Annotated in this window: 157 protein-coding genes, 2 tRNA genes and 4 pseudogenes (1 of these 163 cut by a window edge); 71 read left to right on the forward strand and 92 right to left on the reverse strand. The window is 67.4% G+C overall.

Annotated features, from left to right (window positions below):
- On the reverse strand, positions 1–774 hold the 5' portion of the coding sequence (locus AB0J69_RS12085) for a phosphotransferase (RefSeq protein ID WP_364115844.1). Its footprint begins 297 nt before the window's first position; 774 of the gene's 1071 nt are visible here — the first part of the coding sequence; its start codon is at positions 772–774; its stop codon lies beyond the left edge, outside the window.
- On the reverse strand, positions 771–1259 hold the full coding sequence (locus AB0J69_RS12090) for a GNAT family N-acetyltransferase (RefSeq protein WP_364115847.1): 489 nt from the start codon (positions 1257–1259) through the stop codon (positions 771–773). The genes AB0J69_RS12085 and AB0J69_RS12090 overlap by 4 nt, the downstream gene beginning before the upstream one ends.
- Before the next feature lie 97 nt (positions 1260–1356).
- Between AB0J69_RS12090 and AB0J69_RS12095 the strand changes: the two genes are divergently transcribed.
- Positions 1357–2511, forward strand: a complete 1155-nt coding sequence (locus AB0J69_RS12095) for an LLM class flavin-dependent oxidoreductase (RefSeq protein WP_364115850.1) — start codon at positions 1357–1359, stop codon at positions 2509–2511.
- A gap of 103 nt (positions 2512–2614) precedes the next feature.
- On the opposite strand, the gene AB0J69_RS12100 is transcribed toward AB0J69_RS12095, so the two are convergent.
- On the reverse strand, positions 2615–4204 hold the full coding sequence (locus AB0J69_RS12100) for a sulfatase (RefSeq protein WP_364115853.1): 1590 nt from the start codon (positions 4202–4204) through the stop codon (positions 2615–2617).
- Positions 4205–4374: 170 nt separating this feature from the next.
- Between AB0J69_RS12100 and AB0J69_RS12105 the strand changes: the two genes are divergently transcribed.
- Positions 4375–4854: a YcxB family protein gene (locus AB0J69_RS12105; RefSeq protein ID WP_364115856.1), complete on the forward strand. Its 480-nt coding sequence runs from the start codon at positions 4375–4377 to the stop codon at positions 4852–4854.
- Between the two features lie 8 nt (positions 4855–4862).
- Here the strand turns inward: AB0J69_RS12105 and AB0J69_RS12110 are convergent, their stop codons facing one another.
- A complete protein-coding gene (locus tag AB0J69_RS12110) occupies positions 4863–6275 on the reverse strand; it encodes a prenyltransferase/squalene oxidase repeat-containing protein (RefSeq protein ID WP_364115859.1) in 1413 nt (470 codons plus the stop codon).
- A gap of 183 nt (positions 6276–6458) precedes the next feature.
- Here AB0J69_RS12110 and AB0J69_RS12115 point away from each other — a divergent pair, with 183 nt between their 5' ends.
- Together AB0J69_RS12115 and AB0J69_RS12120 are read left to right on the forward strand one after the other, a co-directional pair.
- Positions 6459–7472, forward strand: coding sequence for an HIT domain-containing protein (locus AB0J69_RS12115; RefSeq protein WP_364115862.1), 1014 nt, complete (start codon positions 6459–6461; stop codon positions 7470–7472).
- On the forward strand, positions 7462–8577 hold the full coding sequence (locus tag AB0J69_RS12120) for an AIR synthase related protein (protein ID WP_364115864.1): 1116 nt from the start codon (positions 7462–7464) through the stop codon (positions 8575–8577). The genes AB0J69_RS12115 and AB0J69_RS12120 overlap by 11 nt, the downstream gene beginning before the upstream one ends.
- Positions 8578–8637: 60 nt before the next feature.
- Here the strand turns inward: AB0J69_RS12120 and AB0J69_RS12125 are convergent, their stop codons facing one another.
- Complete coding sequence (locus tag AB0J69_RS12125; protein ID WP_364115867.1) at positions 8638–8871, reverse strand: hypothetical protein; 234 nt, start codon at positions 8869–8871, stop codon at positions 8638–8640.
- A 60-nt stretch (positions 8872–8931) separates the two neighbouring features.
- Positions 8932–9174, reverse strand: a complete 243-nt coding sequence (locus AB0J69_RS12130) for a hypothetical protein (RefSeq protein ID WP_364115870.1) — start codon at positions 9172–9174, stop codon at positions 8932–8934.
- 212 nt (positions 9175–9386) lie between these two features.
- On the opposite strand from AB0J69_RS12130, the gene AB0J69_RS12135 reads away from it, so the two are divergent.
- Positions 9387–9920, forward strand: coding sequence for a MarR family transcriptional regulator (locus tag AB0J69_RS12135; protein WP_364115873.1), 534 nt, complete (start codon positions 9387–9389; stop codon positions 9918–9920).
- A gap of 36 nt (positions 9921–9956) precedes the next feature.
- Here the strand turns inward: AB0J69_RS12135 and AB0J69_RS12140 are convergent, their stop codons facing one another.
- Positions 9957–10919, reverse strand: coding sequence for an AraC family transcriptional regulator (locus AB0J69_RS12140; protein WP_364115876.1), 963 nt, complete (start codon positions 10917–10919; stop codon positions 9957–9959).
- 73 nt (positions 10920–10992) lie between these two features.
- Here AB0J69_RS12140 and AB0J69_RS12145 point away from each other — a divergent pair, with 73 nt between their 5' ends.
- Entirely contained in the window at positions 10993–11976 is a 984-nt protein-coding gene (locus AB0J69_RS12145; protein WP_364115878.1) for an SDR family NAD(P)-dependent oxidoreductase, read from the forward strand.
- 62 nt (positions 11977–12038) lie between these two features.
- Here the strand turns inward: AB0J69_RS12145 and AB0J69_RS12150 are convergent.
- The 11 genes from AB0J69_RS12150 to topA all read right to left on the reverse strand — a co-directional run bounded on the left by AB0J69_RS12150 (position 12039) and on the right by topA (position 25735).
- Positions 12039–12112: transfer RNA gene (locus AB0J69_RS12150), tRNA-Thr, on the reverse strand.
- 24 nt (positions 12113–12136) lie between these two features.
- The gene (locus tag AB0J69_RS12155; RefSeq protein ID WP_364115881.1) at positions 12137–12292 is read right to left on the reverse strand and encodes a hypothetical protein; all 156 of its coding nucleotides are present in this window, start codon (positions 12290–12292) and stop codon (positions 12137–12139) included.
- Between the two features lie 434 nt (positions 12293–12726).
- Positions 12727–13716, reverse strand: a complete 990-nt coding sequence (locus AB0J69_RS12160) for a helix-turn-helix domain-containing protein (RefSeq protein WP_364115884.1) — start codon at positions 13714–13716, stop codon at positions 12727–12729.
- 999 nt (positions 13717–14715) lie between these two features.
- Positions 14716–15573: a regulatory iron-sulfur-containing complex subunit RicT gene (ricT, locus tag AB0J69_RS12165; protein WP_364116285.1), complete on the reverse strand. Its 858-nt coding sequence runs from the start codon at positions 15571–15573 to the stop codon at positions 14716–14718.
- A 115-nt stretch (positions 15574–15688) separates the two neighbouring features.
- A complete protein-coding gene (locus tag AB0J69_RS12170; RefSeq protein ID WP_364115886.1) occupies positions 15689–16750 on the reverse strand; it encodes a permease-like cell division protein FtsX in 1062 nt (353 codons plus the stop codon).
- On the reverse strand, positions 16747–17268 hold the full coding sequence (locus AB0J69_RS12175) for a SigE family RNA polymerase sigma factor (protein WP_364115889.1): 522 nt from the start codon (positions 17266–17268) through the stop codon (positions 16747–16749). The genes AB0J69_RS12170 and AB0J69_RS12175 overlap by 4 nt, the downstream gene beginning before the upstream one ends.
- A 344-nt stretch (positions 17269–17612) precedes the next feature.
- Positions 17613–18788, reverse strand: coding sequence for a DNA polymerase III subunit delta' (locus tag AB0J69_RS12180; protein ID WP_364115892.1), 1176 nt, complete (start codon positions 18786–18788; stop codon positions 17613–17615).
- Positions 18789–18834: 46 nt separating this feature from the next.
- On the reverse strand, positions 18835–20877 hold the full coding sequence (gene tmk / locus AB0J69_RS12185; RefSeq protein ID WP_364115894.1) for a dTMP kinase: 2043 nt from the start codon (positions 20875–20877) through the stop codon (positions 18835–18837).
- 141 nt (positions 20878–21018) lie between these two features.
- Complete coding sequence (locus AB0J69_RS12190; protein WP_364115897.1) at positions 21019–21576, reverse strand: helix-turn-helix domain-containing protein; 558 nt, start codon at positions 21574–21576, stop codon at positions 21019–21021.
- Between the two features lie 75 nt (positions 21577–21651).
- Positions 21652–22992 carry a metallophosphoesterase gene (locus AB0J69_RS12195; protein ID WP_364115900.1) on the reverse strand — a complete coding sequence of 447 codons (1341 nt, stop codon included), beginning with the start codon at positions 22990–22992 and terminating at the stop codon, positions 21652–21654.
- A gap of 52 nt (positions 22993–23044) precedes the next feature.
- Entirely contained in the window at positions 23045–25735 is a 2691-nt protein-coding gene (gene topA, locus AB0J69_RS12200) for a type I DNA topoisomerase (RefSeq protein WP_364115903.1), read from the reverse strand.
- A gap of 189 nt (positions 25736–25924) precedes the next feature.
- Between topA and AB0J69_RS12205 the strand changes: the two genes are divergently transcribed.
- Positions 25925–26110: a DUF5703 family protein gene (locus AB0J69_RS12205; RefSeq protein WP_364115906.1), complete on the forward strand. Its 186-nt coding sequence runs from the start codon at positions 25925–25927 to the stop codon at positions 26108–26110.
- A 117-nt stretch (positions 26111–26227) separates the two neighbouring features.
- Here AB0J69_RS12205 and AB0J69_RS12210 read toward each other — a convergent pair whose 3' ends face one another.
- Together AB0J69_RS12210 and AB0J69_RS12215 are read right to left on the reverse strand one after the other, a co-directional pair.
- Entirely contained in the window at positions 26228–28294 is a 2067-nt protein-coding gene (locus tag AB0J69_RS12210) for a chaplin family protein (RefSeq protein WP_364115909.1), read from the reverse strand.
- A 264-nt stretch (positions 28295–28558) separates the two neighbouring features.
- A complete protein-coding gene (locus AB0J69_RS12215) occupies positions 28559–29125 on the reverse strand; it encodes a hypothetical protein (protein ID WP_364115912.1) in 567 nt (188 codons plus the stop codon).
- Between the two features lie 397 nt (positions 29126–29522).
- Between AB0J69_RS12215 and AB0J69_RS12220 the strand changes: the two genes are divergently transcribed.
- A tRNA-Leu gene (locus tag AB0J69_RS12220) sits at positions 29523–29608 on the forward strand.
- A 526-nt stretch (positions 29609–30134) separates the two neighbouring features.
- Here AB0J69_RS12220 and AB0J69_RS12225 read toward each other — a convergent pair.
- Both AB0J69_RS12225 and AB0J69_RS12230 read right to left on the reverse strand, forming a co-directional pair.
- Positions 30135–31241: pseudogene (locus AB0J69_RS12225) on the reverse strand (recombinase family protein); the annotation flags it as partial.
- A gap of 215 nt (positions 31242–31456) precedes the next feature.
- Positions 31457–32479 carry a site-specific DNA-methyltransferase gene (locus tag AB0J69_RS12230; RefSeq protein ID WP_364115914.1) on the reverse strand — a complete coding sequence of 341 codons (1023 nt, stop codon included), beginning with the start codon at positions 32477–32479 and terminating at the stop codon, positions 31457–31459.
- Between the two features lie 413 nt (positions 32480–32892).
- Here AB0J69_RS12230 and AB0J69_RS12235 point away from each other — a divergent pair, with 413 nt between their 5' ends.
- Genes AB0J69_RS12235 through AB0J69_RS12265 form a run of 7 tightly spaced genes read left to right on the forward strand, consistent with a single transcriptional unit; the run spans position 32893 to position 43046 of the window.
- Positions 32893–34158 carry a hypothetical protein gene (locus AB0J69_RS12235; protein ID WP_364115917.1) on the forward strand — a complete coding sequence of 422 codons (1266 nt, stop codon included), beginning with the start codon at positions 32893–32895 and terminating at the stop codon, positions 34156–34158.
- A gap of 5 nt (positions 34159–34163) precedes the next feature.
- Positions 34164–35789 carry a conjugal transfer protein TrbL family protein gene (locus AB0J69_RS12240; protein ID WP_364116288.1) on the forward strand — a complete coding sequence of 542 codons (1626 nt, stop codon included), beginning with the start codon at positions 34164–34166 and terminating at the stop codon, positions 35787–35789.
- A complete protein-coding gene (locus AB0J69_RS12245) occupies positions 35786–36724 on the forward strand; it encodes a PrgI family protein (protein WP_364115919.1) in 939 nt (312 codons plus the stop codon). Before AB0J69_RS12240 ends, AB0J69_RS12245 begins: the two co-directional genes overlap by 4 nt.
- A complete protein-coding gene (locus AB0J69_RS12250) occupies positions 36721–38472 on the forward strand; it encodes a DUF87 domain-containing protein (RefSeq protein WP_364115922.1) in 1752 nt (583 codons plus the stop codon). Before AB0J69_RS12245 ends, AB0J69_RS12250 begins: the two co-directional genes overlap by 4 nt.
- Positions 38469–40844 (forward strand): ATP-binding protein, encoded by a 2376-nt coding sequence (locus tag AB0J69_RS12255; RefSeq protein ID WP_364115925.1) that lies wholly within the window; start codon positions 38469–38471, stop codon positions 40842–40844. Before AB0J69_RS12250 ends, AB0J69_RS12255 begins: the two co-directional genes overlap by 4 nt.
- A gap of 16 nt (positions 40845–40860) precedes the next feature.
- Positions 40861–41754: a replication-relaxation family protein gene (locus AB0J69_RS12260; RefSeq protein WP_364115928.1), complete on the forward strand. Its 894-nt coding sequence runs from the start codon at positions 40861–40863 to the stop codon at positions 41752–41754.
- On the forward strand, positions 41751–43046 hold the full coding sequence (locus AB0J69_RS12265) for a C40 family peptidase (RefSeq protein ID WP_364115931.1): 1296 nt from the start codon (positions 41751–41753) through the stop codon (positions 43044–43046). The genes AB0J69_RS12260 and AB0J69_RS12265 overlap by 4 nt, the downstream gene beginning before the upstream one ends.
- Before the next feature lie 165 nt (positions 43047–43211).
- Here the strand turns inward: AB0J69_RS12265 and AB0J69_RS12270 are convergent, their stop codons facing one another.
- The 8 genes from AB0J69_RS12270 to AB0J69_RS12305 form a co-directional block, all read right to left on the reverse strand.
- Positions 43212–43694, reverse strand: coding sequence for a hypothetical protein (locus tag AB0J69_RS12270; protein ID WP_364115934.1), 483 nt, complete (start codon positions 43692–43694; stop codon positions 43212–43214).
- 92 nt (positions 43695–43786) lie between these two features.
- Entirely contained in the window at positions 43787–44824 is a 1038-nt protein-coding gene (locus AB0J69_RS12275; RefSeq protein ID WP_364115937.1) for a DUF932 domain-containing protein, read from the reverse strand.
- 86 nt (positions 44825–44910) lie between these two features.
- Positions 44911–46383 (reverse strand): ATP-binding protein, encoded by a 1473-nt coding sequence (locus AB0J69_RS12280; RefSeq protein WP_364115940.1) that lies wholly within the window; start codon positions 46381–46383, stop codon positions 44911–44913.
- 7 nt (positions 46384–46390) lie between these two features.
- Positions 46391–47434, reverse strand: a complete 1044-nt coding sequence (locus AB0J69_RS12285) for a DUF4192 domain-containing protein (RefSeq protein ID WP_364115943.1) — start codon at positions 47432–47434, stop codon at positions 46391–46393.
- A gap of 263 nt (positions 47435–47697) precedes the next feature.
- Entirely contained in the window at positions 47698–47937 is a 240-nt protein-coding gene (locus tag AB0J69_RS12290) for a hypothetical protein (RefSeq protein ID WP_364115946.1), read from the reverse strand.
- Between the two features lie 60 nt (positions 47938–47997).
- On the reverse strand, positions 47998–48423 hold the full coding sequence (locus AB0J69_RS12295) for a hypothetical protein (RefSeq protein WP_364115949.1): 426 nt from the start codon (positions 48421–48423) through the stop codon (positions 47998–48000).
- Positions 48410–48745: a hypothetical protein gene (locus AB0J69_RS12300; protein WP_364115952.1), complete on the reverse strand. Its 336-nt coding sequence runs from the start codon at positions 48743–48745 to the stop codon at positions 48410–48412. Before AB0J69_RS12300 ends, AB0J69_RS12295 begins: the two co-directional genes overlap by 14 nt.
- A 420-nt stretch (positions 48746–49165) precedes the next feature.
- On the reverse strand, positions 49166–49987 hold the full coding sequence (locus AB0J69_RS12305) for a hypothetical protein (protein ID WP_364115954.1): 822 nt from the start codon (positions 49985–49987) through the stop codon (positions 49166–49168).
- A gap of 660 nt (positions 49988–50647) precedes the next feature.
- Here AB0J69_RS12305 and AB0J69_RS12310 point away from each other — a divergent pair.
- Positions 50648–50992, forward strand: coding sequence for a hypothetical protein (locus tag AB0J69_RS12310; RefSeq protein WP_364115957.1), 345 nt, complete (start codon positions 50648–50650; stop codon positions 50990–50992).
- 98 nt (positions 50993–51090) lie between these two features.
- Here AB0J69_RS12310 and AB0J69_RS12315 read toward each other — a convergent pair whose 3' ends face one another.
- From AB0J69_RS12315 to AB0J69_RS12340, 6 genes are all read right to left on the reverse strand, one after another.
- Positions 51091–51291 carry a hypothetical protein gene (locus tag AB0J69_RS12315; RefSeq protein ID WP_364115960.1) on the reverse strand — a complete coding sequence of 67 codons (201 nt, stop codon included), beginning with the start codon at positions 51289–51291 and terminating at the stop codon, positions 51091–51093.
- A 91-nt stretch (positions 51292–51382) separates the two neighbouring features.
- Positions 51383–51949 carry a transposase gene (locus tag AB0J69_RS12320; protein WP_364116291.1) on the reverse strand — a complete coding sequence of 189 codons (567 nt, stop codon included), beginning with the start codon at positions 51947–51949 and terminating at the stop codon, positions 51383–51385.
- Positions 51865–52458 (reverse strand): winged helix-turn-helix domain-containing protein, encoded by a 594-nt coding sequence (locus AB0J69_RS12325; RefSeq protein WP_364115963.1) that lies wholly within the window; start codon positions 52456–52458, stop codon positions 51865–51867. The genes AB0J69_RS12320 and AB0J69_RS12325 overlap by 85 nt, the downstream gene beginning before the upstream one ends.
- Before the next feature lie 141 nt (positions 52459–52599).
- On the reverse strand, positions 52600–53217 hold the full coding sequence (locus AB0J69_RS12330; RefSeq protein WP_364115965.1) for a 2'-5' RNA ligase family protein: 618 nt from the start codon (positions 53215–53217) through the stop codon (positions 52600–52602).
- Positions 53218–53346: 129 nt separating this feature from the next.
- Complete coding sequence (locus AB0J69_RS12335; protein WP_364115968.1) at positions 53347–53757, reverse strand: hypothetical protein; 411 nt, start codon at positions 53755–53757, stop codon at positions 53347–53349.
- A gap of 171 nt (positions 53758–53928) precedes the next feature.
- Positions 53929–54126: a hypothetical protein gene (locus tag AB0J69_RS12340; protein ID WP_364115970.1), complete on the reverse strand. Its 198-nt coding sequence runs from the start codon at positions 54124–54126 to the stop codon at positions 53929–53931.
- Between the two features lie 525 nt (positions 54127–54651).
- Between AB0J69_RS12340 and AB0J69_RS12345 the strand changes: the two genes are divergently transcribed.
- From AB0J69_RS12345 to AB0J69_RS12370, 6 genes are all read left to right on the forward strand, one after another.
- Complete coding sequence (locus AB0J69_RS12345; RefSeq protein ID WP_364115972.1) at positions 54652–55968, forward strand: hypothetical protein; 1317 nt, start codon at positions 54652–54654, stop codon at positions 55966–55968.
- Positions 55965–57167 (forward strand): metallophosphoesterase, encoded by a 1203-nt coding sequence (locus AB0J69_RS12350; RefSeq protein WP_364115975.1) that lies wholly within the window; start codon positions 55965–55967, stop codon positions 57165–57167. The genes AB0J69_RS12345 and AB0J69_RS12350 overlap by 4 nt, the downstream gene beginning before the upstream one ends.
- Positions 57164–57697 carry a dCTP deaminase gene (dcd, locus tag AB0J69_RS12355; RefSeq protein WP_364115978.1) on the forward strand — a complete coding sequence of 178 codons (534 nt, stop codon included), beginning with the start codon at positions 57164–57166 and terminating at the stop codon, positions 57695–57697. The genes AB0J69_RS12350 and dcd overlap by 4 nt, the downstream gene beginning before the upstream one ends.
- A complete protein-coding gene (locus AB0J69_RS12360) occupies positions 57694–58236 on the forward strand; it encodes a hypothetical protein (protein ID WP_364115981.1) in 543 nt (180 codons plus the stop codon). Before dcd ends, AB0J69_RS12360 begins: the two co-directional genes overlap by 4 nt.
- Positions 58233–59315: a glycosyltransferase family 4 protein gene (locus tag AB0J69_RS12365; protein ID WP_364115984.1), complete on the forward strand. Its 1083-nt coding sequence runs from the start codon at positions 58233–58235 to the stop codon at positions 59313–59315. The genes AB0J69_RS12360 and AB0J69_RS12365 overlap by 4 nt, the downstream gene beginning before the upstream one ends.
- 79 nt (positions 59316–59394) lie before the next feature.
- A complete protein-coding gene (locus AB0J69_RS12370) occupies positions 59395–60429 on the forward strand; it encodes a serine hydrolase domain-containing protein (RefSeq protein ID WP_364115987.1) in 1035 nt (344 codons plus the stop codon).
- Between the two features lie 442 nt (positions 60430–60871).
- Here AB0J69_RS12370 and AB0J69_RS12375 read toward each other — a convergent pair whose 3' ends face one another.
- On the reverse strand, positions 60872–62062 hold the full coding sequence (locus AB0J69_RS12375; protein ID WP_364115989.1) for a serine hydrolase domain-containing protein: 1191 nt from the start codon (positions 62060–62062) through the stop codon (positions 60872–60874).
- 241 nt (positions 62063–62303) lie between these two features.
- Here AB0J69_RS12375 and AB0J69_RS12380 point away from each other — a divergent pair, with 241 nt between their 5' ends.
- A complete protein-coding gene (locus tag AB0J69_RS12380; protein ID WP_364115992.1) occupies positions 62304–63029 on the forward strand; it encodes a helix-turn-helix domain-containing protein in 726 nt (241 codons plus the stop codon).
- Between the two features lie 872 nt (positions 63030–63901).
- Here the strand turns inward: AB0J69_RS12380 and AB0J69_RS12385 are convergent.
- A complete protein-coding gene (locus AB0J69_RS12385) occupies positions 63902–64366 on the reverse strand; it encodes a MarR family transcriptional regulator (protein ID WP_364115995.1) in 465 nt (154 codons plus the stop codon).
- Positions 64367–64520: 154 nt separating this feature from the next.
- Between AB0J69_RS12385 and AB0J69_RS12390 the strand changes: the two genes are divergently transcribed.
- From AB0J69_RS12390 to AB0J69_RS12400, 3 genes are read left to right on the forward strand one after another with little or no spacing between them, the layout of a single operon-like run.
- The gene (locus AB0J69_RS12390) at positions 64521–66134 is read left to right on the forward strand and encodes a CocE/NonD family hydrolase (protein ID WP_364115998.1); all 1614 of its coding nucleotides are present in this window, start codon (positions 64521–64523) and stop codon (positions 66132–66134) included.
- On the forward strand, positions 66131–67129 hold the full coding sequence (locus tag AB0J69_RS12395) for an NAD-dependent epimerase/dehydratase family protein (protein ID WP_364116001.1): 999 nt from the start codon (positions 66131–66133) through the stop codon (positions 67127–67129). Before AB0J69_RS12390 ends, AB0J69_RS12395 begins: the two co-directional genes overlap by 4 nt.
- Positions 67130–67159: 30 nt before the next feature.
- Positions 67160–68311 carry an FAD-dependent oxidoreductase gene (locus AB0J69_RS12400; RefSeq protein WP_364116004.1) on the forward strand — a complete coding sequence of 384 codons (1152 nt, stop codon included), beginning with the start codon at positions 67160–67162 and terminating at the stop codon, positions 68309–68311.
- A gap of 187 nt (positions 68312–68498) precedes the next feature.
- Here AB0J69_RS12400 and AB0J69_RS12405 read toward each other — a convergent pair whose 3' ends face one another.
- Positions 68499–69068: a helix-turn-helix domain-containing protein gene (locus tag AB0J69_RS12405; RefSeq protein WP_364116007.1), complete on the reverse strand. Its 570-nt coding sequence runs from the start codon at positions 69066–69068 to the stop codon at positions 68499–68501.
- Positions 69069–69200: 132 nt separating this feature from the next.
- On the opposite strand from AB0J69_RS12405, the gene AB0J69_RS12410 reads away from it, so the two are divergent.
- The gene (locus tag AB0J69_RS12410) at positions 69201–70112 is read left to right on the forward strand and encodes an alpha/beta hydrolase (protein WP_364116010.1); all 912 of its coding nucleotides are present in this window, start codon (positions 69201–69203) and stop codon (positions 70110–70112) included.
- On the opposite strand, the gene AB0J69_RS12415 is transcribed toward AB0J69_RS12410, so the two are convergent.
- A complete protein-coding gene (locus AB0J69_RS12415) occupies positions 70113–70436 on the reverse strand; it encodes a hypothetical protein (RefSeq protein ID WP_364116013.1) in 324 nt (107 codons plus the stop codon). It abuts the gene before it with no gap.
- Between the two features lie 24 nt (positions 70437–70460).
- Between AB0J69_RS12415 and AB0J69_RS12420 the strand changes: the two genes are divergently transcribed.
- Positions 70461–70622 (forward strand): hypothetical protein, encoded by a 162-nt coding sequence (locus AB0J69_RS12420; protein WP_364116016.1) that lies wholly within the window; start codon positions 70461–70463, stop codon positions 70620–70622.
- A 119-nt stretch (positions 70623–70741) separates the two neighbouring features.
- Here AB0J69_RS12420 and AB0J69_RS12425 read toward each other — a convergent pair whose 3' ends face one another.
- The 3 genes from AB0J69_RS12425 to AB0J69_RS12435 all read right to left on the reverse strand — a co-directional run bounded on the left by AB0J69_RS12425 (position 70742) and on the right by AB0J69_RS12435 (position 72637).
- On the reverse strand, positions 70742–71092 hold the full coding sequence (locus AB0J69_RS12425) for a hypothetical protein (protein WP_364116019.1): 351 nt from the start codon (positions 71090–71092) through the stop codon (positions 70742–70744).
- On the reverse strand, positions 71089–71265 hold the full coding sequence (locus AB0J69_RS12430) for a hypothetical protein (protein WP_364116022.1): 177 nt from the start codon (positions 71263–71265) through the stop codon (positions 71089–71091). Before AB0J69_RS12430 ends, AB0J69_RS12425 begins: the two co-directional genes overlap by 4 nt.
- Positions 71266–71995: 730 nt before the next feature.
- Positions 71996–72637, reverse strand: coding sequence for a hypothetical protein (locus tag AB0J69_RS12435; protein ID WP_364116025.1), 642 nt, complete (start codon positions 72635–72637; stop codon positions 71996–71998).
- 502 nt (positions 72638–73139) lie between these two features.
- Here AB0J69_RS12435 and AB0J69_RS12440 point away from each other — a divergent pair.
- On the forward strand, positions 73140–75575 hold the full coding sequence (locus AB0J69_RS12440; protein ID WP_364116028.1) for a PEP/pyruvate-binding domain-containing protein: 2436 nt from the start codon (positions 73140–73142) through the stop codon (positions 75573–75575).
- Between the two features lie 234 nt (positions 75576–75809).
- Here AB0J69_RS12440 and AB0J69_RS12445 read toward each other — a convergent pair whose 3' ends face one another.
- The 23 genes from AB0J69_RS12445 to AB0J69_RS12555 form a co-directional block, all read right to left on the reverse strand.
- The gene (locus tag AB0J69_RS12445; protein WP_364116031.1) at positions 75810–77708 is read right to left on the reverse strand and encodes a CocE/NonD family hydrolase; all 1899 of its coding nucleotides are present in this window, start codon (positions 77706–77708) and stop codon (positions 75810–75812) included.
- Positions 77709–78143: 435 nt separating this feature from the next.
- Positions 78144–78773, reverse strand: a complete 630-nt coding sequence (locus tag AB0J69_RS12450) for a DUF1707 domain-containing protein (RefSeq protein WP_364116034.1) — start codon at positions 78771–78773, stop codon at positions 78144–78146.
- Between the two features lie 217 nt (positions 78774–78990).
- On the reverse strand, positions 78991–80343 hold the full coding sequence (locus AB0J69_RS12455; protein WP_364116037.1) for a serine hydrolase domain-containing protein: 1353 nt from the start codon (positions 80341–80343) through the stop codon (positions 78991–78993).
- Positions 80344–80752: 409 nt separating this feature from the next.
- Positions 80753–81961, reverse strand: coding sequence for a cytochrome P450 (locus tag AB0J69_RS12460; protein ID WP_364116040.1), 1209 nt, complete (start codon positions 81959–81961; stop codon positions 80753–80755).
- 169 nt (positions 81962–82130) lie between these two features.
- Complete coding sequence (locus AB0J69_RS12465; RefSeq protein ID WP_364116043.1) at positions 82131–82892, reverse strand: ABC transporter permease; 762 nt, start codon at positions 82890–82892, stop codon at positions 82131–82133.
- Positions 82893–82901: 9 nt separating this feature from the next.
- On the reverse strand, positions 82902–83666 hold the full coding sequence (locus AB0J69_RS12470; protein WP_364116046.1) for an ATP-binding cassette domain-containing protein: 765 nt from the start codon (positions 83664–83666) through the stop codon (positions 82902–82904).
- Positions 83666–84079, reverse strand: a complete 414-nt coding sequence (locus AB0J69_RS12475) for a DUF1048 domain-containing protein (RefSeq protein WP_364116049.1) — start codon at positions 84077–84079, stop codon at positions 83666–83668. Before AB0J69_RS12475 ends, AB0J69_RS12470 begins: the two co-directional genes overlap by 1 nt.
- A 2-nt stretch (positions 84080–84081) precedes the next feature.
- Positions 84082–84411, reverse strand: a complete 330-nt coding sequence (locus tag AB0J69_RS12480) for a PadR family transcriptional regulator (protein ID WP_364116052.1) — start codon at positions 84409–84411, stop codon at positions 84082–84084.
- A 595-nt stretch (positions 84412–85006) separates the two neighbouring features.
- Positions 85007–85333, reverse strand: coding sequence for a DUF1048 domain-containing protein (locus AB0J69_RS12485; RefSeq protein ID WP_364116055.1), 327 nt, complete (start codon positions 85331–85333; stop codon positions 85007–85009).
- A gap of 1 nt (position 85334) precedes the next feature.
- On the reverse strand, positions 85335–85691 hold the full coding sequence (locus tag AB0J69_RS12490; protein WP_364116058.1) for a DUF1048 domain-containing protein: 357 nt from the start codon (positions 85689–85691) through the stop codon (positions 85335–85337).
- Positions 85688–86014 (reverse strand): PadR family transcriptional regulator, encoded by a 327-nt coding sequence (locus AB0J69_RS12495; RefSeq protein WP_364116061.1) that lies wholly within the window; start codon positions 86012–86014, stop codon positions 85688–85690. The genes AB0J69_RS12490 and AB0J69_RS12495 overlap by 4 nt, the downstream gene beginning before the upstream one ends.
- Positions 86015–86633: 619 nt before the next feature.
- A complete protein-coding gene (locus AB0J69_RS12500; protein WP_364116064.1) occupies positions 86634–89114 on the reverse strand; it encodes a tetratricopeptide repeat protein in 2481 nt (826 codons plus the stop codon).
- Entirely contained in the window at positions 89111–89542 is a 432-nt protein-coding gene (locus AB0J69_RS12505) for a pilus assembly protein TadG-related protein (protein WP_364116067.1), read from the reverse strand. The genes AB0J69_RS12500 and AB0J69_RS12505 overlap by 4 nt, the downstream gene beginning before the upstream one ends.
- Positions 89543–89545: 3 nt before the next feature.
- Entirely contained in the window at positions 89546–89965 is a 420-nt protein-coding gene (locus AB0J69_RS12510) for a TadE/TadG family type IV pilus assembly protein (protein ID WP_364116070.1), read from the reverse strand.
- Positions 89962–90357 carry a TadE family protein gene (locus tag AB0J69_RS12515; protein WP_364116073.1) on the reverse strand — a complete coding sequence of 132 codons (396 nt, stop codon included), beginning with the start codon at positions 90355–90357 and terminating at the stop codon, positions 89962–89964. Before AB0J69_RS12515 ends, AB0J69_RS12510 begins: the two co-directional genes overlap by 4 nt.
- Before the next feature lie 10 nt (positions 90358–90367).
- Positions 90368–90580 (reverse strand): hypothetical protein, encoded by a 213-nt coding sequence (locus AB0J69_RS12520; protein ID WP_364116076.1) that lies wholly within the window; start codon positions 90578–90580, stop codon positions 90368–90370.
- Positions 90581–90592: 12 nt separating this feature from the next.
- Positions 90593–91432, reverse strand: coding sequence for a hypothetical protein (locus AB0J69_RS12525; RefSeq protein ID WP_364116079.1), 840 nt, complete (start codon positions 91430–91432; stop codon positions 90593–90595).
- Positions 91429–92295, reverse strand: a complete 867-nt coding sequence (locus tag AB0J69_RS12530; protein ID WP_364116082.1) for a type II secretion system F family protein — start codon at positions 92293–92295, stop codon at positions 91429–91431. The genes AB0J69_RS12525 and AB0J69_RS12530 overlap by 4 nt, the downstream gene beginning before the upstream one ends.
- Positions 92292–93665, reverse strand: coding sequence for an ATPase, T2SS/T4P/T4SS family (locus tag AB0J69_RS12535; protein ID WP_364116085.1), 1374 nt, complete (start codon positions 93663–93665; stop codon positions 92292–92294). The genes AB0J69_RS12530 and AB0J69_RS12535 overlap by 4 nt, the downstream gene beginning before the upstream one ends.
- On the reverse strand, positions 93662–94423 hold the full coding sequence (locus tag AB0J69_RS12540) for a hypothetical protein (RefSeq protein WP_364116087.1): 762 nt from the start codon (positions 94421–94423) through the stop codon (positions 93662–93664). The genes AB0J69_RS12535 and AB0J69_RS12540 overlap by 4 nt, the downstream gene beginning before the upstream one ends.
- A complete protein-coding gene (locus AB0J69_RS12545; protein WP_364116090.1) occupies positions 94424–95107 on the reverse strand; it encodes an SAF domain-containing protein in 684 nt (227 codons plus the stop codon).
- Complete coding sequence (locus AB0J69_RS12550; RefSeq protein WP_364116092.1) at positions 95104–95895, reverse strand: hypothetical protein; 792 nt, start codon at positions 95893–95895, stop codon at positions 95104–95106. Before AB0J69_RS12550 ends, AB0J69_RS12545 begins: the two co-directional genes overlap by 4 nt.
- The gene (locus AB0J69_RS12555) at positions 95874–96449 is read right to left on the reverse strand and encodes a hypothetical protein (protein ID WP_364116095.1); all 576 of its coding nucleotides are present in this window, start codon (positions 96447–96449) and stop codon (positions 95874–95876) included. Before AB0J69_RS12555 ends, AB0J69_RS12550 begins: the two co-directional genes overlap by 22 nt.
- A 748-nt stretch (positions 96450–97197) precedes the next feature.
- On the opposite strand from AB0J69_RS12555, the gene AB0J69_RS12560 reads away from it, so the two are divergent.
- The 4 genes from AB0J69_RS12560 to AB0J69_RS12575 all read left to right on the forward strand — a co-directional run bounded on the left by AB0J69_RS12560 (position 97198) and on the right by AB0J69_RS12575 (position 100281).
- The gene (locus AB0J69_RS12560; RefSeq protein WP_364116098.1) at positions 97198–97560 is read left to right on the forward strand and encodes an ASCH domain-containing protein; all 363 of its coding nucleotides are present in this window, start codon (positions 97198–97200) and stop codon (positions 97558–97560) included.
- Between the two features lie 396 nt (positions 97561–97956).
- On the forward strand, positions 97957–98463 hold the full coding sequence (locus AB0J69_RS12565; protein WP_364116101.1) for a hypothetical protein: 507 nt from the start codon (positions 97957–97959) through the stop codon (positions 98461–98463).
- Between the two features lie 212 nt (positions 98464–98675).
- Positions 98676–99743 carry a hypothetical protein gene (locus AB0J69_RS12570; RefSeq protein WP_364116103.1) on the forward strand — a complete coding sequence of 356 codons (1068 nt, stop codon included), beginning with the start codon at positions 98676–98678 and terminating at the stop codon, positions 99741–99743.
- A gap of 13 nt (positions 99744–99756) precedes the next feature.
- Positions 99757–100281 (forward strand): NUDIX hydrolase, encoded by a 525-nt coding sequence (locus AB0J69_RS12575; protein WP_364116106.1) that lies wholly within the window; start codon positions 99757–99759, stop codon positions 100279–100281.
- A 149-nt stretch (positions 100282–100430) separates the two neighbouring features.
- Here the strand turns inward: AB0J69_RS12575 and AB0J69_RS12580 are convergent, their stop codons facing one another.
- Positions 100431–101429: an abortive infection family protein gene (locus tag AB0J69_RS12580; protein WP_364116109.1), complete on the reverse strand. Its 999-nt coding sequence runs from the start codon at positions 101427–101429 to the stop codon at positions 100431–100433.
- Between the two features lie 481 nt (positions 101430–101910).
- Here AB0J69_RS12580 and AB0J69_RS12585 point away from each other — a divergent pair, with 481 nt between their 5' ends.
- Both AB0J69_RS12585 and AB0J69_RS12590 read left to right on the forward strand, forming a co-directional pair.
- Positions 101911–103893 carry an amino acid transporter gene (locus AB0J69_RS12585; protein ID WP_364116111.1) on the forward strand — a complete coding sequence of 661 codons (1983 nt, stop codon included), beginning with the start codon at positions 101911–101913 and terminating at the stop codon, positions 103891–103893.
- 262 nt (positions 103894–104155) lie between these two features.
- Positions 104156–104569 carry a hypothetical protein gene (locus AB0J69_RS12590; protein WP_364116113.1) on the forward strand — a complete coding sequence of 138 codons (414 nt, stop codon included), beginning with the start codon at positions 104156–104158 and terminating at the stop codon, positions 104567–104569.
- Positions 104570–104705: 136 nt separating this feature from the next.
- Here the strand turns inward: AB0J69_RS12590 and AB0J69_RS12595 are convergent, their stop codons facing one another.
- The 3 genes from AB0J69_RS12595 to AB0J69_RS12605 form a co-directional block, all read right to left on the reverse strand.
- Positions 104706–106616 (reverse strand): amino acid transporter, encoded by a 1911-nt coding sequence (locus AB0J69_RS12595; protein ID WP_364116116.1) that lies wholly within the window; start codon positions 106614–106616, stop codon positions 104706–104708.
- Between the two features lie 145 nt (positions 106617–106761).
- Positions 106762–107562 carry a sporulation protein gene (locus tag AB0J69_RS12600; protein WP_364116119.1) on the reverse strand — a complete coding sequence of 267 codons (801 nt, stop codon included), beginning with the start codon at positions 107560–107562 and terminating at the stop codon, positions 106762–106764.
- Between the two features lie 134 nt (positions 107563–107696).
- Complete coding sequence (locus AB0J69_RS12605; protein ID WP_364116122.1) at positions 107697–107945, reverse strand: hypothetical protein; 249 nt, start codon at positions 107943–107945, stop codon at positions 107697–107699.
- 509 nt (positions 107946–108454) lie between these two features.
- On the opposite strand from AB0J69_RS12605, the gene kdpF reads away from it, so the two are divergent.
- From kdpF to AB0J69_RS12635, 6 genes are read left to right on the forward strand one after another with little or no spacing between them, the layout of a single operon-like run.
- On the forward strand, positions 108455–108544 hold the full coding sequence (kdpF, locus tag AB0J69_RS12610) for a K(+)-transporting ATPase subunit F (RefSeq protein ID WP_364116125.1): 90 nt from the start codon (positions 108455–108457) through the stop codon (positions 108542–108544).
- Positions 108544–110205 carry a potassium-transporting ATPase subunit KdpA gene (gene kdpA, locus AB0J69_RS12615; protein WP_364116128.1) on the forward strand — a complete coding sequence of 554 codons (1662 nt, stop codon included), beginning with the start codon at positions 108544–108546 and terminating at the stop codon, positions 110203–110205. The genes kdpF and kdpA overlap by 1 nt, the downstream gene beginning before the upstream one ends.
- Before the next feature lie 2 nt (positions 110206–110207).
- Positions 110208–112337 carry a potassium-transporting ATPase subunit KdpB gene (gene kdpB / locus AB0J69_RS12620; protein WP_364116131.1) on the forward strand — a complete coding sequence of 710 codons (2130 nt, stop codon included), beginning with the start codon at positions 110208–110210 and terminating at the stop codon, positions 112335–112337.
- On the forward strand, positions 112338–113198 hold the full coding sequence (locus tag AB0J69_RS12625; protein WP_364116134.1) for a potassium-transporting ATPase subunit C: 861 nt from the start codon (positions 112338–112340) through the stop codon (positions 113196–113198).
- Positions 113195–115735, forward strand: coding sequence for a DUF4118 domain-containing protein (locus tag AB0J69_RS12630; RefSeq protein ID WP_364116137.1), 2541 nt, complete (start codon positions 113195–113197; stop codon positions 115733–115735). Before AB0J69_RS12625 ends, AB0J69_RS12630 begins: the two co-directional genes overlap by 4 nt.
- Entirely contained in the window at positions 115732–116400 is a 669-nt protein-coding gene (locus tag AB0J69_RS12635) for a response regulator (RefSeq protein WP_364116139.1), read from the forward strand. Before AB0J69_RS12630 ends, AB0J69_RS12635 begins: the two co-directional genes overlap by 4 nt.
- A gap of 7 nt (positions 116401–116407) precedes the next feature.
- On the opposite strand, the gene AB0J69_RS12640 is transcribed toward AB0J69_RS12635, so the two are convergent.
- Together AB0J69_RS12640 and AB0J69_RS12645 are read right to left on the reverse strand one after the other, a co-directional pair.
- A complete protein-coding gene (locus tag AB0J69_RS12640) occupies positions 116408–116536 on the reverse strand; it encodes a hypothetical protein (protein WP_364116142.1) in 129 nt (42 codons plus the stop codon).
- Between the two features lie 629 nt (positions 116537–117165).
- Positions 117166–117921, reverse strand: a complete 756-nt coding sequence (locus AB0J69_RS12645; RefSeq protein WP_364116144.1) for a helix-turn-helix domain-containing protein — start codon at positions 117919–117921, stop codon at positions 117166–117168.
- A 225-nt stretch (positions 117922–118146) separates the two neighbouring features.
- Between AB0J69_RS12645 and AB0J69_RS12650 the strand changes: the two genes are divergently transcribed.
- Together AB0J69_RS12650 and AB0J69_RS12655 are read left to right on the forward strand one after the other, a co-directional pair.
- Entirely contained in the window at positions 118147–118815 is a 669-nt protein-coding gene (locus tag AB0J69_RS12650; RefSeq protein WP_364116147.1) for a DUF4097 family beta strand repeat-containing protein, read from the forward strand.
- Positions 118816–118943: 128 nt separating this feature from the next.
- Positions 118944–120173: a serine hydrolase domain-containing protein gene (locus AB0J69_RS12655; RefSeq protein WP_364116150.1), complete on the forward strand. Its 1230-nt coding sequence runs from the start codon at positions 118944–118946 to the stop codon at positions 120171–120173.
- A gap of 427 nt (positions 120174–120600) precedes the next feature.
- On the opposite strand, the gene AB0J69_RS12660 is transcribed toward AB0J69_RS12655, so the two are convergent.
- Both AB0J69_RS12660 and AB0J69_RS12665 read right to left on the reverse strand, forming a co-directional pair.
- Complete coding sequence (locus tag AB0J69_RS12660) at positions 120601–121656, reverse strand: aminoglycoside phosphotransferase family protein (RefSeq protein ID WP_364116153.1); 1056 nt, start codon at positions 121654–121656, stop codon at positions 120601–120603.
- Positions 121657–122000: 344 nt separating this feature from the next.
- Positions 122001–122729, reverse strand: a complete 729-nt coding sequence (locus AB0J69_RS12665) for a hypothetical protein (RefSeq protein ID WP_364116156.1) — start codon at positions 122727–122729, stop codon at positions 122001–122003.
- A gap of 190 nt (positions 122730–122919) precedes the next feature.
- On the opposite strand from AB0J69_RS12665, the gene AB0J69_RS12670 reads away from it, so the two are divergent.
- On the forward strand, positions 122920–123264 hold the full coding sequence (locus AB0J69_RS12670) for a hypothetical protein (RefSeq protein ID WP_364116159.1): 345 nt from the start codon (positions 122920–122922) through the stop codon (positions 123262–123264).
- A 144-nt stretch (positions 123265–123408) separates the two neighbouring features.
- Positions 123409–123943: pseudogene (locus AB0J69_RS12675) on the forward strand (IS3 family transposase); the annotation flags it as partial.
- Position 123944: 1 nt separating this feature from the next.
- Here AB0J69_RS12675 and AB0J69_RS12680 read toward each other — a convergent pair.
- Together AB0J69_RS12680 and AB0J69_RS12685 are read right to left on the reverse strand one after the other, a co-directional pair.
- Positions 123945–124316, reverse strand: coding sequence for a hypothetical protein (locus tag AB0J69_RS12680; RefSeq protein WP_364116162.1), 372 nt, complete (start codon positions 124314–124316; stop codon positions 123945–123947).
- Positions 124317–124523: 207 nt separating this feature from the next.
- The gene (locus AB0J69_RS12685) at positions 124524–125261 is read right to left on the reverse strand and encodes a helix-turn-helix domain-containing protein (RefSeq protein ID WP_364116165.1); all 738 of its coding nucleotides are present in this window, start codon (positions 125259–125261) and stop codon (positions 124524–124526) included.
- A gap of 264 nt (positions 125262–125525) precedes the next feature.
- On the opposite strand from AB0J69_RS12685, the gene AB0J69_RS12690 reads away from it, so the two are divergent.
- From AB0J69_RS12690 to AB0J69_RS12700, 3 genes are all read left to right on the forward strand, one after another.
- Positions 125526–126635 carry a serine hydrolase domain-containing protein gene (locus tag AB0J69_RS12690; protein WP_364116168.1) on the forward strand — a complete coding sequence of 370 codons (1110 nt, stop codon included), beginning with the start codon at positions 125526–125528 and terminating at the stop codon, positions 126633–126635.
- Between the two features lie 44 nt (positions 126636–126679).
- On the forward strand, positions 126680–127846 hold the full coding sequence (locus AB0J69_RS12695) for a serine hydrolase domain-containing protein (protein ID WP_364116171.1): 1167 nt from the start codon (positions 126680–126682) through the stop codon (positions 127844–127846).
- 270 nt (positions 127847–128116) lie between these two features.
- Positions 128117–128635 carry a DUF4158 domain-containing protein gene (locus tag AB0J69_RS12700; protein ID WP_364116174.1) on the forward strand — a complete coding sequence of 173 codons (519 nt, stop codon included), beginning with the start codon at positions 128117–128119 and terminating at the stop codon, positions 128633–128635.
- 49 nt (positions 128636–128684) lie between these two features.
- Here the strand turns inward: AB0J69_RS12700 and AB0J69_RS12705 are convergent, their stop codons facing one another.
- The gene (locus AB0J69_RS12705; protein WP_364116177.1) at positions 128685–129269 is read right to left on the reverse strand and encodes a recombinase family protein; all 585 of its coding nucleotides are present in this window, start codon (positions 129267–129269) and stop codon (positions 128685–128687) included.
- Positions 129270–129583: 314 nt separating this feature from the next.
- On the opposite strand from AB0J69_RS12705, the gene AB0J69_RS12710 reads away from it, so the two are divergent.
- The 3 genes and pseudogenes from AB0J69_RS12710 (at position 129584) to AB0J69_RS12720 (ending at position 132306) form a co-directional block, all read left to right on the forward strand.
- Complete coding sequence (locus AB0J69_RS12710; RefSeq protein ID WP_364116180.1) at positions 129584–130750, forward strand: serine hydrolase domain-containing protein; 1167 nt, start codon at positions 129584–129586, stop codon at positions 130748–130750.
- A 132-nt stretch (positions 130751–130882) separates the two neighbouring features.
- Positions 130883–131665, forward strand: a complete 783-nt coding sequence (locus AB0J69_RS12715; RefSeq protein WP_364116183.1) for a MerR family transcriptional regulator — start codon at positions 130883–130885, stop codon at positions 131663–131665.
- Positions 131662–132306: pseudogene (locus AB0J69_RS12720) on the forward strand (Tn3 family transposase). The gene AB0J69_RS12715 and the pseudogene AB0J69_RS12720 overlap by 4 nt, the downstream one beginning before the upstream one ends.
- A gap of 200 nt (positions 132307–132506) precedes the next feature.
- On the opposite strand, the gene AB0J69_RS12725 reads toward AB0J69_RS12720, so the two are convergent.
- The 3 genes from AB0J69_RS12725 to AB0J69_RS12735 all read right to left on the reverse strand — a co-directional run bounded on the left by AB0J69_RS12725 (position 132507) and on the right by AB0J69_RS12735 (position 135302).
- Positions 132507–133625, reverse strand: a complete 1119-nt coding sequence (locus AB0J69_RS12725) for a serine hydrolase domain-containing protein (protein ID WP_364116186.1) — start codon at positions 133623–133625, stop codon at positions 132507–132509.
- A 35-nt stretch (positions 133626–133660) separates the two neighbouring features.
- Positions 133661–134665 (reverse strand): MerR family transcriptional regulator, encoded by a 1005-nt coding sequence (locus tag AB0J69_RS12730; protein WP_364116189.1) that lies wholly within the window; start codon positions 134663–134665, stop codon positions 133661–133663.
- 265 nt (positions 134666–134930) lie between these two features.
- Positions 134931–135302, reverse strand: coding sequence for a hypothetical protein (locus AB0J69_RS12735; RefSeq protein ID WP_364116192.1), 372 nt, complete (start codon positions 135300–135302; stop codon positions 134931–134933).
- Here AB0J69_RS12735 and AB0J69_RS12740 point away from each other — a divergent pair.
- Together AB0J69_RS12740 and AB0J69_RS12745 are read left to right on the forward strand one after the other, a co-directional pair.
- Positions 135289–135471, forward strand: coding sequence for a hypothetical protein (locus AB0J69_RS12740; RefSeq protein ID WP_364116195.1), 183 nt, complete (start codon positions 135289–135291; stop codon positions 135469–135471). The genes AB0J69_RS12735 and AB0J69_RS12740 overlap by 14 nt on opposite strands.
- A gap of 40 nt (positions 135472–135511) precedes the next feature.
- Positions 135512–135781 carry a hypothetical protein gene (locus tag AB0J69_RS12745; protein ID WP_364116198.1) on the forward strand — a complete coding sequence of 90 codons (270 nt, stop codon included), beginning with the start codon at positions 135512–135514 and terminating at the stop codon, positions 135779–135781.
- 190 nt (positions 135782–135971) lie between these two features.
- Here the strand turns inward: AB0J69_RS12745 and AB0J69_RS12750 are convergent, their stop codons facing one another.
- Positions 135972–136139, reverse strand: a complete 168-nt coding sequence (locus tag AB0J69_RS12750; RefSeq protein ID WP_364116200.1) for a hypothetical protein — start codon at positions 136137–136139, stop codon at positions 135972–135974.
- Positions 136140–136223: 84 nt separating this feature from the next.
- Positions 136224–136709, reverse strand: a complete 486-nt coding sequence (locus AB0J69_RS12755) for a TrkA family potassium uptake protein (RefSeq protein WP_364116203.1) — start codon at positions 136707–136709, stop codon at positions 136224–136226.
- A 287-nt stretch (positions 136710–136996) separates the two neighbouring features.
- Here AB0J69_RS12755 and AB0J69_RS12760 point away from each other — a divergent pair, with 287 nt between their 5' ends.
- Positions 136997–137176, forward strand: coding sequence for a hypothetical protein (locus AB0J69_RS12760; protein ID WP_364116205.1), 180 nt, complete (start codon positions 136997–136999; stop codon positions 137174–137176).
- Positions 137177–137217: 41 nt separating this feature from the next.
- On the opposite strand, the gene AB0J69_RS12765 is transcribed toward AB0J69_RS12760, so the two are convergent.
- Positions 137218–137715, reverse strand: coding sequence for a hypothetical protein (locus AB0J69_RS12765; RefSeq protein WP_364116208.1), 498 nt, complete (start codon positions 137713–137715; stop codon positions 137218–137220).
- A gap of 90 nt (positions 137716–137805) precedes the next feature.
- On the opposite strand from AB0J69_RS12765, the gene AB0J69_RS12770 reads away from it, so the two are divergent.
- From AB0J69_RS12770 to AB0J69_RS12815, 10 genes and pseudogenes are all read left to right on the forward strand, one after another.
- Positions 137806–138483, forward strand: a complete 678-nt coding sequence (locus AB0J69_RS12770; protein ID WP_364116211.1) for a TetR/AcrR family transcriptional regulator — start codon at positions 137806–137808, stop codon at positions 138481–138483.
- Between the two features lie 126 nt (positions 138484–138609).
- Positions 138610–138804, forward strand: a complete 195-nt coding sequence (locus AB0J69_RS12775; protein ID WP_364116214.1) for an SLC13 family permease — start codon at positions 138610–138612, stop codon at positions 138802–138804.
- Between the two features lie 5 nt (positions 138805–138809).
- Positions 138810–138899, forward strand: a pseudogene (locus AB0J69_RS12780) (hypothetical protein); the annotation flags it as partial.
- 115 nt (positions 138900–139014) lie between these two features.
- Positions 139015–139137 (forward strand): hypothetical protein, encoded by a 123-nt coding sequence (locus tag AB0J69_RS12785; RefSeq protein ID WP_364116294.1) that lies wholly within the window; start codon positions 139015–139017, stop codon positions 139135–139137.
- A 142-nt stretch (positions 139138–139279) separates the two neighbouring features.
- Complete coding sequence (locus AB0J69_RS12790; RefSeq protein WP_364116217.1) at positions 139280–140509, forward strand: cation:proton antiporter; 1230 nt, start codon at positions 139280–139282, stop codon at positions 140507–140509.
- Positions 140452–141858 (forward strand): potassium transporter TrkG, encoded by a 1407-nt coding sequence (locus AB0J69_RS12795; RefSeq protein ID WP_364116220.1) that lies wholly within the window; start codon positions 140452–140454, stop codon positions 141856–141858. Before AB0J69_RS12790 ends, AB0J69_RS12795 begins: the two co-directional genes overlap by 58 nt.
- The gene (locus AB0J69_RS12800; RefSeq protein WP_364116223.1) at positions 141851–142513 is read left to right on the forward strand and encodes a TrkA family potassium uptake protein; all 663 of its coding nucleotides are present in this window, start codon (positions 141851–141853) and stop codon (positions 142511–142513) included. Before AB0J69_RS12795 ends, AB0J69_RS12800 begins: the two co-directional genes overlap by 8 nt.
- Before the next feature lie 554 nt (positions 142514–143067).
- The gene (locus tag AB0J69_RS12805; RefSeq protein WP_364116225.1) at positions 143068–143895 is read left to right on the forward strand and encodes an abortive infection family protein; all 828 of its coding nucleotides are present in this window, start codon (positions 143068–143070) and stop codon (positions 143893–143895) included.
- 1206 nt (positions 143896–145101) lie between these two features.
- On the forward strand, positions 145102–146286 hold the full coding sequence (locus tag AB0J69_RS12810; RefSeq protein ID WP_364116228.1) for a hypothetical protein: 1185 nt from the start codon (positions 145102–145104) through the stop codon (positions 146284–146286).
- 1108 nt (positions 146287–147394) lie between these two features.
- Positions 147395–150544 carry a hypothetical protein gene (locus AB0J69_RS12815; RefSeq protein WP_364116231.1) on the forward strand — a complete coding sequence of 1050 codons (3150 nt, stop codon included), beginning with the start codon at positions 147395–147397 and terminating at the stop codon, positions 150542–150544.
- Here the strand turns inward: AB0J69_RS12815 and AB0J69_RS12820 are convergent.
- Positions 150541–151920, reverse strand: coding sequence for a Wadjet anti-phage system protein JetD domain-containing protein (locus AB0J69_RS12820; protein ID WP_364116233.1), 1380 nt, complete (start codon positions 151918–151920; stop codon positions 150541–150543). The genes AB0J69_RS12815 and AB0J69_RS12820 overlap by 4 nt on opposite strands.
- 482 nt (positions 151921–152402) lie before the next feature.
- Here AB0J69_RS12820 and AB0J69_RS12825 point away from each other — a divergent pair, with 482 nt between their 5' ends.
- Positions 152403–153974 (forward strand): restriction endonuclease, encoded by a 1572-nt coding sequence (locus AB0J69_RS12825; protein WP_364116236.1) that lies wholly within the window; start codon positions 152403–152405, stop codon positions 153972–153974.
- Positions 153975–154075: 101 nt separating this feature from the next.
- Here the strand turns inward: AB0J69_RS12825 and AB0J69_RS12830 are convergent, their stop codons facing one another.
- From AB0J69_RS12830 to AB0J69_RS12845, 4 genes are all read right to left on the reverse strand, one after another.
- On the reverse strand, positions 154076–154858 hold the full coding sequence (locus tag AB0J69_RS12830; RefSeq protein ID WP_364116239.1) for a DUF2637 domain-containing protein: 783 nt from the start codon (positions 154856–154858) through the stop codon (positions 154076–154078).
- A gap of 307 nt (positions 154859–155165) precedes the next feature.
- Positions 155166–155510 carry a tail fiber domain-containing protein gene (locus AB0J69_RS12835; RefSeq protein ID WP_364116242.1) on the reverse strand — a complete coding sequence of 115 codons (345 nt, stop codon included), beginning with the start codon at positions 155508–155510 and terminating at the stop codon, positions 155166–155168.
- On the reverse strand, positions 155501–156052 hold the full coding sequence (locus AB0J69_RS12840) for a hypothetical protein (RefSeq protein WP_364116245.1): 552 nt from the start codon (positions 156050–156052) through the stop codon (positions 155501–155503). The genes AB0J69_RS12835 and AB0J69_RS12840 overlap by 10 nt, the downstream gene beginning before the upstream one ends.
- Before the next feature lie 134 nt (positions 156053–156186).
- On the reverse strand, positions 156187–156876 hold the full coding sequence (locus AB0J69_RS12845) for a TetR/AcrR family transcriptional regulator (protein WP_364116247.1): 690 nt from the start codon (positions 156874–156876) through the stop codon (positions 156187–156189).
- A gap of 119 nt (positions 156877–156995) precedes the next feature.
- Here AB0J69_RS12845 and AB0J69_RS12850 point away from each other — a divergent pair, with 119 nt between their 5' ends.
- The 3 genes from AB0J69_RS12850 to AB0J69_RS12860 all read left to right on the forward strand — a co-directional run bounded on the left by AB0J69_RS12850 (position 156996) and on the right by AB0J69_RS12860 (position 159368).
- Entirely contained in the window at positions 156996–157499 is a 504-nt protein-coding gene (locus AB0J69_RS12850) for an SDR family NAD(P)-dependent oxidoreductase (RefSeq protein WP_364116250.1), read from the forward strand.
- Positions 157500–157522: 23 nt separating this feature from the next.
- On the forward strand, positions 157523–158653 hold the full coding sequence (locus tag AB0J69_RS12855; RefSeq protein WP_364116253.1) for a PQQ-dependent sugar dehydrogenase: 1131 nt from the start codon (positions 157523–157525) through the stop codon (positions 158651–158653).
- A 280-nt stretch (positions 158654–158933) separates the two neighbouring features.
- The gene (locus AB0J69_RS12860) at positions 158934–159368 is read left to right on the forward strand and encodes a calmodulin-binding protein (protein WP_364116256.1); all 435 of its coding nucleotides are present in this window, start codon (positions 158934–158936) and stop codon (positions 159366–159368) included.
- A gap of 56 nt (positions 159369–159424) precedes the next feature.
- Here the strand turns inward: AB0J69_RS12860 and AB0J69_RS12865 are convergent, their stop codons facing one another.
- The 4 genes from AB0J69_RS12865 to AB0J69_RS12880 all read right to left on the reverse strand — a co-directional run bounded on the left by AB0J69_RS12865 (position 159425) and on the right by AB0J69_RS12880 (position 163087).
- Positions 159425–160636: an epoxide hydrolase family protein gene (locus AB0J69_RS12865; protein ID WP_364116259.1), complete on the reverse strand. Its 1212-nt coding sequence runs from the start codon at positions 160634–160636 to the stop codon at positions 159425–159427.
- Between the two features lie 78 nt (positions 160637–160714).
- On the reverse strand, positions 160715–161815 hold the full coding sequence (locus tag AB0J69_RS12870; protein WP_364116262.1) for a hypothetical protein: 1101 nt from the start codon (positions 161813–161815) through the stop codon (positions 160715–160717).
- A 286-nt stretch (positions 161816–162101) separates the two neighbouring features.
- Complete coding sequence (locus AB0J69_RS12875; protein ID WP_364116265.1) at positions 162102–162533, reverse strand: YbjN domain-containing protein; 432 nt, start codon at positions 162531–162533, stop codon at positions 162102–162104.
- A gap of 20 nt (positions 162534–162553) precedes the next feature.
- Complete coding sequence (locus AB0J69_RS12880; RefSeq protein WP_364116268.1) at positions 162554–163087, reverse strand: hypothetical protein; 534 nt, start codon at positions 163085–163087, stop codon at positions 162554–162556.
- A 104-nt stretch (positions 163088–163191) separates the two neighbouring features.
- Here AB0J69_RS12880 and AB0J69_RS12885 point away from each other — a divergent pair, with 104 nt between their 5' ends.
- The 3 genes from AB0J69_RS12885 to AB0J69_RS12895 all read left to right on the forward strand — a co-directional run bounded on the left by AB0J69_RS12885 (position 163192) and on the right by AB0J69_RS12895 (position 166543).
- On the forward strand, positions 163192–164391 hold the full coding sequence (locus AB0J69_RS12885; protein ID WP_364116271.1) for a cytochrome P450: 1200 nt from the start codon (positions 163192–163194) through the stop codon (positions 164389–164391).
- 97 nt (positions 164392–164488) lie between these two features.
- Positions 164489–165658 (forward strand): acyl-CoA dehydrogenase family protein, encoded by a 1170-nt coding sequence (locus AB0J69_RS12890; RefSeq protein ID WP_364116274.1) that lies wholly within the window; start codon positions 164489–164491, stop codon positions 165656–165658.
- 69 nt (positions 165659–165727) lie between these two features.
- A complete protein-coding gene (locus AB0J69_RS12895; protein ID WP_364116277.1) occupies positions 165728–166543 on the forward strand; it encodes an alpha/beta hydrolase in 816 nt (271 codons plus the stop codon).
- Positions 166544–166678: the final 135 nt, after the last annotated feature.

Genomic DNA, 166678 nt, shown 5'->3' on the forward strand with positions numbered 1-166678 from the left:
GGGCCCCAGCTCGCCGTGGATGAGGCCGTGGTCGGGGCGCGGCTCCACCCTCGCGGCCAGCTCCCGCGCCTTCTCCTCCAGCACCTCTCGGGCCTGCCCGATCGTCGCGACCCGCGACGCGGCCTCGGCCAGGTCGCGCAACGCCCACTCCAGCACCAGCTCGGGGCAGGACCGCCGCAGACCCTCGCCGCTCTCGACCAGCGCCACCCGCCCGAGCTCCGGCGACCGGCACCCGGCCATCGCCCGCAGGCTGCCCGCCAGCCGGTCCAGCGCCTTCGGGTCCCTGCCGAGCCGCTCCTCCAGCGTGCCGCCGCGGACGTCCTCGATCAGGGCGACGTCGGCCGGGTAGTGCTCGTGGCCGGCGTCGGCGAAATGGAGGCGCGGAACGCGTACGCCGAGGGAGCTCAGGCGCGCGTGCGCGGCCTCGAAGAGCCGCAACCCGGACGGCTGCGTGCCGCTTGCCGCGTTGTCCCAGAAGTCCTCGTCCTCGGACCAGACGTAGAGGATGACGCTCGGCCCGCTGTCGAAGGAGAGACGATAGACCCCCTTGCTGCTGCCCCCTCGGAGCCGGTCCACCCCGGTGAGCCGGCAGCGGGGCCCGAAGGCCTCGCGCACCAGACCGCCGAGCCGCTCCCGATCCGCGAACCTACGCGGCCCCCTGCCGGGCCGCTCCCCCACGACCGGGGCCGCGCCGCTCATGTCCCCTGCGCCATCAGGGCCCGCGCCGGTCATGTCCCGCGCTCCGGCCGGGGCCGCGTCTGCCTGCTCGCTCACAGCCCCTGCTCCAGCCAGTGCCGCATCGGCGCGAAGCCCAGACCGTCCTCGAAGAAGGCCGGCGCCGCCTTGTTGAAGGCCCACACGTCCGTGACCAGGCTCGTGCAGCCCGCCTCCCTGGCCGCGACGCGAACCGCCTCGACGAGCGCCGAGCCGGCCCCGACCCTGGCCGCCGCCGGATCCACCGCTATGTGCTCGATGGCCGCGAAGTTCCTGGGCCGCGTCAGCACGTCACCGGCGCGTCGGTGGACGGTGGCCGTGACGTAGCCGATCGCGCGCCCGCCCGACTCGGCCAGGTAGGCCAGGGAGCTCTCGCGGGCCAGGAAGGATCGGAAGAGGGTGCGGAGTTCGTCCGCGCCGGTGGCTGTCCTGAAGACGTCGGGCCGCTCTTCAACGTGGAGATCGTGGACGAAGGCGTTCAACTCGGCCAGAACGGCCGCGTCCTCCTGTGCAGCGGGTCGCACCCGTATTCGGTCGTCTGTCATGGAGGGATCGTGGACCTCGATCATCCGGCGGCGCCACGGGTTTTCCCGGCCCGTCCCCGATTGACATCAACTTCGCTTGAGGTTGCACCGTATCGGCATGGGACTCTTCGAGATCGGCGTCATCCTGCCCGGGGTAGCCGTCCAGCGCAGGGACGGCCTCACGCTGCAGGAGGCCGCCCGGCACGCCGAGGACGCGGGGCTGGACGGCATCTGGCACGGCGACCACCTGGCCGTCGGCGGGCCGACGCTGGACGCGCCGATCGCCCTGGCCACCGCCGCCGCCGTCACGAGCCGGATCCGGATCGGCACCAGCGTGTTCATCCCGGCCATCCGCCCCCTGGCCTGGGCCGCCAAGCAGATCGCGACCCTCGTGTACGTGTCCGGCGACCGCCTCGTGCTCGGGGTGGGGTCCGGAGGCGGCGCTGGGCAGTGGGCGGCGGCCGGGGTTCCGTACGGGGAACGCGGGCGGCGTACGGACCTCGCGCTGGAACTGCTCCCCCGGCTGCTGGCAGGCGACCCGGTCACCCTGCCGACCGACCACACCCCACCCCCTCCCGACCAGCCACCCGCACCTGACCACGCCACCCCCGCGCCCGGCCGGCCGCGCCTCCCGTCCGAACCCGGGCACCAGCAGCAGCCGGGGCTGCCGTCAGCGGCCGGGCAGCCCCAGGAACCGGGGCTGCCATCAGCGGGCAGGCGGTCCCAGGAACCAAGGCTGCCGTCGGCGGCCGGCCGGTCCCAAGGGCCGGGGCCGGCTTCAGCGGCCGGGCAGCCGCAGGAGCCGGGCGGTGCTGGGGCGAGCGTCCAGCTGGCGCCCGCCGTGGCGATGCCGCAGGTGTGGGTCGGGAACGCATCGGCGGCGGCGATCCGGCGGGCGGCCCGCCTCGGCGACGGCTGGTTCCCTTCCCTGATCTCACCCCGCGAGGTCGCCTCGGGCCGGGCCCGCCTGGCGGAGCTGGCCGCCGGGCACGACCGCCCGGCGCCGCTCATCGCGATCGGCGGCACCGCGGCCCTGGGCACCGGCCCCGGTCTCCCCTCCCGCGAGGAGACCGCCTCGGGCATCGCCACCGGCTACGGGCGCCCCCTCCAGGACGTCATCGACCTCCCGCTCACCGGCCACCCGAAGGCGGCCGCCGAACGGCTGGCCGAGTACCGCGAGGCCGGCGCGACCCACGCGGTCATCGGCGTCTCGGGCGGCGACTGGCGCGCCCAGGTGGACCTGCTGGCCGAGGTCAGAAGCCTGCTGAGCTAGCCGCTCCCAGGCGTCAGCGACCCGCGGAGGTCAGCCGCTCCCAGGCGTCAGCGATCCTCAGGGATCAGCCGCTCCCCAGGGCGTCAGCCCTTCGGCGCGCGCGTCAGCCGAGCCGCGAGGCGGTCCAGCAGTCCTCGGCGCCCGGCTGCCCGCACCCCTTCAACCGATCGAGCACCCTGCTCAGATCGGCGGTCCTGGCATGGTCCGGGTCGTTGGACTCCTGCCCCGGATCGCGCACGGTGTCGTAGTACTCGGGCCTCGGATCCCCTTCGTACTCCACGTACAGCTCCCCGGTTGTCCGCACGGCCGCGTAGCTGGGCGGTCCCGGGTTGCCCGGCTGCGGTTCCTCGGCATCCGGGTCCGGCTCGCCGGGCGCGGCCGGATCCGGCTTGACGTGCTCGATCAGCGCAGCCTGACGCCAGTCCTGCACCTTGCGCCCCTGGATGAGCGGCAACAGGCTGCGCCCGTCGCGGTTCTCCGCCGTCACCCCCGCCATGTCGAGGAAGGTCGCGAAGAGGTCCACGTTCTGGGCCAGGTCCCCGCTCACCAGGTCACCCCGCCGCCCGGCGGCCGGCCGCTTGACCAGCAGCGGCACTCGTACGTCGTGGTCATAGGCGGTGGACTTGCCGCGTACGAGCCGATGCTGCCCCAGGTGGAACCCGTTGTCGCTGGTGAAGACCACATAGGTGGCCCGGCGCTCGGCCTCGGTCAGCGTGGCCAGCACCCGCTCCACCATGTCGTCCACCGACTGCACCATCCGAATCCGGTCCCGGAAGTCCTTGCGCAGCTCCTTGACCAGGTTGGGCCCGAGGGGCGCCCGCCGGACCCAGGACGGCTTGTCGGCCGTGTCCTCGTCGAACGCCGGCAACGCGGCCACATCGATGGTGGCGCAGTCGGGCCCGCCGCAGTCCCCGTGCGGGAACTCCCCGGCGGGAAACTGGTTCTTCGGCCGGTCCCGCCGCGCGGGCGGGAAGCGCGGCTCCTTGTCACCCGGCTTGGCCCCGATCCTGGCGTGCGGCGCGAACGGCGAGACCTGGAGGAAGAACGGCTCTCCCGGCGCGTGCCGCCGAGACCGCTCGATGAAGTCCACGGCGCGCTGCCCGAGCTCGTCCACCAGATAGGTGCCGCCGGAGGGATCGATCGGCTTGTCCCCGGCCGTCTCCTCCTTGATGTAGCGGGTGAGCTGGTACTTGAACTCGCTGTATCCACCGCCCGCCGCCACGTGCCACTCGTCCCACCCGACCGGCACGTGATAGTCGTCGTCCACCGGATATTCGTTGATGTACTTGCCGAGGTAACCCGTCCGATAGCCGGCCCGGTCCAGCGCGACGGCATACGTACGCCCCTCGTGCGGTGCGAACGCCCGGTAACCGCCACCGTCCGCCCCCGTGTTCGTGGCGACCCCCGTGTTGTGCGGAAACTGGCCGGTGAACATGGAGGCCCGCGACGGGCAGCAGAGCGAGTTGGACACGTAGTAGTCGGTGAACGTCGTGCCGTCGTGGGCCAGGCCGCGCACGGCGTCCATGTACTGGAGCAACTCGGCCGACATGTCATCGACCAGGAAGAAGATGATGTTCGGCCGCCTGGGCGCGGCCGACGACGTCCCGGCCCCCGCCTGCGAGGCCACGGTCATGGCCAGCACGACGGCCAGCGCCACCGCCAGGCCTCTCCTGATGTTCCCCGCCACGGACATGACTGCCCCTCTGACAGACGATGGAGATCGGCGTCGACGCTAATCCCGGACGAAACCTCCGGGCAACCGATCCGCCCTCCAGATTTCCTGGGAAACCGAACCCCGCGAAGTTGCCGCCGGCGAGCGGAGTCCAGCAGGATTGTCGGCATATTTCCCACGAAGGCGGCCTGGTGGATTTCACCGTTCAGTACGACCCCACTCCCGACGAAGTCGTGCGGGCTTTCGAGCAGGGAGCGAAACGCCAGCTCAGGTTCTTCTACCGGCTGCTCCCGTCAATCCTGGTGATCGCGGGCGTCGTCTGCGTCCTGACGGGCGGGCGCGCCCTGGGCGTCGGCATGTTCGCCGGAGCCGTCGCGTTCCCCTTCATACTGACCTGGTCGATCCGCCGGATGTCCAGGCGCCGGCTCGCCTACCTCTGCGTGCCCACCACGCTCCACCTGACCGGCGACGGGTACGAATGCCGCACGGAACAGATCACCACCACCATGCGCTGGTCCTTCTTCACCGAAGTGGTGACGGGCCCGGAATTCTGGCTGCTCTTCGTGGACAGGCAACCCGCGGCCTTCCTCCCCAGGCGCGCCTTCACCCCGGAGCAGCAGGCCGAACTGGAGGCGGTCCTGTCGGCGACGGGAAAGCCGGAGGTCAGCTGAGCCACGGCTCACACGGCCTCGCGCTGACGTCTCCCCGGCCGGCCCTTGGCCTCGCGGTTCTTGCGCCCGTTCCTCCTGCGCTGCTCCACCACGAAGAGCAGGAACGGAAAGATCAGCGAAAGGGCGAACTCCTTCATGCCCAGACCTCCCAGCCCGACGGCCAGGCCGCCGGCGCCCACGGAGACCACGACCAGCCCCGATGGCCAGTGACGGGTCAGCCTGGAGCGCAGCACGACCTTGCGGTGATGGGCGCGCAGGATGGCGGCCGGCGAGCGGTCCCGCGCGCTGCCGCGCTGCACGACGACGGCCTCCCGCGACCAGGTCGTGATGTCCCCGGCCCGCAGCAACGGCACGCGCTTCAGGTCGAGGAGGGCCTGCATGCAGGGCCAGGTGCTCCAGAGCGTCGGCTGCTTGCTGGTGTACTGGCCCGGCCAGTAGCCGGAGAAGCGCCTGTCGTCGTCCTCGGTGATCTGCGAGCGGATGATGGTGTTGGCGGCCCTGGTGACGAGACCGGCGGGCGGGCCGTCGGGGTGGCGCAGGAGCGCCGACAGCGCGATGGGCAGGGCGTGATGGTAAATGACCTGATCCCATCCCTGGTCGCGGTCCCGGTCGTCATTTCTGGAATTCGGGTACGGGCTCACGTGATATGACTCGATGGACCCGTCGATAATGGTCGGATCGACATTTTCGCAGAGCCAGGAATAGGCCCGCAGCAAACGCTGGTCCCGCCACGTCGCGTTGATCTCCGACAGGGTGAGGAGCACGAAAGACGTGTGCGGCACCGTGGTCTGCTCTCCGGCATTGGCGCTCCATCCGAAATTGCCCTCGTCCTGTTGCCGCAGGAGCCAGTTGACCCCGTCCGCGACGGCCTTGTGCCGGGGGTGGAGGCAGTTCAGCGCGCGCAGGCCCAGGCAGGTCAGCCACACGCGCGATCGGCATCCGCGATGCGACCCCCAGCCGCCGTCGTCGTTCTGGTTGTTGATCAGCCACGAGAGCGCGCGCCCCACGTCCGGGCCGCCTTCCGCATGGTGGAGCCGGGCGTGTCCCAGGAACCTCGCCACCCAGCCCGTCGCCTCCATCAGCGGGACCCGGGCCTGCGTCTCGGTCCACCAGCCGCCGTCCTGGAGGGGGTCGTCGGAGGTCACCTGACTGGCCCGCAGGAAGGACAGGCCGGCATCGAAATTCGCGAACCCCACCTGTTGCTCGTGGAACGCGGTCAGGGCGATGGCGGTCGCGGTCGCCGCCGGCTTGGGATCGGCCAGCCTGTGGTGCCACCCGCCCCCGTGGGGTGTGGCGGTGTAGGTGGCCTTGAGGAGGCCGAGCGCAGCTTTCAGACACTCATCGACGTGCATTACGTCAATCGCTTGCGCCATACGGAATGCCGATCTACCTGAGGGGTTGTCTAGAGAGATACCCGGCATTCATACACATATCACCTTGCGTACTTTATGAGCACTATGCGGCTGGAGTAACACAAGGGATTGCATGCAATACTGACTAGGGTGTCATCTCGCAAACTCTCACTCGGGCATTTTGTATCATTCCTCCCAAAATGGGGAGATGTGGTCATGATAGGCGGCCACCACGATGATGCGGCACAATTGATGGCAGATGGGCGATATGTAGCCCATCATGCGCAGTGGTCGGGATCGAATTCGCCGGGGCACACGCGCTCGCTGAGACGCGCCCCTCTCGGCGACTCCAAGCTCCCCTACCCGGCCGCCGCCTTCGCCGGCGCCTGGCTCCACGTCGAAGCGGACACCCCCAACCCGGAGAAGCTGCTCGGTGAGATGGCCCGTACGGTGCGTGCCGAAGGCGTGATCGGCGTGCACACGGCGGACGCGGCCGACCTGCACGACTCGATGCTCGCCGAGGCCCACCGCCTCGGGCTGCGCCCGCAACCCGACGGAGCGGGCCAGGCCATCGTGGCCACCGCCCCGGATCTCCTGGACAGCGCCCACGGCGACGAGCACTGCGTCTTCTGCCACCCGCTCCGGTTCCGGATGAACAGCGTCGCGGACCTGCCCGGCGCGGCCGGGGTGCTGTGGGGCGACGACAACGTCTTCGTCATGCCCGACCTGGCGCCCGTCGCGCCCGGGCATCTCCTCATCGTCACCACCGAACACCTCACCGCGCTGGCGAGCGCCGACCCGGGGCTCATCGACGTCGTCGAATCGGCGAAGAACCGCGTACGAGAGCTGTTCCGGGCGGCCTACGACGGCTCCGGCACGGTCTTCGTCGAGCACGGCCCGGCCCAGCCGTCCGGCGGCGGCAACTGCGTCGACCACGCGCACCTGCACTGCCTGCCGGCCGCGCTGGTCGGCTCCATCGGCGACGAGCTGGACGCCTTTCTGGCAGAAGGCCGACTCCCGGTGAGCCGGACGCGGGTCACCTCCCCGCACGACGTGCGAGCGCCGTACATTTATCTGGAGGAGGCCGGAACAGCCCAGGTGGCACACCTGGGACCGGTGGTCACGAGCCAGCTGCTGCGCCAGATCGCGTTGCGGACGACCGGCGACACCGGGCCCTTCCGGTGGCAAGAACGCTTCGTGCGACACGACAGTGTGCGACTCCACCACGACACACTCGGCTCCCTACTACCCTTCCTTGGCCCGTGAAATGAACCTGCGTCCCGGCGCGACCCTCGCACAGTACGGCGAGCGCGCCATCCTCGAAGACGTCGTCCTGCCCCGATTCGGCATCCAGTCCGACGACTGCGCCACGCTCGCGCCCGTCCCCGCCGGTCACGACATCGTCATGACCATGGACCCGTGCCCGACCCCCGTCGTCTGCCTCCTCGAACAGCACCTCGACGGGAAACCCGTCGACTACTGGCACTACGGCCGGCTCACCGTGCTCATCAACGTGAGCGACCTGGCGGCGATGGGCGCCAGACCCGCCGGTCTGCTGGTCTCGACGGTGATGCCGGCCGACATGCCGATGACCGACTACGACCGGTTCCTCGACGGGCTCGAGGAGGCCGGCGAGGAGTGGGGCTGCCCCGTCCTCGGCGGCAACATCAAGGACGGCGACGTCTTCACGGCGACGGGCACCGCCGTGGGCACCGTCCCTCGCGGGACCGCGCTCGCCAGGACGGGCGCGAGCACCGGCGACCTGGTGTGCGTCATCGGGGACATGGGCCTCTTCTGGTCGGCCGTGCTCGCCCGGCTGCGCGACGTACGGCTCGACGGGCTCGACCCCCAGGATTCCCGTGCCCTCGACCAGGCCCTCTACCGGCCCTCCGCCAAGGTGGAGATCGGCATGGCGCTGGCGGCCGAGGGGCTGGTCACGGCCTGCATGGACGCCTCCGACGGTGTGAGCGGCTGCCTGGTGGAGCTGGCCCGACGCAACCGCGGGTCCATCCACCTCGACGAGTCGCTGCTGGCCCCGTCGGCCCCCGTCGCGTACGTGGCCGAGGCGCTCCGCGTCGACCCCCGCAGCCTCATGCTGGCGTGGGGCAACTGGGAGCTCGTCGTCACGACGCCACCCGGCCGGCTCGACGCGCTGATGGCCCTGGCCGCCCGGCACGGCACCACCTGCCGCCAGATCGGCGAGCTGCGGGACCCCAAGGATCATCTGGTCCTGCTCGACGGGGAAGAGGTGACGGACTTCTCCTCCGAGCGCTTCACGAACCGCTCCTACTTCACGCACGGCCTGAACTCGTACGCGGACTGGCTGCTCAAGCAGACCTTCACCGTCCCGCCCGCGGCAGAGGGCCTCTGAAGTCTCCTCACCCCGCCATGCCCCGGCCACCTTCCGCCGGGGCATGGCACCGCCGGCCGGTCAGAGCGTGAGGCAGCCCACGAGCGGGACTTCGGGCGGGACGGTCACGGCGGCGACGGGATCCGCGGCGCCGCCGGTCGTGCAGTTGGTCATCAGTATGGGATCCACCTTGCTGGCCGACTCCAGGACCTGGACCTTCGCGGGATCGACGACGGCGTGGGCGGCTGTGGCGGGCAGGGTCATGCCACCGGCGACGGCGATCAGCGCGGCTACCTTACGGGGCGATACACGCATCCGAAACCTCCTCGATGTGTAGGCGAACAACCATCGTTCGTTACGGATAGTAGTTAAGCTCTAACGCCATGTACATGACAGGTGCATGAGAAACGCGCCGCCGTTGCGCTCCCGTATCGGCCAGGAGGTCGGGACGGTCTTGCCGGCCAGCCGTCCGGCGGCGGCCTCGTCGTGTACGGCGGGCAGGTCGGCCGGCGTCCGCCGCCCGGCGACGTCGATCCTCAGATCCCCGGCGTCGACCCGGGCGACGAGCTCGGGGAGCTGGGCGGCATCGCTGCGCACGAAGACCCGCACCGTACGCACCCCCGCCCGGCACCCTCGGGCCCGGGGGCGGCGGTGCTGACGGAGGCCCCGCCGTCAGCGACCAGCTCCACCAGCGCCGCCGTCTCCTCCGGGCCGGTGGACACCCGCACTGCCTTCATGATCCCCCCCGCTGCTACGACTTCAAAGCAATACCTTTGGGAGAGGTGACGCTCGTCACAGTGCTACGAATTCAAAATAGATACGGTGGAAAAGTGATCCCACAGGCCGATGACGCCGGCGCCGATGACGTCCAACCGCTCGACCCCCAGCAGTTGGGAGCCTACTTCGTGCTGAGAGAGGCCGTCAGCCTGCTCGAGCACCAGGTCGAACAGCAGCTACGCGCCGACGGCGACATCAGCTACGTGCAGTTCACGCTCCTGGCCCGCCTCCACCACGCCGACGGCCCCCTGACCATGACGCAACTGGCCGACGGCGTCGTCTACAGCCGCAGCGGCCTGACCTACCAGGCCGGCCTGCTGGAGAAGGCCGGCCTCATCACGCGCGGCGCCACCCCCGAGGACGAACGCGCCACCCTGGTCACCATCACCGACCAGGGCCGCGCCCTGCTCGAACGCGTCCTGCCGGGTCACGTCCAACTCTCCCGCCGCCTGCTGTTCGACCCCCTGACCGACGACGACGTACGCCTGCTCGGCGACATCATGACCCGCGTACGCGACCACATGCGCTCCCAGCCACCCCGCTCCGCCGCCCCCCGCAAACGCCGCTCCAGCCCCGAACATGGCTGAACTTCCGAGTCGGGCTCAGCGCGCAGACCTTGAAGATCACAAAGATGGCTGTACCGACACCGAACCGACGCGACCCGACAGTTCACCCCGCACCCGGTACCGGTAGCGCAGCGGCGACACCCCCACCTCCCGCTTGAACGCGGTGCTGAAGGCACTCTCCGACGCGTACCCCAGCTCGGCCGCCAGCGACCCGACGCGGACGTCGCCGTCACGAAGGGCCCGCTGCGCCAGCAGCATCCGCCAGCGGTTGAGATAGGTCAGCGGCGGTACGCCCGCCACGGTCCGGAAGCGTTCGGCGAACGACGTCCGCGACATCGCCGCGGCCCGTGCCAGTTCCTCCAGGCCCCAATGCCTCCCGGGTTCGGCATGCATGAGGTCGAGCGCCGGGCGCAACCGTTCGTCGGTCAGCACCCGTAGCCATCCCGGGGGCAGCTCGGCCTGGTCGACGTACGCGCGCAGCACCTCGAGCAGCAGGAGCTGGCCGTACTGCCGGATCGCGAACGCCGACCCCATCCGGTTCGCGATCACCTCCCCGAACAGCCGGTCGAGCGTGCCGCGCAGGTTGGACGCCGCGGCAGCCGATGCCCGGACCACCCCCACCGGCGGAAGCGCCTGCAGGAGCAGGGTCCGACCGGCCGGGTTGAGGTCGACGCGCCCGCCGATGACGACGTCGTCGCTACCGCAGTCGGCGCCGACGAAGCGGGTGAAGGAAAAGCCCTCTTCAGGCACGATCTCGCGGGGCGGCCCGTCGCCCGTGCCGCCCTCGAGCCGCAGCCACGACCGGTTGTTCAGGATGGCGACGTCGCCCGGTCCGAGCTCGACCGGCCCCTCGATGCCGTCAGCGGTCAGCCGCCCCCGCCCGCACACCACCGCGAGGAGCTTCAGCGGATCCTCGACGGCGGTACGCGACACCCAGGGCCCCCGCGCCGCGAAACCACCCGACAGCAGACCACGGACCTCGACGAGGTCGAACACCTCGGACAGCTGATCGACGACCATTTCCGTACTATCGCGCAAGAAAACCGGACCGTCAAAGATTCAAAGTACGAGCGGCCACGCGCAGAGTGGTGACATGACCAAGAACCAGCACCCCATTGGATCCGGCTTCACCGCGGCATCGACGGCTGACGAGGTGCTCAAGGGCATCGACCTTTCCGGCAGGAACGTCGTCATCACCGGCGGCCACGTCGGGCTCGGCCTGGAGACCACGCGTGCGCTCAGCAAGGCCGGCGCGTCCGTCACCGTGGGGTCGCGCAACCCGGACCGTGCCGTCCCCGCGCTGGCCGGGATCGAGCGCGTCGAGGTCAGCCAACTGGACCTCCTCGACCCGACGTCGATCGACGCCTTCGCCACCCGCTACCTCGATTCCGATCGTCCGCTCCACATCCTGCTCAACAACGCCGGCGTCATGGCCGGCCCGCTGGTCCGAGACACGCGCGGCTACGAATCACAGTTCGCGACCAACCATCTCGGCCACTTCCAGCTGACCCTGGGCCTGCTCCCCGCCCTGCGCGCCGCGCACGGCGCCCGAGTCGTCAACGTGACGTCCGGCGGCCACCGGCTCTCCGACATCCGCTGGGACGACCCGCACTTCACCACCGGCTACGACGGCATGCTCGCCTACGGCCAGTCCAAGACCGCCAACGTCCTGTTCGCCGTCGAACTGGACCGCCGATGGGCCGCAGACGGAATCCGCGGCTACGCCGTCCACCCGGGCATCGTCGTCGGCACGAACCTGGGCCCGTCGATAACCGAGGACGCGCTGCGGGCCATGGGCCTGATCGACGCCTCCGGCCGGCCGATCATCGACCCCGACCGCGAGAAGAAGACACCCCAGCAGGGCGCCAGTACCAGCGTCTTCGCCGCGACCAGCCCACTGCTCGCCGACATCGGCGGTGTCTACCTGAAGGACAACGACATCTCCCCACTGGACACCCCGAGACCCATCAACTTCGGCACCGAGGACGACATCCCGTCCGACGTCGTACCGCACGCCGTCGACCCGGACTCGGCACGACGGCTGTGGGAGCTGAGCGAACAACTCCTCAAGGCGTAACACCCACGATCCGCCTAAGCAGAAGGCCCTCCCGGATCATCCGGAAGGGCCTTCGAACTGTGAGCCGCCTTGGGGATTCGAACCCCAGACCCCTTCATTACGAGTGAAGTGCTCTGGCCGACTGAGCTAAGGCGGCATCTGCCGTGCAGCGTGAAAGAGTCTACAGGAGCCCGAGGGGTTCTCGCTCCCACCGATCATCCGATGCCAGGACAGATCGCCTCGCCCTCCGGCGCCACCCCCGCCACCAGGTGTCGGCCACACACCGCGACCCGTTGAGGTAAACGGTGTGCCCGTCGCCTCCGTACTTCAGCAGCACACCCGACTCCAGTTCGCCGGCCAACCCCCGGGCCCACTGCAAGGCGTGGCCGGATCGCGCTCGGTGCCGATGACCAGCAATAGCACCGGGCCCCCTCGCGCTCAGCGGCCGGGTCTTGAGTGTCGGAGGGTATGGCGCACGGCAGCGACGACCACCTAAGGTACGCCCCGATCCTCGGCGCCAAGTCGGCGTTGTCCGGCCCGTCCCCCCTGAACGCCTGGCACAGGATCCCGGTCAGCCCCGGCCATGAGTTGCGGTCATAGAGCGGACCGGTCACCCCAGCGTGGCCGGCGCCTGCGTCACCACCCGCCCGCCGTAACCACGCAACGGCCGCCGGTCCGCACGCCGAAGCAGAGCATTCACCTCTCCCGACCCCGGCTGACGGTACGGCTCCGTCGCCACGTTCGACGTCATCGTTCATGAGCCTGCTGGCGCTAACTGTTGGTGTCCAACAGCGCGCGACCGAGTTCGGTCAGGCGATGCAGTGTCCGGTTGAAGTCGCGATGGCTGGAGATCAATCCGGACTGCCGCAGAACGGTGGTGTGCTCGCTGGCGGAGGCCGGGGAGATGCTCAAGTGGCGGGCCAGCGCAGTTGTGCTCATCCCCTCGCGCATGCCGATGGCATCCAGCACCGCAGCCCGTGTCGATCCGATCAGCGCTCCGAGCGCGGCTGACACCATCGAGGTGCGCGACGGCAAGGCATCCGGCCCGCGCACGACAGGGTAGATCAACACCGGCGGCAGATCGGGATCGAACATCGTCAGTGGTCCGCTGACGCAGAAGTACGACGGGATGAGCAGCAATCCTCGGCCGCGAAGGTGAAGCTCCTGGTGGCGGTGTCCGGGGATGCGAAGTTCGCCGGCTGACCAGGTCATCATCGGGCGCAGGCTGGCCAGCATTCCCTCCACACCGCCGGTGGCCAGGGCGGAGGTACGGATCCGGCGGTCTTTCTCCAGAGCGGCGTCGATACTGCGTCGGTAGGGCATGACAATCAGGTCGTAGCAGGTACGCATGGCCTCGGTCAGGTCGGCAATCACGGCGGGTTCGCCGGCGGCCAAGCGCCAGGCACTGTCGGGTAGCCGCCGCGTGGCGGCAAGGCGGCCGACGTCCCGCTTGAGCATCGGGATGGGAGTGGTGCGAAGCGCCTCAATACCGTGATCCAGACCATGTATCGCCTCGATGGGGTTCAAGAAGTCCGGGAAATAGCCCACGTTCGGGGTCAAGGTCAGCAGCAGGCCCCGTGCCTTTCCGAGCTTTGCGTGCCGTACCGCCTTGCATGCCTCCTGGCGCCATGCGGTGAACAGCAGGTCGCCTCGCTGCGGTCTGAGCATCTGCAGGCTCAGGACCAGTTCCCACAGCGGGTCCGCCCCGGCGGCGATCCTGGTCCGCGCGATGTCGTCGCTCGTGAAATAGATCCTGAGCATGAGCGGCCATCCATGGGTGGGCGACGAACCCTCTAACTGTTTCGTTGGAGAATTGCTATTCAATAGCATTTCCAATGAAGTTCGCCATTCAGGCCGTCGGCATACCTGGTGCGGCGCCCCATGCCGGCCTTAACGGCGTCGTTGACGCGAAAGTACGCCGCGTTGGCGCGTTCCTGGCCCTGACCTGCCCGGAGCTGGGTCTTTCGGCCACAACCGAAAGACATGGACAGGGGCGCGGCCCCCGTGGACGATCCCAGGAAGAACGGGGTTCACGATCTACGAGGGGATGAGAATGCGTTCGATCATTCGGCTCGTGTTAGCGGCATGTGTCGCGTTGCCTGTCTTCGGAAGCAGCCCGGCCGTCGCATTCACCGCCGCCGACTCCTGGCACCGGGATGCAATCCCGTACACGCTTCACGCTGGCTACGTAAATGGCGTGTGGCGGAACGTCGCCCGCCTCGGCGAAGGCGAACTGTACTGGACGGACTACGGGGCGCGAGTCACCGTCTCGTTCTGGCTCAAGGACTTCGCCACGGACGGATACTGTGCAGCAGGCTGGGTCGACGAGTTCGGCTACGAACCTGTGCAGACGCACACGCGTTTGGAGTGCAACGGCGTGGACAAGTGGGTTTCGGTAAGCCTCCCGTCTACTGGGCAGCGTATCTGTCAGATCACCGTTCGAGTGGGGCGTCAAAAGAGCAGCGGAGCTCTTCCACCCGAAAGCGCTGGACCCTGGTGGACGACAGTGGGTAGCTGGAGCAACCGCGACGGGTGCTGAAACAGCCCGAGCACGGCATCAGTCCGGCCCTCGATGGCCCGCAAACCGTCGAGGGCCCCGACGTCCCCGCTCAAGGCCCGCAGCCCCGGACTCCCCATCGCCGTAGCGCGTCCCGCATCCCTGCCCGCGGGAAAACGAGCCTCCCTCCGCCTCGCTTCACAAGACAACGGGTCGGCGGCGCTCGTAGATCAACGAATAGCCTCGCGGCGGCAACGCTGCCCTCAGCCGTCACCGGAGGGGGGCTGGCCGGGCGAATCCTGCTCCTTGCCATACATTGTCTCGTGCTGGATGCGAGGCGAGCACACCGACGCTGAGGGGCACGCACAGCGCCGTCCACCGTCGTCGAGGCGCACCGTCACCGTGTCCGACGGCACGTTGTGCCCCACCACGGTCCCGTCCCCTACAGGGGTGCTCACGCGGCTTCCGGCCCTAGGCATTCTGTTGCGAGTCTCGACATACAACGGGTGCTCGTACTTCAGGCAGCACATGAGCCGCCCGCACGCCCCCGCGATCCGCAGCGGGTTGACCGGGAGGTCCTGGTCCTTGGCCATGCGTACCGAAACCGGCTCGAAGTCCTTCAGGAACGTGGCGCAGCACAGGTCACGGCCGCAGGGGCCGATGCCGCCCTGGAGCCGCGCCTCGTCCCTGGGCCCGATCTGCCGCAACTCGACCCTGGCCCGGAGGTTGCGGGCCAGGTCGCGCACCAGGGCACGGAAATCCACCCGATGCGGCGCCGAGAAGTAGACCGTATAGACGTTGTCCTCGTCGAGATAGTCGATGCCGACGACCTTCATCGGCAGCGTGTGCCGCTTGATCAGCCGTTTGGACACGCTGCGTGCCTCGGCCCTGCGGCGCTTGTTGGTCTCGTCGCGGCCCAGGTGCTCCTCTCCCGCCAAACCTGCGCACACCGGCAAACCGTCGATGTCCTCGCTCGTGTATTGCGGCGCCCACACACACTCCGCCACCTCGGGACCTGAGTCCGTCGGCACGAGCACCTTGTCGCCCACCTTGGGGCTGTGCTCGCCGGGATCGAGGTAGTAGAGCCTCCCGTAGCGGGTGAAGCTCACGGCCATGATCATTCCCATGGGCTCGAGCTCGCCTCCTGACGGCCTAGGGGTAACTGGCTGCCTTCCTTGCCACATTACGTGTGTCCGTGGGCCGGCGGTCAGGGGTGCCGGCCCGGATGTTCGGTGATCACTTCCCGGCGGGGCACACCTTGCTGTCAGGAAGGAGCAGGCCGAAGTTGTCGGCCAGCGCCGACCGGTCGTCCATGCACGGCTGGTAGAGCACCTGGGCCACCCCCGGTTGCCGCTTCAGCTCACTGACCAAGCCCTGCCCGTCGAATGCCGCTGTGAGCCTGATCCTGAACCTTTCCGGCATGTCCTCCACCTTGGTCGCCTTGACGAGCGCCTCGTTGTCCTTGAACGCCTTCTGGAAGTTCTTGAACGCCGACGCCTGATCCTCGAAGAGGACCTCCTCCACCCCGGGCATGCTCTCGATCAACTTCTGGATCGCCATCTTCTGGGCCACCGTCGCGCCCTTCCCCTCCTTGGTGACCACCGGCTCGCCGTTCTTTCCGGTCACGCTCTCCCCGCCGCACGACGGCAGGCTCGCCCCCTTCGAGCACAGGAAGACGCTGATCTGCCAACTCCGGCCGGCCTCGGTCTGCGGGCGGACGTCGGACTCGGCCTGGTCGGCGACGTGCTGGATCCCGCCGAGCCCCCGGAGCGACTCCTTCACCTGCCGCCGGTCGCCATCGTGCCTGGTCTTCAATCTGAACGAGGCCGGCAGGTCGGTGACCTTGATCTCCTCCATCAGTGACGTGTTGTGCGCGAAGATCTTCTTGAAGTTCTCGTAGGCCGTCGCCTGGTCCACGAAGAGCACGCTGGCGACCTGCTGCGACTGGTGCAACGCGCGCTCGATCGTCCTGACCTGCTCACGGCTGGCGGCGCGGCCCTGGCAGGGCGACTCCTTCGGCGCCGACTTCGTACACAGGAAGACGGTCATCTCCGTCCCGCCGCTCTGGGCCGGCGGGTCCGCCGCCACCGCACGGTCCTCGGCCCCGGGGCCGGCGCGCAGCACCACGGCGGTGGCCGCCCCCGCGAGCACCACGGCCACCGCCACGGTCACCAGCCGGAAGTCCACCCGGGACCTGCGCCGCTCCGGCACCCGCAGCGGCCGCAGCGTGCCGATGTCCACCGTCGCCCCGGCCTCGACGAGGGCCTCCCGCAGTCGGTCTTCCACAGGGCTGTTCATGAATCCTCCCCAAGCGCTCGGCCGAGGGCCGCCAGCCCCCGCGCGATCGTGGACCTGGCCGTGCTCGCGCTGATCCCCATCGTCTCCGCGATCTCCTGGTCCGGGAGATCGAAGTAGTAGCGCAACGTCAGCGCCTCCCGCTGCCTCCGCGGCAGCCGGCGCAGCGCCAGCATGACCTCCCGCCGCTCCTCGCCCATCAGCGCGGCGCTCTCCGCCGACCAGACAGGCGGTTCGTACGGCCGGCGGAACACCGTCGCCCGCCTGCGCAGCACCGACCGGCACCCGTTGAGTACCGCGGAACGCACGTAGGCGAGGGCCTTGTCGCCATCGCGCAACCTCGCCCGGCCGGCGTGCGTGCGCGCGAACGCCTCCTGCACGACGTCTTCCGCGGTCGCCTGATCGCCGACCATGATGAGGGCCAGCCGCACGAGGCCGACGTGGTGCTCGGCGAAGATCGACGCCACATCGACCCGCCGCCGCGCCAGGTCTTCTTGTTGGGTGAGCAGTTCGACTTCCACATAACAGAGACGCCTGTCGGCCTCATCTGCTGCTCGGGTCACACGGTTATCTTCCGCCTCTCACCGCACCCGACCGTCCCCCTGAGCGCGCCCTGTGGACGGGGAGCCGCGCCGACCCATGTACGCGCCGCCCTGGCCGGAACGCCGGGTCGCCGCTTACCGCTGCCTCTGCGCCCACACGCCCGGAAGTGGCGGCCGCAAGCCGATCCCGTACGCCACGCCAGCTTCGTCCGGCCGGCCCGGCCACCGCCGCTGACGTACAACGCGGTGAGAAGGGTGCTGGGATCTGTCTTCACGAACCACACCCTCGTACCGCGGCCGCTCAGGACTCACTCTTCTCTCGTTCAGGGCCGCAGCGCCAGCATCATCGCCTCGACGGCCATCTGCGGATTGACGTTCGCCGCCAACCGTTCCCTGCACTGCATGATCGCGTCGATCCGCCGCAACGTCTCCTCGGGCGTGGACGACTTGGCCAGCTGATCCAGGTCGAAGCGGATGTCGTCGTTGGCCAGCTCCACCCCGGCCGCCCCGAACTGCATCGTCAGCACGTCCCGATAGAACGACACCAGCTCCAGCAACGCCGCGTCCAGCGAGTCACGCTTGATCCGCGTGGCCCGCGACTTCTGCCGGTCCTCCAGCTCCTTCAACGCCCCGGCCCCACCGCGCACCAGCCCCCGGTTGAGCCCCTTGCCCGTGGACCCCTCCCCGTACAGCTTGCGCAGCTCCGACGTCTCGCTGTCGTTGAGCAGGGCCGTGGCGGCGGCGGCCTCCTCCTCGGCCGTCTTCACCAGCCGCTCCGCGGCGGAGACGCACTCACCGACGCCGGTCAGCGAGCGCGGGATGCTCAGCACCGCCTCCCGCCGCGCCCTGACGCCCTCGTCCAGCGCGAGGGCGCGCGCCCGGCTGATGTGCCCCTGGGCGGCCCGCGCGGCGAACCTGGCGGTGTCCCAGGGCACGCTGTCGCGGGTGGCCAGCACGTGGGCGACGGCCTCCGTGGCTGGGGTGGTCAGGTTAACCATGCGGCAGCGCGACCGGATGGTGATCATCAGGTCGTCGGGCGCGGGCGCGCACAGCAGCCAGACCGTCCGCGGCGGCGGCTCCTCGATGGCCTTGAGCAGGGCGTTCGCGGCCGACTCCGTGGCCCGGTCGGCGTCCTCGAACAGGATGACCCGCCACCGCCCCTGCGTCGGCGCCCCGGCCGCGCGCAGGATCAGCTCCCTGGTCTGCTTGACGCTGTAGGAGAGCCCCTCAGGGCGTACGGACTCCAGGTCGGGATGCGAGCCGATGAGCACCTGGTGGCACTGGTCGCAGTGGCCGCAGCCGCCGTCGCGGCACATGAGCGCTGCGGCGAAGGCGCGGGCGGCGTCCTCGCGGCCCGAGCCCGGCGGGCCGGTGAACAGCCAGGCGTGCGTCATGCCGGCGCCGCGCCCCCCGGCGACGACCTCGCCGGCCGCCGTCGCGGCACGCGACAGCACGGCTGTCGCCTGGTCCTGTCCTACGAGGTCATCGAAAACCGTCACGACGTAAGGCTAGTTGCACTTCACCTTACGAGGGGACGAGTGGCGGCTAGTCGCGGATGGCGGGCATCGTGCCGGTGATGTCCTCCGACTCGCGCGGCACCGGGTCGGGCAGGATCTCCCTGATCCGGTCCTGGATCTGCCGGGTGATCACGTCTTGCGCCAGCGTGCCGTCCACCACCAGGTAGCGCTCGGGCGCCGCCGCCGCCAGCGACCGGAACTCCTTGCGCACCCGCTCGTGGAACTCCAGCGGCTCGGACTCGATCCGGTCGGCCGCCCCGCCCAGCCGGGTCAGCCCCACCTCGGGCGGCGTGTCGATGAGCACGGTCAGGTGCGGCACCAGCCCGCCGGTCGCCCAGGCATTGATCTTCGACACGTCCTTGGGGTCGAGCGCCCGCCCCGCGCCCTGGTAGGCCAGGGAGGAGTCGACGTAGCGGTCGGTGACCACGAGCGAGCCCCGGTAGAGGGCCGGCCTGATCACCTTCTCCACGTGCTCGGCCCGGTCGGCGGCGTACAGGAGGGCCTCGGAACGCGCCGACAGCCCCCGCTCGGCCGCGTCGAGCAGGATGGCGCGCAACCGCATGCCCACCTTGGTGGAGCCCGGCTCGCGCGTCTGCACGACGTCGAAGCCCTGGTCGCGCAGCCAGATGGCGATCAGCCGCGACTGGGTGGTCTTGCCCGACCCCTCGCCGCCCTCGAACGCCACGAACAGCCCGGGCACGTGCTCGGCCGCCTCGGTGGGGAAGCGCTCGCCGCGCACCGCCGCGATCAGGTCGGCCGACAGGGAGACACCCTTCCTGTCGTCCATGTGCCGCAGCGCCAGCACGCCGACGCCCATCGCGAGCGCGCCGCCGATCACCAGCACCAGGTTGGTCCCGTCGAACCGGTAGCTGAACTCGCCCAGCCCCAGCACGTGCACCCCGAAGAGCGCGGCCAGCGGGTTGGCCACGGAGACCACGAACAGCAGGGTCACCCGCGCGGTGGACTGCAGGAACGAGAACGTACGGCCCCGCAGCGAGTCCTCGACCTCGAGCCCGATCAGCGTGTAGCCGATGATCCAGGCGATCCCCGCGCACGCCCCCAGCACCACGGTCAGCATGACCACGATCACCAGGTTGTGCACCAGCGCGATCGCCACCAGCACCAGGCCCGCGACGGTGATGGCCAGCCCGAACAGCCGCCGCCGGGACAGCTCGCGCAGCAGCCTGAGCCCGAAGAACATGCCCAGCGCCATGCCGACGAAGACCGCCCCGAACACCACGCCGTAGGCCGCGTCACCGCCGCCGAGCGCCACCACGTAGACCTTCGCCACGCCCACCACGGCCCCGCCCGCGGCGAACGCCCCGAGCATGCCGATGACCAGGCCGCGCACCAGCCGGTTGCCGCCCACGAACCGCCAGCCCTCGACCACCTGCTTCAGTACGGAGGGCGTGGAGATCGCGCCGTCGCGCTTGGGGATGTCCCGCAGGGTGAAGATCAGGAACGCCGACACGAGGTACGCGCACGCGTTGACGACCAGCGCCAGCCCGGTGGCGTCGCGGCCCGCCAGGAACGGCACCATGCCGGTGACCAGGTCGCCCGCCACCGACAGCGCGGCGAACAGCATGGCCGCGATCGGCGCGGTGCCGTACGTGACCAGCAGGTTGAGCTGGTTGGCCGCCTCGAGCTGCGCCTTGGGCACCAGGTTGGGCACCGTCGCGTCCTTGGCCGGCACCCAGAACAGGTTGACGCACTCGACCAGGACGGTCGCGATGATGACCCACTGGTAGCTGTTCACGAACGGGATCGACAGCACCACCGCGAACCTGGCCAGGTCGGCCGTGAACATCGTCAGCCGCCGGTCGAACCGGTCGGCGAACACGCCGGCGAGCGGCCCGAGCAGCACCGCCGGCAACATCTTGGCGACGAACACGCCGCCGACGGCCAGCGACTGCACGCGGTAGTCGCCCTGAGTGAGGTTTCCCGCCAGGGCGGTGAGCGCCAGGAGGTTGAGCCAGTCACCCAGACTGCACACCGACATGGCCGTCCAGAGCCGTCGGAACGGCGCATTGGCCAGCACGTGGGTGGGGCGGCTTCGGCCAAGGGCAGTCATGATTTCAGCGTATCCAGGTGTTGGCCGGAGTGGGGCAGACAAGAGAGGAGCCGGATATTCCCGGCTGCTCGTGGCTGAGGGTATTACGTGATCGGGCTCGGGCGCAGGTTACACAGCTGGAATAGGCCCCCAAAAACATCATCAATTCATAACTCCGGCCTCATGTCGCGCCTCTTCCACCAAAGGCCCCCACTCGGCGCGGATCTCCTCGGGAAGAACGAGCTCGTCCCACAGGTCGATCAGCAGCACGCCGTCCACATGATCGAGCAGCTCATCGGGCCCGCCCTCGCACAGCAGGGCGGTGTAGGCCGCCCGCCGCTCGTCCCGGTCGGCCAGGTCGTAGGCCCGGCCCGCCACCCGCACGACCCCGAGCGCGGCAGCCACCGGCAGCCGCGGCAGGCGGCTGGGGACGTGGAACTTCCGCCCGTCGCCCGTCACCCGCGCCGCGCACTCGACCTTGGCCTCCAGCACCAGCCGGAACCCGGCCGCGTCGAGGATGCGCCCCGCGGTCTCGAGCGTCGGCGACTTCCTGCCGTGCTCGTAGGCCGACAACGTCGTCCGGGACGTGCCGCTCACGCTGGCCAGGGCCTTCTGGTTGAGGCTCGCGGCATGCCTGGCCTGCTTGAACAGCAGGCCGCCCCGCCTGGCCCAGATGGCGACGTCCTGCCCCAGCACCCGCTCCATCGGCGAGGAGACCATGCCCTACCTCCGAAAAGTATCCGGTCGGATACTCTACGCCATCATGGCGCCGCGTGACTACCGCATCACGAAAAGTCAGCTCTGGAGTTCAAGGATCGTGATCTCGGGCGGAGCCCCGACGCGCACCGGCGGCCCCCAGAAGCCGGCGCCCCTGGTGACGTACACCTGTACGCCGTCCACCGTGGCCAGCCCCGACACCACCGGCTGCTGCAGCCCCACCACGAGGTTGAACGGCGCGATCTGCCCGCCGTGCGTGTGCCCGGACAGCTGCAGGTCGACACCGTGCCGCGCGGCCTCGTCCACCTGGACCGGCTGGTGCGCGAGCAGCACCGTGGAGCGGCCGGTGTCGCGCCCGCCGAGCGCCTTGGCGAAGTCGGGGCCGTCACCGCTGGCGGCGCCGCCGACGTCGTTGACGCCGGCCAGGTCGAGCACGGCACCCTGATGCTTGATCTCGACCCGCTCGTTTCGCAGAGAGCGTACGCCGAGCTCCCCGAGCTCCTCGATCCATTCGCCGGGTCCCCCGGGCGAGAAGTACTCGTGGTTACCGGTCACGAAATATGCCCCATAGCGGGACTCAAGGTTCTGCAACGGCCGGGCCAGCGCCCCCAGCTGGGCCACCGAGCCGTCCACCAGGTCGCCCACGATCGCCACCACGTCGGGCTGGAGGCCGTTGATCATCCGCACGATCCGCTCGGTGTGCCCGATGCCCGTGAGCGGCCCCAGGTGGATGTCGCTCACCACGGCGAAGCGCAGGCCGCCCAGCCGCGGATCCAGCTTCGGCAGCGTGACCTTGACCGGCTCGATCACGGGGTCGCCCAGCGCGCTCGTCAGGCCGTACCCGACCGTCCCCAGCGCGCTCACCCCGGCGATCGCCGCGGTGGTCCGCTCCAGGAAGATCCGCCTGCTCATGGGAGCGGCCGCCGGGGCCTCGACCTCCGGCGCGGCGGGGTCGAAAGCGGCAAACCCCGAACCAGCCGACCCCGAACCAGCCAACCCCGAAGCAGCAGACCTCGAACCAGCCGACCCCGAAGCAGCCGACCCCGAAGCGGCGGGCTCCTCCGACGGCGCCGCGCCCGCCGGCACCGCGACGGGCGTGGCCACGGACTCGGGCGCCCGCTCGCGCCGCTCCGCCCTGCGCAGGAACCCCAAGGCCACGGCCCGCGGGATCTCCAGCACAGCGAGGATCACGACCAGGTAGAACATCAACGCCAGCCAGATGTACCCCGGCCAGGCCACCCAGCTCTCCAGGCCCATCCTCGTGCCCACGAAGGTCGTCACGAGAATCGCGAGCAACGCGACCAGGCTCCAGGTCAGGGTCTTACGGACCCACCCGGGACCGGTCGTGCGACGCACCAGGCGATTCCACAGGTACCAGTGCGCGAGCAGGACCGCGGCCACGAAAACCAAGACGAACACACGAACGATGCTACTTCCGGCGGCCATACCCCGTTGACCGCCGGAATGTGATCTATGACTTGGTGGCCGGCTTCTTCGCGGGAGCCTTCTTCGCCGGGGCCTTCCGCGTGGTCGTCTTCTTGGGCGCCGGGGCCCGCTCACGCCGCTCGGCCAGCAGCTCTGCCGCCCGCTCGATCGTGATGTCCTCGACCGTGTCACCCTTGCGCAGCGACGCGTTCGTCTCGCCGTCGGTCACGTACGGCCCGAACCGCCCCTCCTTGACCACCACGGGCTTCTTGGAGTTGGGGTCGTCGCCCAGCTCCCGCAGCGGCGCCGCGGCCGCGGCCCGGCCCCGTCCACGCTGCTTGGGCTGCGCGAACAGCTCCTTCGCCTGCTCGATGGTGACCGTCAGCAGGGCGTCCTCGGAGGCCAGCGAGCGGGAGTCGGTCCCCTTCTTCAGGTAGGGGCCGAACTTCCCGTTGTGCGCCACGACCTCCTCGCCCTCCAGCTCGCCCACGACCCGGGGGATCGTCAGCAGCTTGAGCGCGTCGTCCAGCGTGATCGTGTCCAGCGACATCGACTTGAACAGCGAGCTGGTGCGCGGCTTCGGCGCGTCGGCCTTCTTCGTACGCCGCTTCGGGGCCTCCTCGTCGGCGGCCGGCTCCGGCAGGACCTCGGTCACATAAGGCCCGTATCGTCCGTCCTTGGCCACGATCATGTGCCCGGTCACCGGGTCGTTCCCGAGCTGCCGGTCGCCCGTCGGCCGCGAGAACAGCTCCTCGGCCTTCTCCGCCGTCAGCTCGTCGGGCGTCATGTCCTCGGGCACGTTGACTCGCGCGCCGTCCCTGTCCAGGTAGGGGCCGTATCGTCCGACCCGCAGCACGATGTCCGTGCCCTTGACCGGGAACGAGCTGATCTCCTTGGCGTCGATGTCGCCGAGGTCGGTGACCATCTCCTTCAGGCCCTCGTCGCCGTCGGCGCCGTAGTAGAAGCGCTGCAGCTCCGGCACCCGCTCCGCCCGGTCGTTGGCGATGTCGTCGAGCACCTTCTCCATGTCGGCCGTGAAGTCGTAGTCGACCAGGTTGCCGAAATGCTGCTCCAGCAGGTTGACCACGGCGAACGCCAGGAACGACGGCACCAGCGCCGTGCCCTTCTTGAACACGTAACCACGGTCGAGAATGGTCCCGATGATCGAGGCGTACGTCGACGGCCGCCCGATCTCCCGATCCTCCAGCTCCTTGACCAGCGACGCCTCGGTGTAACGCGCGGGCGGCTTGGTCGAGTGACCGGCCACGTCGAGGCGCGACACGCTGAGCGCGTCGCCCTCCACCAGGTTCGGCAGCCGCTTCTCGGAGTCGTCGCGGTCGGTCGAGGGGTCGTCGGCCCCCTCGACGTACGCCTTCAGGAACCCGTAGAACGTGATCGTCCGCCCGGAGGCGCTGAACTCGACGTCCTCGCCGGCCGTCGACCTCCCGCCCACCTTCACGGTGATCGACTCGCCGACCGCGTCCTTCATCTGGGAGGACACGGTGCGCTGCCAGATCAGCTCGTAGAGGCGGAACATGTCGCCCGACAGCCCGGTCTCGCCGGGCGTGCGGAACTCCTCGCCCGAGGGCCGGATCGCCTCGTGCGCCTCCTGCGCGCTCTTCACCTTGCTGGAGTAGACGCGCGGCTTGTCGGGCACGTACGCGGCGCCGTACAGCTTGATCGCCTGCGACCGCGCGGCCGCCACCGCCGTCTCCGACAGCGTGATGCTGTCGGTACGCATGTAGGTGATGAAGCCGTTCTCATAGAGCCGCTGCGCGACCTGCATCGTGTATTTGGCGGAGAAGCCCAGCTTCCGGCTGGCCTCCTGCTGCAAGGTGGTCGTCCGGAACGGCGCGTACGGCTTGCGCGTGTACGGCTTGCGCTCCACCGACTTGACCGCGAACGACGCCCCCTGCAGCCGCCCGGCCAGCTCTCCCGCGGCGGCCTCGGACAGGTGCAGCACGTCGGCGTTCTTGAGCTGCCCCGTGCTGGCGAAGTCGCGCCCCTGCGCCACCCGCCTGCCGTCGACCACGGTCAGCGTGGCGGTGAAGTCGCGCGGCCGCTCCTCGGGCTTGTTCGTGTCGAACAGCGCCTGCAGGTCCCAGTAGTGGGCGGACGTGAACGCGATGCGGTCGCGCTCGCGCTCCACGACCAGCCGCGTCGCCACCGACTGCACCCGGCCGGCCGACAGCTTCGGCTTGACCTTCTTCCACAGGACGGGGCTGACCTCGTAACCGTAGAGGCGGTCGAGGATGCGCCGGGTCTCCTGGGCGTCCACCAGCCGGAGGTTGAGGTCGCGCGGGTTGGCCACGGCGTCCCGGATCGCCTGCGGGGTGATCTCGTGGAACACCATGCGATGCACGGGGACCTTGGGCTTGAGCACCTCCCGCAGGTGCCAGGCGATCGCCTCGCCCTCGCGGTCCTCGTCAGTGGCCAGATAGAGCTCGTCAGCGTCCTTCAGCAGCTGCCGCAGCTTGGCGACCTGTGACCGCTTGTCGGGGTTGACGACGTACAGCGGCTCGAACTCGTGCTCGACATTGACCCCGAGCCGTGCCCAAGGCGCCCCCTTGAACTTCTCGGGGATGTCGTCGGCCTTCTCCGGCAGGTCGCGGATGTGACCGATGCTCGATTCGACGATGTAGCCGCGCCCGAGGTACCCGGCAATCGTCTTCGCCTTGGCGGGCGACTCGACGATCACCAGGCGTGTTCCGCCGGCGCTGCCGTTGTTGGCTGGCACGCTGCTTCCTACCTCGCTGTTCGCTTGCAAATCCCCCTGCCGGGAGTCGGCACAGACTGAAAGGTAACCCGACTCGCGGAAATTTCCTTCCCCCGGGCTACCCACTAGCTTCCGGGTCCACCCACAAGCACGCAGAATAAGGCCCATCGAGCGGCATGGCGCCCTGACTCACCCTGGAGACTAATCGTTGTGCTCGACTACTCCTACATGGATATCTTCATCCCGCGCGACCTCACTCGCGAAGCAGCACGTCAACTGCTGACCGAACACGCAGAGTACGGTCAGTGGGAGCTCGCGCGCGTACGCGTACACCCCGACGGGAGCCGTCACGTACGCCTACGGCGCAAGATCCTGCGAGTACGCCGCACGCTCTGACCGCGAACATGGCTTTGCCCGCCCCGGGCCGCGCCCCCGGAACGGGCAAAGCATCTATCGCTTACTGCTCACGGGCTGTGAGCAGCAGCCGTACGGTGTTATGTGCTTCCTGATCCCTTACTTACGGCCGATCCGGAACCGGCGGGCCGAGGCGAACAGCGTCGCCGAGGCGGCCAGCAGCGAGCCCACCACGAGAGCGAGCAGGGAGCCGGAGTTCATGCCGGTGAGACCGGCGGGCTGCTCGGCGCTCATCAGGCCGAGGTCGCCGACCGGCAGGCTGCGGGTGGCCGAGGTCACAACGCCGCCGGCCGGGGTGGAGGCGACCAGGTCGGTGGCCGGGTCGAGCGCGGAGATCGGGCTGGAGGAGGTGGCGCGGCCCTTGCTGTCGACCGGGGCGGACACCGGGTTCTTCCTCGGCTTGGCCGGGGCCCCGGGCAGGCCGGGCAGCTCGGGGAGCTGCGGCAGGCCGAAGGTCTGAGTGAGGTCCTGGACGGCGGGCACCTGCTGGGAGACGCCGGCGACGTTGCCGACACCCTCGATCGGCCTGGTGACCTCGGCGAGGTTGCCCATGTCCTGGAGCTGCTTGGTCAGCTCGCCACCGCCGGCGAGACCCTGCACCTGCTCGGTGACACCGCTGACGTCCGGGACCCCGCCCAGGACCGGGAGGGCGGGCGTGATGGGCAGCAACCCGCCCTTGGCCGCCGCCACCTTGGTGTTGGCGCGGGCGAAGCGCTCGAACCCGTCGGGGCCCTCGTGCCCGGGCCTGCCGACGTGCGAGCCGCCGAGGCACCCGGCCGCGGCGTCGCCCAGCACGGCGGCGGCGTTGCCGCAGACGTTGATCGGCGCGGTGATCGGCGCCACCGCCTGGTTGCCCGCCAGCACCCCGGCCCGGCCGGAGGTGCGGTTACCGCCCCCGCCGACCCCGTCCTGCGGCCAGACGCCGGCGCCGCCCCTGCAGTGGGCCTGGGACTTGCCGAGCACGGCGGCGGCGTTGCCGCAGACGTTGATCGGCGCGGTGATCGGCGCCACCGCCTGGTTGCCGGCCAGCACCCCGGCCGCGCCGGAAGTGTGGTTGCCGCCGGCTCCCCTGCCGCCCTTCTTCACGGTGGCTCCGCCCTTGCAGCCGGCGAACGCGTGGCCGAGCACGGCCGCGGCGTTGCCGCAGATGTCGACCGGGGCGCTGACCGGCGCGACCGCCTGGTTGCCGCTCAGCACTCCGGCGGTGCCCGACGTGGTGTTGCCGCCCGCGCCGGAGCCGCCGCCGGAGTTCAGCACCTTCGAGCCGCCCTTGCACCCGGCGGTCGCGTTGCCCGCGGCGTTGCCGCAGACGTCGACCGGCAGGCTGACCGGGGCGACGACCTGGTTGCCGCTGCCGGCCCCGAAGCGCCCGTCGGTGTCGTTGCCCGTCGAGCCCGCGGCCATGTGGCGGGCCTGGTAGCGGTTGCCGGGGCCGCCGTTGTTCGTGACGGTCGAGCCTCCCTGGCAGCCGGAGAACGCCCGCCCGAACACGGCCACCGAGTTGCCGCAGATGTTGATCGGCGCGGTGATCGGCGCGATGACCTGGTTGCCGCCCAGCACGGAGGCGTCACCCGACGTACGGTTGCCACCCGCCCCCACGCCGGTGTTGTAGACGCTGGAGCCGCCCTTGCAGCCGGCCGTCGCGTCCCCGAAGATCGCCACCGCGTTGCCGCAGACGTTCAGCGGGGCGGAGATGGGCGCGGTGATCTGGTTGCCGCCCAGGACGCCGGCGTTGCCAGAGGTCTGGTTGCCACCGGCGCCGCCCCTGCCCTGGTTGCGGACGGTGGCGCCGCCCTTGCAGCCCGCGTCGGACTTGCCGATCAGGGAGACGGCGTTGCCACAGGCGTTGACCGGCGCGCTGATCGGCGCGTTCAGCTGGTTGCCGCCGAGCACGCTCGCGTTGCCCGAGGTCCTGCTGGGGATGCCTGCCCTGCCCGAGTTGACGACCTCGGCGCCGCCCTGCGAGGTCGCCTCCGACTTGCCGGCCCCGGCGACGGCGTTGCCGCTGATGTCGATCGGCAGGGAGACGGGGAGGTTGACCTGGTTACCGCCGCCGACGGACGCGTCGCCCGAGGTGTCGGCCAGCGCGGTGCCGCTGCCGCCGAACGACATGACTGCCACGGCCAGCAGGGCCGCGGGGCTCGATGCCTTCGCCCACGTACGCATGATGAATGCTCCTAGTGGTTCTTGGGGGGATTACCTGAACGGTTCGCGGGCAGCCCGAGGCCGTGCGCGGTCTCACGCGACTTCATGTGATCGCATGCGACTTCGCGCACAGCGGAGACCTGGGACTCGCGAACCAGCTGAACTGACGTGTTCACCCGCAGGCGGAGGGATTCAAGCCACGCTCCGCCGCGCTACTTTCCGGGGACCCGCCGGCCGACGTCCTTCGTTGTGATTCGTCGGCTCCGGCCAGGGTCCTGGCGGGTATCAGTCAGGTGAGAAAGAGGGGTCGTCCGCCGCTGTGCGGACGACGGGGGGAAGCAGGCGCGCCAGGGGGGCGCGCCCAGCCTGGAGCCGCGGGTCGAACACGGACCTCGCGACATCCCCGGTTGCGGGCCCGAAGGGGCCGCTGCCACCGCCGTTGGGCACCAGACCATTGGTGTCCAGGATCTTTCCGGCGCTGGATGGTGCAGGCAGGCCAGGATCCCGCTGGCTGTTGAGGCCGTCCACCGTACGCCCGGCCATGGCCTCGGCGTTGTCCGACGCCGAGACACGACCCGGGCCGCCGGGAGACTCATGTGCAGCCCCGGCACCTTCCGTGACCGCTGTCGCCGCGGTGCCGTCTCCGGTCGCTCCTGACGCCTCGACGGCGTCGCCGGCCGTTCCTGTCGCCGCGGTGGCGTCCGCGGCCGCCGGAGCGGCGGTGAGCATGCCGAACACAACAGCAAGCAGCCACCCGGCGGCCACCAGGGCGCCAATCGCGACTGCCCGCACGACGAGCCGACGGGCACCGGCCGCGAACCGCGCCATCCGGTCGACCCGATCGGTGGTCACGTCCTGCGCCGGGACAGTCACGCGCGGGCGACGCGCAGCCCGGGCCGTAGCCCTCTGCAGTCGCACCGCCTCGCGCGTCACATGCCCTCCCGAGCTCCAGAACCGGCCTCACGTCGTGAGGCCGGTCCGTGGACTCACCCCTCAACGGTCCGTAACCGTAGCACCACCCAAGGTTGCCGCAAGGCCTTTTCACCTGAGACCCAGGAATTCACCAACTCCCCGCCACTCAAACCATCCGCAACCACCCCATCACCCTCCGTGCGCCCCCACGTAAGCCCCAATGGAGGCCCTGGGGGCGGTCTCTACCGGGGTGCGGATTCTTGGTATGACGCACTCCTCAGAGTTTGCTAACCTTACTGAGCCGACGCGGGATGACGGTCTCGCGTGCAGGCACCAAGTCCGGGTGGCGGAATAGGCAGACGCGCTAGCTTGAGGTGCTAGTGCCCAGTGATGGGCATGGGGGTTCAAGTCCCCCCTCGGACACGTACCTTTTGCACACGTGGGGGCCAGGGACAACCTGAGCCTCCACGAGCTGTTTCTGGGGTCTGTACGTCAGCCGCAGCCCGATCTGGGCGTAGAGCTCGGCCTTATCGAGTGGATCAGCGTCCTGAATGACCTTGACGAGGTCACCTAGTGCGATCATCACGGTGTGAATCTCCTCTCGCGTCATGCGGCGTCGGCCGCTGGACTGTCGTAGCTGCGCCTGAGCCGAAACTCGCTGTGCTTGCGTCTCAGCCATCCATTGAGCGATCAGTGCCGGATCCGCGCCGGCCTCAAGTGCTGCCCGATGCTGAGCGAGCTTGCGGTCACACTCTTCGATCTTCAGCCTGAGCGATTCCGCGATCCCGTCCTTCGGCTCCTGGCCGTAATCAGCGAGGACGCGCGCCGTCTCCTCGAGTCGCCCACCGAACTGCACGGCCAGCCACGCATCCAGCGACGGCAGGACGTCGGCTTCTCGTAGATAGACCGTCTTCGGATGGTCGACGTCATTGGCCAGGGCGTATTCCGCCGGATAGCGGCACCTGTAGTAGGACTGCCCGTGGTTCCAGTTGCCTTGCATACGCCGAGTGCAGTAGCCACAGAAGAGAACCCCGCGCAGGGCATAGGGCCTGCGCGTGGGATGCGGCTTGTGGCTGGTCGGCCCGCGTCCCCGACCGGCGAGAATCTCCTGCGCCTGCTCGAACTCCTCCGGCGTGACCAGCGGCTCATGAGTGACTTCCGCAGACCAGACCCACTGATCCGCGGCGTTCCACCGCTGCTTGGTCATGTGGCCGAGAGCAACGTCCTGGACATCGATGAGCACCTCGTCCTTGCGTTGCTTGTTCCAGACTTGGCGGCCGGTGTAGCGCGGATTGATGATGATCGCCCGGATGGCGCTCTTGGACCAGGCAATCCCATCACGGTGCCGGTTCCTCTGCCGATCCTGCGCGGACGGGCATGGAATCCCATCCTTGGTAAGCCCTTCGGCGATGGCGAAGATTCCTTTGCCTGCGCGGAACTCTCGGAAGATGCGCCGGACTACGTCGCTCGTCGCCGGATGCGGTGCAAGGCCGTGGAGTCGTTTGCCGTCCGCGGCCTTGCTGGGGTTGGGGTGAGGGCCGAGGTCAACCAGGCAGTAGCCGTACGGCGGCCGACCGCCCAGATATCGCCCTTCCACCTGCGCCAGCGCCGCCATGGACGACCTTACGCGGATCTTGATCCGGTTCCGCTCCCCTTTGCTGATCCCGCCGAACATCGACATGATCAACTCGTGTGCTTCGTTGGCGGGATCGATCGGCCCGCCGACCTCGGGCACCCACAGAGGCACGCCGTAGTGCTCGAACAGTGGGAAAGTCAGACCGAACTGATTGCCGTAGAACGCCCGCTGAGGCTCACCCACCACCACCGCGTCGAACCCGCGGTCCGGCATGGCGAGTTGCCCCAGTAGGAGGGCGGCCTGGGGCCGTCTCAACGGCGGTATCGAGCGCGATTTGTCCACATCGAAGAACTCCGCCACGATCCGGCCTCCATGAGGCTCCACGAGCGCTTTGGCGCGGCTGATCTGCCACGCCCGCGACGCCTCGGGGTCCTGCCGGTCCTCCGTCGAGCACCGGCCCCAGAACGCCAACTCGGTCACTCAGTTCTCCTTTCTCATCTCCTTCTGCTTGAGTCGCTCATGGGCGCCAAGCAGGATGCGGAGCAACGCGACCGCCGCTCCCGGGGTCAGGCACGGCGGCTCATCAGGCGGCACCACCCGGATGGCGGACGGATTGCCTGCTGTTCCGGGCCCGCCAGCGTACGGCTCTGAATGGGATTCGGGAGGCCCCGAGCAGGCCCTTTGTAGCCTGGGAGTCACTCTTCGAGCTCCTTCGCAGCCGACTCGGCAGCGGCGGCCACTATGCGTGCGCGGGCGAGGTCGCAGAACGGTTCGCTGATCTCGATTCCGATGAACGATCTGCCGAGTTGCCACGCGGCAAGAGCCGTGGTTGCCGCTCCGGCAAACGGGTCGCAGACGGTGCCGCCGGGCCGGCAGCCGGCGGCAATGGCCCGTAGCGGGATGTCGATGGGGAAGGCCGCGAAGTGCGCGGCCTTGAGCGGGCGAGTGGAGATCGACCACACGTCTCCGGGGTTTCTGCCCTGTGGGTGTGCGGCGGTATGCCGTTGCCCTGTTGCCAGCATGGATGTGCCGTGGTGCTTGCCGCAGAAGGCATCTTGATCATTGTGGTACTTGCCGTTGCCCGGCCAGGCGGTCGTGATGCTGTTGGGCTTGTTGCCGCCATGGCGCGCGCGGCGAGACAGAGGTCGATCGCCTGTATAGGTCTCACGGATTGCATCTAGATCGAACCAGTAGCGACGCTGCTTCACGAGCAGGAAGATCAGCTCGTATCGGGTGGAGACGCGATCCAGTACGGACTGCGGCATCGCGTTCGGTTTGTGCCAGACGATGGCGTTCCGCAGGATCCAGCCGTCCTCTTGAAGGGCGAAGGCGACTCGCCACGGCATGCCGAGCAGGTTCTTGGGCGGCACCGATAGCCGCGAGCGCGGACGGACGACCGGTTGATGCTGGTTGTAGTCGGCACCCCGTGCCCAGCCGTCTGAGTTCGCGGCGTAGCAGTCGCCGATGTTGAGCCAGAGCGTTCCATCATCCGCCAGCACTCTCCGCGCCTCGCGGAAGGTCGTGGTGAGCGTTTCCACGTAGGCGGCCGGCGTGGACTCCTGACCGTACTGTCCCTCCACGCCGTAGTCGCGAAGGCCGTAGTACGGCGGGCTGGTGACGATGCAGTCCATCGAGGCGGCTGGGAGCTCGGCGAGTATCTCACGTGCATCGCCGAGGTACAGGGTGGAGGGGCCGTCGGTCCAGTAGGGCTGCCTCATCGCGCCGACCCTTCGTCGGCGTGGTCACCGGCGCCGAGTGACAGCAGCCGCAGAGCGGGAACCGTGGAGGTCCCTGCTCCTTTTCGGCCATCTGAAACAGATTGATCAGTGGTAGTGGATGTCGGTGATGCGGCGTGGATGCGCGTCGTCATCGCCAGTTGGGGCGGGCCTCAGATCCGCAGCGCCCACGCCGGCATGAGAACCGCCGCAAGGCGCATTCACAGGTGAACAAGGACCTTCGGCGACCCTCTGGCACAGAGTGAGCAGGTGATATGCGGCAGAAGATGATCTCTGGCGGATCAAAGTGCTCACTCTCGGCGCAAGGTCACTAGTCACGACCGCACGAGGGTTGCCAGAAGTGGTGCCTACACCGGGTGGCGAGACCGAAATTCCTCTCGCAGTGGAGCCACCCGATGAGTACCGACCTTCGCGAGACGCCCCTGAAGGACCTCTCACCGTTCGATGTCGCCGAGCACGTCTTCCAACTCGTCGCGTGCGCTCCCGGCGGCCTGGCCCTCAATGGCACGGAACTCTCCCACGAGCTCCCCCGCCGCCTGATCCTGCTGACCGAGCTTCGCGATCTTCTGACCTCACAGACCCTGTGCAACGCCACACGCGACATCGTCTGGCGCGAGCTCGTGATTCGGGCTCGCCGGGATGGCCCGAAGTGGCTCGTAGGGGCGGTCGGTACGGCGGTGCCCGCCCTCCGTCGCACCTGCGGGCGGCTGTCCCTCTACCACCACGCCACCCAGGACCGCGCGGCAATCGACATCGAGGTCCTTGCCGCGTTCATCGCCGCCGTGAAGAACATTGACCTCGATCCGCCCAGCGTGCTGCACCGGATGTGCGCGGCCGCCCGGCGTGCTGGCGAGCGAGCCCGGCGCAATATCGAGACTGAGGCCGCGCGGCATATGTCGGGCCACGCTTCCGCCAAGCCTGCCGCGTCATCGGGACATCCAGATCCCGTCGTGGCCGACGCGATTGCCACGGGCGTCGTCAATCAGCCGGATGCCGAGCCGATCCTGCCAACACGGTTGCAAGGCCGCGCGGCGGACGAGGCTGTCGCAGCCGCGCTCGGGCTGCCGTGCGACGCGGTCAAGAAGGAACGGCAGCGGTTTGAGGCAATCCTCGCCGATGCCGTTCTGGCAAGTGACGCCGATCCGGCGCTGCCGCTTGCGATCACTTCCGCCATCCGCAGGAGGGCGGAGAGCACCCCCAAGACTTCCGCGCGGAGCCGGATCACCTCAGATCCGAAGCCCATCACCACCGAACAGAAGGGAGGCTGGGGCAACCCCACCGGCTCCGCGCGGAACCCTTCACCACTACGGCGCTGCCGCCTCTACCGCGGCGCACTGGTAGCGGCAGTGGTTGTCATCGTCCTTGCCGCTACGGCAGCGGCGGCCTTGGCCGACGCACCGACACTCCTGCGCGCCGCCGCACCGCCCAAGGATCTCAACACGGTCTTCGACAACCTGCGGAACTGGCTCGTCGGCCTGCTTGCCACCCTGGCAACGCTCATGCTCACCGTCGGCGGCCTGCGTTACCTAGTGGCGGGCGGCGATCCCGGCGAGGTCCAGAAGGCCAAAGCTGCGCTCAAGGCGGCCGCGTACGGCTACGGCCTGGCGGTCCTGGCGCCGCTGTTCGTCAGCGTGCTCAAGCGCATCGTGGGCGGCGGGTGACCACCATGACGCCACCTCCCACGATCCCGGCAACCGCTCGGGTCCTGATCGTTACTGCCATCGCGGCAGCGGCATTCGGAATTGCCGCCGGCAGCGCATGGGCCGAACCCACCCCTTCCCCGAGTCCTGAGCCTTCCCCCGCTCAGGAGACGTTGCCCTCGCCTCCGCAGATCAGCTTCGGTTTCGGCGACTGGATGATCAAACAGATCAACAGCTGGTTCGCCCATCTGGCCGCCTCTGCCATCAAGCCGCTGCTCGACGCACTCGCGGTGACACTGCTGGCCACACCTGACGTCTCCAGTTCCGGCCGAGTCTTCGACCTGTGGAAGGTCACGGCGATCATGGCGGACTCGGCCTTTCTTCTCCTGGCCACGATCGGCGCCGTGATCGCGATGGGCCATCAGACGGTGCAGACGCGCTACGCGGTCAAGGAGGTCCTGCCGCGCCTGGCGATGGCCATGCTGGCGTCCAATATGAGCTTTCCGATCTGCGGCAAGCTCATCCAGCTCGCCAACGGGGTGTCCACGGCGCTTCTCGGGCAAGACTTCGACGCCAAGCGGGCGACAACGCAGCTACGGCAGCTCATCCTGCCGCCGAGCAACTCACAGATCTTCTACATCCTGCTCGAACTCGTCGCGATCGTCTTGTTGCTCCTCCTGCTGGTCAGCTTCGTGATGCGGTCCGCGCTCGTGCTACTGCTGGTGGTGGCCGCGCCCTTGGCCCTGGCCTGCCATGCGCTGCCGCATACCGATGGGGTGGCCCGGTTCTGGTGGCGCGCCTTCACTGGTCTGCTGGTCATCCAGGTCGCCCAGTCGCTGACGCTGGTCGTCGCGGTGCGGGTCTTCTTCAACCAGGACGGCCGGTTCCTGCTCGGTCTTGCCCCGACGGGACAACTGGTCAACCTCGTCCTGGCTCTCTGCCTGCTGATCATCCTGGTACGCATCCCGTCCTGGATCCAGCGGAGGATCTTCGTCCAGGGCAACCGGTCGACGATTCTACGGATCTTCAAGTACGCCGTGGTGTCGAAACTCACCATGCCGGTCCTGAAGGCCCTGCATCTCGGCAAAGGCGGCAGGGGCGGCGGCAAGGGCCGCGTCGGCAGGGCGGCAACCGGCGCGGTGGCAGGCAAGGTCATTGCCGGCACGATCGGCGGACCTGCCGGGACTGCCGCGGCCAGCACCGCTGTGGCCGTGCGTGGCGCTCGGACAGCGAAGAGTTCAAGGGTCGCGCAGCAAGGGGCCGCGAGGGCCAACGCGCCTGCGACTCCCGGACGGCAACCGCGTCGGCAATCTCCCGCGCGCCCGTGGACCCCGCCCGATCCGCAGGCCCGGGTCAACCGGGGCGCCTCCTGGACTCCTGAGGCCTACTATCGCTGGTCGGATCCGGCCCGGCGATGGACTCCGCCGGGGATGTCCACTCCGGCTGTCTCAGGGGCCGTCCCTTCAACTGCGCGCCCCATTCGGATTTCCTCACCGCTTGCCAACTCAACGGTGTGGGTCCCACCTGACACCCGCCCCGCGCCACCAGCCCAAGCCAATGTTCCTGGGACTCCCGCATCGGCGACCGGCCGAGATCACCGTGCCCGCCAACGCGGCGGCAGGGGGACAAGCCGCGGCGGTGAGGAGCGGTGAGCTGGGTTGAGCCGGTGCGGATCCCGGCTGACGTGGAGCAACCCGACAAGATCATTGCTTCGTTCACCGCCCGGCAGCTTGCCATCCTGCTCGGCACCGGCGCCACCCTCTATGCCGCCTACATGGCGGTCGGCCACCACGTGCCGCTCGTGGTTTCCGCGGCAGTGGCCCTGCCCATCGCGGTCGGCGCGATCCTCCTGGCCATCGGGCAACGCGACGGCATCTCCCTCGACCGCTACGTCCTGGCCGCCATCCGGCACCACCGCTCCCCCAAGCACCTGGTCACATCCTGCGAGGACATCCCCATGCCACCCACCTGGATCGCGGCCGGTACCCAACGCCCGCCCGCGCCGCTCAAGCTCCCCGCCCGCGGCGTCGTGGGCGACGGTCTGATCGATCTCGGGCCGGACGGCGTCGCCGCCGTGGCCGAGGTCTCCACCGTGAGCTTCGCCCTGCGCACCCCGGACGAGCAGGACGCCCTGGTCGCTGTCTTCGGCCGCTGGCTCAACTCACTGTCCGGCCCCGCTCAAGTCCTGGTCCGTGCTGAACGCGTCGACCTGACCGAGACCGTCGCCTCGCTGCAGGACAACGCCCGGCAACTGCCTCATCCTGCGCTCGCCTCCGCCGCGCTCGAACACGCCGCGTTCCTGCAAGAGCTGTCCGCCCGCCATGACCTGCTGCGCCGCCAGGTCCTGCTGATCATCCGCGAGCCGGCCGCCGGGGCCAACAGCCGCAACACGGCCGCCGCGCGAGCGCTGCGCCGCCTGGACGAGGCCTCCAGGGTGCTCGGCTCCTGCGGGCTCACCGCCCGTCTTCTGGACGCCCGGACCGTCACTGCGCTGCTGGCCTCTTGCTTCGACCCCTCAGCCCCTCCGCTACCCGACGACGACATCGCCCTGCCCGGCGAGGTCATCACGACAGGAGGCACCTGGTGAAGATTCGCCGCACTCCCTCCAGCACGGCCGAATTCGGTCCACAGGCTGTGGAGATCCAAGCCCGGCATCTACGGGTCGGCGAAAGCCTCTGCGCCACTCTGGCGATCACCGGCTACCCGCGCGAGGTCGCGCCCGGCTGGCTGGAACCGCTGCTCACTTATCCAGGACGGCTCGATGTCTCCCTGCACCTCGAACCCGTCCCCTCCCTGGTCGCCGCCGACCGCCTGCGCAAGCAACTGGCCCGGCTGGAATCCGGGCTGCGCTCCGATCATGAGCACGGCCGGCTGCTGGACCCGGGCACCGAGGCCGCCGCCGAAGACGCCCAGGAACTGGCCTCCCGGATCGCGCGCGGCCAGGCCAAGCTCTTCCGAGCCTCGATCTATCTCACCGCGCACGCCACCACCGCAGACGAGCTGGACGACGCCTGCGCCCAGGTCCGCGCACTGGCCGCTTCCCTGCTCCTGGACGCTCGCCAGGTCACCTTCCGACAGCTGCAGGGCTGGGTCTCCTCACTTCCCTTCGCCTACGACAACCTCGCCATGCGCCGCACCTTCGACACCCCTGCCCTGGCCGCCGCGTTCCCCTTCACCAGCCCCGATCTGACCGCCGAACTCGGCTCCACGGCCGTGCTGTACGGCGCCAACACCGCGAGCGCCTCCCTGATCGCATGGGACCGGTTCGCCCAGGACAACCACAACTCCGTCACCCTGGCACGCTCCGGAAGCGGCAAGAGCTACCTGACCAAACTGGAGGCGCTGCGCTCGTTGTATGCGGGCATCGAGGTCGCCGTCATTGACCCCGAAGACGAGTACGCCCGTCTCGCGCACGCGGTAGGCGGCGCCTACGTCCACCTCGGTGCGCCCCAGGTCCGCCTCAACCCGCTCGACCTGCCGCCGAAGAACCAGCGAGGCGAGGACCCCCTCACACGGCGGGCGCTGTTCCTGCACACGCTGATCGCGGTCATGCTCGGCGAGCCGCTCGGAAACTCCGGCAAGGCCGCACTCGACCGCGCCATCCTGGCCACCTACCGGCAAGCGGGCATCACCACGGCCCCGCAGACCTGGAACAGACGGCCGCCACTGCTACGAGATCTGGCGGCCAACCTGGAGGAAGACTCCGACCCCAAGGCCAAAGAACTGGCAGCCGGGCTCGCGCCGTACGTCTCCGGCAGCCACCGTCAGCTCTTCGACGGCCCGACGACGACCCGCCCCGACTCCCACCTGATCGTTTTCTCGCTTCGGGATCTGCCGGAAGAGCTCAAGGCGGTCGGCACCCTCCTGACGCTGGACGCAATCTGGCGCCGCGTCTCCGACCCCTGCAACCGGCGCCCGCGCCTGGTCGTTGTCGACGAGGCCTGGCTGCTGATGAGGATTCCCGCGGGCGCACAATTCCTGCTGCGTATGGCCAAATCCGCCCGGAAGCACTGGGCGGGCCTGTCCGTGGTCACCCAAGACGCCGCCGACCTGCTCGGCTCCGAAGTCGGCCAGGCCATCGTCGCCAACTCCACCACCCAGATCCTGCTCCGCCAGGCTCCCCAGGCCATCGACAAGGTCACAGAGGCCTTCCGGCTCTCCGACGGCGAACGCCAGCTGCTGCTGTCCGCAGAAAGGGGCACCGGCCTGCTCACCGCCGGCGCGAGCGGACAACGATGCCCGCTCCAGGTAATTGCCAGCGCCCGCGAACACGACCTCGTCACCTCCTCGCCACAGGAACTGGCCGAGCTCGACTACGCGGAGGCCGAGCTGTGATCTACGACTTCCTCAACGACCCCGACGCCCTGGAGCAGGTGCTCGACTGGTTGTCCATCTACTACTGGCACATCGTTGCGTTCCTCATCGGCGTCGAGGTGCTCGGCGTGCTCAGCGCCCTGCTGCGCATCTGTGTCGTACGGCTGCGCCATCGGCGCCTGGCACAAGGTGCAAGGTGCGTGGAGATCCTCGCGCCGCCGGTGGCGAACATGCCGGGTGCCGAAGCACTCTGGGGCAACCTCGTCGGCCTGCTGAGGCCGTCGTGGAAGCGGCTGGTGTTCGGGCAACCGCACCTCGCCTTCGAGTACGCCATTGGCGCGGACGGCGTCAAGGTCTCTCTGTGGGTACCGGGCTCCGTCCCTCAAGGCCTCGTCGAGCACGCCATCGAGGCGGCCTGGCCCTCCTCCCGTACGGCCATCCGCAAAGCAGCCCCGCCGATCCCCACCGACGGGTTCGCAAGTGGCGGCCAGTTTGTCCTGGCCCGAGCCGAACGGCTACCGATCCGGCACACTCACAGCAGCGACCCGCTCCGCGCGCTCCTTGGAGCGGCGGTTGGCATGCCGGGCTGGCAGCACGGCTGTGTCCAGGTCCTCGCCCGCCCGGCGACCGGCCGCCGACTCATCAGCACTTGGGGCGGCGCCATAGCCCTGCTGGTCCGGGTTCCACTCGACTTCCTCGTCCCTGGGCCAAGTCATGCGCGCCAGCCCACCGACGACCGCGTCGGTCGCCTGGAGAGGTCGGCAGAGGCCCACGCGATCAGGGACAAGGCTCACCACTCCCGATACGAAGTCGCGATCCGCTACGCCGTGCAGGCAGACAAGCCCACATCCGGTGACCTTGCCGCCGCAAAAGCTGCACGCAAGATCCGCAAGAATGCCATCCGCGGCCGCGCCCACGCAATCGCCTCGGCCTTCGCCCTCTTCACAGGCCACAACCGGCTGAAACGACGCCGCCTCTTCCTGCCCGCCCGCCGCCTCGCCTCACGCCGGATGAACCGCGGCTACCTGTTGTCGGTTCCCGAGCTGTCCGCGATCGCCCACCTTCCCCTCGACGTCGCTGTCCCCGGACTCCAGCGAGCTGGAGCCAACACCGTTTCACCCTCCCCAAAGGTGTCCCGCGGTGGGCCGAACGCCAAGGTGCTCGGCTTCTCCGACGCAGGCCACGATCGCCCCGTCGCGCTGCAGGTCGCCGACTCCTTCCACCACGTCCACGTGATGGGACCCAACGGCACCGGCAAGTCCACCCTCCTGGCCCAGATGATCCTGTCCGACATCGAGGCCGATCGCGGCGTGGTGGTCATCGAGGCCAAAGGCGACCTCGTTCGCGACCTCCTCGGCCTGATCCCAGAAGACAAGGCCGACAAGGTCGTCCTGATCGACCCCGACGACCGCCACCCCCGGCCGTCCCTGAACGTCCTTGGCGGTCCCGACCTGGCCATGGGCGTGGACAACCTGGTCGGCATCTTCCACCAGATCTACGCCGACTACTGGGGACCTCGGACCGACGACATCCTGCGCGGCTGCGCCCTTACCCTCGCCCGCAACGGCGGCACCCTCGCCGACATCCCCACCCTGCTCTCCGATGCGACCTTCCGCCGTCAGCAGACCGCCACAATCAGCGACCCGCTGCTGCGCGGCTTCTGGAGCTGGTACTCCGCCCTGTCCGAGCCGGCCCAGGCCAACGTCACTGCTCCCATCATGAACAAGCTGCGGGCCTTCCTCCTGCGGCCCTTCGTCCGGGACGTGATCGGCTCGGCCAGCTCAACCTTCGATCTGAGCCAGGTGCTCGACGGCGGCATTCTCCTCGTCCGGCTCCCCAAGGGCGTCCTGGGCGACGACTCCGCCCGCCTGCTCGGCTCGATGATCCTCGCCCAGGTCTGGCAGACCGCCTCCCGCCGGGCCAAGTCCGACTACCCGCGCCGCCCGGCCGCAATGTACGTGGACGAGTGCCACAACTTCCTCACGCTGCCGCACGCGCTGGCAGACATGCTCGCCGAGGCCCGCGCCTACCGCGTCTCCCTCACTCTCGCCCACCAGCACCTGGCACAGCTTCCCCGCCAGCTCCGCCAGGCCATCTCATCCGACGCCCGCAACAAGATCTACTTCTCGCTCTCGCCCGAGGACGCCCACGACGTAGAGCACCACTTCAGCCCCTTCCTGACCGCGCACGACCTGGCCAACTTCGACGCCTTCCAAGCCGCCGCCCGCCTGGTCGTGCGCTCAGCGGAAGCACCGCCGTTCACCCTGCGCACCAGGCCCCTCCCCGAACCTTCCAGCGATGTCGCCCGCCGCATCCGCGCGGCCGCGGCACGGGCTCACGGTCGAACGTCCACCACAACCAACCGCAGGCCGGACGCCCGGCACACCCTCTGAAAAGGAGACGATCACCATGTCAACCATCCGCTACACACCTCGCATGCTCGCCGAGCTCGCAGTTCGCCTCACCCAGCGCGACCGGGCCCTGATCCGCCTGATCCGCGACTTCCGGGTCCTGACCTCGCCCCAGGTCAGCGAGATGTTCTTCGACACCGACGACGCCGCGCGCCGACGCCTGCTGGCCCTGACGCGTATGGGCATCCTGGAGCGCTTCCGCCCCAACCTTCCGCCCGCCATGGGCACCGCGCCGTACCACTACGTCATCGGCGAGACCGCCGCCGCCGTGCTCGCTTCCGAAGAAGGCGTCGACCTGTCCGACTTCGGCTACCGCCGCGACCGGGTCCTCAGCATCGTCTACAGCCAGCGGCTGGCGCACACCGTAGGCACCAACGGGATCGCCGCCAGCCTGTACGGCTTCGCCCGCCGCCATCCGGTAACCGAGCTGACCACATGGTGGCCCGAACACCGCTGCGCCGCTGAATGGGGATCCATGGCCAAGCCGGACGCCTACGGACGCTGGACTGAAGGGCTACACAACATCGAGTTCTTCCTCGAATACGACACCGGCACCGAACCTCTGGACCGGGTCGCCCACAAGCTCGACGGCTACGCCCGGCTGACCGAGTCCAGCCGGATCGTCACCCCCGTTCTGTTCTGGGTCCAAGGCGAGCGCCGCGAGGCCAATCTCCGCAAGAAGCTCAAGCACCACCCGGCGAACATGTTCGTCCCGATCGCCACCGGCCACGCCGACACCGTCAACGGCATGGTCGACGACGGTCCCGCCGGCGCCCGATGGCTGCCGACCGATCTCGACCGTCCTCGCTTCAGGCTGGCCGAGTTGGCCAAGCACTGGCCCGGCCTCGGCCCTCAGGTGGCGCCTGAGTCGCCCGAGGAGGACAGCGAATGATCCTCGAAGCCGGGCTCGCCAAGGCCATCATCGCGGGCGGTGGGCTGGTCTCCGGCATCGTCATGCTGGCGGGGATGGTCGGCGGAGGCCAGTACGCCTCTTCCAAAGCCGACCCCATGAAGCTTGCCTCAGCCGTATGCACGTATCGAGGCAAGCCCTCCGTCCCCAAGTCCGCCCCGACCTCGAAGCAGCTTCGCCTGACACCAGCACAAGCAGCCAACGCGCGAATCATCATCGACACGGCCGATGAACTCCGGCTCCCTCGCCGCGCCGCCGTCATCGGCATCGCCGCAGCTCTCCAGGAATCGTCTCTCAATCAGAAAAAGGTGGGTGACCAGGGACGGGCCTTCGGGATCTTCCAGCAACACCCGCAGCATGGCTGGGGCACGCGGGCCCAGGTCTTGGATCCGCGTTATGCCGCACGGGCCTTCTTCGATCGACTGACCAGAATCAAGAGCTGGACCACCAAGCCACTCACCACCGTGGCTCAAGCCGTGCAACGTTCGGCCTTCCCGGATGCCTACGCCAAGCACGAGAACCGCGCGGAACGCCTCGTCACCGCACTCACCGGCCGTCGCGTGACCGGCAACCCCAATGACGCTGTGCAACTCTCCGCGGCGGACACCAAAGCAGTACGCGAGAGCATCGAGCTGGCGACCTCGCTCGGGGTTTCGCGAGAGACCGTCGTGGCTGACGTCAAACATGCACTCGAGGCCGGCGCACTACCGAGCGCACGTAAGCGCGTCAAGGCCGGAGGCGACACGGGGCGGCTGGCCGAGGAGATCGTCAGGACCGTGGCCAGCCAGCTCTGCGACGAACTGTCCCGGCAGATCGGTCAAGTGCTGGACCCGGCGACCCTCGCAGCGATCCAGACCTCCGGCAGAGGCGCGGTCGCCCTCGCCGCCGCACTCAAGATGATCGGAGTGCCGTACTCGTGGGGCGGTGGCGGCCCCGCCGGACCCGGCTACGGAATCGCCCACGGCTCCGGAACGAAGGGTTTCGACTGCTCAGGCCTGGCCGAATACGCCTGGGCCAGGGCCGGCGTGAGGATCGGCGGGCACACCTCGACGCAATGGCGCGCAGGCGTCCGCGTACCGCGCTCGCAGCTCAGGCCGGGAGATCTGGTGTTCTTCGCCACCGATCCGAAGAACCCGAACACGATCCATCATGTAGTCCTGAACATCGACGGCAAGCGCTACGTACATGCGCCCACTACCGGCAGCAAGGTACAGGTTGGCCTGTGGACGGCGGGACGAGAGGCCGAATTCGCGGGAGCCGTACGCCCCGGATGACACCGGCGTACGCTGGAAGCGACCGCTCTCACCTTTTGACCAATCGGTATGAGTTAGGTCGGTGGAGAGGCTCGCGCTACTGGCGCGAGCCCCTCCGCTTAGATCTAGGCCGCACAGCGGACTTCAATATGATCATCAATTCATATGCACTCGGCTACCGGCTGCCTACCCGTCCGGCAAGAAGGCCTGCAGGAGGGCGTAACCCGGCATGTGCTCAGCTGGACGCACGCCTACCGTGAACATCTCGGGCTCGTCGAACACCGGCTCCCCGCTAGGGCGGCGCGTGTACGGCACACGCCCATAGTCCACACCGTCGCTTTGATCGAAGCTCATCCACGTGATCGCTTCATGCTCCCCTTCACGGAGGGGATGGTTGGACACAGCCCGGCTGAAGACCTTGTCAGGCGTGATCACCCATACTTGCGGAACAGCCAAAACCCATCGCGTCGCCTGGATCTCCAGCGCCTTGGCGGCTGCTCGCGATTCGAACGAAACCACCGACTGCAGATCGCGAAGGTAGTCGTAGTCGCTCAGAACGAGTCGGCGCTCTCCCAGGAGAGCAACGATCGCGGGGCATTCGCGGGCAATGATGCTCTTTTCGAGGCGCTGGACCACGTCGAATAGCAGCGCGGCCGTCTCGTCGTTCATCGCGCCCTCCGATCCCCGCAGTCCCCCAGATCCTGCCATGGAGCGGTGAGGCTCGTGGCATCGAGAGTTACGCCACGAGCCTCACCAGAAGCTCAGGCGGCCTTGACCAGGATCGAGCGGTCGAGGACCCTTTCCAGGGTCTGCACCGTGGACAGATCGAGGTCGTCGATCTTGCCCTTGACCACGCGGTCCATGTTGCGCTCAGCACGCACGGCTCCGCGGACGATCTGCTCGTGGTGGGTGAAGGTGTTCACCGCTTGCAGGACGCCGAACGCGGTATTGCGCCAGGGACTGACCCGCTCGTCGTACTTCCACAGCCGCATCAATGCCTGGCGCTTGCTCTGGGCCATGGTGCGGCCCTGCCCACGCTCGGCGGGCAGGGGAACGTGCCGGTCCAGGAAGGTACGCCAGTGGCCGTCAGTGACCTCGACGCGGCACAGCTGACGGACCTCGGCGGCGAAGGCGTCGGCGGCCTGGTGAATGATGCCCAGGGCGTCGCGGACGTCGACGATCCGGTCGAGGCTGTTGCGGGAGTGCTTGATCTTCACGCGTTTGGCGTTGTTCGAGGCCAGGGCGGCGGACAGGGTGTTGTCGCAGACGATCAGCTGGGCGCCGGTCTGGTAGGTCGACGACAGTGACCCGTCCAGGGAGGTGGCGGCGGACAGGAACGGGCGGAAGGCGATGCCCTCCGGGGTGGTGCAGGTGTCGGGCAGTTCGACCTGCACCCAGGCCACCGCGCCGTTCTTGAGCAGGCCGGCCGAGCCGATGGCCAGGTCGTCGTCCAGAATCGTTTCGATGTGCTCGACCAGCCAGCGCTTGTATTCGTGGATCTGGAAGCCCTGTTTGAAGACGCCGAGGATGTGGCCGGTGTCCGGGCGAATGATCGTCTTGCGGGTGCGGTCGGTGAGCCGGGTGACGCCGTCGCCGGTCAGGTACGTCGTTTCGAGGCTGCCTTCGACGGGCTCCCAGTGGAAGAGGCGGCGTTTGACGTCGGCGACGGGGATGGGGCCGGGGTAGTGGTTGGGCTCGTCGCCCTGGCGGCTGGCGCGGTAGTGCCAGGCGGTGCCGCGCTTGGCGGTGAAGCCGATCAGAGTGTTCTGGTTCAGCCAGGTCAGGCTCTCGCGGGACATGGAAGACCTCCCATCAGGCGAAAAGGGGGCATGCGAAAGGGCGCCTCGGCGGCCGGTTTGACCGCCGAGGCATAGGCGGGATGCGGCTAGGCGGGTTCGCCCTGCCACAGGCGCAGGGCGCGCTGGGCGTCGTCCCTGCTGGGGCGGGCGGCCTCGCGCAGGTCGGCCAGCGTCCAGGACAGGCGCAACAGGCACGTCAGCGTGCTAGGGGTGATCGCTCCGGCGCGGAGCCGGTCTTCCAGCAGGTCGACGGCTTCCGGGTGGAGGCGGTGGCAGGTGCGCAGTTCCCTCGCGGGAACCTCGGCGTTGGTCCGCCACGGGGTGCCGGTCAGCCGGTGGGCGGTGCGGGCGCGGGCCGCGGCCACCCGGTCGGCCACGGTGGCGCTCGATTCGCCGGGTTCGCCGGGTTCGGCAGTGCGGTCGAGCGGATGGATAGGAGCGGTGATCTCGATCCGGTCGCGCAGGGCGGCGAGCCGGGCGAGGTAGTGGCGTCGTTCTACCGGTCCGCAGCGGCAAGAGCCGATGCCACCGCAGGGGCAGGGCGAGGTGGCCAGCAGGAGCTGGAAGCGGGCGGGCAGGCGCACGATGCCCTCCCAGTCGGCGAGGAGAATCTCGCCGTTCTCCAGCGGCCTGCGCAGCCCATGAAGGATGCTGCGGGCGAATTCGGGCGCCTGGTCCAGGAACAGCACGCCCGCGTGCGCCAGTGACACGGCGCCGGGTCGGATGCGGCCGCCGCTGCGGCGGCCGAAGATGGCAGCGGTGGTGTTGGTGTAGTGCGGGGCGCACAGCGGCGGACGCCAGTTGCGGCGGGGGGTTTCGGTCAGCGCGTGGATCTCGGCCACCTCATCGACGGTGGCCTCGGTGAGGTCGGGCAGGATGCCGGGCAGGCGTTCGGCCAGCATGGTGGCCGGGCCGTCCCCGATCAGCAGCAGGTGATGCCCACCGGCCGCGCTGATCTCCAGGGCGTGGCGGGCCGCGTGGTTGCCGGGCAGGTCGGCCAGATCGAGGATGGGCGGCATGTCCTGGACCTGCGGGCTCGGCGCGATGGCCGGGATGCCGCGGTTGAGATGGCCGACCAGGTCGGCCAGGGTCGCTGCCGGAAGGAGCGCACACCGAGCGCCGTCGGTGGCGTTACCGGCGGGGATGGCGACGCAGCGGATCCCGGAAGTGACCAGGGCCTGCAGGGCACACGGCAGGCCGCGGACATGCCGGATGGAGCCATCCAGGCCGAGCTCACCGAGGAACGCCGTGTGCTCCAGCCGCTCGATGGGGATCGTGCCGTCGGCGGCCAAGATGGCCACCGCGATGGCCACATCCAGGGCTGCCCCATACACGGGGGTGCCGATGGGCAGCACGGTGACCGTGATGCGCCGGTCGGGCCAGGTGTAGCCGCTGTTGAGGATCGCGGCGCGGACCCGGTCCCGCGTGCAGGCCGCGGTGGCCTCTGGCAGGCCGAGCAGGTGGAAGCCGGGCTGTCCCGGGGACAGGTCGGCCTCGATGCGGACGACGTACCCGGACAGGCCGATCACCACGGCGGAGGAGGTTGCGGCGAAGCCCATGACAGGTTCACCGCCCCTTAGCCGGTACCGGCAGCCGCGGGAGCGCGGCGCGCGGGCAGGACTCAACCTGCGCGGCGATCCTCTCCCCCATGTCGGCGACCCGCATCTCGTGGATCATCGAGGGCGGCATTGCCTCGCGCAGGCTGAAGTCCAGCAGGTGGGCGAGGCTGTAGCGCGGGTTGTCGGCCAGGGCCCGGTCGACGGCGATGCGAGCCAGGGTGCCCGCGCCCCGGCTGTAGGCGGCGAAGGCCAGCAGCGCCGCGGGGGCGGCGACGTAGCCGGGCTCGGCCCCGCGGGTCACCTCGCCCCACAGCTTGATGTGGGCCTCGGGCGGATAGCAGCCCAGCAGCGTCATGGCGATATCGCGCACCACGATCGAGGTGAGCAGCACCCCCAGCCACGCCCGTTCCTCCGGCGAAAGCGGCTGGTCGGCGGACGTGCGGGCGAACGCCTCGTGCAGAGCGCGTGTGCCCTCGTCGTACCAGTATCGCGGCTGCTCGGTGGTCAGCAGCGTTTCGGCGCGCTCGCGGGCCGCCTGAGTGGCCTGCCGGATGGCCTCGCGGTCCGGTCCGTCGGCCGGTTCAAGGCAGGCGGCGAACGTCCCGCGATCCGGCAACGCGCTCAGCCCGGCCACCACCGCCTGCGCGGCCGCCGCACTGGCCGTCAGATCGAATGGCGTGCCGTCCGTGGGGCCCGCATCGAGGTGGGTCCAGTACCGGTTGTCCGCGCACCGCAGAAGTTGCAGGACCGCGATTCCGGCGGACGCGAGCGCCCCGCGTAGGCTCTCCAGCAGCGGCATGACCTGCTCGGCCGGACCGTAGCCGATCACGGCGGCGCCGTCAGCCTGGCTGCGGGTCAGAATCTTCATGCACGTGGCGACGACGTCGCCGGTCTCGTGTGGGTCGCCGGGCAGATCGTGGCGAGCGCTGCCGACCAGGGCGCGGTCGTGAAAGGAGAGGATGACCAGGCTCATGGCCGGGTGGAAGCCGAGAAGGTAGGGCGTGATGGCCAGGTAGTCGACAGGGTGCGACAGGCGCACGGTTTCGGGCACGGGACACCTCCAGGGATTCGGCGACAGCGGGAAGCAGGGGAAGACGTCAGCGCGCCGCACGGTCCCCCAATCGGGGTGCGCGGCGCGCTGGCATGGCGGGGGCAGGGCGGTAGGGATGGTGCGGTGGAGGGATTGGACCAGAGCGGTTCGGTGCGGAGCTCGCGCGCGACTCCAGCGCAGTCGACGGGGGTCGGGATCACCGTTCCTGAGGTCCGCCTAACGACAGACGGCAGACGATCAATTGCGGGAACGGTCGTTACCGATCAGAGCCAGGTGCGGCATAGCTGCTGATGACGGCTCATGATCAGGGTGTGGCAGCAGTCGGGAATGATCACCTGGCCGTCACCAAGGACCCAGGCGATAGGGGTGGCGTAGGACAACACCGCGTAGACGATGCACGGCTCGTCAGCCCGGTAGCGCTCCACCCATTCAGCGGGAAGTCGGCCGGTCTCCGCGGGCGGAGAGTAGACGGCCGACAGCGCGCCGCGCGTGGTGAACGCCACACGCTGAGCCAGCCTGAGACCGGGGAAGCGCGAGCGGCTTGAGACAGGCGGCATGAACGCTCACCTCGTCCCGCACCCGGGCGAAGCATGGCCTCCGCCGCAGTAGCCGCACACATCCTCCAGCGCGTACAGCGCCAGTTCTTCGGCGAAGCGATCGCGCCACGCCAACTGAGTGCGGGTGTAGGTGTCGAAATACTCGGTGTCGGTGTCCCCCGGGCACAACGTCAGGAACCTGAGCACCGCCCTAGCGGAGCTGATCAGCGCGCCAGTGGAAAGGATGGTGCCGGTCGGTGAGCTGATGTCGGTTGCGGTGAAGATCGTCCGGTTGCGGCGTGAGAGCCGATAAAGCCATCGCAGCCGCCCATCTTGGGTGCGGCTGTGCGGCCACAGCTCCAGCAGGTGCTCGTTATCGATCGGCCAACCGGCGAGCAACCGGCTCGTGATGCGCCATCGCGGCGGCAGGATGATGCCGTCAAGAACGGCCATAGGGGTGTCCTCCTCTCGGCTTGCGCTCGCCCTCGATCGGCGGCGGGGATGACGATGGTGGGGGTTCCTGATCGGCCCCGATCGCGTTGGCCGGGCGGATACCGTCCTCCAGCACCTCAAACAGGCATTTGTGGAACAGCACCCCTGGGAAGCGCTCACGCACCTGATCGAGATCGGTGACCGTGCCGCACCAGTCCCCCGGCCTATCGAGGCCGGACGACAGGAAAAGGTGTCGGAAGGAACACCACGGCCCGTGCGCCTCCGGCGCCAACTGCGGACACAGCACCACGATGAACAGTCCTTCGGCAGGAGTGGCTTCCATGAACAGACCTCCCTTGTTCTGGCGCTGGAAGTCGTCCGGGCGGGCCTGCCGTACCGCCGGGACGGAGATCAACGAAGCAGAGACAAAGTGTCGGAAGACATGAATCCAGACACATCACGGCCGATTTCAAGACGCGTTGGCAGCCTATGAATACTCTCTTTGTGAGACGAATACTGCCGTAACGGCTTTGCGACCCAACCTCACTTAAATACGGTGGCGAGACCGGCCCGACCGTCCGCTTTCCTCGAAATAAAATGAGACGAGAGAATGAACTTGCCCGCCACCCCTTTTGTGTGCTTGAGGTGTCGCGGTCTCACTTAAATACGGCCACCAGCTCCACCCGAACGTCCGCCATCACAACATGAATTGGACACAAAAAAGGCTCCAGAGTCGAACTCTGGAGCCCTTCATGCTGCCGGGTCAGCCGTTCAGGGCCGACCCTTCCCCGGCATACAGCATCGTGTCCCGCGCATCGTCAAGACGCTCAGAAAGCTCCCTGAGTTCTGCGCGCGCGACATCCCGGATGCGGATGACAGCCCGACGGGAGCCATAAGCCCCGCCTTCTCGCTCCTGGGCGACGATGGCGAGTATTCCCGCCCGCCCCAGATCTTCTGCCTGCTCCGCTTTCGAGATGATCTCGCGCAGGACGGGAAACTCTTGTCCGTCTCCGAACGCCTGACGGAAGATCTCGGCGCTGTGCTGCGCAGCAGAGAAGGCCACCGCCGCGCGCGTCACGTTCTCGGCGTGAGGGAGCCCGCGCATGAGTTGAGCCCCTGGCGTCGCGTCTATCTCGGCTGGGGGGACGTCCACGCGGTAGCCGTTGCGGGCGGCAGCGTCGCGGACCGCCCAGCGCTGGAGCGTGGTTCGCGTGATGGTGAACTCTCCACCGTCGCGGCGTACATAGATCCATGCCTGGGTTTCGCGCGTCGCGCCGCTCTCGGGAGCCGTCTGACACTTGCGGAGGACGTCACGGAGCCGTTGCGCGAAGAGGAGGACGGCGTCTTGGTTGACGTCGTCGGATACGTCGTCGGTGCCATAGGGGGCGTGGCCGCCCTTGATTATCGTGGCGCTTCCGTCCATGCGCTTACGGGACCGCGTGGCGTCGACCGTGCGGCAGTATCCACGGGCGAGCTTGCGGATCTCCGCCCAGTCTTCCGGGGTGACGCGCGCCATGTCCTCTGGCGTGAGACTCTCGCCAGGAATGCTGGTCGGGACGCTCTTTGTCATCGCGCTTTTCGCCATGACCGCTCTCCGATCTGTTCGCGTTCCGCGTATCGGAACACCTCACCTTTTGACCAATTCAATTAAAACCCAGAATGTAGATCAAATCAATTGCTTCAGTGGATTCTATTTCAAGCTTTACCCGAGAGCGGAGAGTGCGCAAATAAGCATCAGAGAAAAGGTGAGAGAACTACAATACAAAAACTAGACAATAAGAATGGTTATTGTCTTTTTAAAACCAGTGTGTGGCTCCACAGCTTCGCTCCACTTCTATGGCCGGGATCCACTACATGAGTCGGAGTGCACCTCAGACATTGGGCAGGCTTCTGGCCTGGGATACGCCGAACGCTGACCCCTCCCACTTAATTGGGAGAGGTGTTCGCATGGCTAGCCAGGGATCTACCGGGAGGCCTACTGGCACCGATACGACATCGGTGAAGCGACCTGCGGCAACACGGCTTCGGCACCACCTCAAGGAGACGCTCGCAGGGGTGGCCTCGGAAACCGCTGCCCAGACTTCCCGCCTTTAAGTGATCTAGTGAAGCGCCACTGGCGATAATCGGACGAAAGCTTACCTATGGAATTTCGCGTACGTCGCGCGCATTCCATCCTCCTGTTCACGCCTTATGCTTGAGCACAACCCGTGATAGATCCTTTGCTCTCCGAGAGAAAGGATCGACAATGCGACGCCTTCTGGTTCTGGCCCAGGCCTTCGCCTTCCTGGCCATCGCCTCCGCCGCTCCAGCCTTTGCTCAAGGCCAGCGGCACTCCGCGTCGGCATTTTCCGCCTGCACGACGCGAGTACAGATCACAGGCAAGAAGGTAGCAATCCGCGACGAAGCCAAGCCCGACGCTCCCGTTGTTGCATTCGTCAGAGACGGTGACGTCCTGGAAAGTTGCTGGAAGGTCATCGGACGGGGGAAGTCGTACACCAAGTGCGGCGCGAAGCACTACGACTGGTACCTGGTCAACGCCGGCAGCCCGAAGAGCGGCTATGTGCCGGTGACCTGTGCTCGTAAGCTGTAGCGCCTTCCCTGTGATGGTCACGCGCCTCGACGCCGATGCGAGGCGCGGACTCTCAGGATGTTCCAGCATTCTTCTATGAAGGGCCAGATGGCCGGCCTTCACCAATCGCTCTGGATAACACCCATTCGTTGGGCCACCAGGACTTTGATCAGCGAGATCAAGCCGAGGATGGCTCCGGCGATGATCGCGGTGGTGATTACCCATTCGACGACCGAGGCGCCTCGATCAGACGTCGTACGGGTCAGATGTATACGCGCCATCAGGAACGTCTTCAAGTGAACTGGCACGAGACGTTTCAATGATCCTCCTAAGCAGGCGGGGAGCTGGGCAGGCATGCGTTAAGCAAGAATTGCGTCACTTATACAGAGCCTGAAAGGCTGGCTTCTCGTGTTACGGGGGTTCGGGTTCGAGGATCAGTTTGGTCTGGGCGATGATGGCGTCGAGCAGGTCGGGCCGGTACTGCAAGCGCTTGAGATGGTGTTTGATGACGGCGGCGAGGTGGTCGACGCCGCCGCGGACGGCCAGGTTGGCCAGGTGTTTCTTGAGATTGGCCCAGATGCCTTCCGTGGGGTTGAGTTCAGGGGCGTAACCGGGGAGCCGGAAGACCGTCAGCCAGTCGTGCTCGTCTATGAAGGTGCCCATCTCGGCGCAGACATGGGCGGGCAGGTTGTCCCACACGATCACGAGTGGGCCGCGTAACTGCTGGTGGGCGGCCTGGAGCAGGAGCTTGAAGTCGCGGACGCCGAAGCCTTTCTGCTCGTTCTTGCGGCCGTGGTAGGTGATGGTCCGGTAGATGAGGCGGGTGCGCCGGCCGGGCTTGATGCACACCAGCCCGGCGACCGAGACCCGGCCCGAGCCCTTGCCGGAGACGGTCACGATCGGGGTCTGCCCGCGTCTGGTCCAGGTGCGCCCTTTCGGCGGGCGCAGGCTTTGCCCTGATTCGTCGACGAAGCAGATCCAGGCGCCGCGCTCGGCGGCCTGCCTTTTATATGAGGCCAGGTCTCCTTCACCCAGGTGGTGATGGCGTCCTCGTCGCGTTCGGTGGCGCGGTGTACGGGCGCCTGTGGGCTCCAGCCGATGCGGTGCAGCAGGTAGGACACCCCGCGTGGGGTGTAGTCGATGCCGAACCGCTCCTTGATCACCGTGGCGACACGAGACAGCGACCAGCTTTGATCGTCCCAGCCGTGGGCGGCGGGTCCCCGGTCGAGTTCGGCTTCCAAGGTCTGGATCTGTTGGTCGTTCAGGCGGCAGGTCGAGCCGCCGGGCCCTTTGGAGGCCAGGGCCTGCTTGCCGCTCTTCTTCCAGGCGCGGTGCCAGGCGTTGGCCGAGCTGGGGGTGACTCGTAGCGCTCGGGCGACTTGCGGCGGGGTCATGCCCCGCTGGAACATGTCGGCTGCCTTGAAGCGGACCTGCTCGCGCTTGACGCGCGCCTTGGCCGACAGGCCGCCACCGTCGGGGTATCGCATAGCAGCGTTGTACTGCGGAAAGACGATGGCGTGACTCGCCTGTAGCGTTACGTATCCATTCCGTCGCCGATTGCTAGCCTTTCAACCTCTGTAGTCATCTTGTTGACGCAGCCAGGGAGCTTCGACCGTAGCTGGCTCCAGCTACTCCGCCGCTGCTGCTCGGAGCGGGATGTTCGCCTTCGTGGTCCAGCGATAAACATGCTCGTCGCGGTCCAGGACTATGAGCTGGACGCTGCGGACGGTGATGGTCACGGGTTCGGCCTGCACGCTGTCGAGAGCCTTGGCGTACGGCTCGATAGGACCGTCAGAATTGCTGTAGGCGATGCTCACGTGTGGCGTCCACTGGTCGGAGTCCGGGACTCGTTCCGCGCCCCATACATCGGCGATCGCCTGCCGCACGGCTCGTCGTATCCCTCGCATTTCATCCGCGGGCTGAACGTGGCACTGCAAAGCCTCAGGATCGGTGACCGGGCGGTTGAAGGTGAGCTCGACCGGCTCTATCGACTCCAACCTGGCGGTGGCGGCTTTGGTGATGGCGGCGATGTCCGCATCGCTCACTTCGTCGGTGAATCCGATGCCCTGCATGGTCAGATGCAGCCATTGGTACGGGATGAGGTCGAGGCCGTTCAAGGCGGACAAGGGAGCCTGGTAGGCGGCGACCAGGCGGTGAAGGGCGGGCTGGTCCTGGAAGGTCGTGTGGAAGGTGTACATGCGACGGCCGACGCGCCAGCCAGGCCGCCACCACCAGTGGTCACGCATCCGCGGCTCTGTCACGTGTCTCGCCTTTCGGTCGGCTGTCCTGCTGGGTGGTAGTTGTCGATCTGCTCTCGGAGGCTCCGTGCGAGCCGGTCGTTTCGGTATCGACTCTGCGCGAGGAGACTGCCGATCTCAAGGACGCGGGTGACGACAGGGCCAAGGCGTCGTTCGGCCGGCTCTTCGAGAACAGGGGGTGAGGGCGGCTTGGGCTGCTTCGAGTTGCCGCGCGATGAGGTGGGCGTGCGCCAGGCAGATACGAATCTGCGCCCAGGTGCCGTACGCCCGTTCTTCCCCGTGCCGGTAGGCGTCCAGGCCCAGTTCAGCAGCGGCGACAGCCTTGCCTACGTCTGCGGCGCGGAGGTGGACCGTCATCGTGTAGTTGCATTGACGTGCCAAGCCGCAGGAGAACAGGCCACCCAACTCGTCGGGCCTGCTGATGGCCGCGCGGGCACGTTCGGCGTCGCGCAGCGCCTGCCGGGCACGGGGGATGTCTCCGAGTTCTTGCCGGGCGTCGGCCTCTTGCAGGGCCAGAAACACCTTCATGGTGTCGCTCGGTGAACATTCAAATCCCCGCCGGGCGAGTGCGGCGGCCTGGCGCTGATGGCGATCCCAGAAGGCCGTCTTGGATTGGGTGGACAGCGCCAACGCCCGCGTAGCCGGGATGTCGGCCTGGTCGGCCAGGATGAGGGCCGTACGGGCGTGTGCTTCCGCCTCTCAAATCCGGCTGAGATCGCCAGCGGCCCACGCCATGAAGGCGCAGAGCTTGGCGGCCGTGGCGTAGAGCTCGCGACGTTGGTCCAGGCGCTGGTGACCGCATTTGAGCTGAGCAAACAGGTCTCTGGCCAGTTCGGCGGCGGTATGCAAGAGCGGGGCCGGCGGCTGGTGGAGGTAGTCGCGAGCCAGGCGGGTCACGGTGTTGGCGTAGTAGTCAGTGTGGCCGGGCCGAGGTCGCTCGCTTCCGCCCAGGCGCCGAAGTGAGCGACCTCCCTGGCGGACATCGTGGTCGAGTGGCCGACGAGCTGTTGCGACGGTGCATGGGAGAAGAGGCGGTCGCGTGAGGCCCCGAAGGCGCGGGCGTAAAGGAGCTGATAGCGCGTCCCCGGAGGATGCTGCCCTGCCTCCCATTTCCTGATCATTCGGGTCAGGGTGGCTATGTCTGGCAAATCGGGAGCGTGTCGACGTAGCTCCCGAGCCATGTCGGGGATGTCCCAGAGCCGGGCCTCTCGCTCGGTGCGTAGCCGCACGGCCCACAGCGGGATGTCGGGGGGTGACATCGCGTTGTCTCTTTCCTCGGACGGCGACGCGGACAAGCGCGTCCGCGTGTGCCTCTCATTGTCCTCCTGACAACCCTCCGGCGCACGTCATCTACTGAGGGTCATCGGAATTTCCCGGCCTGCCCGCTCGACTGGTACGGCCTCGCCTCGGAAGGGAGTGCAAATGGCCACGTCCTCGGCTGTGTCTGCCGCTGACGCGATAGCGATTCGTCCTGGGGAGCCGCTGGTCGGCGCCGCTCGTGTGGACGGATCCAAGAATGCCGCGCTTCCGCTGCTCGCGGCGGCCGCGACGGTGGGCGGGCTCGTGCAGTTGGGCAACGTGCCGCAGTGCCAGGACGTGCGCACCATGCTTGGCCTGCTGCAGCTCTCCGGCTATGGCGTGGCTCGATCGGTAACCAACCCGGAAGAGGTCGTGATCCAGCCGATCTCCGGCGCCGGACAACCACCCGAACTTCCGGACGCGGCGAAGATCCGCGCGTCGTACTACCTAGTGCCCGCGCTCCTGGCCTCCTGCGGGCAGGCACACCTCCCTTGGCCTGGCGGCTGCCCGGTAGGCGAGCGTGGCATGGACCTGCACTTCCGCGTCTACGAAGCCTTCGGGGACAGCGTGGCCCTGGACAGCGCGGGCTACCGGATACACAGAGCGGCGCGCAGAACGAGCACGGTGGAGATCGGATTGCCGTTCCGGTCGCGAGGTGCCACCGTGGCGGCCCTGCTCCGGGCGGTGATCGATCATTGCCAGTTGACCGTCGTCCGGCCAAACCTCTCCCCGGAGGTGACCGAGATCCTCGCGTTCCTGCGGGAGGCCGGCTGGGACGCGTACGGCGATGAAGACACGGTCAATCTCGCGCCGCCGTACAACGACGCGAGTGGTTCCCTCGCCTGGGAGGTGCCGGGAGACAAGGTCGAGGCGATCACCCTGGCCTGTGCGGTCGCGGTGACCCGTGGCTGCGCACTGATCAAGGGCGTGCGCGCCGCGGACGTGCTGCCGGCGTTGGAGGCGTTCACCTGGCTTGGGATCCCCGCGCACGCCGGAGCCGACACGATCACGGTTCAGGCCATCGACACCCAGCTCACCGGACAGCCGTTGCGGGCGATCGCGTCGCTGTCACCGGGTGGGCTGGACGCCGACTTCGAACCACCGCTGATGGCTCTGGCGCTCGGAACGCCTGGAGCGCACCTGTTCGCCGATGAAATCAACCCGGGCCGGCACGGCAACCTGATTCCACAACTGGCCAGGCTGGGGGCGGTCATCGAACAACTGTCGGCGACCCACTGTCGTTTCTCCGGGCCGCAGCGCCTGGTTGGCGCACCGGTGACAGCCAACGATATCCGCACCGGTTCCACCCTCATGATCGCAGGACTGACCGCCGGCGGCGTCACCACCGTGAAGGGCATGACGCAGCTGCGTCGCGGACACGCCGATCTCCCGGGCAAGCTGCGCCAGCTCGGCGCGGACATCACCGAGGACACGGCATGACCGGGCGGCGGGCGCTGGAGCGCATCGTGGCCACTACCGACGTCCACTCCAGCTTCGACCAGCCGCTCCCGATGCTGACGTACCTGCATGCGGCTCGCAAGCGGGCACTCGTCGTGGATTGCGGCGACTTCTTCGAAGGCACCGGCTACTACCGGCTCGGCGACGGACACATCGAACGTCAGGCGTTGGCCCTGCTGTACGACGTCATCGCGCCAGGCAACCACGGCTGGCGGCACCACTTCGAACCCGACCTACGAGCGCTGACGGTGAGCGCCAATGCGATCGACTCAGACACGGGGGAGCCGCTGTTTCGGCCGATCCACATCGCACGAATCGAGGGACGGAGGGTCGGCGTCACTGCTGTACTCGGCGAGCAGGCGTTCACCGCCATCCCGCGCGCCGAGCGCACCGGCCACCACGTCATCTCGCCTGGCCCTGCGCTGCACGAGCTGAAACGCCGCTATCGCGATGCGGTCGATGACTGGATCGTGCTCAGTCACTCTAGCTTCGAGCACGATCTGGCCCTTGCCGCGGCCTGCCCGTTCGTCTCCGTGATCTTTTCGGGGCACTGCCACAGCGAACAGTACGGACCAGTACAGGTACGGAACACGCTGGTGGTCAAAGGGCACGAGCTGGGCGCAGGCTACGCCGAAGCCGCACCCGTTGGCCAAAGCTGGAATGCGCATGCTCGCGCCTTTCCGGATAGGGCACCAATGGCAAAGCCCGTAGCTCGCCTGCATTCCCAGCTCAATGCCATGCAAGACGTCCTCGCCAATCCACTTGGGCCGCTCACGGAACGCTTCCGCCACACGCTTGCGGATCGGCGGGAGATCTTGACGCTGATCGCGCGGCAACTGCGTGCCCGCCTCAACGCGGAGGCCGTCGTCCTCAACGAGACCTGCCTGCGTCCAGTCCGCCTCGGTCCCGTTCTGCGTCGAGGAGACCTGCTGGCCATCGAACCGTTCGCGAACCAGCTCGTCCACACGACGCTGCCGAGCGACTGCGACCCGGACACCCTCGCCGCCCAGACCGGGCCGCTCATCGTCGTAGGCGATTTACGCGGTGGAGGTGTGCGCCATGCCGTCACCACGCGGTACCTGGCCGAGACCTACCTCGGTGGGCGCTGGAACCGCTCCTCGCTGTCGCTCGCCGAAGCTGTTCAAGCCGTCCTGACTGAACAAACGGGAGACAGGCCGTGATCCTCACCGGTTCCGAGATCTGCGCCGCCGCCCGCGACGGACGCATCCGAATTAGCCCCTTCAATGCCGACCAGGTCAACCCCAACAGCTACAACGTCCGCCTGGGCCCGACCCTGCTGAACTATACGGAGCCCGTCATCGACGCCCATCGGCCCAATCCCACGCGCGCCCTCACCATTGGCCGCCAGGGCCATGTCCTGCGGCCCGATGAGCTCTATCTAGGTCACACCATGGAGGAAGTCGGATCGGACAGCTTCGTGCCGCTGCTGTTCGGCCGCTCCTCCGTCGGACGGCTAGGCCTATTCGTCGAGATCACCGCGCCGATCGGCGACATCGGCTTCCACGGCCAGTGGACCTTGATGCTCTCTCCGGTCCGCCCGCTGCGGGTCTACCCCGGCATGAAAATCGGGCAGATCATGTTCTTCGTCTCGACCGGCATCGTCGATCTCTACCGCGGCAAGTACCAGGACTCCGCCGGTCCACAACCGTCGCAGTACTGGCGTGACCTGCTCCAGGCAGGCAGGTCATGATTTTGACGGGGCGGGCGATCGCTAACGCCGTCGCCCGTGGTGACATCGCTATCGACCCCTACGATCCCTGCCGGCTGTCCCCTAACGCCTACGATTGGCGACTCGGAGAGCGCATCAGGACGTGCGAGGACGTGTTGGACGCCGCTCGCCCGACCGACTTCGCCGAGTCTGTTATTCCCGATGCCGGCATGACGCTCGTCCCGGGAGTTCTGTACCTGGGGGTCACCCACGAACGGACCTGGTCCGAACGCTACGCCCAGTTCCTCAACGGCGACCGGACCATCGGCAGCCTCGGCATCTGGGTCCACGTCTCCGCTCCCCTCGGCCACACCGGACACGCCATCGCCTGGACGCTGGAAATCCGGGTTGCCCGCCCGGTACGGGTCTATCCCGGCATGACCTTCGGCAAGCTCGTCTTCCTGCACACCTTCGGCGCCACCGCCAGCTACCAGCAGCACGGCCGCAAGTACACCGCCAGCACCGGCATCGACATCTCCCGCCTCTACCAGGAACTCCTCAGCGACGGAGGCCAGCCGTGAAGCCCATCGTCACCGCCCTGGACCTGCCCGCCGGGAGCCCCGGCGGCAGCGTGGAACTCCTACACGACCTGTATGGGGGCACCGAACCGCTGATCCCCGCCCGGCTCTTCATGCTCCACAGCGACCAGCCCGCCAGGCCGCCCATCGAACCTCTCGAGGTCGACGGCAAATGCCTGACAGGACACCGCTTCTGGACCTACATCCACGCCCTCAGCAGCGCTCTGGCTACCCTCATCAAGCCCAATGACGTGGCCATCACGCACCTGCAGCACCTCGCCTTCGGCGCCACGCCCGCACTGCTCCATACGCTTCCCAAGCACCCGAGCATTGCCCTAGTCCACGGCACCGACCTGCTGACCGCCACCTCAATCGGCACGCAACGTCAGGTGCTCCGCCAAAGCGCGCACCGAGCCACCGCCATAGTGGTGCCCACGCCGGCGATGGCCGATCGGCTGCGCCATCTCGCGCCAGAGCTGGATTTCACCAAGGTCGTGCACATCCCCTGGGGCATCCCCGACCGCCTCCTGCACCGGCAGCCAGCACTACCGACCCATCATGGTCGGTCCTTCAGCCTGCTCTACGCGGGACGGCTCACTGGAGAAAAGGGCATGGCTGCCCTCGCGGCTGCATCCGCGAATATCCCGGATATGACCTTGAGCATTGCCGCCCCGGTCATCGAATACGAGAGATTTGCCGAGCGGCTTCGGACGGCTGGTTGTGAGCACCACTACTTGGGCTGGCTCGATCGGCCACAGCTGTGGAACGCGTTCGGCGACCACGATGCCCTGGCTGTGCCCTCGACAACGCTGGAAGCCTTCGGTCTGGTCGCCGTGGAAGCGCAAGCGTGTGGTCTGCCCGTCCTCTACCAACCCGTCTCGGGCCTCATCGACGTGCTCGGCGACACCGCGCTCCCGGTCGACTTCACCAACCGGGACGCCCTCGCCTCCACCCTCCAAATCTTGCAGAACGACCCGGGTGCACGGGCCGGGTTGCGCACCGCCGGCCTTGCCAACGCTCGCCGCTTCCCCATCAGCACTACCGCCAAAGCGCTCACTGCTCTCGGCGATCAAATCGCCTGACGCCAACCGTGCGGCTGACAGCCAGGTCCGAGGCCCATGACTAGGCTGGCACCGCAGCTACCACGCCGAAAGGGAGACCATGACGCCCGACCCGGACCGCATCGAACACCTTCTCCGGCAGGGCGTCCAGCAGAAGGTTTATCCGGGTGCGGTATGGGCCGTCGGTGACGCTGACAGCATCTACTGCACCGGCTCCTGCGGACTCCTCGACCCCAACCACCCTGACCGTCCCATGACCCGGGACACCGTGTTCGACATCGCCAGCCTCACCAAGATCGTCGCTGTCTGGTCGGTCATCGGCATGCTGTGGGATCAGGAACGCCTAAGCCTGGACGATCCCCTAGGCGCGCTCATGTCCGACCTGAACGGCTACCAGTTGGCCGACGTCACTGTCCGCCACCTCCTCACCCACACCGCAGGCGTCCCACTACGTGCCAACCTCAAGAACTTGTACGGCACCAACCCCGACCAGATCCGCGTCGGCGTCCTCCGTGAGCCCCTGCACCGCCTGCCAGGCCAAGCCGTCGAATACACGGACCGCGCCGCCCTTATCCTCGGCTTTCTCGCTGAACACCTGACCCATAGGCCCTTGGATCGGCTCGCCCAGGGGCGCATCTGGGAGCCCATGGGCATGGCCACCACCCGCTTCGGCCCGCTGTCCACCGAACTCATCGAACGCTGCGCCCCCACCGAATACGACGAGCCAACCGGCCGCCATCTCAAAGGCACCGCTCACGACTTCTCCGCACGGCTGCTCGGCGGAGTATGTGGAATCGCCGGCGTCTTCTCCACGGTGGCCGACCTGGCGACGTTCCTACGGCACCTTCTCGAACCCAGCGCCGACAGCTCGGTCAGCGCCGCCTGGCTCCAGGAATCCCTCCAGGTGCATACCGGCGACCTGCAACCGGCGCGGGGTCTGTTCTGGCATCCCGCCCCAAGTACTGATCCGGCGGACGGCATCTACGTGCACTATGGCTTCACTGGCACCGGAATGTGGATCTCTCCCAAGCAAGACCGCTGGGCCATCCTCCTGACGAACAAGCTGTACTACGGCCGCGACCGCCAACCACTGACCAAGGTCCGCAACGCCTTCCGCGCTCTGGCCTTCGCGTAGAGGCATCTTCTGAGCCGCCCATGATCAGCTACGGAGCGCCTGTGTCAGGCGCTTCTCTGTCTGGTGATCGCCCGACAGTCCAAGGCTGCGTTGATGTTGGCTGGTCCTCGATCCACTCCGCTGTCAGCCTTTCACCGAGTTCGCCTAAGCACAGCCGGGCGGCCTTTGACAGGGCGGACAGACGATCTGCTGGGTCAACGGCGGTCCCTGACCTGCTCCAGGGCCTTCCCGTAATCCCACAGATCGACGCTGATCAGCTGGCGATCGATGCGGTAGACCTCAGAGTCCTTCGTGGTCGAAGGACGGAATCTCCTAGTCTCATGAGCCCCTGCGTGCTCCTTTCTCTACAAAGGCTGCCCTGGCCGACCATGTGCAGCGTCTCTTCCATGCCGTCGCTAGTCGTTCGGGGTGTCTCGTTTCGCCTCGGCAGGTTGTGGACCGGTCACCGGGAGGCCCGCGGGCACAGCTCCGCCCCCAGCATCTCGGTGAAGGTGCCCTGGCCGGCTGGTGCGGGGGGCACGCCGATCGGGTTGCCCCAGTCGCCGTTGATGTTGCTCACGACCATGCGCTTGCCGTCCCGGCTGCCCATCGCGTACGTCCAGGAACCGTGGATCATGCCGCCTCCACCCCAGGCCGTCACTCCGCAGGACAGCCGCTGCCAGAAGACGCCGAGCCCGTATGTGGTGTTCGGGATCCACTGCCCGCCCTCGGTCGAGACGCCGGTGAACATCTCCTTCTGCTGCGCGGGCGGCAGCAACCGGCCACCCAGCAGCGCACGGTAGAACGTGTGCAGGTCTCCGGCGGTGGAGACGATGCCGCCGGCCGCCCAGGCTCCGGAGGCGTTCAGGTCGGTGACGTCGTAGACCTTGGCGTCGGGCTCGGTCAGCAGGAGCTTGGAGTAGTGCCGTGCGTGTGGTCCGCGCAGCTTCGCCTCGTTGCCCGGCACGTAGGTCGCGGTCATGCCGAGTGGTCGGGTGATCCGCCGCGCGACCTCCTCGGCGTACGATCTGCCGGTGACCTTCTCGATGATCATCCCGGCGAGCACGAAGTTGGTGTTGGAGTAGCCCCAGGCCTTGCCGGGGGCGAAGGCGGGCGGGTTGGCCATGGCGACCTTCACCAGTTCCTCGGGACGGACGGCGTCGAAGCGGTGCTCGAGGAAAGCGGGCCCGACGTACTGGGCCAGCAGGTTTTTGTCCAGGCTGTAGTTGAAGACGCCGCTCGTCTGGTTGAGCAGCCGCCTGATGGTGATCTTGCTGCCGTCGTGGCCGTTGCCGCGCACCACGCCGGGGAGCCACTTCTCCACGCTGTCGTCGAGTCTCAGCCGGCCCTCGGCCGCGAGCTTCAGCACCACGGTCGACGTGAACGCCTTGGTGATGCTGCCGACACGGAAGCGGTCCTGCTGCCGGCGCTTACGTCCGGTCTCGGTGTCGGCCACGCCCGCCGTGCCGAACCACGCCCCGCGGGTGTCGCGGACGTCAGCGAGGATGCCGGGCATACCGCCGCCGGTTACGGCCTCGTCAAGCACCCGCTGGACCTCGGCATGGTCGCCGGCCACCGCCGCCGGCGCGCTCACGGTCACCGCCATCCCGGCGGCGAGCAGGCAGGCGGCGACTCGGAGGGTTCTGGTCATCATGGTTCGATCTCCCTTGTAGTCGAGATAGTACGCGTTTAGTCGGTCCCGAAGCTACGTTGCGTTCAACATTCTTGTCAATCGAACTTGGCGAGCAATTCGTGCTTCTATGCAGGTGAACGGCCTCAAAAGATTGCAATGGACCTGTCGCTTAATGCAACGAATGGATACGCTGCATTGCAATGGGGTGCAGGCGAACGCAATACTGGTCCGACAGATCCCGAGCGACAGGAGGGCAGCGCGAATGCCAGGAGGCAGGCTGACCCAGCAGGATCGCAGGCATATCGCGGCGGGCCTGTCAGAGGGACTTGGCTACGCCGAGATCGCTCGGCGCCTGGGCCGGCCGACCTCCACTGTCAGCAGGGAGGTCTTCCGCAACGGCGGACCGGGCGGCTATACGGCCGACCGGGCCCACCAGGCGACCGAGCGGCGCGCTCGCCGCCGAAAGCACACGCCGTCCGCGCCACCGCAGGCCACCACGACGGCGTACGGACGCGACCCAGAGGCGGTGCGCGAGTTCGAGGCGCGCTTCATCGATCTGCTGGTCCAGACGGGCCTGCCCCGGATGATGTCCAGGGTCCTGACCTGCCTCTACAGCACGGACGTCGGCGCGATCACCGCCAAGGAGCTGGCCCAGCGACTGCAGGTCAGCCCGGCCTCGGTCTCCACCGCCGTCGCGTACCTGGAGGAACAGGAGCTGATCAAACGCGAGCGGGACCCCCGGGGGCGGCGCGAGCGGTACATCATCGACGACGACATCTGGTATCGGGCCTTCATGGCGAGCGTCCAGAGGAACCTCACCCTGGCCGAGGCCGCGCAGGCGGGCATCGAAGTCTACGGCGCCGACACCCCGGTCGGTGCCCGGCTGGAGGCCGTCGCCCGCTTCCTCCACCACACCAGCCAGGACATGAACCAGGCCGCCGAGCACTGGCGGCAGGTCCTCGCCACGCGACCCACGCCGGGCCGTTAGGACAGGGGCGTCCGGGTCCGACCCGAGCTTCGGGCCTAACGGTCGGTAGCCGGGGACCAGTTCGTCAACGGTTTTCGTTATCTCAGAGAAGGCAGGAGCGGTGATGATTTAGGCGCGGACGGTGTCAGCTAGCGCGGCGCCCGCCCCACGAGCACCTCGGAGACTACCGGCGATTCCCCGGTCTCTCCGGGAAGGACAGCGTTGAAGATGTTCTCCCCCTACCGTCCGGCCCGCTGTAGCGTTGCACGTAGCTGATCAGCCTCACGGTCACCGTCGACGCGGTGCTCCGAGAGCTCACACAGGGCAGGCCGGACGGGATCGGGGCCCGGCATCCGCGACGCCGCGATCGCGGACACGGTCGCCGCGACACGAAAATGCCAGCAGCTGGAGCCCCGCCGGAGGGCCTCAGTGCGTGGCTGGGTGCGAGTGCGCAGTGACGTACTGACGCTCTGGTGTCGTCGGCGGCCGGTCCGGCTCGGGGAGGTGCCCGCACTGGTGGCCCTCCGTCAGCTCGCCTGGCGGAAATCCGCAACTTCAGGCGACCGCCGAGCGGCTTCCCCGCCTCGATCCGGCGCCAGCCGATCACACCACCCGCCCGGGACCAGAACTGTACGACGAGGCCGCCCTGGAGGCATGGCGCGCCCGGGCCTTGCCGCCAACGACGCCGCACCCGATGCTGGCCGATACCAACCAGATGCGGCCCCTGGGCGCCATCGCGCGACTGCTGGGCGTGGACGGCAAGATGATCATCCCGTACCGGAGCGCTATCTCGGCCTTGCGGGGGTCGCCAGCATCCTTCCACCAGGCCAAGTCACGCAGTTCTTCGAGCCGCTGAAGCCCACGGCTCGTGTCTGCTGGAGTTCGGCCTTGGTTCAGCGGGCGTGCTGGCGCTGATGCCAGCGCTCAAGCATGGCCGGAATCTCGCCCAGCATGAACTGGTAGAAGTCGCGCATCTGGGTGAGCCGCCGGTGGGCGGGGTCGTCGGCCGTGGTGGTGTCGATGCCGGTCTGCGCGGCTCGGAGCATGACCTGGATAACGGTGTTCTGGCTGGTGAACAGGATGGCCCAGGCGTCGTCGCGGAGGCGGTAGTGCTCGCGGCGGCTGCCGGGGGCGGGCAGGCGTTCGATGAGGCCAACGGATAGCAGTGATTTGACCGCGGCGGAGACCGAGCCCGCGCTGGCCTCAAGCCGTTCTGCGATCTCGCCTGCGGTGATGCTCTGCTGGTCGGTGAAGAGGAACATCGCCAGGGTCCGCGCGGCCATGCGCTGCAGTCCGCCCTCGGCCAGTGTCAGGGCGAGGTGTTCGGCCGCCTGCCACCGTTGCTGCCTGTCGTTCATGGAATACAGAATATCGAACGTCACGAGGCTTCAGTATTTTCTGAACATTCGGTATGTTGGTGAACATCGGGCTCCGCCATGGAGGGCCGATGGTGTGCCGGGAAGCCTGGTCGGCGATGTGATGCAGAACGCGTCGACGAGGAGACGAACCCTGATGACCCTGCTCAGCCGCCTGTACGGCGTCCGTCCCGCCATCCGGCACCCGGTCCGCGTGCGGCGCAACGTCGAAATCCCCGCTGCCGACGGCGTGCGGCTGCTGGCCACCCACTACTACCCGGCCGACGTCGACCGGCCACCGCTGGTCCTGCTGCGCAGCCCTTATGGCAGGGGCAACGCGCTGGACCAGCTGCCGAAGCTGCTGGCCGAGCGCGGCTATCAGGTGCTGTATCAGAGCCTGCGTGGCACGGCCGGCTCCGGCGGTCGCTTCGACGGCTTCGTCATCGACTCGGCCGACGCCGACGGCACGCTGAGCTGGCTGCGTGCCCAGCCGTGGTTCGGCGGTGTGCTGGCCACCTGGGGAGCCAGCTACCTGGGCTTCGTCCAGTGGGAGCTGGCCGCCCGGCACATCCCGGAGTGGAAGATCGCGGTGATTCAGGACGCGCCGTCGGCCTTCGCCGAGCACTTCATGTACCCGGGCGGTGCTTTTGCGCTGGGCAACGCGTTGGGCTGGGTCCAGCTCGTGGACACCATGTTCAGCGGGAACTTCTCGCTGCCCCAGCAGTTGCTGGCCACGCTTACCGCCGGTCGCAAGCTGCGCCGCGCCACCCTGACCCTCCCGCTGGAGCGGGCCGATCGCGCGTTGACCGGGCACCAGGTGAGCTGGTTTCAGGAGTGGATCAGCAACGGTCCCGACCAGACGTCCTGGGCGCGCATGGACCACCGCGCCAACGTCGAGCGGATGCCGCCCCGGGTGCACCTGCAGGGCGGCTGGTACGACTTCTTCCTGCCGAGCATGCTGGCCGACCATACACGCCTGCTGGCCACCGGGCGCGAGGTCCGGCTGCTGGTCGGGCCCTGGGGGCACGGCCGCGGCCTGTACACCCGCGACGGCATGAAGGACGCCCTGGCGGCCCTGGACGCCGCCCTGCTCGACAGGGACGCCCTCACAGGAGTGCGGGTATTCGTCGCCGGCGCGAACCGGTGGTTGGACCTGCCCGGCTGGCCTCCCGCCCACCGGCCCACTCCGTGGTACCTGCACCCGGACAAGCGGCTGAGCCTCGAGGAACCCCAACATGACGCAGACCCCAGCCGCTACCGCTACGACCCCGGCGATCCGACCCCCACCGTGGGCGGGACAGCGGTGAGCAGGTCCGCGGGCCCGAAAGACAACCGCGCTATCGAAGCGAGAGCGGACGTCCTCACCTTCACCACCGCGCCCCTGACCGACGATGTCGAGGTCATTGGCCCGGTACGAGTCCGCTTGCACGCCCGCTCGTCCATCCCGCACGTCGACTACTTCGCCCGCCTGTGTGACGTGACCCCGCGCGGCCGCTCGCTCAACCTGTGCGACGGCATCGTGCGCCTGAACCAGCCCGGCGACACACGCCCCGTCGACATCGAGCTGTGGCCGCTGGCCCACCGGTTCGTACGCGGTCACCGGATTCGGCTGCAGGTCTCCAGCGGCGCTCATCCCCGCTACGGCCGCAACCCGGGCACCGGCCAGCCGCTGGCCACGACGCGCGAGCTGCGCACCTCAGATCACGAGATCTTTCACGATCTCGACCACCCGTCAGCCCTCTGGCTGCCCCTCAGTCCTGGAGCGTCATGAAACTGCTTGTTCTCGGCGGCACGCACCACGTGGGCCGCGCCGTCGTCGAAACCGCGCTGGAGCGCGGGGATGAGGTGACCACGCTCAACCGTGGCCTCAGCCGCCCACCGCTCCCCGGCGTTCGGGCGCTCATCGCCGACCGCACCGACACCCCGGCGGTCACCGCCGCGCTCGCCGGTCAGGAGTGGGACGCCGTCATCGACACCTGGGCTTGGGCCCCACGCGTCGTGCGCGACAGCGCCCGCCTGCTGGCCGGCCGTATCGGACATTACGGCTACGTCTCCAGCCGCGGCGTACATCGCTGGCCGTGGCCGGCGGGCGCGGACGAGAGCGCCCCGCTCGTCGACGGCGACCCCGAAAGCGACGACAGTGACGACTACGCCGCCGCCAAGCGTGGCGGTGAGCTGGCCGTCATCGAGTCCTACGGCGCGCGGTCGCTGTTGGCCAGGGCTGGGATGATCCTGGGACCGTACGAGGACGTCGGGCGCGTCCCGTGGTGGCTGCGCCGCCTGGAGAAAGGTGGCCGGGTGCTGGCGCCTGGGCCGGCGGATGCGTCCCTGCAGTACATCGACGTCCGCGACATGGCCGCCTGGATGCTGCGGTGCGCCGAACGCGGCATCGGCGGCGCGTACACGGTGACCGGCCGTCCCGGCGAGGTGACGATCGGGCAATTCTTGGAGACGGCGCTGGAGGTGACCGGCTTCGACGCCGAGCTGGTGTGGGCGCCCGAGGAACTGCTGCGCCGCGAGGGCGTGTGGCTGGGCATGGAGTTCGGGCTGCGCTTCCCGCACGACCCGGCGCCGACCGGCATGCACGACGCCGACGTCAGCGCCGCCCACGCCGCCGGGCTGACCACCCGCCCGCTCCGGGACACGATCGCCGACACCTGGGCCTGGCTGCAGGCCGAAGGCGACCCCGCCCCGCGCCCGGACGCCCCCTCCCCGGACACCTGGCTCGACCCCGCCGCCGAGCGGCGCGTCCTCGACCAGCTCTAACCCTCGACCAAGCTTCAGCAAGGAACCTTTATGCGCGCCATCATCATCGGAGCAGGCATCGCCGGGCTGGCCGCCGCCCTGCGACTGTCCCAGATCGGCTGGGACACCCTCATCATCGAACGCGCCCCACAGCGCCGCAGCGGCGGCTACGGCGTCACCTTCGGCGGCATCGGCTACGACGCCGCCGAACGCATGGGCATCCTGCCCGACCTCCACAAGCGTGCCTTCGTCACCGAGGAACTCGTCTACCACAAGCCCAACGGCCAGCGGCGCTTCTCCCTGACCCGCGAGAGCATCTCCGCCACCATGGGCCCTCGCTCGATGAACATCCTGCGCGGCGACATCGAAACCGTCCTGTACGACAAGGTCCGCGACACCACCGAGATCCGCTTCGACACCACCATCACCGCCGTCGACCAAGACGCGCACACCGTGCACGTCACCCTCAGCGACGGCAGCGTCGAACACGCCGACCTGCTGATCGGCGCCGACGGCCTGCACTCGGCCACCCGCGCCCTGGTCTTCGGACCCGAGGAGGACTACCTGCTCGACCTGGAGCACATGGTCGCCGTCTACATGCTCGACAAACGCCCGGACGCGATCGCGCCCGGCACCACCGGCACCCTGTCCTCGCGCGGCCGCACAGTCGCGGTCATCAGCGTCGGCGACGGACGCAACGTCGCCTTCTTCGGCTACCGCACCGACCGCGGCACCGGCACCCGCGCCGACGGACCCACCACAGTGCTGCCACAGGTCTACGGCGACCTCGGCTGGATCATCCCCGAGGTCCTCGCCGGCATGGCCACAACGGACTCGGTCTACTTCGACACCATCAGCCAGGTCGTGGCCCCCACCTGGAGCCGCGGCCGCGTGGTCCTGCTCGGCGACGCCGCCTGGTGCGTCACCCTGTTCGCCGGCTACGGCTCCGCCCTGGCGGTCGGCGGCGCCGACCGGCTCGGCACCGAACTGGAGCGCCACCCCGGCGACATCGGCGCCGCCCTGGCCGCTTGGGAGGCGGCGTTGCGGCCCGAGGTCGACAAGAAGCAGAAGCTGGGCCGCCGGGTCAAAGGCGTCTACGCCCCCGCCAACCCGCTGCTGCTGTGGCTGACTCAGCTTCCGCTGCGCCTGGCAGCCCTTCCGCCGGTGCGTCGGTACATGACCCGCCGCTTCATCAAAGGCTGAGTGAAGCCGCCGGCGGCGACCGCTCTGCCGGGGGTCCCTAGCATAGAGCGGCCCCCGGCTCAGTGGCGGGTGGCAGGCGACGGCAGGTGCGGCGGCTGCCACCGCCAGGTGACGTTGCCGCCGGCGGCGATGCCCTTGGTGATCTTCTATCGGAATCGCGCTCGTTTACGAGAAGCCGTGCACGGACTCAGGGGTGGTCGTCAGCCTGCTGGCCGTTCCTGTGCCGCGGTGATTCCTCCGTTGGAAAGAGGATCATGCTCAGAAGGTGAGGGCTGCGGTCCGGCGCGGGCCTGTTGCCCGCCCTGGAGGCTAGGACGTCGCGCAGTTCGCCGATCATCTCGGCGAGCTCGCTCGGGGTGAGCCAGATGGTGCCCTGCCGGTAGCCGACGGAGTCGGCGGTCGGGTCGGCTCCGTCCCTGTCGAGGTAGGCGTTGAACTCGGCATGCAGGGCGGCCATGGCGGCGGCGAACCCGTGACGGTGCTCCTCCAGGGACATCGACGCGGCCATGCCGGCGTCGATCCCCGCGTGCTCGCGGCGCAGCCGGTAGTGCCGTTCGACGGCGCCGTGCACGCGCTGCTCGTCGACGACTTCCAGCACTCCCGCCTCGGCCAGCAGGCCGACGTGCCGATACACCGTGGTCTTGGGGGTGTCGGGCAGGCCGGCGCACAGGTCTGACGTGGTGCGGGTGCGACCGCCGGACATGGCGTGCACGATGCGCAGCCGGACCGGGTGCAGGAGCAGTTCAAGGGTGTCCACGGCTCTACGATCCCATATCTGGTACCGTTCCTAAAATTGGGAATACAGATGCCGGTGGCATGGCGATGGGTGGCGGCCGAGAGGCGCACTCGCGTCTCCGCCAAGCCGGCGCTGACAGTGAAGGAGCCAGCGATGCACCGTCAAACGGCCGAGACAACGCCGCCAGTAGGACGGCACTACCAGGTCAGGGATCGGAGACTGTTCCTCCACCGATCGGGCAGCGGGGGCCCGGCGGTGGTGTTCCTACCCGGGGCCGGTTCATCCGGGATGGACGGCTTCATCGTTCAACAGCGGGCCGCTGAACTCACCACGAGCGTGCTCTACGACCGAGCCGGAACGGGGTGGAGTGACCGGGCCGCGCTGCCTCGCACCTGCGCCCAGGTCACCGACGAGCTGCGCGAGCTGCTGCGGGTCGTCGGCATGCCCGCCCCCTACCTGTTGGTCGGTCATTCTCTCGGCGGCCTCTACGCACGCCACTATGCGCAGCGTTTCCCTGACGAGGTGGCGGGCCTGGTTCTGGTGGAGCCCGAACATGAGGACTACGACTCCTACATGCCCAAGGAATTGAACGAGCTGTATCAGGCATGGGACCCCGACGAGGCGGTGCCTGACGATTTGCCCGACGAAATCATCCAGTTCTACCGCGCCCTGTTCGCCCGGGAGATGGCCGACTGGCCGGTAGAGATCCGCAAGCCGCTGATCGAGCGTCATGTCAGCCCGGAATGGCTGAAGATCGGCGGCCAAGAGGCGGCCAACCGTTACCAACTCCATGATGAGGTACGCAACGCGGGACCGATGCCCGACGTCCCGCTGATCGTCCTCACCGCCACGGCGATCGACCCCTTCAAAGAAGCGGTCAGCCAGGGCATACCTACATCGCTCCTCCACGAGGAGGCCGAAGCCAAGACGCGGCTCTACACCGCGCTGGCCACATCGGTTGCGCACGGCGAGAACCGCGTCATCGACGACGCCGGACACCTCTCCGTTATATTCCGCCGTCCCGACGCCGTTCTTCAAGCGATTCAAGACCTCCTTGGCAGCTGATCAGGACAGCGGCTCCACGGCAGCGTCGATCCAGCCCAGAGCTGCCTGAAAGGACCTTTCCTGACCTTCGGCACCCATGGTCAGAGGTTGAGCAGGAAGGCAGGCCTGCGGTATCCGGGCCCAACTGCATCGCCGGCGCGGCGCCTGCCACCGGGTGTTGAGCCGGCCATACCGCATTCGGCTCACCAAGCGGACGTGCAGCGTCTCCGGGGTGTTGTCGGCCGCGTCCCTGCTGATCGCCAGACTGCTGTGCCGTACCGACAGCTCGTTGGCGTTCACCACCATGCCCGGCGCGAGGATCAACTTTACGTTGCCGCCGCTCACCCGCAGCTCGATGAGCAGCCGGGCTTGGACGTCGTGATCGCCTATCTGGCGCAGGCCGATCCCGGCTACGACGTCGACCCGGGTATCCGGGAGACGGCCTCCGCCTTCGCTGTGGCATCCGCGTTCTCGATCCTGAGGCCCTCGCCGCCTACGGCAGCCTTGCCCCTGAACGCCAGGATGCGCTGACGGCGGGCCTTGCCGGTCTTACGGCGCGCATGACGGTGACAACACCCTTCACGTCACCGACGAGGAGGGCGTCGTCCAGGCGGTACAGGATCTGCTCGGCAGGGCGGACACCGCGTGATTCAGCCGGTCCGGCCTGCCACAGCAGCCGGTTTCCGGTCGCTCCTGGCCTCTCTGGACACGCGGAAACGCATCCGGCACACCACCGCGTCGGTACGCCGCCGCAAGGCCCGGGCCAGCACCGCGCCGCGCTCGTTCTGGAGCATCCACTGCCAGGCATGCTCCGGCTCGACCTCGGCGATGAGCACGAACACCTGCGGCTCGGGCACCCGCGCCAGGTAGGCGAGCAGCGGCTCGTCGAGCCGCCGGCGCACATCAAAGAGCTGGACCCGCTCCACGCCCGGGTTCCAGCACTCCCACTCCTCGACGAACGCACGCGCCTGCCGCTCGTCCTCGGGGTGGGTGACGTTCACGGCCACCACCCGGTCCCCAACGACAACGCCGCCGCCAGCGCGTCGCGGGTCAGCCGGGTGACCGCATGTACCGGCACGACCACCAGCGAGCGGCGGGGCCGCGGCGGTGTTGGGGTCTTACCCAACTCCAGCCGCGCCCCGATGCACGCGTACGAGCGGTTGACCCACTCCATGCCCGCCCACCAGCAGCGGCAGCGCCACCACGATCAGCCAGCCGCCTTCGCCGAACTTCAACGCCGTCACCACGACCGCCGCTACGAACGTCAGCAGCGCCGAACCCGTTCAGCCCGGCCCGCCACCGCCACCCGGCGGGCCGGTCGGTCAGCCAGTGCCGGACCATGCCGGCCTGCGACATCGTGAACCCGACGAACACCCCGATCGCGAACAGCGGCACCAGCAGGTTCATCTCACCCCTGGCGACCACCAGCAGCAGGGCGCCGGTGACGGCCAGGAACGCAATGCCGCAACTGTGGACGTGCCAGTCGCAGCACGGTCACCCCGTCCGCTGGGGCGATGGCGAACTGCGGGACGGTCTGCGCAGCGGGGATGTGTTCGGGCTCACGCCGTTACGCCGACGCGGGCACTTACCTGTACACCCCTGAGCAGTGGGAGGCCAAACGGGCGGAGTTCTGCCAGCTGGTCCTCAAACCGGCTCAGGCGGCCGAGGCGATCGAACAGGTCAAGGAGCAGCTCCACCGGGCCCTGGAGGATCTAGAGAAGACGCTCGCGAACGCCTCCGCGCAACCGCGGCGTGTGGACGGACACCAACGTCGCCAGGTAGACGGACACGACGAACCCGGTGGGCGGTCACGAGATCTCCTGGAGAGCGGTCATCAGGACGCCAGACCGGCGGTCAGTTCGGACGCCGCCCCGGCGACGATCAAGCCCTCAGCATGGCCTGACTTATGACTCCGGCACCCCCTGGTCTTTTCCTTCCGGCGCAGCTTGCGCGCCCTCCTGTTCCACCACCGTGTAGCCGACCGACTGAACAGCTATGGCCACCACGGCAGCGACCAGAATCCCCACCCCGGCGATCGGCGTGATGTGCCAGAAGCCGGCGGCCACCCCGATGAATCCGGCCCCGAAAGCCGCCTGTCTCGCGAACTGGACGAACTTGGATGTGGCCTCACGCCGTCGGTACCTCTCCTGGCTGTTCACCAGAACAAGGGCGGCGAGGATCGGAATGGCCACCGAGAAGGCGACCACGCAGATCGTGGCGGACAGGTCCGGCGCCTCGGTCAGGAACGGCTGCATCATCACGATGCCGATGGCGATCAGACCGCCGTACATCAGATTGTGCTGGCGCAGGGATTCATCCCGCTGCGCGACGGCCCGCAGTTTCCACTGCTCCTCCAACTCGGCCGCCTGCCGGGCCCACACCTTTTCATCCCATTCGTTCTTTTCCACGGACACCATGATGTCGAAAGTCCATCTCGCCCGCCGCACGATCAGGCTATTGCCGATCAGCAGGGCCGCTGGGCCGATGGGCCCCGCTTTCGGTCGCCCTGTTTCTACGTACCACTCAACCCAAATGGTCAACAGCATCGGAGGAGCGACCAGCCGTCGTGAACTCATCACCAGGCGTCTGGCCGAGCGGCTCCGGCGCTGTTACTGTCGATCCTGGAGCGCCGGGAAGTCTGGTCGGCAACGTCATATCCGACCGGCTGCAGAGGCGTCCTCATGGCGAACAGTCCCGCCGTTCTCATCAGTGGCCCGACCAAGCACGACGCCAAGTCCACGCGCTGGACGGGCTCGACCTCACCGTACAGATCGGCGAGGTGCACGGCTTTCCTCGGCCTGAACGGCTCGGGTAAGACCGCCACACTATGCATCCTGTTCGCTGCTGCGCGCGGTCTTCGGCCACGCCGAGCTGCTCGGCGGCGATGCGCAGGGTTCTCCTGACCGAGCAGAGGGGTGCGCTCCTGCGAAAGGTCCGGGACGTCCCGGTCAACGTGCAGACGGCGATGTGGAATCACTTCACGGATGAAGAGCGGGAGGTCGTCCTCCGCTCACTGGAGATCTACGCAAAGCCCGCGAGGAGGAAGGGATGCAAGTGATCCATCTGTCTGAGATCGACTCCTCCATGATCGATCTGGTGGGCGGCAAGGCCGCCGGACTCGGCGAGATGATCAAGGCGGGTGAGCGCGTCCCGGACGGCTTCTGCCTGACCGTCGAGTCCTACAAGTCCAGAGATCTACCGGAGAGTGAGCTGATCGACGCCTATGAGCGGCTCGGCGGCGGGCGCGTGGCCGTCCGTTCCAGCGCCACCGCCGAGGACCTGCCGGACGCCAGCTTCGCCGGCCAGCAGGACACCTTACTCAACGTCGAAGGCGCCGGTCCCCTCATCGACGCGGTCCGTAGGTGCTGGGACTCCCTGCACACCGAGCGCGCCGTGGCCTATCGCGCCACGGTGGGTATCGAGGACGCCGCCATGGCCGTGGTGGTCCAGCGCATGATCGACCCCGTGGTCGCCGGTGTGCTGTTCACCGCCAATCCGATCACCGGCTGCCGCACCGAAATGGTCGTCGACGCCGCCCGCGGGCTGGGCACCGCCATCGTCGACGGCACCGTCGTCCCGGACCATTACGTCCTCCGTCACCAGGCGCCGGCCGTACCGAACGACGACGGCTGCCTCGGCCAAGAACAGCTCGAAGAGCTGCGTGACACCGGCCGGCGGCAGCAGGAGCACTTCGGCTCGCCGCAAGACATCGAGTGGGCAATCGATGCGGCCGGCACGCTGTGGTTGCTGCAGTCCCGGCCGATCACCACCCTGTTCCCGGCCCCGCCGGACACCGGCGACACCCGGCTCTACCTCGAGTTCGGTCACATCCAAGGGATGCTCCGGCCGGCCACACCGATGGGGGTGTCGCTGCTCAAGACGGGTTCGGGCATGTGGTTCAAGGCCATGGGCGCCACGATCGATCCGCGCGATCCGCTGCCTCGGCTGGTCCCGATCGGCGGGCGGCTCTACTTCGATCTGACCGATTTCCTGCGCAACAAGTCCATGCGCAAGCGGCTGGGGATTTCTCTGCAGGTGTACGGCCCGCGGGTACAGGGCGCTGTCCAGCGCATGCTGGACGATCCGCGGTTTGCCCCGCGGCGCGGCCTGCCCTTCCGCCTCGGCAATGCCGTGAAGATGACGCTGCGGCTGGCGCCGGATGCGATCGTCGGCATCGTCCGGAGTCTGGCCAGGCCGGACGCCGCCCGCGTCCGGGCCTATCGCGCCCTGAGCGAGATCAGGCGCCAGACGACGACGCCGGCCGAGCCGGCCACGCCGGCCGAGCGGCTCCGCTGGGTGATCGAGGACTCCCACAAGGCGGTCATGGGTCCCGACATGATGCGGCTGGTGTGGCCGCTGATGGCCGGAATGATCGCGGGCTCGGCACCGTCCGGACTGCTCCAAGGCGTCGCCGACGACGAGCTGGACATTGTCCTCGGCGGGATGCCGTACAACGTGACCACGGAGATGGACCTCGCGCTCTGGAAGGTCGCGGTGAACGCGAGGGAACACCGCGACCTGTTCCTCAGCACCCCGCCGGAGGAACTCGCCGCGAAGTACCGCGCGGGAGACCTCCCCGACATCGGGATGGCCGGCTTCCTCGACAGGTACGGCATGCGCGCGGCCGCCGAGATCGACGTCGGCATGCCCCGGTGGGAGGAGGCCCCTGCTCCCCTCTTCGCCACGATCGCCAACTACCTTCGCGTAGACGACCCAGAGCAGGCGCCCGACCGGCGGTTCGAGCAGGCCGCCCAGAAGGCGGAGAAGATGATCGACACGCTCGCGCGGCGAGCGCGGCGCCGGAGACCTGTACGTGGCCGGCTCGCGACGTTCTTCATGCGCCGCTCGCGCAAGCTCACCGGGCTCCGGGAGATCGCGAAGTTCGCCTGGCTGCCGGCGATCCTGGCCGCGCGGCGCCAACTTCTGCTCATAGGAACCGACCTGGCCGCTCGCGGCCTGCTGGAGCGCGCCGACGACATCATGTTCCTCGATCTCTCCGAGGCCCGAGCCGCCGTACACAACGGAGCCGACCATCGGGACCTGATCGCGGCTCGCCGCGCCACCTACGAACGGGAGCTGCGACGGCCCACCGTCCCGGGAGCCCTCCTGTCCGACGGGACCGACGTGGAAGCGCTCGCCCCACCAGGACCCGTGGAGGATGGGGTGCTGACCGGGATGGCAGGTGCCGCCGGCCGGGCGACCGGCAGGGCGCGGGTGATCCGCGACCCAGCAGGCGCGCACATCGAGCCAGGCGAAATCCTCGTGGCCCCCACGACGGATCCCGGCTGGACCCCGTTGTTCATGACAACGGCGGGGCTGGTGACCGAAACTGGGTCGCCGGTGGCACACGGCCCCACCGTGGCCAGGGAGTACGGCATCCCAGCCGTCATCTGCGTCCGCAACGCCACCCACGAGATCAAGACTGGACAGCTGATCACGATCGACGGGACCGCCGGCACTGTGCGGGTAGAGAAGACCGACTGACGGCCATACCGATCGCGGTCGCGGTCGCCGGAGTGCTCGTACCCGCCGCGATCTACCTGCTCATCACTGGGGGATCGATCCTGGCGCGATCCCCCCTGTGATCGTGGTCTTCGCCTTCCAGCGGCATCTCGTGTCCGGCTTGTGGTGACAGGTGCCGGCAAGGGATGCCCGGGACATCATGTGTAGGGTCGTGGCCAACGTTGGCCGCGACCCTACACATGGTCGATCTTGCTGTTACTTGATGGCCGTGCCGTTGACCAGCGGCAGCGAAATCGACGTTCCGGCCAGGTCGATGGTGACCTTGGCCCCGGTGCCGGGTTCGACGTCGGTGCCGGTGCCGTTGCCGGTCTGGTCGAGGTTGAAGTCGTCGTTGGTTCCGGTCAGTACCAGGCCCAGCCGGTGCCCCGCCTTGAACTCGTAGTCCTGCGGCAGCATCTTCCAGGTGATCTGATAGGACTTGCCCGGCGTCAGGGGTGCCTGGCGGCTCAGCGACTTGTGGTTTTGCGCGTCCAGGATTCCTCGGGTGACCACGTTGAGGCCGGAGGTCGCCGTGTTGTCGCCGGCCCTGAAGTAGCAGCCGTCGTCATCGGCCGTGCTCTCGCCGACGCAGTCTTCGCCGCCGATGACCTTGAGGCCTTCCGAGGACGTCGCAGTCTTCTCGCGGTAGTTGATGCGGGTGTCCTGGCCGTAGTCGACGAGTAGGACGCCCAGATTGGCGGTCGGCTTGTCCAGCTTGACCTTCAGGCTCACCCTCGGCGTTCCGGACAGCCGCGTCGCGTTCTTCAGCGGCGGGGTCAGGAAGGCCAGCCGGTGCGGGTTCGTGGTGGCGGGGTCGGCGGCCATCGCGATCTCGGTCTGGGCGGTGTCGAGGTAGCTGCCGGTGCCGGTCGAGGGCTTGCGGCCCAGGGAGCCGTCCTGCTGCGGCCGCAGGGTCGTCGTCCGTGCCGGCGCCGGCCAGTCGGCCTGGGTGATCCAGCGGCCGGGGCCGAGCTGCACGTCGACGAGGGGCTGGCGCATGATGTCGTTGGAGACGCCCATCAGTTCGTGGTCGAACCACTTGTTGAGGGTGTTGAGCCACACCTCGCGGCGGGCCCAGAACGGGTCGAGGTGCCCGTACTGCGTCACCCACGCCTTGCGCTGCACCTTGCGGGGCAGCTTGGCCCACCACTCGGAGAACTGGCTGCCTACCACGTTGCGGTCCTGCATGCCCATCACCGCGAAGACGCTGGCGCGGATGTTGCGCGCCTTCGAGATCGGCCCGGTCCGGTAGTTGCGTTCGTTCCAGTAGGCGTTGTAGTTGCCGGTGGCGTCGTCGGATTCGGCGTCCATCCACTGGCGCACCGCCTCACACTTCTCCGCCGGATCCTTGTCGACGTGCTCGGACTGCCACCTCGCACCACCCTTGAACCAGGTGAGAACGCCGTTGGCGTGTCCGTTCTCGTATCCGCTGGTGTACGCCGAGAGCGGCACGATCGTCTCCAGCCCCTGTACGCCAGTGCCGGCGACACCGACGCCAAGCGCTCCCTCATACGAGTGGCCGATCATCCCGGTACGCCCGGTGGTCCAGGAGGCTTTGACCGGATTGCCATTGTCGTCATAAGCGGACGCCCGGCCGTTCAGCCAGTCGACGACCGCCTTGCCGCCCAGCACGTCGGCGGCGCCGTAGGAGGTCGGACAGCCGTCGGACAACCTAGTGCCGATCATGTCGACGGACACGAACGCATACCCGCGGGGCACGAAGTAGTTGTCGTAATACATCGGAAACTTCGTCACGTTCCCGTTCGCGTCGTACTTCTTCTTTTCAATCTCGAAGCCGACTCCGGGGTTGTCGTAATACGGGCTTTCCTGCATGATCACCGGGACCTTGAGCCCGGAACCGCTCTCTTTCGGCCGGATGATGTCCACCCGGACCAGGTCCTTCTTGCCATCGCCGTCGCTGTCGACCGACGACTGCACCCGGACGTGCTCGCGGATGGCGTCCTTGTAGGAGAAGACGGGCTGCGTGAGCCCGCCGGAGATTTTGATTTCCGGCTTCGCCGTCGCGGATGCGGCGGGAGCGCCGGCGATCACGAGCGTGGTTGCGAGTGTGACTGCGGCGAGGAACCCTCGCCGCTGCGACTTGAACATGTGCATCCCTTCTAGAGTCGACTGCCGTCTCAGTGACGCCATTTTGACGTCACTATGGCGCCATTCCAACGTCATGGTGGCGCAGGCTGTGTTTGGGTTTGCCGGTGCGGACCTGCTCGTCAGATCAGCGGGATCGGCGGCGGTCGGCGAAGCATGCCGAGGCGGCGAGTGCACCAACCGGGGCGGCGGCAAGCTCCTGTGGTGCCTGCGAATGGTGAGCAGGCCGTCGCCGGCCAGGTCCTGGCGCACTGACGAAGCTGTCCCCAGCGTCGCGCCGACGGCCACTGCCGCCGACGCGATCCAGGGTCTACGGAATGAGCAGGAAGAACGGTTCGTCGGCGGCGGTGCCGTCGTTAACGACAGGCCGTAACACGGCGGCGCGCCCGCACCACGCGCGAGATGACAGCGCCCGGACACCGCGGTATCCGGGGCCCTACAGCGTCACCGGCGCGGCGCCTGCCACCGGGCGTTGAGCCGGCCGTGCCGCATTCGGCCTACCAAGCGGACGTGCAGCGTCTCCGGGGTGTTGTCGCCCGCGTCCCTGCTGATCGCCAGACTGCTGTGCCGTACCGACAGCTCGTTGGCGTTCACCACCATGCCCGGCGCGAGGATCAACTCCACGTTGCCGCCGTTCACCCGCAGCTCGATGACCAGTTCGGGCGCGCTGCGCACCGCGCTGGTCAGGTCCAGCATCACCTCGCACCACGCGGTGCGCAGCGCCAGCCGGTGCGGCAGTGTCCACCGGCCGTCACGGCGCACCGTGCCGTGCCGCTCCTTGATGGTGAGCAGTTCGGCGGCCGGCTCGGCCGGCGTCCCGGCGAGAGTCAGCGTGAGTGCGCCGTCGCTGCTTGGCGCCGCGATCAGATCGGTGATGAGCGGGGTCAGGGCGTCAATGGTGCGGGCGGACAGCGCCGCGTCCAGCCGCTCGTCGAACTCGACCGGGTCGAGCCGGCCGTCGGCGACGGCGACGCGCAGCACTTCGGTGACCCGGTCACGGTCCTGGTCGGACGCGCGCAGCGCGGGTGAGCAGGACTTCTCAAGACCCTGCACGTGGACCTCCTGTGTCGTCATCGGGGTCTCTCTTCGTAGAGCCCGGGCGCTGTCACTCGCAGAACACCGCATGTCCCGCCAGCCGGATGAGCCCGGGAGGCGCGCTGTGGGGGCACCGGGCAAGCCGCAGCCGGCGGCCGTTCCAACGGCGATCGCGTACCGTCACCAGGCGCGGGATCATCAGGACTTCTCCAGCTCTGCCGGCGCCTTCTGGAGTTTCCTCACGGGAGGACTGTCGTCATCCGAGGCAGGCCCGGACGGCCTTGACCAGGTTCGCCGCGCGCGGGTCGTCGGGCCGGAAGTTCCAGAGGTTGGTGACGTAGCCGAAGCCGACACCGGCACCGGGGTCGGCGAAGCCGCCCGATCCGCCGGAGCCCGGGTGGCCGAACGACCCCGGCCCCACCAACGGCATCGGCGGGCAGGATCGCCAGAACCCGAGCGACATGTTGAAGGAGCGGTCAGCCGGGAGGTTCAGCCCCGGCGGCAGCCCGTGCATCGGCGTCTTGTCGGTCTGGACGACTGTCATTTTCTCGATGGTTGGCGGATCGAGCAGCCGTATCCCGTCGACGTCGCTGACCGTGGCGGCATACATCCGCGCCACCGATCGGGCGTCCGCGAGCATGTTCGCGGCCGGGAACTCAGCCGCGCGCCAGGCACGCGTCGAGGGATAGTCGGAGGTGTTGTCCAAGGCGCCGCCGAGCTCGCCAGCGCGGGCTTGAACCGAGCCGGGCGCCCACACGGCGTTGACCCATGCGGTGACCGTATCCGCATCGAGCCCGGTAATCGCGATCAGCCCGGCCTTCAGCTCCTCCAGGCTGAACGGAGCGGCGTAGTGGATCCGGGCCACCCGTCGCTCCTCTTTCTCGGGCAGCCCGATCCAGGCGCTCAGCCCGAGAGGGGCGGCCACCTCTTCGGCGAAGAACGTGCCGAGTGACTTGCCGGTGATCCGGCGCACGACCTCCCCGACCAGAAACCCGAACGTGACGCTGTGGTAGACGTGCTCGGTGCCCGGCTGCCACAGCGGCTTCTGCGCCTCGAGCGCGCGGATGACCGGGTGCCATGCGCACGCCTGCTCGAACGTCAGCGGCCCGTCGACAATCGGCAGACCGGCCTGGTGCGACAGTAACCAGCGCACCGGGATCTGCTCCTTGCCGGCCGCGGCGAACTCCGGCCAGTACTGCGCCACCGGGGCGTCCAGATCCAGTTCACCGCGCTGGACCAGCATGTGGGCACAGATCGCGGTGGCGCCTTTCGTCGTGGATGCGACCTGGACGATGGTGTTTCTGCGCCACGGTCGCTTCGCTTCGCGATCGGCCAGGCCGCCCCACAGGTTGACGACGGGGCGGCCGCCCACGTAGACGCTGCACGCCGCGCCGACCTCGCCAGGGTTTCTGAAGTTCGCGCGGAACGCGTCGGCGACCTTTCCCCAGCCGTGCTCGACACCGTGCTCGACATCGTCACCACCACCGCTCACGGAGGCGTTGGCGCGGCCGGTCAGGGCGGCGAGCGCGCCGGCGCCCAGCACGCCCCCTAATACGGTCCGGCGCCCGACGTGTCCCTGTTCGGGTGCCCCGCTTGTCGTGTCTCCCATGCTCTGACTCCTTTTCTAGAGAGCTGAAACTCAGGGATTTGAGACTTCTGGCGATGACGTACGCCCGGATCGACCGGGACGGTCCGCGTTGCTGGATCGGTGCGGCAAGAGTGGTGTGCGAGGAGCCCGAGCAGGTTTTGTCGAAGGGCGCACCCGGCCGTCAGCCCCATGCCGTCGTCTCGCTCCGGCTCGTACTGGGTGGTGCCGCTCAGGGGGAGGCCGCTGATGAAGCCTGTTCCGGCGGTTCGAGCGCGGCACGAGGTTCGCGTGAGTCGCGGTGAATTCGCAATGGACATCCCGACCTGTGGAGGAGTGCGGGATGGGACAGGCTGGTCAGCATCGCGCGAGGGATGCGTAGGCGGTGAAGCGTCCGGCCTGTACGAGCCCCTCGCCTGTCATCGGTTGGTGGTTACGCGTCCCAGGTGACCGGGAGGCTCTTGACGCCGTAGATGTCCGCAATCTCCGGGCGCAGGGCGACCTCGTCGGCTGGTACGGCCAGGCGCAGCGTGGGGAAGTGATTGAGCAGTGCAGGGAGCGCGACGCGCATTTCGACGCGGGCGAGCTGCTGGCCGAGGCACTGGTGGATGCCGTGGCTGAAGGCCAGGTGGCCGCCGTCCTGCCGGTTGAGGTCGAGTACGTGGGGGTTGGGGAAGCGCTCGGGGTCGCGGTTGGCGGTGTTGAGGGACAGGATGACCGTCGTGCCGGCCGTGATGGTGTGGCCGCCCAGTTCGATGTCCTCCAGCGCGACCCTGTGGAACTGCTTGGCGACGCTCAGGTAGCGCAGCAGCTCTTCCACGGCCTGGTCGGTGAGGGCCGGGTCGGCGCGCAACGCGGCAAGCTGGTCCGGGTTCTGCAGCAGCGCGAAGGTGCCCAGCGCCAGCATGTTCGCGGTGGTGTCGAACCCGGCCGACAGCAGGATCAGGGCCATGCCCTGCAGTTCCTCGTCGGTGAGGTCGCTGTCGAGCAGGTCGCTGAGCACGTCGTCGGTGGGGTTGGCGCGCTTGGCGGCGACAAGTTCGGCGAGGTAGGTCTGGGTCGCGGTGTAGGCGGCGATCAGCTCCTCGTCGCTGACCTCTCCGCCGAGGAACTTGTCGATGTTCTCCTGGAAGCGGCCCCGGTCCTCGTACGGCACGCCCAGCAGTTCGCAGATGATGACGGCGGGGATGGGCTTGGCGAACGCGGTCACCAGGTCGGCCGTCGGCCCGGCCTTCTCCATCGCATCCAGGTGCTCGGCGGTGACCTGCTCGACCCGCTCGGTGAGCAGCCGCATCCGCCGGACGGTGAACTTGCCCACCAGTGGTTTCCGGTAGCGGCTGTGCTGTGGCTCGTCCATGAGCAGGAACTCGCCGGGCGGCGCCGGAGGCACCTCGATGTCGCCGTAGTCGATGGTCGGGTGGTGGCGCATGAGCTCCTTACGCGAGCTGAACCGCGGGTCGGCCAGGACCGACCGGACCAGGTCGTAGCCGGTGATCAGCCAGCCCTGGTGCCCGTCGGGGAAGGGGAAGCGGCTGATCGGGCTCTGCTCGCGGGCCTCGATGAGCTCCTTGGGCGGGTCGAAGGGGCAGCCGGGCTGACGCTCGGCCGGCATCGTCGTGACGGTGTGGAGGGATTCAGTCATGGTCTTTCCTTGTCTCGCTATAGGAGGTGTTGTGTGGAGCTCGAAGGGGACGCCTCCGCCCGGCGGCGCGAGCGAGCCGAGGGGATTGCTGTACGTGTTCAGGGCAACCGTGCCGCGATCTGCCTGTCCGCCACGCTGATCGGGTCAAGACATGCCCGAGCGATACGCCCTAGGAGATCTTGCGGCGGTACGTGGCCATGGCGAAGCCGTACGCGACGACGAGGATGCCGACGCACCAGGCCAGGGCGATCCAGATGTCGGTGCCGACCGGCTGCTCGGCGAACAGGGCCCGGATGGCGTTGACGATGGAGGTCACCGGCTGGTTATCGGCGAAGACGCGCAGCGGGCCGGGCATGGTGTCGGTGGGCACGAACGCCGAGCTGAGGAAGGGCAGGAAGATGAGCGGGTAGGAGAACGCGCTCGCGCCTTCCATGGTCTTGGCCGACAGACCGGGGATGACGGCGATCCAGGTCAACGCCAGGGTGAACAGGATCAGGATGCCCGCCACCGACAGCCACGCCAGCACTCCCGCCGAGGAGCGGAAGCCCATGAGCAGGGCCACGAGCGTCACGACCACGAGCGAGATCAGATTGGCGACCAGCGAGGTCAGCACGTGCGCCCACAGCACCGACGACCGCGCGGTCGGCATGGACTGGAAGCGCTCGAAGATACCGCCCTTCATGTCCATGAACAGCCGGTACGCGGTGTAGGCGATGCCCGAGGCGACCGTGATGAGCAGGATGCCGGGCAGCATGTAATTCACATACGAATCCGACCCCGTTCTGATCGCGCCACCGAACACGTAGACGAACATCAGCATCATGGCGATCGGCATGATCGCGGTGGTGATGATGGTGTCCGGGCTGCGCGTGATGTGGCGCAGGGAGCGTCCCAGCAGGACGGCGGTGTCGCCGAAGAAATGCTTGCTCATCATTGTTCCTTATGCCTTCGTGCCGACGAGGGTGAGGAAGACGTCCTCGAGGGTCGGCTGCTTTTCGACGTATTCGACCTTGGCGGGCGGCAGCAGTTGCTTGAGCTCGTCCAGGGTGCCGTTGACGATGATCCGGCCCTCGTGCAGGATCGCGATCCGGTCGGCGAGTTGTTCGGCCTCGTCCAGGTACTGCGTGGTGAGCAGCACCGTCGTACCCCGCGCGGCGAGTTCCCTGACGGCCTGCCAGACCTCGATGCGGGCCTGGGGGTCCAGGCCGGTGGTCGGCTCGTCGAGGAAGATGATCGGCGGGTTCCCGATGAGGCTCATCGCGATGTCCAGGCGCCGGCGCATGCCGCCGGAGTACGTCGCGACCTTCCGCCCGCCCGCGTCGGTGAGCGAGAAGCGGGCGAGCAGCTCATCGGCGATCGTGCCCGGATCCTTGAGATGCCGCAGCCGGGCGACCAGCACGAGGTTCTCCCGCCCGCTGAGGATCTCATCGACGGCGGCGAACTGCCCGGTCAGGCTGATCGATTCGCGTACGTCCGCGGCCTGCGTGGCGACGTCGAAGCCGTTCACCCGTGCCGTCCCCGCATCGGCCTTGAGCAGCGTGGACAGGATTTTCACGGCCGTGGTCTTGCCCGCCCCGTTGGAGCCGAGCAGGGCGAAGATGCTGCCCCGCGCCACGTCGAAGTCCACGCCGCGCAGGACTTGCAGGTCCTTGTACGACTTCTCCAGGCCCTGCACCTGAATCGCCGCAGCTTGCTGTGTCGTCATCAGTCTGTCCTGTCCTTTGTCGTGGTGTTCTCCCCGGCGGCACGCTCGATGGCGCTGGTGAAGCGGTTGCGCTCCCGGGTCCTGTACTGGCCGAGGGGGTAGTTGGCCATGAACGCCTCGACGAACTCCACCGGGTCCTCGCCGAAGATGTCGCGGATCGGGGTGCCGTCCGCCGCGCCCTGCTCGAACAGATCGGCAAGGTCGTCGTACATCGCCATCGCACCGGCGCCGTCGGCCGGCCCGAAGTGCATCAGGTACCGCTCCAGCGCTTCGACCACGATGCGGTAGTTCTCGGGAAGCTGCTTGATGCGCGCCTTGTACTGCCGGTAGCGCTTCTTCTCCTCCAGCGATCCAGTGACGATCTCCAGGTACTGCAGGAAGCGGCTCTTCGGCTCGTTTGATCCTGTGGTCATGTCTACTTGCCTCCTTCGCGGAGCTGTTCGAGCCGGCCGGCCAGGAAGCTCCAGGTCCTCCAGAACTCTTCGAGGTACTCCCGTCCCTGGTCGTTGAGGGAGTACACCTTGCGCGGCGGCCCCTTCTCGGACGGGACCTTCTGTACGTCGACCAGGCCGCGCTGCTCGACCCGGACCAGCAGCGCGTAGATGGTGCCCTCGGCGATGTCGGAGAAGCCCTGGTCCCGCAGCTGCGCCGTGATCTCGTAGCCGTATGCGGGCCGGCCGGACAGGATCGCCAGGACGATGCCCTCCAGCGTTCCTTTGAGCATCTCCGTCACGAGCTTGCCCATGGCACCCTCCCTTCAGCTACTCGGTGTTGCTAGCTACCGGTACAAAGTAACACTGACTACCTCTACCTAGCAACACCGAATAGCTGAGGTGCAAAGCGGAAGCTCGAGCGTGTAGGTGCGGGCGGCCTGAGCGAGTCCGTCACCCCTTAGGCCAAGACGGGCTCCGTCGGCCCACTGGACAGTTCGATCGTCGCGGCCGAGGCGGGAGCGCCCGGACCACGGGTGCGCAATCGCTGAACGGTTCATGGCATCCACCATCGCTGAAAGCGCTGATACCGGGCCGTTGCCGTGCTGACACGGCCGCCGACACGACACCTCAGCAGGCCTGCTCGCCGCCGGGACATCCGCCGGCCTGACACGCCTCCCAAGGGCCGGTTCGGCACACACAGGATCCCCCCACGTCTTCGCGGATCGGGGTCCGTTCGCCGCGCTCTGCTCCGGCAAGCGCGGCCTCGGGAGGGTGTTCAAGCACCCCCTCGGAGTCCGTCCAACGGGAACGGCACCTACTCGCAGAAGACGCGCAAGTGGCCATTCCCGGTGCTACTGCTCTACTGCACAGCCCAGCGCCCGCCGGTGCCTTGGTCGGCGACGGGTGTTACTTCCCGGCCGTGCCGGGTTCCCCGCTGATGGACTCCTGATAGATGTCCGCGTAGGTGCGCGAGTCCTTGATCAGGTCGTCGCAGAAGGCAGCGACGTCGTTGCCGAGGAGTTCCAGGACTCCCTTGCCGGCCGCGACGCCCTCCTCGAAGAAATCGAGGATCCCGGTGAGCAGGGACCCGTCAGTCAGCCCGACCGGCCCGACCTTGAAGTAGTACCTCTGAATCTCCTTGTAGACGATCTCGTAGTCCGGCGGGAGCGCCTTGACCCGCGCCATGTGCGCCCGCCACTGCTTCTTGCCCTCGATGATGTCCCGGATACCCACGTCAGCCTCCCAGCCGGCCCAGTTTCCTTGCGACGTTCCTGTTCAACTGCTCGCGCCACCGGTCGCGATAGCTCCGGCTCCCTTCTCCGCCGGCCAGCGCCGCGCAGAAGCCCCCGATGTCGTCACCCAGCACCTGGTGAATGCTCTGCCCATCGGCCGCTGTCTCTTCGAGCAGCCCTAGAGCACCGTCGAGAATCGGCATCAGGTTCCGGCCGGTGAAGTCCCCGTAGGGGAAAAGATGAACGACGATCTTCTCCCACGCCGCCCGGTAGTCGGCCGGCAACGCCGCGGCCCGGGCTTCGAACGCCTTCCATTCCCTGGTGAGATCGCTGCCTGTGATGGTTTCCCAGAAGTTCATCTCCCGCCCTCCCTGAGCTTGTCGATCCGTGATGAGACGTACTCCCATTTCGCCCAGAACGTCGCGAGTTCATCGCGCCCCGCGTCGTTGAGCGCATAGAACTTGCGCGGCGGGCCCTGCGCTGACGGTCGTTTCGTCACCCGGACGAGCCCGTTCTTCTCAAGCCGCAGCAGGATGGTGTACACCGTCCCCTCGACGACGTCGGCGAAGCCGAGTTCGTTCAGCCGACGCGTGATGGCGTACCCATAGGTCTCCTCGCTGCCGATGATCTCAAGCACGCAACCCTCAAGCGTGCCCTTCAGCATCTCCGTCAGGTCGTGCATCGTGGGTCCTCTTCGGTTCTCCTAGTACTCGGTAGCACCGAGTACCACTATACGGTACCACAGAGTAGTGAACCAACGTCCAGCAAGCGGCGAGCACAGACCACGAAAGCGATTCGAGTCATCGGCGCCGCGCTCAGTGCGGCCAGTGAGGGGGACCGGAGGTTGCTTGCCAACGGGGCGTTGTTGTATAGGGGTGCCGTTACCCAATGTTGTCATTGGCTGCCCAACCTCGAAGATCCCTAGCCTGACCTTCTGTAATGCCGAAGCGCCTGGCGCGGATCTATGGGCACGGAACGTCGGCCGCTTGGCATGGATGAACTCATCGACCACTGGGCCGCGCTGTGCGATGAGGCTGGCCTGGTTAGTGCGGGCGTCGTACCGTTGGGACACGCCGTCCACCACGCTCGCGCTGTAACCAATGTCTCCGACCTAACCTGCCCGTACCGCTCCCCGACGCCCATCGGGTCTCCGGCGAAGAGGCGCTGGCCGCCCCGACCTGCTCGTGGATCTGCGCGACTGGCTGGCCGACGTAGAGCCCGCGTTCATGCCTCCGTCCACGACGCCGGCGTCACCTGCGACGTTCTGGCGCCCGTGCTGTGCGTGGGAGAGCGATGCATGATCAGTTTCGGAGGATCTGCGTCAGGCGCTTTTCTGTCTGGAGATCCCTCGGTAGGCCGATGCTGCGTTGATGTTGGCGTAGGAGTTCGGCGGTTCGGGAGGCTTCGTCGCGTCTGTTCAGTCGTAGTTGCAGGCGAATGATCCGAAAGTATGTTTCCTCGGTATCTGGGTCCAGAGCTCGCGCACGCTCCAGCGCCGATAGCGCTTGTTCGGGATCCTCGGCGACTAGCAGTTCCGCCAGCTGAGAAAGAACATCCGCCTGGGACCGCGTCAGCGGATACCGCTGGTCCTCGATCCACTCCGCTGTCAACCCCTCTCCCAGCTCGCCTGTGCACAGTTGGGCGGCCTTCAATAGAACGGCCAGACGATCTCCTGGTTCGACGGCGGCTTTCAGCTGCTCAAGCGCCGCCTCGTACTCCCACAAGTCGACGCTGATCAGATTGCGGTCGATGCGGTAGATCGCGGAGTCCTTCGTGGTCGAAGCACTGATGAAGGGGGCGCGCTTGGCTTCGGTGCTCTTGTAGTCGGTTCCGGCGACCAGGGCGCTTCGGAGGTGGCGGAGGGCGTTGTGGATGTCCTTACCGCAATCGTCTGGCCAGAGCGCGGTGGCCAGTTGATCGCGGGTCACGCCGTTCGGGTGCAAGGCGAGATAGGTAAGGGTGTTCAGCTGCAGCCAGCTCAGTGGCAGCGGCTCCGCCTTGCCGCGAACATGGACCGTGGGATGACCAAGAATCGTCAGGCGGACGAGGGCTGGGCCCGGCCAATCGGATGGGCCGCCGTCCGCGGGTGGCTCCTCCACAACAATGGCTTCCCGCGGGACGGTGGCAAGTTGCCGCAGATGAGCTGCGGCTTCCTCCATTGTGATGTGGAAGAGCTCGCCCCCGGCCAAAGACTCCGAGCCGCGGCCTTCGGCCGTCTCCACTGCGTACGCACTGCTGATTTCGCAGGTGATGCCTCCAGGCCAGGATCCCAAGAATACGGCGCCGACTCCCACGCTCTGGGCGGATGTGAGAGGGGCCGTGACGTGTTCGTAGACCTCGTCGTCGAGTTCGGTGATCAGCAGTATGGCCGGCAGGGCTTCTCCTGGATCGCTTCGACGCAAGTCAGCGATCTCCGAGGAGGCACGTTCGAGGACCATCCGACTTCGCATGAAGTACGTCTCCTCGAAATAGCGGAGTGCGTCCTGATGCGAGGGCCCCAGTAGAAGTCCAGGAAGGTGGGCAGCTATTCGATAGAGATCATCTTCAGGGATTCCGAAGAGCTCCGTCGCCAGGGTGATGGAGACTACGACCTGAATGCGGTAGTTGCTCGACTGACGCAGTAGATCGACAGCTAGGTAGCGCACGACGTCGTCGGCGCCCGCTCCGGTGAGACCTGTCCCGGGGCCTTCGAGAGCTATGCGGAGCGGGGAGCCGTCAGAGCTCTGCCCGATGTGGATCTGCCTGGGCACGTCGATGGAGAAGTCCTGCTGTAGCAGTTCGCCGTCGGAGGGCATCGGCTCATCCCGCTGGGCAAAGGTTTGGCGGTGAGCACGGTGAAGTTCTCGGACGGGTAGGGGAGGCTCGGGTTCAGGGCTGATGGCCACCGCTTGTGTGGATGCGGGTGGGATTCGCCGGCGGCGTCGGTATAGGCGGCTGGCGATGTAGGCGGTGCTAATGCCGGCGACGTACCCCAAAGCCACCAGCGATCCCGAGGACAGGCGAACGGCCTCGGTGGTTTCCCGTTCCGAGATCCGCTGTGCGCTCGATGGCTGTGGTTGCGAAGTCGTGGATGGGATCGGATTCAGGCTGACGTCTGCCGGGATGGGTTGCTCGGTTGTCGAAGACGGACGTGGGGAGCTCGGCCGCTTGAGGGAGAGGCGGAGTTTCCAACCAGGCTGGATCAGGCCGGGATCGGTGAAGATCTGTCCGTACGGCTGCCGGGATCGGGCGTTGAGTTTCCAGATCTTCGACCAGCGGCGTGGACTGCCGAGCTCTTTGTCAGCAATGCCCCAGAGGGAGTCGCCCTTCCTCACCTGATAGATCCGTTCGTCCGACGGCGGATCGACGTCTACGGCGACGGGCTGTCCGAGGGGATGCGTGGGTGCCATGGCGACGACCGGTGGCGGCGCCGCGGCGTTGCTCATGCCCGGGGCGAGGACGGTCAGCGTTGCGGAGGCGACCAGGTACGCGGCGAGGCGTTGCATTCCCCGTAGCCCTGGCAGCCGGGGGACGATGTGGCGGCCTCGGACTTTGGCGATGATCTCGCAGACGACAGTGAAGGAGAACGTGGCCCAAGCACCCCAGGCGACGAGCTCCAATGCCCGGAGGAACAAGGTGCCATCGTCAGGGGCGCCCAGCGTCTTGGTGATCTGTTGCAGGCTGGGCAGGTCGTCGGGAAACGGAAGCCCCGCGATCTCGTAGAACAGGATGGGGAAGCCGACCACGGCGACGAGCAGGACAGTGGATGCGACCAGGGCACGCAGCAGGCGGAGCGCCATCATCGATTCGGCCCTTCTACACCGGCCACCAGATCAGCGTCGGCGTGAGCGGTCATTGACACCGAGGACACGCCCACAAGGGAAAGCAGCAAGGTCGCCTTGGTCACGGTGACGGTGACGCGGACGGAGGTAGGGCCCGAGATGGCGACCTCGCCTTGGTGACCGCTGTTGGACAGGTGGACGCGGGCGGCGCGTAGCGCGGCACCCCGGTCGACGATGAGATCGCCACCACGGTAGGCAGCAGCACGATCGATTTGTCCTGCCCCAGCCCGCGCGGCCTCCTCGGCGATGCCGACCGCTTCCCATCCCGCACGGAGCTTGTTTCCGACGTCCACGACGAGCCCGATAAAGAGCATGAGCACCGTGATGAAGATGAGAGCGTATGGAGTGATCGAGCCTCGTTCCCGATCTGGAATCGCCCACGTCCGCATACGTCACCTCCCTCTTCCGCGATAAGGGTCCAGTGGACTCATGGAGGTGGCGTGACGCTCGACGCTGCCCGGCAGCCCGGGGAAGGCAAGATCCGACAGGGGCACATTGCAGGAGACCGTCGCTGACACGTCTGCTGGAATTCCCACCGGGCGGCTGAAGCCTTTGGTGTCCACCTCCACCGTAACCGCCGTACAGTTCACCTCTTGGCTGGTCAGGGACTCACGGGCACTGGCCTCCGCGTTGGAAGCGGCCGCAGTGGCCGTACGGGCGATGGATGCCTGGCGAGCCGCATCCCGGGCGGCGGCCTCGACGGCGGCGCTGGCCACGATGATCCGGCCGGCGGCGACGCCGAGCAGGATCACCAGCACGATCGCAGTGATGGCGAGCATGGCCTCCACGGTGACGCTGCCCCGCTCGTTCACGTTGGCCGCTCCGGTGTGGTGAAGCGTTCGATAGGCCCGGCGGCTTCCTCAGAGACATCGATCGACGGAAGGAACGGCACCAGGGACAGCGAGTGGCCGCGCACCACGATGCGGACCGTGGAGGCGTCGCCGGTGCTGGCCGCGCTGATCGACGTCAGAAAGCCGCTGGCGGTCTGTTCGGCGTACCGCTTGGCCACGCCCGCGCCCGAACCGTGTGAGGCACCGTACGCTCGTGCGGCGCGCACGCCGTGCTGCGCAGCGGCCAAGGCGACCGACTGAGCGAAGAACAGCAGGCACACCTGCATGCAGGCCAAGATGGCGGACATGACGACGGGCAAGGTGATCATCGCCTCAGCGGTGACGCTGCCCCGGTCGGTGCGGGAAGTGGGCACGGTCGCCTGCCTAGAGGTTGATCGAGTTCGCCTTGTCAATGATCTTGGCGGTGACGATGCCCATGACGGTGATCGCGACCAACGTGAGCGCCGCAATAATGATCATTGCCTCAGCCGACATGGCGCCCTTCTCGGGCTCTTGGCGGGCGCGCTGGAGGCGGTCCAACAACAACTCCGCGATGGCCTTCCAGTAGGCGGCCTCTGGGGGCAGGAGCTTGGCCATGGTCGATCTCTTTCAGCTCATGATGCGGTAGATGGCGGGGAAGCAGACGAGCACCAGGAAGCCGAAGATCGACACGCCTATCGCGATGGGCATCTCGCTGGTACGACTGTTGGCCCGAGCGCGGGCGTCGGCCAGCGCGGCGGTACGCATGGACTGGGCCTTGGCCAGCAACGTGGACAGCACCCGAGTGCCTTCGGATCCGGCGTCCTCGGCGATGTCGGCCAGCTCGGTCAGCTCAGCGATGCCGACCCGCTCGCCGAGCGCCCCGAGGCCGCGCCAGGGCTGTTCGCCGGCTCGCTTGGCATGCTGGAGCACCTGGGCGATCTGGCCGAACACCCATCCGGTGCACATATCCACAGGTGCCTGCAAAGCCTGGGGAGGACCAGCGCCCGCGGCGCGTTCCAGGGCCACCATGTCGAGGTATGTCGCCAAGGCGGCGCGGAACTCTTGGCGGCGTTCACGCGCTTGTCGGCGAGCGCTGATGTCGGGAATCAGCGCGAACAACACAGCGAGGACGATCGAGGCGCCTGCCGGGATAGACCAGGGAAGAGGAAACCCTGCGAACGCACACAGCAGGCTGAGCGGCACCGGGAACAGCAACCCGATCAACAGGAAACTGACGCGCTGAACGGTGAAGCGTTCCACGCTGATGCCCAGCAGCGCCAGGTCGTCGCGCGGGATGGGCAACCGGGCCAGCCGTCGTTTGATCCAGTCGCCGCGCGTCGGAGCAGGAAGCCCGCTCAGACGAGCCAGCGTGGCGTCCAGGCGAGGCGGCGCAGGTGTCAGCTCGTGGGCAACGATCAGTGCGCCGATGCTGATCAGTGCTCCAGACACCATGGCCAACAGGTTCATCGCTTCGCCCCCGGATCGTTGAGGAAGCGGTGACCGGGTACGGCGGACCCCAGCCGATGCAGCCACAGGAGTGTGGTGGCGTAGAACAACGCCACGACGGCCAAGACGACCTGGCCGAGTGGAGTCCCGAAGGGCGCGACATACGACTGCTGGAATATGGCCAGAGCGCTGAACAGGACGAGGATGGCGATGATCCACCGCACGGTGGTGCGATGCTCAGCCCGGGCGGCCTCGACTTCACGGCGGTCGGAGACATCTTTGGCCACCAGTTCGGCGAGTTGCTGAAGCACGGCACTTGCGCCTTTGCCGCGACGGCGGGCTACCAGGATGAGTGCCGCCGCGATCCGGTCGCCGATGGGATCGTCCAACTCGTCAGCGAACAGCCGCAGCGCGTCCTCCGTCGGCATGCGAGTCACGCGTAGCCGGCGGGCCAGGGCGGAGACCGGGGCGGCGATGGCCGGTGGGACGTTACGGGCCGCGCTGCGCTCCAGCGCCTGTTCGAGAGCCCGGCCGGCAACGAGCAGGTCCGCCAGCCGGCGGGTCCACAACTCCAGAGCCTCCAACTTGCGGATGCGTTCAGCTGCGGTCCGGCCCGTCATCACCTTGGGCAGCGTGAACACCGCCACCCCAACTGCGACGGCCGCGACCGGCCAGCTCGTAAACGCGTACACCGCGACTGACACAGCCAAGGCCATGGCAAGCAGCCGATACTCCGCCAGGAGCACCTTGCCGATCCGGGTCCAGCGCGAGGGAGGGCGCACGAGTTGCTCGCCGGCACGTGTGCGCAGGGCCGAGGTGATGGTCAACAGACCACCCAAGATCATGGCAGCGCTGAGGCCGCCCAGCAGGGAAAGGATGCTCATCGCACACCCCAGCGGGCAGACAGAGGATCGAGCAGGGCAGGATCGAAGCCGACGGCTTTCAGCCGGGGCAGACACTGCGGGGTGATGTCCGGTACGGCGCGGCCACCGGGACCGGTGGCCCGGTAAATATGGTTCCGGCTAGGCAGCTCGCTGTCGGCCGGGGGCAGCACCTCGAGGACCTCTGAGACGAACCGGGTGTTGGTCGCCGGATCCAGGCGCAGGTGAACGACCAGATCGATGGTTTCGCCCGTGTTGAGATGGATGACCGCGGGTGGTGTTTGCGCGCCGACGCCGCGGGTCCAGAGCATGACGATCCGGTTGAAGATCTCCTCGGTGCCGTCGGCGTGGACGGTGCACATCGAGCCGGGATGGCCGGTGTTCATCGCCTCGAACATCGGCACGATCTCATCGGCCCGCACCTCGCCCACGATGATCCGCTTGATGTTCTTGCGTAGGGCGTGGGGGATCAGGTCGTTCAGCCCGATACCGCCGGCCCCCTCGGAGTTGGCCTGCCGCACCTGGAAGGCGATCACGTTCTGGTGGCGGTGGGTGAGCCGGTCGAGGAAGAGCTCGTAGTCCGACTCCAGCGTGGCCAGCCGCTCGGCTGGATCGATCACCGAGGCCAGCGCCCTGAGCAGCGTCGTCTTGCCGGCAGCAGTGCCGCCGGTGATGACGATGTTCAGCCGCGCCAGGACGGCGGCGCGCAGGAAGGCGTACAGGCTGCGGTTGATGGTGCCGAGCTTGAGAAGGTCATCGAGGGTCACGTCGACGAGACGATGGCACCGGATGCTCGCGCACGGACGACGGGTGACGGCCATGGTGGCACTGAGCCGCACCCCCACCCCGTCGTCACCGTCACCTGGCCGCAGCGCGGCATTCAGCAGCGGGCTGGCGGCGGAGAACTCCCGCGGGTTGTAGCTCTTGTGCAGGGCCCACATCTGGATCATGTTGATGAGGTCGTCGTCGCTGGTGGCGACGGCGGGGCCACGTGAACACGTGCCGTCGTTGTAGGTGATCCATACCTGGTCACAGCCGTTGAGGTCGATGCTTTCCACCCGGGGATCGTTCAGGTACGGAGTGAGCACGCCGAGCTCGAAGCGTTCATCGACCACCGCGTCGACGAGCCGCCGTTGCATGGCGATGCTGACCGGCGTACCGGCGGCGACCTGCTCCTGGGCCCAGCGCTGAACGCGGGCCTGGATGACCTGGCGAGCCTCGTCGCGGTCCTCGGTGTCCTTGAGGTCGTCCGCGATCGCGGTCGTTATGGTGAGGACCGCGTCGCGAAACGCCTGCTCGTTGTCCGAGGGCATCGGCGTCTGGGGGACGAGGAAGGGGCCGGTCCGAGTCTGCGGCGGCCATGAACGACTCATCGGGCCACCACCGCTGCTTGGGGAAGATGGGTTCGCATGGCGGAGCCCAGTTGGGATGTACCGCGGATCAACGCGGAGCGGTGGAAGGACTTCTTGGCGCGGTCGCCGTCGGAGAGAACCGCGGCGGACCTGGGGTCGTGCGGGATCCACGCCAGCACCGGCAGTTCGAAGAGTGCTCCGCTGATCTCCTTGAGGGAGTACGGGCCGTTGCCGATCACGCAAAGCCCTACCGCTACGTCGCCACCGATACGACGGCCGAGCGCATCCAGACGCGGGCGCGCCTGCGCGACATGCCGCAGCGTGGGGTGCACCAGCATGACCGCCAGATCGCAAGCCGCGATGAGACTCATCGGAGTGTCGGATCTGCCGATCTGGCCGACATCGAGCACCACGTCCGCGGTGTCCTGCGCCGCCTTCAAAACGCCGACGATGGTGTCCCAGGCGCCGTCGAGCTGCACCAGATGCCGGGGATCACGGAGACCCGGAAGCAGCAGCCAGTTGCGGGCGTCATGGTCGAGGGCGATGACGTGCCGCCACAGGATGGCCGGGTCCGGGCTGTGGGCGGCGGCAAGCGCCAGCTCCAGCAAGCCGCACTCGTGGTCATCCATGCTTCCGGCCAGGAATCCGCGTAGGACGTCACCACCTTGGGGATCGCATTCGGCCAGCAGCGCCCGCCCCTGCCAGGCGTAGGTCAGCGCGAGGGCGGTCGTGGTGACTCCTGGCGAGCCGCCGGGACTCATCAGCGCGTACATCGCCATTCACGGTCTCCTCGGGTTCAGGGCCAAGGCGACCTGGCCGTCGGCGGCCAGCGGGGCGAGCTTGGGGCCATCGCTCTTGCTCACCAAGACGTCCACGACCATCAGCCCGTCGTTGTCCGGCCCTTTGGTGTGGTCCACTACGGCCTCGATACCATCGGGCGCTTCCTCGTCTGAGGCGACCTGACCCTCCGGTCTGAGCACCACGAGAAGGCGATCACCTGGCCGCAGCCCGCGCGCCGGAAGCCGACTCGGCTTGACCGCGACCGGGATGAGCTGCTGATCCGGCAGTGGTGTGACGTGGTCGGTGAACATTCTGGGTTGGACGAGCATGCCGCGCATGAGATCAACGGCCGCACGCATGCCGATCACCCGCGGCAGGTCTTCGCCGCGAAGCATCGCCACATCCTGATCGGCCCCCACCATGGCGGTCGACACGTTGTCGGCGGCAATGGGCTGTCCGAGCGCGACATCCTGGGTCATGACCAGGACCGATTCGCGATCGCTCATCCGGTTGACCGTGTGCGCGGCGAGGGCCGTGCCGCCGGCCACCACGAGTGCGCCCAGCACCAGCGAACTGCGACGACGCTGCCGCGGCTGCGGGAGGATCTTGGGCACCTGGGCCGGCGGCGCTTCGCCACTGGACGACGGTGTGGGAGAGGCAGTCTGAGCCTTACGAGCCATCATGAGTTCCTTCCGACCAGCGCGGGGGCCTCACCGATCCGCAACGGAAACGTCGACGAAGTGGTGATCGGTGCGAGCGGGCCGCCGGCGCCACCCGAGCCGGTCCAACTGGCGGACCAGACCATCGACACCTTCACCTGATACTGCGACTCGGGGAGGCCGGCACTGGACTGGGTGAAGACGTGCGTGCACTCGATGTTCTGATCATCTGGAGACTTCGCCGGGTGGTACGGGATGCCAGGGCCTGGGCACGTGAGCGTTCCCTGGCCAGCGCCTGGGTGAATGATCAGCTTGGTTGGAGCTGCGGTGACCTGCGCCCAGACCGGCCCAGCAGTGACCTTCTCGCTGATGGAGCGCCATTGACCTGGCTCGGCCCAGAAGAACTGACGCAGCCCCACGTACCCGTTCTTGCTCCGCGGCGGAGCAGTGATGATCTTGGGGGTGGCCGGTGTGAGCAGGCGGCGTGCCCGCTCCATGAGCATCTCAGGAGTCACCGGCGGCACCCCTGGCTCTCCGGGAAGAGCGGCGTTGAAGACGTTCTCCCTACCGTCCGGCCCTTTGTCGCACTGTACGTAGCTGATCTGCCCCGGCCCACCAATGCCGTGGCAGTTGCGAAAGCGTCCGCCTGCCCCTCCCGCGACACCGCCTCCGGCACCCGAGTCCGTGTCCCTGTGGACGCCGTAGGTGACCCAGTTCCCGCCCAGACGGGTGGCCCCGTTCTCCTCTGCCGGTGGCCCGTAGACCCCGGCGACTACGGGGAGAAGTGAACTCAGCGCGACGGTGACGTACATGTCGTCCCCTTCATGCTCAGTCCCGTCAGCCGCCATCGGCCATCTGAGGAACGTTCCAAATCCGCTACTACGGTCGTGGTGGTCTTGGCATCCGCGGTCTCAGGCATAAGCCGATGGGTACGCCGATCGGCCATAGCCGCTCCGGACATGTCCAAGCAATCGGTGACTTCGGCGTACTTACCGCTCACGCGGACCTCTTTGATCCGCGGGACGGCGTGGCCATACGGTTCGCGGCCCTGCTTGACCATGTCTCGGACGCCATCGACGAGATGGTTGAGGTAGCCGCCCTTGACGTATGGCGCCAGCAGCTCACGGGCCCGCTCAGGGGAGGATCTGCCGGCCTCGGCAAGAACAGGCCAGTAGGTCGAATAGGCCTCCACGATCAGATCGTGAGGCCGGGCCGGAGAAGGCTTGGGTGTGGCTGCCATGGTGGATGCGGTCGCCGGCGCTTTGGGCGGCAGGCTCGACGGAGTCGTCGCTTGGCATGCCGTCACCGCCATCGGCGCGATCAGGAGCGCCAGGGTACGACCGCGAATCGCCACAACCATGCGCATCTTGACTCCAAGCGATTACTCGAATGCGAGGAGTAGCGTATGGTTTCAACAAAGCCCTCATCAAGGCTGTGACCAGCAGATTCTTTGGAGCGTAACCAGGCCCCACTTGTCAGCGGCATGACTGGTGCGATTCGCGCCGCTCTGTCCCGGTTCGCCGTTCGGCCAAATCGATCCGGGGCCTAGGACGCGCCAAAGGGCCTGTGCGAACGCCGGTCAAGGGTGACAGTCGAAACGGTGAGGACACGCCTCGTGTCTCCAGACGTTCATAAGGTGACGACTATGGGATGGCCGGCACGCATCCGGGCCGAGCGTGAGGCGCACGACTGGGACGTGCACAGCATGGCACGTCGTCTACGAGAGGCGGCCGGCAACGAGCCCCCTCCCCGATCACGCCTTGCTCATCCGATCCATCCGCCGTTGGGAGTCCGGCGCGGTCCCGCCACGATGACCGAGCGCTACCGGCTGCTCTACAGCCGCGTCTTCTCCCGCCGGCCACCCCGATCGGCCAGCGATCGCTCAGCCGCGAAGCGATCGCCTATCTGGATCTTGGGATCGCGCTGGCCTGTCTCGGCTACCTAAAGAGGCGGTGGCGCTCGGCCTGCGCGCCCTGGCCTCGCCGCGGATGGTCGCTTCCGTCCGGGTGCGAGCGAGCGACTTGACCACCGCCCTGGCGACACGGCATCCCGGAACGAGCCACACGGCGCAGTTCCAGGCAGCGCTGGCCGCCACAAGGGTAGGAGGTGCCGCTATGAGCGAGCACGAGAACACGCCCGCCCAGCGCGAACTCCACATCCGCAAGCCGTACTTCGACCTCATCGCCTCAGGGGTCAAGACCGTGGAGGTGCGGGTTGGGTACGCGAGCATGCGCAAGATCCGGACTGGCCAAGACCTTGATTTTGTCTCGGGTGATGAGCGGCTGCGAACCCAGGTCGTGCGGGTGAGTGAGTACGCGTCGTTCAAGGAGATGTTGAAGCACGAGGATCCGATCGCTATCGGCGGACACCTCGGCAATAACACCGAGGAATTGGCCGCGGTGATCCGCAGCATCTACCCACCGGAGAAAGAACGCCTTGGCGTCCTGGCCATCGAGATCGAGGTAGTCAGCCGATAACCGTCAGCGGATCATTCATAGCTGCAGTGCGCTCGGGCTGGCCAGTTCGCCGACCTTCCGGAAACCCCACTTGACTGAGGACATCCACCAGTCAGGCCGTGTCCCTGCCTGTCCGCCATTGACACCGTGCCTCGTCAGAGGGACAGCGGCTTGGCTAGACGCGATGACTCCTTCACTGCGCACCACCATGCCTTGGACCGCCTCCACGGAGAGAAGATCCCCTGCGGGACCACGTCCACATGCAAGCGAGAGCGCTCTATCTCTAGGAGACGGTAACCACGCGCACATCACAAGAGTGATCGCCTGGTTCGAAGGCTCCCCCGCCGTTCTTGCGGACGACGGCGCCCCGGACAACGGCGCATTTGCCGCGATGCGCATCACTCGGAGAGAGGCGCGATGACCGAGGCGTACTCCATGATCGGCAAGCGAGTGACGATTGTCCATGTTTTTCATAGCCACGCGCTAACACGCGCTTACAGGCACGAACTCTTCGGACGCGAGGGCGTGATCGTGGCCGTGCTACGCAACGGCAAGGTCGCACTCGTAGAACTGGACGGCGACCAGTGGGCCTATCCGGCAGGTGTGCGACGCTGGTCCTTCGCCTGGGATGACCTTGAGGTGGAGAGCAAGAGCGAGACATCCAACGAGCGTGCCATGGAGTACCGAGCGGGTTTCTCCTGGAAGGGGCGTCAGGCCGTTCAGCACGCCGTCGAGCCAGGGAAAGCCGGCTCGCCGGGGAAAGAAGTCGGTCTGTGCGGGCATGGCGCCCGCCCCTTGCCGACCTGCGGTTGGTCAGTGAACTTCTCCCCGACCGCGACGAGCGCCTGTCCGTCGTGCGTACGACTGGCCAAGATCAAGACGTCTGACCGAGGTGACGACGCAGAGGCCCTCTTAGCCTCATAAACATGCCGCCGAGGGGCCTCCGGCCGGGACAATGAAGGGTGAGAATGAGGAGCGCAGCGGACACGTAACGTACACGGGCGAACGCGGAGGCGGACATGGCCGGTCCACCGTTGTGGTCAGCGAGAATCCGTGCCGAGCGCAAGGCGCGTAAGTGGGACATTCACACAACCGCGCGCCGCCTACGCGCCGCCGCCGGGCCAGACCGTCACGACTTGCCCGAACACGCGGATCTGGTCCGTGCCATCCGCCGCTGGGAGTCCGGAAAGATTAAACTGATGAGCGAGCGCTATCGGCTGCTCTACACCGTCATCTTCGAGATGGACGAGAACACCCTGTTCACCGCGACCACCGAGATCGCCCCATTCCAGCCGCCCATGGACGCGGACACCGATCTCGGCAGGATGTCCTCCCTCAGAGAAGCCGACCGCCGCATAGGCGGGGGGCACCTGTACCGCACGGTGATCGGCTACCTGGAGCACGACATCGCCCCTCGCCTGTTCAGCGCGGCAGACGGAAGACATTCCTTCATGGCCGCTGCCGCCTTCACCGAGATGGCCGGCTGGATGGCTCACGACGGCGGCAAGGGCATCTTGGCTGATCGTCACTTTCACCGCGCCCTCGACTTCGCAGAACTTGCCAGCGATCCGCAACTCCAGGCACACATTCTGGGCAGCATGAGCCACCTCGCCCGGCACCTCGGCCGTCCCCACGACGCCGTAGGCCTCGCCCAGCGCGGCATCGACACCCTTACCAAGTCCAAACCGGCGGCACCCACGACGCACGCCCGCCTGCTCGCTATGGCAGCCTATGGCTCAGCCACACTGGGAAACGGCAGCGAATGTGCCCGGCTGCTGATCCGCGCGGAGGACGCGCTTAGACATCGTTCCCCACACGTACCCTCGGTGTGGATCGGCCCATACGACGAGGCCACGCTAGCGCTCGATACGGCGCGATCGATGCTGCTGCTGGGAGAACTAGCCGAGGCGCAGCGCCAAGCGCGCCGATTCCTCAAGCTGCGGGCAACGGACCGGACCCGCAGCAGAGCTTTTGGCCAGCTGATCCTGGCCAAAACGCTACTCAAGCAAGATCAGCTCGATGAGGCGTGCACTTTGATCAGGAACGCGGCGCAGGACACCCGATCGTTGAGCTCACTTCTCGTCACCCAGCAGCTTGCCGATCTTCATGAGCAGTTGCAAGCACATCGAGGCCAAGCAAACGTCGCCGACTGCCTTGAGGTCCTGGAGCACGCGCATCGCGAGCGATGCTGGATGTACCAGTAAGGAGGTACTCCAGGTGAGCTCCGACGCACCGCTCTACGAACGTGACCCCAAGGCCTGGAACGCCTACCTCGCCGAAGGCAACGCCCGCCAACCCCGGAAGCGAGTAGGCGCCGACGTCCTGATCCGCGACGAACACGGCCACGTGCTCCTTGTGGACCCGACCTACAAGCCGGACTGGGACCTCCCCGGCGGCATGGCCGAAGCCAACGAGGCGCCCGCCGCGGCCGCCCGTCGAGAGCTCAAGGAGGAACTCGGTCTCGACCTTGAAATCGGCCGCTTGCTGGTCGTGGACTGGGTACCACCTCACGGACCGTGGGATGACTCCCTGATGTTCATCTTCGACGGCGGGATTCTTGAGCATCGGCAACTTGCGCAAGTGCATGTCGTCGATCCCGAACTCGCCGACCTCCGCCTCGCCGGCCCGGCAGAGATGCCCAAACTACTGCGCCCCTACGTATGCCGCCGAGTGCGCGCCGCACTCCACGCGCTCCCAACCGAACTCGCCGTGTATTGCCACAATGGATATCCGCTTACTTAGAGGAGCCGATCGCGCCCTGGCCTATATGGCCAGCGTGAGGCTTCAGCGGTCTCGCGAAGAGGCGAACCTCAATCGGTGTGTTGAGAGCCGCTGTGGCATCGATGATCCCCGCGCATGCGTACCCGGCTCAACAAGGTAAGACATAGAAGTCACTCCATGCCCCGTGCCGCGAAGTTTTCGGTAATCTCAAGCCATGCTCTACGCGCTTCTTCCGTGCGCAGGACGTCCTTGTGCAGGCGCATCTCCGCGACAACCTCCTGCCATTGGCGAGCGAATCCAGATGACCAGGCGGAAGTCGCCAGCTTCGTCCTCAGATCATCCACCACTCGTGCGGCATCAGGATGTGGGAGCAATACTTCGGCTGCCAGTCGTACTCCCAGCCGCGAGTCGTCCACCTGCGTCTGGCCGAACTGGTCGATGAACAACCCCTCTGTAAGGCCCTCACGATAGGCGAGCGGCCATACGGAATCGTCCTGGCTTTCGGCACAGGCCTCTACTCCGTCGATACGGACCGTGAAGGTATTGCTTGCGGCGCGCTGTCCCACGGCAACTCCGAGTGCTCGCTGATCCTCGGGGTTGAGCTTCGGAAGGTTGGCTGACTGGAGGCGGCTCGCAAGGCTTCCCATGGTGAAAGAGGCGGCCCGGAGGTCGTTGATCAGTGGCTGGAGAGAACCGAGCAGGAGGTGCTGGAGACGGCGCAGGGCCCAGCGCGTCCACAGCAAAGCGCCGTCGACGCAGGTCTCCAGGACCTCATCTGCGATCGGCTGAAGGGTGGCCCGGCCATGCCCAGTGCCGTACGTGTTCCGAAGGTCGCGTAGAGTGCCGGCCAGCTTGCGGGCTGAGTTCGCTGCCTGCCGTACAGGTGCATCGAGTGCGATGTCCGGGCCGGGCTGGTGCTCGATGAGCTTGTGGGCGGTCGACAGGACCTTGTCGTACTCCTCGCCACTGCCGGCGGGGTTGCCACGCACCTGGAGAATCACGCGGGCGGTGGCCTCCACCAGTTCCTTGGCCGAGCCGACGATCAAGGGGCGGTCGTTGTCACCGACTGCCTTCTTCAGCCGGTTCAGCGGGTCCTCGATCGCTGCCCAGGACGCGGCGTCGAGAGCCTGCGGTTTCTTCAGCTCTGCGTTGAGCACGTGGGTAGGCACAGAGCCATTCTGCAGCGCCGATCTCCTGACTGGTCAGCCTGACCACCGACCCAAGGCGGTGACCGGTCAGATCTTCAGGCACGGTGGTGCGAAGACGAAAGCGCGGCGTGGCCAAGTGTCGGCGCTCGCCAGCCTCGCCCGGTGTACGCGTGACAACTCCTCCAGGCCGGGCACCCAACGACTGACCACACCGCCAGAAGATCCGCACGCCTGGACTTCAGGGGGAATGCGGCTCCGGTGGAGGGATGGCCGGGGCGGCGAGAAGGGCGTTCACCCTCGGCATGGCGGGTACGCCTTTCGGGGCGTACGGTGCGATGCGAGTAGCGATAGACGGAAGATCGGGAAGATGCTGAGTACAGCCGTGACATGCGGGAAAGGCGACATTCCCGGGGGCGCTCTTGGGGTCACTGATCGGAAGTTCTAGCCTGGGGCGGTCCAACCTGTGGCGCGGGAGCCGTGTCGGATGTGATGGGGAGTCAAAATGAGCGGCACCGGCGGATTGGCCGTCCCCGAGGTGGTCGACAGTCCGAGGCGTCCGGCGCCGTCGGCGAGCGGGCTGGCGCGGTGGCTGCTGCGGCATCAGGTCCAGCCGGTCGGCCCGGAGACGCAGGAAGGGCACGCCAAGCCTCAGTCCTGGTGGAAGGTCATGTGCCTGACCGGCGTCGACTACTTCTCCACGCTGGCCTACCTGCCGGGCATCGCCGCGCTGGCGGCCGGCGCGCTGTCGCCGCTGGCCACGCTGCTCATCGTGGCGCTGACGCTGCTGGGCATGCTGCCGATGTACCGCAGGGTCGCCAAGGAGAGCCCGCACGGCCAGGGGTCGGTGTCCATGCTGGAGCGGCTGCTGCCGTTCTGGCGCGGCAAGCTGTTCGTCCTGGTGCTGCTGGGGTTCGTGGCCACGTCGTGGATCATCACGATCACGCTGTCGGCGGCGGACGCGTCCGTGCACGTCGTGGAGAATCCGTTCTTCCCGAGCTTCCTGCACGGCCACGAGGTCGCGCTGACGGTGGTGCTGCTGCTGGTGCTGGGCGGGGTGTTCCTGATCGGCTTCACCGAGGCCGTCGGCGTGGCGATCCCGCTGGTGGTCCTCTTCCTGTCGTTGAACGCCGTCGTCGTCGGTGTCGGCTTGGCGCAGGTCTTCGCGACGCCGGAGCTGATACCGACCTGGACTGATGCCCTGGTCGAGGGGCGGGGAGGGTTCGGCGGCGTCATCGGCCCGGCGATCCTCGCCTTCCCCCTGCTGGTGCTGGGATTGTCCGGATTCGAGACCGGGGTCAGCATGATGCCGCTGGTCGCGGCCGAGGGCAAGGATCCTGCGCAACGCCTGGTCTCGCGCATCGCCAACACGCGCAAGCTGCTGACCGCCGCCGCGCTCATCATGAGCGTCTATCTGATCGCCACGAGCTTCGTCACCACCGTGCTCATCCCCGCGGACCAGTTCCAACCCGGCGGCCAGGCCAACGGACGAGCCATGGCCTACCTGGCACACGAGTACCTGGGCGACGCCTTCGGCACCACCTACGACATCAGCACGATCCTCATCCTCTGGTTCGCCGGCGCCTCGGCGATGGCCGGACTGATCAACATCGTGCCGCGCTACCTGCCCGGATACGGCATGGCACCCGAGTGGGGTCGTGCGGTACGCCCGGTCGTGCTGGTCTACACGCTCATCTGCGTCGCCTTGACCATCGCCTTCAACGCCGACGTGGACGCCCAGGCCGGCGCCTACGCCACGGGCATCCTGGCCATGATGGTCTCCGGAGCGTTCGCGGTGACGATCTCCGCCGTCCGCAAGCGGCAGCGGGCCGCCATCGCCGGTTTCACCGTGCTCACGCTGGTGCTGCTGTACGCGCTGGTGGAGAACATCAGGGAGAAGCCGGACGGCATCACCATCTCCTTCTTCTTCATCCTCGGCATCATCGCCATCTCGCTGATTTCCCGAATTTCTCGCACCACGGAGCTGCGCGCCGATCGCATCGAGTTCGATGCCGCCGCCCGGCGGTTCATCACCGACTCCATCGCGTTCGACGGCGCGCTGAATCTCATCGCCAACCGTCGCCAGAGCGGCGATCCCGCCGAATACGCGGCCAAGGAGGCCGAGCAACGCGGCATGAACCCCGTCCCCGGGTCAGCTGATGTGCTGTTCCTGGAAATCGACGTCATCGACCCGTCGGAGTTCAGCAACGTACTCCAGGTCCGCGGCATCGAGGTCGGCGGCCACAAGATCCTTCGGACCGGCAGCCCCGCCGCCCCCAACGCCATCGCCGCCATCTTGCTGGCCCTGCGCGATGCGACCGGCCTGCGCCCGCACTGCTACTTCGAGTGGTCCGAGGGCAGCCCGTTGACCCATCTGTTGCGCTACCTGCTGCTCGGCCGCGGTGACACGCCACCCGTGGTCCGGGAGATCATCCGCAAGGCCGAGCCCGACCCCGCCAGCCGGCCCGGCATCCACGTCGGCGGCTGACAGCCGGCACCACCGGCTCCCGGCTTCGTCTTTCGTGAAGCGGCATGGCCACACGCCCAGCCTCACCCTGTACTGTCACGTTCTCGCACGCGTACCTGCGCGAGCCTTCGCGGTCAAACGGGTTCGGAGCCGGCACGCGACGCGGGCGAGCTCTTGAACATGGGCTCGGCAGTGGGCGATGAACGTCTGGCCGACGACTGCGGGGTCTGTAAGGAGACTATGGTGGTGCCGTGTCATTTGGGATTCGAGAGGAAAGCCGCCGATGAGCGAGGATTGGAGGCAGAAAGATAATGTACTCCAGCAGGACAACCTGATTTATCTCGGACTCATCGGCATCGGGATCGTTCTGGTACAGCCGTTTCTCACTGAGGCATCCCTTGATGTGTCCGCCATGGTCTGCGTGGTGGCCTTCTCCCTGTCCATCCCGCTCCTGGCGTTCCTTGTGATGGTCAATAAGGTGCAAGTCCTGCATCGCCACATGAGCAATTCGAACTTCTCTTCCGTCGCCAAAGGCGTGGCGATCTTGAGCGCCTGCACCGGTATCGTTGCTGCCTTCTGGCACATGACGTGGATCGCCGGAGTGGTGGTCTCGGCTGCCGGAGTTCTGGGGCTGGGGATTTACACCGGCTATTACATGCGCCTGGAGCGTGATACGCGAACGAAGCCGACTGAATAAACGCCCCGCCTGGCGAGGTCGCACCCTGTTGCATCTCTGAAGGCGGGGCCACTCCGGCGGCCACCGAGACGGCTACATCCATTCATATGCGTTTTTGACGCGAACATCCTAAATAACTACGCCATAGATACGGCTGTCAGCCGACGTGGACGTGTGGCCGGCGCTCCAGGTCCGGCTCGGCCTGGCGGAGTACCTCCCGGGTCAGCGGCGGCACGTCGCCGCCGCCGAAGAGGAGGTAACGCAGCATGGCCACGACCGGGTTGCCCTCGGTCCAGTGGAAGTAGATGTGCGGCACCGAGCCGGTCCGATCGCGCAGGTAGAGCAGCAGGGCGGCCAGCGTGTTCGGCACGGCCGAGCTCTCGATGGTGAGGATCTTGTGGCCGTACCGCTCCTCGCCCTTAATGTGCAGTTCGGTCTCGAACTCCGAGGCGTCCGGCACCGTGACCTCCACGAACAGGACCGGCTCGGAGCTGCGCAGCCGGTGGTTGAGCCAGGTCTCACGGAGCTTGTCGGTGTACTCGGCCTGGTGGCGGGTGTGCGGCTCGTTGGCGATCACGTGGATGTCGCCGCAGGCCTCGTTGATGAACTGCTCGGCGAGGGAGTCCAGGTGCACTTCGGTGACGCGGAGTTCGGTGGAGCGGGTGGCGCGGGAGATCAGTGAGGTGATGATGATGGCCGCGATGAAGAAGGAGGCGATCTTGACGCCGTCGGGCCGCTCGATGACGTTGTCGACGAGCGTATAGGCGAGCACCGCGCTGATCGTGGCGTACGCGGCCGTCGCCACGTGCTGGCGCTTCTTCCTGGCCGACAGCGTGACGGCGACCGCTGCGGAGAGCATGAGGACCAGCACGCCGGTTGCGTAGGCGCCGCCTTGGGCGTCCACGTCGGCGTCGAACATGATCGTGATGGCGAACGCGATCAGCGAGAACACGATCACCAGCGGCCGCACAGCGCCCGTCCACTCCGGCGCCATGCCGTAGCGGGGCAGGTAGCGCGGCACCAGGTTGATCAGCCCGGCCATCGCCGAGGCCCCGGCGAACCACAAGATCGCGATCGTGGAGACGTCATAGGCGGTGCCGAACCAGTCCCCCAGATAGCTGTGCGCCAGGTACGCCAGCGCCCGTCCGTTCGCCTTGCCGCCGTCCTCGAACTCGGCATGCGGAATCAGCACGGTCGTGACGAAGCTGGAGAAGACCAGGAAGACGCTCATGATCAGCGCCGCGACGGTGAGGAGGCGCCTGGTGCCGGCGATCCGCTGCTGGATGTCGCCCTTGACCACCGGCATCACCGCCACGCCGGTCTCGAACCCGGACATGCCCAGCGCCAGCTTCGGCATCACCAGCAGCGACAGCCCGATCATGGCAAGCGGGCTGGAGAAGTCCACGCTCAGCGCGTGCTGCCAATCCACCACGACCTGTGGCGCCTCGACCACGTGCAACAGGGCGACGGCCACCACCACGGCGTTCAGCGCCAGGTAGACGAACACGAGCAGGACGGCGATGCCGATCGCCTCGCTGAAGCCCAGCAGGAACACCCCGCCGAGCGCCGCCAGCAGCACGAGCGTGACGATCACCCGCTGCCCGGCCAGGGCCTCGGGCCAGAACGGGTTCTCCAGGATGTGCGCGGTCGCGTCCGCGGCCGACAGCGTCATCGTGATCACGAAGTCGGTGGCCGCGAAGCCGAGCAGCGCCAGCACGAACAGCTTGCCCCACCACTGCGGGGCGAGCTTTTCCAGCATCGCGATCGAGCCCTGCCCGTGTGGGCTCTCGGCGGCGACCCTGCGGTAAACCGGCAGCGCGCCCAGCAACGTCAGCGCCACGAGGAACAACGTGGCGAGCGGCGACAGCAGACCGGCGGCCAGCGCCGCGATGCCTGGCTGGTAGCCCAACGTGGAGAAGTAGTCGACGCCGGTCAGGCACATCACCCGCCACCACGGGTGCTTGACGTGGGGACCGTGCTCGATCTGTTTACGGTCGGTCTGCAGGCCCTGGAGCAGCCAGGAACGCAGCGTTCCTTCCGCGGCAGCCGGCCGTTTCGCCAGCACCATTTCGGTCACCCTTCATCAAACGGCGCAAAGTCGCACCGCACTTTACCCAGGTCAGAAGGGTTATCGGTGAGGAGGGGGCGTCAAGAAAACGTATGTGCCCGTAGCCGTCCGAGACGGCTCTTGGCAGGGCACACCCGTGATCGCACTAGCTTTGGTGGTGCCCGCGCTTCCCGCCACGGGCGTGATGAGCCAGGCCGGCCAGCCATCGGTCGATCTCACTGGACCAGTCGGTATGCAGGGCTTCGTCATGACTCATCTGGAAACATCCAGCGGCATCGCCGGAGGAAAGGCGGCCCGCATGTTGGCCGGCTTCCAAGACCACGTTCAATCCGGACGAGCTCAGGACGAACGCCAGCACGACCTCGTGGACGGCTCCGGCGAGATGCGCGGGGGGATAGAACTCGATCCCCTGGTAAAACGGCAGGTCCTGGTGCACGCCGTTCAGCCGACCGGCTCGCAGGGAAGCGGACTTGAAGAAGAAACCGAGTTGCGCGAACGCCTGCAGGACGCGGAGCTGCGACCGTGCGGGAGTGACAGCGATCATGTCGGGGCTGCCCTTGTCGACCGCCATGGCGACGGTCACTTCGGTACGCACGCCCAGCATCATTCCGGCCAGATGCCGGCCGCCGATCTCGCTGATCGGGGTCTCCCAGGGCACGGCGACCTGGAACTCAATCGTCCGTTCCTCGCCCTGACGAAGGACTGACGGGCCGGAGATCTGAGCGTTCGCGAACTCCGTGAGCCCGGTCTGTTCGCCATCCTGCGCTGCTCCGACTCGGGCAAGCAACCCGAGACCGATCTGGTCGATCTCAGCGTCGAACTGGCCACTCATCAGCCGTACTTCACCGGACAGCGTGCCGCCGGGCTGCGTCCGGTGCGTGGCCAGGAAAGCAACCAACGAGGGCCCACCTGCGCCAAAGGCACTGAGCATCCGCTTGAAGACCACGGTCGTTCTCCCGGCATCAAAGGATTGAACCCCTCGTCCGCCTGAACGACCGGGCCGGGGTCCGGGTTCCGCAGTTACTGAATCTTGTCTTCCTCCCTGTGTCCGGAGAGTCAGGTATGAGGTCGGTAACCCGATCACCCGTTGCGCGCGTAGTCGCGCCACCGTCCGTCCAGCTCGCTGATCGCCTTCCGGGCCACCCGCCAGTGCCCCACCAGGCGAGCCCGCCACAACGCCAGCCCGGTCACCCCGCTCGCCGAGACACCGGCAAGCAGGAAGCAGAAAATCATCTGCACCGGCCCGAACGGGCGTAGCGCCGGCCGCCGATGGGCGTCGAGCCAGATCCGGGCGCGCGTGTCGGATATGTGGTCCAGCGGCGCGCGCACCCGGCCGCCACGCTGGCCCCGACCTCGTCCTTCCAGGTCACCTGGGCAACGATAGAGCCCTCCTCGATCACCCGCTCGCGAATGCCGACCAGACTTCCCGGTGCACCAGGGCACACCTACCGGACGACAATCGCGAGTAGGTAGGTCGTCAAAGAGTGCTGTGGGTGCCGCGCGGTTCAAGGACGTGAGTGATCTTGATCGCCCGGACGCGATCGAGGTGCTTGGCGGGATGGGCGAATGACAGCGTAGGCCCGATGCGCCGAGCAGGCCCGCGCGGGGCCGGAGCGTAGGGATGCCATCAATATTTGGGCCGTACCCGTATGGATCCCGTCAAGAACGGCCAAACCCCCCAAATCCCAGGATTTGCTTGCCTTGAAGCCGTCCGGTTAGGGACGGCGGAAACGAACCTGTCCAGATTGAGGAGTGGGGATGACGGACGTCATCTTCGTCGCCCTGACGATCGCGGTCTTCGTGGTCTTGGGGTTGGTCGTGAAGGCGGTGGAGCGGCTGTGAGCGCCGTCAACGCTGCCAGCCTTGTCGTGGTCGTCGGCCTGGTGGTCTTCATGGTCGCGGCTCTGCTGTTCCCGGAGCGTTTCTGATGTCCCCGACTTTGGCCGGGATCCTGTTCATCGCGTCCCTGCTGCTCGCCCTGGCTCTGTGCTGCAAGCCGCTGGGCGACTACATGTATCGCGTCTACACCGGCACCAAGCACAACGCCGCCGAGCGGGTGATCTACCGGCTGATCGGCGTCCAGCCTGACGGCGAGCAGCGCTGGGGCGTCTATGCGCGTAGCGTGCTGGCGTTCTCGATGATCTCGATCCTGTTCCTGTACGGCCTGCAGCGCCTGCAGGAGCACCTGTTTCTGTCTTTGGGGATGAAGGCGGTGGAGCCGGCGCTGGCTTGGAACACGGCGGTCAGCTTCGTCACCAATACCAACTGGCAGGCCTATTCCGGCGAGTCGACCATGGGTCACGTGGTGCAGACCGCGGGCTTGGCTGTTCAGAATTTCGTCTCCGCGGCCGTCGGCATGGCGGTGGCGATCGCCTTGGTACGCGGCTTCGCCCGCAAGAAGACCGACACGCTGGGCAACTTCTGGGTGGACCTGGTCCGCGGCACGATCCGCATCCTGCTGCCGATCGCGTTCGTCGCGGCGCTGGTGCTGGTGGCCGGCGGCGTGATCCAGACCTTCGCCGATCACAGCACGTGGACCACCCTGACGGGCGGTCAGCAGACGTTTACCCCTGGCGCGGTCGCCTCGCAGGAGGCGATCAAGGATCTGGGCACGAACGGTGGCGGCATCTTCAACGTCAACTCGGCCCACCCGTTCGAGAACCCGACGACGTGGACCAACTGGCTGGAGATCTTCCTGCTGCTGGTGATCGCGTTCAGCCTGCCGCGCACGTTCGGCCGCATGGTCGGCGACAACCGCCAGGGCTACGCCATCGTGAGCGTGATGGCGATCATCGCCATCATCAGCATCGGTGTCACCCAGTGGGCCGAGCTGAGTGCCGGCGGCACCGTGCCGCAGGCGATCGGCGCCGCGGTGGAGGGTCGGGACATGCGCTTCGGCACCTCCAACTCCGCCACGTTCGCCTCCGCGACCACGCTGACGAGCACCGGTTCGGTGAACTCCTTCCACGACTCCTACACCGCGCTCGGCGGCGGCATGCTGATCTTCAACATGCTGCTCGGCGAGGTGGCCCCCGGCGGAGTCGGCGCCGGCCTGTACGGCATCCTGATCCTCGCCGTCATCACCGTGTTCGTGGCGGGCCTGATGGTCGGCCGTACCCCCGAGTACCTGGGCAAGAAGATCGGCGCCCGCGAGATCAAGCTGGCCTCGCTGTACTTCCTGGTCACCCCGATGCTGGTGCTGGTCGGCACGGCCGTGGCGATGGCCACCGAGACCGGCCGCGCGGCGATGCTGAACAGCGGCCCGCACGGGTTGTCCGAGATCCTGTACGCCTATACATCGGCGTCCAACAACAACGGCTCGGCCTTCGCCGGCGTCAGCGTGAACACCACCTTCCACAACACCACGCTCGGCCTGTGCATGGCCTTCGGCCGCTTCCTGCCGATCGTGCTGGCCCTGGCGCTGGCCGGGTCGCTGGCTCAGCAGGCGCCCGTGCCCGCCTCCGCCGGCACCCTGCCGACCCACCGGCCGCAGTTCGTCGGCCTGGTCGTCGGCGTGACGATCATTCTGGTCGCCCTCACGTTCCTGCCGGCGCTGGCGCTCGGACCGCTCGCAGAAGGACTTTCGTAGACATGTCAACGCACGTGCTCGAACCCCCGAGCCAGGCGCCGGCTCCCAAGAACAAGAATGCCCGGGTCGGCGGCGGCCTGCTCGACCCCAAACAGATGATCAAGTCCCTGCCGGACGCGCTCAAGAAGCTCAACCCCGCCACGCTATGGCGCAACCCGGTGATGTTCATCGTCGAGATCGGCGCGGTCTTCACCACTGTCCTGGCGATCCTCGACCCGTCGTGGTTCGCCTGGGCGATCGTCGTGTGGCTGTGGCTGACCGTCGTGTTCGCCAACCTGGCCGAGGCCGTGGCCGAGGGACGTGGCAAGGCCCAGGCGGCCACCCTGCGGGCGGCCAAGCGCGACACCACCGCCCGGAGGCTCAAAAGCAGCGACGACCACAGCCAGTGGGACGTAGTAGGCGCTCCCGAACTCAAGCAGGGCGACTTCGTCATCGTCGAGGCCGGGGAGATCATCCCCGGGGACGGCGATGTGATCGAGGGCATCGCGTCGGTGGACGAGTCAGCCATCACAGGCGAGTCCGCGCCGGTGATCCGCGAGTCCGGCGGCGACCGCTCGGCGGTGACCGGCGGCACGAAGGTGCTGTCCGACAAGATCATCGCCCAGATCACCCAGAAGCCCGGCGAGAGCTTCATCGACCGCATGATCGCTTTGGTGGAGGGCGCGAACCGGCAGAAGACGCCGAATGAGATCGCGCTCAACATCCTGCTCGCCGCCCTGACCATCATCTTCCTGGTCGCCACCGCCACCATGCAGCCCCTGGCGATCTACTCCAAATCCATCAACCCGGGCGTGGCCGACTCGCTCGCACTCACCGGCGACGGCGTCACCGGCATCGTGCTCGTGTCGCTGATCGTCTGCCTGATCCCGACCACAATCGGCGCGCTGCTGTCGGCCATCGGCATCGCCGGCATGGACCGGCTCGTCCAGCGCAACGTCCTGGCGATGTCCGGCCGCGCGGTCGAGGCCGCCGGGGACGTCTCCACGCTGCTGCTGGACAAGACCGGCACCATCACGCTGGGCAACCGGCAGGCCAGCGAGTTCGTTCCGGTGAACGGGGTGAGCGAGGCCGACCTGGCTGAGGCGGCGCAGCTGTCCAGCCTGGCCGACGAAACCCCCGAGGGCCGCTCCATCGTGGTCTACGCCAAGCAGCACTATGGGCTGCGCGAGCGGCAGCCGGGCGAGCTGTCCCACGCCGAGTGGGTGCCGTTCACCGCGCAAACCCGCATGTCCGGGGTGAACCTGGACGGCCGCGAGGTCCGCAAGGGCGCGGCAACCGCGGTCATGAAGTGGGTACGCGATGCCGGCGGCCACCCCACCGACGACATCGGCCATCTCGTGGACGGCATCTCGGGCTCCGGCGGCACCCCACTGGTGGTGGCCGAGAAGGGCAAGGTGCTGGGGGTGATCCACCTCAAGGACGTGGTCAAGCAGGGCATGCGGGAACGCTTCGACGAGATGCGCCGGATGGGCATCCGCACCGTGATGATCACCGGCGACAATCCCCTGACCGCCAAGGCCATCGCCGACGAGGCCGGGGTGGACGACTTCCTGGCCGAGGCCACGCCCGAGGACAAGCTCGCACTGATCAGGAAGGAGCAGGAGGGCGGCCGCCTGGTCGCGATGACCGGCGACGGCACCAACGACGCCCCCGCCCTGGCGCAGTCGGACGTCGGCGTGGCGATGAACACCGGCACCTCCGCCGCCAAGGAGGCCGGGAACATGGTCGACCTCGACTCCAACCCGACCAAGCTCATCGAGATCGTCGAGATCGGCAAGCAACTGCTCATCACGCGGGGCGCGTTGACGACGTTCTCGATCGCCAACGACATCGCCAAGTACTTCGCGATCATCCCGGCCATGTTCGCAGCGGTCTACCCGGGCCTGGACACGCTGAACATCATGCGCCTGGCCAGCCCGCAGTCAGCGATCCTGGCCGCGGTCATCTTCAACGCGCTGGTCATCATCGCGCTGATCCCGCTCGCCCTCCGCGGCGTGCGCTATCGGCCCTCCAGCGCCTCCAAACTCCTGTCGCGCAACCTGTACGTCTACGGCCTGGGCGGGATCGTCGTCCCGTTCATCGGCATCAAGCTCATCGATCTACTGATCCAGTTCCTTCCGGGGATGTCATAAATGGACCGCATGCCCAGCTGGGTCCGCCAGCACGTGGCCGCGATACGCGCGCTGCTCGTGCTCACGGTGGTCACCGGCATCATCTACCCGCTCCTGGCCACCGGCGTGGCCCAGGCGCTGTTCAACGACAGGGCCAACGGCTCCCTCGTCCAGAAGGACGGCAAGGTCGTCGGCAGCGCGCTCATCGGGCAGTCCTTCACCGACGCCGACGGAAACCCAGTCAAGAAGTACTTCCAGTCACGACCCTCGGCGGCCGGCGACGGCTACGACCCAACCTCCACCGCGGCCAGCAACCTCGGCCCCGAAGACATCGCCGACACGCTGCCGGTACCCGGCGCAAAGGACGCCGACGGCAACCCGGACGAGGGCAAACAGTCGCTGCTCACCCAGGTCTGCGCCCGATCCAAGGCAGTCGGGGAACTGGAGGGCGTCAGCGGCGCCCGCCCGTACTGCACACCGGACGGGGTCGGCGCGGTGCTCAAGGTCTTCCCCGACCACGCCGTCAGCGTCAACCAGGCATGCCCCGCCACCCCCTTCATCACCACCTACCAAGGGCTGAAGGTGGAGTGCGCCAAGCCGGGCGAGAACTACGCGGCCGGAAAGACCGTGCCCGTGCACGGGAACGTGACGACGGTCCAGGTGCCAGCCGACGCGGTCACAGCCAGCGGCTCCGGCCTCGACCCGCACATCTCCGTTGCCTACGCCGAGCTGCAGGCGCCTCGCGTGGCCAAGGAGCGCGGCTTGCCGCTCAACCGGGTCAAGGCGCTGATCGCGGAGCACACCACCGGCCGGGCGCTGGGCTTCATGGGGGAGCCTGCCGTCAACGTGCTCGAACTCAACCTGGCTCTGGATCGGTCATGAGGAGGGGCCGGCTGCGGGTCTACCTCGGGGCGGCCCCCGGGGTGGGCAAGACGTACGCGATGCTCGGCGAGGGGCGCCGCGGGCTCGAGCGGGGCCGGGACGTAGTCGTCGGCTTCGTCGAGACCCACGGCCGGGCCCGCACCGCCGCCCTCCTGGAGGGTATGGAGGTCATCCCCCGCAAGACGCTGGTCTACCGCGGGGCCACATTCACCGAACTGGATGTGGATGCGGTCATCGCCCGCCGGCCGAAGGTGGCGCTGATCGACGAGCTGGCTCACACCAACGTGCCCGGCTCGAAGAACGCCAAGCGCTGGCAGGACATCGACGAGATCCTGGACGCCGGCATCGACGTCATCTCCACGGTCAACATCCAGCACCTGGAATCGGTCAACGACGTCGTCCACCAGATCACCGGCATCCCGCAGCGCGAGACCGTACCCGACGAGGTAGTCCGGCGAGCGAACCAGATCGAGCTGGTCGACATGTCGCCCGAGGCGCTGCGCCGGAGGCTGGCGCACGGCAACGTCTACGCGCCCGAGAAGGTGGATGCGGCGCTGTCGAACTACTTCCGCGTCGGCAACCTCACCGCGCTGCGCGAGCTGGCGCTGCTGTGGGTGGCGGGCAAGGTGGACGAGCAGCTCGACCGCTACCGCGCCGACCACGGCATCGCCGCCACGTGGGAGGCCCGTGAACGGGTGGTGGTCGCGCTGACCGGCGGTCCGGAGGGCGACACGCTGGTACGCCGGGCCGCCCGCATCGCGGCCCGCACCAAGGGCGCCGACCTGCTGGCCGTCCACATCACCCACTCCGACGGGCTGGCTGGCGGCGACCCTGCCAACCTGGCCCGCCAGCGCGCCCTGGCCGAGAGCATGGGGGGCACCTACCACCAGGTCGTCGGCGACGACATCCCCCGCGCCCTGCTCGACTTCGCCCGCGGCGTCAACGCCACCCAGCTCGTGCTGGGCGCCTCCCGGCGCGGCCGCTTCGCCCAAATCCTTGCCCGGGGGGTCGGAGTGGAGACCACCGCCCTGTCCGGCCCCATCGACGTCCACCTGGTCACCCACGAAGAGGCCAAGAAAGGCCGCAGGCGACCCGAACGCTCCCGAGCAGCCTTGACCAGGAAGCGCAGGCTCGCCGGGTGGGGGCTGGCGGTGGCCGGCCTGCCGCTGTTGACCGCCGCGCTCACCCCCTTCCGGGACGTGATCTCGCTGCCCAGCGAGATCCTGCTGTTCCTGTGCCTGGTCATCGGCGTCGCCCTGATCGGCGGCACGTGGCCGGCGATCACTGCGGCGGTCGGCGGGTTCTTGCTGCTCAACTGGTTCTTCACTCCGCCCTATCACACCTGGGTCATCGCCGACCCGGAGAACTTCCTCGCCCTCGTGGTGTTCGTCCTGGTCGCCGCCGCGGTCAGCGCGATCGTCGACCTGGCGGCGCGGCGTACCAGGGAGGCCGCGCGCGCCCGCGCCGACGCCGAGGTGCTGTCCACCCTCGCCGGGCATGTCCTACGCGGCGAGGCGGCGCTGGCGGCGCTGCTCGGCCGGCTGCGTGAGACCTTCGCCCTGGACTCGGTCACCCTGCTCGAACGCGTCGGCGAGCCCACCCCGGACGACACCTCGCAACCCGCCGCGTGGCGCATCGTCGCCACGTCGGGAGCGGCTCCGTGCACCAGCCCCGCGGTGGCCGACACCGACGTGAAGATCAGCGACCAACTGGTGTTGGCCGCGCGGGGGAGACTGCTGGACGCCAGTGACCGGCGGGTGCTGGAGGCGTTCGCCGCCGAGGCCGCGGTCGCGCTGCGCCAGGAACGCCTGCAGGAGGAGGCCGAGCAGGCCAAACCCCTGGCCGAGGCCGACAAGATGCGCACCGCGCTGCTCGCCGCCGTCAGCCACGACCTGCGGACCCCGCTGTCGGCCGCCAAGGCCGCCGTCGAGAGCCTGCGCAGCCGAGACGTCGACTGGACCGCCGAAGACCGCGAGGAGCTGCTGGCCACTGCCGACGAGTCCCTGGACCGGCTGGACAGGCTGGTGGAGAACCTGCTCGACATGAGCCGCCTGCAGGCCGGCGTCCTCGGCCTGACACTCCAGCCCATCGCCCTAGAGGAGATCGTCCCCCGCGCCATCGACGACCTCGGCCCACTGCGCGACCGCATCGACGGCGACATCTCCTTTGACCTACCGGAGATCATTGCGGATCCAGCGCTCCTGGAACGCGTGCTGGTCAACCTCATGACCAACGCCGTGCGCTACAGTCCGCCAGAGGAGAAGGTGTTGGTCACCGCCAGCTGGCACGAGGACGTGGTGGAGATCCGTGTCATCGATCGCGGACCTGGCATCCCACCGGAGGCACATGAGCGGGTCTTCCAGCCGTTCCAGCGGCTCGGCGACCGGGGGAACGGCACCGGCGTCGGGCTGGGGCTCGCGCTCTCACGTGGGCTGACCGAGGCCATGGGCGGCACTCTCACCCCCGAGGAGACCCCCGGGGGTGGCCTCACCATGATCGTACAGATGCCCATCTCGTCCAGGGCGGTGACCCCATGACCAAGGTCCTCGTCGTCGACGACGAACCCCAGCTCCTGCGGGCGCTGCGCATCAATCTGGCCGCCCGCCACTACGAGGTCGCGGTCGCCGACGACGGCGCCTCCGCCCTGCGTCAGGCCGCTGAGTGGCATCCCGACCTGGTCGTGCTCGACCTGGGCCTGCCCGACATCGACGGCGTGGACGTCATCCACGGCCTGCGCGGCTGGACCAAGGTTCCGATTGTTGTGCTCTCGGGTAGAGCCGGGAACCAGGACAAGATCGACGCCCTGGACGCCGGCGCCGACGACTACGTGACCAAACCCTTCAGCATCGAGGAGTTCCTCGCCCGCATCCGCGCCGTCTCCCGGCGCTCCGCTATCCGGGAGGCCGAACTGGCCAGCATCGAGATCGGCCACCACACGGTGGACCTGGTCGGCAAGACCGTCTCGGGCGACGTGCGACTCACCCCCACCGAATGGCACATCCTGGAAATCCTGCTGCGCAATCCCGGCAAGCTCATCCCCCAGCGCTACCTGCTGACCGAGGTCTGGGGCAGTCAGTACTCCAATGAAACTCACTACCTGCGCCAGTACATGGCCCAACTGCGTAAGAAGCTGGAACGCGACCCCGCTCGCCCGGCTCATTTGATCACTGAGCCGGGGATGGGCTATCGCTTTACGCCATGACGGCTTCTCAGCGGTCAGGCGCCGGTCTTGTCCTGTCGGCGGTGAGCTGCGGCGTCTCGGCCCTCCTGGCCGGGACGGCCGAGGCTCGGGTGACCGTGGTGGCTCTGATCATCCGGACGTAAGCGGCCTCCGTCATGGATATCACCGCCGCCGTATACGCGGGCGTCATGGCGTGGGCGCTGGTGGTGGCGTTCTTCCTGAGCGTGGAGCGATCACCTTCGCGCCCTGCGCCCTGGCCCTGCTAATGGCCGCCGCAGTCGCCGGGACGTTTTATGGCAGGTGGCATGCTCACCGAGGAGCTGACGGTGCGCCGGCGTCAACACACGTTGTAAAGACTTACCTGGCGCGTACCCGCGGTCGTACCGGGGATCGCGATCGTCGGCATCGCACCCCTGCGATCCGACGACCTCATGAGCCATTCCCGGGGGACGGCTTACTGCGTCCGCGCCGGCTCGTTCGGGCCTATCCGGCAGCGGGCCTAGTGACGCCGAGAACGTGAGTTAAGCGGCGGAACGCGAACCGGTCTAGGCTCTCAATGACGAATCCCGCCTGCTGGATGGCCGCCACCGTGTCATGGGCGGGATGGCAGCCCCCGAAGACTCGCGACCAGAGGGGGGTTATCAGCTTCTCCGCCAGCGCCATCACGGGCTTGCCGGAGCGCTGGTGCTCGTAGAATCGCAATTCGCCGCCGGGCGCCAACACCCGCCATACTTCCCGCAGCCGTCACAAGATCATCCATGGTGGCAGCCTCTGTGGGCGATGCGCCTAGCCGCGGTCTGAACGTGGCGTGGCCGTGTCGTCCGCGGTCGTTGCGGGCTGGGTGAAGAAGAGTTCGCGGGCCTGCTCCGCGGCGCGGGCGATGCTCTCGCCGACGAATTCGACGAAACGGGCCATGTTCCTTAGGCGGGCGGCGGCCGGGGTGTCGGGGCCGAGGATGTCGATGCCCTGCCGGGCGGTGTGGGCGATCTGGGCGTTGTCTCGGGCGGCGGCGATCATCGACTGATACCAGACGTCGTCGTCGACGCGGTAGTGTTCGCGGCGCCGTCCGTCGCGTTGGCGGTGGACGAGGCCGTGGCTTTCGAGGAATGCGACCGCTTTGGAGACAGACGGCGGGCTGACCTGGAGGCGCTGGGCGAGTTCGGACGCGGTCAAGCTCCCCGCATCGGTGGTGAAAAGGCAGGTCAGCAGGCGGGCCATCAGGTTGGGCATGCCTTGTTGCATCAGGAGGGTGGTGAACACCTTCTCGTACTCGCGCACGGCCTCGAGGTCGCGTCCGTGGGCCTGCTCGGGCGCCTGCGGCTCGCGGGGTACGGCTGACCCGCGCCGGTGGGCACGGCGTTCGGTGGCGCGGTGAGCCAGGTTGGCGCGGTAGGCGGTGGGGCCGCCGTTGCGCATCACTTCACGCGTGATCGTCGAGGTCGGGCGGTCCAGCCGTCTGGCGATCTCCGCGTAGGCCAGGCCGTCGGCTATGCCCATTGCGATCTGCTGGCGGTCCTGCTGGGTGAGTCTGCCTCCCGGCACCGCGATCTCCCTCCATGTTTCCTGCTACCCCCAGCATAGCGTTCGCACTCCATCCAATGCAACGAACAAGATTGTTTGCGTTGCATTAAAGCTAGCCCTGTTGCAACGATATCTTGCCGCCTACCTGGAGGAATCGCAATTATACGCAACAATTTTGTTGCCTAAATCCAGAAAGCAACGTAGCGTTTGTGATGTCAGAAACGACGACCGCAGAGGACGAGTACGATGCAGAAGTTCGACACTCCCACCCCGATCTCCGTCGACCTGGACATCCCCGCCGGGCGCGTGCGGTTCATCGCCGCCGGCCGGGCCGACGCCACCGTCGAGGTCCGGCCCGCCAACGCCTCGAAGGGCCGCGACGTGAAAGCGGCGGAGCAGACCGAGGTCGCCTACGGCGACGGCGTCCTGCGGATCAAATCCCCAGCGGCGAAGAACCAGTACTTCGGCCCCTCCGGATCCATCGAGGTCACCGTCCAGCTGCCTGCCGGCTCCCAGGTCACGGCGAGGTCTTCATGCGCCGAGTTCCGGGGCGTCGGCCAGTTCGGCGACGTCGCCTTCGAGGGCGCGCAGGGCGTGATCAAGATCGACGAGGCGGCGAGCGTCCGCGTCGCCGCCTCCGGCGGTGACGTCTCGATCGGCCGCCTGAGCGGCCCCGCGGAGATCAGCACCGGACACGGCGACATCACCATCGACGAGGCCCTGCACGGCGCGGTCGTGCTGCGCACCCAGATGGGCGACGTGTCGGTTCGCGCCGCCGCCGGAGCCTCCGCCTCCCTGGACGCCGGCACCGGCTACGGCCGGATTCACAACGCGCTCAAGAACACCGACGGCGCCGCTGACCTGAACATCCACGCGACCACCGGCTACGGCAACATCGACGCCCGCAGCCTCTGAGCAGCGCCACCACCCCGCCCCCTTTGACCCATCACGGCGAATGGACTGCGCAAGTCCCAGCCCACCGAGGCCATGAGCGCCCCGCGGGCGGACTCGCCGATCGAACACGGAAGCTATGGAGATTCATCATGGGAACTGGCTTTTCCGACGCAGGGCTGCGCAGGCTGCGCGGCGTGCTGGCCCGGCATGTGGAGTCCGGGAAGATTCCCGGGCTGGTCGCTCTGGTCAGCCGAGGTGAGGAGACCCACGTCGAGGCGCTCGGGACGATGCGTCATGACGGTGGCGCGCCGATGCGCCGGGACACGATCTTCCGGATGGCCTCGACGACCAAGCCGGTCGCGGTGTCGGCGGCGATGGTGTTGCTGGATGAGTGCCGACTGCGGCTGGACGACCCGGTCGATCGGTGGCTGCCCGAGCTCGCGGACCGAAAGGTGCTCAAGCGGCCCGACGGCCCGCTGGACGACACGGTGCCGGCGCGGCGGCCGATCCTCGTGCGAGATCTGCTCACCAACACGTTGGGGCTCGGACTGGATATGACGGCGCGGACCGCTCCGATGCTGGCCGCGTTCTTCGAGCGGGGGGTCTACGGCCAGGCCGACGGCTGGCTGTTGCCCGAACCGGAGCCGGACGAGTGGATGCGCCGCCTGAGCACGCTCCCGCTGATGTACCAGCCCGGCGAGCGATGGCTGTACAACCTCGGCGACGACCTGCTCGGCGTGCTGGTGTCCAGGGTCACCGGCCAGTCGTTCGAGGAGTTCCTGCGCGAACGCATCTTCGACCCTCTCGGGATGAAGGACACCGGTTTCCACGTGCCCGCCGACAAGATCGACCGGCTGCCGCCCCTGTACGCCCCCGATTGGCAGACCGGAGAGTTCCACGTGGAGGACGAGGCCGAAGGGGGACACCACAGCAAGCCTCCGGCGTTCCAGTCAGGCGGCGGCGGGCTCGACTCCACCGTCGACGACTACCACGCCTACTTCCGGATGCTGCTCAATGGTGGTGTGCACGACGGCGAGCGCATCCTGTCCAGACCCGCCGTTGAGCTGATGACCAGCCACCGCCTGACGCCCGAGCAGACGACCGCCTTGCAGACCTGGGCCCGCAGCGTCGTCCATTTGTCGCACGGCCAGGGGCAGCAGGGCGGATGGGGTTTCGGGATGGCGGTGCGCGCCTACCGCGGCGACTACGCGCCCGTCGGCCAGTTCGGCTGGGACGGCGGAGCCGGCACCACCGTCTACGCCGACCCGGCCAACCAGCTCGTCGGCATCCTGCTCACCCAGACCGGCATGTCCACCCCGGATTCGGCGCGGGCCATCCACGACTTCTGGACCACCCTCTACCAGGCAATCGATGACTGACGGCTTGCCCTGTCTGCCTAACGCCGGGCCGCCCGAGGGTTAGATCCCCTCGGGCGGCCCCCGCCGGTGCTGATGGACCGCTGCCAACAGGCACGGGTCCGCAACGCGCTGGAACCGGAGTGGGAGCGGGTCCTGGACTGGTGAGCTCACCTATTCAACTGTCGTCAGTTCGGCGGGCCGTCCACACCTCGGCATTCAACACTGTCCCGCAGAACCTCATCGTCAACGACGTCACCGACATGAGCGAACAACAACGGATACTCAGCTTCTCGATGACTACGGTGATGCCGACAGCGAACCTCAGCGACCTCAGCGGGTGCTGTCCAGTCCGCGCGAACCTTGCGACGTCCGGCCCTACCTTGCGATCGATCGTGCAACGTCCGGACTAACCCTGCGACAGGAGCGATCTGACAGGAGTCTTGGGTGCCTAGCCGATGAGGGCCTCGGTGATCTGACGCGTGGTCTGCGCGGCGACCCTGGGGTGGACGGCGGCGTAATGGATGTAGGCGTTCAGGCCGGTGGCGAGGGCCCACCCGCGGCCGCGGGTCCAGGTGGCGTCGTCCACGCCGAGCGCCGTGCGGAAGGCGGTCCGGCTGGCGGCCGACATCAAGGTGAAGGCGATGGTCAGGTCGCAGGCCGGGTCGCCGATGCCGAGCTCACCGAAGTCGATGATCGCGCTGATGCGGCCGTCGACGGTCAGCAGGTTGCCGGTGTGGAGGTCTCCGTGGTACCAGACCGGAGGGCGATCCCAGCCCGGGGCGCTCAGGGCCGTGTTCCACAACTCGGTCATGGCCGTGGTGTCGAACGCACCGCCGACCTCTGCGATGGCGGCCCGCGTCGCATGGTCCCGGCTGGCCAACACCCGGGCCGTGAGCTCGTCACGGGCCGCCGCGGCCGGGATGTCCTCGGGTGCGAACTGCTGGAGGGCGGTTAGGAACTTTGCCAGTTCGACGGCGGCTGCGGACGAGTCGGCCAGTGCCTCGACGGTCGCCACCTCGCCCTCCAGCCAACGGGAAACCGCCCACCGCCACGGATAGCCGAAGCCGGGCTCGCCCACTCCTACCGGTATCGGAATGGCCAGCGGCAGCTGCGGGGCGAGCCGCGGCAGCCACTCGAACTCCTTCTCGGCCTGTCCGACGGCACCGGAATGGCGCGGCAGTCGGACGGACAGGCTCTCGCCCAGCCGGTAGATCACATGGCCTGAGCCTGCCGGCTCAAGCAGTTCCAGAGGCAACGCGGCCCACTGCGGGAACTGCGCATCGACCAGGTCCCTGACCAGTGCGGTATTGATCGCCGGGCGGACCTGCGCGGTTCTCGCGGTTACCAAGAGCAGCTCCTGAGCGGCCCGCTCTGTCGGCGGGTAGCCGGAGCCATCACAGTGCACCGCGGGCTCGCCTGTCGACCGGATTTCTCGCTTGACTGGCCAGCAAAGCCACCAGACGGTGACGACCTGCCCGCAGGGCCGGTGGCGATGACCGTCCACCGCGGAGCGTAGGCCGGCCTGGCGTCGGCACATCAGGCCGTGGTCGACTGGTGCCGCCCTAGATGCGTGAGCAGGCGTTCCAGACGCCCATGCCGACCCATGCGAGACTGACAGCCCCTCCTGCAGTCAGCCGCACACCATCTACATATCAGTTTTGCGAGCAGCCGCTGAAGAGGAGCAGGAGGCGGAGTCCGTGCGCGACCTGCTACACCTCGGCGAGGAAGGGTTGAAGGCAGTGCCAGGTTCGGGCCGAAGATCGTCGAGGAGGTTCAGCGGAGGGTGCGCGAGGCTCTCCTGATCTTCAGGTAAGCCCTGACTGGACGGTTTGGAGCCCCGGTTGGACGTCAGTCCGCCGCGGCTGACTTGTGTTCGCTGCGAAGTTCCGGCGGCAGCGCGAGCCGCACGTGCCTTTCCCAATGCCCCGGGCCCACTGTGAGACCTGAGTGACGCCTCCAGCCAGCCGTCTGACGCCCGAGGGCACGCAGCACACGTGGGTCGTCTGGGACCGCTACGTCGTCGTAGCCGGGCGCACACTCCGGTCGGCGGCAGTAGCACTGCCAAACAGGTGTCGCCGGCGGTACGGAGAACGGCTCCCTTGGCGGCCAGAAGCGGATCCGCACCTCTGCGTCGATGGGGCTGCCTGGCTCAAGGGGATAGATCTTGACATGGCACGGGATTCCCGCCGCGACGTCATAGACCTCATGCGGGCCAAGCCAGTCCCGTGCTGTCTTTATGGCAATCGTGTAGTCGCGGGAGAGTGTCACGATGCCCCACAGGTACCGACGTCCCGATTTGGTCGAGATGTAGGTCTCGATCTCGCCGAAGAACTGCGGCGCAAGTTCCTCATGGCGGCGTTCGCGTTCCTCCTCCCGCCGCTCCACCTCCACCTTCGCAATGGCCGCCGCCTCCCTGGCAGACCTCTTGGCCGCGATAGCCGCTGTTGCGGAGAAGTAGAGCGCGACGGCCGCGATGGCTGCCGCCGCGACCGCAGCCCATGCCTCTAAGTTCACAATCACCACGGTACGTCGCCGGTTGGACGTTAGTCCGCCGAGGCCCATCGACTCGACGAGCATGGTCCCGCCGGGCCCTCGAAGGTGTCATCACGAGAGCAATCACTCCGTTCGTAAGCGCGGGCGGGCAGTGGTTGCTTCGTTTCGGGAAGCGATAGGGACGGTCCTCGGGCGCCATGGGTAAGCGCAGCTATCCGAGGGCCGTTTCCCTTGTGGTGTGCGGGCGTGACGGCACGCGCAGCGGCTCGGCATCGTGGTCGACCAGTTCGACGACCGCCTCTACCCGCAGCGGCTCGGCGACGACGCCGACGAGCAGACCCGCCGCGCATGGGAACACAGCATCTCGGGCGCCGCCGAGCGACTGCGCCGGGTCGGCTTTATCGGCCTCGGCCAGGAGCGAGGGCACGTCCTGCACGAAATCATCCGCGTCGTCTGGGTCGCGGCCGAACGCCGCTCGACGTCGTCGTCTTGCGGCATGCCCGCGGCCATCTCCCGCACCCAGGCGATCAGACCGCGCAGCCCCGCCGGTTGCGGAGACGCCGCTGCCGGCCACGACTCGGGCAGGGGCTTCCACAGCAACCGCACCAACATGCCGTAAATGCGCGTGGACTTTCCTGCCTGGAAATCTGCCGGGTTGGTCTGGGGGCGGTCCAGTTCCCTGCTGGGTGATATGAGCTTGTCGAGATCACTGCAGGCGGCTGCACGGCACACCACCGCAGCGGGCGACTTCCGCGGCATCCCCGACCTGGTCAGCCGCGACTTCACCGCCACCCGGCCGGGCACCAAGCTGGTCGGCGACATCACCTACATCCGCACCTGGGAGGGCTTCCTCTACCTGGCCACCGTGATCGACTGCCACAGCAAGGCGGTCCTGGGCTGGGCGATGGCCGATCACTATCGCACCGAGCTAATCAAGGATGCGGTCCGGATGGCCGCCGGCACCGGCCTGCTGCAGCCCGGCACCGTGTTCCACACCGACCGCGGCTCGAACTACACCAGCGACGAGTTCGGCCGCTTCCTGACCGGCCTGGGCATCCGCCGCTCGGTCGGCCGCACCGGGGTCTGCTACGACAAACGCGATGGCCGAGTCGTTCTTCAGCGTGCTCAAGAACGAATGGCTGCACCGCTTCGTCTTCACCACCCGAGCCATGGCAAGACGGCAGGTCATCCGCTACATCGAAGGGTTCTACAACCACCGGCGCCTGCACTCCGCGCTCGGCTACCGGCCACCCCTGGAAGTACTCAACGAGTCCCTTTCAACCCAAACAGCCGCATAGGCTACGCCCATAAGACGGCTGTCCGGAATCTCCGTGGCTCCTCACCCGGTGCCGACCTGGAGTGCACGAGCAGCATGGCAGCGCGCTCGCCGGCCGCCGGTTGGCAGGTGTAGCCGAAGCCAGCGGCCATCAGGATCTCGGCGAGGGTGCCGAGCATGACCGTCTCGATGCGGCGGCGAAACAGCAGATAGCCGGTAGCCCAGGTGGTCGGGCTGGTGGGCGTCGTCCTCGTACGCCAGCGAACAGTTCGTCGGCCCTCGTAACTGACCTCCACCTTGTCCCCGTGCCCGGTCAGCTGGTAGCCGGAGCGATCCCGACTGCTTTCCGGTTCGCCCTCCTCATATAGACCGTCCAGTCCCGCCGCGTCCAGCACGCACCACACGTTGGTGGCCGGGTCCTTGCTGTCGAGGTGGGGGCCCTCGCCCCGGTGTGATGCGTCCAGTCACCGCTATCGAACGGTTCAGGCACCGGTCGCCAGTGCCCGGCGTACACGGGGCGGCCAGATCGACAGGTCCCGGCGGGGGCACACGGCGGTAACAGCGTTTGAAGACCACGTATAGGGCTCAAGCAGGCGAGGGCCTCACGCGTCAGGCTTCCCGCACTCGCTTGTCTGCGGGGTGGCGTAGACCTCGCGCCAGTGCTCGGCCGAGCGGGCCAGGTCGTCGCCGACGCGGGTGAGGAACTGGCTCATGTTATCCAGCCGGACGCCGGCGGGGGTGGTCGGGCCGAGGGTACGGGCGCTTTGCCGGGCGGCGTCGGCCAGCAGGGAGTTGACGTGGGCAGCGGCCAGCATGGCCTGATACCACACGGCGTCGTCGATGACGTAACGTTCGGCCCGCCGCCGGGGATCACGTTCGCGCCGGATGAGCCGCTGCTCTTCGAGATAGCCGATGGCCTTGGAGATGGAAGCTGGGCTGACCCGCAGGCGCTTGACCAGTTCGGCGGAGGAGAGGCTGCCGCTGTCCGTGGTGTACAGGGCCGCCAGCACCTTGGCCATCATCTGCGGCAGGCCTGTCTGGACCAGGAGCTCGGTGAGTTGCTCGGCCGCCTCCCGCACCGTGTCCGGGTTGCGCCCGTCGGTGTCGCCGCTAGCCGCCGATGCGAGGGAGGCGGTCGCGCGGCTGCGCACGCGCCGGTCGGCCCCCCGGTGGGCCTGATCGGCCCGGTAGGCGCCGGCACCGCCGTTGCGCATCACCTCACGGGTGACGGTGGAAGTCGGGCGCTGCAGGCGGCGGGCGATCTCGGCGTAGGTAAGGCCGTCGGCCAGCCCAGCGGCGATCTGCCGGCGATCCTGGTGGGTCAGCCTGTCTCCGGGCATCGGTGTTCCGCCTCCTGCTCGCTCCGCCGTCGAGAGACAGTGTGCGCTTCGCCCGTAACACAATGCAACTCGATCCGATCTAATGTTGCATTAAGCCGCAATGCCGCGCAACGATTTCATGCTTTTGAAGTGCGAAAGTTTCGTTGCTTCACGAAACTGTGATTGACGATTGTCGGAATGCAACATAGGTTTTGCGGTGTCGCGAAGATCGACAGGCAGGGCGCGGGGCGCCCGCTGCCACCCCACATGTCAAGGAGAACTTTCATGACGACGCAGACCTCGACCAGCCTGAACGTGGCGAACGAGACCGACCTCCATAACTTGCTGCAGCGCGCGGTGATCGGGGACGGCTACCCCGGTGTGATCCTCGGTGTCGGTGACGGCACTCAGCAGTGGTTCGCCGCCGAGGGCGTGGCCGACACCGCCACCGGCATCACGCGTACCGCCGATGAGCAGTTCCGCGTCGGCAGCATCACCAAGACCTTCACCGCAACTTTGGTGCTGCAGCTGGCCGCCGAACACAAGCTGAGCCTGGACGACACCGTCGAGCAGTGGCTGCCCGGCCTGGTCCAGGGCAACGGCCACGACGGCAGCAAGATCACCATCAGGCAACTGCTCAACCACACCAGCGGCATCTTCGCCTACACCCTCGACGCCGGCATGCTGGAGCGCTACTGGAGCCCCAAACTGCTGGAGCACCGCTTCGACAACCCCACTCCCGAGGACCTGGTGAAGATCGCCGTGTCGAACCCGGCCGACTTCGAGCCGGGCCAGGACTGGGGCTACTCCAACACCAACTTCGTCCTCGCCGCCATGATCGTCGAAAAGGCGGACGGTGTCTCCTTCGCCGAGGCCATCGACCGCCGCATCGCCCGCCCGCTCAACCTGTCCGGCACCTACGCCCCCGGCACCGAGACAGGCTTCCGCGGCCCCCACAGCAGCGCCTACTCCCGGCTCATGCTTCCCGACGCCGACGCCCCCGTGCATGACGTCACCGAGCAGAGCCCGGCCTGGGCCTTCGGCGTCGGCGAGCTCGTCTCCACCGCCGCAGACCTCAACCTCTTCCTCGCCGCCCTGCTCAAGGGCTGGCTGCTGCCCGCAGCCCAGATGGAGGAGATGTTCACCATGACGCCGGTCCCGGACGGCAAGTGGCTCGACGGCTACAGCTACGGCCTGGGCATCTCCTCGGTCACCCTGCCCAGCGGCATTACCGTCTACGGACACGGCGGCATGATCACCGGCACCTGGTCCTACCTGTACGGCACCCGCGACGGCGACCTGGTCACCGTCCAGAACGTCAACGGCGACTGGGGCATGCCACCCGTGGGCCTGTTCATCGACATCCTCCACGCGGCCTTCCGCCCCGCCGCCTGAGCTGCGCTCCCTTAACAAATCCTTTCGATCAGCAGGAGATCCTGATGCCCGCTTTGATGACTTTGCGCACGCTTGTCACCGCGGTGACGTTGGCCGGAGCCTCCGCCGTGGCGGTCGCCCCCGCGAGCGCCGGGACCCGTTCGGCGGTCCAGGCCGTGCTGGATGAGACGGTGGCCGCCGGGATTCCTGGCATGGTCGCCGAGGTGCGCGACCGCGGCAGGCGGACGTTTGCCGCGGCGGGAGTGGCCGACACCGCCACCGGCCACCGGCGCGCGCCGGCCGAACGCTTCCGCGTCGGCAGCATCACCAAGGCGTTCACCGCCACGTTGGTGCTGCAACTGGCGGCTGAGCGCAAGCTGAGCCTGGACGATACGGTGGAGCAGTGGCTGCCCGGCCTGGTCACGGGCAACGGCAACGACGGCAGCAAGATCACTATCCGGCAGCTGCTCAACCAGACCAGCGGGCTGTACAACATGTACCTGGACGAGAAGATGCTCTACAAGTACTCCGGGCCCGGCTTCCTCGAACACCGCTTCGACAAGGTCAATCCGGAAGAGTTGATCGCGGTCGCGATGGCCTACCCGCCCTACTTCGAGCCCGGCACCGCCTTCCGCTACTCCAACGCCAACTACGACCTCGCGGGAATGATCATCGAGAAGGCGACCGGCACCACCTACGCCGAGCAGCTCGCCCGGCGGATCGCCCGCCCGCTCGGCCTGTCCGGGACGTACCTGCCGGGCAAGGAGACCAGGATCCGCGGACCGCACCCGCGGCACTACTCCAAGCTGTGGTCAGCCGACCCCGACGCCAAAACGTACGATGTCACCGAGCAGAACGCCTCCTACGCCTGGGTGGCCGGCGGCGTCGTGTCCACCACCGGGGACCTCAGCCGCTTCCTGGCCGCACTGCACGACGGCACCCTGCTGCCACCGGCGCAGCAGAAGGAGATGTGGAACACCACCATCTCGACCGAGGGGTCTGGCTGGATCCCCGGCACCCGGTACGGCATGGGCACCTGGCAACAGCAGCTGTCTTGCGGCAAAACCGTCTGGGGCATGGGCGGCGCCATCAACGGTTCCTACACCTACGCCATGGGCAGCCGCGACGGCAAGCACACCATCGTCACCAACATCAACGGCGACTGGAACAACCCGATCGCCGCCCTCACCAAGGCGGTCGAGGCCAAGTTCTGCCCGCCCCCATCCCGCTGACACCACACAGCACCGAACCACACCCCGGCCGTAGACATCGGCCGGGGCCGGACTCGGGGGTCAGAGAAATTTGGAACGGAATCCGGCGTTAACGGGGTTCCCACTGGTCAGCGAGCCCCTGTCGTCTCCCAGCTTGCAGGGGAGGGTGGCCCCGGATTCCGGTGGATTTCACAGCGCGACTTTGATCTACGTTGTGTGACGGCAGGTAGCGTTTGGTAATGGTTGCGTTGCTCTGATGACGTTCTGTCTGCTGAGTCATACGTTGCGTACATGCCTGTCGACTTCCTGAGCGACTCAGAAGCGGCGAAGTACGGCCGTTACGACGGTCCGCCCTCCCGGGCCGAGATGGAGAAGATCTTCTTCCTCGACAACGAGAACCTGGCCCTCATCAAGGGGCATCGCGGCCGGCAGATCCGGTGCGGCTTCGCCCTACAGCTCGTGACCGTGCGCTACCTGGGATGCTTCCTGGCCGATCCGCTGGAGGTGCCGAACGAGGTCCTGGACGTCGTCGCCGCCCAGCTGGGGATCGAGGATCCCTCCTGCGTGAAGCGTTACACCGAGCGGGACAAGACGCGGCTGGAACACACCTGGGAGATCGCCAAGGCGTTCGGGCTGAAGGACTTCGCCTCGGCCGAGACCGAGCTGGCGGGCAAGGTGCGAGCGCATGCCTGGAACACCGGCGACGGGCCGACCGCGTGCTTCCAGTACGCGGTGCGCTGGCTGCGCCAGAACGACGTGCTGCTGCCCGGGATCGGGGTTGAGGAACCCAGGAACAGCCGTTGGCGCTGAGAATGATCTTGCGCGAAGTGTGACGTCCAGCCTTCGGCCTGTGATCGCTCTACCTGGAGATTTCTGGCCTGTGGATGATGCGGTGGGTGGTGGAGCGCCCGACGCTGTACTCGGTGGCCAGGTCCGCCAGGGACACCTCGCCTTCGGCGTATCGGCGGCGGATGGAGCGTCGGGCGGGTTCGGGCAGTTTGGGTTGCTTGCCCTTGAGTTTGCCGTTCTTCTTGGCCAGGGCCATGCCTTCGCGGGTGCGCAGGTGCCCGAGGTTGGCCTCGAACTCGGCGACCATGGCGAGGGTCTGCAGGAACAGCCGGCCGAACGGGTCGTTCCAGTCGTAGACGGATGCGCCCAGGCCGAACAGGACGCCGCGGCCGGACAGGTCAGTGAGGATCTGGTTGGCCTCGGCCATGTTGCGGGCGAACCGGTCGAACTTGGTCACGGTGAAGACGGTGCCGTCCCAGACGGCGGCGAGGGCCTGGTCGAGGCCGTTCCGGTTGCGGCGGGTGGTGCCGGAGAAGCCGCGGTCGATGTAGATCCGGTCGGCGGGGACGCCAAGGGCCAGGAGCTGCTCGGTCTGGATGATGACGTCTTGTTCGTCGGTGGAGCAGCGGGCGTAGCCGACGCGGGTTCCGTTCACGCGCTCGAGTGTTCCGGATAGGGGGCCTTGACCGGAACGGTTCTCGGAACACCTATACGGAACACCCTGACCTGGGGCGCTGTCTCGGCTGGCGGGTGTTCCGGTGGGGGATCGTCTTACGGAACACCACCGGACCTCCCGCGCGAGATGCGACTGCCACCCGGCGGGGGACGGCGTATTGCTCCCAATGCTGTCTCCAACCCCCATGCGGCTGTGAGCTAGATCACGGTTGAGGTTGACCTTGGGTCAGGGTGGAAGCTCGGCGCAGCGGCGAGAGGCCGACCCGGGACATACAACCTTGAAGGGCAACCACCATGACGATCAACCTTTCCGATCAGGACAAGAACACCCTGCCGATCGCCGGACAGGATCGCCCGGAGCTGCGCAAGGCGATCGAGGAGATCGTCGAGTCCGGTTTCGTCGGGGTGTCGCTGCGGGTCAACGATGAGCGGGGCGCGTGGGCCGGCAGCGCCGGGGTGGCCGAGCTGGGCGGGACCGCCAAGCCGCCGGTCAACGGGCATGCCCGGATCGGCAGCAACACCAAGACCTTCACCGCGACCCTGGTGCTGCAGCTGGTGGCCGAGGGCAAGATCGAGCTGGACACCCCGGCGGCCGACTACCTGCCCGAGTTCGGGCTGGACCGGCGGATCATGGTGCGGATGCTGTTGCAGCACACCAGCGGGCTGTTCAACTTCACCGGCGAGGTCTACGACGACGGGTCGATCGTGCACGGTATCCCCGTGCCCTACGGCACCACGGGCAAGGAGTGGGTGGACAACCGGTTCCACACCTACCGGCCCGAGGAGCTAGTACGACTGGCGCTGTCCAAGCCGGCCCGGTTCGAGCCGGGGACGGGCTGGAGCTATTCCAATACCAACTACGTGCTGGCCCGGCTGCTGATCGAGAAGGTCACTGGCCGCTCGCTGGCCGAGGAGATGCAGCAACGGATCCTGGGGCCGCTCGGGCTGTCGGGCACGGTGGTGCCGGACGCCTCGCCGGAGATCCCTGAGCCACACACCCACATCTACTACCGCTACGAGGATGCCGGCCGGCACAAGACGATCGACATCACCCGCCACAACCCCTCCTGGGTCTCCACCGGCGGTGACATGATCTCGACCAGCCAGGACCTCCACACGTTCATCACTGCGCTGATAGGCGGCAAGCTCCTGCCGACCCCACTGCTGGCCGAGATGTGCACCCCGCGCGCCACGGGCATCCCGAACTTCGAGTACGGGCTGGGAGTGATCGTCCAGAAAACGGATTGCCGCGGCACCGTCATCACCCACAACGGCGGCACGGTCGGCTCCACGACGCTGATGTACATCACACCCGACGGCAGCAAAACCATGACCGCCGTACTGAACTGGGTGGCCGACGCCGACATGTCCATAGCGACAACGGTCCAGAATGCCCAGCAAAGGCTCGTCAACGAGGTGTTCTGCGGCGAGCAGGCCGATCCGGCTCAGCCGGCGGGCTGAACACCTGTGACCCGTACGCCTTCAGAGGCGACCCCTTCCGGTCGTGCATCAGGGAGAACGTGAATGGGGGGCCACCTGCTCGGCTGGGGTCTGACTTGTCGCCGAGCTCGACCACAAGACAGGATTTAGCCGATGAACGGAGTCACGATCGGGCAGGCGGCGGCATTCGTCGGCGTCACCGTCAAGACGGTGCGGCACTACCACAAGCTCGGCCTGGTGAAGGAGCCAGAACGCGACAGCTCCGGCTACCGCAGGTACGGATCGGCCGAGCTGTTGCGGCTGGTGCAGGTCCGAACGCTGGCCGCCGCCGGAGTGCCGCTGGCCGAGATCGGGCCCCTGCTCGACGCCGACGCCGCCCAGTTCGCCGCCGCGCTCGCCGACGTCAAGCGGCAGCTCACCGAACGGATCGAGGAGCTGATCGCGCGCCGTGACATGCTGCACCGGCTCGCAGACGGAGACCGGGCCCTGCTGCCCGACCGCGCCGTGGCGCTGCTGCAGCGGCTGTCCGGCCTCGGCCTCCCCTCGGACGAGGTGGCGGCCACCAGGGAGGGCTGGGTACTGGCCAGGGCCCTGGTCCCCGAGGGCTTCGACGACTTCCTCACCCATGTCGAGCACGCCCTCGACGACCCCCGCTTCGTCGCGTTGAGCAAGCAGGCAACCGAAGCCACGGCATGGGAGCCGAACGACCCGCGTCTGGCCGAACTCGCCACTGCCATTGCCGAGCACTTCCTCGCCAACCCCGCACACCTGAAGATCGTGACCGGCCTGCAAGCCCGCACCGACACCGCGGCCCGGTACCACCTGATCGCCCACTACGGCGAAGAGCACGGATCGGCCGCGGCCCGGGGGGTCGCGCTCGTCGAGGCCAAGCTCCGCGCTGCGGGCATCCACATCCCCAGACCAGAAACCCACTGACCGCGCCGGTCCCCGGGCCGAAGGACTGGGGACCGGCGCACTACGGGGCGCTGAACGCGCTGGCGCGCGGGCGGCTGGATCTGAGCAAGGTCACCCGGTGGTGGCCGGATATCCTGCGTCTGGTCGGCTCCATCTACACCAGCGCCGTCAACCCCTACGATGTGGTACGGATGCTGCAACGCGACGGCCGGCCGACCGCGATGGGTGAAGCGATCAACACCTACGGCCGGATTTTAAGAGTCTGCATGTGCTGGCGCTGATCGATGACGAGGGCATGCGGCGCGGCATCAAGGGCATCCGCCCTTCAGGAAGGCCGCCACGATCTGGCGCAGAAAGTCTTCCAGGGTCGCAAAAGCCAGGTGTTCCAGCGGTACTACGAGGGAATGGAGGACCAATTAGGAGCTCTGGGCATTGTTTTGAACTGCCTGGTGCTGTGGAACACGGTCTACATTGACGACGCTTTGCGCCAGCTGCGGGCGCAGGGCTATCCGGTGCTGGATGACGATGTGGCCCGGCTCAGTCCCCTTATCAGGCGGCACATCAATGTGCACGGCCGCTATTCCTTTCAACGTCCGCAACTGGGCGGCGGGCGGCGGGCCTTGCGTGATCCTGACGCCGACGACGCCGACGACGAGGATTGATAGCGATGCCCCGCACCGGACCCCGGTGCCCTTCCTCCTCAATTCCCGGGGACTGGAGGGCCGGTCCGCGAGGTGGGCGTCCGTGAAACCAAGGACGCGCCCGGTGCAGCCGCTTGTGGCGGCGCCATACCAGGGGCTGTACGGCTGGCAAGGGCATCGACCGGGACGGCGTGACGCGCCAGCCGTACGGCACCGATCCCTCACCCCGTGCGCGGGCCGTCAGCGCTGCACATGAGGTGGTCCATCGCGTCATTGACCAGCTTCTCGATCGGAAGGGCGTGCTCGTTTGGTGCCCAGAACGTCGTGAACAGCACCATGCCGCGGCGGCCGTCCTCGGTGAAGCCGCTGTGGGCGGTGTGGCCGGGGGTGTTTCCGGCGTGGCCCCAGTACGGGCCGCAGGGAGACCGGAACCGAGCGATTCCCAGGCCGTAGGACGCGCCGGGGAAGACGGGGTCCCATTCGGGAGCGGGGACGGTCTCCTTCATCGCAGCGAGCTGAGCGGGCGCGAGGAGCTCCCCCCCGAGCAACGCCTGCCAGAACCGCATGAGGTCGGCCGCCGTCGTGACGAGATCACCCGCGGCGTCCGCCGGGGTCACGTTCCACTCGGTCGTCTCCACCGGCTCGGTACTGTCGGGGAAGTCGGTGTAGCCCTTCGGGTGCGGCTCCGGAAGCCGGGGATCATCCCCTGGGACGAAGGTGTGATCGAGTCCCAGGGGACGGATGATCCGATCCGTCACCAGTTGTGATCGCTCGGCTCCGGTGACCTTTTTGATGATCATTCCAAGGAGGACGTAGTTGGTGTTGGAGTAGCTCCAGCGCTGGTCGCCTGGTGCCGGCACCCAATGGGGCTCGTGCCGCATGGCGATGGCTACGAGTTCCTCCGGAGTGTAGGAGTCGAACCGATGCTCCAGGAAGTCCTTCGCCGACCAGATCGGCACGTCGTACATGTATTCGGGCAGCCCGCTCGTCTGCTGGAGCAGCCGCCTGATGGTGATCTTGGTGCCGTCGTTGCCGTTGCCACAGACCACCCCCGGAAGCCAGTCCTCAACCAGGTCATCGAGCGAGAGCAGGCCCTCGCCCACGAGCTGGAGTACCGCGGTGGCGGTGAACGTCTTGCTCGTGCTGCCCATCCGGAAGTAGCTGTCGTAGGCGATCGGCCGCTTGGAGTTGAGCTCGGCCACGCCGTACCGGACGGTCAGCAGTTCCCGCCCGGTGTGCGCAGCGGCGAGCAGCCCGGGGACGCCCTTGTCGTGGATGGCCCGCAGGTCGGACTCCAGCACCGATCGGTCGTAGGTCTTCGATGTCGCTGAGTTCGTCATGGATCCGATGCTCGAACCCTGACGTAGGGTCAATGTCAAGGGTGTTTCGCGGATCGAGCGGCCATCAGCCTCCGCAGCCGCGCCCAGGATGGCGAGGATCCGAATGCGTTGGAGTTCATCAGGGCGGCCAGGCCCTCCGGTGCCTCATCTCCCCGCGGGTTGCGACCGTCCCAGACCATGATCGCTTCGGCCAGTCCCGGGAGCCGCGGATCGTCGGCCGGCCAGTCCCACGCCTGGTCCATTGCCAGGTAGAGCCGGACGAGCTCGGGATCCTCCAAGGCAGCGTTCTTGGTGGCCGCCCACTCCAGCACCTGGTCGGGCGCCAGCGCGGTAATCATGATCCAGGAGTCACGCTCGATGCCGTTCATCCGCTCGCTCACCCCGAGTGCCCGCTGTCGGTCGAGGAGCGCGATCACCTGCGGCGGCAGGAACAGCCGATCGCCGGCGACCAGCTCGGCCAGCCGGGCGCGATGGTCCTCCAGCTCGGCAACCTTGGCCGCCATCTGCCGGTCGATCTCCGCGATCGCGGCGGCGAACTCGTCCTGGCTGGCGGCGAGCAATTGTTCGACCCGCGCGAGCGGCACGCCCGCGGCCACCAGCGTCTTGATCCGGATCAAATCGACCACGGCTCGCGGGCCGTAGCGGCGGTAACCCGAGGCATCGCGTTCGGGCTCGGGTAGCAGGCCACGCTGGTGGTAATGCCGGATGGCACGGATGGTCATGCCCACCCGTGCGGCCAGCTGCCCGATGGTAAGCAATCCAGCCCCTCCCAGCACACGCGCTCTGGTTCGAGACCTCAGCCTAGCGTTTTGTACGGCTGGCGCCGGATGGTGGTGCGGCGGGTAGTTGTACCGTGACGCGGAGCCCGCCGGCGGGGGTGATAATGGTCGTTGATCCTCGCCATGGCCGCCTACGGCGCCGTCCAGCCGCGCGCCGCTCTTCCAGACGATCATCCGCAACTCCGAACGGATCGCCCGGGACTCCCGGAAGGGCAAGCTTGCCCACAGGCAGACGCCGCATCGCTGGCGTTCGGTGGCCATGGTCCGACCGCTCCAACCGCGACCTCACCCAGCTCGGCCTCACCGCATGACCATGGCAACACAGGGTTCGTGTTTCATAAGTGGACGTTATCTTGAGCTCCTGATTGTCACGAGGCCGCTGACCTGGGCGGCCTCGTTGGAGACGGTGTCCGCAACGAGGCCGCAGGCGGTCTGGAGAGCGCCGGTCAGCAGGGGCCGATCGTTACCGAAGAGCGGCTCGCGGGAGCCGGGGCGGGAGCGGACTGGCCCAGCTCGCGTGCATCGGTCAGTCGAAGGCGGCCGAGCGCTTCGGCGAGTTGTCGGCGGAGCCTGGAGTTCTCCTCGGCGAGCTGGCGGTTGCGGCTGTTGGCGGCTTCGAGGCGGCGTTGCAGGGACGCCTCGCTGCTGCGTTGACGCGCTGGCACGGACGGCTCTGTGGCGAGTCGGGCTGTGGTGCGGAGCCTGTCGATCCCGGCGCGGATGTCGGGCTGGTGTAGAGCCAGGAGCGGGAGACCGAAGCCTGCTGGGCGACGGTCTGGAAGGTGACCGGGGCGCCGGTGCGGTCGAGCTCGCGCAGCGCCTGGATGGCCTTGGAGCGGGTGAGTTCGTGCCGCTGTCTGGCTGCGATGATCAGATGGTGGGTGTTGTCAGCCGGCATCGGACACCTCGTTTGCGGCGGGCCCGCCATCCTCCTGCAGGGCATCGATGATGCGGTCGAGGTTGTCCAGGACCTGCTGGTTCATCTCCACCATGCGCTGGTGGCCACGGGCGTCAGCGGCGGAGATGATCTGCAGGACCTGGCGGCGCTGCTGGTGGTGCTGGGGTAGGAATTCCCTGGAGGAGCACCGTCACGGGTTCGCCGCCGCCATGGCCGCCCTGCATGCCGAGTTCAACGCCTACCTCGACAGGGACGGAGCCGACCCGACCGCCGACTCCGTCGGCTACCGGCAGGGCACCATCTGGCTCACCCCGAGCGAGCTCGCCGAGATGATCGGCGAACTGCGCGACGTCCTAGCCTCCAGAGCGGGCAACAGACCCGCGCCCGACCGCAGCCCTCACCTTCTGAGCATGATCCTCTTTCCAGCGGAGGAATCACCGCGGCACAGGAACGGCCCGCAGGCCGACGACCACCCCTAAGTCCGTGCACGGCTTCTCGTAAACGAGCGCGATTCCGACAGAAGATCACCAAGGGCATCGCCGCCGACGGCAACGTCACCTGGCGGTCGCAGCCCCCGCACCTGCCGTCGCCTGCCACCCGCCACTGAGCCGGGGGCCGCCCTATGCTAGAGACCCCCGGCAGAGCGGCACCCGCCGGCGGCGGTTTCACTCAGCCTTTGATGAAGCGGCGGGTCACGTACCGGCGCACCGGTGGCAGTGCGACCAGGCGCAGCGGCAACTGGGTCAGCCACAGCAGCAGCGGGTTGGCGGGGGCGTAGACGCCTTTGACCCGGCGACCGAGTTTCTGCTTCTTGTCCACCTCCGGCCGTAGCGCCATCTCCCAGACGGCCAGGGCGGCGCCAAAGTCGCAATTCTGACGGATTCGGCTCTTATTCATACACGTTCTTGATGCGGGGCGGCCTCATGGCGCCGGACCACCGGAAATGAGCAATCCAGCCAGCATTTTCCCCATGTCCTGTTGTGGCAGCACCACGCGGTGGGCACCCATCCGTTCGAGGATTAGCGCGTGGCGGTAGGTCATCGCCCTCGCCCAGATCTTCTGGACGTCGAGCTCGGCGAGCAGGGAGGTGGTCAGGACACTGGCAGCGACGTCCTGACCGATGGCCACCACCGCCTGCTCGACCTCGCCGATCCCAAGTCGCCGCAACGTCTCCAGATCCGTCGCATCCGCCACCGCAATCCGATGGAGGCGATCGGTCAATGAGCGTACGGTCTCGGAGTCGCGGTCGATTCCCAGAACGTTCTCACCGCTTGAGGCAAGACTCAGCGCCACCGCACTACCGAAGCGCCCCAGCCCGAGCACCGCGACAGAATTCGTCTGCGTCAAGATGTTCACTTTCTTCCACAGGCCGGACGCGGAATCTTTCACACTGTCCGTTTCCAGCATGACGTGGCTGAGGCAGAGTGGCCTGTCAAGAATGCATCAGGGCGCGTGGTTTTCCGGGATGCAGCCGAGACAATGGCGACTCAGGCGGCTCGACCGATGACCACGGTTGGCAGCAGCGGCAGGCGCGTCCCGGCCGAGGATCTCGATGTGGCCCTCGTAGGCCGAGCGCGTTCCCGACGGCTCCACGGCGGCGTCCTGGCACGTGGTTCCCGTCGTGGGTCCTGGACACTCCAGGCATTGGGTATCACCGGTCATAGCCAGACTGGTGAGACGTACCGACTGCTGGAGTGACCGATGAACACAACTCGTGGTCGGCGGCGGGTCCACCTGGGAGCAGCGCCTGGGTGGGCAAGATGTACGCGATGCTCGGTGAGGGCCGCCGTGGGCTCGAACGCGGCCGGGACATGATCGTCGGCTACGTCGAAACCTACGGCCGCCCCCGCACCAGACTCCGACCTCCACGGTAGCGATCTCCGGGACAGCGCAAAGACCTTGTTTGCTTGCCAGGTCAGAAAACAGCCAGCAAGAGGAGGATGACCAGCGAGCCCGCAGTCGTGAGGAGAAAGCGCGTCACGACAAGAGGGCGGAACCAGCCGGGAAAGACCACCTGAGCTGCCTCCATCAGCGCTTTGGTGTCGATGTCTGTGGTGCCGGACTTGCGGAGGGCGGCCTCGACGTACCGGACGACGAAAACCTGGGCGGTGGTGATGAAGCCGCCGGCGATCAGCAGGATGGGCTGGAGGACCCAGGTCAGCAGCGGCTGGTCGCCGAGATTCAGTACGGCAAGCGTCGCGAGGCCCACGGCAATCGCCACGGACACCACCACGCTGGCGGTGCTGGCGGTGAAGTCGAGGCCTTGCTTGAGCAGTACGGCGGGATCATGACCCTGGCGCCGTATCTCAGCATCGGCTGCTTGCTGGGCGGCGGTGCCGTACCGATGACCGACAAGCGGAACGATCAGGTACGTCAGGGCCAGCAGGATCTGAAGGGCAGCAACCATGAGCACGGGGGCCTCCTCGAAAGAAGTGTTGAACTTAGTTCAACAACATAGCTCACGGCTTGAACTAAGTTCAACACGCTGGCTAGGCTCAGCGGCATGCTGACCAAGGAGCAGATCGTCCGCGCCGCCGTCGAGGTGCTCGACGCCGAGGGTGTGAACGGGCTGAACATGCGCCGTTTGGGCACACACCTCGGATCGGCTGCATCGGCGATGTATCACCATGTGAAGAGCAAGGACAAGCTCGTAGTCCTCGCCGCCGACCACGTGTTCGGCGAGATCCTGCTGCCCGACGCGGCTAGGGCCGGGTGGCGGGAAGCTGCTGCGTCGCTAGCGCGTGGAGCGTATGCGATGGTCGTACGGCACTTCTGGCTCATCCCGGCGATGAGCACGCACCTCATCTACGGACCCAACAAGGCTCGCTTCGATGAGCAGTCCCTGACGGTCTACGAGTCGGCCGGATTCACCGAAGGCGAAGCCGATCAGGCGGCTGCGACCGTGCTCATGTTCGTGATCGGCGCCGCGCAGGGCGAGGCGGCGCAGGCGGCCTGGCGGGCACGCCTGCGACGGAGCGGCGCCGATCACGACAAGGAAATCCGGGAGGTCACCGCCGAGGTATTCGAGATCGCCCGGGCCTTCCCCCGGCTGCGAGCCCGCATCGGCTCCGCCACCCCTTCCCCGCCCGGAGACCCTTTCGAGTTCGGACTCCAAACTGTCCTCGCCGGGTTGGAGTCGCGCCTGTCTCCTCGACATCATGACCAAGGTCAGAGTTTCTGACTGGTTGTCTCGCAACTCACCGTGTGGCTCATGCGGCCTGGGCTGACGTCGTCCGCGTGCGTGCCCACGACTGAGCGTTTTCATGGAGAGGCGTCTAGTAATTAGGGTAACCGCCGTCCAGCGGAGGTGTGCTTCGCTGGTGCGGGCGTTCTGGTGGCCGCCACCAGAGTCACCACCGAGGACGCGATCCGCGAGGTGGAGTGGCCGACACTGGTGTTCTTCGTCGGGCTGTTCGTCATGGTCGGTGCCCTGGTCGAGACCGGCGTCATCGGCCGGATCTCCCAGGCGGCGGCGATGCCACGCAAGGCCGGCTCGGGCTGACCACGATGCTGCTGCTGTGGGCGTCGGGCGGGTTCTCGGCGATCGTGGACAACATCCCGTACGTGGCCACGATGAGCCCGATCGTGGCCGAACTGGTCCAGGGCAACGGCGGCAACGGCCCGGCGCAGGTGTTGTGGTGGGCGCTGGCCTTCGGCGCCGACCTGGGCGGCAGCGCCACGGCTGTGGTGGCCCGCGGCCAATGTCGCCATCTTGGGCATCGCCGCCCGCGACGGCACGCCGATCAGCTTCTGGCAGTTCACCCGGTACGGCCTTGTGGTCGCCGTGGTCACCATCGCGTTGTGCGTGCCGTACCTGTGGCTGCGTTACCTGTGACCGCTACGCGCCTTGTCGCGAAACATGTGTCAAGGACCCGTATGGACGGGTGCGGTGATGGTGCTGTTACGGTGTAGCGCGGTGCGCCGGGAAGTCTGGTCGGCAAGGTCTGATCGCGTACCACTTCTGCGGAGGCTTCCCTGTGGGCACCCTGTTGACGGTTTTCGCCAGCGTGCTGCTGCTGGCCGTGCTCGTATCGAGTTTGGCCCATCGCACGATCCTTTCCACCGCGGCGCTGTTCCTGGTGGCCGGGTTCCTGCTGGGCGACGGCGTGTTCGGCGTGGTGTCCGTGCGGGTGGACGACGAGCTGGTGGGGACGCTGGCCGAGCTGGCGCTGTTCGCTGTGCTGTTCACCGACGGCATGCGAGTTGGTTGGAAGGACCTGCGCAGCGCCTGGCGGCTGCCGGGGCGCGCCCTGGGCTGGGGGCTGCCGCTCACCCTCGGCATCACCGCCGTCGGCGCGCACTACCTGCTCGGCTTGGGCTGGATCGAGTCGCTGCTGATCGGTGCGATTCTGGCCCCGACCGACCCAGTCTTCGCCGCCGCGCTGGTGGGAAACGAGAAGGTGCCACCCCGGCTGCGGCAGCTTCTCAACGTGGAGTCGGGCGTCAACGATGGGCTGGCGCTGCCGTTCGTCATGGTGTTCCTGGCCATCGACGCCGGCGCTGAGGACCTGCACCTGGGCGAGCTCGGTATGGAGCTGGGGCTCGGCGTGCTGATCGGCGTTGCGGTACCGTGGGCGTCGATCAAGCTGGAGCAGACCCGCTGGTTCTCCGCCTCCACCCAATACGAGCCGCTCAACGCCCTGGCCATCGGGCTGCTTGTGCTCGCGCTCGGCAAGGTCACACACGGCAACCTGTTCCTGGCAGCGTTCGCTGCGGGCATCACGGTGGCCACGTTCGGCGAGCGGCAGCGCGAGTCGTTTCAGCACTTCGGCGAGCTGATCGCCGAGCTGTTCAAGCTGGCCGCGCTGCTGCTGTTCGGGGCGCTCATCACTCCCGCTCTGCTCGGCGCGGTCGGGTGGAAGGGCTGGCTGTTCGCGATCCTGGCCCTGATACTGGCTCGCCCGGTCGCGATCTGGCTGTCCTTCCTGCGCTCCGGGCTGTCGGTGCGTGAGCAGGCGGCGGTGGCGTGGTTCGGGCCCAAGGGGTTCGCCTCGGTGGTGTACGGGCTGATCGTGCTGGCCTCCGGCATCGCCGCCGCGCAGGAGGTTTTTCAGCTGGTCGCGGTCACCATCGTGCTGTCGATCCTGCTGCATTCGTCCACCGACATCGTGGTGGCGCGGAGCTTTGATGACGAGCGTGAGGTCCCGGTATGGTTCGGTGCCGCGCGTCGGTTGCGCGGACGATCTCAAGGGGATTCGGCATCATGAGGTTCCGTAGAAGGTCCTTCCTGGATCGGTTCCACCATCCGGCGCAGGTCATCGCCACCGGCTTCGGCGCGGCCATCCTCCTCGGCACCCTCCTGCTGTCATTGCCGATCGCCACCACCTCCGGCACCTCGGCAGGCTGGCTGACCGCGCTGTTCACCGCGACGTCGGCGGTCTGCGTCACCGGCCTGGTCGTGGTGGACACCGAGTCGCACTGGTCAGCTTTCGGCGAAGTGATGATCGCCGTCTTGATCCAGATCGGTGGGCTGGGCATCATGACGCTGGCCACGCTGTTCACCGTGCTGGTGGCGGGGCGGCTCGGCCTGCGCGCCCGGATGTTCGCCCAAGCTGAGACCAAGACACTGAGCATGTCCGATGTGCGGCGGGTCGTGCGCAACGTGGTCGTATTCAGCCTGGCGTGCGAAGCCGTGGTGGCCGTGATCCTCACCATCCGTTTCCTGACCGGGTACGGAGAGCCGTTCGGCCGCGCCGTCTATCTCGGTGTCTTCCATGCGGTATCGGCGTTCAACAACGCCGGCTTCGCCCTCTGGCCCGACAACCTGATGAGGTTCGTCACCGACCCGTGGATCTGCCTGCCCATCGCCGCCGCGGTCATCGTGGGCGGACTCGGCTTCCCTGTGATCTTCGAGCTTGCCCGATCGTGGCGGCATCCGAGGCGCTGGACGGTTCTCACCCGGGTCACGGTCGGAGTGACGCTCGTCTTGCTGATGGTCGGCACGCTGGTCTTCCTGGCCACCGAGTGGCGTAACCCGCAGACTCTCGGCAGGCTGGATGATCCCGGCAAACTGCTGGCCGCCTTCTTCACCGGCGTCATGCCACGCACGGCCGGCTTCAACAGCCTGGACATCGGGCAGATGTATCCCTCCAGCCTGCTCGCCACGGACGTGCTGATGTTCATTGGCGGCGGCAGCGCAGGTACTGCGGGTGGGATCAAGGTGACCACGTTCGGGCTGCTGGCGTTCATCATCTGGGCCGAAATGCGCGGCGAACCCCGTGTCAACCTCGGCCATCGCCGCCTGGCCGAAAGCGCGCAGCGGCAGGTGGTCTCGATCACGGCGATCAGCGTCGGCCTCGTCATGCTCTCCACCTACGTGCTCCTCGTCTTGACTCCGCACAGTCTGGACCAAGTGCTGTTCGAGGTGATCTCAGCGTTCGGCACCGTGGGCCTGTCGACCGGGATCACCGCCGACGCCACGCCCGCCGGGCACGTGCTCTTGGTGCTGCTCATGTTCATCGGCCGGATCGGCCCGTTGACCCTGGGCTCGGCACTCGCACTGAAGGACCGGGAACGCCACTACGAACTACCCGAGGAGCGTGTGATCGTTGGCTGACAAGAAGAGCGACGCGGTCGTGGTGATCGGGTTGGGCCGGTTCGGCGCCGCGCTCGCGCTGGAGCTCATCCGGCGCGGCACCGAGGTATTGGCCATCGATCATCGGCCCAAAGTGGTGCAGAGCATGACCGGGCACATCACCCAGATTGCCACCGCTGACTCCACCGACCTCGATACGCTGCGTCAGCTCGGCGTACCCGACTTCCACCGCGCGGTATGCGCCATCGGCGGCGACATCGAGGCCAGCATCCTCACCGCCTCGCTCCTGGTGGAACTCGGGATCGACGACATCTGGGCGAAAGCGATCAGCAGACAGCACGGTCAGATCCTCAGCCGCATCGGCGTCCAGCACGTCGTCTTTCCCGAACATGACATGGGCGAGCGCGTCGCCCACCTGGTCAGCGGGCAGCTGCTCGATTACATGGAGGTTGACGAGAACTTCGCGATGGCGAAGATCCGCCCACCCAAGGAATATGTCGGCATCGCGCTCGGCGCCTCCAACCTGCGCCGCAAACACGGGGTCACCATCGTGGCGGTCAAGCCGCAGGATGAGGAGTTCACCTACGCCACCGCCGACGCCGAACTCGCCTACGGGGACATCATCATCATCTCCGGCCGCCCTGAGCAGGTCGAACGGTTCGCCGAACTACCCTGAACCATCGCGAGAGTGAGGCACCGAGCACGGCAGGAGTCCCGAGGCGTCCTGGCGTCACTCGGGCTCAGGGTCGGGCGTCCCATGCGTTCATATGACTCCATGGGCGGCACGCCCGGCCGCCAAGGCGGCGCCGATGGTGCCACTGCCGCCATAGTGGACGCATCCACGCCGGGCGGGACAACCAGGGCAATATTCCCGACCGCTACCGTCGGCCGGATGGCACGGCCGGCCCAGATGCCGAGACCCTAAAGACCGGCGACTCCGGCTGCCGCATCGCCTGCGGCGTGATCATAGAGCGCTAAGTTACTTGAGCCGTCCGTGCTGGAACGGGCTGATCGAACGGCTACCCCTGCGGCAGCCGCCGCGAGCACTACCCCATGCGCGACGAGATTCAGACCTGCTCCGAGGCTGATCTTTGAGGCCTATACGCCCGGCTCTGTGGCATCGGATCCATCATTTCACGGCGTCCCTTGCTCAGAGATATCCTGGAGCGCACGGTCGGCGGCATCGGTCATGCTAGTAGGCGTAGGGCTGACAGAAGATGGCGGTGCCACATGAGTGACCTGATAAGTCGGACCACCCGCGGGCTATTTCGGGATCTTATGACTGGTTCCACCCTCGGGGAGATCGACGCAGCCTTCCAAGATGAGCTCTTCGCGCCCAGCACGACGAGTACATATCAGGACACCAGCGCGAGGCGTACCCGTACCCAGGAATACCTGGAGGCCATCGACTGGAGTGACGTCAACCACGTCAACAGGGTCTTGCGTGTCTTCGAGCGGCTGTGCCATGGCTATGAGCCGCAGTACAGGAGCAAGTTGTTCCAGTCGCTGAAGCGCGACGGTTACGTGCTCGACGAAGAGAGCGGCCATATCACGCCCGTGGGCCCGCGGTTCTCCCTGGACTCGCTGAAGAACCTGTCGGATGCTTCGGCGATCCGTCAGCAGCTCGGGCGCATTCAAAGAGCGATTATCGATGATCCAGCACTAGCGGTCGGCAGCGCCAAGGAGCTCATCGAGAGCACGGCCAAGGTCGTGTTGAAGGAACGGGGAATGGTTGTGGACGACAAGGCCGATCTCCCGGCGCTCGTCCGTGAGGCTCAGCAGGCACTTTGGCTACACCCGTCATCGACCACGCCTGGCCCCGACGGCAGTGACGCCGTCAAGAAGATTCTTGGCGCGGTTTCTTCTATCGCCATTGGTCTGGCGGAACTGCGCAACCGTGGCTACGGCACCGGGCACGGGGCGGCGAGTGTCCCCGTCGGCCTTGGACCTCGCCATGCTCACCTGGCCGTCAATGCCGCCTTCACATGGTGTCAGCTCGTCTTGGACACCCTCGCTGATCCCAAGGCACCATGGCGCAAAGGCAGCACCTCTGCCTGAGTAAGCGCCCTTCCCGAATGGGTGATCTTTCCTCGGGGTCGATGCTGCCGAAGCGCAACGTAGTGCGCGGCAACGGAAAGCCTCGCCCAGGACCGACCAGGCTGGAGGCCGCGATTCTCACGGTCCCAGGCTGCCGCATCCAGCGGCCGATCATCGACGACCTGGCAACGCTGTGCCAGCGAGTGCACGCCTTCGGCATCGCGGCGAGCTGACCAGGGAGCGGCTGACCGTCAACGAAACCGCCTCCAGCGTGTTGCGGCACGGCAGCGGGCGCGGCATCTTGAGTGCCTGTTGCGACAAAGGGAACGTGAGCGTGGAGGTGGACGATGTCGCCGGCATCCTGACCCACGCCACCTCGGCATCAGGCCCGACCACGCATGGGCCGCGGTAGTGCCAGCCACCAGCGGCCAGGCACTGTGTCAGCATTCGCGTCCCGGCACGCCGACGTGCGACGATGCGTGTTCGACGTCCGCAAACCGCTAATTCCATGATCACAATAATGGGCGAATTAGGCTCATTGTCACATGATGGGCGATTTCCAAAGAACGATGCGACCAGGTATAAAGGTCACCACAGAGCCTCCAACCCATCTGGCCCAGGAGCAGCCCTGGGATTCCACGCGCCCTGTAGCTCGTTGGACCGCACTGTACGTTCAGGACGCCTTGCACGGCCCGTGGCTTTTGTGACTACTCACGTATTCAGGCGTCTTTAGGTAGGCAGCAGGATGACAAAGGCGTCATCTGACACGAGTGTCACCCATGGCGCGGAAAGGCGGCATCAGTGATTGTGCGGCGTGCCTGTCGACATCGCCGTATGCCGCACCGCCTTCCACTTTCGAGACCACGTTCGCGCCGTCTTCTCCAGCCTGCACATCCGAGCCCCTCCACGACAAATGCGACGATCCCGTCCGCTACAGCAAGGTCAAGATCGCTCCGTCCGTTCTGGACGAGCCGAGCAGGATGGGTCCGATGGTGTTGCCCTCTAGTGGAGAGTCATCGAAGAGCTGTGTTACATGACGTGCCCTCAACGTGATGCCCCAGGCCAACGAAGCATCTGGCAAATCACACCGCTACGCCCGCCTGATGATGAGAGCATCCTGTTACGGCCGAGAATGGGGATAATGCGGCAGGAGGATAGTTGCAGGAGGATTTGTTCGGACCAGCCAGCCCTAACAGGGGTAAGCAGCAAGTCGTCGGCTGGAGGGCCTTGATCGCGCCCATCGCTCGTGACAGCGATGCGGTGATCCTCGATGCGGATGAGATCAAGGTCGCCGAAACGATCTTTGATGCTTATGCGAACCAACATGCTACTGGAGGTCTCTCGCACAGCGACCTGCGAAAAGCGTGCGACGGGATTTGCGATGACGAAACCTTCCTACAGCGCTTCAGGACGTTTCGGGCGCTGGGCATGCTCGTACCTGCATTCCCAAAGAAAAATAATGGACTTTACCTCTTTCACCCCTACTCGGCCGCCGGGCTGGCCGTGTTCGATCGCGTGTCGGCCAAGGGCGGGATCGACGAGCTGTTGACGTTGCTCGATCGAACCCGCGCGGCCATTGCACGAGGGTCCGCGACTGCGGAGCAAGTAAAGGCAGTACTGACCCGCTCACGGGGCATGTTGGTCATCGCTGCCGACTACCTATTGATGCTGGTGCGTGAGCGATCGATCGAGACAATGATCGCAGAACGACACCTACATCAGCATCCGGCTCTGCTTCAAGATGTCGAAGCGGTCATGGATCTCGTGAGCACCCGATATCCAGAACTTGATCGTCCCGCCTATGCAGTGACCATCGAGACGCAACGATATCTCGGGGCGCGCTCGGATTTCGTCGCGCGCCTGCTGGAAGAAGGGGCCAGAGCGCAGGACTTCGGTCTGCTGAGCCACGAGCAATACCTGACCGCCGCTCGTGAAAGATCACAAGAGGAACTTGCTGCGGCATTCGCCCAAGTCGTATTCGATCCGCCGAATCCTTGGCTCAGCCCACCAGCGATCGTGCGCGAGGTTGAGGCGGCGAATCCACGGAAGAAGGAACCCCCACGCCCTCCGCGGCCGAACGATGCTCCTGTATCACATGACCCCTTACAGAGGGTGCTGGACCGCGAGCGCCGACGCCGTGACAGCGCGTGGGACCAAGCGGCTCTAGCACTTCAGGGAAATGACGAAGCTGACATTACGGACCTACTTCTCCACCTAGAATGGCCCGCTGCCGCGAGGCTCCTGGCTACTCTGCTCAGAGCGGCGCATTCGGGCAAGGAATTTGAGGTTGAGTTCAAGGATGCCCTTCGAGTCGATCCGCATGCGAAGATCACCTACCTTTCGCCTGTTGTCCTACGAAGACGCGGGCGCGGACGCATGCAGTTCGACCACCAGGACGGAGACCACCAATGACAGAAGGTTCCAAGGCATCACGCCTTACCCTCGCCCGATTGCGAGCCGTGGGAGCTTGGCAGCTAGAGGGACAGCCCATCGAGTTGGCCGTGCTGCGCGCTGGACGACGCCTTGTACACGCGCAGATGGGAGGGACACCTGTCGCTATCTTGGGTTGGCCACTCGGAGACGAGCCGCTCGAAGACGAGAGGTTGGTTCCCCGCATCTCTCCATCGCCGTTGATCGTCCAGACGTTTACGGCGTGCCTCGGCGGTTGCTGGCGTCAGCGCGATGCGCATCCCTGGCCCGGGTCGCCTATCACTGAGGAAGAACTGCTGAGGTCCTTGCAGGCATGGGGAGGGGAAAGCGACGACCCGAGTCACATGGGGAGAGTACGAAAGGCGGTTGGAATGTTGCGGTCGTCGCTATGGCTGGACCCTTCCGTTCAGTCGATCAGACTAGGACCGCGGGTGGCGGCCTGGTCAGAGCGGCAAGTCGATGTGATTCGCCCCGTCTTTGACCGGATCCCCCGTGACACCCCTGCCGAATCCGTGGCTAGCGATGACCTCGTTGAGTGAACTCTCCCCCGGCCGCCAGGCCCTGGTAATTGCGGCAGTTGCCGCCGTAGAGACGGCGGACGGTTGTGTGCGCGAGCGAGACTTTCCCGGTTTGAGTGAGCCGGACCTTCGCGACTGCGTGCGTCGGTGCTTGGACGAAGGAGGAAGGACCCTGCTCCGTACCGAGACAGGGTATACTTCAGGCTACGCCGAGGACATCCGAATAGCACTCGCACAAGAGGGAAACGGCGTTCTCGAGCCGGCAGAAAGAGCCGTTCTTACTCTCGTGTTGCTCCATTGCGTGGCGATTCCGCGCGCCAAAGGACGGATTACAAGTAGCAGTTGGGCACAGGGCGAACCAGTCGACCGAGCGGAGATCGAGAAGTGCAAGCTCGGCGATGGTGTCATCCGGACAACCCTACGACAACTCGCAGCTAGAGGACTCGTCCGTTACCACGGCAAGAACAGGCAGATCGTTCCAGGACCGCAACTTGCGAGACTGACTCCCGAGGTCTCTGCGCTGCTTTGGGAGGAACTGGTTCTCCTCGGGGAACCAGAAGGAGTGATGGCCGATGTCATCCGCCGCCGTCGCCAAAGAGAGCCGACTTTCGAAGGAGGAAGTGGTGTCGAAGACGACTGAGCATAGCCTCTTCGTTGATCGGACGCCCGACGGTGCGCAGGTCACGGGGATTGTCGGAAGAAGACAGTTAGTTGCCGTCCAGACCTTTGACATCGCCAGATTGACAACTCATCCGGTGCCGATCGTCCCCGGTGCTTTTGTCGCAGTGAGCGGGGAAGGCCCTAAGGGCGACTCGAACGGTTCAGGTAAGACCACTTTCCTCAGTGCGGTTTCTCTTCTGCTCGGCGACCCGCAATGGCGCCTTGACGTCGATGGGAGGCACGCTGTCGAGTTGCTTTTCCAGCCGGGGGCGGCAGGACTTGACGTCTCCGCCGGCGGTGCCAACCACGGATATATCGTCGGCGTCTTCGCTGGGGAGTCCCCGTTCCGCAGCACGGACCTGATCACGGTCTGGGTTCGGATCTCGCGGACGCCTGCATTCGTGAAGATGCGCTGGACACGAGGGCTCCACGTCGCGGAAGGCGGGACTGATCAGGAGCGTCAGGACCAGGCCAACGAGCTGTGGAACGATCTTCCGCGCAACAGTGAGACCGGGTCACGGACCATGGCCGAGACACTCTTCGGTGACGCCCCACGATGCCTCGCTTACCTAGACACCACGGTCCGTCCATCGGTGCCCTCACTTCTGTCACAGCAAATGACCGCGATGTCACCAGAACGCATCGGTGAGGCGCTCATCGCGTTGACTGGCCGGGACCACCTCTTGGCCGCCGAATCACGGCTCCGCCGCGAACATGCCGCGCAAAGTGATGAGCTGGACACTCGCCGCCAAGAGGATGCGAGGGATCGGATAAATGAGGACCTGCAGCTCGAGGCATTGAAACGCCGAGAAGCAGCCCGTGCCGAGGTGGCCGAGGCAGTGGCCGCCTGGGAGGCACACCTCGCGCAAGGCGTGCTCGAGAGAGTCGAGCTCCACGCGACTAAGGGAGCAGATGTCGAAGCCGCAGAAGCTCTGATCAAGACGACGAAGAATGCGGTCGAGCAGCAACGCAACGAGCTGCGAGCCCTTGAGGGACGTACGGACCTTCAGTACGCCGTGACCGCGGCCGAGCGAGCGAGATCCTCCGTTGATGGGGAACGCGTCAACCTCGACAAGAAGATCGGAAGGCTCGAAGAACGTCTGGGCGGGCTCTTAACGAAGCGGAGCAAGCTTTCAGCCGACGCCGAAAGCGATGACGGGTTGGCCATCGATCTCCACGAGGAGCTAGTTGAAGCAGCAGAGCTACAACTGACCGTAACAAAAATCGACCTTAACGAAGCAGAGAAGGAGTATCAGCAGCTCCTCTATCACCTGGAAGCCGTCGAACAGGGTTACGATGGGCCAGCTGGAGAAGCCCTAGCTCTCCTTCATGGCGCGAACCTACAGGCTGTCAGCTTGATCGACGCGATCACTCTTGATCCTGCCGCCCGCGCGGTCTGGGAACCACGTCTCTGGAGTTACCGGGACGCGGTGGTGATCACCCGTGACGACGAGTCGGCGGTCCTTGACCTTCTCTCATCCCTCGCCGGTGCAACGGTCGTGCTCGCCGACGGGCCACTTGAAGACCAGTCGGCGCGCCCGCTCCCTCCAGGCATTGCATCCACGGCTCCGATATCCGGTTTTCTTGAGGCTCTTGAAGACCGCTACGAACATCGAACAGTTCCCGACCGAGCCCACGATCTCGACCTCGACACGGCGACGCTGGGTGGCTTCCCGGAACCGTTCACCGGGCGTTCCGTCCGCGTCGCACGGGCACGGGAAGATGCAGAACGGGCCGAACAGGAAGTCAACGCTCGGCAAGGGGCCGTCGAGACGGCAAAGATCACGCTACGACACGAACAACGGCAACTGGCTGCCGCGCAGGCAGCAGCAGAACTGTCAGAAGTTCGGGCCCTACTCAAAGAACTCGAGACCAACATTTCCGAGGCACGCGGAGAACGCGGAGACGCAGAGCAGCGATGGAAGGTCGCCGATGAGGCCCATAGCGGCGCCAAGAGCGCATTGGACAACCATGACGACCGCATCGCCCGGCTCCGCAACGACCTCATAGCGCAGGAGAGGAAACTGGGCGAGGCTATTAGAGATCATCGCAAGGAAGCCGAAGCGCTATCCGGGATCGGACTTCAGGAGTGGCGGATAGCCTGGTCCAATACCGATGAGGCCGCTGAGAACCTCATCACAAAGGAGGCGAACAAGGGGCACCGGCACACGTCAGTTCGCTGGCGCGACCTGACCATCAGACACCTTCACCAAGCTCTTACCCATGTAACCCGTGATCCAGATCAGGCCTCTCCCGCGCTTCAGCAGCTGAAGCAGGACGCCGACAATTCCACCCATCCTCTGGAAAAAGACGATCCTGACCGAGCCTTCTTCGCCACCCTGGTACAGCCTCTTCATGATCTGCTGGATGCGAAGGAGGAACACGACCAAGCCCTCAGAGATCGCATTCATCGCAACCGCTTCGAACGCGCAGTCGTCATCGCCGAAACGAGCGCCGAACTCGATCGCCTACATGGAGACCTGGATTTGCAGCAGGGTATGGTCGAGCGCTCCATCGAACTGGCGCTTCGTGCGATCAGTGCGCAGCTAGACCAGCTCGACCAGGACAGGGAAGGCGGCTACGGCGCACGTCTGGAAATCGATATCATTCGTCCCGAGAGTCCGGACGACAACTGGACCTGGAACGTCACTCCCAAATGGCGGCGCTCGCCTGCTGGAAGCTTCGTCTCCTACCGCGAAGTAGCCAATGGCGCCCAGGTAAAGGTCTTCGCGATCCAACTGGTTCTCGCAGCCCTACTTGCAGACGACCATGTTCCCGGCAGACTGCTCATCCTTGACGAGCTCGGTAACAGCCTGGGCGACGCCAACCGCAAGGATGTCCTGTCCGCGCTCAACCGAGTGGCACACCAGCAAGGCGTGACCATTCTGGGCACGTGCCAGGACAGCGTCGTCTACGACGCGGCCGAGGTCTGCGGTGAAGTCCTCTGGTTCTCCCACGCAACGGCGACCGAACCCTACAATCGTCCTACTAGAGCCTGGGGCCACGATCCCGAGCAGGGACGGGTTGAGCTCGTTGCTTTCTGGCTTCGCACAGGTCGCTAACGCAGAATCACGGCGAGCAACTCGGGAACCAGAGGCAGGACCGTTCCATGGAGCGTCTGCTGCTCCCGGCTGCCGCCAGCCCAATTGGGGTGGGCCGCAATCATCCGCGCCAGATCACGGAAGGCCTCTGGCCCGGAGGACGCCAGCCTCTGGGCCGCCGCGATCCCACGAGTGCGTTCGGACTCCTTGATCTTCCGATGCTTTCCCTCAGCCCAGTAGCTGGCATCCATTCCGACGGGGTGGAAGGGCCGGCCCACACGTTGCTCCATGTCGGCAATGATGTTAATTCCATGTGCGTCGAGATCGCCCCACACCGCGATCGGCAAAGGTACAAGAAGTCTGAGCAGGTCAACCAGCCCATGGGTGCCGTATCCTTTCCCCCACACGACAATCCACTCACTGGTGACAGGAAGCTTGCATACCTCCTGAAAGGTCGTCTGGTTCTCGACGACGAAAACACCGCGCGCACCGCCGAAGTGGATCTCACCCATGAGCCTGGCCCCGTTGGAGGGCAGACCAGCCCAAGGTCGCGCCACTGAGGCGTCCACAGCCACTGAGCCGATCGTCCACTGCAGCGGACCTCGCACCCTGATCTCATAATCCGGGAAGGTCACCAGCTCGCTGAGCGTTCTGCTCATCAGATTTTCAACGGCCAACCTCCGCGGTAGAGTCCATGACTCCTTGGATGCCTTGCCGGTCGTAAAAGCCCACGAAGCGACCTCATCGGCTGGCGGCTTCCGTTCTGGGTCCGGACGGCTGTACAGCCATGCCGCCGCCCGCAAAGCGAATTCATATGGAGGCCATCGCCCTGCCCGAGTCCGGCTCTCCACTGGCGGCAAAAGCGGCGCACCGGCTTCCTGGCGGATGAGGAGCGCATACTCGTCGGCTAATTCGGGAACTTCCCGTAGCGTCATCAAGAGTTTGCCACGAATAGCTTCCGGTGTGGTCCGTCCGGTCAGCTCCGCGATCTTTTCTTTGGCAACCTCTGCCCAGGCCGGCGTAAGCCGCGCCCTAGTAATGGACTTGATTCGATACCTGCTGTCGAGCTTCGCGATGATGACCAGCCCTCCACAAGCCGCAACCGCAAAGGCAAGGTCCGACGCACGGTCTCTCCAATGCGTCAACATCCCTGACCAACGCCGCTCCGACTCGCGCAGGAACCACACCACTTCCTCAACACTAAGCTCCTCGGATGGCGCGAATCCCTTCGGGGCAACTGCAGCGACAATCTCGACCTCGCGTGGATTCAGCCGCCCCTGTCTATCCTCCGGGCGTCTACCTTCCGGATACACCACATAGGCGGCAAGAGTCTCCGGCAAGCCCGGCAACGGGATCCGCTCTCGGATCAAGGATTCAGAATCCTTCAGCGAAGACATCAGCTCATCATACCTTTATGATTCGTTGTAATATCAGAAGCAGCAGAGACCTAATCCGAATAATATCAACATATACCCTCATATCCTCGCGAATACCCTTCAAGCATAGGCGTGCGGCGCTAAGCTTCGTCATGCTCTAGGTTTCAAGTGTGCCGCTTACAGCACCCCTGCCGCGGGTCGGACGGACGCTGGCCACGCTGCGACTCTTCAGCTGATATCAAGCTGATCGTGCCCAGTACCACCAGACGCACAAGTCACGGAGACTGGATCCGTATCCTGCACGCACCCGTTCTACGAACGGGCGACCGCTGACTGGGCTCAGGTGTGGGCCCGTCGAAGATCTGTAGGTGACGCACGTTCCGGCACCCACAGGACTGCCTGCGGAGGTGACACTACAACTACAGCGCATTGTCGCTGCTTACCTGCCGGGTTACGTTCGAGCGGTGTGACCTGTAAGTTCGGCGGAATCGGCGAGGTGCGGAGTGGCACGAGGTTCTGGTTCGTCAGGGTCGTATCGAGATTGGGAAGCCGAGCGGCGCAGGCAGGTACGTGCCGCCGAGCAAGCTCGACAAAAGCGCGAACGAGAACTCAAGGCGCAAGAACAGCAGCGCCTGCAGGCTGAAGCGACCGCGCGAGACGCGGAGGCCGCCGCGCGCACTCGCCAGCTCGAAGCACGGGTCGAGGAGCTGGAGACGATCTTGCGCTCCTCATTGCGCCGAGACCCGCAGATCCGTCTCGCCTCGCTACGTCGCCGCCTGCAGGTTCCACCACTGGATCTGGGACCACTGGCCCATCCCGAACCTGCGCCCGTATGGAAGGCGCCTGCGCCTCCCGGATGGCTACAACGCGCGTTCGGCGATGCTCAACGGTACGAGACAGCGCTGCGCCAAGCTGAGGCCGACTTCGCCAAGGCACAAGCCGATCACCGGCATCGCGAAACCCAGCGCCAGAAGAAGGTCATCGACCGGCGGCGTGCTCATCAACAGCAGGTTGTCGAAGCCGAGCGGGCCGTCGCCGAGGAGAACGCCCGCCTGGATGCGATCGAGGTCGGCCTGGGATCCGGCGACCGACACGCGGTCAGCAACTACATGGACCTCGTCTTGCAGACATCCCCTTACCCCGAAGGCTTCCCTGCGGAGCGCAGAACCGGCTACGTTCCCGAATCCTCGCTGCTCGCCGTCGAGTGGTACCTGCCAGCACCGGAGATCGTCCCTGAGCACAAGCTCTACAAGCACATCAAGACCCGCAAGACCGTCGAACCCACGCCTCGGTCCATACCGGAGACCCGCCAGATCTATCAGCGCGTGATCGCGCAGATCGCCCTGCGCACACTACGCGAGGTATTTGACGCCGACCCCGGCAAGCTGATCACCACAATCGTGTTCAACGGTCGGGTCCGGACCGTCGATCCGGTGACGGGCCAGCAGATCGAGCCTTACCTCATCACGATGCGAGCCACCAGAGAGCAGTTCTCCGCGCTGGTGCTCAACGAACCCCGCTTCAAACCCGTCGAGTGCGTCCGTCGGCACTTTCACGCCGACGTCTCGCCGCATCCCGAGGAACTGGAGGCCGTCGAGCCGGTCATGCCGTTCAGCATGGCCGACCCCCGCATCGTCGATCCCGTGGACATCATCTCCGACATTGACAAGCGCCCCAACCTACTCGAGCTGCACCACAAGGAGTTCGAGGCGTTCATCCAGAACCTGTTCACCAAGATGGGCTTCGACACCAAGCTGTATCAGGCCAGCGGCGACGGCGGAGTGGATTGCGTGGCTTACGACGCGCGTCCCGTCGCCAGCGCCAAGATCATCGTCCAGGCGAAGCTCTACACCAAGACCGTACAACCCACCCATGTGCGCGACCTGTACGGAACCGTGCAACACGAGGGTGCCACCAAGGGCATCATGATCACGACTTCCGGCTACGGGCCCGACAGCTACAAGTTCGCCAGCGGCAAACCCTTGGAGCTGATCGACGGTGCCGGTTTACTCGCCTTGTGCCACGAGCACAACATCCCTGCTCGCATCCTCAACCGTGGCAAGAAAAGGCCCTGACCATTGTCCCGATCATGACTCGTTGCTGGCAGAGGCAGCGCAGATGCGGTCTGATTCGCACAGAGGACGCGATCTGCGCTGCACAACGGAATGGAAGATCTTCAAGCAACGTGCCAGCTGCCCTCCAAGGTCTTTCCCCCGACTACGTCTAGCGGCTCTTTCGGCTCAGCCGTCGTCCCTGGCTCGTCAGCCAGTTCGCCAGCGAGCCCCGCATTCTTGACCAGACGGCCCCAGCGAGGACTCCGGGAAAACGCCCGCGCAATAGCGATGCCGCTCGGCAGACCGCCATCCGGTTGACGATTTTCCAACGCCCACTGCCACGCTGCACGCTGCAACGATCGACATCCTCCATTCCGATCAGCAGGCACATCCTCCTCCCCAGGCAGGCCCTCAGCTTCCTCGCCGTCAGACTCTGCATCGCCAACGGCGCTGTGGTCGGCGAGACCGCCCTCCCCCGCTTCCTCTACCAAGTGCCTGCCTTGCGCTCGATGTCCAGCGGAGCCGCGGACCTGGCTCATCAGCATCTCGTACGCTCCGATCAGCGCAAAGCTCGGCCAAGCCGCAATTACCCGGCCGACCAGCGTGGGCTCGGCCACCGCCACGTTGGCACTGAGGCTGGCCAGACTGCCGATGACCAGCATGGTCCACGGCAGGAAGCCGCCCTTCTCACCCCGACGGCTAGCCACCAGCAAGGACATCGAAGCCGCGACTATCGTGCCGTCCACCGATAGCGGGATGAGGGCTGCAGCCAGGCTGTCTTCTCCATGCCGAAGGGAGAGCTCGTGCATGTGCCGAAAGGACACGACGGCCGCCACCAGAGCAACCAGCAAAACGCCGGCCAGCGTCGTCACACGGACCCATCGGTCCGCCGAGAGGTTGCGCACGACCGCTCACCCCTGTCCCAGCAGGAACCGCGTGGTCAGCGTGAAGCCGTGTGCGATTGGTTCGAGTCCCCCCTCGGACACACACCGCACGCACACGTGGGGGCTCCGGTTCGATCCGGGCCTCCACTTTTGCTTTCCGGGGCAGTGCGGGTCGATCAGGGCTCGTGTCCGACGCGGCTGCCATGCTCCTGCGACCGTGAACGCAGCCGGCTCGACCTGCCGCAGGAGCTGCCGACAGCGCGGTCCACGGTCATGGGAAGGAGTTCCGGGAGCGCCGGTATCTGTAACTCGCTGCGTACTGTTCGCTCTATTCGGTGGCCGGTATCTCCTCCCGCGAGTCGCGAGGCGGTTGGCCCGCCCCGTCATGTGCGGCTTTGAGGGCCTGAAGCTCGCGATGCAATGCCTGGATCGCGACCAGAGCGACGCCGTTGGCGTCGATGCAGCTGATGGCCGTGTCGGTGCCGCCGAGCCCGAACGCGGCCCACCAGTCCTGGGCCATCGGGCCCAGATGACGTACGTGCTCGTCATCCCAGCTGTAGCGCCAGGTACTGATGGGCAGCGCGACGACCTTGGCCAGGACCTCGTCGCCGTCGAGGGGACGGTCGCCATCGGCCGGCGCGGGAGTGGGCCGTGATGGCGGGCTCAACGCCATGTCACCGGCGTGATCGCCATCTTCAGGTTCCGGTCGGACGCTCGCATCTTCGTGCCTTCCGCCGTGCTGTGCCGGCGGTCGAGGCGGACGACCTGCCCGGAGGTGCTGCCGAGCCAGACTCCCGGCTCGCCGAGTTGTGCGGAGTAGGTGACGCTGCTGCCGCCGGCGCCGGTGACGGTGACGTCGGCGCGGCTCAGATGCCAGTCGTCGTCGGGGACGTCGGGCGGCGGGGTGAAGCGCACGTAGACGGGGTGGTCGATCAGGTCGCCGAGGGTACGCCGGGGCCGGCGCGGGTCGTTCCAGCCGGGCTTGACGACGTTGCCGCCCTCGCCGAGGACATAGGTGTCCGCGGAGTCTTTCTGCTGGTCGGTGACGTCTGATCGGGCCAGGCCGAACTCGCGCCCCGCGATGCCGAGGCTGATGGACGCGCGGTCGTTGGAGACGCCGCCCTGCGTGCCGTCGTCGGGATCGTCGCCGCCGGTTGCCAGGTAGACGGAGATGCTGGTGATGAGTTCGTCGCTGTGCCGGGGGTCGGATGACATGCTGCAGTTCCTCCCATGTTCACTTTTCGTGTTTGATTGACTACTAATTGTTATTCCACGTGGTCAACATAGGGCACATATCCTCAAGGTGCTCTTGCCCTTGCCTTCAGGAGAGAGTCACTTGTGGCCGCCTGCTAGCCGTCGATGATCCGATCGAGCCAGTCGCCCATCAGTGAGCTCTCGGAAGGGCTGAGGACCTTCAGGTCCGGGAGGCTGGCCCTCAGGGTGATGGCGCCGGCCACGACGTCGTCCCCGGTACAGGTCGGGGCGGGTTCGGTGATCGCGTGGATGACCGCCTCGCGGACGATCCGGGCGGCGTCCATGTCGCGTTCGGCCTCTGGCGCCGCGATCAGGGCCAGCGTGGTGCCGCGACCAGCCGCGTGGATCACGCGCGCCGCCCGCTGCTCCGGGACGCGGAGCCGACCGGCCAGGGCGACACGGTGCACCAGCCCGGCGAGGATCTCCGCGGCCTGCTTCGCCCCGTCGGGCTCGGCCCCTGGTCGCGGGCTCCCGTAGATCAGCGAGTACAGAGCGGGCTCGGCGAGGCCGAACCCGATATGCAGATCCCAACCACGCCGCAGGTCCTCCACAGGGTCGCCGCTGGGTGTGATGCCGCGCTTCTCGACGAGGTACGACACGAGCCCCCGGCTGGCCACGGCGTCCAGAAGACCCTGCTTGTCACCGAACAGCCGGTACAGGATCGGCGCCTGCACGCCGGCGGCCTTGCAGACGGCCCTGGTCGAGACGGCGTCCCTTCCCCCACGCGCCAGCAGGTCCGCCGCAACGTCGAGGATCGCCTCCCGCTTGTTCATGCTCGTAGCCACGTATCGACGATAACAGCGATTACTCATCGCAGATAACATTCATGCTAACAGCATCTTGTTATCGCTGACATATCACTGCTAACTTATAGACGTTAGCGATTGTAGCGAGGAGGGTGTTCATGAGTACCGGATTACGGGTCGCCATCGTCACCGGTGGGTCGCGAGGGATCGGCCGCGCCGTCGCCTCCATGCTCGCCGCGGCAGGCCAGGACGTCGCCGTCGTCTACGCGTCCAATGCCAAGGAGGCGGACGCCGCCGTCGGCGAGATCGAGGCGGCCGGCGCCCGCGGGATCGCGCTGCAGGCCGACGTGGCCGACGAGGTCGCGGTCGCCGCCGCCTTCGACACCGTGGAGCAGCGCCTCGGCCCTGTCGACGTCGTGGTCAACGCGGCGGGTGTGATGGCGCTGCAGCCGACCCGCGAGCTGGACCTGGCCGAGCTGGACCGGCAGTTGCGCGTCAACGTACGGGGCACGTTCGTCATGGCGAGGCAGGCCGCGCGGCGGATCCGCCCCGGTGGCGCCATCGTCGCCGTCTCCACCAGCGTCACCCGCCTGCACCTCCCGGCCTACGGCGCGCATGCCGCGACCAAGGGTGCGGTGGAGGCCCTCGCCCGGCGCGCCTGACCGACATGAAGGACAGATCCGCCATGCTTCTCATCCCACCCACCGGCGGCCGCCTCGGCGCCGCCGCCGCTCTCCTCTGCGCCCTGGTCCTGCTGTCCGGGTGCACGGAACCGGAGTCCCACGCGTCGCAGAACAGCGCAGCGCGGGATACGCGCGGCCTGGTCCCCGGCGAGGTCACCGAGATCGCCCGTGGCCTGACCATGCCCTGGGGCCTGACGTTCCTCCCGGACGGCTCCGCCCTGGTGTCCGAGCGGTCGTCGGCACGGATCCTGCACGTCAGGCAGGGCCGCGATCCCGCGCCGATCGGCACGGTTCCCGGCGTCGAGGTGAGCGCCGAGGGCGGTCTCCTCGGGCTGGCCGCCTCACCGTCTTTCGGCAGCGACCGCACCGTCTACGCATATGTGTCGGCCTCGCCCACCAACCGCGTCGTGGCGCTGCGGCTCACCCCCGACCTGCGCTCCCTGCGTCAGGACCGGGTGCTCCTGGACGGCATCGCGACCGCCGACCGCCATCACGGCGGGCGCCTGCGCTTCGGGCCGGACGGCAACCTCTGGATCGGCACCGGCGACGCCTTCTCGCCCGAGAACGCGGCCGACGACGAGTCACTGAACGGCAAGATCCTGCGGATCCGCCCCGACGGATCCGTACCGCCGGACAACCCCTCGGGGACCGCCGTCTACTCCAGCGGCCATCGCAACGTGCAGGGCATCGCGTTCGGCCCCGACGGCACCGCCTACGCGTCCGAGCTCGGTCACCGCACCTGGGACGAGCTGAACGTCCTGCGCCCGGGACGCGACTACGGATGGCCCGAGTCCGAGGGCCGAAACGGCTCGCACGGCGAACGCCCGCTCTTCACCATCCATCCCGACGACGCCTCGCCGTCCGGCATCGCCATCGCGGGCGGGGCCGTCTGGATGGGCGCGCTCGGCGGACAGCGGCTCTGGCGCCTGCCCGTCGACGGCCCGCGGGCGGACGGCGACCCCGTCGCCTACTTCACCCAGCGCTACGGACGGATCCGTACGGTGGAGCCGGCACCCGACGGCTCTTTGTGGATCACGACCTCCAACACCGACGGAGCGACGTGGGGCGGCACCGCCGCCCGGCCGGGCGACGATCGGATCCTCCGCGTCGACCTCGTCCGGCCCACCTCCTGACCCGTCCTCGTCACCGGAGCCGCCACCGGCCTCGGCAACCTCACCGCCCGGGCACTCACCCGTACGGACGTAATGACGTCCACCATCCGGCGTTGAGGCGGTCGGCAAGTCGCTCGCGACACAGCGCATGGGCTGCGGCGAGCTGCTGGCGCCGGTCCCCTTGACGCCAGGCGCGGGGGAGGGCGCGGCCAACCTGCGAAAATAACTCTATGAATTGAATCAACTACGTTGTGTAATGGATGCGTCGCAGAGCGAGACCAACAGCATCGGAGGTTCCCCCATGCCACGCATCCCCGCCAAGATCATCGCTGCGCTCGTATCGGTCGCCATGCTCAGCCTCTCCGCCGCCGCCCCCGCCCATGCGGCCGGGCCGGCCTACTTCGAGTTCACCGACACCAACGGCTACCCGCGGTTCGTCTTCCAGCTCACCGACCAGGCCAAGATCGCGCACGCGCGCCGGATCCTCAGCGGCGAGGAAACGCAGCGCATCCACGTCCACGGCCGGATCATCAAGAGGACCGTCGCGTACAACCCCCGGTGGAGCTACCACCTGCAGCCCGAGACGATCGACTTCTTCGAGATGGCGATCGAGGTCTGTGACTCCAGCATGCAATACCTTGAGGACCATCTGGACGAGGCCGGCGGGGCGTTCCTGCCCGGGGGGCACTGGTGCCCGTGGAGCTCCCGGCTGGTCCGTGAGGTTCCCGTCTCCTAGATCCTGCTGACGCCACGACCCCCGGGGATCCCTGGGGGTCGTGGCGTGTCACTGGCTCAGCGGGCGGCTGGCAGGCCGGCGAAGAACTCGATGACGTCCGCAGCCAGCAGGTCGGGCGCCTCCAAGGCGGCGAAGTGGCCGCCGCCGGGCATGTCGGTCCAGCGGACGAGGTTCGCGGCCTGCTCGACCCGCTCTCGCGGCTGGATCGGCAACTCGTACGGGAACGCGGCGACGCCGACCGGGACCTCGATGCGGCGTCGTGGGGAGAGCACCAGCGGGTCCGCCGCGCTCTCCTTGTACATCCGCATCGACGAGGTGATGGTCTGGCTGAACCAGTACACGCTGAGATTCGTCAGGATCTCGTCGAGCCCCACGGGGACCGCTCCGCCCGTCGCGCTCCGGTCGGTCCAAGCATGGAACTTCTCGACGATCCACGCGGCCATGCCCACCGGAGAGTCGGCGAGCGCGTAGCCGAGGGTCTGCGGGCGGGTCGCGTGCACGTGCGAGTAGCCGCCCTCCTCGCGCGCCCAGTCCTCCCGGCGGGCGTCGTAACGGGGCCCGGGACCGTCCGGCGCCTCCTCCGCGCCGCCCTCGAACCTGAACGACGGGAAGTTGAGGTGGACGCCGATGACGGCACCGGGTTCACGAAGGCTCATGCGCATGGCTACGCCGGCGCCGATGTCCCCGCCCTGGACGGCGTACCGGGAGTGGCCGAGCCCCTCCATCAGCGTGTGGAACAACCGGGCGGTCACCTCGGGGGACGTGCCCGGGGCGGTGGGGCGGGAGGAGTAGCCGAACCCGGGCAGCGAGGGGATCACCACGTCGAGCACGAGCCCGCGCGACGCCGCGGCCGCCGTGAGGGACGGTACGACCGAGAGCATCTCGACGAACGAGCCTGGCCATCCGTGGAGCAGGAGCAGTGGCAGCCGTGCGCGGCCGGGGGTCTCCGGGGCGCCAGCGATGTGGACGAAATGGAGCCGGTGATCCTCGACGTCCGCCATGAACTGGGGAATCTCGTTGAGTTCCGCCGCCTTGCGGTGCCAGTCGAAACGCGCCCACTCCTCGACGACGTGACGGAGGTAGGCCTGGTCCACACCCCAGCCCCAGGCCGCGTCGTTGATCTCGTCCGGCCAGCGGACCCGTCCGAGCCTGGTACGCAGGTCGTCGACCGTCTCGTCGTTCACCGGGATTTGCCAAGGTTTCCTGGAAAGGGAGGTAACCACCGTGATCTCACTCCGTTCAATGGCGTGATGCCAGATGTCATTCATTCACTGACGAGCTGACGAGCTGACGGGCTGACGGGCTGACGGCTGGTTGCCGACACCGTATGGGTCCATGCGGTCCGATCAGTGTGGCTGCGGCGTTCGCTGCCGGGAAATGGTCTCCGTCTCCCCATCCGCCGGTGGGCGGCTTCCCAGCGTCGGGGAGGGCGGGATGCTCTCAGGTGGCTGTTCGGAGGGCGGCTGGATGGGCGGTGTGGAGGCCGAGGGCTGCGGTGTGGCGGTCGTCGTCGGGGCGTCCGGGGACGCGGGGGTGGCCGAAGGCGTGGCGGTCGTGCCGGGTGTCGGGGTGGTGTGGGTGCTGGTCGCCGATGGTGTGGTGGAGGCGGACGGTGATCTGGTGGCGGACGGGGTCGGGGTCGCCGGGTAGAGCTGCCGGTGTGTGGCGGGCTCGGTGCGCCGGGCTTTGGGGGCGTGCTGCCTGGCCGGCTCGGCCTGGCGGCCGGTCGTGCCGTTCGCCTGGTCGGCCACCGTCCGGCCGGCGAGGACCTGGTAGATCTGGATGCTGCCGAAGCTGCTCGTGAGCACCAGCGCCACGGCCGCCCCCACCCGGAGCCAGCCCATACGGGCGCGCGATGGGGCGGGGGGCTGCGTGGCGGGTGCCGCGTCCGCCGTCAGCGACGCGGCACCCGCCGGCAGCGGGTCCGCCGGCAGTGACGCGTCCGCCAGCGTGGAATCGGCAGGCGTGGAATCGGCAGGCGTGGAGTCGGCAGGCGTGGAATCGGCAGGCGTGGAGTCGCCCGGGCGCCCGCGCCAGGCCGGCGCAGGATCCGCTGGGCGCCCGCGCCAGGCCGGTGCAGGATCGGCTGGGCGCCCGCGCCAGGCCGGCGCAGGATCGGCCGCACGCCCGCGCCAGGCCGGCGCGGACTCGGTCGGGCGCCTGCGCCAGCCGGTCGTGGTGTGCTGCTTGACCTTGTCGCCGGTACGCCGGAGGTAGTGGGTGTAGATGTCGGTGCCCACCGTGGTGGCCACGCTCATCACCGCCGCGCCGATCACCGTGCCCGCCACCCCCAGGTACGAGGCGGCTATCGCGGCGGTGAGTGCGGCCAGGGCGCCGCCGACGATCTTCGCGACATTGAGCCGCGCACGGTGTGCCCTTCTGCGTTCTTCGGTGGTGGTGGTCGTGCTGCTGCTGGTGGTGGTCGGGGTCTGGTGCCTGCCGGTCATGCTTGCGCTGGCCAGCCTTCCTCATGATCGGGAGCGTGGGCGCCCCCAGGCATGTCGGTGATGCGCGCGCCAGTATCAGAGGTGATCCAGAATCGGGGCCGGACCGCGACTCCCGCACAGGGTGATGGATGGCGCGCCGATCATGGCCGTGACGGCCACGCGGTAATCCCAGGGGCGCAGGTGAAAGCAGGGCCACGATGGCATATCGCGGCAAATGCCGTCAGCCTCGACGCGCCGTGCCTGCCTTCTCCTGGCCCAGACGTTGCCATCTCGGGAAATATCACCTCTATGAGGGACGGCGCTCGGCGAAGGCCGTGTCGCCGCCGAAGCGGGAGCGCAGGCGTACGTCGTAGTAGTCGGCGGCCTCCGCCAGCCAGTCGCAGGAGTTGGCCAGCTCGGCACTGGTCAGCGTCTGGGCGAGCAGCTCCGTGGCGGCGAACACGGTGCCGTCGCGCCAGAAGACGCGCAGGAAGCTGAGCCGCCCGTTCAGCTCGTTGAGCTCCGCCAGCAGCCCGTGCGACTGCTCGATCCCGCGCAGGAGGGGCGAGAACACGCGTACGACGGGTGGCGTGGCCTCCACGAGGCGGACATAGACCACCGCCGTACCGGATCGGATGGCGACGGGCTCGGCGGCGATGTCAGTGGTGAGGGGTTGCCCATCGAGGTACCCGGATATGAGCCGGTTGATCCTGGCCCGGAGGGGTGCGTGATTCGGCACGTTTCGACGCTACACCCGCCTCATCCGGACGTGCCGGGCCGCCCGGGCGGCAGGAATCCCCGCCGCCGGGCCTCCTTGACCCACCGATGCGCGGTGGTGATCGGGACGTCGCGGAGCTCGGCCAGCTCGGCCGCGGGACGTGCGGACACCTGGGCGAGCTCGTGATAGGTGTCGGCGATCTCCCGGTAGAAGTCGTCCGGACGGCCGCGCTTGCGAACCGGCGCCGGCCGGGGAACGGCGCGGTCGGGAGCGGTCATCTCCCAGCCCGCACCGTCGAGCGAGGGCAGCTCGGTCTGGCGGAGGCGGCTCACGGTCACCGGTGTGATCACGTCGTCGACGGCGGTGAGCTGCGCGTTGGCGGCGACCTCGATGCGCCCCACGGGGATCGACCGCAGCAGCCCGGCCGTCGGCGCGCCGTCGATGCGCAGCCCGGTGAGCACCAGGCGGCCACCGGCGGCCACGGCGACCTGGACGAGCACGGTGCCGGAGAGCGGTGGCTCCTGTCGCCACTCGTACCAGTCCTCCCCGACGGGGAAGAGCCGCCCACCTCGCATCCCGCAAGTGTAACGACGCGCTGGGAGCATCCAGACGTATTGCGCGCATCTAGACGTCTAAGTACGCTTATCTCGACCTAGGGTCCCGCCACGAAGGAGCTTCAATGATCGACATCGTCGAGCGGTACGACATCCCCGAGCAGCACTTCTGGCTGCGCGGCCCGCGATCGGGCGCGCCGGTCGAGTTCGACGCGCAAACCGGCATATGGAACGTCTACGGCTTCCCGGAACTGCAGGAGCTGCTCGGCGACCCGGCGACGTTCTCCTCCAACACCATGCGCGTCGTCCCGAAGAGCATGCTGGCGAAGATGGAGGACTTCTCGCTGGAGGGCTTCATCACCCAGATCGACCCGCCGGAGCACGGCAAGCTGCGCAAGCTGGTCACCAGCGCCTTCACCCGCAGGGTCGTCGCGGACCTGGAGCCGCGGATCGCCGCCGTCACCCACGAGCTGCTCGACGCGGCGCGCGACCGCGGCCGGTTCGAGCTGGTGGCCGACCTGGCCTACCCGCTCCCCGTCATCGTCATCGCCGAGCTGCTGGGGATCCCCGCCAGTGATCGTGCCCTGTTCAAGCGGTGGGCCGACGCGCTGTTCCAGCGCGACACCAAGATCTCGTTCAACGAGACCGCCGAGCGGCAGGACGTCGACCTCCAGGCCACGCTGAAGCCGTGGAACGAGATGAGCGCCTACCTCGCCGGCCACGCCGCCGAGCGCCGGCAGCGGCCGCGCGCGGACCTGCTCACCAGGCTGGTCGAGGCCGAGGTGGACGGTGAGCGCCTGCCCGCCGAGCAGGTGGTCAACTTCGCGATCGTGCTCCTGCTCGCCGGGCACGTGACCACCACGATGTTGCTCGGCAACACGGTGCTGTGCCTGGACGCCTTCCCCGTGCGGCAGGACGAGCTGCGGGCCGACCGCGCCCGGATCCCGGCCGCGATCGAGGAATCGCTGCGGTTCCTCACCCCGTTCGCCGCCCTCGGCCGGGCCACCACCCGCGACGTCGAGCTCGGCGGCGTGACGATCCCCGCCGACCGGGTGGTCATGGCCTGGCTCGGGGCGGCCAACAGGGATCCCCGCCAGTTCCCCGACCCCGACGTCTTCGACCCCACTCGCGACCCCAACCCGCATCTCGGCTTCGGCCGCGGCATCCACTTCTGCCTGGGCGCGCCCCTGGCTCGGCTGGAGGGACGGGTCGCGCTGAACATCCTGCTCGACCGGTTCGACCCGCTGCGCACCGATCCGGAGGACAAGGTGGAGTTCATCCCCACGCCGACCATGACCGGAGTCCGCCGCCTCCCGCTGGGCTGACCTCCGGGAGGTTGGCACTCGGGGCTATGGACAACGTGCCGCATACGTGATCTGACGGAGTAAGAGCGCCGACGATCACGAACAGGAGCACCTGGAAATGAGCGATACGCCGCGACTTCACTCCGCCGGGACCACCCTGCTGGACCGCGCCCGCGAGCTGCGCCCGCTGATCGAGGGGGAGGCGGCCGAGGCCGAGGAGCAGGGCAGGCTCACCACCCCCGTCGTGGACGCCCTGCACGAGGCGGGACTTTTCGGCCTCTGGGTGCCCGAGGCGCTCGGCGGTGCCGAATCGTCCCCCCGGGAACTGCTCGCCGTCTTCGAACAGCTCTCGTACGCCGACCCCTCGACGGGCTGGGTGGTCATGGCCACCAACCTGGAGAACGGCACCGCCGGCGCGTACCTGGGCGACGAGGCCGTCGAGCAGATGTTCAAGGGCCCCCGGATGCCGCTGATCGCGGGCCAGGGCACGCGGGCGGGCATCGCCGTACGCGAGAACGGCGGTTTCCGCCTGACCGGGCAGTGGGGCTTCGCCTCGGGCATGTACCACTCCCAGTACGCCCACAGCCTGGGCGCCATCGAGGGCACCGACGAGGTACGAATCTTCATCACCCCTGTCGAGGACGTCAAGATGCTCGGCAACTGGGACGTCCTGGGCCTGCGGGCGACGGGCAGCATCGACTACTCGATCGACGGCGCCTTCGTACCGGAGCCGTACACGCACGTCTTCGACCTGGACGAGCCGCTGCGCGGCGGCGCGATCTACCGGCTCGGTCTGCTCGACCAGGCGCTGATCTGCCACACCGGCTGGGCGCTCGGCGTCGGCCGGCGGCTGCTCGACGAGCTGGCCCGCTACGCGGCGGCGCGGACCGGGCGGCCGGGCCAGATCGCCGACACCAACGCCTTCCACGCCGACTTCGCCCGGGCCGAGGCGAAGTTCCGCGCGGCGAAGGCCCTGGTGCGCGAGACATGGGAGGACACCGAACGCACCCTGGACTCGGGCGGGACGCTCGACGTACGCCAGGAGACCATGATGCGGCTCACGCTCAACCACCTCACTGCGATGCTCGCCGAGGTGGCCGGGTTCGTGTACGCGTCGGGCGGCACCTCGGCGCTGCGCGACGGGCTGATCCAGCGGCTGTTCAGGGACGTGCACGCCGGCACCCAGCACATCCTGTCGGGACCGCAGATGCTCCAGGAGTGCGGCCGCGAGCTGGCCGGCCTGGCACAGGGCCAGTCGTGGGCGATCACCACCCTGGAGGGTCCATGACCGATGAGTTCTCCGGGCGGCGGGGGTCCCATGTCCGACACGTGACATCGGAGGAAGGATGAACCCGCCATGACAACCGCCACCCACTTCCTGGAGCGGCCCGGCGTGCGGCTGCGCTACGAGGTACGCGGCTCGGGTCCGCTGCTGCTGCTGGTCGGCGCGCCGATGGCCGCGGCCCACTTCGTGCCGCTGGCCGAGGCGCTGGCGGCCGACCACACGGTCGTCACGCACGACCCCCGGGGCATCTCGGGCAGCGTCCTGGACGACCCCACGCAGGACTCCACCCCCGAGCTGCGCGCTGACGACGTCGCCGCCATCCTCGACGCGATGGGTGCCGAGTCCGCCGACCTGTTCGGCAGCAGCGGCGGGGCGGTGACGGGGCTGGCCCTGGTCGCGCGGCACCCCGGCCGGGTGCGTACGCTCGTCGCACACGAGCCGCCCTCGGTGGAGCTGCTGCCCGACGCCGCCGAGCAGCGGGCCGCGGTGGACGACATGATCGAGACATTCCACCGTGCGGGGCTGGAGGCGGCCTTCGCGAAGTTCATGGGGAACGCGGGATTCGACGAGGGTGACGAGGATGCTCCCGCCGGGCCGCCCGGGGAGCCGTCGGAGCAGGACCTGATCGACGGCGCCCGGTTCTTCGCCCACGAGCTGCGTGGCACGACCCGCTTCGTGCCCGACATCGCCGCGTTGAAGGCCGGTCCTGCCCGGGTCGTCATCGGAGTCGGGGTGGAGTCGGGACAGCTGGTCACCTACCGGACCTCCGTGGCGCTGGCCGAGCTGCTCGGCACGGTGCCGGCGGAGTTCCCCGGAGATCACGGCGGGTTCATGGGGCAGCCCGAGGAGTTCGCGGAGGTGCTGCGGAAGGTCCTCGCCGGCGGGTGAGCCCGAGGTCGTGGGGGGCCGCGGAGGTCGCCCCCCCACGGGGCCCCCCCCCGGGCGCCCCCCGGGGGCCCCCCATCCCCCAAGGGGGGGTCCCGGGCCCCCCCGGGCGGGCCCGGGCGGTGGCGGGCGCCGCGC

Source organism: Nonomuraea sp. NPDC049709, from assembly GCF_040674815.1.
Classification (GTDB): Bacteria; Actinomycetota; Actinomycetes; order Streptosporangiales; family Streptosporangiaceae; genus Nonomuraea.

Coding starts and splice junctions, on each gene's coding strand:
- AB0J69_RS12555 (WP_364116095.1), bottom strand. CDS start 96,449: ATGCGCATGGTTGTGGCGATTCGCGGTCGTACCCTGGCGCTCCTGATC.
- tmk (WP_364115894.1), bottom strand. CDS start 20,877: ATGACTGCCCTTGGCCGAAGCCGCCCCACCCACGTGCTGGCCAATGCG.
- AB0J69_RS12735 (WP_364116192.1), bottom strand. CDS start 135,302: ATGCCGGCTGACAACACCCACCATCTGATCATCGCAGCCAGACAGCGG.
- AB0J69_RS12505 (WP_364116067.1), bottom strand. CDS start 89,542: ATGCGGACGTGGGCGATTCCAGATCGGGAACGAGGCTCGATCACTCCA.
- AB0J69_RS12280 (WP_364115940.1), bottom strand. CDS start 46,383: ATGGGCTTCGCCGCAACCTCCTCCGCCGTGGTGATCGGCCTGTCCGGG.
- AB0J69_RS12585 (WP_364116111.1), top strand. CDS start 101,911: ATGAGCGGCACCGGCGGATTGGCCGTCCCCGAGGTGGTCGACAGTCCG.
- AB0J69_RS12880 (WP_364116268.1), bottom strand. CDS start 163,087: ATGCGAGGTGGGCGGCTCTTCCCCGTCGGGGAGGACTGGTACGAGTGG.
- AB0J69_RS12590 (WP_364116113.1), top strand. CDS start 104,156: ATGAGCGAGGATTGGAGGCAGAAAGATAATGTACTCCAGCAGGACAAC.
- AB0J69_RS12095 (WP_364115850.1), top strand. CDS start 1,357: ATGGGACTCTTCGAGATCGGCGTCATCCTGCCCGGGGTAGCCGTCCAG.
- AB0J69_RS12350 (WP_364115975.1), top strand. CDS start 55,965: ATGACCGGGCGGCGGGCGCTGGAGCGCATCGTGGCCACTACCGACGTC.
- AB0J69_RS12525 (WP_364116079.1), bottom strand. CDS start 91,432: ATGAACCTGTTGGCCATGGTGTCTGGAGCACTGATCAGCATCGGCGCA.
- AB0J69_RS12625 (WP_364116134.1), top strand. CDS start 112,338: ATGGACCGCATGCCCAGCTGGGTCCGCCAGCACGTGGCCGCGATACGC.
- AB0J69_RS12465 (WP_364116043.1), bottom strand. CDS start 82,892: ATGAGCAAGCATTTCTTCGGCGACACCGCCGTCCTGCTGGGACGCTCC.
- AB0J69_RS12240 (WP_364116288.1), top strand. CDS start 34,164: ATGACGCCACCTCCCACGATCCCGGCAACCGCTCGGGTCCTGATCGTT.
- AB0J69_RS12190 (WP_364115897.1), bottom strand. CDS start 21,576: ATGGTCTCCTCGCCGATGGAGCGGGTGCTGGGGCAGGACGTCGCCATC.
- AB0J69_RS12730 (WP_364116189.1), bottom strand. CDS start 134,665: ATGGCCACCGAACGCCAGCGATGCGGCGTCTGCCTGTGGGCAAGCTTG.
- AB0J69_RS12435 (WP_364116025.1), bottom strand. CDS start 72,637: ATGCTGTTGACCATTTGGGTTGAGTGGTACGTAGAAACAGGGCGACCG.
- AB0J69_RS12490 (WP_364116058.1), bottom strand. CDS start 85,691: ATGAACTTCTGGGAAACCATCACAGGCAGCGATCTCACCAGGGAATGG.
- AB0J69_RS12370 (WP_364115987.1), top strand. CDS start 59,395: ATGACGCCCGACCCGGACCGCATCGAACACCTTCTCCGGCAGGGCGTC.
- AB0J69_RS12335 (WP_364115968.1), bottom strand. CDS start 53,757: ATGAAGGTGTTTCTGGCCCTGCAAGAGGCCGACGCCCGGCAAGAACTC.
- AB0J69_RS12595 (WP_364116116.1), bottom strand. CDS start 106,616: ATGGTGCTGGCGAAACGGCCGGCTGCCGCGGAAGGAACGCTGCGTTCC.
- AB0J69_RS12235 (WP_364115917.1), top strand. CDS start 32,893: ATGAGTACCGACCTTCGCGAGACGCCCCTGAAGGACCTCTCACCGTTC.
- AB0J69_RS12820 (WP_364116233.1), bottom strand. CDS start 151,920: ATGTCTTCGCTGAAGGATTCTGAATCCTTGATCCGAGAGCGGATCCCG.
- AB0J69_RS12840 (WP_364116245.1), bottom strand. CDS start 156,052: ATGTCATCCGACCCCCGGCACAGCGACGAACTCATCACCAGCATCTCC.
- AB0J69_RS12480 (WP_364116052.1), bottom strand. CDS start 84,411: ATGGGCAAGCTCGTGACGGAGATGCTCAAAGGAACGCTGGAGGGCATC.
- AB0J69_RS12495 (WP_364116061.1), bottom strand. CDS start 86,014: ATGCACGACCTGACGGAGATGCTGAAGGGCACGCTTGAGGGTTGCGTG.
- AB0J69_RS12545 (WP_364116090.1), bottom strand. CDS start 95,107: ATGATGGCTCGTAAGGCTCAGACTGCCTCTCCCACACCGTCGTCCAGT.
- AB0J69_RS12160 (WP_364115884.1), bottom strand. CDS start 13,716: ATGCTCAGGATCTATTTCACGAGCGACGACATCGCGCGGACCAGGATC.
- AB0J69_RS12125 (WP_364115867.1), bottom strand. CDS start 8,871: ATGCGTGTATCGCCCCGTAAGGTAGCCGCGCTGATCGCCGTCGCCGGT.
- ricT (WP_364116285.1), bottom strand. CDS start 15,573: ATGATCATGGCCGTGAGCTTCACCCGCTACGGGAGGCTCTACTACCTC.
- AB0J69_RS12100 (WP_364115853.1), bottom strand. CDS start 4,204: ATGTCCGTGGCGGGGAACATCAGGAGAGGCCTGGCGGTGGCGCTGGCC.
- AB0J69_RS12630 (WP_364116137.1), top strand. CDS start 113,195: ATGAGGAGGGGCCGGCTGCGGGTCTACCTCGGGGCGGCCCCCGGGGTG.
- AB0J69_RS12860 (WP_364116256.1), top strand. CDS start 158,934: ATGCCACGCATCCCCGCCAAGATCATCGCTGCGCTCGTATCGGTCGCC.
- AB0J69_RS12395 (WP_364116001.1), top strand. CDS start 66,131: ATGAAACTGCTTGTTCTCGGCGGCACGCACCACGTGGGCCGCGCCGTC.
- AB0J69_RS12410 (WP_364116010.1), top strand. CDS start 69,201: ATGCACCGTCAAACGGCCGAGACAACGCCGCCAGTAGGACGGCACTAC.
- AB0J69_RS12375 (WP_364115989.1), bottom strand. CDS start 62,062: ATGATGACCAGAACCCTCCGAGTCGCCGCCTGCCTGCTCGCCGCCGGG.
- AB0J69_RS12115 (WP_364115862.1), top strand. CDS start 6,459: ATGGCAGATGGGCGATATGTAGCCCATCATGCGCAGTGGTCGGGATCG.
- AB0J69_RS12540 (WP_364116087.1), bottom strand. CDS start 94,423: ATGGCGATGTACGCGCTGATGAGTCCCGGCGGCTCGCCAGGAGTCACC.
- AB0J69_RS12710 (WP_364116180.1), top strand. CDS start 129,584: ATGACGATCAACCTTTCCGATCAGGACAAGAACACCCTGCCGATCGCC.
- AB0J69_RS12390 (WP_364115998.1), top strand. CDS start 64,521: ATGACCCTGCTCAGCCGCCTGTACGGCGTCCGTCCCGCCATCCGGCAC.
- AB0J69_RS12295 (WP_364115949.1), bottom strand. CDS start 48,423: ATGGCCGTTCTTGACGGCATCATCCTGCCGCCGCGATGGCGCATCACG.
- AB0J69_RS12275 (WP_364115937.1), bottom strand. CDS start 44,824: ATGTCCCGCGAGAGCCTGACCTGGCTGAACCAGAACACTCTGATCGGC.
- AB0J69_RS12305 (WP_364115954.1), bottom strand. CDS start 49,987: ATGGCGAAAAGCGCGATGACAAAGAGCGTCCCGACCAGCATTCCTGGC.
- AB0J69_RS12270 (WP_364115934.1), bottom strand. CDS start 43,694: ATGAACGACGAGACGGCCGCGCTGCTATTCGACGTGGTCCAGCGCCTC.
- AB0J69_RS12650 (WP_364116147.1), top strand. CDS start 118,147: ATGCAGAAGTTCGACACTCCCACCCCGATCTCCGTCGACCTGGACATC.
- AB0J69_RS12500 (WP_364116064.1), bottom strand. CDS start 89,114: ATGATGGCGCTCCGCCTGCTGCGTGCCCTGGTCGCATCCACTGTCCTG.
- AB0J69_RS12745 (WP_364116198.1), top strand. CDS start 135,512: ATGGCCGCCCTGCATGCCGAGTTCAACGCCTACCTCGACAGGGACGGA.
- AB0J69_RS12550 (WP_364116092.1), bottom strand. CDS start 95,895: ATGTACGTCACCGTCGCGCTGAGTTCACTTCTCCCCGTAGTCGCCGGG.
- AB0J69_RS12210 (WP_364115909.1), bottom strand. CDS start 28,294: ATGCGTACGTGGGCGAAGGCATCGAGCCCCGCGGCCCTGCTGGCCGTG.
- AB0J69_RS12700 (WP_364116174.1), top strand. CDS start 128,117: ATGCCTGTCGACTTCCTGAGCGACTCAGAAGCGGCGAAGTACGGCCGT.
- AB0J69_RS12715 (WP_364116183.1), top strand. CDS start 130,883: ATGAACGGAGTCACGATCGGGCAGGCGGCGGCATTCGTCGGCGTCACC.
- AB0J69_RS12145 (WP_364115878.1), top strand. CDS start 10,993: ATGACCAAGAACCAGCACCCCATTGGATCCGGCTTCACCGCGGCATCG.
- AB0J69_RS12640 (WP_364116142.1), bottom strand. CDS start 116,536: ATGACGGAGGCCGCTTACGTCCGGATGATCAGAGCCACCACGGTCACC.
- kdpB (WP_364116131.1), top strand. CDS start 110,208: ATGTCAACGCACGTGCTCGAACCCCCGAGCCAGGCGCCGGCTCCCAAG.
- AB0J69_RS12360 (WP_364115981.1), top strand. CDS start 57,694: ATGATTTTGACGGGGCGGGCGATCGCTAACGCCGTCGCCCGTGGTGAC.
- AB0J69_RS12385 (WP_364115995.1), bottom strand. CDS start 64,366: ATGAACGACAGGCAGCAACGGTGGCAGGCGGCCGAACACCTCGCCCTG.
- AB0J69_RS12110 (WP_364115859.1), bottom strand. CDS start 6,275: ATGCCGGGTATCTCTCTAGACAACCCCTCAGGTAGATCGGCATTCCGT.
- AB0J69_RS12795 (WP_364116220.1), top strand. CDS start 140,452: ATGGTTCGGTGCCGCGCGTCGGTTGCGCGGACGATCTCAAGGGGATTC.
- AB0J69_RS12310 (WP_364115957.1), top strand. CDS start 50,648: ATGCGACGCCTTCTGGTTCTGGCCCAGGCCTTCGCCTTCCTGGCCATC.
- AB0J69_RS12345 (WP_364115972.1), top strand. CDS start 54,652: ATGGCCACGTCCTCGGCTGTGTCTGCCGCTGACGCGATAGCGATTCGT.
- AB0J69_RS12695 (WP_364116171.1), top strand. CDS start 126,680: ATGCCCGCTTTGATGACTTTGCGCACGCTTGTCACCGCGGTGACGTTG.
- AB0J69_RS12330 (WP_364115965.1), bottom strand. CDS start 53,217: ATGCGTGACCACTGGTGGTGGCGGCCTGGCTGGCGCGTCGGCCGTCGC.
- AB0J69_RS12565 (WP_364116101.1), top strand. CDS start 97,957: ATGACCGAGGCGTACTCCATGATCGGCAAGCGAGTGACGATTGTCCAT.
- AB0J69_RS12450 (WP_364116034.1), bottom strand. CDS start 78,773: ATGACGACACAGGAGGTCCACGTGCAGGGTCTTGAGAAGTCCTGCTCA.
- AB0J69_RS12460 (WP_364116040.1), bottom strand. CDS start 81,961: ATGACTGAATCCCTCCACACCGTCACGACGATGCCGGCCGAGCGTCAG.
- kdpA (WP_364116128.1), top strand. CDS start 108,544: ATGTCCCCGACTTTGGCCGGGATCCTGTTCATCGCGTCCCTGCTGCTC.
- AB0J69_RS12725 (WP_364116186.1), bottom strand. CDS start 133,625: ATGACGAACTCAGCGACATCGAAGACCTACGACCGATCGGTGCTGGAG.
- AB0J69_RS12445 (WP_364116031.1), bottom strand. CDS start 77,708: ATGCACATGTTCAAGTCGCAGCGGCGAGGGTTCCTCGCCGCAGTCACA.
- AB0J69_RS12520 (WP_364116076.1), bottom strand. CDS start 90,580: ATGGCCAAGCTCCTGCCCCCAGAGGCCGCCTACTGGAAGGCCATCGCG.
- AB0J69_RS12230 (WP_364115914.1), bottom strand. CDS start 32,479: ATGAGGCAGCCCTACTGGACCGACGGCCCCTCCACCCTGTACCTCGGC.
- AB0J69_RS12440 (WP_364116028.1), top strand. CDS start 73,140: ATGCAAGTGATCCATCTGTCTGAGATCGACTCCTCCATGATCGATCTG.
- AB0J69_RS12750 (WP_364116200.1), bottom strand. CDS start 136,139: ATGGCGCTACGGCCGGAGGTGGACAAGAAGCAGAAACTCGGTCGCCGG.
- AB0J69_RS12855 (WP_364116253.1), top strand. CDS start 157,523: ATGCTTCTCATCCCACCCACCGGCGGCCGCCTCGGCGCCGCCGCCGCT.
- AB0J69_RS12470 (WP_364116046.1), bottom strand. CDS start 83,666: ATGACGACACAGCAAGCTGCGGCGATTCAGGTGCAGGGCCTGGAGAAG.
- AB0J69_RS12170 (WP_364115886.1), bottom strand. CDS start 16,750: ATGAACAGCCCTGTGGAAGACCGACTGCGGGAGGCCCTCGTCGAGGCC.
- AB0J69_RS12690 (WP_364116168.1), top strand. CDS start 125,526: ATGACGACGCAGACCTCGACCAGCCTGAACGTGGCGAACGAGACCGAC.
- AB0J69_RS12140 (WP_364115876.1), bottom strand. CDS start 10,919: ATGGTCGTCGATCAGCTGTCCGAGGTGTTCGACCTCGTCGAGGTCCGT.
- AB0J69_RS12865 (WP_364116259.1), bottom strand. CDS start 160,636: ATGAATGACATCTGGCATCACGCCATTGAACGGAGTGAGATCACGGTG.
- AB0J69_RS12090 (WP_364115847.1), bottom strand. CDS start 1,259: ATGACAGACGACCGAATACGGGTGCGACCCGCTGCACAGGAGGACGCG.
- AB0J69_RS12300 (WP_364115952.1), bottom strand. CDS start 48,745: ATGGAAGCCACTCCTGCCGAAGGACTGTTCATCGTGGTGCTGTGTCCG.
- AB0J69_RS12895 (WP_364116277.1), top strand. CDS start 165,728: ATGACAACCGCCACCCACTTCCTGGAGCGGCCCGGCGTGCGGCTGCGC.
- AB0J69_RS12850 (WP_364116250.1), top strand. CDS start 156,996: ATGAGTACCGGATTACGGGTCGCCATCGTCACCGGTGGGTCGCGAGGG.
- AB0J69_RS12890 (WP_364116274.1), top strand. CDS start 164,489: ATGAGCGATACGCCGCGACTTCACTCCGCCGGGACCACCCTGCTGGAC.
- AB0J69_RS12325 (WP_364115963.1), bottom strand. CDS start 52,458: ATGCGATACCCCGACGGTGGCGGCCTGTCGGCCAAGGCGCGCGTCAAG.
- AB0J69_RS12475 (WP_364116049.1), bottom strand. CDS start 84,079: ATGACCACAGGATCAAACGAGCCGAAGAGCCGCTTCCTGCAGTACCTG.
- AB0J69_RS12380 (WP_364115992.1), top strand. CDS start 62,304: ATGCCAGGAGGCAGGCTGACCCAGCAGGATCGCAGGCATATCGCGGCG.
- AB0J69_RS12265 (WP_364115931.1), top strand. CDS start 41,751: ATGATCCTCGAAGCCGGGCTCGCCAAGGCCATCATCGCGGGCGGTGGG.
- AB0J69_RS12530 (WP_364116082.1), bottom strand. CDS start 92,295: ATGAGCATCCTTTCCCTGCTGGGCGGCCTCAGCGCTGCCATGATCTTG.
- AB0J69_RS12635 (WP_364116139.1), top strand. CDS start 115,732: ATGACCAAGGTCCTCGTCGTCGACGACGAACCCCAGCTCCTGCGGGCG.
- AB0J69_RS12455 (WP_364116037.1), bottom strand. CDS start 80,343: ATGGGAGACACGACAAGCGGGGCACCCGAACAGGGACACGTCGGGCGC.
- AB0J69_RS12755 (WP_364116203.1), bottom strand. CDS start 136,709: ATGCTGGAAACGGACAGTGTGAAAGATTCCGCGTCCGGCCTGTGGAAG.
- AB0J69_RS12400 (WP_364116004.1), top strand. CDS start 67,160: ATGCGCGCCATCATCATCGGAGCAGGCATCGCCGGGCTGGCCGCCGCC.
- AB0J69_RS12655 (WP_364116150.1), top strand. CDS start 118,944: ATGGGAACTGGCTTTTCCGACGCAGGGCTGCGCAGGCTGCGCGGCGTG.
- AB0J69_RS12560 (WP_364116098.1), top strand. CDS start 97,198: ATGAGCGAGCACGAGAACACGCCCGCCCAGCGCGAACTCCACATCCGC.
- AB0J69_RS12805 (WP_364116225.1), top strand. CDS start 143,068: ATGAGTGACCTGATAAGTCGGACCACCCGCGGGCTATTTCGGGATCTT.
- AB0J69_RS12685 (WP_364116165.1), bottom strand. CDS start 125,261: ATGCCCGGAGACAGGCTGACCCACCAGGATCGCCGGCAGATCGCCGCT.
- AB0J69_RS12835 (WP_364116242.1), bottom strand. CDS start 155,510: ATGGCGTTGAGCCCGCCATCACGGCCCACTCCCGCGCCGGCCGATGGC.
- AB0J69_RS12815 (WP_364116231.1), top strand. CDS start 147,395: ATGTCATCCGCCGCCGTCGCCAAAGAGAGCCGACTTTCGAAGGAGGAA.
- AB0J69_RS12535 (WP_364116085.1), bottom strand. CDS start 93,665: ATGAGTCGTTCATGGCCGCCGCAGACTCGGACCGGCCCCTTCCTCGTC.
- AB0J69_RS12430 (WP_364116022.1), bottom strand. CDS start 71,265: ATGGAGTGGGTCAACCGCTCGTACGCGTGCATCGGGGCGCGGCTGGAG.
- AB0J69_RS12260 (WP_364115928.1), top strand. CDS start 40,861: ATGTCAACCATCCGCTACACACCTCGCATGCTCGCCGAGCTCGCAGTT.
- AB0J69_RS12885 (WP_364116271.1), top strand. CDS start 163,192: ATGATCGACATCGTCGAGCGGTACGACATCCCCGAGCAGCACTTCTGG.
- AB0J69_RS12665 (WP_364116156.1), bottom strand. CDS start 122,729: ATGCTCGTCGAGTCGATGGGCCTCGGCGGACTAACGTCCAACCGGCGA.
- AB0J69_RS12770 (WP_364116211.1), top strand. CDS start 137,806: ATGCTGACCAAGGAGCAGATCGTCCGCGCCGCCGTCGAGGTGCTCGAC.
- AB0J69_RS12870 (WP_364116262.1), bottom strand. CDS start 161,815: ATGACCGGCAGGCACCAGACCCCGACCACCACCAGCAGCAGCACGACC.